The 230,686-nt window shown below is 65.1% G+C and carries 212 protein-coding genes, 1 tRNA gene, 1 rRNA gene and 1 riboswitch (1 of these 215 cut by a window edge); of the genes, 132 read left to right on the top strand and 82 right to left on the bottom strand.

Annotation, left to right across the window (positions count from 1 at the left end):
- Positions 1 to 1,721: the 5' portion of an NAD+ synthase gene (locus VF34_RS08640; protein ID WP_032374377.1), read on the bottom strand. The gene continues 4 nt to the left of window position 1, outside the view; 1,721 of the gene's 1,725 nt are visible here — the first part of the coding sequence; it begins with the start codon at positions 1,719 to 1,721; the stop codon falls past the left edge of the window.
- A gap of 83 nt (positions 1,722 to 1,804) precedes the next feature.
- On the opposite strand from VF34_RS08640, the gene VF34_RS08635 reads away from it, so the two are divergent.
- From VF34_RS08635 to VF34_RS08625, 3 genes are all read left to right on the top strand, one after another.
- Entirely contained in the window at positions 1,805 to 3,370 is a 1,566-nt protein-coding gene (locus VF34_RS08635; RefSeq protein ID WP_032374550.1) for an alpha/beta hydrolase, read from the top strand.
- Positions 3,371 to 3,471: 101 nt separating this feature from the next.
- Positions 3,472 to 4,812: a type I glutamate--ammonia ligase gene (gene glnA / locus VF34_RS08630; protein WP_027497412.1), complete on the top strand. Its 1,341-nt coding sequence runs from the start codon at positions 3,472 to 3,474 to the stop codon at positions 4,810 to 4,812.
- 142 nt (positions 4,813 to 4,954) lie between these two features.
- Positions 4,955 to 8,002: a bifunctional [glutamine synthetase] adenylyltransferase/[glutamine synthetase]-adenylyl-L-tyrosine phosphorylase gene (locus tag VF34_RS08625; protein ID WP_032374376.1), complete on the top strand. Its 3,048-nt coding sequence runs from the start codon at positions 4,955 to 4,957 to the stop codon at positions 8,000 to 8,002.
- On the opposite strand, the gene VF34_RS08620 is transcribed toward VF34_RS08625, so the two are convergent.
- From VF34_RS08620 to glnA (VF34_RS08600), 5 genes are all read right to left on the bottom strand, one after another.
- Positions 7,999 to 8,982 carry a glycine betaine ABC transporter substrate-binding protein gene (locus VF34_RS08620; protein ID WP_032374375.1) on the bottom strand — a complete coding sequence of 328 codons (984 nt, stop codon included), beginning with the start codon at positions 8,980 to 8,982 and terminating at the stop codon, positions 7,999 to 8,001. The genes VF34_RS08625 and VF34_RS08620 overlap by 4 nt on opposite strands.
- Positions 8,982 to 9,767 carry an ABC transporter permease gene (locus VF34_RS08615; RefSeq protein ID WP_027497409.1) on the bottom strand — a complete coding sequence of 262 codons (786 nt, stop codon included), beginning with the start codon at positions 9,765 to 9,767 and terminating at the stop codon, positions 8,982 to 8,984. The genes VF34_RS08620 and VF34_RS08615 overlap by 1 nt, the downstream gene beginning before the upstream one ends.
- A complete protein-coding gene (locus VF34_RS08610) occupies positions 9,764 to 10,960 on the bottom strand; it encodes an ABC transporter ATP-binding protein (RefSeq protein ID WP_027497408.1) in 1,197 nt (398 codons plus the stop codon). Before VF34_RS08610 ends, VF34_RS08615 begins: the two co-directional genes overlap by 4 nt.
- Positions 10,953 to 11,603 (bottom strand): ABC transporter permease, encoded by a 651-nt coding sequence (locus VF34_RS08605; protein WP_027497407.1) that lies wholly within the window; start codon positions 11,601 to 11,603, stop codon positions 10,953 to 10,955. Before VF34_RS08605 ends, VF34_RS08610 begins: the two co-directional genes overlap by 8 nt.
- Before the next feature lie 187 nt (positions 11,604 to 11,790).
- On the bottom strand, positions 11,791 to 13,227 hold the full coding sequence (glnA, locus tag VF34_RS08600) for a type I glutamate--ammonia ligase (RefSeq protein ID WP_027497406.1): 1,437 nt from the start codon (positions 13,225 to 13,227) through the stop codon (positions 11,791 to 11,793).
- 167 nt (positions 13,228 to 13,394) lie between these two features.
- Between glnA (VF34_RS08600) and VF34_RS08595 the strand changes: the two genes are divergently transcribed.
- A complete protein-coding gene (locus tag VF34_RS08595; protein WP_032370280.1) occupies positions 13,395 to 13,859 on the top strand; it encodes an RDD family protein in 465 nt (154 codons plus the stop codon).
- Between the two features lie 37 nt (positions 13,860 to 13,896).
- On the opposite strand, the gene VF34_RS08590 is transcribed toward VF34_RS08595, so the two are convergent.
- The 5 genes from VF34_RS08590 to sucB all read right to left on the bottom strand — a co-directional run bounded on the left by VF34_RS08590 (position 13,897) and on the right by sucB (position 19,369).
- Positions 13,897 to 14,652, bottom strand: coding sequence for a DUF4191 domain-containing protein (locus tag VF34_RS08590; RefSeq protein WP_027497404.1), 756 nt, complete (start codon positions 14,650 to 14,652; stop codon positions 13,897 to 13,899).
- A 61-nt stretch (positions 14,653 to 14,713) separates the two neighbouring features.
- Positions 14,714 to 15,727, bottom strand: a complete 1,014-nt coding sequence (gene lipA, locus VF34_RS08585) for a lipoyl synthase (protein ID WP_176456727.1) — start codon at positions 15,725 to 15,727, stop codon at positions 14,714 to 14,716.
- A gap of 10 nt (positions 15,728 to 15,737) precedes the next feature.
- Entirely contained in the window at positions 15,738 to 16,529 is a 792-nt protein-coding gene (lipB, locus tag VF34_RS08580; RefSeq protein ID WP_032374374.1) for a lipoyl(octanoyl) transferase LipB, read from the bottom strand.
- Between the two features lie 21 nt (positions 16,530 to 16,550).
- Complete coding sequence (locus VF34_RS08575) at positions 16,551 to 17,441, bottom strand: TIGR01777 family oxidoreductase (RefSeq protein WP_032368125.1); 891 nt, start codon at positions 17,439 to 17,441, stop codon at positions 16,551 to 16,553.
- Between the two features lie 149 nt (positions 17,442 to 17,590).
- Positions 17,591 to 19,369 carry a 2-oxoglutarate dehydrogenase, E2 component, dihydrolipoamide succinyltransferase gene (gene sucB, locus VF34_RS08570; protein ID WP_032374373.1) on the bottom strand — a complete coding sequence of 593 codons (1,779 nt, stop codon included), beginning with the start codon at positions 19,367 to 19,369 and terminating at the stop codon, positions 17,591 to 17,593.
- Positions 19,370 to 19,747: 378 nt separating this feature from the next.
- Here sucB and VF34_RS08565 point away from each other — a divergent pair, with 378 nt between their 5' ends.
- Positions 19,748 to 20,089, top strand: coding sequence for a hypothetical protein (locus tag VF34_RS08565; protein WP_032368429.1), 342 nt, complete (start codon positions 19,748 to 19,750; stop codon positions 20,087 to 20,089).
- Positions 20,090 to 20,138: 49 nt separating this feature from the next.
- Here VF34_RS08565 and VF34_RS08560 read toward each other — a convergent pair whose 3' ends face one another.
- Positions 20,139 to 21,662 carry a leucyl aminopeptidase gene (locus VF34_RS08560; RefSeq protein WP_032374372.1) on the bottom strand — a complete coding sequence of 508 codons (1,524 nt, stop codon included), beginning with the start codon at positions 21,660 to 21,662 and terminating at the stop codon, positions 20,139 to 20,141.
- 129 nt (positions 21,663 to 21,791) lie between these two features.
- Between VF34_RS08560 and gcvT the strand changes: the two genes are divergently transcribed.
- Positions 21,792 to 22,892 (top strand): glycine cleavage system aminomethyltransferase GcvT, encoded by a 1,101-nt coding sequence (gcvT, locus tag VF34_RS08555; protein ID WP_032374548.1) that lies wholly within the window; start codon positions 21,792 to 21,794, stop codon positions 22,890 to 22,892.
- Positions 22,893 to 22,933: 41 nt separating this feature from the next.
- Positions 22,934 to 24,037, top strand: a complete 1,104-nt coding sequence (locus VF34_RS08550) for a branched-chain amino acid aminotransferase (RefSeq protein ID WP_032374371.1) — start codon at positions 22,934 to 22,936, stop codon at positions 24,035 to 24,037.
- On the opposite strand, the gene VF34_RS08545 is transcribed toward VF34_RS08550, so the two are convergent.
- The 4 genes from VF34_RS08545 to VF34_RS08530 are packed head-to-tail and all read right to left on the bottom strand — an operon-like array spanning position 24,038 to position 27,115.
- Positions 24,038 to 24,799 carry an adenosylcobinamide-GDP ribazoletransferase gene (locus tag VF34_RS08545; RefSeq protein ID WP_080733326.1) on the bottom strand — a complete coding sequence of 254 codons (762 nt, stop codon included), beginning with the start codon at positions 24,797 to 24,799 and terminating at the stop codon, positions 24,038 to 24,040.
- A 2-nt stretch (positions 24,800 to 24,801) separates the two neighbouring features.
- Positions 24,802 to 25,836 carry a nicotinate-nucleotide--dimethylbenzimidazole phosphoribosyltransferase gene (cobT, locus tag VF34_RS08540; protein ID WP_045841258.1) on the bottom strand — a complete coding sequence of 345 codons (1,035 nt, stop codon included), beginning with the start codon at positions 25,834 to 25,836 and terminating at the stop codon, positions 24,802 to 24,804.
- 44 nt (positions 25,837 to 25,880) lie between these two features.
- Positions 25,881 to 26,450: a bifunctional adenosylcobinamide kinase/adenosylcobinamide-phosphate guanylyltransferase gene (gene cobU / locus VF34_RS08535; RefSeq protein WP_032374369.1), complete on the bottom strand. Its 570-nt coding sequence runs from the start codon at positions 26,448 to 26,450 to the stop codon at positions 25,881 to 25,883.
- Positions 26,451 to 26,455: 5 nt separating this feature from the next.
- On the bottom strand, positions 26,456 to 27,115 hold the full coding sequence (locus VF34_RS08530; protein ID WP_027497392.1) for a DUF3043 domain-containing protein: 660 nt from the start codon (positions 27,113 to 27,115) through the stop codon (positions 26,456 to 26,458).
- Positions 27,116 to 27,215: 100 nt separating this feature from the next.
- On the opposite strand from VF34_RS08530, the gene VF34_RS08525 reads away from it, so the two are divergent.
- The 3 genes from VF34_RS08525 (at position 27,216) to VF34_RS08515 (ending at position 29,799) form a co-directional block, all read left to right on the top strand.
- Positions 27,216 to 28,295: a glycerate kinase family protein gene (locus VF34_RS08525; RefSeq protein WP_032374546.1), complete on the top strand. Its 1,080-nt coding sequence runs from the start codon at positions 27,216 to 27,218 to the stop codon at positions 28,293 to 28,295.
- Between the two features lie 60 nt (positions 28,296 to 28,355).
- Positions 28,356 to 28,721 carry a HesB/IscA family protein gene (locus VF34_RS08520; protein WP_027497390.1) on the top strand — a complete coding sequence of 122 codons (366 nt, stop codon included), beginning with the start codon at positions 28,356 to 28,358 and terminating at the stop codon, positions 28,719 to 28,721.
- 103 nt (positions 28,722 to 28,824) lie between these two features.
- Positions 28,825 to 29,799, top strand: coding sequence for a carbohydrate kinase family protein (locus VF34_RS08515; RefSeq protein WP_032374545.1), 975 nt, complete (start codon positions 28,825 to 28,827; stop codon positions 29,797 to 29,799).
- Positions 29,800 to 29,869: 70 nt separating this feature from the next.
- Here VF34_RS08515 and asnB read toward each other — a convergent pair whose 3' ends face one another.
- A complete protein-coding gene (gene asnB / locus VF34_RS08510) occupies positions 29,870 to 31,798 on the bottom strand; it encodes an asparagine synthase (glutamine-hydrolyzing) (protein WP_032374368.1) in 1,929 nt (642 codons plus the stop codon).
- 222 nt (positions 31,799 to 32,020) lie between these two features.
- On the opposite strand from asnB, the gene ctaC reads away from it, so the two are divergent.
- Both ctaC and VF34_RS08500 read left to right on the top strand, forming a co-directional pair.
- The gene (ctaC, locus tag VF34_RS08505) at positions 32,021 to 33,100 is read left to right on the top strand and encodes an aa3-type cytochrome oxidase subunit II (RefSeq protein ID WP_027497387.1); all 1,080 of its coding nucleotides are present in this window, start codon (positions 32,021 to 32,023) and stop codon (positions 33,098 to 33,100) included.
- 18 nt (positions 33,101 to 33,118) lie between these two features.
- Positions 33,119 to 33,535 (top strand): cytochrome c oxidase subunit 4, encoded by a 417-nt coding sequence (locus VF34_RS08500; protein WP_027497386.1) that lies wholly within the window; start codon positions 33,119 to 33,121, stop codon positions 33,533 to 33,535.
- A gap of 114 nt (positions 33,536 to 33,649) precedes the next feature.
- On the opposite strand, the gene VF34_RS08495 is transcribed toward VF34_RS08500, so the two are convergent.
- Positions 33,650 to 34,615 carry a helix-turn-helix transcriptional regulator gene (locus VF34_RS08495; RefSeq protein ID WP_032374367.1) on the bottom strand — a complete coding sequence of 322 codons (966 nt, stop codon included), beginning with the start codon at positions 34,613 to 34,615 and terminating at the stop codon, positions 33,650 to 33,652.
- Between the two features lie 96 nt (positions 34,616 to 34,711).
- Between VF34_RS08495 and VF34_RS08490 the strand changes: the two genes are divergently transcribed.
- Positions 34,712 to 35,077: a VOC family protein gene (locus VF34_RS08490; RefSeq protein WP_032374366.1), complete on the top strand. Its 366-nt coding sequence runs from the start codon at positions 34,712 to 34,714 to the stop codon at positions 35,075 to 35,077.
- Positions 35,078 to 35,191: 114 nt separating this feature from the next.
- Here the strand turns inward: VF34_RS08490 and VF34_RS08485 are convergent, their stop codons facing one another.
- The 5 genes from VF34_RS08485 to ctaE all read right to left on the bottom strand — a co-directional run bounded on the left by VF34_RS08485 (position 35,192) and on the right by ctaE (position 40,313).
- Positions 35,192 to 35,467, bottom strand: coding sequence for a helix-turn-helix domain-containing protein (locus tag VF34_RS08485; protein WP_032368116.1), 276 nt, complete (start codon positions 35,465 to 35,467; stop codon positions 35,192 to 35,194).
- A 307-nt stretch (positions 35,468 to 35,774) separates the two neighbouring features.
- Positions 35,775 to 37,583: a cytochrome bc1 complex cytochrome b subunit gene (gene qcrB / locus VF34_RS08480; protein WP_032374365.1), complete on the bottom strand. Its 1,809-nt coding sequence runs from the start codon at positions 37,581 to 37,583 to the stop codon at positions 35,775 to 35,777.
- Positions 37,580 to 38,773 carry a cytochrome bc1 complex Rieske iron-sulfur subunit gene (qcrA, locus tag VF34_RS08475; RefSeq protein WP_230595325.1) on the bottom strand — a complete coding sequence of 398 codons (1,194 nt, stop codon included), beginning with the start codon at positions 38,771 to 38,773 and terminating at the stop codon, positions 37,580 to 37,582. Before qcrA ends, qcrB begins: the two co-directional genes overlap by 4 nt.
- Positions 38,770 to 39,618, bottom strand: coding sequence for a cytochrome bc1 complex diheme cytochrome c subunit (gene qcrC, locus VF34_RS08470; protein ID WP_027497381.1), 849 nt, complete (start codon positions 39,616 to 39,618; stop codon positions 38,770 to 38,772). Before qcrC ends, qcrA begins: the two co-directional genes overlap by 4 nt.
- An 83-nt stretch (positions 39,619 to 39,701) precedes the next feature.
- The gene (gene ctaE / locus VF34_RS08465; protein WP_027497380.1) at positions 39,702 to 40,313 is read right to left on the bottom strand and encodes an aa3-type cytochrome oxidase subunit III; all 612 of its coding nucleotides are present in this window, start codon (positions 40,311 to 40,313) and stop codon (positions 39,702 to 39,704) included.
- Between the two features lie 151 nt (positions 40,314 to 40,464).
- Here ctaE and VF34_RS08460 point away from each other — a divergent pair, with 151 nt between their 5' ends.
- Both VF34_RS08460 and trpD read left to right on the top strand, forming a co-directional pair.
- Positions 40,465 to 40,941, top strand: coding sequence for a hypothetical protein (locus VF34_RS08460; RefSeq protein ID WP_032370292.1), 477 nt, complete (start codon positions 40,465 to 40,467; stop codon positions 40,939 to 40,941).
- A 51-nt stretch (positions 40,942 to 40,992) separates the two neighbouring features.
- Positions 40,993 to 42,054 (top strand): anthranilate phosphoribosyltransferase, encoded by a 1,062-nt coding sequence (trpD, locus tag VF34_RS08455; protein WP_032374364.1) that lies wholly within the window; start codon positions 40,993 to 40,995, stop codon positions 42,052 to 42,054.
- A gap of 11 nt (positions 42,055 to 42,065) precedes the next feature.
- Here trpD and VF34_RS08450 read toward each other — a convergent pair whose 3' ends face one another.
- Both VF34_RS08450 and VF34_RS08445 read right to left on the bottom strand, forming a co-directional pair.
- Positions 42,066 to 42,341: an Lrp/AsnC family transcriptional regulator gene (locus VF34_RS08450; protein WP_032370294.1), complete on the bottom strand. Its 276-nt coding sequence runs from the start codon at positions 42,339 to 42,341 to the stop codon at positions 42,066 to 42,068.
- A gap of 91 nt (positions 42,342 to 42,432) precedes the next feature.
- A complete protein-coding gene (locus VF34_RS08445) occupies positions 42,433 to 44,148 on the bottom strand; it encodes a DEDD exonuclease domain-containing protein (RefSeq protein WP_032374363.1) in 1,716 nt (571 codons plus the stop codon).
- A 169-nt stretch (positions 44,149 to 44,317) separates the two neighbouring features.
- On the opposite strand from VF34_RS08445, the gene VF34_RS08440 reads away from it, so the two are divergent.
- The 5 genes from VF34_RS08440 (at position 44,318) to VF34_RS08420 (ending at position 49,416) form a co-directional block, all read left to right on the top strand.
- The gene (locus VF34_RS08440; protein ID WP_032374543.1) at positions 44,318 to 44,599 is read left to right on the top strand and encodes a hypothetical protein; all 282 of its coding nucleotides are present in this window, start codon (positions 44,318 to 44,320) and stop codon (positions 44,597 to 44,599) included.
- 115 nt (positions 44,600 to 44,714) lie between these two features.
- Positions 44,715 to 44,877, top strand: a riboswitch (cyclic di-AMP (ydaO/yuaA leader).
- Between the two features lie 16 nt (positions 44,878 to 44,893).
- Positions 44,894 to 45,448: a C40 family peptidase gene (locus VF34_RS08435; RefSeq protein ID WP_027497375.1), complete on the top strand. Its 555-nt coding sequence runs from the start codon at positions 44,894 to 44,896 to the stop codon at positions 45,446 to 45,448.
- 389 nt (positions 45,449 to 45,837) lie between these two features.
- Positions 45,838 to 46,821 carry a C40 family peptidase gene (locus tag VF34_RS08430; protein ID WP_080731736.1) on the top strand — a complete coding sequence of 328 codons (984 nt, stop codon included), beginning with the start codon at positions 45,838 to 45,840 and terminating at the stop codon, positions 46,819 to 46,821.
- Positions 46,822 to 46,850: 29 nt separating this feature from the next.
- Positions 46,851 to 48,233 carry a membrane protein gene (locus VF34_RS08425; protein ID WP_045841256.1) on the top strand — a complete coding sequence of 461 codons (1,383 nt, stop codon included), beginning with the start codon at positions 46,851 to 46,853 and terminating at the stop codon, positions 48,231 to 48,233.
- A 58-nt stretch (positions 48,234 to 48,291) separates the two neighbouring features.
- A complete protein-coding gene (locus tag VF34_RS08420; protein WP_032374362.1) occupies positions 48,292 to 49,416 on the top strand; it encodes a glycosyltransferase family 4 protein in 1,125 nt (374 codons plus the stop codon).
- A gap of 39 nt (positions 49,417 to 49,455) precedes the next feature.
- On the opposite strand, the gene VF34_RS08415 is transcribed toward VF34_RS08420, so the two are convergent.
- The gene (locus VF34_RS08415; protein WP_032370297.1) at positions 49,456 to 51,261 is read right to left on the bottom strand and encodes an AMP-dependent synthetase/ligase; all 1,806 of its coding nucleotides are present in this window, start codon (positions 51,259 to 51,261) and stop codon (positions 49,456 to 49,458) included.
- A 133-nt stretch (positions 51,262 to 51,394) separates the two neighbouring features.
- On the opposite strand from VF34_RS08415, the gene VF34_RS08410 reads away from it, so the two are divergent.
- The 6 genes from VF34_RS08410 to VF34_RS08385 all read left to right on the top strand — a co-directional run bounded on the left by VF34_RS08410 (position 51,395) and on the right by VF34_RS08385 (position 55,994).
- Entirely contained in the window at positions 51,395 to 51,787 is a 393-nt protein-coding gene (locus tag VF34_RS08410; protein ID WP_032370298.1) for a polyketide cyclase / dehydrase and lipid transport, read from the top strand.
- Positions 51,788 to 51,920: 133 nt separating this feature from the next.
- Entirely contained in the window at positions 51,921 to 52,355 is a 435-nt protein-coding gene (locus VF34_RS08405) for an SRPBCC family protein (protein ID WP_027497370.1), read from the top strand.
- Positions 52,331 to 53,611: an ArsA family ATPase gene (locus tag VF34_RS08400; protein ID WP_329955295.1), complete on the top strand. Its 1,281-nt coding sequence runs from the start codon at positions 52,331 to 52,333 to the stop codon at positions 53,609 to 53,611. Before VF34_RS08405 ends, VF34_RS08400 begins: the two co-directional genes overlap by 25 nt.
- A 43-nt stretch (positions 53,612 to 53,654) precedes the next feature.
- Positions 53,655 to 54,074 carry a hypothetical protein gene (locus VF34_RS08395; RefSeq protein ID WP_032374360.1) on the top strand — a complete coding sequence of 140 codons (420 nt, stop codon included), beginning with the start codon at positions 53,655 to 53,657 and terminating at the stop codon, positions 54,072 to 54,074.
- Positions 54,075 to 54,113: 39 nt separating this feature from the next.
- Positions 54,114 to 55,088: an ROK family protein gene (locus VF34_RS08390; protein WP_027497367.1), complete on the top strand. Its 975-nt coding sequence runs from the start codon at positions 54,114 to 54,116 to the stop codon at positions 55,086 to 55,088.
- A gap of 177 nt (positions 55,089 to 55,265) precedes the next feature.
- Positions 55,266 to 55,994: a lysophospholipid acyltransferase family protein gene (locus VF34_RS08385; RefSeq protein WP_032374359.1), complete on the top strand. Its 729-nt coding sequence runs from the start codon at positions 55,266 to 55,268 to the stop codon at positions 55,992 to 55,994.
- Positions 55,995 to 56,003: 9 nt separating this feature from the next.
- Here the strand turns inward: VF34_RS08385 and VF34_RS08380 are convergent, their stop codons facing one another.
- Positions 56,004 to 57,212, bottom strand: a complete 1,209-nt coding sequence (locus VF34_RS08380; RefSeq protein WP_230595334.1) for a glycosyltransferase 87 family protein — start codon at positions 57,210 to 57,212, stop codon at positions 56,004 to 56,006.
- 164 nt (positions 57,213 to 57,376) lie between these two features.
- Between VF34_RS08380 and VF34_RS08375 the strand changes: the two genes are divergently transcribed.
- Positions 57,377 to 57,868 (top strand): polyadenylate-specific 3'-exoribonuclease AS, encoded by a 492-nt coding sequence (locus tag VF34_RS08375; RefSeq protein ID WP_032370301.1) that lies wholly within the window; start codon positions 57,377 to 57,379, stop codon positions 57,866 to 57,868.
- Between the two features lie 45 nt (positions 57,869 to 57,913).
- The gene (locus VF34_RS08370) at positions 57,914 to 59,299 is read left to right on the top strand and encodes a class II 3-deoxy-7-phosphoheptulonate synthase (RefSeq protein ID WP_027497364.1); all 1,386 of its coding nucleotides are present in this window, start codon (positions 57,914 to 57,916) and stop codon (positions 59,297 to 59,299) included.
- Positions 59,300 to 59,336: 37 nt separating this feature from the next.
- On the opposite strand, the gene pknB is transcribed toward VF34_RS08370, so the two are convergent.
- The gene (pknB, locus tag VF34_RS08365; protein WP_045841361.1) at positions 59,337 to 61,313 is read right to left on the bottom strand and encodes a Stk1 family PASTA domain-containing Ser/Thr kinase; all 1,977 of its coding nucleotides are present in this window, start codon (positions 61,311 to 61,313) and stop codon (positions 59,337 to 59,339) included.
- 184 nt (positions 61,314 to 61,497) lie between these two features.
- Between pknB and VF34_RS08360 the strand changes: the two genes are divergently transcribed.
- Positions 61,498 to 61,869 (top strand): Rv2175c family DNA-binding protein, encoded by a 372-nt coding sequence (locus VF34_RS08360; protein ID WP_027497362.1) that lies wholly within the window; start codon positions 61,498 to 61,500, stop codon positions 61,867 to 61,869.
- A gap of 18 nt (positions 61,870 to 61,887) precedes the next feature.
- On the opposite strand, the gene VF34_RS08355 is transcribed toward VF34_RS08360, so the two are convergent.
- The 4 genes from VF34_RS08355 to VF34_RS08340 form a co-directional block, all read right to left on the bottom strand.
- A complete protein-coding gene (locus tag VF34_RS08355) occupies positions 61,888 to 62,868 on the bottom strand; it encodes a phytoene/squalene synthase family protein (protein WP_032374358.1) in 981 nt (326 codons plus the stop codon).
- Positions 62,869 to 62,879: 11 nt separating this feature from the next.
- The gene (locus VF34_RS08350) at positions 62,880 to 64,517 is read right to left on the bottom strand and encodes an alpha-(1->6)-mannopyranosyltransferase A (RefSeq protein WP_032374357.1); all 1,638 of its coding nucleotides are present in this window, start codon (positions 64,515 to 64,517) and stop codon (positions 62,880 to 62,882) included.
- 160 nt (positions 64,518 to 64,677) lie between these two features.
- A complete protein-coding gene (crtI, locus tag VF34_RS08345) occupies positions 64,678 to 66,261 on the bottom strand; it encodes a phytoene desaturase family protein (RefSeq protein ID WP_196249560.1) in 1,584 nt (527 codons plus the stop codon).
- 11 nt (positions 66,262 to 66,272) lie between these two features.
- Complete coding sequence (locus VF34_RS08340) at positions 66,273 to 67,385, bottom strand: polyprenyl synthetase family protein (protein ID WP_426376040.1); 1,113 nt, start codon at positions 67,383 to 67,385, stop codon at positions 66,273 to 66,275.
- Positions 67,386 to 67,570: 185 nt separating this feature from the next.
- Between VF34_RS08340 and metF the strand changes: the two genes are divergently transcribed.
- Positions 67,571 to 68,497 (top strand): methylenetetrahydrofolate reductase [NAD(P)H], encoded by a 927-nt coding sequence (metF, locus tag VF34_RS08335; protein WP_032374356.1) that lies wholly within the window; start codon positions 67,571 to 67,573, stop codon positions 68,495 to 68,497.
- A 13-nt stretch (positions 68,498 to 68,510) separates the two neighbouring features.
- Here metF and VF34_RS08330 read toward each other — a convergent pair whose 3' ends face one another.
- Genes VF34_RS08330 through VF34_RS08310 form a run of 5 tightly spaced genes read right to left on the bottom strand, consistent with a single transcriptional unit; the run spans position 68,511 to position 73,513 of the window.
- A complete protein-coding gene (locus VF34_RS08330; RefSeq protein ID WP_032374355.1) occupies positions 68,511 to 69,659 on the bottom strand; it encodes a glycosyltransferase family 2 protein in 1,149 nt (382 codons plus the stop codon).
- A gap of 37 nt (positions 69,660 to 69,696) precedes the next feature.
- The gene (locus VF34_RS08325; protein ID WP_045841254.1) at positions 69,697 to 70,431 is read right to left on the bottom strand and encodes an LppM family (lipo)protein; all 735 of its coding nucleotides are present in this window, start codon (positions 70,429 to 70,431) and stop codon (positions 69,697 to 69,699) included.
- Between the two features lie 31 nt (positions 70,432 to 70,462).
- Positions 70,463 to 71,287, bottom strand: a complete 825-nt coding sequence (locus tag VF34_RS08320; RefSeq protein WP_032374354.1) for a carotenoid biosynthesis protein — start codon at positions 71,285 to 71,287, stop codon at positions 70,463 to 70,465.
- Positions 71,284 to 72,891, bottom strand: a complete 1,608-nt coding sequence (locus tag VF34_RS08315) for a phytoene desaturase family protein (protein WP_027497356.1) — start codon at positions 72,889 to 72,891, stop codon at positions 71,284 to 71,286. Before VF34_RS08315 ends, VF34_RS08320 begins: the two co-directional genes overlap by 4 nt.
- Positions 72,892 to 72,895: 4 nt before the next feature.
- Entirely contained in the window at positions 72,896 to 73,513 is a 618-nt protein-coding gene (locus VF34_RS08310; protein WP_027497355.1) for a GNAT family N-acetyltransferase, read from the bottom strand.
- Between the two features lie 202 nt (positions 73,514 to 73,715).
- Between VF34_RS08310 and VF34_RS08305 the strand changes: the two genes are divergently transcribed.
- The 25 genes from VF34_RS08305 (at position 73,716) to VF34_RS08185 (ending at position 102,186) form a co-directional block, all read left to right on the top strand.
- Positions 73,716 to 74,165, top strand: coding sequence for an SAV_6107 family HEPN domain-containing protein (locus VF34_RS08305; protein ID WP_230074380.1), 450 nt, complete (start codon positions 73,716 to 73,718; stop codon positions 74,163 to 74,165).
- Between the two features lie 238 nt (positions 74,166 to 74,403).
- A complete protein-coding gene (locus VF34_RS08300; protein ID WP_027497353.1) occupies positions 74,404 to 74,838 on the top strand; it encodes a DUF3040 domain-containing protein in 435 nt (144 codons plus the stop codon).
- Between the two features lie 541 nt (positions 74,839 to 75,379).
- Positions 75,380 to 75,811 carry a division/cell wall cluster transcriptional repressor MraZ gene (mraZ, locus tag VF34_RS08295; protein ID WP_027497352.1) on the top strand — a complete coding sequence of 144 codons (432 nt, stop codon included), beginning with the start codon at positions 75,380 to 75,382 and terminating at the stop codon, positions 75,809 to 75,811.
- Between the two features lie 219 nt (positions 75,812 to 76,030).
- Complete coding sequence (rsmH, locus tag VF34_RS08290; RefSeq protein ID WP_032374353.1) at positions 76,031 to 77,071, top strand: 16S rRNA (cytosine(1402)-N(4))-methyltransferase RsmH; 1,041 nt, start codon at positions 76,031 to 76,033, stop codon at positions 77,069 to 77,071.
- The gene (locus VF34_RS08285; RefSeq protein WP_228139226.1) at positions 77,068 to 77,850 is read left to right on the top strand and encodes a cell division protein FtsL; all 783 of its coding nucleotides are present in this window, start codon (positions 77,068 to 77,070) and stop codon (positions 77,848 to 77,850) included. The genes rsmH and VF34_RS08285 overlap by 4 nt, the downstream gene beginning before the upstream one ends.
- Positions 77,847 to 79,718, top strand: a complete 1,872-nt coding sequence (locus VF34_RS08280; protein ID WP_032374351.1) for a peptidoglycan D,D-transpeptidase FtsI family protein — start codon at positions 77,847 to 77,849, stop codon at positions 79,716 to 79,718. Before VF34_RS08285 ends, VF34_RS08280 begins: the two co-directional genes overlap by 4 nt.
- Before the next feature lie 157 nt (positions 79,719 to 79,875).
- Entirely contained in the window at positions 79,876 to 81,477 is a 1,602-nt protein-coding gene (locus tag VF34_RS08275) for a UDP-N-acetylmuramoyl-L-alanyl-D-glutamate--2,6-diaminopimelate ligase (RefSeq protein ID WP_027497348.1), read from the top strand.
- A complete protein-coding gene (locus VF34_RS08270) occupies positions 81,474 to 83,024 on the top strand; it encodes a UDP-N-acetylmuramoyl-tripeptide--D-alanyl-D-alanine ligase (RefSeq protein ID WP_045841253.1) in 1,551 nt (516 codons plus the stop codon). The genes VF34_RS08275 and VF34_RS08270 overlap by 4 nt, the downstream gene beginning before the upstream one ends.
- Positions 83,021 to 84,106, top strand: a complete 1,086-nt coding sequence (gene mraY / locus VF34_RS08265) for a phospho-N-acetylmuramoyl-pentapeptide-transferase (RefSeq protein ID WP_032374350.1) — start codon at positions 83,021 to 83,023, stop codon at positions 84,104 to 84,106. The genes VF34_RS08270 and mraY overlap by 4 nt, the downstream gene beginning before the upstream one ends.
- Before the next feature lie 3 nt (positions 84,107 to 84,109).
- Complete coding sequence (murD, locus tag VF34_RS08260; protein WP_032374349.1) at positions 84,110 to 85,570, top strand: UDP-N-acetylmuramoyl-L-alanine--D-glutamate ligase; 1,461 nt, start codon at positions 84,110 to 84,112, stop codon at positions 85,568 to 85,570.
- Positions 85,567 to 87,147, top strand: a complete 1,581-nt coding sequence (gene ftsW, locus VF34_RS08255) for a putative lipid II flippase FtsW (protein WP_027497345.1) — start codon at positions 85,567 to 85,569, stop codon at positions 87,145 to 87,147. The genes murD and ftsW overlap by 4 nt, the downstream gene beginning before the upstream one ends.
- On the top strand, positions 87,144 to 88,286 hold the full coding sequence (gene murG / locus VF34_RS08250; protein ID WP_027497344.1) for an undecaprenyldiphospho-muramoylpentapeptide beta-N-acetylglucosaminyltransferase: 1,143 nt from the start codon (positions 87,144 to 87,146) through the stop codon (positions 88,284 to 88,286). Before ftsW ends, murG begins: the two co-directional genes overlap by 4 nt.
- Positions 88,287 to 88,351: 65 nt before the next feature.
- Positions 88,352 to 89,854 carry a UDP-N-acetylmuramate--L-alanine ligase gene (murC, locus tag VF34_RS08245; RefSeq protein WP_045841252.1) on the top strand — a complete coding sequence of 501 codons (1,503 nt, stop codon included), beginning with the start codon at positions 88,352 to 88,354 and terminating at the stop codon, positions 89,852 to 89,854.
- Between the two features lie 122 nt (positions 89,855 to 89,976).
- Positions 89,977 to 90,645, top strand: a complete 669-nt coding sequence (locus tag VF34_RS08240) for a cell division protein FtsQ/DivIB (RefSeq protein ID WP_230595323.1) — start codon at positions 89,977 to 89,979, stop codon at positions 90,643 to 90,645.
- Positions 90,646 to 90,820: 175 nt separating this feature from the next.
- Positions 90,821 to 92,095, top strand: a complete 1,275-nt coding sequence (gene ftsZ / locus VF34_RS08235) for a cell division protein FtsZ (protein ID WP_032374348.1) — start codon at positions 90,821 to 90,823, stop codon at positions 92,093 to 92,095.
- Positions 92,092 to 92,853, top strand: coding sequence for a peptidoglycan editing factor PgeF (pgeF, locus tag VF34_RS08230; protein ID WP_045841251.1), 762 nt, complete (start codon positions 92,092 to 92,094; stop codon positions 92,851 to 92,853). The genes ftsZ and pgeF overlap by 4 nt, the downstream gene beginning before the upstream one ends.
- Positions 92,850 to 93,587, top strand: coding sequence for a YggS family pyridoxal phosphate-dependent enzyme (locus tag VF34_RS08225; protein ID WP_032374347.1), 738 nt, complete (start codon positions 92,850 to 92,852; stop codon positions 93,585 to 93,587). Before pgeF ends, VF34_RS08225 begins: the two co-directional genes overlap by 4 nt.
- Before the next feature lie 81 nt (positions 93,588 to 93,668).
- Positions 93,669 to 94,319 (top strand): cell division protein SepF, encoded by a 651-nt coding sequence (locus VF34_RS08220; protein ID WP_027497339.1) that lies wholly within the window; start codon positions 93,669 to 93,671, stop codon positions 94,317 to 94,319.
- An 82-nt stretch (positions 94,320 to 94,401) separates the two neighbouring features.
- On the top strand, positions 94,402 to 94,689 hold the full coding sequence (locus VF34_RS08215; protein ID WP_027497338.1) for a YggT family protein: 288 nt from the start codon (positions 94,402 to 94,404) through the stop codon (positions 94,687 to 94,689).
- Positions 94,690 to 94,849: 160 nt separating this feature from the next.
- Positions 94,850 to 95,704, top strand: coding sequence for a DivIVA-like cell division protein Wag31 (gene wag31 / locus VF34_RS08210; protein WP_027497337.1), 855 nt, complete (start codon positions 94,850 to 94,852; stop codon positions 95,702 to 95,704).
- Between the two features lie 77 nt (positions 95,705 to 95,781).
- Entirely contained in the window at positions 95,782 to 95,958 is a 177-nt protein-coding gene (locus VF34_RS25270) for a hypothetical protein (protein ID WP_027497336.1), read from the top strand.
- A 340-nt stretch (positions 95,959 to 96,298) separates the two neighbouring features.
- On the top strand, positions 96,299 to 99,436 hold the full coding sequence (gene ileS, locus VF34_RS08200) for an isoleucine--tRNA ligase (RefSeq protein ID WP_032374534.1): 3,138 nt from the start codon (positions 96,299 to 96,301) through the stop codon (positions 99,434 to 99,436).
- Between the two features lie 10 nt (positions 99,437 to 99,446).
- Positions 99,447 to 100,139, top strand: a complete 693-nt coding sequence (locus tag VF34_RS08195; RefSeq protein ID WP_080729221.1) for a peptide deformylase — start codon at positions 99,447 to 99,449, stop codon at positions 100,137 to 100,139.
- A gap of 2 nt (positions 100,140 to 100,141) precedes the next feature.
- Positions 100,142 to 101,503, top strand: coding sequence for a DNA polymerase IV (locus VF34_RS08190; protein WP_045841250.1), 1,362 nt, complete (start codon positions 100,142 to 100,144; stop codon positions 101,501 to 101,503).
- Between the two features lie 197 nt (positions 101,504 to 101,700).
- Positions 101,701 to 102,186 (top strand): WKL family lipoprotein, encoded by a 486-nt coding sequence (locus VF34_RS08185; RefSeq protein WP_174557287.1) that lies wholly within the window; start codon positions 101,701 to 101,703, stop codon positions 102,184 to 102,186.
- A 94-nt stretch (positions 102,187 to 102,280) separates the two neighbouring features.
- On the opposite strand, the gene VF34_RS08180 is transcribed toward VF34_RS08185, so the two are convergent.
- On the bottom strand, positions 102,281 to 103,021 hold the full coding sequence (locus VF34_RS08180; RefSeq protein ID WP_045841249.1) for a hypothetical protein: 741 nt from the start codon (positions 103,019 to 103,021) through the stop codon (positions 102,281 to 102,283).
- Positions 103,018 to 103,980: a hypothetical protein gene (locus tag VF34_RS08175; RefSeq protein WP_230595321.1), complete on the bottom strand. Its 963-nt coding sequence runs from the start codon at positions 103,978 to 103,980 to the stop codon at positions 103,018 to 103,020. Before VF34_RS08175 ends, VF34_RS08180 begins: the two co-directional genes overlap by 4 nt.
- A 92-nt stretch (positions 103,981 to 104,072) precedes the next feature.
- On the opposite strand from VF34_RS08175, the gene lspA reads away from it, so the two are divergent.
- The 4 genes from lspA (at position 104,073) to dnaE (ending at position 109,969) form a co-directional block, all read left to right on the top strand.
- Positions 104,073 to 104,705, top strand: coding sequence for a signal peptidase II (lspA, locus tag VF34_RS08170; RefSeq protein WP_032368097.1), 633 nt, complete (start codon positions 104,073 to 104,075; stop codon positions 104,703 to 104,705).
- Positions 104,702 to 105,628 (top strand): RluA family pseudouridine synthase, encoded by a 927-nt coding sequence (locus VF34_RS08165; protein ID WP_027497328.1) that lies wholly within the window; start codon positions 104,702 to 104,704, stop codon positions 105,626 to 105,628. Before lspA ends, VF34_RS08165 begins: the two co-directional genes overlap by 4 nt.
- Positions 105,628 to 106,287 (top strand): hypothetical protein, encoded by a 660-nt coding sequence (locus tag VF34_RS08160; protein WP_032374345.1) that lies wholly within the window; start codon positions 105,628 to 105,630, stop codon positions 106,285 to 106,287. Before VF34_RS08165 ends, VF34_RS08160 begins: the two co-directional genes overlap by 1 nt.
- A 145-nt stretch (positions 106,288 to 106,432) precedes the next feature.
- Positions 106,433 to 109,969 (top strand): DNA polymerase III subunit alpha, encoded by a 3,537-nt coding sequence (gene dnaE, locus VF34_RS08155; RefSeq protein WP_027497326.1) that lies wholly within the window; start codon positions 106,433 to 106,435, stop codon positions 109,967 to 109,969.
- Here dnaE and VF34_RS08150 read toward each other — a convergent pair.
- On the bottom strand, positions 109,940 to 110,209 hold the full coding sequence (locus VF34_RS08150) for a hypothetical protein (protein WP_045841248.1): 270 nt from the start codon (positions 110,207 to 110,209) through the stop codon (positions 109,940 to 109,942). The genes dnaE and VF34_RS08150 overlap by 30 nt on opposite strands.
- Before the next feature lie 164 nt (positions 110,210 to 110,373).
- Here VF34_RS08150 and VF34_RS08145 point away from each other — a divergent pair, with 164 nt between their 5' ends.
- Positions 110,374 to 110,808 (top strand): nitroreductase family deazaflavin-dependent oxidoreductase, encoded by a 435-nt coding sequence (locus VF34_RS08145; protein WP_027497325.1) that lies wholly within the window; start codon positions 110,374 to 110,376, stop codon positions 110,806 to 110,808.
- A gap of 69 nt (positions 110,809 to 110,877) precedes the next feature.
- Positions 110,878 to 112,233 carry a threonine ammonia-lyase IlvA gene (gene ilvA / locus VF34_RS08140; protein WP_032374530.1) on the top strand — a complete coding sequence of 452 codons (1,356 nt, stop codon included), beginning with the start codon at positions 110,878 to 110,880 and terminating at the stop codon, positions 112,231 to 112,233.
- 1 nt (position 112,234) lies between these two features.
- Here ilvA and VF34_RS08135 read toward each other — a convergent pair whose 3' ends face one another.
- On the bottom strand, positions 112,235 to 112,759 hold the full coding sequence (locus VF34_RS08135) for a TetR/AcrR family transcriptional regulator (RefSeq protein WP_032374344.1): 525 nt from the start codon (positions 112,757 to 112,759) through the stop codon (positions 112,235 to 112,237).
- Between the two features lie 114 nt (positions 112,760 to 112,873).
- Here VF34_RS08135 and VF34_RS08130 point away from each other — a divergent pair, with 114 nt between their 5' ends.
- On the top strand, positions 112,874 to 114,430 hold the full coding sequence (locus VF34_RS08130; protein ID WP_231578204.1) for an MFS transporter: 1,557 nt from the start codon (positions 112,874 to 112,876) through the stop codon (positions 114,428 to 114,430).
- Here VF34_RS08130 and treZ read toward each other — a convergent pair.
- The 6 genes from treZ to VF34_RS08100 all read right to left on the bottom strand — a co-directional run bounded on the left by treZ (position 114,403) and on the right by VF34_RS08100 (position 124,380).
- Positions 114,403 to 116,178 (bottom strand): malto-oligosyltrehalose trehalohydrolase, encoded by a 1,776-nt coding sequence (gene treZ / locus VF34_RS08125; RefSeq protein WP_196249559.1) that lies wholly within the window; start codon positions 116,176 to 116,178, stop codon positions 114,403 to 114,405. The two genes, VF34_RS08130 and treZ, sit on opposite strands and share 28 nt — an antisense overlap.
- Positions 116,175 to 118,550: a malto-oligosyltrehalose synthase gene (treY, locus tag VF34_RS08120; RefSeq protein ID WP_032374341.1), complete on the bottom strand. Its 2,376-nt coding sequence runs from the start codon at positions 118,548 to 118,550 to the stop codon at positions 116,175 to 116,177. Before treY ends, treZ begins: the two co-directional genes overlap by 4 nt.
- 3 nt (positions 118,551 to 118,553) lie before the next feature.
- Positions 118,554 to 120,845, bottom strand: coding sequence for a glycogen debranching protein GlgX (glgX, locus tag VF34_RS08115; protein ID WP_032374340.1), 2,292 nt, complete (start codon positions 120,843 to 120,845; stop codon positions 118,554 to 118,556).
- 56 nt (positions 120,846 to 120,901) lie between these two features.
- On the bottom strand, positions 120,902 to 123,028 hold the full coding sequence (locus tag VF34_RS08110; protein ID WP_032374339.1) for an acyltransferase family protein: 2,127 nt from the start codon (positions 123,026 to 123,028) through the stop codon (positions 120,902 to 120,904).
- A 237-nt stretch (positions 123,029 to 123,265) separates the two neighbouring features.
- Positions 123,266 to 123,865, bottom strand: a complete 600-nt coding sequence (locus VF34_RS08105; RefSeq protein WP_052063032.1) for a hypothetical protein — start codon at positions 123,863 to 123,865, stop codon at positions 123,266 to 123,268.
- On the bottom strand, positions 123,862 to 124,380 hold the full coding sequence (locus VF34_RS08100; RefSeq protein ID WP_052063031.1) for a hypothetical protein: 519 nt from the start codon (positions 124,378 to 124,380) through the stop codon (positions 123,862 to 123,864). The genes VF34_RS08105 and VF34_RS08100 overlap by 4 nt, the downstream gene beginning before the upstream one ends.
- Before the next feature lie 123 nt (positions 124,381 to 124,503).
- On the opposite strand from VF34_RS08100, the gene VF34_RS08095 reads away from it, so the two are divergent.
- A complete protein-coding gene (locus tag VF34_RS08095; RefSeq protein WP_197077451.1) occupies positions 124,504 to 125,388 on the top strand; it encodes a sensor domain-containing diguanylate cyclase in 885 nt (294 codons plus the stop codon).
- 6 nt (positions 125,389 to 125,394) lie between these two features.
- Here VF34_RS08095 and VF34_RS08090 read toward each other — a convergent pair whose 3' ends face one another.
- On the bottom strand, positions 125,395 to 125,991 hold the full coding sequence (locus tag VF34_RS08090; RefSeq protein ID WP_032370313.1) for a CHAP domain-containing protein: 597 nt from the start codon (positions 125,989 to 125,991) through the stop codon (positions 125,395 to 125,397).
- 146 nt (positions 125,992 to 126,137) lie between these two features.
- Here VF34_RS08090 and VF34_RS08085 point away from each other — a divergent pair, with 146 nt between their 5' ends.
- Positions 126,138 to 126,842: an SIR2 family NAD-dependent protein deacylase gene (locus VF34_RS08085; protein ID WP_230074499.1), complete on the top strand. Its 705-nt coding sequence runs from the start codon at positions 126,138 to 126,140 to the stop codon at positions 126,840 to 126,842.
- Between the two features lie 57 nt (positions 126,843 to 126,899).
- Positions 126,900 to 127,184: a hypothetical protein gene (locus tag VF34_RS08080; RefSeq protein ID WP_032374337.1), complete on the top strand. Its 285-nt coding sequence runs from the start codon at positions 126,900 to 126,902 to the stop codon at positions 127,182 to 127,184.
- Between the two features lie 16 nt (positions 127,185 to 127,200).
- Here VF34_RS08080 and VF34_RS08075 read toward each other — a convergent pair whose 3' ends face one another.
- From VF34_RS08075 to VF34_RS08065, 3 genes are read right to left on the bottom strand one after another with little or no spacing between them, the layout of a single operon-like run.
- Positions 127,201 to 128,268, bottom strand: coding sequence for an ABC transporter permease (locus VF34_RS08075; protein WP_032370316.1), 1,068 nt, complete (start codon positions 128,266 to 128,268; stop codon positions 127,201 to 127,203).
- The gene (locus tag VF34_RS08070; RefSeq protein ID WP_032374336.1) at positions 128,268 to 129,125 is read right to left on the bottom strand and encodes an ABC transporter ATP-binding protein; all 858 of its coding nucleotides are present in this window, start codon (positions 129,123 to 129,125) and stop codon (positions 128,268 to 128,270) included. The genes VF34_RS08075 and VF34_RS08070 overlap by 1 nt, the downstream gene beginning before the upstream one ends.
- On the bottom strand, positions 129,122 to 129,523 hold the full coding sequence (locus VF34_RS08065) for a GntR family transcriptional regulator (RefSeq protein WP_027497311.1): 402 nt from the start codon (positions 129,521 to 129,523) through the stop codon (positions 129,122 to 129,124). Before VF34_RS08065 ends, VF34_RS08070 begins: the two co-directional genes overlap by 4 nt.
- Before the next feature lie 87 nt (positions 129,524 to 129,610).
- Between VF34_RS08065 and VF34_RS24950 the strand changes: the two genes are divergently transcribed.
- The 3 genes from VF34_RS24950 to VF34_RS24300 all read left to right on the top strand — a co-directional run bounded on the left by VF34_RS24950 (position 129,611) and on the right by VF34_RS24300 (position 132,546).
- Positions 129,611 to 129,778 carry a hypothetical protein gene (locus tag VF34_RS24950; protein WP_155288449.1) on the top strand — a complete coding sequence of 56 codons (168 nt, stop codon included), beginning with the start codon at positions 129,611 to 129,613 and terminating at the stop codon, positions 129,776 to 129,778.
- Positions 129,779 to 129,842: 64 nt separating this feature from the next.
- On the top strand, positions 129,843 to 132,146 hold the full coding sequence (gene secA2 / locus VF34_RS08060) for an accessory Sec system translocase SecA2 (RefSeq protein ID WP_032374335.1): 2,304 nt from the start codon (positions 129,843 to 129,845) through the stop codon (positions 132,144 to 132,146).
- A complete protein-coding gene (locus VF34_RS24300) occupies positions 132,139 to 132,546 on the top strand; it encodes an META domain-containing protein (RefSeq protein ID WP_052054876.1) in 408 nt (135 codons plus the stop codon). The genes secA2 and VF34_RS24300 overlap by 8 nt, the downstream gene beginning before the upstream one ends.
- Here the strand turns inward: VF34_RS24300 and VF34_RS08050 are convergent.
- Entirely contained in the window at positions 132,533 to 133,129 is a 597-nt protein-coding gene (locus VF34_RS08050) for a TetR/AcrR family transcriptional regulator C-terminal domain-containing protein (RefSeq protein ID WP_027497309.1), read from the bottom strand. The genes VF34_RS24300 and VF34_RS08050 overlap by 14 nt on opposite strands.
- Before the next feature lie 125 nt (positions 133,130 to 133,254).
- On the opposite strand from VF34_RS08050, the gene bioB reads away from it, so the two are divergent.
- From bioB to VF34_RS08035, 3 genes are read left to right on the top strand one after another with little or no spacing between them, the layout of a single operon-like run.
- The gene (bioB, locus tag VF34_RS08045; RefSeq protein WP_032374334.1) at positions 133,255 to 134,247 is read left to right on the top strand and encodes a biotin synthase BioB; all 993 of its coding nucleotides are present in this window, start codon (positions 133,255 to 133,257) and stop codon (positions 134,245 to 134,247) included.
- Positions 134,248 to 134,269: 22 nt separating this feature from the next.
- On the top strand, positions 134,270 to 134,494 hold the full coding sequence (gene bsaP / locus VF34_RS08040; protein WP_027497307.1) for a biotin synthase auxiliary protein BsaP: 225 nt from the start codon (positions 134,270 to 134,272) through the stop codon (positions 134,492 to 134,494).
- Positions 134,495 to 135,097, top strand: coding sequence for a DUF2567 domain-containing protein (locus VF34_RS08035; RefSeq protein WP_032368083.1), 603 nt, complete (start codon positions 134,495 to 134,497; stop codon positions 135,095 to 135,097).
- Positions 135,098 to 135,110: 13 nt separating this feature from the next.
- Here VF34_RS08035 and VF34_RS08030 read toward each other — a convergent pair whose 3' ends face one another.
- Positions 135,111 to 135,809: an NUDIX hydrolase gene (locus VF34_RS08030; RefSeq protein WP_027497305.1), complete on the bottom strand. Its 699-nt coding sequence runs from the start codon at positions 135,807 to 135,809 to the stop codon at positions 135,111 to 135,113.
- Positions 135,810 to 135,888: 79 nt separating this feature from the next.
- Between VF34_RS08030 and nadA the strand changes: the two genes are divergently transcribed.
- From nadA to VF34_RS08010, 4 genes are read left to right on the top strand one after another with little or no spacing between them, the layout of a single operon-like run.
- Positions 135,889 to 136,947, top strand: a complete 1,059-nt coding sequence (gene nadA, locus VF34_RS08025) for a quinolinate synthase NadA (RefSeq protein ID WP_045841246.1) — start codon at positions 135,889 to 135,891, stop codon at positions 136,945 to 136,947.
- Positions 136,944 to 138,512, top strand: coding sequence for an L-aspartate oxidase (locus VF34_RS08020; RefSeq protein ID WP_032374333.1), 1,569 nt, complete (start codon positions 136,944 to 136,946; stop codon positions 138,510 to 138,512). Before nadA ends, VF34_RS08020 begins: the two co-directional genes overlap by 4 nt.
- 1 nt (position 138,513) lies before the next feature.
- Entirely contained in the window at positions 138,514 to 139,389 is an 876-nt protein-coding gene (gene nadC / locus VF34_RS08015) for a carboxylating nicotinate-nucleotide diphosphorylase (protein ID WP_032368081.1), read from the top strand.
- Between the two features lie 33 nt (positions 139,390 to 139,422).
- A complete protein-coding gene (locus tag VF34_RS08010; protein ID WP_032368080.1) occupies positions 139,423 to 139,797 on the top strand; it encodes an RNA-binding S4 domain-containing protein in 375 nt (124 codons plus the stop codon).
- 51 nt (positions 139,798 to 139,848) lie between these two features.
- Here VF34_RS08010 and VF34_RS08005 read toward each other — a convergent pair whose 3' ends face one another.
- On the bottom strand, positions 139,849 to 140,832 hold the full coding sequence (locus VF34_RS08005) for a LysR family transcriptional regulator (RefSeq protein ID WP_032370322.1): 984 nt from the start codon (positions 140,830 to 140,832) through the stop codon (positions 139,849 to 139,851).
- A 78-nt stretch (positions 140,833 to 140,910) separates the two neighbouring features.
- Between VF34_RS08005 and VF34_RS08000 the strand changes: the two genes are divergently transcribed.
- Positions 140,911 to 141,327 carry a DUF5997 family protein gene (locus VF34_RS08000; RefSeq protein WP_027497299.1) on the top strand — a complete coding sequence of 139 codons (417 nt, stop codon included), beginning with the start codon at positions 140,911 to 140,913 and terminating at the stop codon, positions 141,325 to 141,327.
- Here the strand turns inward: VF34_RS08000 and VF34_RS07995 are convergent.
- Genes VF34_RS07995 through rhtB form a run of 3 tightly spaced genes read right to left on the bottom strand, consistent with a single transcriptional unit; the run spans position 141,324 to position 142,491 of the window.
- On the bottom strand, positions 141,324 to 141,707 hold the full coding sequence (locus VF34_RS07995) for a YchJ family protein (RefSeq protein WP_032370323.1): 384 nt from the start codon (positions 141,705 to 141,707) through the stop codon (positions 141,324 to 141,326). The genes VF34_RS08000 and VF34_RS07995 overlap by 4 nt on opposite strands.
- Positions 141,704 to 141,868: a hypothetical protein gene (locus VF34_RS25265; RefSeq protein ID WP_169879459.1), complete on the bottom strand. Its 165-nt coding sequence runs from the start codon at positions 141,866 to 141,868 to the stop codon at positions 141,704 to 141,706. Before VF34_RS25265 ends, VF34_RS07995 begins: the two co-directional genes overlap by 4 nt.
- The gene (rhtB, locus tag VF34_RS07990; RefSeq protein ID WP_032368077.1) at positions 141,865 to 142,491 is read right to left on the bottom strand and encodes a homoserine/homoserine lactone efflux protein; all 627 of its coding nucleotides are present in this window, start codon (positions 142,489 to 142,491) and stop codon (positions 141,865 to 141,867) included. Before rhtB ends, VF34_RS25265 begins: the two co-directional genes overlap by 4 nt.
- Positions 142,492 to 142,574: 83 nt before the next feature.
- Between rhtB and VF34_RS07985 the strand changes: the two genes are divergently transcribed.
- From VF34_RS07985 to hisI, 12 genes are all read left to right on the top strand, one after another.
- Positions 142,575 to 143,042: an SRPBCC family protein gene (locus VF34_RS07985; RefSeq protein ID WP_032374332.1), complete on the top strand. Its 468-nt coding sequence runs from the start codon at positions 142,575 to 142,577 to the stop codon at positions 143,040 to 143,042.
- A gap of 49 nt (positions 143,043 to 143,091) precedes the next feature.
- On the top strand, positions 143,092 to 143,610 hold the full coding sequence (locus VF34_RS07980; protein ID WP_032368401.1) for a DinB family protein: 519 nt from the start codon (positions 143,092 to 143,094) through the stop codon (positions 143,608 to 143,610).
- Between the two features lie 89 nt (positions 143,611 to 143,699).
- Positions 143,700 to 145,052 carry a histidinol dehydrogenase gene (hisD, locus tag VF34_RS07975; RefSeq protein ID WP_032374524.1) on the top strand — a complete coding sequence of 451 codons (1,353 nt, stop codon included), beginning with the start codon at positions 143,700 to 143,702 and terminating at the stop codon, positions 145,050 to 145,052.
- Entirely contained in the window at positions 145,049 to 146,179 is a 1,131-nt protein-coding gene (locus VF34_RS07970; protein ID WP_032374331.1) for a histidinol-phosphate transaminase, read from the top strand. The genes hisD and VF34_RS07970 overlap by 4 nt, the downstream gene beginning before the upstream one ends.
- Positions 146,176 to 146,799: an imidazoleglycerol-phosphate dehydratase HisB gene (gene hisB, locus VF34_RS07965; protein WP_027497292.1), complete on the top strand. Its 624-nt coding sequence runs from the start codon at positions 146,176 to 146,178 to the stop codon at positions 146,797 to 146,799. Before VF34_RS07970 ends, hisB begins: the two co-directional genes overlap by 4 nt.
- 61 nt (positions 146,800 to 146,860) lie before the next feature.
- Positions 146,861 to 147,967, top strand: coding sequence for an MFS transporter (locus tag VF34_RS07960; RefSeq protein WP_032374330.1), 1,107 nt, complete (start codon positions 146,861 to 146,863; stop codon positions 147,965 to 147,967).
- A 9-nt stretch (positions 147,968 to 147,976) separates the two neighbouring features.
- Positions 147,977 to 148,606: an imidazole glycerol phosphate synthase subunit HisH gene (gene hisH / locus VF34_RS07955; protein ID WP_032374329.1), complete on the top strand. Its 630-nt coding sequence runs from the start codon at positions 147,977 to 147,979 to the stop codon at positions 148,604 to 148,606.
- The gene (locus VF34_RS07950) at positions 148,603 to 148,818 is read left to right on the top strand and encodes a hypothetical protein (protein WP_027497289.1); all 216 of its coding nucleotides are present in this window, start codon (positions 148,603 to 148,605) and stop codon (positions 148,816 to 148,818) included. Before hisH ends, VF34_RS07950 begins: the two co-directional genes overlap by 4 nt.
- An 83-nt stretch (positions 148,819 to 148,901) precedes the next feature.
- Complete coding sequence (priA, locus tag VF34_RS07945) at positions 148,902 to 149,636, top strand: bifunctional 1-(5-phosphoribosyl)-5-((5-phosphoribosylamino)methylideneamino)imidazole-4-carboxamide isomerase/phosphoribosylanthranilate isomerase PriA (RefSeq protein ID WP_032370327.1); 735 nt, start codon at positions 148,902 to 148,904, stop codon at positions 149,634 to 149,636.
- A gap of 6 nt (positions 149,637 to 149,642) precedes the next feature.
- Positions 149,643 to 150,473: an inositol monophosphatase family protein gene (locus VF34_RS07940; protein ID WP_032370328.1), complete on the top strand. Its 831-nt coding sequence runs from the start codon at positions 149,643 to 149,645 to the stop codon at positions 150,471 to 150,473.
- A complete protein-coding gene (hisF, locus tag VF34_RS07935; protein ID WP_027497286.1) occupies positions 150,470 to 151,243 on the top strand; it encodes an imidazole glycerol phosphate synthase subunit HisF in 774 nt (257 codons plus the stop codon). Before VF34_RS07940 ends, hisF begins: the two co-directional genes overlap by 4 nt.
- 14 nt (positions 151,244 to 151,257) lie before the next feature.
- The gene (gene hisI / locus VF34_RS07930; RefSeq protein ID WP_032374328.1) at positions 151,258 to 151,611 is read left to right on the top strand and encodes a phosphoribosyl-AMP cyclohydrolase; all 354 of its coding nucleotides are present in this window, start codon (positions 151,258 to 151,260) and stop codon (positions 151,609 to 151,611) included.
- Here the strand turns inward: hisI and VF34_RS07925 are convergent.
- Positions 151,602 to 152,108, bottom strand: coding sequence for a MarR family winged helix-turn-helix transcriptional regulator (locus tag VF34_RS07925; protein ID WP_045841353.1), 507 nt, complete (start codon positions 152,106 to 152,108; stop codon positions 151,602 to 151,604). The two genes, hisI and VF34_RS07925, sit on opposite strands and share 10 nt — an antisense overlap.
- Before the next feature lie 88 nt (positions 152,109 to 152,196).
- Complete coding sequence (locus VF34_RS07920) at positions 152,197 to 152,658, bottom strand: peroxiredoxin (protein WP_027497283.1); 462 nt, start codon at positions 152,656 to 152,658, stop codon at positions 152,197 to 152,199.
- Positions 152,659 to 152,762: 104 nt separating this feature from the next.
- On the opposite strand from VF34_RS07920, the gene VF34_RS07915 reads away from it, so the two are divergent.
- The 12 genes from VF34_RS07915 (at position 152,763) to VF34_RS07860 (ending at position 169,420) form a co-directional block, all read left to right on the top strand.
- A complete protein-coding gene (locus VF34_RS07915; protein WP_228139413.1) occupies positions 152,763 to 154,319 on the top strand; it encodes an anthranilate synthase component I in 1,557 nt (518 codons plus the stop codon).
- Positions 154,316 to 154,981, top strand: coding sequence for a TIGR02234 family membrane protein (locus VF34_RS07910; protein ID WP_027497281.1), 666 nt, complete (start codon positions 154,316 to 154,318; stop codon positions 154,979 to 154,981). Before VF34_RS07915 ends, VF34_RS07910 begins: the two co-directional genes overlap by 4 nt.
- Positions 154,982 to 155,060: 79 nt before the next feature.
- On the top strand, positions 155,061 to 155,870 hold the full coding sequence (gene trpC, locus VF34_RS07905) for an indole-3-glycerol phosphate synthase TrpC (RefSeq protein WP_027497280.1): 810 nt from the start codon (positions 155,061 to 155,063) through the stop codon (positions 155,868 to 155,870).
- Between the two features lie 120 nt (positions 155,871 to 155,990).
- A complete protein-coding gene (trpB, locus tag VF34_RS07900; RefSeq protein WP_045841352.1) occupies positions 155,991 to 157,262 on the top strand; it encodes a tryptophan synthase subunit beta in 1,272 nt (423 codons plus the stop codon).
- Positions 157,259 to 158,062, top strand: coding sequence for a tryptophan synthase subunit alpha (gene trpA / locus VF34_RS07895; RefSeq protein WP_032374327.1), 804 nt, complete (start codon positions 157,259 to 157,261; stop codon positions 158,060 to 158,062). Before trpB ends, trpA begins: the two co-directional genes overlap by 4 nt.
- The gene (gene lgt / locus VF34_RS07890) at positions 158,059 to 159,045 is read left to right on the top strand and encodes a prolipoprotein diacylglyceryl transferase (protein ID WP_032374326.1); all 987 of its coding nucleotides are present in this window, start codon (positions 158,059 to 158,061) and stop codon (positions 159,043 to 159,045) included. The genes trpA and lgt overlap by 4 nt, the downstream gene beginning before the upstream one ends.
- On the top strand, positions 159,038 to 159,934 hold the full coding sequence (locus VF34_RS25700; protein WP_045841245.1) for a TM2 domain-containing protein: 897 nt from the start codon (positions 159,038 to 159,040) through the stop codon (positions 159,932 to 159,934). Before lgt ends, VF34_RS25700 begins: the two co-directional genes overlap by 8 nt.
- Positions 159,935 to 159,971: 37 nt before the next feature.
- Positions 159,972 to 160,619: a TM2 domain-containing protein gene (locus tag VF34_RS25545; RefSeq protein WP_052063030.1), complete on the top strand. Its 648-nt coding sequence runs from the start codon at positions 159,972 to 159,974 to the stop codon at positions 160,617 to 160,619.
- Between the two features lie 263 nt (positions 160,620 to 160,882).
- Entirely contained in the window at positions 160,883 to 165,451 is a 4,569-nt protein-coding gene (gene gltB / locus VF34_RS07875; protein WP_371828228.1) for a glutamate synthase large subunit, read from the top strand.
- Positions 165,444 to 166,949 carry a glutamate synthase subunit beta gene (locus VF34_RS07870; protein WP_027497275.1) on the top strand — a complete coding sequence of 502 codons (1,506 nt, stop codon included), beginning with the start codon at positions 165,444 to 165,446 and terminating at the stop codon, positions 166,947 to 166,949. The genes gltB and VF34_RS07870 overlap by 8 nt, the downstream gene beginning before the upstream one ends.
- A gap of 122 nt (positions 166,950 to 167,071) precedes the next feature.
- Complete coding sequence (pyk, locus tag VF34_RS07865) at positions 167,072 to 168,490, top strand: pyruvate kinase (protein WP_027497274.1); 1,419 nt, start codon at positions 167,072 to 167,074, stop codon at positions 168,488 to 168,490.
- Positions 168,491 to 169,420, top strand: a complete 930-nt coding sequence (locus VF34_RS07860; protein WP_032374325.1) for an acyl-CoA thioesterase — start codon at positions 168,491 to 168,493, stop codon at positions 169,418 to 169,420.
- On the opposite strand, the gene VF34_RS07855 is transcribed toward VF34_RS07860, so the two are convergent.
- A complete protein-coding gene (locus VF34_RS07855) occupies positions 169,386 to 169,907 on the bottom strand; it encodes a DNA-deoxyinosine glycosylase (protein WP_032368067.1) in 522 nt (173 codons plus the stop codon). The two genes, VF34_RS07860 and VF34_RS07855, sit on opposite strands and share 35 nt — an antisense overlap.
- A 56-nt stretch (positions 169,908 to 169,963) precedes the next feature.
- On the opposite strand from VF34_RS07855, the gene VF34_RS07850 reads away from it, so the two are divergent.
- Positions 169,964 to 170,167: a hypothetical protein gene (locus VF34_RS07850; RefSeq protein ID WP_027497271.1), complete on the top strand. Its 204-nt coding sequence runs from the start codon at positions 169,964 to 169,966 to the stop codon at positions 170,165 to 170,167.
- Here VF34_RS07850 and VF34_RS07845 read toward each other — a convergent pair.
- Positions 170,143 to 170,634: an anthrone oxygenase family protein gene (locus VF34_RS07845; protein WP_032374324.1), complete on the bottom strand. Its 492-nt coding sequence runs from the start codon at positions 170,632 to 170,634 to the stop codon at positions 170,143 to 170,145. The genes VF34_RS07850 and VF34_RS07845 overlap by 25 nt on opposite strands.
- A 122-nt stretch (positions 170,635 to 170,756) precedes the next feature.
- Here VF34_RS07845 and VF34_RS07840 point away from each other — a divergent pair, with 122 nt between their 5' ends.
- Positions 170,757 to 171,746, top strand: coding sequence for an AraC family transcriptional regulator (locus tag VF34_RS07840; RefSeq protein ID WP_032374323.1), 990 nt, complete (start codon positions 170,757 to 170,759; stop codon positions 171,744 to 171,746).
- On the opposite strand, the gene VF34_RS07835 is transcribed toward VF34_RS07840, so the two are convergent.
- The 3 genes from VF34_RS07835 to VF34_RS07825 all read right to left on the bottom strand — a co-directional run bounded on the left by VF34_RS07835 (position 171,731) and on the right by VF34_RS07825 (position 172,782).
- The gene (locus VF34_RS07835; protein ID WP_032374322.1) at positions 171,731 to 172,462 is read right to left on the bottom strand and encodes an AAA family ATPase; all 732 of its coding nucleotides are present in this window, start codon (positions 172,460 to 172,462) and stop codon (positions 171,731 to 171,733) included. The two genes, VF34_RS07840 and VF34_RS07835, sit on opposite strands and share 16 nt — an antisense overlap.
- A gap of 3 nt (positions 172,463 to 172,465) precedes the next feature.
- Complete coding sequence (locus VF34_RS25260; RefSeq protein ID WP_165430221.1) at positions 172,466 to 172,642, bottom strand: hypothetical protein; 177 nt, start codon at positions 172,640 to 172,642, stop codon at positions 172,466 to 172,468.
- A 63-nt stretch (positions 172,643 to 172,705) separates the two neighbouring features.
- Positions 172,706 to 172,782 (bottom strand) — tRNA-Leu (locus VF34_RS07825).
- Positions 172,783 to 172,902: 120 nt separating this feature from the next.
- Here VF34_RS07825 and VF34_RS07820 point away from each other — a divergent pair.
- Both VF34_RS07820 and VF34_RS07815 read left to right on the top strand, forming a co-directional pair.
- Positions 172,903 to 173,535 (top strand): ANTAR domain-containing response regulator, encoded by a 633-nt coding sequence (locus tag VF34_RS07820; RefSeq protein WP_027497267.1) that lies wholly within the window; start codon positions 172,903 to 172,905, stop codon positions 173,533 to 173,535.
- A gap of 174 nt (positions 173,536 to 173,709) precedes the next feature.
- Positions 173,710 to 175,044, top strand: coding sequence for an ABC transporter substrate-binding protein (locus tag VF34_RS07815; protein ID WP_032374321.1), 1,335 nt, complete (start codon positions 173,710 to 173,712; stop codon positions 175,042 to 175,044).
- Positions 175,045 to 175,195: 151 nt separating this feature from the next.
- Here the strand turns inward: VF34_RS07815 and VF34_RS07810 are convergent, their stop codons facing one another.
- Genes VF34_RS07810 through VF34_RS07795 form a run of 4 tightly spaced genes read right to left on the bottom strand, consistent with a single transcriptional unit; the run spans position 175,196 to position 179,423 of the window.
- Positions 175,196 to 175,999: an ABC transporter ATP-binding protein gene (locus VF34_RS07810; RefSeq protein ID WP_027497265.1), complete on the bottom strand. Its 804-nt coding sequence runs from the start codon at positions 175,997 to 175,999 to the stop codon at positions 175,196 to 175,198.
- Positions 175,999 to 177,093, bottom strand: coding sequence for an ABC transporter ATP-binding protein (locus VF34_RS07805; protein WP_027497264.1), 1,095 nt, complete (start codon positions 177,091 to 177,093; stop codon positions 175,999 to 176,001). Before VF34_RS07805 ends, VF34_RS07810 begins: the two co-directional genes overlap by 1 nt.
- On the bottom strand, positions 177,086 to 178,075 hold the full coding sequence (locus tag VF34_RS07800) for a branched-chain amino acid ABC transporter permease (RefSeq protein ID WP_027497263.1): 990 nt from the start codon (positions 178,073 to 178,075) through the stop codon (positions 177,086 to 177,088). The genes VF34_RS07805 and VF34_RS07800 overlap by 8 nt, the downstream gene beginning before the upstream one ends.
- Before the next feature lie 7 nt (positions 178,076 to 178,082).
- On the bottom strand, positions 178,083 to 179,423 hold the full coding sequence (locus VF34_RS07795) for a branched-chain amino acid ABC transporter permease (RefSeq protein WP_045841244.1): 1,341 nt from the start codon (positions 179,421 to 179,423) through the stop codon (positions 178,083 to 178,085).
- A 259-nt stretch (positions 179,424 to 179,682) separates the two neighbouring features.
- Here VF34_RS07795 and polA point away from each other — a divergent pair, with 259 nt between their 5' ends.
- On the top strand, positions 179,683 to 182,424 hold the full coding sequence (gene polA / locus VF34_RS07790) for a DNA polymerase I (protein WP_032374320.1): 2,742 nt from the start codon (positions 179,683 to 179,685) through the stop codon (positions 182,422 to 182,424).
- A 74-nt stretch (positions 182,425 to 182,498) separates the two neighbouring features.
- On the opposite strand, the gene trxA is transcribed toward polA, so the two are convergent.
- The 3 genes from trxA to VF34_RS07775 form a co-directional block, all read right to left on the bottom strand.
- Positions 182,499 to 182,870: a thioredoxin gene (gene trxA / locus VF34_RS07785; protein WP_027497260.1), complete on the bottom strand. Its 372-nt coding sequence runs from the start codon at positions 182,868 to 182,870 to the stop codon at positions 182,499 to 182,501.
- Positions 182,871 to 182,959: 89 nt separating this feature from the next.
- Entirely contained in the window at positions 182,960 to 183,958 is a 999-nt protein-coding gene (locus tag VF34_RS07780) for a helix-turn-helix domain-containing protein (protein WP_032365530.1), read from the bottom strand.
- A 210-nt stretch (positions 183,959 to 184,168) separates the two neighbouring features.
- Positions 184,169 to 184,675, bottom strand: a complete 507-nt coding sequence (locus VF34_RS07775) for a 2'-5' RNA ligase family protein (RefSeq protein ID WP_027497258.1) — start codon at positions 184,673 to 184,675, stop codon at positions 184,169 to 184,171.
- A gap of 9 nt (positions 184,676 to 184,684) precedes the next feature.
- Between VF34_RS07775 and VF34_RS07770 the strand changes: the two genes are divergently transcribed.
- Positions 184,685 to 185,782, top strand: coding sequence for an isocitrate/isopropylmalate dehydrogenase family protein (locus tag VF34_RS07770; RefSeq protein ID WP_032374519.1), 1,098 nt, complete (start codon positions 184,685 to 184,687; stop codon positions 185,780 to 185,782).
- Between the two features lie 12 nt (positions 185,783 to 185,794).
- On the opposite strand, the gene VF34_RS07765 is transcribed toward VF34_RS07770, so the two are convergent.
- Positions 185,795 to 186,622: a class I SAM-dependent methyltransferase gene (locus VF34_RS07765; RefSeq protein WP_032374319.1), complete on the bottom strand. Its 828-nt coding sequence runs from the start codon at positions 186,620 to 186,622 to the stop codon at positions 185,795 to 185,797.
- A 214-nt stretch (positions 186,623 to 186,836) separates the two neighbouring features.
- Here VF34_RS07765 and rpsA point away from each other — a divergent pair, with 214 nt between their 5' ends.
- Entirely contained in the window at positions 186,837 to 188,315 is a 1,479-nt protein-coding gene (rpsA, locus tag VF34_RS07760) for a 30S ribosomal protein S1 (protein WP_027497255.1), read from the top strand.
- Positions 188,316 to 188,463: 148 nt separating this feature from the next.
- Here rpsA and VF34_RS07755 read toward each other — a convergent pair whose 3' ends face one another.
- On the bottom strand, positions 188,464 to 188,673 hold the full coding sequence (locus tag VF34_RS07755; RefSeq protein ID WP_027497254.1) for a hypothetical protein: 210 nt from the start codon (positions 188,671 to 188,673) through the stop codon (positions 188,464 to 188,466).
- Positions 188,674 to 188,802: 129 nt separating this feature from the next.
- Here VF34_RS07755 and coaE point away from each other — a divergent pair, with 129 nt between their 5' ends.
- Positions 188,803 to 190,020 (top strand): dephospho-CoA kinase, encoded by a 1,218-nt coding sequence (coaE, locus tag VF34_RS07750; protein ID WP_032370432.1) that lies wholly within the window; start codon positions 188,803 to 188,805, stop codon positions 190,018 to 190,020.
- Positions 190,021 to 190,036: 16 nt separating this feature from the next.
- Here coaE and VF34_RS07745 read toward each other — a convergent pair whose 3' ends face one another.
- Positions 190,037 to 190,582, bottom strand: a complete 546-nt coding sequence (locus VF34_RS07745; protein WP_032365527.1) for a ribonuclease FAU-1 family protein — start codon at positions 190,580 to 190,582, stop codon at positions 190,037 to 190,039.
- Between the two features lie 78 nt (positions 190,583 to 190,660).
- Here VF34_RS07745 and uvrB point away from each other — a divergent pair, with 78 nt between their 5' ends.
- Together uvrB and VF34_RS07735 are read left to right on the top strand one after the other, a co-directional pair.
- Positions 190,661 to 192,823, top strand: coding sequence for an excinuclease ABC subunit UvrB (gene uvrB / locus VF34_RS07740; protein WP_027497251.1), 2,163 nt, complete (start codon positions 190,661 to 190,663; stop codon positions 192,821 to 192,823).
- A 64-nt stretch (positions 192,824 to 192,887) separates the two neighbouring features.
- A complete protein-coding gene (locus VF34_RS07735; protein ID WP_032365526.1) occupies positions 192,888 to 193,754 on the top strand; it encodes an SCO6745 family protein in 867 nt (288 codons plus the stop codon).
- Positions 193,755 to 193,760: 6 nt separating this feature from the next.
- Here VF34_RS07735 and VF34_RS07730 read toward each other — a convergent pair whose 3' ends face one another.
- Together VF34_RS07730 and VF34_RS07725 are read right to left on the bottom strand one after the other, a co-directional pair.
- Complete coding sequence (locus tag VF34_RS07730) at positions 193,761 to 194,618, bottom strand: ABC transporter permease (RefSeq protein ID WP_032365525.1); 858 nt, start codon at positions 194,616 to 194,618, stop codon at positions 193,761 to 193,763.
- Positions 194,615 to 197,485 carry an alpha/beta fold hydrolase gene (locus tag VF34_RS07725; protein WP_032370339.1) on the bottom strand — a complete coding sequence of 957 codons (2,871 nt, stop codon included), beginning with the start codon at positions 197,483 to 197,485 and terminating at the stop codon, positions 194,615 to 194,617. Before VF34_RS07725 ends, VF34_RS07730 begins: the two co-directional genes overlap by 4 nt.
- Positions 197,486 to 197,667: 182 nt before the next feature.
- On the opposite strand from VF34_RS07725, the gene VF34_RS07720 reads away from it, so the two are divergent.
- Complete coding sequence (locus tag VF34_RS07720) at positions 197,668 to 198,120, top strand: universal stress protein (RefSeq protein WP_008715916.1); 453 nt, start codon at positions 197,668 to 197,670, stop codon at positions 198,118 to 198,120.
- 78 nt (positions 198,121 to 198,198) lie between these two features.
- On the opposite strand, the gene VF34_RS07715 is transcribed toward VF34_RS07720, so the two are convergent.
- The 3 genes from VF34_RS07715 to VF34_RS07705 form a co-directional block, all read right to left on the bottom strand.
- Positions 198,199 to 200,520 (bottom strand): HelD family protein, encoded by a 2,322-nt coding sequence (locus tag VF34_RS07715; RefSeq protein ID WP_045841243.1) that lies wholly within the window; start codon positions 200,518 to 200,520, stop codon positions 198,199 to 198,201.
- Positions 200,521 to 200,666: 146 nt separating this feature from the next.
- Positions 200,667 to 201,857 (bottom strand): DoxX family protein, encoded by a 1,191-nt coding sequence (locus tag VF34_RS07710; protein WP_027497246.1) that lies wholly within the window; start codon positions 201,855 to 201,857, stop codon positions 200,667 to 200,669.
- A 140-nt stretch (positions 201,858 to 201,997) separates the two neighbouring features.
- Complete coding sequence (locus VF34_RS07705) at positions 201,998 to 202,687, bottom strand: MBL fold metallo-hydrolase (protein WP_032374317.1); 690 nt, start codon at positions 202,685 to 202,687, stop codon at positions 201,998 to 202,000.
- 258 nt (positions 202,688 to 202,945) lie between these two features.
- Here VF34_RS07705 and uvrA point away from each other — a divergent pair, with 258 nt between their 5' ends.
- Positions 202,946 to 205,870, top strand: a complete 2,925-nt coding sequence (gene uvrA, locus VF34_RS07700; protein ID WP_032374518.1) for an excinuclease ABC subunit UvrA — start codon at positions 202,946 to 202,948, stop codon at positions 205,868 to 205,870.
- 81 nt (positions 205,871 to 205,951) lie between these two features.
- Here uvrA and VF34_RS07695 read toward each other — a convergent pair whose 3' ends face one another.
- Entirely contained in the window at positions 205,952 to 206,332 is a 381-nt protein-coding gene (locus tag VF34_RS07695; protein WP_032365519.1) for a DUF1844 domain-containing protein, read from the bottom strand.
- A 379-nt stretch (positions 206,333 to 206,711) separates the two neighbouring features.
- Between VF34_RS07695 and infC the strand changes: the two genes are divergently transcribed.
- From infC to VF34_RS07610, 17 genes are all read left to right on the top strand, one after another.
- The gene (infC, locus tag VF34_RS07690) at positions 206,712 to 207,452 is read left to right on the top strand and encodes a translation initiation factor IF-3 (RefSeq protein WP_045841242.1); all 741 of its coding nucleotides are present in this window, start codon (positions 206,712 to 206,714) and stop codon (positions 207,450 to 207,452) included.
- A 116-nt stretch (positions 207,453 to 207,568) separates the two neighbouring features.
- Positions 207,569 to 207,763: a 50S ribosomal protein L35 gene (rpmI, locus tag VF34_RS07685; RefSeq protein ID WP_008715923.1), complete on the top strand. Its 195-nt coding sequence runs from the start codon at positions 207,569 to 207,571 to the stop codon at positions 207,761 to 207,763.
- Positions 207,764 to 207,849: 86 nt separating this feature from the next.
- Entirely contained in the window at positions 207,850 to 208,239 is a 390-nt protein-coding gene (gene rplT / locus VF34_RS07680; protein ID WP_008715924.1) for a 50S ribosomal protein L20, read from the top strand.
- A gap of 38 nt (positions 208,240 to 208,277) precedes the next feature.
- Entirely contained in the window at positions 208,278 to 209,084 is an 807-nt protein-coding gene (locus VF34_RS07675; RefSeq protein ID WP_032374316.1) for a TrmH family RNA methyltransferase, read from the top strand.
- 70 nt (positions 209,085 to 209,154) lie between these two features.
- Entirely contained in the window at positions 209,155 to 210,222 is a 1,068-nt protein-coding gene (gene pheS / locus VF34_RS07670; RefSeq protein WP_032374315.1) for a phenylalanine--tRNA ligase subunit alpha, read from the top strand.
- Between the two features lie 55 nt (positions 210,223 to 210,277).
- The gene (gene pheT, locus VF34_RS07665; protein ID WP_032374314.1) at positions 210,278 to 212,764 is read left to right on the top strand and encodes a phenylalanine--tRNA ligase subunit beta; all 2,487 of its coding nucleotides are present in this window, start codon (positions 210,278 to 210,280) and stop codon (positions 212,762 to 212,764) included.
- Between the two features lie 69 nt (positions 212,765 to 212,833).
- On the top strand, positions 212,834 to 213,388 hold the full coding sequence (locus VF34_RS07660) for a hypothetical protein (protein ID WP_032374313.1): 555 nt from the start codon (positions 212,834 to 212,836) through the stop codon (positions 213,386 to 213,388).
- 52 nt (positions 213,389 to 213,440) lie between these two features.
- On the top strand, positions 213,441 to 214,496 hold the full coding sequence (gene argC, locus VF34_RS07655; protein ID WP_027497237.1) for an N-acetyl-gamma-glutamyl-phosphate reductase: 1,056 nt from the start codon (positions 213,441 to 213,443) through the stop codon (positions 214,494 to 214,496).
- Positions 214,493 to 215,731 (top strand): bifunctional glutamate N-acetyltransferase/amino-acid acetyltransferase ArgJ, encoded by a 1,239-nt coding sequence (gene argJ, locus VF34_RS07650; protein WP_045841241.1) that lies wholly within the window; start codon positions 214,493 to 214,495, stop codon positions 215,729 to 215,731. Before argC ends, argJ begins: the two co-directional genes overlap by 4 nt.
- Positions 215,728 to 216,642, top strand: coding sequence for an acetylglutamate kinase (argB, locus tag VF34_RS07645; RefSeq protein ID WP_027497235.1), 915 nt, complete (start codon positions 215,728 to 215,730; stop codon positions 216,640 to 216,642). Before argJ ends, argB begins: the two co-directional genes overlap by 4 nt.
- A complete protein-coding gene (locus tag VF34_RS07640; RefSeq protein WP_027497234.1) occupies positions 216,639 to 217,844 on the top strand; it encodes an acetylornithine transaminase in 1,206 nt (401 codons plus the stop codon). The genes argB and VF34_RS07640 overlap by 4 nt, the downstream gene beginning before the upstream one ends.
- Positions 217,841 to 218,776, top strand: coding sequence for an ornithine carbamoyltransferase (gene argF / locus VF34_RS07635; protein ID WP_032365513.1), 936 nt, complete (start codon positions 217,841 to 217,843; stop codon positions 218,774 to 218,776). Before VF34_RS07640 ends, argF begins: the two co-directional genes overlap by 4 nt.
- Positions 218,773 to 219,288 carry an arginine repressor gene (locus tag VF34_RS07630; protein ID WP_032365512.1) on the top strand — a complete coding sequence of 172 codons (516 nt, stop codon included), beginning with the start codon at positions 218,773 to 218,775 and terminating at the stop codon, positions 219,286 to 219,288. The genes argF and VF34_RS07630 overlap by 4 nt, the downstream gene beginning before the upstream one ends.
- Positions 219,289 to 219,340: 52 nt before the next feature.
- On the top strand, positions 219,341 to 220,540 hold the full coding sequence (locus tag VF34_RS07625) for an argininosuccinate synthase (protein ID WP_032370344.1): 1,200 nt from the start codon (positions 219,341 to 219,343) through the stop codon (positions 220,538 to 220,540).
- The gene (argH, locus tag VF34_RS07620) at positions 220,537 to 221,985 is read left to right on the top strand and encodes an argininosuccinate lyase (RefSeq protein WP_027497230.1); all 1,449 of its coding nucleotides are present in this window, start codon (positions 220,537 to 220,539) and stop codon (positions 221,983 to 221,985) included. Before VF34_RS07625 ends, argH begins: the two co-directional genes overlap by 4 nt.
- Positions 221,986 to 222,086: 101 nt before the next feature.
- Positions 222,087 to 225,104 carry an AMP-binding protein gene (locus VF34_RS07615; RefSeq protein ID WP_032365532.1) on the top strand — a complete coding sequence of 1,006 codons (3,018 nt, stop codon included), beginning with the start codon at positions 222,087 to 222,089 and terminating at the stop codon, positions 225,102 to 225,104.
- A 104-nt stretch (positions 225,105 to 225,208) separates the two neighbouring features.
- The gene (locus tag VF34_RS07610; protein WP_027497228.1) at positions 225,209 to 225,415 is read left to right on the top strand and encodes a Trm112 family protein; all 207 of its coding nucleotides are present in this window, start codon (positions 225,209 to 225,211) and stop codon (positions 225,413 to 225,415) included.
- A 10-nt stretch (positions 225,416 to 225,425) separates the two neighbouring features.
- Here VF34_RS07610 and VF34_RS07605 read toward each other — a convergent pair whose 3' ends face one another.
- Together VF34_RS07605 and VF34_RS07600 are read right to left on the bottom strand one after the other, a co-directional pair.
- Positions 225,426 to 226,181: an ABC transporter permease gene (locus VF34_RS07605; RefSeq protein ID WP_027497227.1), complete on the bottom strand. Its 756-nt coding sequence runs from the start codon at positions 226,179 to 226,181 to the stop codon at positions 225,426 to 225,428.
- Positions 226,178 to 226,909, bottom strand: a complete 732-nt coding sequence (locus VF34_RS07600; RefSeq protein WP_027497226.1) for an ABC transporter ATP-binding protein — start codon at positions 226,907 to 226,909, stop codon at positions 226,178 to 226,180. Before VF34_RS07600 ends, VF34_RS07605 begins: the two co-directional genes overlap by 4 nt.
- A 73-nt stretch (positions 226,910 to 226,982) precedes the next feature.
- Between VF34_RS07600 and VF34_RS07595 the strand changes: the two genes are divergently transcribed.
- From VF34_RS07595 to VF34_RS07585, 3 genes are all read left to right on the top strand, one after another.
- Positions 226,983 to 227,636, top strand: a complete 654-nt coding sequence (locus VF34_RS07595) for a DNA-3-methyladenine glycosylase (RefSeq protein ID WP_032374312.1) — start codon at positions 226,983 to 226,985, stop codon at positions 227,634 to 227,636.
- Between the two features lie 38 nt (positions 227,637 to 227,674).
- Positions 227,675 to 228,949, top strand: a complete 1,275-nt coding sequence (tyrS, locus tag VF34_RS07590) for a tyrosine--tRNA ligase (RefSeq protein WP_027497224.1) — start codon at positions 227,675 to 227,677, stop codon at positions 228,947 to 228,949.
- Positions 228,950 to 229,512: 563 nt separating this feature from the next.
- Positions 229,513 to 230,686: ribosomal RNA gene (locus VF34_RS07585) — 16S ribosomal RNA — on the top strand; the annotation flags it as partial.

The raw sequence follows: 230,686 nt of genomic DNA, 5'->3' as shown, positions 1-230,686 counted from the left end.
ATCGGGGGCTCGTACGCGCCCCTCCCGACCGTGATCGGCATCCGGCGATCGCGCCCGAACGCCCGCGAGGTGACCTTGGTGCCGATCGGATACTGCCGCCGCTTGTATTCCGCTGTGTCCACCTTGCGCACGATGTCCGCCACGACGGACGCGTCGAAACCCGCCGCGACGATGTCTGCGACGCCCTGATCGTGGTCGACGTACCGAAACAGGATGGCGTCGAGGGTGTCGTAGTCGGGCAGTGAATCGGTATCGAGCTGACCCGGCCGAAGCTCGGCCGAGGGCGGCTTGTCGATGCTCGATTCGGGGATCGGCGGGACGTCTCCGCGGTCGATCGCGGACTCGTTGCGCCAGCGCGCCAATCCCCAGACCAGCGTCTTGGGCACGTCCTTGATCGGTGCGAAGCCGCCGACCGCGTCGCCGTAGATCGTCGAATAACCCACCGCCAGTTCGGACTTGTTCCCGGTGGCAAGGACCAGATGGCCGAAGGTGTTGGACAGCGCCATCAACACGATTCCCCGGCATCTCGCCTGGACGTTCTCCTCGGCCACGCCGGTCAAGTGCAGCTGGTCGACGAAGCCGGCGACCATCTGGGAAATCGGTTCGGTTCGAAAGTGAATGCCGGTGCGCGCGGCGAGATCCTCGGCATCGACGCGCGAATGCTCCGAGGAGAACTCCGAGGGCATCGACACTGCGTACACCGCGTCAGCGCCGAGGGCATCGACGGCGATGGCGGCGACGACCGCCGAATCGATTCCACCGGACAGACCGAGGGTGACCGCACGAAAGCCGTTCTTGTGCACGTAATCTCGTAGCCCGGTCACCAACGCGCCCCACACCTGTTCCTCGGCGCCGAGGGGCTGAGCCAGGGACGGCTCGGTACGCTGCCAGCCGCTGATCGCGACGTCGGGCAGAGCGACGCGATCGATCGTCCAGCCCGCCACCGCGGGGGAGTCCGCGACCGGATCCGCGGGGGCATCCACGTCGACGATCAGCAAGTGCTCGACGAATTGCGGAGCCCGGCCCCACGTCGAGCCGTCGGGACCGAGCACGAGACTTCCCCCGTCGAACACCAGCTCGTCCTGACCGCCGACCGCGTTCACGTACGCGATGGGGGTCCCGATCTCGGTGGCTCGGCGCTGGACGACAGAGTGACGAATCGTGTCCTTCCCCTGCTCGAAGGGGCTCGCGTTGAGGCACAGCAGTAGATCGACTCCGGCCGAGGCGTAGGCGGCAACGGATCCACCGGGTTGCCAGATATCCTCGCACACAACGAGTCCGAGTCGCATGCCGTTGACCGTCACGATGCTCAAACGGGAGCCGGGCGCGAAATAACGTGCCTCGTCGAACACCCGGTAGGTGGGCAATGAATGCTTGTCGTACCGAGCTGCGACCCGGCCGTCGACGATCACCGCCGCGCTGTTTCTCGAGCCCTCGACATCGCGGTCGAGATACCCGACCACGACGATGCGATCGCCGCACCCCGCTCGGTCCAGGGACTCCGCCAGCCCCGTCAGTGCCCGCGCCGATGCCGCGGCGAACGACGGATTCAACGCCAGATCCTCGACCGGATACCCGGTCAGGGCCATCTCCGGAAACACGACCACGTTGGCACCGTCATGGGCGGCACGGACGGTCCAATCGACGATTGCCGCCGCATTCGCTTCGAGATCGCCGACGACGGGATTGATCTGGGCGAGGGCGAGTCTGAGGGCCTGCACCGTGTAGACGCTAGTGCTCGACGGCCGTCCCTGCCGGGCAGCGAGAATGGAGTGTGGCCGGAAAGACCTGGCACGATCGACTCATGAGAACGCGCACCACGACGTCGGTCGTGGCACTGTCCGCAGTCGCCCTCGTCCTCGCCGGCTGCTCCGCGCCCGGGCCCGGTGCCGACCCCGATCCGTCCACCGCGTCCGACTCCACGTTCTCGGCTCCGGCCGGTCCTGTTCCTGCCGGGCTCGAGGCGTTCTACACCCAGAATCTGCAGTGGGAATCGTGCGAGTCCTACAACACGGATGGGTCCGAACTCGGCGACGCAGTCCAGTGCGACCGAGTGACCGTGCCACTCGACTACGCCGATCCGGGCGGCAAGACCATCGACATCGCGATCTCACGCACACAGGCGACGGGGGAGAAGATCGGGTCGATCCTGATGAACCCGGGCGGTCCGGGATCGTCGGGGCTCTACCTCGCCGAGCAAGCCGACGGCACCCCGATCGCCGACCGGTTCGACCGCATCGGATTCGATCCACGTGGAATCGGGGCCTCCGAACCCGAAGTGCGCTGCCTGACGTCCGAGGGAGTCGACGAAGAGCGTCGGGAACCGGACGTCGACGTCAGCCCGGAAGGGATCGCCGCCACCGAAGCCGATCATCGTGACTACGCGGCGCAATGTGTCGAACGCACCGGGGCCGACGTGCTCGAACACGTCGGCACCCGTGAAGTCGTCCGCGACATGGATGTCATCCGCGCAGTGCTCGGCGACGAGAAGCTCACGTACGTCGGGTACTCGTACGGGACACGCATCGGTACCGCCTACGCCGAGGCGTTCCCGTCGAACGTGCGGGCCATGGTGCTCGACGGAGCACTCGATCCCGACCAGTCGCCCGTCGACGAGGCCGTCGCCCAGGGTGCGGCGTTCCAGACCGCGTTCGACCAGTTCGCTGCGGACTGCACGCAGACGGATACCTGCCCGCTCGGCACCGATCCGTCCCAGGCCGTGGCGCAGTTCCGGACCTTGGTCGACCCGCTGGTCGACACGCCCGCCGACACTACCGATCCGCGCGGATTGAGCTACGACGACGCGATCACCGGAGCGCAACAGGCGCTGTACTCACCGCAGCTCTGGCGATTGCTGCGCGCCGGACTTAGCGAACTGCGAGAGGGCAGGGGAGACACGCTGCTGCGCCTCGCCGACACCTACTCCGGACGGCTCGAGGACGGTAGCTACACCAACATCGACGACGCGTTCAACGCCGTCCGATGCGTCGACGGCCCGCCGACCACCGACCGGGGGGAGGCCGACGAGGCCGACGCCAGGTTCCGAGCGGCAGCGCCGTACCTCGACGACGGCCGCTCCACCGGGAACGCGCCGCTGGATCTGTGTGCGTTCTGGCCGGTGCCGAACACCAGTGAGCCCCACATCGTGGAGGCGGAGGGGCTGCCCACGCTGGTGGTGGTCTCGACGACGAACGATCCGGCGACGCCCTACCAAGCGGGCGTGGAACTGGCCGACCAGCTGCGCGGCGACCTGGTCACCTACAACGGCACGCAACACACGGTGGCGTTCTCGGGAGTGGAGTGCATCGACGATCCGCTGACGAACTACCTGGTGGACCTCGTCCCACCAGGCGAAGGACTGGTCTGCTGACACATACCTCACCGGGCGCGCGGTGAGCGGAGAGTTCCACGAAGTGAGACTGAATTCACGATGTAACACAGATTTAACTCCGTTTGCTTACTCTCGCGTTCATGGATCGTCAAAAGGAATTCGTGCTCCGGACTCTCGAAGAGCGCGACATTCGTTTCGTCCGCCTCTGGTTCACCGACGTCCTCGGGTACCTCAAATCGGTGGCCATCGCGCCCGCTGAACTCGAAGGTGCATTCGACGAGGGAATCGGCTTCGACGGCAGCGCCATCGAAGGATTCGCCCGCGTCTCCGAGGCCGACACCGTCGCCAAGCCGGATCCGTCGACGTTCCAGATTCTGCCGTGGTCGACCAGCAAGGGTCACCAGCACTCTGCCCGCATGTTCTGCGACATCGCCATGCCCGACGGCTCGCCGTCCTGGGCCGATTCGCGCCACGTGCTGCGTCGCCAGCTGAGCAAGGCAGCCGACCTCGGATTCAGCTGCTACGTGCACCCCGAGATCGAATTCTTCTTGCTCAAAGACGCTCCCCAGGACGGCTCACCGCCGACCCCGGCAGACAACGGCGGCTACTTCGACCAGGCCGTGCACGACTCGGCTCCGAACTTCCGCAGGCATGCCATCGACGCGCTCGAGTCGATGGGCATCTCGGTCGAGTTCAGCCACCACGAGGCAGCGCCGGGCCAGCAGGAGATCGATCTGCGGTACGCGGACGCACTGTCCATGGCCGACAACATCATGACCTTCCGCTACGTGGTCAAGGAAGTCGCCATCGAAGAGGGCGTGCGCGCGACGTTCATGCCCAAACCGTTCAGCGACCAGGCCGGCTCGGCGATGCACACGCACATGAGTTTGTTCGAGGGCGACGCCAACGCCTTCCACAACCCGGACGATCCGATGCAGCTGTCCGAAACCGGCAAGTCCTTCATCGCCGGCATCCTCGAGCACGCCAACGAGATCAGTGCCGTGACCAACCAGTGGGTCAACTCGTACAAGCGTCTCGTGCGTGGTGGCGAAGCCCCGACCGCTGCATCCTGGGGACCGGCCAACCGGTCGGCATTGATTCGTGTGCCCATGTACACCCCGAACAAGGCGTCGTCGCGACGCGTCGAGATTCGTAGCCCCGATTCGGCCTGCAACCCGTATCTCGCGTTCGCGGTGCTGCTCGCGGCAGGCCTGCGCGGAATCGAGAAGGGGTACACCCTTCCTCCCGAGGCCGAGGAAGACGTGTGGGCATTGACCTCCGCGGAGCGTCGCGCCATGGGCTACAAGGAACTGCCGGGCAACCTCGACCAAGCGCTCAACGCGATGGAGGGTTCCGAGCTGGTCGCAGAAGCACTGGGCGAGCACGTGTTCGACTTCTTCTTGCGCAACAAGCGTCGCGAGTGGGAGGAATACCGCAGCCACGTCACGCCGTACGAGCTGAGGGCGTACCTCGGTTTGTAGAGCAGCGGGGTCTGTAACAACCCACCGCAGCCATGGGCTACGTTTTAATCGATCCCGAATGTAGGTTCGATGCCGGCGTGGGCACCCTCGCGTCGCATTACTGACGACGAGGTATATCTGTGGCACCCCGAGGTGGATTCTGATGGTGCGTCCTCCCACTTCCAGGTCGGTCGTACCCGGACCTGGCCGCCTCGGTCTCGTCGAGGAGACTGCGCCGTCCGATCTGCGCACCCTGGGCTGGACGGGCGAAGAGAGTCTGGAGCTGCTGTGGTCGCTCTCGCGTGCCCCCAACGCCGATCTCGCACTGCGCACGCTGGTGCGCATGTACGAGATGCTCGGCAGTGGCTGGGCCGAATTCGACACCGCACTGCGTAACGACAAGGGATTCCGCGGCCGCCTCCTGGGACTCGTCGGCGCGTCCAGTGCGCTCGCCGACCACCTCGTTGCCGACGACACCACCTGGCGGTTGTTACTGACCGCGGAAGGTCAGAGCAGCGGTGTCTCGGCGAAGATCCAGTTGCCCAGCAAGGCAACGCTGGTCGCAGAACTGCTCGAGGCCGTCGGGGCCGAGCCGGAGACCGGGCCCAATGCCGCACCCGATCTGTACCGGGCGTCCGTCACCGGCCCGCCCGCCGTGATCGCCCTGCGCAAGAAGTACCGCGACCAGATCATGGTGTTGGCCGCCTACGACCTCGCCGCGACCGTCGAGAACGAACCGGTCCTGCCGTACACGGTGGTGGGAGCTCAACTGTCCGACATGGCAGACGCGGCGCTCACTGCGGCTCTGTCGGTGGCGGTGGCGACCGTGTGCCCCGATGCCCCGTGTCCGACGCGGCTGGCCGTCATCGCCATGGGCAAATGCGGTGCGCGCGAACTCAATTACGTCTCGGACGTCGATGTCGTGTTCGTCGCCGAGCCGGCGGACTCACAGGCGAGTCGGATCGCCGGCGAGATGATGCGCATCGGGTCCTCGGCGTTCTTCGAGGTCGACGCTGCGCTTCGCCCCGAAGGTAAGCGCGGCGAGCTGGTTCGCACGCTCGACTCGCACGTGGCCTACTACAAGCGCTGGGCCAAGACCTGGGAGTTCCAGGCCCTGCTCAAGGCTCGGCCGATGACCGGCGATATCGCCCTCGGCAACGATTACGTCGATGCCGTCAATCCGATGGTGTGGCTGGCCAGTCAGCGTGAGGACTTCGTGCCCGAGGTCCGCGCGATGCGGCGACGGGTCGAGGAGATGGTGCCGACCGAGCTGCGCGAACGGGAGATCAAACTCGGACGCGGCAGTCTGCGCGACGTCGAATTTGCCGTCCAGCTCCTGCAATTGGTGCACGGCCGAACAGACGAGTCGTTGCGCGTACTGGGCACGACCGATGCCCTGACGGCTCTGACCGAGGGCGGGTACGTCGGCCGTGACGACGCCGCGAATCTGACCGCGTCCTACGAATTCTTGCGATTGATCGAGCACCGACTGCAATTGCAGCGGATGCGCCGCACACACACCCTGCCTCCACCGGACGACGAGGAAGGTCTGCGGTGGCTCGCGCGTTCCGCGCACATGCGACCCGACGGCAATCGCGATGCGCTCGGTGTACTGAACGCCGAGATCAAGAGGAATGCCCAGCGCATCCGTCGGCTGCATGCGAAGCTCTTCTACCGGCCGTTGCTCGATTCGGTGGTCAAGTTCGACTCGGAGACAGTGCGTTTGACCCCCGACGCGGCGACGCGTCAGCTTGCCGCGCTGGGATATGCGACGCCGCAGAATGCGTTGGGCCACCTGCGAGCGCTGGTCGGTTCCGGTACTCGCCGCGGTCAGATTCAGGCCGTGCTGCTGCCGACCCTGCTCGAATGGCTCGCAGACACCCCCGACCCGGATGCGGGACTGCTCAATTACCGCCGGCTCTCGGAGTCGGCGGGGGAGCAGACGTGGTTCCTGCGGGTACTTCGCGACGAAGGCGCAGTGGCGCAACGGCTGATGATCGTGCTCGGATCCTCGGCCTATGTGCCGGATCTGCTGATCAAGGCCCCCGAGGTCATTCGCTTGTTCGCCGACGGCCCCACCGGCCCGCGTCTGCTCGACGTCGAGCCGGAGGAGACCTACCGCGCCATCCTGTCGTCCTCGGCTCGGTACGAGGATCCGGTGCGAGCGATCAACGCGGCGAGGGCGCTGCGGCGTCACGAGCTGGCACGGGTGGCGTCGGCAGACATCCTCGGCATGCTCGACGTACCTCAGGTGTGTCGGGCGCTGTCGTCGGTGTGGGCCGCCGTGATCAATGCCGCTCTGGCCGCTGCCATCAGAGCCAGCGAAATCGAGCGCGGCGAACCGGCACCGGCAACCTTGGCCGTCATCGGTATGGGACGCCTGGGCGGCGGCGAACTCGGCTACGGAAGCGACGCCGACGTGCTGTTCGTCTGCGAACCGGTGGACGGCGTCGACGAGACCGTTGCGGTCAAGTGGGCCAACACCATTGCCGATCGCATCCGCAAACTGCTCGGAGCGCCGAGCACGGACCCTCCGCTCGAAGTCGACACCGGCCTGCGCCCGGAAGGTCGCAACGGCCCGGTGGTGCGCACGCTGTCGTCCTACGCCGCGTACTACGCCCAGTGGGCTCAGGCATGGGAGGTGCAAGCTCTGCTGCGTGCGCATCAGGTCGCGGGCGATCAGGACCTGGGCATCCGATTCCTGCTGATGGCCGACAAGGTGCGCTACCCCGAGGGTGGAGTGTCTGCCGACGCCGTCCGTGAAATTCGGCGTATCAAGGCGCGGATCGACTCCGAGCGTCTCCCCAAGGGAGCCGACCCGGCCACTCACACCAAGCTCGGACGTGGGGGACTGGCGGACATCGAGTGGACCGTACAGCTCATCCAGCTCCGATACGCACACAAGGTCCAGTCACTGCACAACACCTCGACGCTGCAATCCCTCGACGCGATCGGCGCAGCCGAGCTGATGAGTGAGACCGACATCGAGCTGCTGCGCGAAGCGTGGATCCTGGCGACGAAAGCGCGCAATGCGCTCGTCCTGGTTCGCGGTAAGCCGACCGACCAACTGCCGAGACCGGGTGCCGTCCTGTCCGCCGTCGCACAGGTGGCGGGGTGGGAGAACGGCGACGCCGGGGCATTCCTCGACAACTACCTGCGCGTCACGCGTCGAGCCAAGGCAGTCGTGGAGAGGACGTTCGGCGGACTCTAGTCGCTGCCTGCGGTGACGAAGCCCTGCTTCACCATCCAGTCGCGCGCGACATCCGCGGGCTCACGGCCGTCGATGTCGACCTGCTTGTTCAACTCCGAGATCGCTTCGTTGGTGAGCGCAGCGGAAATGGGCGCGGTGACCTCGGCTATCTCCGGATAGCGATCGGCGATCTCCTGCCGCACGACGACAGTCGCGTTGTATCGCGGGAAGAACGCCTTGTCGTCCTCGACCACGGTCAGGTTCAGGCCCTTGATTCGGCCGTCGGTGGTGAACACCTCACCGAATCGGCACTGCGAACCGTCCGCAGTTGCCTGGTAGATGACGCCGGTCTGCAGAATCTGCACGGAGATGGCGTTGGCATCGAAACCGTAGGTGGCGGCGAGGCCGGGGAGTCCGTCCTGGCGACTGTTGAACTCGGTCTCGACGCACAGCGATGCGGCGGCAGGATCTCGGTTCACCAGAGCGGCGTAGTCCGACAGCGTGCGCACACCGGTCTCCTGCGCGACCTGCTGATTCATGGCCAGCGCGTAGGTGTTGTCCATCGGCGCGGGATTGACCCAGTCGATGCCGTTGGCCTTGTCGGCATCGCGCACTGCCTCGAATTGTTCCGTGGCATCGGGAATGGGCTTCTCGTTACCCAGGTAGTTGATCCACCCGGTTCCGGTGTATTCGTAGGCGAGGTCCACCTGGCCGTTCTGCATCGCGAGTCGAACGCTCTGCGAGCCGACGATGTTGGTGAGGTCGCGAACGTCGGCACCGGCTGCGCTGAGCGCGAATTCGAGGATGTAGCCGAGGATGATCTGCTCGGTGAAATCCTTCGATCCGACGGTGAACTCGGCACCTTCGAGCCCCTCGAGCGGAGTGATGCTGCCCGCCTCGACCGACAACGGCATCGCCCCGCCGGACTGCAATCCGCACCCCGTCAGCGCGAGAGCGGTGGTGGCGCAGAGCGCCGCGAGTCGTCGGGTGGTGCGCCGCATCAGCGGAGTCCTTTCGGTCCGAGGTAGGCCTCGGCGAGTGCGCCCAGCCAATCCACCAGCAGCGCGAGTGCTACCGCGAGAACGGCACCCACGACGAGAATGAGTGGTTGGTTGAGCTTGTAGCCGGTGTCGATCAGCACGCCGAGCCCGCCTGCTCCGACGAGAAAGCTCAGAGTTGCGGTGCCGACGGCGAGCACGAGCGAGGTGCGCAGACCCGCCAGGATGAACGGAACCGCGAGCGGAAATTCGATGCGGCGCAGAATGCCCATGTTCGACATGCCCTGTCCGCGAGCGGCATCGATGTAGTTCGGCTCGACTGTCTGAAAGCCCAACATGGTGTTGCGCAGAACGGGGAGCAACGAATAGAACGCGATCGGGAGAACGCCGGTCCAGAAACCCGTTGCGCCCGTCCACAGGAACAACAACACCAGCAAGCCGACGGCCGGTGCGGCCTGCCCGATGTTCGCGATACCGATGAACAGTGGTGCAGCTTTGCGATACCCGTTGCGAGTCAACAGAATTCCCAGAGGCACGGCGATGACGAGCACCAACGCGGTGACGACGAAGGTGATCAGCACATGCTCGAGAACCCGGGTGGAGATCGTGCTGATGTTGATCGTCTCGGCCTGCGTCGCGGTGAGGTCTCTGGTCAACGCGTAGACCAACAGAATCGCCACGATCACCAGCACCAGGGCCGGCTGGATGAGAAGACGAATTCGCTCGGCGCGCTTGGCGGTACGCGCGGCGTCCTTGGTCTCGTCGCCGGTATCGGCGAGTGTCGTCACGACGGAGTCCCAGCAGCTTCGCGCGGCTCGTCGTGATCGTTCGCGTGTTGCGACCGCAACGACTTGATGGTGTCGATCAGCACGTCGATGGTCACGGTGCCGACGTACTCGCCGCGATTGCCGGTGACGGTCGCCGTCGCATTGCCCTCGGACAGTAGAGCTTCCAGAGCATCCTGCAGGGTCGACTGGGTCGACACCAGTTCTCCCATCGGCACCCCGACGTCACGGAGGCTCCCCACACCCGCGAGGTGGCGTCGATCCGTCCACCGAATCGGGCGTCTACGGGAATCGACGATGATTCCCCAGGCTTCGGGATCCGATCCCAGCGCGGAGTTCATCGACTCCACCGAGTCGTCCTCGCCGAACACCGGCACGTCGGACAGCTCGATGTCGCGTACTCGCATCAACGTCAGCTGCTTCAACGCGGCTCCGGCTCCGACGAACCCGGCCACGGTGTCGTCGGCCGGGTTGGCGAGCACCGCCTCGGGGGTGTCGTACTGGAGGATCGTGGACTGGTTACCGAGCACGGCGATGCGGTCACCGAGCTTGACCGCCTCGTCGAAATCGTGCGTGACGAAAACGATGGTCTTGCCCAATTCTGCTTGCAGACGCATCAATTCGTCCTGCAGCAACCCGCGGGTGATGGGGTCGACGGCACCGAACGGTTCGTCCATCAACAGCACCGGGGGATCGGCGGCAAGAGCGCGTGCGACTCCGACGCGTTGCTGCTGACCGCCGGAGAGCTGCCGCGGATAACGCTGGCGATAGACCGCCGGATCGAGGCCGACGAGGTCCAGCATCTCGTCCGTGCGGTCGTCGATTCGCTTCTTGTTCCACCCGATGAGACCCGGCACCATCCCGACGTTCTGCGCAATCGTCATGTGCGGGAACAGGCCTGCCTGCTGAATGGAATAACCGATGGTGCGGCGCAACTCGTTCGGATCGATCGACAGTGCGTCCTTGCCACCGATCGTGATGCGGCCCGATGTCGGCTCGATCAGACGGTTGATCATGCGCATCGTCGTCGTCTTGCCGCAACCGGACGGCCCGACGAGTACGACGACCTCGCCCGCGGGGATGGTCATCGACACGTTGTCGACGGCAGCGAGCTTCTGCCCCGGGTAGCTCTTGGTCACGTTCTCGAGCACGATTTCCGCGCCGGAGACATTCGATGTACGGGTCGAGTCACTCACGGATACCCCTCGAGGTGGTCAGTTTGCCGATCAACACGTAGATCCCATCGAGGATCAACGCCAGCAGGACGATCAGGACAGTGCCGGTCAGAGCCTGCGGTAGAGCTGTGGGGCTACCCACGCGGGCGAGGCCCGAGAAGAGGAGGTTGCCGAGTCCGGGACCCTTGGCGTACGCGGCGATGGCGAGAATGCCCATGGCCATCTGCGTACTGACGCGCATGCCGGTGAGGATCGACGGCCACGCGAGTGGGATCTCGATGCGGCGCAACACCAGAGCGCGGCTCATTCCGATTCCGCGGGCCGCGTCGGCAACGGCCGGATCGACGGCTGCCAAGCCCACCACGGTGTTTCGAATGATAGGGAGAAGCGAATACAGAACAAGAGCTGTCACAGTGGGTTTGACGCCCAGACCCAGCACCGGAATGAGAACTCCGAGCAGTGCGAACGACGGAATGGTGAGCACCGTACTCGCCAGGGCCGTGGCGACTGCGGAGCCCGCGGGGCTTCGGTACACGAGCACACCGATCGCCACCCCGATGACGGTTGCAATGACAACGCATTGAATGACGGCCGACACGTGGAGATACGAATCGATCGCCAACTGCCTTCGCCGCCCGACGATGAAATCCCACAGTGCATCCATGCAGTCGTCGTCCTCTGTTCGCCGGTAGCGGTAGTTGTCTTTACCCCGCGTACCGACTATCAAACGCCGACCGGTCTGAATTTCTTTGCGGATTGCCACAAAAGTTGCCGATCGGAAACAATCGAGAACGCGAAAAACGCCCGGCCGAAAAGCTTCGGCCGGGCGTTTCTTCGTGAAATCTACCGACTCACACGTCGTAGTAGAGCGAGAACTCGTACGGGTGCGGACGCAGGTTGACCGGAGCGATCTCCTGCTCACGCTTGAGCGAAATCCACGTCTCGATGAGGTCGGTGGTGAAGACGCCACCCTCGGTGAGGTAGTCGTGGTCGGCCTCGAGACGGTCGATGACCGCGTTCAGCGAGGTGGGTGCCTGAGGAATGTTCTTGGCTTCCTCGGGCGGCAACTCGTAGAGGTCCTTGTCGACCGGAGCCATCGGCTCGATCTTGTTCTTGATTCCGTCGAGGCCCGCCATCATCTGAGCGGCGAAGTTCAGGTACGGGTTACCCGAGGAGTCCGGCGCGCGGAACTCGAGGCGCTTGGCCTTCGGGTTGTTGCCGGTGATCGGGATACGCACCGCGGCGGAGCGGTTGCGCTGGCTGTAGACCAAGTTGATGGGAGCTTCGTAGCCCGGCACCAAACGGTGGTACGAGTTGATCGTCGGGTTGGTGAAGGCCAACAGCGACGGAGCGTGGTGCAGAATGCCGCCGATGTAGTGACGTGCCAGATCGGACAGTCCGGCGTATCCGGCCTCGTCGTGGAAGAGGGGCTTGCCGTCTTTCCACAGCGACTGGTGCACGTGCATGCCCGAGCCGTTGTCTCCGAACAGGGGCTTCGGCATGAACGTCGCGGACTTGCCGTTCTTCCATGCGGTGTTCTTGACGATGTACTTGAAGAGCTGCAGATCGTCGGCCGCGCGGAGCAGCGTGTTGAACTTGTAGTTGATCTCCTGCTGACCGCCGGTGCCGACCTCGTGGTGGGCACGCTCGAGCTCGAAGCCTGCGTTCTGCAGGTTGGTCGAGATCTCGTCACGCAGGTCGACGTAGTGGTCGTACGGTGCGACGGGGAAGTAGCCACCCTTGTAGCGGACCTTGTAGCCGAGGTTCGGTCCACCGTCGGCCTCGGTCTCGGCTCCGGTGTTCCACCAACCCGAGGACGAGTCGAGCTCGTAGAACGCGCCGTTGGCCTGCGAGTCGAAGCGCACGGAGTCGAAGATGTAGAACTCGGCCTCGGCACCGAAGAATGCGGTGTCGGCGATGCCGGTGCTGGCCAAGTACTCCTCGGCCTTGCGCGCAACGTTGCGCGGGTCGCGGCTGTACGCCTCACGCGTGAACGGGTCGTGGACGAAGAAGTCCATGTTGAGGGTCTTCGCGTTGCGGAACGGGTCGATCTGAGCGGTGGCGTAGTCCGGCAGCAGGATCATGTCGGACTCGTGGATCGACTGGAAGCCGCGGACGGACGAGCCGTCGAACGCGAGGCCGTCTTCCAGGGTGTCGGCCGTGAACGCCTTGGCAGCGATGGAGAAGTGCTGCTGTGCACCCGGCAGATCCGTGAATCGGATGTCGACGTATTCGATTCCTTCATCTGCGATGAACTTGATGACCTCTTGGGCCGTGGAAAACGCCACGCTTTTGCTCCTTAGTTGAGTCCGTCGAACTGACGGTATGGACTCGGTGTTGCCCGCCCGTCAAGCTCGTGTTTCGCCCGTGTTACACGTCGTGGTTCACGGTTGGCACGAACAACAGTACGTCCACCCGTTTTTCCGTGTGCCCGACCGCGCCTATCCTGGAAATCATGGCACGAATGACAGGGTCCTGGTTGTCCGGACCGGCGGCCGCGAACCCACGACCGCCGCAGAACTTCCGTGGGGAACAACTCGGTCTGCCCGCGCGGGGCGTCGGCGCACTCGCCGGAACCGGTCGTAGAGTCCTGGCGTTGCTGCTGGACTGGACGATGGCCACCGGTGTGGCGTCGCTGATTCTCGGCGGTTACACCACCAGCGGACTGATCTCGACGATCGTGCTGGCCGTGTGGTTCGTCGTAGGAATCGCGAGCGTCTCGCTGTTCTCGTTCACCCCGGGGCAGTTCATCGTGGGAGTACAGGTGGGACGCATCGACGCCCATGCGCGAGTCGGTTTCGTCCGGGCATTGGTGCGGCAGCTCATTCTGCTGTTCGTCGTCCCGGCCGTGATCACCGACATGGACGGCCGGGGAATGCACGACCGCGCAACGGGAACAGCCCTGCTGCGGACCCGCTGAGGGGTCGACGCACCAGGGCTGTCGGTCGAAATACGGGTCAGCGACGCTTCATGGTCCGCTGAACGCCCTTCATCTTGGCCCCACCGGGAATCGGTCCCTTGGGCATTGCCGGGCCACCCTTGGTTCCCAACGCGGCCAGCCGGGACTCGATGGTGTCCATCCGCTTGCCGTCGATGTTCTTCGGCAGCTTCGACAGGTACTTCTGCAGACCCGACAGTGGAATCTGGTTCTCCCCGTTGCCGACGATGATGTCGTAGATCGGAGTATCGCCCACCAGCCGGGCGGTCTTCTTCTTCTCCTGGGCCAGCAGGGTCTTCACACGCTGCGGCGCACCCTCGGCCACGAGTATCACTCCGGGCTTCCCGATCACCCGGTGCACGGCGTCGAGATGAGTGGTGCCTGCGATCGCATTGGTGACACGCCACGATCCCTGAAGATTGTCCAGGGCCCACGCCGCAGCACCGGCCTGACCGTCTGCCTTCTTGTACACGGACTTCTGAACCCGCCGGCCGAAGATGATGAACGCGACCAGCACGCCCAACAGGAGACCGATGGGGAGAAGGAACCACTGGAAGCCGAAGGCCAGACCGATCAGGAAGCCGATCAGCCCGAGACCGACCACCGCTCCGATCATGAGCGGAAGGAGAGCCTTGTCGTCCTTACGCTGCATCTGGAACGCCTGCCACAACTGGCTGCGCCGTTCCTTCGATGCCTGCTTGCGGGCTGCCTTGGCAGCCGCCTTTGCTTCCTTGCTGGGCTTTGCCGCTTTGCCAGCTTTACTGCCGTTCGCCATACCTCACAGGATACGGCCTGTGCCGACGCTCACGTGCATCGCGCCACGTCGAGCGGAGCGATCAGCGAGGAGCCAGCCGAGCCATCAACGAGCTGGCCTCCTGAGAAGCTTCGCCGCCGTCGGTGAGGTGGCTCATGCTCTCGGGCAGTTCGCGACCGTGGTGTGCCATGGCCTGCGCGTAGAGGCGTCCGGCGCGGTACGAGGAGCGGACCAACGGGCCGGCCAGCACGCCGGCGAACCCGACCTCGGTGGCGTAGTCGGAGTGCTCGACGAACTCCTCCGGCTTGACCCACCGCTCGACGGGGTGGTGCCGCGGTGACGGTCGCAGGTACTGGGTGATCGTCAGGATGTCGCAGCCCGCCTCGTGCAGGTCGCGAATCGCTTCCTGGACTTCCTCGGGAGTCTCGCCCATGCCGAGAATGAGATTCGACTTGGTGACCAGACCGTCGTCACGCGCTGCGGTGATGACGTCCATCGACCGCTGGTACCGGAATGCGGGACGGATGCGCTTGAAGATGCGCGGCACGGTCTCGACGTTGTGGGCCAACACCTCCGGGCGGGAGGAGAACACCTCGGCCAGCTGATCGGGCTTGGCGTTGAAGTCGGGGATCAGCAGCTCGACGCCGGTGTTGGGGTTGAGCTTCTTGATGTACCGGACGGTCTCTGCGTACAGCCACGCACCACCGTCTTCGAGGTCGTCGCGGGCGACTCCGGTGATCGTGGAGTAGCGAAGGCCCATGGCCTGCACACTCTCCGCCACGCGGCGAGGCTCGTCGCGATCGAGATCCTCGGGCTTGCCGGTATCGATCTGGCAGAAATCGCATCGACGGGTGCATTGTTCGCCGCCGATGAGGAAGGTCGCCTCGCGATCTTCCCAGCATTCGTAGATATTCGGGCAGCCGGCTTCCTCGCACACCGTGTGCAGACCCTCACGCTTCACAAGACCTTTGAGCTCGGTGTATTCCGGGCCCATCTTGGCTTTGGTCTTGATCCAGTTGGGTTTGCGTTCGATGGGGGTCTCCGCGTTTCGGATCTCGAGGCGGAGCAGCTTGCGTCCTTCTGGGGCCACAGTCACGCCAGCAATGCTACGCGCCGAACCGAACCGTCGTGAATTGCGGGTTCACCGTCGCGGTGGTGATCTCCGGGTGCTCGAGCTCGTGCTCTCTGACCGGCATCGATCCGTCCAACGCGGCCAGAACTGCCGTCGTGACCGACTCGAGTACGTCGGCGACCGGGACGTCTCGCCCCAGCTCGAGCGACAGCGACGTCACACCGGCGTCGGCGATTCCGCACGGCACGATCGCGTCGAAACCCGTCATCGCCGAATTGCAGTTGAGGGAGAAGCCGTGCAGGGTCACGCCGCGCTGAACTCGCACGCCGATGGCCGCGATCTTGCGTTCGGGTAGAAGCACGCCGGCGCGAACCTCGGACGCGAGCCACACCCCGGACCTGCCGTCCACCCGCCCGCACGCGATGCCGTGATCGGACACCACGGAAATCAGCGCTTCCTCGATCCGGCGGACGTACTTGACGACATCGATCGGCTGCGCCAGCGCGACGATGGGGTAGCCGACCAGCTGGCCCGGCCCGTGCCAGGTGATCTTGCCGCCGCGGTCCACTTCGACCACAGGGGTACCGTCGCGCGGCATGTCTTCTTCCGAGGTGCGCCGCCCCGCGGTGTACACGGAAGGGTGCTCGAGCAATAGCAACGTATCCGGGCCCCGATTGTCGGCGCGGGCGTCGGCCAGTTCCCGCTGGAGAGCCCACGCCTGGGTGTACTCGACGGTGCCCAGCTCTCGCACGACGACCGGTTCGCTGCTGGCCCGGGCCGAGTCGGTGCCGGTGGCCGGAATCGACGGTGCGTTCACGTCACTCATGAACCGAGACGCTACGCCGGGTCATGAGCCGACAGCCACCCGCAGTGCCTCGCCCACGGTGTTGTGCTCGAAGGTGTAGCCGGCGTCCTCGAGTGCCTTGGGAATGGCTCGCGGCCCGGTCAGGATCGCCTCCTCGGCAAATTCACCGATGACCGCTTTCAGGGCGAATCCGGGCACCACCCACGGGGCCGGACGATGCACCGCTCGCGACATCGCGCTGTTGAACTGGGCGTTGGTCACCGGAGTCGGCCCCACCATGTTGACCGGTCCGCGCAGCGAGTCGTTCTCGATACCGTGCACGATGGCACCGATTTCGTCTTCCAACGAAATCCACGGGAAGTACTGTCGCCCACTGCCCAATCGACCACCGAGCGCGAACAGGTACAGCGGGCGCAGCTTGCCCAGCATGCCGCCGCGCTGCGACAGCACCACACCGCTGCGCAACAGAATCGTGCGAACACCTGCCTCCGACGCCGCAGCCGTAGCGTTCTCCCAATCGCGGCACACCTCGGCGAGAAATCCGTCTCCTACCGGAGCGGTCTCGTCGACCACGCGGTCGCCGGTGTCACCGTAGAAATTGACGCCGCTGGCATTGATCAGGGTGGGGACACCCGCGTCGGCCGCAGCCGACGCGATCACCTCGGTGGGCGCTATGCGGCTGTCGCGCACCAGCTGCTTGTACGCACCGGACCATCTTTTGTCGCCGATACCGACACCACACAGATTGACGACCGCATCGGCACCGGCCAGCACAGCGGGGTCGATACTGCCGTGCGACGGGTCCCACTGCGACTCGTCCGGTCCCGCCGGTGAGCGTCTGACCAGTCTGGTGACGTCGTGGCTGCGGCCGCGTAAGGCTGCAACGAGAGCTGTGCCGATCAAGCCTGAAGAACCTGCAATGACTACGCGCATGTGAACGAAAGCCTCCTTGACGCACTCCGGGGCACCATTCGCGAACGAATGATGCCCCGGATGCTCTGTCCGTGCCCCTGGTGAACGAGACCCCGATGCGAATGTTTCGCGCTCCTACGAGAATACGTGGCGCGACACTCGCCGGTTGTCTACAGACCCAGATCGGCCTCGAACGATGCCACTTCGAGACGCTGCTTGATGGTCGTCAGGAAGCGTCCTGCGTCGGCTCCGTCCACCAACCGGTGGTCGTAGGTGAGCGGCAGGTAGCACATCGAGCGAACACCGATCGACTCGTTGCCCGAGTCGTCCTTGACGACGACGGGACGCTTGACGATCGCACCCGTACCCAGCATGGCCGCCTGCGGCGGAACCAGGATCGGGGTGTCGAACAGCGCGCCCTGGCTGCCGATGTTGGTGATCGTGAACGTGCCACCGGACAGCTCGTCGGGCTTGAGCCCACCCGAACGGGCGCGAGTGGCGATGTCGTTGATCGCGCGTGCCAGTCCGGCCAGCGACAGGTCGCCGGCATTGTGGATGACGGGGGAGAGCAGGCCCTGCTCGGTGTCCACCGCGATACCCAGGTGGACATCGGCGTGGTACGTGATCTCCTTCGCGTCCTCGTTGATGCTGGCGTTGACGTTCGGGTGAGCCTTGAGTGCCTCCACGACCGCCTTCGCGAAGAACGGCAGGTACGTCAGGTTGACGCCCTCGTTCTCGGCGAACTTCGCCTTCGCCTTGGTGCGCAGGCCGGCGATCTTCGTCACGTCGACCTCGAAGGTCTGCGTCAGCTGAGCAGAAGTCTGCAGCGACTCACGCGTCTTCTTCGCGGTGATCTGACGAATTCGGTTGATCTTCTGCGTGGTGCCGCGCAGGTGTGCGAGCTCGGGACGAACTCCCGCGGTCGCCGGTGCTGCGGGCTTCGACGCTGCGGCGGGTGCCGCGGCCTCGGCCGGAGCAGCGGGAGCCTTCTTGGCCTCGGCTGCAGCGAGAACGTCCTGCTTGCGGATGCGTCCACCCACGCCGGTGCCCTTGACGGACGACAGGTCGACGTCGTTGTCCGACGCCAACTTGCGGACCAGAGGAGTGACGTACGGGCTCGAATCGCCCGACGGTGCCGATTCCTTGGCGGGAGCGGCCTTGGGAGCCTCCTGCTTCGGTTCGGGCTTCGGCTCGGCCTTGGGGGCTTCCTGCTTCGGCTCGGGCTTCGGCTCTTCCTTGGGCTCTTCGGCCTTCGGGGCCTCGGGCTCCGGAGTTGCCTCGGGCTCGGGGGCCTTCTCGGCGGGCGAGCCGGAGCCGATGACTGCGAGCTGGCCGCCGACGGCCACGGTGTCGTCTTCCTCGGCGGAGATCTCGAGCAGGGTGCCTGCGACCGGAGACGGAATCTCGGTGTCGACCTTGTCCGTGGACACCTCGAGAAGCGGCTCGTCCACTGCAACCTCGTCGCCGACGGCCTTGAGCCAGCGAGTCACGGTGCCCTCGGTGACGGACTCACCCAACTCGGGCATCGTCACCGGGGTGCCGGATCCGGACGAGTCGGAGGAGCTGGACGAGGCACTTGCTGCGGGAGCTTCCTGCTCGGCCTGCGGCTCGGGCTCGGCTGCGGGAGTGGGCTCCTCGGCAGGCTCCTCCGGTGCCGACTCCTCGGCGGGAGCGGCGTCCTCGGCCGGCGCGTCGGACGAGGAAGACTCGTCCGCGTCACCGATCTGAGCGAGCTCGCCACCGATCTCGACGGTGTCGTCTTCCTGAGCGACGATCTTGGTGAGAACACCGGCAGCAGGCGACGGGATCTCGGTATCGACCTTGTCCGTGGAGACTTCGAGCAATGGCTCGTCGACTTCGACGGTGTCGCCTTCTTGTTTGAGCCACCTCGTGACAGTTCCCTCGGTGACACTCTCACCGAGAGCTGGCATCTGGACGGAGAAGGCCATGTCTGTTGACTCCTCGACAGTTGTATGCGGGTGATGTAGTTCTTACGACTTGTGGTCGCAGACCATTGTGCTGGCGGAACAGGGTTCATGGACGAGAGTTGGGTGATTCGGTTCGACGGAGGCACCGGTGCGATCGACACTCACCGAGCACGTTCGGCTCGATCCAGCGCCCACGTCGACACTCCCTCTCGGCAACTCACTTACTCACTTCACGAGCCTTGGTTCACAATCAAGAGAGCTGAACCCTCTAATGTCATCCTTCCATTGATGTCGCCTCGCCGTTCCCCTAGGGCGTGCAACACGCCTGTCGAACTGGTGGGTAACAAAGATCCGGCACCGAAACTCGGACTTCGCCGGCCGTACGAAAGAGGAGTTCGCGTGGGATTGTTCGATCGATTCAAGTCGAGCGGCGGGGGCGCGAAACGGGCACCCGAGGGCTCGGTTGCCCAGTACCTGGCCGATTGGACCTCGGCGCGAATCGGCGTCGAGGCCTACGTGGAACCGAAAACGACGGTCACGCCGCTGACGGTGGTTCTGGTCGCGAACGACGGTGAGTGGACGCGTCGACCACTCGATGAAAAATATGTACGAAAGATCGGATCGGACCTGAAGATTCCGGTGTACGACGTCCGCAAGACGGGCTATCCGCAGCGGATGCGTGATCACGACGCTCGGCAGAAGATCGTTCGGCAGCGCGAACAACAGCAGCGCGACAGCTGACGCCGTCCGTGCGCGAGGGCCTGGGGCCTCGCGCACGGACGGGAGACGATCAACCGTTGTCGGCGATGTCCTCGAGAACCGCGAACATGGTTCGGACCGGAACCCCGGTGCCGCCCTTGCCGGTGTAGCCGAACGGACCACCGGTGTTGTACGCCGGGCCGGCAACGTCGATGTGAGCCCATTCCACGCCGTCGGCGACGAATTCCTTCAGGAACAGAGCAGCGGCGAGCATGCCACCTGCTCGACCGTTGGTGACGTTCGCGAGATCTGCGACCTTGGAGTCGAGTTCGCGGCGAATCTCCTTCGGCAACGGCATGGCCCATCCGTTCTCGCCGATCGCCTGCGAGATTGCTGCGACGCGGTCGCGGAAGTCGTCGGTACCCATCACGCCGGGAGTCCTGTTGCCGAGTGCGACGACCTGAGCGCCCGTCAGCGTCGCGGTGTCGATCAGGTAGTCCGGATCGTCCTCGCAGGCCCGCACGATCGCGTCGGCGAGCACCAAGCGGCCCTCGGCGTCGGTGTTGATCACCTCGACGGTGATGCCGCCGTACTGGGTGAGCACATCGCCGGGGCGCTGAGCGGTGCCCGACGGCATGTTCTCCGCCATCGGGACGGTGGCGATGACGTCGAGCGGCAGACCGACCTTGGCGGCGAGCACCACCGTGGCGATGACCGCTGCCGCACCGCCCATGTCCGAGGTCATGTTCTCCATGCCGGCAGCCGGCTTGATGGAGATGCCGCCGGTGTCGAACGTGATTCCCTTACCGACGAGAGCAACCTTCTTCGCGCCGCGTTTGCCTCCCGAGTGCGTCAGGCGCACGAGCCGAGGCAGTCGGGACGATCCCTTGCCCACTCCGTGAATGCCGCCGTAGCCACCCTTCTCGAGGGCTTTGTCGTCGAGAATCTCGACCTCGAGGCCGGCCGCCTTGCCCAGCGCCTTGGCCTGAGCCGCGAACTCTTCCGGGTAGAGATGGCTGGGCGGAGTGTTGACGAAATCCCTTGCGACAGCCACTGATTCGGCAATCGCGATCGACCTCTCCAATTCGCGCTTGGCATCTTTGGAGCGAGTGTCGGGCACCAACAACTCGATCCGAGTCACCGGAAGCGCAGACGGCTTCGGTGCCGAGAGAGCCGACTTGAACTCGGCGAACTGGTACGCGCCGAGGAAGAAGCCCTCGGCAGCCGCACCCAGATCGAGCGCCGAGAGCGTCGTGGCCGCCGTCTCGACACCGGACAGCGCGCGAGCCGCGGTGCCGGCCGAGTGACGAATGCGTTCACTGTCGATGTCGGCGGCGTTGCCGAGGCCCACGGCCAACACACTCGCCACGGCCAGGCCGGCCGGAGCCGGAATACGCACCACTTCGTCGGCCTTGCCGGTGGCACCGACGGCTTCGAACGCGTCGAGCAATTCGGTGGCGATCGCATCGTCGGAAATGTCGTCGGTGATGGAGAGTTCGAGGCCGTCGTCACTCGTGCTCAATGCGACGACGAGTACGTCGACTTTCTTACCGAGCTTGCCCGCGAGAACCAGGTCGGGTCCGAGAGTGCGGGTGAGCGTCGAGGGGGAAGGCACGTGGCTGCTCCTGTAGGGGTTGACGTGTATGTCCCTCGATCCTAATGACGGTCGGCGGCGTCGACGATCGAGGGACGCACCGGGGCGACCGACCTGAGACGCTCCGCGAGGTGAGCTAGCGTGGCCGCCATGACCGACACCGAGTTGATCGAAGGACCACTCCACGCCGTGCACACCGAACTCGGCGCGACGTTCGCACCGTTCGGTGGATGGACCATGCCGGTCTCGTACGCCGGCGTCGTCGTCGAGCACGCGGCAGTGCGTGAAACGGTGGGTCTGTTCGACGTCGGCCACCTCGGCAAGGCGTCGGTGACCGGCCCCGGGGCCGCCGCATTCGTGAACTCCGTCCTCACCAACGACCTGACCAGAATCGAACCGGGCAAAGCGCAATACACGCTGTGCTGCACCGAGTCCGGTGGCGTCGTCGACGACCTGATCGCCTACTTCGTCTCCGACGAGGACGTGTTTCTGGTACCCAATGCTGCGAACACGGCAGCTGTGGTCGAGGCGATGGCTGCCGCTGCCCCCGCCGGGGTCTCGGTGGTGAACCGGCACCGCGAGTTCGGAGTGCTGGCCGTGCAGGGGCCGAAGGCGTCCGAGGTTCTGCAGGAACTGGGTCTACCGACCGATATGGACTACATGGCATTCGAGGACGCCACCTGGAACTCGCTGCCTGTCCGGGTCTGCCGCACGGGTTACACCGGCGAACAGGGCTACGAGCTGATCCCGTCTGCCGACGACGTGAAACCGTTGTTCCTGGCGCTGCTGGCTGCGGTGCGGTCTCGGGACGGTCAGGTGTGCGGGCTCGGAGCGCGCGACACGCTGCGCACCGAAATGGGGTACCCGCTGCACGGACACGAACTGGCGCAGGACATCTCGCCCCTCGAAGCACGATGCGGCTGGGCGATCGGGTGGAACAAGGACTCGTTCTGGGGCAAGGACGCATTGACCGCCCAGAAGGCAGACGGTCCGGCACGGATTCTGCGCGGGCTCAAAGCTCTCGATCGCGGCGTTCTACGCCCCGGTCTCACGGTGCGCGCGTCGGGACGCGATCTCGGAACGACGACCTCCGGCACTTTCTCGCCCACTCTCAAGGTCGGTATCGCCCTTGCACTCCTCGACGCGCAGGCCGCTCCCGCGGTGGGTTCGGAGGTCGAGGTCGACGTTCGGGGCCGCGCCCTGCGCTGCGAAGTGGTCGCACCGCCGTTCGTCGTCGCCAAGACCAGGTGACCGCGTGAGACCGCCACGAACCCCACGATAGGATTCCCGGCATGACAGGTGTTTCCGAATTCACGTACGTGCAGCATCCTTCGCCCGCAACCTCCGCGGCGCGTGACGTGGTACTCGCTGCGCCCGGATTCGGAAAGCACTTCACCGACCACATGGTGAGCATCGACTACACCCGCGACGGCGGCTGGCACGATGCGAGGATCACCCCGTACGGTCCGATCGAGCTCGACCCCGCGGCGATGGTCCTGCACTACGGCCAAGCGATCTTCGAGGGCCTGAAGGTCTACCGCCAGCCCAACGGCGATCTGTCCACCTTCCGGGTGCAGTCCAACGCCGAACGATTCCGTACCTCGGCGAAGCGGCTTGCCATGCCCGAGATGCCGGACGACTTGTTCATCGGCTCTATCGAGAAGTTGCTCGAGCTCGATCACGAGTGGGTCCCGGCGGCGGGCGGCGAGGACGCGCTCTATCTGCGGCCCTACATGTTCTCCACCGAAGCCGGTCTGGGTGTGCGCCCCGCCGACGCGTATCGCTACATGCTGATCGCCTCACCCGCAGGCGCGTACTTCCCACGTGGCGTCAAACCGGTGAGCGTGTGGTTGTCCACCGAATACGTCCGGGCAGCACCGGGTGGCACCGGTGCCGCGAAGTTCGCAGGCAACTACGCCGCCTCCCTCCTCGCGCAGGCGCAGGCCAGCGACGAGGGCTGCGATCAGGTGGTCTGGCTCGACGCCACCGAGCGCCGCTACGTCGAGGAGATGGGCGGCATGAACCTGTTCTTCGTCTTCGGCTCGGGTTCCGACGCCCGGTTGGTGACGCCCTCGCTGTCCGGGTCCTTGCTCCCCGGAATCACGCGCGACTCGCTGTTGGCCTTGGCGACGGACTCCGGCATCCCCGTCGAAGAACGACGGATCTCCACCGACGAGTGGCGCAAGGGTGCCGAAGCGGGCGAGATCACCGAAGTGTTCGCTTGTGGCACAGCAGCTGTCATCACCCCGGTGGGCAGCGTCAAATCCACCGACGGTTCTTTCGAGATCGCAGGCGGAGAACCCGGTGAGATCACGCTCGCACTGCGAGACACCCTCACCGGCATCCAGCGCGGCACCTTCGCCGATACCCACGGCTGGATGACCAAGCTCCGCTGATCAGCTGCCGATCAACAGGCCCACCGCGGCCGACGCCGTGGTGGTCTCGATCGCGGCACCGAGAACATCGCCCGAGAGGCCACCGAAGCGTCGGACGCAGTGTCGAACGGCAAACACCGACAGGGTCAGGACCGCGACGACGACCAGCGGCCCTTGCCAGGGTCGATCGGGTTGCGCGAAGACCGACGCAGCTGCTGCCGCAATGACCCACAGCGTCAGGACGGCGTTGGACTGCGTTCCGGCCACGAGCGCACCGAAGCCGCCCGACGTCGATGCGTCGACTCCCTTGCGGCAGGCCAGGATTGCCGCCACCCGGGCAGTCACCGCAACCACGACGACAGCCCACCACAGTCGCTCCTGCGCGAGTTGACCCAGACTCGCGGCCTGAATGGCCGACGTCAGAGCGATGGCCGCCACCCCGAACGGTCCGGCACTACCGGACTTCATGACCTCCCGCGCACGTTCGGGCGGGCCGTAACAGCCGAGCCCATCGGCGGTGTCGGCCAACCCGTCGATGTGCATCCCGCGCGTCAGCAGCGCGGCGGCGGCAACGGCGATGAGGCCGCACAGGATTGCCGACAGCCCGGCAACCGTCGTCGCCCACAGCAGTGCCGAACACACGCACCCGAGGACGAGACCGACCAGGGGAGCGTGCGCTATCGCGCTACCGGCGCGGACCCTGTCGACCTGCGACGGGCCGCGCACGGGCAGCACCGTCAACCACGAGAACGCGAGCACCAGACCCTCGGCCCGCAGCCTCACGGTCAGCGGACTTCGGGGTCGCCGGTGCTGACGCCGGCGTCGGCGAACGTCGCCATCGAATTCAACGTGTCGACTCCCGCACGAACGAGCGGCAACGCCGCCAACGCGCCGGAGCCTTCACCGAGTCGCATCGACAGCTCCACCAACGGCTCGAGTCGCAAGTGCCGCAAGGCAAGTGAATGGGCGGGCTCGGCCGAACGATGCCCGGCGACCCACCAGGCACTGGCACCGGCCGCACCGTCTTCCGCCACCAATGCTGCTGCTGTGACGACGAGACCGTCCAGGATCACCGGGGTACGACGATGGGCCGCCTGGGCGAGGAAGCCGGCGAGGGCGGCGATGTCGGCACTACCGGCCACCCGCAGCAGGTCGGTGGGATTCTTGGCGACCGGCCGAGCCCGCCGCATCGCGTCCCGGATCGCAGCGGTCTTCCTGATCCACCCGGCGTCGTCGATTCCGGTGCCGCGGCCGACGGCAGCGACCGGTTCGGTATCGGTGAGGGTGGCGATCAATACGGTTGCGGGCGTGGTGTTTCCGATGCCCATGTCGCCTGCGACGAGAAGATCCGCACCGGCGTCTACCTCCTCGTCCGCGATGGCAGCGCCGGCGGCGACGGCGGCGCGCACCTCGTCCTCGCTCAGTGCGTCCTCGCGGTCGATGGAACCACTCGAGCGCCGAATCTTGAAGGTGGACACCGACGGATCGGTGTCGGCGTCGACAGCGATGTCGACCACTCGAACAGTGGCCCCGGCGATGGTCGCGAGGACGTTGACCGCAGCACCGCCCGCGCGAATGTTCTCGACCATCTGCGCCGTGACCTCGGGCGGGTAGGCGGACACTCCATGAGCGGCGACGCCGTGGTCGCCGGCGAAGACGACGACACGGACGCGCTCGAAGGACTTCGGCGGACTGACGTCTTGGCAGGCGGCGATCCACTCGCCGAGCGTCTCGAGACGGCCGAGGCTACCGGCCGGCTTGGTCAACCGACCTTGCCGCTCGGCAGCTTCGTACCGCGCGGAATCGGACGGCGAAGGCACCGCTCGAAACGGTGAGGGTGCCGGAATCTCGTCCACAGGAGTTGTCACACTGGGCCTTTCGCGGTCAGGGAATCCGCCGGTGGTTCTTTGAGGGTCAGCGCGAGGCCCGCGACGACCAGCAGAACCCTGTCACACACGTGCGCGAGACGCGCATTGAGGACACCGAGCTCGTCACGGAACAGTCGACCGGAACGCGACTCGGGAACCACGGACATGCCGACCTCGGGGCTGACGATCACGAGAGTCGACCTGCAGTCCGAGACCGCTGAGACCAAGTCGTCCACGGCCGGAGCAATCGTCCCGCGAGGCAGGTCCCAGGCCGCTGCGTCGTCGAGCATTCCCGTGAGCCAGGTACCCAGATCGTCGACCATCGTGGTGCCGCCCCAGGGCTGAGCCACCACCGTCGCCAGCCCGGTGACGGTTTCGACCGTGGTCCACTCGGGCGGACGCGACGCACGATGGAGTTCGATGCGCTGCTGCCAGTCTTCGTCCGACGCATCGCGCTGTCCGGTCGCGACGTAGCGGACCGGGCGGGTCGTGACCAACGATTCTGCGTGCGCGGACTTACCGGATCTGGCTCCGCCGAGGACGAGCGTTCGAGACGGCACGGCCACCGACGTCAGACGGCCTCGCCGGCGCTCACTCGCGGCTTGGGGGCACGCATCTTCCGAATCTGCGACGCCCGTACGAAGGCGTACCAGCCGATCTTGAAGCCGCCGTCGGGAGTGTCGGGGAACCGGACGCGAATGCGGTTGTTGATCATCTTGCCGAGGTAGATGCCCTCGCCGACCATGAACAGCATCATCACGAACATGCCGAGAGTGACGTACTGCTGTACCTGCGGCTGCAGGAACAGCGCAAAGATGAGAATGAGAGCGAGCGGCATGAACAAGCCGACAAGATTGCGCCGCGCATCGACGATGTCGCGAACGTAGGCACGCACCGGGCCCTTGTCGCGAGGCAGCAGATACTTGTCGTCGCCCGCAAGCATGCGCGCCCGACGCTCCGCAGCTGCTGCACGCCGTTCGTTCGAGGCAGCCTTACGGTCTTCCTTGCTGCCCTTGTTCGCCTTGCGGCGCTCTCGTGCCTCTTTGCTCGTCAGGGGAGCCGGAGCGACCGGCCCGCGGCGGCGGGCCTCGGCGTCACGGCGCTTGGGGGTCGGTCGGCCTTTGCCGAGAGACACCGGCGAGGTCGCCTCGCCGGCGGACACAGTCGACTCGGGCTCGTTCGAGTCCTGTCCGTCCGAATTGTCAGAGTTTCCACGGCGTAGCAGCTTCACGCAACCAGAGTATGGGATGAGCGGAGGCACTCGAACACCGGCCAGGTCAGCGGCGCAGCGCGGGATGCTGTTCGGGCACTGCGGTCCTACACTTCCGGGAATGCGAGTGATGATTGCGCCGGACTCCTTCGGGGACACCCTGACTGCCGCAGATGCAGCCGCCGCCATTGCCAGAGGATGGGCGGGCGTCCGGAGCGGTGACGAGCTGGAACTGGCCCCCCAATCCGACGGTGGACCGGGGTTCGTCGAGGTACTGGCCTCGCGCATCGGCACAATCCACGGCGCCGACGTGGACGGACCGCTCGGGACGCCGGTGCAGGCCCGCTGGCTGCTCGACGGGACGGTGGCGTACATCGAATCTGCTCAGGCCTGCGGGCTGCACCTCGTCGACGGTCCACTGACTCCGCAGTCGGCGCTGAAGGCGAACAGCTACGGCGTCGGACAGCTGCTGAGCGAGGCGTTGAAGAGTGGCGCCACGTCGATCGTGGTCGGACTCGGCGGAAGCAGTTGCACCGACGGTGGACGAGCGATGATCCGCGCACTCGGCGGGCTGGGGTCGGCAATCGAACGGTTCTCGGGAATCGACCTCGTCGCCGCGTCGGACGTGGAGAACCCCCTGCTCGGCGATGCCGGTGCTGCTCGGGTGTTCGGGCCGCAGAAGGGCGCCGACACCGAGACGGTCGAGCGACTCGAAGAACTGAACGCCGACTGGGCTGCCGTTCTGTCGGCTGCGGGCCACGATGTGGCAGACCGTCACGGTGCGGGTGCCGCGGGCGGGATGGGGGCCGCCCTGTTCGCGCTCGGTGGCAGGCAGGTGCCGGGTGCTGCCGTCGTGGCGGAACGAACCGGTCAGCGGGAACTCCTGGACTCCGTCGACCTTGTGCTGACCGGCGAGGGAAAGTTCGATTCGCAGTCGCTGCGAGGCAAGTTGGTGACCAGAATCGCCGCTGCAGGCGGTGCCACCGGAATCGAGACCGTGGTGCTCGCCGGCCAGGTGACGTTGAGCAAGGACGACTTGGCGTCGGCCGGTATCTCGGCCGCTCACTCGATCAGCGAGTTCGCCGGGTCTGTGGAGGTGGCCATGACCGATGCGGCCAATCAGCTCGAAAAGCTGGCCGCGCACGTGGCGAGCAGTGCTGTTGCCGGGCCCTCGAACAGGGGCGGCGCGCGCAAGGAATAGAGCAACCCGGAGTACGGTTGAGTTTGTTCACGGGTTTGGTACGACTGATAGGGAGAGCCCATGACCGTTTCGAATGAGACCACAACGACCGAAACCACGGCGCACAAGGTCACCATGACGGAGACCGCTTCGGCCAAGGCCAAGGCGTTGCTGGATCAAGAGGGCCGCGACGACCTCGCGCTGCGCATTGCTGTACAGCCCGGTGGGTGTGCAGGACTGCGTTATCAGCTTTTCTTCGACGACCGAAGCCTCGACGGCGACCTCGCGGTCGACTTCGGCGGCGTCACCCTCGCAGTCGACCGGATGAGCGCTCCCTACGTGGAGGGTGCATCCATCGACTTCGTGGACACGATCGAGAAGCAGGGCTTCACGATCGACAACCCGAACGCGACCGGATCGTGCGCGTGCGGCGACTCGTTCAACTGAGCTGACTCGCTCTCGACTGTGACCGATACACGTATTCGTGTATCGGTCACAGTCGTGTCTGCTCGTCGGTCATCCAGAACTTCACTCCGAAAGGCTCTTCTTCGTGACTCTCGCGGTATCCGGCTCGATTGCAACCGACCATCTGATGCGATTCCCCGGTCGGTTCGCCGAGCAGATCGTCGCCGATCAGCTCGCGAACATTTCGCTGAGCTTCCTGGTGGACGACCTGGTCATCCGTAAAGGGGGAGTGGGCGGAAACATCGCCTACGCACTCGGGGTCCTCGGCGGCTCTCCGCTCCTCGTCGGAGCCGTGGGGCCGGACTTCGCCGAGTATCGGACCTGGCTCGAAGAGCACGGAGTCGACTGCAGTGGCGTCAGTGTGTCTGCCACCGCGCACACAGCACGCTTCGTCTGCACCACCGACGAGGACATGGCGCAGATCGCGTCGTTCTATCCCGGTGCCATGAGCGAAGCCCGCGACATCTCCATCGACGCGCTGGCCGCACAGCACGAGCTCGATCTCGTGCTGATCGGGGCCAACGATCCGGATGCGATGACCGCCCACACGGACCAGTGCCGCGCGGCAGGTGTTCCCTTTGCCGCCGACCCGTCCCAGCAACTCGCGCGACTCGACGCCGCACAGGCCACCGACCTGATCGACGGGGCGGCCTACCTGTTCACCAACGAATACGAATGGGCACTGCTCAAGCAGAAGACCGGGATGTCCGACGCCGATATCGCGGACAAGGTGGACCTGCGGGTCACCACGCTGGGCAAGCGGGGCGTGGATATCGTCGAAAAGGGCGGGAAGCATACCCACATCGGTGTCGTGCCCGAGACGAGCAAGGTCGATCCCACCGGAGTGGGCGACGGGTTCCGTGCCGGGTTCCTCACCGGCCACCTCGCCGGAGCGAGCATCGAACGAGCTGCTCAACTCGGTTCTCTGGTAGCCGTGCTGGTCCTCGAGACCACCGGAACGCAGGAATGGAGTCTCAACCGCGACGACGCGATCAAGCGCTTGAGCGCGGCGTACGGTGCCGAAGCCGGCGAGGAGATCGGCGCGTTGCTGCCCGCCTGAGTCTCAGGCTTACCGTGCCCGTCTCACCCATCCGCAGAGGATGGGTGAGACGGGCACGGTAAGCCTCACGTCAGATGTTGACCGGGTACTCCGGTTCGGCGATCTGCGGCACGATGCGCTTCTCCACGAAGATCCCGTGCCACACCATGAAGATGAGCAGCGTCCACAGGCGACGGCTGTGATCCGATTTGCCTGCCCGATGGTCGTCGAGCATGGCGACGATGGCGGCCTTGTTCAGAAGGTGATCGGTCTGTGACTCGGCGATCTGCTGGTGAGCCCAGTCGAAGAGTTCGGTACCGCGCAGCCAGTGGCGCAGTGGCACCGGAAAACCGAGCTTGGCGCGGTGCAGAACATGACCGGGAACGATGCCTTCCAGCGCCTGGCGCAGCGCGTATTTGGTAGTGCTCTTGGTGATCTTCTGCTCCAGTGGCAACTTCTCTGCCACGCGATAGACCTCGGAATCGAGGAACGGGACGCGCAGCTCGAGCGAGTTCGCCATGGTGATCTTGTCGGCCTTGACCAGAATGTCGCCACGAAGCCAGGTGAACAGGTCCAAATGCTGCATACGAGCTACGGGATCCCACCCCTGCGACTGCGCGTAGATGGGCGCGGTGACGTCCTGATGCGTCCACTCCGAACGGAACTCACGCAGCACCGATCGCAACTGCGCGTCGTTGAAGCTGCGTGCGTTGCCGTAGTAGCGCTCCTCGAGGGTCATCGATCCTCGGTGCAGCAAGCTCTTGCCGCGCGTGCCTTCGGGAATGCGCTCGCTCAACGATCCGGCTGCGCGGCGTAGAAATGCGGGTAGAGACTCGAACGGCTTCAACGACAGCGGCTCGCGGTAGATGGTGTAGCCGCCGAACAGTTCGTCCGCACCCTCTCCGGACAGCACGACCTTGACGTGTTTGCGAGCTTCTTTGGCGACGAAGTAGAGCGGTACGAGCGCCGGATCGGCCACCGGGTCGTCCAGGTACCAGACGATCTCGGGAATGGACGCCGCGAACTCTTCCGGTCCGACCACTTTCACGATGTGCCGAGCACCTATCGCGGCTGCCGACTCCGCTGCAACGTCGACCTCGGAGTAACCCTCGCGCTCGAAGCCGGTCGTGAAGGTGATCAAGTTCGGATTGTGTCGAATCGCCAGTGCCGCGATGGCCGTGGAATCGATGCCGCCCGAGAGGAAGGAACCGACGGTCACGTCGGCTCGCATGTGCTTGGCGACCGAATCTTCGAGCGCCTCGGCAATCTCCTGGTAGCGAGCCTTCTCGCTGCCGGGAGCGAAAGGCTTCACCGGGAACGTCGGTGTGAAGTATCGGGTGATCTTCGGCGGCGTACCGGGGGAGAGGGTGGCGTAGCAACCCGACTCGAGCCGCCTGATCCCCGCGTGCAGCGTCTCCGGTTCCGGGACGTACTGAAGCACGGTGTAGTGCTCGATGGCCCGCGGGTCGAGGTCGAGATCGACGCCCAGCAGCTCCATCAGGTCGAGAACGCTCTTCTTCTCACTGCCGAACGCGGTTCCACCCGGGCCCGTGGCGTAGAACAACGGCTTGATGCCGAAGGGATCGCGCGCGATGAACATCTCGCGAGTCTCGGTGTCCCAGATGGCGAAGGCGAACATTCCTCGCAGACGTTGCACGGCGGAAGCGCCCCAGTAGTGAAATGCCGCGACGATCGACTCGCTGTCACCTTCGGTGGCGAATTCTGCACCGTGATCGCGCGCGAGCTCCGCACGCAACTCGAGGTAGTTGTAGATCTCGCCGTTGAACACCAACGCGTACCGGTCGGGTGAACCCGGAGGTCCCCACCGCATCGGCTGATGCGAGTGTTCGATGTCGATGAACGAGAGTCGATTGAAGCCGTATACGACGTCGTCGTCGTGCCAGGTGCCACCGGGCTCGTCCGGGCCTCGATGGCGCATGCAGTGAGTCGCCGAGCTCACCAGCTCGACGCCGGCGGCGGTCGTTCCGTGAGATGTCAGTACTCCGAGCAGTCCACACACAGCGTCTGCTACCTCTTCTCGCAGTTGGGGACAATGCCGGGGGCCGGATCTCCGCGTGTCGTCAGCGGGACGGTCGATCAGCAACCGAGTATGCCGCAGACACGCTCGAACCTAGGTAACGACCCAAGGGTGGCTCCGCGTCAGCTTTGGTCTACGCTGCGTAGTACTCGGGCATCTCCATGTGGAAGCCCTTATTCTTCAGTGGTGGGCAATCAGGAAGGCGTGAACGTGGCGCATAGTCGGATCCTTCGGCGAGCGGGGCTGACAGCATTTCTCGGTGTAGCCGCGTTGATGCTGTCGGGCTGTTCCATCAGCAGTGACAACGTACTCAATTTCGGTTTCGCCTCGGGCGTCACTCCGCAGGGACGACGCATCGGCGACCTGTGGACCTGGTCGGTCATCGCCGCCCTGGTCATGGGCATCGTCGTGTGGGTCTTGATCTTCTGGGTGGTGCTCTTCCACCGTAAGAAGAAGAGCTCCCCGGAGTTCCCGCGTCAGACCGCGTACAACGTTCCGCTCGAGCTGTTCTACACGGCGGTTCCGTTCGTGATCATCGCCGTGCTCTTCTACTTCACCGTCGTGGTGCAGAACTACGTCGACGAGAAGCAGGCAGATCCCGACGTCCAGGTCGACGTGACCGCATACCAGTGGAATTGGAAGTTCGGATACCGGACGATCGACCTCAAGGACGGTGCCGCCAAGTACGAGGGCACCGACGAAGAGGAGCAGGCCGCCGCAGAAGCCGCCGCAACTCCCGGCGAAGGCGCCGAGGGTAGCGAGGACGGCGAGTTCGTGCCCGGCGCGATCCACGGTGCCATTCCCCAGGATCTGTCCTACCTGCACTACAACAAGATCGAAACGGTCGGTTCCAGCGCCGAGATTCCGGTGCTCGTCCTTCCCACCGGAAAGCGCATCGAATTCGTGCTGGCATCCTCGGACGTCATCCACGGGTTCTGGGTTCCGGAGTTCTTGTTCAAGCGTGACGTTCTCCCCAACCCCGAGGAGAACCATTCCGACAACGTGTTCCAGATCAGCGAAATCGAGCGCGAAGGTTCGTTCGTCGGTCGATGCACGGAGATGTGCGGCACGTTCCACTCGATGATGAACTTCGAGGTTCGCGCCGTGTCCCCGGACAAGTTCGAGCAGTACATCGAGCTGCGCAAGCCGTTGTCCGAGGGTGGCGAAGCGCTGACCAACGCGCAGGCACTGGAAGCCATCGGCGAGAGCCCGCTCGCGACCAGCACCTCGCCGTTCGAGACCGATCGCACCGTCCGTACCGCCACCGTCGCCGAAGGCAACTGACCAAGGAAGCATGCTGATATGAAAATCGAAGCGAAGATCTTCGAGATCCTCACGGTCTTCTTCCTCCTGGTCGGCATCGTGTATGCGCTGTTCACAGGATTGAGCCGAACCGGCGTCGAGTGGGCAGGCGTCACGGCGATCTTCCTGTCGGTCGGCCTGACGCTGATCGTCGGAACTTACTTCCGATTCGTCGCGCGACGGCTCGACACTCGGCCCGAAGACTTCGACGACGCCGAGGTAAGTGACGGCGCAGGCGACCTGGGCTTTTTCAGCCCCGGCAGCTTCTGGCCGTTCGTGCTGGCCGTGGCGGCGTCGATCACCGCTCTGGGCTTTGCCTTCTTCCAGCCCTGGTTGATTGCTCTGGGCGTCGTGTGCGTCATCGCCTCGGCCGCTGGATTGGTCTTCGAGTACCACATCGGTGCCGAACGCCACTGACCTGTAGACACCCGAAAAGGGCCCCGATCGTTCACGAGAGCGATCGGGGCCCTTTTCTGTGCTGGAACGTGCACACCGGGGACATCGCTCGAGTGCAGGGGCATTCCGACCGGGTCAGCCGGCGGGGGTCGAGTGCTTTTCGGCCAGAACTGTGGCGAGCTGACCGATGCGTTCGCGAGCTGCGGCTGGTGTGAGTACTTCGATGTGATCGCCGAATTGAAGTAGTTGACGTACCGACTCGATATCGGGATAGCGGACGACGACGGTGCACCAGCCGTCTTTCGCGGCGGAGACCTCGTGGATGCGACCGGCGAGTACCCGTCGAGCCAGGTCGAGGCCTTTCTCCGGCAGGCGGACGGTGACGCTCACGTGACCTCGTCTCTCGGTGCGACCTTTCAACGCTGCCCATTTCGTGCGGAGGGTTTCCCCGGGTTGAACAGCAGCTGGTGCGGCGAGTTGTTCGTAGGTCGAGAGCCGTTCCAGCGCGAACAGTCGACCGTCTCCCTGGTCGTCGGCGACGAGATACCAGCGACCTGATTTCGCTACGATCCCGTACGGGTCGACCACCCGCGTCGAGGCCTGATTCTCGGCGCTACGCCGGTACTGGATTTGCAGTCGTCGTCGGCGTCGAAGTGTCGAGGCCAGGTCCGATACGTCGATCGCTGTTTCCGAGTCGGCGAACCATGCGGTGCTGTCGACCAGTACCAGGTCCGCCAGACCCAGCATGCCCGGTATATCCGGTGCCGCAGCCTGCCGGGCGGCGATCTTGCGCGCGGCCGACTCCCATACCGCAGACAGCCCCAAACGTTCGAGCTGCGCGCTGTCCAAACCGGCTATGGAGAGGGCCTCGAGTTCTGGTGGATCCAGATGGGATGCGTTGAGTCGTGCATTGGGGAGCAAGACAATCCCGCCGTTCCGTCCGCGTTCGGCATAGACGGGCACACCAGCCGCCGAGAGCGCCTCGACGTCTCGCGGCACAGTGCGCCGAGACACTTCCAGACGGTCGGAGAGCTCGGTAGTTGTCATGCGCTGACGGGTCTGTAGGAGCAGCAAGATATGCAGCAGCCTCGAAGCCTTCATGCGGACCGATGTTGGCAGAAAAAGGTGACAGGTTCTGTCGCGATGAGGCGATTGGATGGTTCGGTATCGATACGACATCCACTCGAGGAGCCCTCCATGCCTGCACCGAACCTGTTCTTGATCGGCGTCCGGGAGACCCAGGCCGCCACCGCCTTCTACAGCGACCTGTTCGAGATCGAACCGACTTTCACCAGTCCCCACTATGTTGCTTTCGACGTTGCCCCCGGTGTACTGCTCGCGTTGTGGACGGGCTACGCCGAGCACTCTGTACCGAGCACACTCCGCATGAGCGAGATCGGACTCATGGTGCCCGGCCCCTCGGAAGCAGTCGACGACATATTCACCGATTGGGTCGCGAAAGGAGTTGCCGTAGTGCAGAAGCCACACGACGCCGTCTTCGGCCGCACTTTCGTGATCGCGGACCCCGACGGCAACCTCATCAGGGTCTCGCCGATCGACTGAGAAGCACCACGCCTACCTACTGCGGGTCGGTGAGAGACCGGCCGCACCCCGGTCTTTCGTCATGGACTGGAACGCATGAACGTCCCGGAAGACCACGGCGCGGATCCGAACCAGTCAGGACGCGTCTGCCTCCCGCAGGGTCGACGACGCATCCGCCGTGGATTCGAGCAGTGCATCGAGTGAGATCTCCAACGCAGTGCACAGTGCGGCGACGGTAAAGAATGCCGGGGTTGCGATACGCCCGGTCTCGATTTTTCTGAGCGTTTCGACGGAGATGCCGGCGGCGTCGGAAACCTCGGTCATGGTCCGGCTACCCCGGAAACGGCGCAAAGCTGTGCCCAAGCGAGCACCACGCGCGAGTTCACCGGGACTGAGTGGGATACGGACCATACACCGATACTAATACCGGTCGAGACCGACCGGGCCGATGCTCGTCACCGATGGGTCTGCGGGCTACCAGCAGGTGAGTGCCGGCTCCGAGTCGAGCATTTACCGCGCTCTGAATCGGCAGTCCTCGGGCGGGGGAGGGGAGTGGAGCCTGTGAGAGTTGCGGCCTCCGTTCACAGGACTCCCGCGGACCGATGGAGATCCAGCCGGATCGTCTCCGGACATGTGTCGATCGGGTAGTACCGCCACCACACGAAGAAGGGCGGCACCGTTGCCGGTGCCGCCCTTCAGCGGAATGCGTTGTCAGGACTCAGTGATCGCGATCGCTGTCCTGACGACCCGAAGAAATCGAGGTGTCTTCGTGCCCGTTGGCATGGCCGTTGCCGTTGGCGTGGCCATTGGAATGACCGTTGCCGTTGGCGTGACCGTTGCCGTTCGTATGGCCGTTGCCGTTCGTATGGCCGTTGCCGTTGGTATGGCCGTTGCCGTTCGAGTGGCCATTGCCCAGAATGCCCGCCTGGTAGTTGCGAAGCATTGCCAGCTGCTCGTGCTCGCCCTTGTGGAGTGCATCCTCGAGGGCCTTGCTCTGCGCAACGGGGTCCGGGGTGAACAGTGAACCCGAGCCGGGCTTGCCGGCAGAACCGAGCTTGTTCATCTTCTTGGGGACCGCTGCACCCTGGTAATCGAGCGGGATCGGGTGACCGTGATCATCGACCGGTCCGAGCGGCTGGTGGATTTCCACGTACTGGCCGTGCGGGAGTCGCTTGATGATTCCGGTTTCGATGCCGTGCTCGAGAACTGCCCGGTCGCTGCGCTGTAGGCCGATGCAGAACCGGTACGCGACGAAGTATGCGATCGGCGGAGCAATGAGCACTCCGATTCGACCGATCCACGTCATCGCATTGAGCGAGATGTCGAACTTGTACGCGATCAGGTCGTTGACGCACGAGAGCGTCAGAACGACGTAGAAGGCGATGGACATTGCGCCGATCGCAGTACGGACCGGCACGTCGCGGGGACGCTGCAGCAGGTTGTGGTGTGCGTTGTCTCCGGTGAGACGCTTCTCGATCCATGGGTAGGCAATCATCACGGTGAAGACGAGGCCCATGATCACGGCCACCCAGAAGACTGCAGGAATCGTGTAGCGACCAGCGATGTAGATGTCCCATGCCGGCCACAGACGCGCCAGGCCGTCGGTCCACATCATGTAGAAGTCGGGCTGCGAACCTGCGGACACCTGAGACGGGTTGTACGGACCGAGCGCCCAGATCGGGTTGATCTGCAGCAGTCCGCCCATGGCGGCGATCACGCCGAACGTCACGGCGAAGAACGCGCCGGACTTGACGGCGAAGACCGGGAGGATACGAACGCCGACGACGTTGGTTTCCGTACGACCGGGTCCGGGGAACTGCGTGTGCTTCTGGTACCAGACCAAAGCCAGGTGAGCTGCGATCAGCGCCAGGATGATGGCCGGTAGCAGCAGCACGTGCGCCACGTACAGGCGAGGAATGATGATCGTGCCGGGGAAGTCCCCGTCGAAGATCAACCAGTGCATCCAGGTGCCGACGATCGGGATGCTCATCGTGATTCCGGAGAACGCGGCGCGGAGGCCGGTGCCCGAGAGCAGATCGTCGGGGAGCGAGTATCCGAAGAAGCCCTCGAACATCGCCAGGATCAGCAGCAGGCAGCCGATGACCCAGTTGGCCTCACGGGGACGACGGAACGCACCGGTGAAGAAGATGCGCATCATGTGCACGATGATCGACGCGGCGAACATCAGTGCTGCCCAGTGGTGGATCTGGCGCATGAACAGACCGCCGCGCACCTCGAACGAGATGTCGAGTGCTGTCGCGTAGGCACGTGACATGGTCACGCCGTTCAGCGGGGTGTACGCGCCCTGGTAGACGACCTCGCTGAGCGAAGGATCGAAGAACAGGGTGAGGAAGACGCCGGAGATCAGCAGGATCACGAAGCTGTACAGCGCGATCTCACCGAGCAGGAACGACCAGTGGGTGGGGAACACCTTGTTGATCTGGCGGCGCAAACCTGGTGCCAAGTGGTAACGACTGTCTACGTCGTCCGCCTGCTTGGCGGCGAGGGTTTGCAGTGAAGGACTCATGAATCACGCTCCGGTCGACGTTCCCAGAAGGCGGGACCCAGTGCTTCGTGGAAGTCGTGCTGTGCCACTAGGTAACCCTCCTCGTTGACTGTGATGGGAAGCTGAGGCAGCGCGCGCGCAGCCGGTCCGAAGATCGGCTTGCCGTACTCGAGCGCGTTGAACTGCGACTGATGGCAAGGGCAGAGAATGCGGTTGGTCTGCTGCTCGAACAACGATGTCGGGCAACCCAGGTGCGTGCAGATCTTGGAGTAGGCGTAGTAATCGCCGTAGTTGTAGCTCTCCTGGCCCTTGCGCTTGATGACCGTGCTTGCGTCGTCGGGACGCAAACGGATGAGCATGACTGCGTTACGGATACCGCGGAGTGACATGAGCAGGTCGTGCTCGCTCTCGCGGTCCGCCTCGCGGAACGGGAAGACAGTTTCCATGGCACCAGCGTCCAAGTCCTCGGGCCGTACGAGAACAACATCTTCCGGTCGCCCGGTGTCTCGTCGGAGGTAGATCGTCTCTCCATCGTAGCGAGGCGTCCAGCCGGATACCCACAACGGAGAATCTTCGCCCTTGGCCCACGGATTCTTGATGAGGCCGCCGAGGGGGAGCAGTGCCATCACGCCGAGAGCGCCGCCGCCGAACAGAAGCGAACGCTTGATGACCTTGCGTCGTCCGATGGTCGACGTGTCGAGCGAATCGCCCAGCTCGGCGACCAGCGTCCTGCGGTCCGTTTCCGACGAACTTCCGTCGTGGCGGTCCTGGATGGAGACCTCTTCGGGGATGAACTTCTTGGTGAACTGCACGGCACCGACGCCGACGGCGAGGATCGCAAGACCCATCGTTCCGCCGATCAGCGGCGTGTACAGCGAGTACAGGTTGTAGTTGTCGTCACCGATGCCTGCGTACTGCCAAGGCCAGAAGAGGTAGACGCCGATGAACGCGACTGCCGACAGGCCGGCGATGGCAAACCAGATCGCCACGCTGCGCTCTGCGCGCTTCTCGGCGCGAGTACCTTCCACAGCCCAGCGATTGCGACGGAATGCGACATCCACACCGTCGAGATTGGTGCCGAGTTCGACCAACTCGTCCCGGCTGAGCGCTGCCAACTCCTCGTCGGTGTACTTCTTGTCGGGATTCACACCCTCGGCATTGGTGCCGTCGGTGTTGTCGGCGTCCTTACGGCCGGAATCGCCGTCGCTCATGATCTAGCTCCGATCCACAATGTTGCGCCGACGACAGCGGCGATTCCGACAACCCACAGGGCGATCATCTCGGTACCGGGACCGAAGCCACCGAGACCCCAGCCGCCTGCAGCCTTGGTTTCCTGGGCCGACTTGACGTAGGCGATGATGTCCGACTTCTCCTCGATCGTCAGCTGACGGTCGGAGAACTTTGGCATGTTCTGCGGACCGGTGACCATCGCGGTGTAGATCTCCTGCTCGTTGGCAGGCCCGAGGTCCGGCGCGAACTTGCCCGACGACAGTGCGCCGCCCTGGCCGGTGAAGTTGTGGCAGGACGCGCAGTTCAAGCGGAACAGCTCGCTGCCTCGGGCGATGTCGTCGCCGCGAAGCGACTCCTGCGCCACCTCACCGTTCTCGTCGAGAATGACCGTCGGGCCGCCGCCGTTGGCCTGGATGTAAGCACCGAGCGCGTCGATCTGCTTGTCGTCGAACTTCGGCGGCTTGCGCAGTGCCTGTGCCTCGTTGCGAACAGCCGGCATACGGCCACTCGACACCTGGAAGTAGACGGCAGCTTCACCGACACCGATGAGACTCGGTCCGCGATCCTGAACACCCTGCAAATTGGCACCGTGGCATGTCACGCACGACGTGTCGTAGAGCTGCTTGCCTTCGCGGATCAGCGCCGCCGAATCGGTGTCGGCTGTTGCAACCTGGGGTGTAGGCGTCAGGGCCGACGCGAGGAAACCCGCGCTCAGAAGGCCCATCATCAGAACGAGTGCACCGGTGACGCGTCGACGCGTCTTACGCTTGCGTCGCGCCTTCGAGGCCGAAGTGTCGTCGGTTGCTGCTGGGGGAGATGTACTCATCTTCTATCCCTTGTCGTGTCGGGACGGGCCGAACGTCGGGGGCTGAATCCGTTCGCTCGATATCTGTGGCTTGCTGACTGTCACTAGCGGATGAAGTAGATCGTCGCGAAGAGGGCAATCCAGACGATGTCGACGAAGTGCCAGTAATACGAAACGACGATGGCGGCGGTGGCCTGCGCGGGCGTGAACTTGCTGACCAGGGTTCTGGTGATCAGGAAGACGAAGGCGATGAGTCCGCCGATCACGTGCAAACCGTGGAAGCCGGTCGTGATGTAGAAGACCGAGCCGTACACGCTGCTCGAGAGCGTCGTGCCCTCGTGGACCAGGTGGTAGTACTCGTATCCCTGACCGGCGACGAAGAACGCGCCCATTGCCAGGGTGACGATGTACCACCGACGAAGCCCGAACACGTCGCCACGCTCGGCAGCGAACACGCCCAGCTGGCAGGTGAACGAAGAAGCGATCAGCACGGCCGTCACCGGAACAGCCAGCCCGAGGTTCAGCTCGGTCGGCTCCGGCGGCCAGTTTCCATTCGCCTGCGCGCGTGCGACGAAGTACATCGCAAACAGCCCGGCGAAGAACATGAGTTCACTCGACAGCCACACGATCGTGCCGACGCTGACCATATTGGGACGGTTCAGCGAGTGCACGCGTTGGGTGATTGCCGATCCTTGAGTCCCTACAGCGCTCGTCACAGAAAGAAGTATGACCCGTCGTAGTACGGAAGGCATATCCGGGTCCGGTCTTGGCGCGTCGCGGAGGGACGATTCCGAGCGCGCCGTTGTTCCCGCGCTGGTGGAGGGGCCTGTACGGGCCGGTAGGGTCCAGTCGTGCAAGGCTGGCCTCATGGCAAAGAGCAGTGCAGGTGGGTGGTTTCGGCGGTTGTTCTCGCGGTCGACCGCGGAACGTCTGGACCCCACGCGCGAAGATCTGGTGGTAGTGGCGAGCTGCTTCGACGACGCGCGGGCGTGCTCCGCCGTTCTCGACGAGGCGGCGAACACAGAACCCACGTGGATCGAGTCCTCCGAGGTGCTGTTGCGGCATCACCTCGTGCTGCCCGCGCACGAAGTCGACGATGCGGCAGCCGTCGCGGCGCAGGATGCGTACGAGGTCGGTCCGCAGGTCGAACTACCGGACGACACCGGGTATCGGCCGCAAGTCGATGACGGTGTCGCTCTGGTCCTGCAGCGGGTACAGGTGCTCGACGCGTTGCACTGTTCGCAGGAGAGGTCTCGCATGGCGGGTCTCGCGCAACGGCGTGGGGGAGCGGTACTGGGGTGGGATGCGCTGCAGCCCGCCTCACCCGCCGACACGTCTGACTAAGCTTCCACCGCACCGCGCGCATCGACAGCAGAAGGGCACGGCACATCCACCATGACCGCAGGGACCAGTGACGAGCAGCCGCGAACGTGGCGTCGAATCCTCGGAGCGTTGACCACGCACGCCGACCTGTCGAGCGCCGATACCGGCTGGGTGATGGACGAGATCATGTCCGACAACGCCACAGCCGCTCAGATCGCTGCCTTCGGGGTGGCACTGAAGATGAAGGGCCCCACTCCCGCGGAACTGGAGGGTCTCGCCGACTCCATGCTCTCGCACGCATTTCTGGTCGAGACCGACCGTGACGCGGTGGACGTCGTCGGAACCGGCGGCGATGGTGCGGACACGGTGAACATCTCCACGATGGCCGCGATCGTCGTCGCTGCCAGCGGAATACGCGTCGTCAAACACGGTAACCGTGCAGCGTCGTCCAAGAGTGGTACGACCGATGTGCTCGAGGCGCTGGGCGTGCGGGTCACCCTGGGTCCCGCCGGGGTGGCGTCGAGCGTCGAGCAGGTTGGGATCGGGTTCTGCTTCGCGCCGATCCACCACCCCGCACTTCGGTTCTCCGGTCCGGCGCGCAAGGAGATCGGCATTCCGACGATCTTCAATGTGCTGGGCCCCTTGACCAACCCGGGCCGCCCACGCGCCGGACTGATCGGCTGCGCATTCGAGAATCTGGTGCCCGTCGTCGCCGGCGTGTTCGCTCGACGCGGTAGTTCGGTTCTCGTCGTCCGTGGTGACGACGGGCTCGACGAAATCACCCTGTCCACCACGACCACCGTGCACGTGGTGTCCGACGGGACCGTCACCGTCGACTCGATCGACCCGGCCGATTACGGAATCGCTCGGGCGCCCATCGAGGCCCTCCGAGGCGGGGACGCGAAATTCAATGCAGCAGTGGCACATCGCGTGTTCGCAGGCGAACTCGGACCCGTCCGTGACGCCGTGCTACTCAACGCCGCCGCGGCCATGGCCGCGCATCGTGGAGTCTCGGGAAACCTGCACGAGCAAATCGAAGCCGGATTGGCAACTGCGGCAACGGTTGTCGACAACGGTTCCGCGGCCCGCCTGCTTGCCGACTGGGCACGCTGCACCACAGCGCTGGCCGACTGAATCACACCGAACTACTCGCCGATCGAGAATCCTGCATCGACGTCGGCACTCGAATACGACTGAAACGCAATGTGAGTCGTCGTACTGCGAACACCACGAACACGATTGATGTGCTTCGTGATGACCTCGGCTATCGACGCATGATCACGCACCTTGACGATGGCAATCAGATCGACGTCGCCGGCGCACGAATACACCTCCGACACACCGTCCACATCGGCAACGGCCTGCGCCGTCTCCGGAATCAGATCGGCCTCGGCGTCGATCAAGACGATGGCATTGATCATCTGTGCTCCTCACGCATCTCCGGGCTCACACACGACGCGAGCTCGACCCAACCGAGACAACACTAGTTGCTCGGCCGACTCCACTCTCGCTTCATCGGTCGTTCCGCGGGCTCCACTCCTGCCTCGTTGCTTCTCGGGCCGTTCGACACCACTCCTCCCACGAACCCGCAGACCGAGCAGGGCTGCAGTAGCCACTGCTGGTGCGAACGATGCGCACTCCGTCCGTGTGGAGCCACGACGCGATCAGGCTCACCTCTTCCGGCGGCGCACCGCGAAGTGGCGTCGCATCGGGCATCACCGTCTCGGCCGACGCCGTGATCGCATCGACGACGGGCATCGGGTGCACCCCTCGCGGTGCGACGGCTGCCCCGGCCAAGCGGCCGAAGCGCACCACCATCAGCTCCCAGCCACCGTCGGCCGTCCGCCTGGCCGCCACGAGCTCGGCGATGGCCGCAACGGCGGCCGCCCGGTGCATCCTGCGGAGCACGTTCACCGTCACCGCGATTCGATCGCGGAGACGCGCGGCTGTCTCGAACAGTTCACGGTCCGCGAGTTCGGCGACGCGGCGTCGCATCGCGAACAGCAGCTCGTCGTCGTGTCCACACACGAACGCCAGAAATTTCGCCGGGGCACCCGAGTACTCCTCGGCCGTCAGGGGCCCGGAGAACGCCGCTGGGCAGCCACCGACGTCCGTCGCGGTGCACTCGTCACCGTGTCGAACCGCGCGGCCCAACCGGCGGGTGCATGTACGAAGTCGACAGAATTCTGCGGCGAGTGCGGAGGCCTCCGCCGCGTCCGCCCGAACAGCGAACGGTCCGAGGCTGTTGGGTGCGGGAGTGCGCACGATCGACAGACGCGGAAACGCTTCGTCGGTGAGGGTGACCCACCACCCTTTGCGGGGAAACTTCGATCGGCGGTTGTAAGGCGGGACGTGAGCCGAGAGAAGCCGTAATTCGCGGACGCCTGCCTCGAGTGCGTGCGCACATTCGACGTGGTCCACGCGAGTGGCGAGCGAGACCATCTCCTTCATTCGCCCACGTGTCTCGGAACCGGTGAAGTAGTTGCGCACCCGACGCTTGAGGTTGTTCGAGGTCCCTACGTACAGGACCTCGTCCGACGGTCCTCGGAAGAGGTAGACGCCGGGTGTATCGGGCAGGTGTGCGGCCAGGCCGCGTTTGGCTCGTTGCCCCGCCGACACCGCAGGGAGGTAGTCGACCAGTTCCGCGTAGCTGTGTACGCCTTGGTTGCCCACTCGTTCGATCAGGCCGTGCAACACGTCCACCGTGGCACGCGCGTCGTCCAATGCTCGGTGAGTCGGCCGAGTGCTGGATCTGAACAACGTCGACAGGGCGGACAGTTTCACCGAGGGTGCCTCGTCGCGCGTGAGCACTCGTCGGGCGAGTTTGACCGTGCAGAGCACCTGGAAGCGGGGCCAGGCGATGTCGAGTCGACTCGCTGCGGCCTTGAGAAATCCCGTGTCGAACCCGGCGTTGTGTGCCACCAGTACCGATCCGCGAGCGAACTCGAGAAAGCCGGGGAGAACGCGTTCGATGCGGGGAGCCCCGATCAGCATCGCCGTCGTGATGCCGGTCAACTCGACGATGTAGGGCGGGATCGATCTGCCCGGGTCGACGAGGGTGGCGAATTCGCCGATGATCTCGCCGCCTCTGACCTTGACTGCCCCGATTTCGGTGATCGCCTCCGTGTCAGCGCTGCCACCAGTGGTTTCGAGGTCGACGACGACGAACGTGGTGGCGTGAAGCGGGGTGTCGAGTTCGTCGAACGTCAGCTGGATCGGCAGGCTCACTGCGACGACGTTAGGGCCGACCTCCGACAAGAACGCCGAACACGGCGTCGGAGGGCATCGTGTCGGTCGGTGCCGATTGTCGAGTCGCGGAACCTGTCGGTGGCTGGCGCTACCTTTCGTTCGATCGGCCGATTTCACCGTCCGACGCGACAAAGAGACAAGGATCACAATGATCATCGACTGCAGTGACTGCCTGGTTCGTGACATCGCCTGCGCCGACTGCGTTGTGACGGTGCTTCTGGGGGCTCCCGGGATGCCCGCGAGATCGGATGGGCACTGGGTCGGTTCACCGTCTCGTATCACCCTCGAGCAGGAAGAACTCGGTGCCATGGGAGTGCTCGCCGACGTCGGTATGGTGCCCGCGCTCAAGCTCGTCGTGAACGACGACGGCACCGCGGATGTTCCCCTGTTATCGACTCGTGACACACCGGGCGATCAACGCGCCGGGTAGCGAGAACACGGCCGAATTCGGTCCGTTCGGCGCGTCGGGGTCGACACAGGGGTATGCCATTTCGTAACCTTCCTGAGACCTTGCGGAGTCTTGCCAGTCCAAACCGGAGTGGCGTCGCAAGTCACCGCCTAATCGATCACTCGCGAGAGTGTTCGTACCGGGAACCCGATATTTACTGGGGTGAATCCCGCCGAGTCACCGATGGTGGCCGGTGGGTAGGGCTGCTCTTCCCAGCCCGAACCCGTCAGCTAACTCGGTCGGCGGACGAGTGGAAGAAACGGAGCACCATCTTTCGTGGCGTCACAACTTTCCAACCGAACATTGCGGCGAGCTCTCGTAGCCGGAGCGCTCACGGCAGGCGTGGTGATTCTCCCCGCTGCACCGGCAATGGCGGCCCCAGTCACCATCCCCGGCGTCGGAACCTTCGAGATTCCTGACATCCCGGGTCTCCCTCCCCTCAACATTCCGGGCATGCCCGCTCCGGGTGCGCCCCTTGCCCCGCAGGTCACCCCGGCTGCCAAGGCCGTCCAGGCAGCGGAGTCCAAGATCGGCGCTCCGTACGTGTACGGCGCATCGGGTCCGGATTCGTTCGACTGCTCGGGCCTGATCCAGTGGGCCTACAAGCAGGCCGGCGTCAGCCTGCCCCGTACGAGCTACGACCAGGCAGCCGCGGGCACTCCGGTCTCGCGTGACAGCCTGATGCCCGGCGACGTCGTCTCGTTCTACGGCGGCTCGCACTCGGGTATGTACATCGGCGACGGCAACGTCGTGCACGCATCCACGTCCGGCGTGCCGGTCAAGGTTGCTCCCGTGGACTCCATGCCGTTCGACGGTGCTCGACGCTACTGAGCCGAGCGCTCCGACCGGAGTTGTGTACCGACCGACAGGGTCGATCCGTTTCGACGGTTCGGCCCTGTTGTCGTTTCCGGGGACGGTTTCCGGGCGACACGCCGGTACGGTGGACAGCAGAGCGTCCAGTTCGTAATCTGATCGAGACCTCTCCGACGTTTGGTTTGTGATCTGTCACGTGCAGACTGCGTCGATTTCGGACCGTGTTCACGTCCGCGCCCAGCTGAGCATGGGTATCGTTCGGTTCCGGTCACTTTTCCAACCGCCACTCCAGCTGGAATGGCATATGTCAGGACGGAGAGTCGCTTTCCGTGGCGATATCGAGAACCACCCGAGTTCTACGGCTAGTAGGTAGCTCGGTGACCACAGCCGTTGCGGCCGCGTGCATCATGGTGGTGCCGATCACGACGGCGACCGCCGATCCGGGCTTCGGCTCGGCTTCCGACGCGCAGGCGAAGCTGGCGGAGCTGTCCCGGGAGTCGGAACAGACCAACGAGTCGCTGCACAACGCGCAGATCGATCTCGACGCTCGGGCTCGCGAGCAGCTCGATGCGCAGACCGCCGTCGATGCCAGTCGGGCGGCCCTCGACGCCGCCCAGTCGCAGCTGGCGCAGCTCAAACCCGCCATGGACAAGGTGGCCAATGTCAACTACCAGGGCGCTCGCACCAACCGGTTGTTCGCGGTCATGGTCAGCGACTCCCCGCAACAGTTGCTCGACCAAATGTCGGCCCTCGATGTCATCTCCGCCGAGACAGCCGGTCAGGTAGCTCAGTTCCAGCAGGCCAGCGCGGATGCATCCGCAGCAGAGCAGGCCGCCGCGACCGCCGCAGAACAGGCCAGAGTCGCCGCCGAGCAGGCCAAAGCGGTCAGCGACGATCTGCAGGCGAAGCAGAGTGAACTTCAGGGCCAGATCGCCGAAGTCATGGCCGCGTACAGCGCGCTTTCCTCGTCCGAGCAGCTGGCTCTCGCGGGATCGGCGCTTCCCGAAGGTTTCGACCCCTCCACGATTCTGAAGAACTTGACGCCGGGCTCCGGTTCCAGCGCATTGCAAGCCGGTCTCACACAGATCGGCAAGCCGTACGTCTGGGGAGCGACCGGCCCCGACGGTTTCGACTGCTCCGGGTTGGTCGTCTGGGCCTACAAGCAGGTCGGAAAGACGTTGCCGCGGTCGAGTCAGGCTCAGGCTGCCGGCGGAACTCCCGTCGATCAGAAGGATCTACAGCCGGGAGACGTCGTTCTGTTCTACCCGGACGCATCACACGTCGGTATCTACGCCGGTAACGGCAACGTTCTGCATGCCTCCACCTTCGGGGTACCGGTGAAGGTGCAGTCGATGGCGTCGTTCCCGTTCTACGGGGCCCGTCGATACTGACTGTGCCGCGAACGACGACTGACGCCTGAATGAGCGGTACGGAACGGCCGTCCGTTGTCCACGCTCTCACCGCGTCGGGGCGGGCGCGATGGGCGGCAGTCCTGGTCGTTCTGGCAGTGGCGTCGACGCTGCTGTTGGTTCATCGTCACGACGGTCCTGCATCGGGAGCGGCGACATCGAGCGCATCGACTTCGTCCGATCCGTCGGCCTCCCAGAATCCGCCGACCTACGACGAGCAGCGCCGCGCTGAAGTGACCCAGCTGCTCGAGCGCTGGGCGGCTGCCCTCCGTTCCGGCGACGAATCGGCGCTGCGTGGGTTGCTCGACCCCCTCGCGGATCCGACGTTCGTGGATGCGCAGGTTCGCCGGGCGACTGTCGTTCCGACGGTTCCTTTCTCGGACTTCGACTACGAGATCGGTGACGAACCCGAGACCCCCGTGCCGTCGTCGATTGCCGAGCAGCTGGATGCCACCGATGTGTGGGCTCCACCGGTGTACCTGCGATATGCCGTGCAGGGCCCGGATGCCTCTCCGACCCGCCGGCCGGTTTCGCTGGTGGTCGCCGAACGCGACGGCCAGTGGCGACTGGTCGACGACGCCGACTTGCCGACCTACCGTCGCCACACCTGGCGCGGTCCGTGGGATTTCGGGCCCGTGACGATGCGCTCGGTCGCCACTGCATCCGGCACGTCGGTGGTGTTGGGACATCCCGACCGTGAGCAGTTCGTGGCAGATGTGGCCGCCGAGCTGCCCGCGGCGACCGCTGCGGTCACCGACTTCTGGGGAGCCGACTGGGCCCGGGACGGACTGGTGTTCGTCAGTTCGACGGCCGAGGAGTTCGACGAATCGACGGGGTCCTCGCCCTCGACGGACGTGGCTGCAGTGACCGTGTCCGACGCCGTGGCCGGCGGGTCGCGTCCGACGGGTCAGCGGGTGGTGTTCGGTCCCGATGCCGCGTCGCGGCTGTCTCCGTTCACTCTTCGTTCGGTGCTTCGGCACGAGTTGACGCATGTGGCGGCGCGGGCGAAGACGGCGGAAGGCACCGCGTTGTGGGTGGCGGAGGGTTTCGCCGACTACTCCGGGTATCGCAGTTCCGGTGCCGACTTCCGGCAGCTGGCACCTACTCTGGCATCGATCGTGGCTGCCGGTGGCCCGCCGACCGTGTTGCCGAAAGACGAGGATTTCGGTGCAGGCGGCACCCGCTCCAACGTAGCCTACGAGTCCGCCTGGTCGGTCTTCGCGTTCGTGGCCGACCGGTACGGCGAGTCCACGTTGCGCAGGTTCTACGAGGCGCTGGCGTCCGGACCCGGGTCGGACGGAGTCGTCGACGCAGCGATCACCTCGGTCCTGAGTCTGAGCCGAACCCGGTTCGTCGCGGAGTGGGGCAACTGGGTGGCCGCCCGGTCACGCTGACCCGGACGTGCGCGTCGTCGACACGAGCTGTCCGATCGGGAGCGCTACGGTTGTCGTCATGCGTCGTACTCTTCTGGTGACGAACGACTTTCCGCCCCGGCCGGGCGGAATCCAGTCCTATTTGCACAGCTTCGCCTCGCAGTTGCCCGCCGACGAGCTCGTGGTCTACGCGCCGCGGTGGCGTGGTGATTCGCACGTGAAGTTCGATGCGAAACAACCCTTCGAGGTCATCAGGCATCCGACCACGTTGATGCTGCCGACTCCGTTGGTGGCTCGCCGCGCAGCGCGCATCGTGAAGACCCGAGGGTGCGACTCGGTGTGGTTCGGTGCCGCGGCCCCGTTGGCGGTGATGTCGTCACACCTGCGCAGAGCCGGGGCGGATCGCATCGTGGCGAGCACGCACGGCCACGAGGTGGGGTGGTCGATGGTGCCCGGTGGTCGCGCGACGCTGCGCACCATCGGAGAGAACACCGATGTGGTGACCTACGTGAGCAAGTACACGCGGAGCCGATTCAGCTCGGCGTTCGGGGCGTCGGCGGCACTCGAGCATCTGCCGCCGGGGGTCGACACCGATCGCTTCGTGCCCGACGATGCCGCGAGGACGGAGCTACGTGCTCGGTACGGCCTCGGTGACCGACCGACGGTTCTGTGTCTGTCGCGGCTGGTGCCGCGCAAGGGCCAGGACTTCCTGATCCGGGCGCTACCGGAGATCCGGCGCGCGGTGGACGGGGCGGTTCTGGTGATCGTCGGCGGCGGTCCGTACGAGAACACGTTGCGCGAACTCGTTCGCTCCACCGGGATGGAGCAGCACGTGGTGTTCACCGGGACGGTGCCGTCGGCGGAACTGGCTGCCCATCACACGATCGCCGACGTGTTCGCGATGCCGAGCCGCACCCGAGGCGCGGGCCTCGACGTCGAGGGGCTCGGAATCGTCTACCTCGAGGCGTCGGCCTGTGGCGTTCCGGTGGTTGCCGGGATGTCGGGAGGCGCTCCGGAAGCTGTGCAGCACAACAAGACCGGGCTCGTCGTCGACGGGACTTCGGTGTCGTCCATCGCCGACGCGATCGTGACGCTCCTGTCCGATCGAACACTGGCGACGCAGATGGGCAACGCCGGTCGGGCATGGGTCGACGCGGAATGGCGCTGGGACGTGCTGACGGAGAAACTGCGGTCACTGATCTGACCGGGCGGGCCGCTCGCACCACGGCTCACGCCACGCGTGTCACCTCGCGTAGATCGCCTCGATCTCGTCGGCGTACGCCTTGGTGATGACATTGCGCTTGAGCTTCATCGTCGGCGTCAATTCGCCGCTCTCCTCCGAGAAGTCGTGGGGGAGCAGGCGGTACTTCTTGATGGATTCCGCGTGCGAGACCGACTTGTTGGCGTCGGCGACGGCGGCGTCGATCTCGGCGACGAGATCGGGGTCGGCCTGCAGATCCGCTGCGGTGGCGTCGGAGTCCTTGCCGTGTGCGGACTTCCACTTGTCGAACGCATCCGGATCGAGGGTGATGAGGGCACCGATGAAGGGCTTCTGGTCACCGACCACCACGGCCTGACTGATCAGTGCTCCGGCACGAAGGTGATCTTCGAGGCCCGCGGGGGAGACGTTCTTGCCGCCGGCGGTGACGATCAGTTCCTTCTTGCGGCCGGAGATCGTGATGTATCCCTCCTCGTCGACGGATCCGAGATCGCCGGTGCGGAACCACCCGTCGTCGAGGGATTCCGCGGTCGCCTTCTCGTTTCGCCAATATCCGTCGAACACAACGGGTCCGCGTAGTTGGATCTCACCGTCGCCGGCGATGCGGACGGTGTTCCCGGGTAGCGGGCGTCCGACGCTGCCCACACGTTGGAATCCGATGGTGTTCACCGCGAACGCCGCAGTGGTTTCGGTCAGGCCGTAGCCCTCGTAGATGGTCACGCCGATGCCGCGGTAGAAGTGGCCGAGTCGCGCTCCCAGTGGTGCGCCGCCCGAGATGGCAAGTTCGCACTTGCCGCCGAGAGCGGTCCGCAGCTTCGCATAGACCAGCTTGTCGAACACGAAATGCTTGGCGCGCAACACGATCGACGGGCCACCGGAATCCTGCGCCTGGCTCCACGCCACTGCGCACTCGGTCGCGAGATCGAAGATCTTGCCCTTGCCGTCGCTGTGTGCCTTCTGCTTCGCAGTGTTGAAGACCTTCTCGAACACGCGCGGCACGGACAGAATGAAGTCCGGTCGAAATGTCCCGAAGGTCGCGACCAGGTTGGGAATGTCGTTGGTGTGGCCGAGGGTGACTCCGGCATCGAACGACGCGATACTCACCGCGCGAGCGAGGACGTGCGCCATCGGAAGGAACATCAACGTACTGCGGCCCTGTGTCAGAAGAGCTTTCAACGACGTCTGGCGAATGCCGCGAGATTCCGCAAGGAGGTTCGCATGCGTCAATTGCACACCTTTGGGGCGGCCGGTAGTGCCCGAGGTGTAGATCAACGTGGCCGGATCGGACGAGCGAAGTGTCGAGACTCGTTCGTGCACAACGTCTTCGGAGACGTCCGCGCCGTTGTCGATCAGAGCCTGCACTGCGCCCGTGCCGGAAGCGTTGTCGATCACGAACGTTCGACGTACCGACGGCGCCGCAGCTACGACGGCTTCTGTCTCCCGTACGTGCGCGTCGTTCTCGAGGACCAACAGAACCGGCTCGGCGTCTTCGAGAATCCACTCGACCTGGCCCGCCGACGACGTCTCGTAGATCGGCACGGTCACTCCGCCCGCGGCCCAGATCGCGTAGTCGATGACCGACCACTCGAATCGCGTGGACGACATGAGCGCGACGCGATCGCCCTGCTCGATACCTGCCGCGACGAGGCCCCTGGCCACGTCGACGACCAGTCGCTCGAATTCTGCGGCACCGACATCGGTCCATCGGCCGTCGTCGAGCCGACGGAACACCACGGCATCCGGCGACGTCCGAGCGCGGGCGAAGACGCTGTCGACAGCGGAGTCGGTGTCCGCGATGTCGTACTCGGCGGAAACAGTGAACTCGCGCACGGGATTACCTCCGGATCGAACGGGTTGGAGAAAGTCGATAGCTCGGCTTCACAGATACTCTAGACCCAGGGCGCGCGGTCCCGAATGTGCCTCGGCGGTCCTGGTCTCGGACCCGATATGTGAAGCTCTGACGATGAGCAGTATTCAAGTTGCGGATCAGACATTCGTGGCAGCGCCCGGTGCGGCGGTGGCGCAGGCGTTCGTCTCGCCGGAGCGGTGGCGGCGGTGGTGGCCGGACCTGTCGCTGACCGTGACCGAGGATCGCGGCGAGAAGGGCATTCGGTGGTCGGTCCGCGGCGGCGTCGTCGGAACGATGGAGCTGTGGCTCGAGCCCGTACTCGACGGCGTGATCGTCCACTACTTCCTGCACGCCGAGCCGGCCTCAGCAAGTGAGTCGGCCACCGAGCAGCATGCGCGTCGGGTGGCCGGCCGCGCCATGACCTTCGAGCTGAAGCGGGAGCTCGAGGCCGGGAGGTCAGCGGGCGAGGCACCCCACCACGTAGCGTCGAGTTCAGCTCCCGAATGAACCGCGCGGTACGGTCGGCCGGTTCGCGTTGTGCGTCGGCGGTTCGATCGTGTGAGATAGGCCTGCCGCGGGTTACACAGCAGGCAGCGAACGAAGCGGATCGAAGTACCCGAGAGGAAGCGGACCAGTAGTCATGGCGGAGAAAACCCAGAGGTCGATCGTCGTCGAAGCCCCACCGAGTCGGGTCATGGACGTCATCGCCGATTTCGACGCGTATCCCACGTGGGTGTCCGCCGCGAAGTCCGTCGAGGTCCTCGAAGTCGGTGCGGACGGACGGGGAAAGCGGGTCAAGTTCGTGCTCGACGCCGGAATGGTGAAAGACACGTACGAACTCGAGTACGACTGGGCGGCGGACGGCAATTCGGTGTCGTGGAATCTCGTCTCGGGCGAAATGCAGAAATCTCAGAACGGGTCGTACTCGCTGCGTGAGACCGGCAACGGCACCGACGTGACGTACGAGCTCACTGTCGATCTGAACATTCCGATGATCGGCCTGTTCAAGCGCAAAGCAGAGAAGGTCATCACCGACACTGCGCTCAAGGAATTGAAGAAGCGGGTCGAAGGCTGACCGACGCTCGCCCCGAACCCCGCACCACGGTATCGCTGTTCATCGGCAAAGGTGGCGCGGGGAAGACCACCCTGGCGTCTGCATCGGGTCTTGCGCTCGCGGCCTCGGGCCGGGAGGTGCTGATTGCCTCCCTCGACCAGGCGCACTCGCTCCGCGACGCCCTCGGCGCACAAGGTGACACCGACCAGGACTCGGGCATCGGAGCGGTTGCTCGGAACCTGGACGTCGTCGAGATCGATACCTCGCGGCTGCTCGAAGAGCGGTACCGCGGTCTGGGTTCGATGCTGTCGGTGGCTTCGGCAGGCCACGAACACGGCGTGAGTTTCGGCGCGATCGAGCCGGAGGAGCTGATGGGGTTCCCGGGTATCGAGGAGCTGTTGGGATTGCACGAGGTGTCCCGGCTCGTCGACGAAGGTCGTTGGGACGCAGTGATAGTCGATCTTCCGGCATCGGGGGATGCGCTGCGAACACTGCAGCTGCCCGACACCGTCTCGTCCTATTTCGAGCGCGTGTGGCCGCGCCACGATCGCATGGTCGCCGGCACCGGAACCGACGTGCGGCTCACGCTCGTGGTGGCCATGATCGAGCGGATCCTCGGACAGATCGAATCGGTCCGGGCGCTGATCACCGATCCCGAACGGACAGGGGCAACCGTGGTCCTGACCCCCGAGCACCTGTCCATCGTCGACGCCGAACGCACGCTCTCCGCAGCGGCTCTGTTCGGCGTTCGCGTCGACCGACTGCTGGTGAACCGGATGCTCCCGGCCCTCAATTCCTCGTCGATCGGTCTGGTCGGAGCTCATCCTGCGGTGTTCTGGTTCGAGCGATGGCGGGCCGCGCAACTCGACGCCGTGGCCGAACTCCGACGACGCGTCGGCGCGGTTCCGATCGTGGAGGTGGAGCACTGTGAAGTGGAACCGGTAGGGTTGGGCCCCTTGCAGGATGTGGCCGAGCACCTGGCACCGCACTCCCTCGAACGACGTGCGTCGAGCCCGGCCGGTCGACCGTCGGTCGAACTCGAGTCGGGGAGCGGACTCGAATCCGTGTACGCGATGAGAATGCTTCTGCCGGTAGTCGATTCGACCACCTTGGGTCTGGGGCGAGTGGAGGACGACTTGATAGTGAGTGCCGACGGTAGGCGGCGACGCGTCACGTTGGCGTCGGTGTTGCGTCGGTGTATTGCCGATTCTGCGGAACTCGACGGCCCGTTCCTGGTGGTGCGTTTCCGACCCGACCCCGATGTGTGGCCGCTGTGAGCGGCCGAGCCATGACCGTAAGAGCTGTGAGCGGAGAGACGCTGTGACGGCCGGGCATTCGGAGTTGGGCGCGGACCTGCTGGCGTTGGCCGACACCGTCCTGACACGTCTCGAGCCCATCCTGCGCCGAGTTGCCGAGACACAGCAGGACCGCGATCAGCAGGGCTGCAGCTGGTGCCCGGTGTGTGCGCTCGCGGCGTTGGTGCGCGGTGAACGGCACGATCTCGTCGAACTCGTTGCCTCGGAAGGGGCCGTCGTCGTCGCACTGCTACGCCAGTTGTTGATCGACCACACCGCGCCGGGCACCGAACACGCCGCTGGGGGTAGCAGCGAGCCAGGTACCGAGTCGACCGCGTCCGCTGCCGACCGGGTCGACGCCGACGCGGACGTGTCGGAGGACACCTCTGCGCCGTCCGTTCGTCGACCGGCGTTCGTACCGATTACCGTTCGGGTCAAGGAGTGACCATCGCCGTGGGGGGACGGCCGAGGAAGGCATGAACGAATGAAGCGTCATCATCAGCGATTGACGGTCGGGATCGACGTGGGCGGCACGAGCCTGCGCGCCTCGGTTGTCGACGCGGACGGTCAGGTGCTCGACTCGACCGCAGCACCCACGCCCCACACTGCTCGTGCACTCGAGCGTGGTCTCGACCGCGCCGTGCAGGAGCTGGCCGGCAGGCACGACATCGCTGCCGTCGGTCTGGCGGTGGCGGGTTTCATCGATTCCGACCGCACGACGGTCCGGTTCGCTCCGCACCTGCCGTGGGTCGACACGCCGGTCGCAACCGAGATGAGCGAACGCATCGGACTACCGGTCCTGCTCGAACACGACGCCAACTCCGCCGCATGGGCGGAATACCGTTTCGGAGCGGCATCGGGTGGCCGCAACGTGGTGATGGTGGCGATCGGAACGGGAATCGGTGCGGCGCTGCTGATCGACGGCCGAATCTATCGAGGGAGCCACGGGGTGGCACCCGAACTCGGTCACATTCAGGTGGTGCCCGACGGACGCGCGTGTCCCTGCGGCAAACGCGGGTGCTGGGAACGGTATTGCAGCGGTACTGCACTGGTGGATACGGCGGTGGAGTTGTTGGCCGCAGACCCGTCGTCCTCGACGAGGTTGGCGCGCGAGGTCTTCCTCGATCCCGGCTCGTTGACCGGGCGTCGGATCGCGAGCGCCGCGCACGACGGCGACTCGATCGGCCGACGCACCATGGAGGATTTCGCACACTGGCTCGGCGTCGGACTCTCGATGGTCAGCGATGTGTACGACCCCGACCTGATCGTGTTGGCCGGCGGTGTGGCCACTTCGTCGAGCCAATTCCTCGCTCGTGCCACGGACAAGTACGCCGAGCTCGTCACCGGCGCGGGGCATCGCCCGCTGGCACGGATTCGCAGCACCGAACTGGGCGAGGCCGCGGGGATGATCGGTGCGGCCGAGCTCGCGCGAGCACAGTTCGTTACCACCGCACGATGACGGTCCGGACCGACGCCGTGTGATGTCGCACGACGACTCCTCGTCGATGTGGCTGGTGTCATAAACCCTGGGTACAGTTCACTACGCGGCACGGTTCGAGAACGCACGGCCGCAGTCGGTTCGCCTCGCGCGAGCCGGCACACCAACGATTGCCGACCATGATCAGGGAGCACGTCAATGTGGTACTGGCTGTTCAAATACATCATCGTGGGGCCCCTGCTCATTGCCCTGGGTCGGCCCACGATCGAGGGTGCGGAGAACATTCCGACGCACGGCCCGGTGATCCTGGCCAGCAACCACAAAGCGGTTCTCGATTCGTTCTATCTTCCGCTCAAGACCCCGCGGCGCATCACCTTCCTCGCCAAGAGTGAGTACTTCACCGGCTCGGGTCTCAAGGGTGCGTTCCAGAAGTGGTTCTTCACCGCGGTGGGTCAGGTGCCCATCGACCGCACCGGAGCCGACGCGGCACAGGACGCACTGAACGCCGGGGCCCGCGTGATCGAAGCCGGCAAGGTGCTCGGTATCTACCCCGAAGGCACCCGGTCGCCGGACGGCCGGCTCTACAAGGGCAAGACCGGAATGGCGCGCCTGGCATTGCAGACCGGCGTTCAGGTGGTGCCGGTCGCCATGATCGGCACCGAGAAGATGAACCCGATCGGTTCGCGCGTGTGGCGTCCGGCAAAGGTCACCATTCGCGTCGGCAAGCCCATCGACTTCTCCCGGTTCGAGGGAATGGCAGGCAACCGATTCGTCGAGCGCGCCGTCACCGACGAGGTGATGTACGACCTGATGCTGCTCTCGGGCCAGGAATACGTCGACGTGTACGCGGCCTCGCTGAAGAAGGTTGCGACACCCGAAGATTCGGCTCCGTCCGCGCGCCGTATCCCCGACTCGAAGGCCAGTTGACGACGGCGGTCAGTGAACCGCGGTGTCGCTTTCCTTCGGGGTGACCCGAGGCGAGAGTTTCACGGCCGCGACGGCGACCACAGAGACCAGAGCCCACCACACGTAGGCGGACGCGGCGAACTGATCGACCAGCGGCCAGTCGAGTCCACTCCATCGACCTTCACCGAGTTTCCAGTGCGGTGCGTACACCATGATCGCCAGTCCGACGGCAACCAGAGCGAGTAGCAGTGCGCTTCGACGGCGGTATCCGACGGCGGCCAGCACCAACGCGAACGGTACTGCCCACACCCAGTGGTGTGACCAGGAGACCGGCGAGACCAACAGGCCGAACATCGCGTTCACGGTCAGCGCCAGGGCGATCTCACCGGCGGCGAACGCTTTGCGCATCGCGATTCCCGCAGCGAGCAGTACTCCTACCGACAGCGCGATCCACAGAATCGAACGGGGGAACTCGTCCATTCCGAGGCGGGCCAGTACACCTGTGATGGACTGATTCGCCGGGTACGCCGGGCCGCCGATCCGATCGGAATCGATGATCGTCTCGGTCCAGTATTTCACCGAGTCCGACCACGTGAGCGCAAACCCGAACGCTGTGAACACCGCGAAGCTCAGTGCCGATACCACCGCAGCACGAAAGTCTTTGCGCAGCAAGAAGAACAAGACGAAAACTGCGGGAGTGAGTTTGACGGCCGCGACCAGACCGATCAGCACACCTCGAGGCCACGGAGTCTTCTTCGGCAAGCAGTCGAGCGCGACGAACATCATCAGAACGATGTTGATCTGCCCGTAGTTCAACGTGGACGTGACCGGCTCCAGTACGAGGACGGACACCGCGAACACCGCGCCAGCACCCCACCACACGAGCGTGCGAGGGCGAACCCCCAACGAGATCAGCGTGAGCACAACGGTCGCCAGCAACGCGAGCATGGACAACGACGTCACCGTCATCGACGCGGCGTACAGCGAGACCTTCGAGAGCGGGCTGAACAGAGCGGCAGCAATCGGGGGATACGTGAACGGCAACGTGGTACCGGTCGCGATGGGAGGAAGCTGGCCGTACAGATCCCCGCCCCGAGCGAACACCTCACCGCCGAGCCGGTAGACATCGAGATCCAGTCGGTAATGCTCACCCAACGTTCGCAGCCCGGGAAACCCGTTGAGATGGAAGAGCACACCGACCGCCGCGGCGACGACAACGACGACCCTGCTCGACGCCACCGCCCAACGCGGCCACCGGCGTCGCGTCGGGCCGGCAGGCTCCGACGCTTCGGCGACCGGACGGTTGGTGTCGGACGAAGTCACAACGTTCCCTTTCAGGGCTTGTTCGGCTCGGTTCTGCGGTGTGTGGGGGACGTGCCGGGGCACGCGCTAGGGTGAGCCGCGTGCGCTACTTCTACGACACAGAGTTCATCGAGGATGGTCGCACAATCGAGTTGGTGTCGATCGGTGTGGTGTCGGAGGACGGTCGCGAGTTCTATGCGGTGTCCTCCGAGTTCGACCCCGAGCGGGCGGGCCGGTGGGTCCGGCGCAACGTCTTACCCAAGCTGCCACCGTACTCGTCGCCGTTGTGGATGAGCCGATCCCGAATTCGCGACGAACTGCTCGAATTCCTCGTTCCGCACTACGGTGCCGAGGTCGAATTATGGGCATGGGTGGCGGCGTACGACCACGTGGCGCTCTGCCAGCTGTGGGGATCGATGACCGAATTGCCGCGTTCCCTGCCTCGATTCACCCGTGAGCTCCGTCAGCACTGGGAGGATCGCGGCAGTCCCGAGCTTCCCGCGGTGCCCGACGACGCCCACGATGCCCTGGCCGACGCGCGCCACAATCTGGCCAAGTTCCAGGCGATCGAGGAGTACTCGTACCGCGGTTGAACACCCGTTGTCCTGCGGTGACGGCGGTACGAATATCCTGTAGCGGTGAACTGGACTGTCGACGTACCCATCGATCGCTTGCCCGACCTGCCGCCGCTGTCTCCGACACTGCGCACTCGATTGGACGACGCGTTGGCCAAGCCGGCTGCGCAGCAGCCGCAGTGGGATCCCGAGCAGGCCGGCGAGATGCGCAAGGTGCTCGAGAGCGTTCCGCCGATCACCGTCGCAGGTGAGGTCGAGGCGCTGTCGGACAAGCTCGCTGCCGTCGCCCGCGGCGAGGCGTTTCTGCTTCAGGGTGGCGACTGCGCCGAGACGTTCGTCGACAACACCGAACCGCACATCAAGGGCAACATTCGCACGCTGCTGCAGATGGCCGTCGTACTCACCTACGGGGCGAGCATGCCGGTGGTCAAGGTCGCGCGCATCGCCGGCCAGTACGCCAAGCCTCGCTCGTCGAACATCGATGCGCTCGGCCTGCAGTCCTACCGCGGCGACATGATCAACTCGCTGGTGGCCGACGAGAGCGTGCGCGGCCACGATCCGTCACGGCTGGTGCGCGCTTACGCCAACGCGAGTGCGGCGATGAACCTGGTTCGGGCACTGACCGGAGCCGGGATGGCGGACCTGCACAAGGTGCACGACTGGAACCGTGAATTCGTCGCGCAGTCACCCGCCGGAGCACGCTACGAGGCGTTGGCCGGGGAGATCGACCGCGGCCTGCGGTTCATGGACGCCTGTGGCGTCTCCGACCCCAATCTGCACACCGCCCAGATCTTCGCGAGCCACGAAGCACTCGTCCTCGACTACGAACGCGCGATGCTGCGGCTCGACAACACCGACGATCACCCCAAGCTCTACGATCTGTCGGCTCACTTCCTGTGGATCGGCGACCGCACTCGCCAGCTCGACGGCGCGCACATCGCGCTCGCCGAACTGATCTCGAACCCGATCGGGCTCAAGATCGGACCCACCACGACCCCCGAGATGGCCGTCGAATACGTCGAGCGCCTCGACCCGACCAACAAGCCGGGCCGCCTGACGCTGATCTCGCGCATGGGCAACGGCAAGGTTCGGGACATCCTGCCCGCCATCATCGAGAAGGTGCAGGCCACCGGACACCAGGTGATCTGGCAGTGCGACCCGATGCACGGCAACACACACGAGGCGTCCACCGGATACAAGACCCGGCATTTCGACCGCATCGTCGACGAGGTGCAGGGCTTCTTCGAGGTGCACAACGGCCTCGGCACCCATCCGGGCGGAATCCACGTCGAGCTGACCGGTGACGACGTCACCGAATGCCTCGGCGGAGCCCAGGACATCTCTGATCTCGACCTGGCCGGGCGCTACGAAACTGCCTGCGACCCGCGACTGAACACTCAGCAGAGCATCGAGCTGGCATTCCTCGTCGCCGAGATGCTTCGCGGCTGATCGCCGGCACCGCCCTGGCGGGTCAGGGCAGCGGTGGTCAGGGCAGTGAGACGACCATGACCTCGGAGTCCGGTTCCACCCGTGAACCGGCTCCGGGGCTCTGGGAGATGACCAACGAGCCGTCCGTGTCGACCACCTGACGAACATCGATCGTCAGTCCCAGCGAGTCCAGAGTCGTGCGTGCGGATCCCACCGAACGGCCGAGGAGCGACGGCACGGTGACTGCCGTCGACACGTCGAGGACGGCGGTGGTGCCGGACTTGACGGTCTGGCCGGCCTTCGGATTCGTGCCGATCGCTTTTCCGCCGTCGGTGTCCTCGTCGAACGTCTCGCGGACCTCGTCGACGGTGATGCCGACCGATTCGAGAGTCGTCAGTGCCTGATCGACGCTCTGTCCGCGGACGTCGGGAACCTGCACCGGCGGTGCACCTTTGCTGCGCAGCACGGTGACTGCGGCACCGGTGTTCAACACCGTTCCCGGCGGGGGATCGAGCGCCGCGACGCCGCCGATCGGTGCGGTGGTGCTGAATGCCTCGCCGCCGTCGACCGGGGTGAAGGTTCTGTCGCGCAATTGCTGCTGCATGTCTTCGACGGAGGCGTCGGAGTCGATGGAGGGGACGGTCGGGCTGCCCAGTGAGACGAGCAGGAAGACGGTGTCGCCCTTGGCGATTCGGGAACCACCGACGGGGTCGGTGCCGATGAGCAGATCGGTCGAGACGGTGTCGGAGTACGTTCCCCGAACCGTTGCTTCCAAGCCCGACGCTTCGATCGCGCTCGTGGCACCGGTGGTGTCGAGACCGTCGACCATCGGAACTGCGGTGTATCGGCCCGAGCCCATCCACCAGCCGCCGAAACCGACCAACACGGCCAGCAGTGCAACGACCACCAACCAGACGACGATGGCCCGCCGGGACCGTTGGCGATCGGCGGCGAAGTCGGGAAATTCGTAGTGTCGCCGGCCCAGGGGTGCCGCCGGCTGCGGGTCGTCCGGTTGCGGTTCGTACTCGATTTCGCGGGATGTCGGTGACGTGACCACTCGGGTGTGGTGCACGCCGTCGGGCGGTGGTACCGGGGGAGCGCTCTGCACCACCTGGGTGCGGGTGGGCGGCTGTCGATCGCCGGCGACTGTCGTCGGTGCGCCCGCAGCCGCCGAGCTCAGGTGCTGTGCCGAACGCTGGGGAGCGGGCACCCGGTACGCGGGAAGTGCCAGCGCCGACGCGGCGGTGCGCAGCGCGCGGGCCATGTCGTCGGCGTTGCGGTATCGGTGTTCCGGGTCGCGGACGGTGGCGTGTTGGACCACGTCGTCGAACTGTGGTGGCACGCCTGCGATGAGGGTCGACGGGAGCGGAACGTCGTTGTCGATGCGCTGGTAGGCGATGGACAGGGATGTGTCGCCGGTGAACGGGGTGCGTCCGGTGAGCAGCTCGAACAGTACGATTCCGACGCCGTAGACGTCGCTGCTCGCGGATGCGGAGCCGGTGGTGACCTGTTCGGGGGACAGATACGCGGCCGTGCCCAGAATCACACTGCTCGAGGTGACGGTGGATGCGGCGACGGCTCGGACCAGCCCGAAGTCGGCGATCTTGACGTCTCCGTCGTCGCTGATCAGGATGTTCTCCGGTTTGATGTCTCGGTGCACCAGACCGGCGCGGTGTGCGACGGCGAGAGCTTCGAGCACGGGGCGAACCACGGCGACTGCGGCGTGCGGCGGCATGGGCCCGCGCTCCCGCAGCAGCTCGCGCAGCGTTCCGCCCTCGACGAGCTCCATGACCAGGAATGCGTGATCGCCGTCCCGCCCGTGGTCGTACACGGCCACCAGGCCGGGGTGGCTCAGCCTGGCCACCGCGCGTGCCTCGAACTCGAATCGCTGAACGAACTGCGGGTCCTCGGCGAACTTCGGATCCATGATCTTCACCGCGACAGGTCGGTCGAGCCTGGTGTCGAGTCCGCGGTAGACCGTCGACATTCCGCCCCGTGCGATCGGTGCGTCTATTCGATATCGACGATCGAGCATCGAACCCGGTATCACCGAACCTCCCCTCGTCGTCCTCGATGTGTCCGCTCGAAATCCGGACGCCTGACGACGATGGTATCGGCGCCGTGGGAGCTCACCGACGATCGTGGTTCGTGTCTTCGGTCTCCGTGGCGGGCCGCGTCACTTTTGAAGTCTGGACGCCGGACCCGTTAACGTTACCCGCGTGAGTGCCATTCCCTACGCCGACGACGTGCTCGATCCGTCGGTTTCTCTGCTGCAGTTCGCCGACGTCGCCAAGATCCTGGACGTCCCCAAGACGCGCGTCGAGCAGCTCGTGCGGGATCGTCAGCTGTTGGCTCTCAAGCGTTCCCGCGTCCCCGGCGTGCCCGAGCAGTTCTTCGATACGACCAAGGGCGAAATCGTCAAGGGTCTGCCCGGCCTGCTGGCGGTGCTGCACGACGGCGGCTACGAGGACGAAGAAATTCTGCGGTGGTTGTTCGCCGAGGACGACAGTCTGCCCGGCACCCCGGTCGCAGCGTTGCACGGTGACCTGATGCGCGAAGTGATCAGACGCGCTCAGGCAATGGCCTTCTAGCAGCTGGAACAGCGGTCGTCAGCGGACCGTGGCGCGCTTCCAGCCGGTGACGGCGAACTGCGGCAGCGCGACGCGTGCGCGCGTCCACTGCGGCACGGTCGCGCGCTGGGAAAGCACCCGGTAGCCCTGCGCTTCGACCTCGTCGAGAATGCGGCCGTACAGAATGGACGCCGTTCGCATGGACGGACGCACTCGCGGATCCAACATGTCGATCCCGGCGTCCGACGTCCGGTAGATCGACCGGGTGACGGCGATCGAGTGGGCGAGGGCGCGGGTGACTCTGGCATCGACCGAGCCGGTGGTCCGGCACCACCGCAACAGATCCTCGTCGACCCCGAAGGCCGCCAGTTCGTCGGTCGGGAGATAGATGCGGTCGCGGTCGAGGTCCTCACCTATGTCGCGGATGAAGTTGGTCAGCTGAAACGCCTCGCCCAACGCCGCAGCCGACGGCTCCGCCTCGGCTCGCGGAACCACCGTTCCGAGAATCGGCAACATCTGCAGTCCGATGACTGCGGCCGATCCGTACATGTACTCGTTCAACTGCTCCATCGTTCGGTACCGCGAGACGAACATCGCGCTGCCCGGGATGTCCATGCGCATCGAATGCATGAACGCGAAAAAGTAATCGTGGGGAATCTCGTACCGAGCGACCGTGTCGCACAATGCGCTCAACACCTGATCGGATGTGCTGTCGGACAGCGGTTTTCCGGCCAAGGCGTCGCGCACCCGGGATTCGATGATGTCGAGTTCGACGATTCTGCGGGCGTTCAGTTCGTCCGAACCGACCGCGATGTCGGTGCCCTCGAGGTCGACGATGTCGTCGACCATCCGAGCGAAACCGTACAGAGCGTGCACGGCTGCGCGCTTGTCGACGGGCAACAGTCTGGTTGCCAGAAAATAGGTCTTGCCGTGCTGGGCGTTCAGTTCGCGGCAGATGCGATACGCCTCGTGCAGAGCAGGATCGATGTCGGTCAGTTCTCTCGATACGCGGGCACTCATGGCGCGGGACCTCACGGTGTGGCGTCGTCTTCGGTGGAGACGGGCGCGGTCTTGGGGGCGTTGGGTACGGCACGGTGTTCCCGGGAGCGGTCCGATCGCAAACGCAACGGGTCGACTCGGGTCAGCGCCAGCGCGGCAACGACTGCAGCGAAAACTGCGAGGGCCACGTGCACGAACGTGTACAGGCCGATGGATCCGTCGGGTTGGAACACCAGCATCAGCCAGGTCGACAGGCCGGTGAGAACCATCAGAGTTCGGCGGGACAACGCAAAGCCGGCCGCGATCGCCAACGGCCACGAGTAGTACCAGGGCAGCGCGGCGGGGGAGAGAACGACAGTGGCGACAAGAGCGATCAGGATGCCCTTGACCGCGTCCCGCTCGGATCGGCGGCCCAACCACCACGCCCCGGCCAGGATGACCACCAAGGCGATCGCGCACAGCAACCTGGTGACGTCGAGAACCGGTCCGAGACGCAGATCGAGGAACCACGAGGTGCTGACGGTCACCAGATGCGCGAGGATCGTCGGCAGTGACAGCCAGTTGATGATCTTCGCCGAGCCGGACAACGCCGTGAGCCAGCCGATGCCGACTCCGGCGATCACGGACGCGACGGCGAACACCGCGACGAAGACGGCCGCTCCGATGCCCGCGGTCTTCGTGAACGCCAGAATCGGTGCAGGCGGTGTGCGGCCTTCTTCGCGCGCCTTGTCGCGGAGGTGCAGCATCCAGATCCACACGAGGAACGGCAGAGCGAGACCGGCAGTTGCCTTGATGGCCACGGCGATCGCCACCAGCGCGATGCCGGCCACGTGGCGACGCTCGAGCGCAAGCACGATGCCCGCGGTCATCAGGCCGACCATGAGCAACTCGTTGTGCACTCCGCCGATGAGGTGGATCAGCACCAGGGGATTGAGCACGGCGAGCCACACCGCCGTTGTGGCGCGCCCGCCCAGATGGGTGGCCAGTCGCGGGACGGCCCACATCATCAGAGCGAGCCCGGGAAGCATGGTCAGGCGAAGCAGCATGGTTCCGGCGATCACATTGTCGCCGGTCAGGCTCGTGATGCCGCGACCGAGGAGAAGGAACAGCGGCCCGTACGGGGCAGTGGTCGTGGTCCACACGTTGCTGACGTTGTCGAGCAGGATTCCCGGATTGGCCACGGGCCCAACGGCATACGGGTCGAAGCCGTCCCGTAGCAACGCACCTTGAGCGAGGTACGAGTAAGCGTCGCGGCTGAACATCGGCACCGACAGCAGCAGCGGTGCCGTCCACGCGGGCACGATCCACCGGAGCTCGCCCACCGTGGTGCGGCCGTGCAGCGTGGCTCTGCCGAGCCTGACCCAGGCGGTGATCATCAACAGCACACCGGCCCAGACGATGACGGTCGACAGCACGAAGCCGTGGCCGAATCGCAGCCACGACAGATGCATCTCTTCGAGCAGAGGGTCACGACGGCGCACGCTGCCCGCGCCGAATCCACCGAACATGATGCAGACCGCACCGAGAACCCCGAGGATCGCTGCTTTGCCCTCGGGACTTCGCAGGAAGTTTCCGGTGGTCGTCAGTCTCGACGGATGCCGCGCAGGCACCGGTGCAGACCCGTCCGACGAGCGCCCTTCGGAGGTGGAGTGCGACGAAACCGAAGACATTGCCGCCTGCTCCTCCTCTGCTGCGAGTCGTGTGTGTCGAGATGTGGCTCCGCGCCGACGCGTTCTCGCTGTCGGCCGAAGGATCATGGTCGCAGCAAAGATCGCGACCGGCAAACGATCGCGCTCAGCTTAGTTGGTCGACGCAGTCGATCGGACGAACCTACCGCCCTCGCGGCCCTGTCACTCGTTCTGCCGCCAGCTTGCCCGAGACCAAGACGGTCGGCACGCCCACACCGGGAGTGGTTCCGGAGCCGGCGAGAACCACGTTGTCGAGGCCGGCGACCATGTTCTTTCTCCGGAAAGGCCCGGTCTGCCGGAAGACGTGCGCGGACGAGAACGGCGAGCCCGACAACATGCCTTTGTCCGCCCACGTCTGCGGTGTGTCGATGTGATCGAGCACGAAAGCGTCGGCGAGTCCGGTGTATCCGCGGCCCTCCAGCGTCGCCAGAATCTCTCGGAGGTAGGGCTGAGCCAGTTCGGTCCAGGCGAGGGGAGCGCTGTCGAGGTTGGGGCACGGGGCGAGGATCGAGACCGGCTCGCTGCGGACCCCGTCGCGCACGACCTCGAGGCCCGAATCGCTCACCGACGGCCGCGTGATCAGCAGTGACGGATCGGCCATCAGAGATCCTTTGCCGGAGCGGGCGGTGATCCGGCGGAAGGTCTCGGCCCATTCGTCACCGAAGTCGATGGTGTGGTGCGCCCGCGCAGGCCACGACGCCGTGAGTTCGACCGGAACCGTTCCGTGGGCCACGACGGCGGACGGCGACACGACGCCGTACCCGTTGCGCCTGCCTTTCTTCGACACCGAGGCGCGATCGAGCAGGCGATCGACGACGGGCAAGTCGGCGGTGAGAATCAATGCGTCGCAAGCGATTCGACGTCCATCGGCAGTGAGGACGGCATCGGCACGGCCGCGGTCGACGGTGATGTCGACGATGTCGGTGCCCAGTTCGAGCGTGCCGCCCGCCGTCACGAACGCGTCGGCCATGGCCCGCCCGATAGCCGCCATGCCTCCCTCGGGGAAGAACACCCCGAGGGAGGTGTCCATGTGTGCGATCGCACCGTAGACGGCCAGCGCCTTCTGCGGTGCCATGCCGGCGTAGAGGGCCTGGAACGTGAACACTCGGCGCAGACGGGTGTCCTTCAGGAAACGATCGACCCGTGGCCCGAGGCGACCGAAGCCGCCCAGCTTCGTCAGCGTTGCGGTATCGGTGATCGCGGCCTTGGATCCCACGAGGTCCAGCGGCGAATCGAAGTTCGAGTCGATGAAGCGGTCGAATTCGGCATCGAAGATGTCGGCGAGCCAGCGCCGGAGATCGCGGTAGCCCTGCGCCTCGGCCGTACCGCAGGTCCGCTCGACCTCGGCGGCCATTGCCGCCGGGTCCGAGTAGACGTCGATGGACGTGCCGTCGGCGTACCGCGTGTGGTACGACGGCGACAGGGACGTCAGCCGGATCGGCGGCGTCGTGGACTCGAAGTCGGCACCCACGGCGGCCAACGCTTCGAGCACCAGGTTCGGCATCGTGAGTACGCTCGCACCGTTGTCGATGTCGTAGAGATGCGTTCCGTCGGAGTCGGTCACCGGATACACCCCCACGCGGCCGCCCACGGTGTCGTCGCGCTCGACGATCGTGACCTTCTTGCCTGCGCCCAGTAGGTGGAGCCCCGCGGCCAGGCCGGCCAATCCAGCTCCCACGACGACGACCGAGTCGGTGCGGCCGGGAACGGTTCGGATCGTAGACATGACGCTCTCTTTCAGTACTGCCGTTGGATGGCGGCGGTGGCCATGGCACGAAGGTGTTCGGCGGCGATCGGATCGATGGAACTGTCGTCCAGCGCGGCAACGGCCCGGGTGCCCAGTTCGTCGATCTGTCGTTCGACGGCGTCGACGGCGCCCAGTTCGGTGAGTATCGATCGGATGTCGGCGACCTCGCTCTCGCTGAGCTCGGTACCGAGACTGGCTCGAATCTTCGCCGCGTGATCGGGACGGCTCGCGTCCGCTTGTTGCAAGGCCACGGCGATGAGCACCGTGCGCTTGCCCTCGGTGATGTCGTCACCCGACGGCTTGCCGGTGATCTCCGGGTCGCCGAACACGCCGAGCAGGTCGTCGCGCAGCTGGAAGGCAATGCCGATGTCGGCACCGAAGCTGCGGTACGCCGCAGTCAGCGGTTCGCCGGCCCCGGCAAGAACGGCCCCGAGGTGCAGCGGGCGTTCGACTGTGTAGGCGGCGGTCTTGTACCGGTTGACGCGCATGGCTGCCGCGACGCTCTCGTCCGTCCCGGCTTCGGCCTCGATGTCGAGGAGTTGACCGCCGAGCACCTCGGTACGCATCGCGGACCACACGGGCTGCGCCCGCCGCGCCGCGTCCGTGTCGATACCCGACTCGCGCAGCATGTCGTCGGCCCAGCACAGCGCCAGGTCGCCGACGAGAACGGCAGCGGAGACACCGAAGTGATCTGCCGAGCCCGACCACCCCGCATCGCGATGTCGCTGAGCGAAGCCGACATGCACGGTCGGAAAGCCTCGGCGGGTGCGGGACGAGTCGATGATGTCGTCGTGGATCAATGCGCAGGCCTGGATCAACTCGAGTGCCGAGCACGCACGCAGTACTGCGTCGGCGCGGTCCCCGGTGGGCTCACCGCCCGCGCCGAGCCACGCGGTCCACGCGAAGGCTGGGCGCATGCGCTTGCCGCCGCGTAGTACGAACGCCTCGAGGTCGGCCACTGCGGCCGGGTAGCCACCGCCGACGCTGTCGACGACCGCACGACGCGAGGCGAAGAACTCCGCGAGCTTCGCATCGACGGAATCCCGTAGCGACGTCGCATTCACGGACACAGAGTTGGTGGGCGCGGACAGGTCTCCGGACAGGACGATCCTCCAAGGTCTTCGTGGGAAAGACGCGTTACAGTCCCACAGTAATAGGCACCCGAACCCGGCACCGACGAGCAGTGAACTACGCCGTCGGGGGATGCCCAGCGGGCCGGCGGCGCAGCGCAACCTATGATCTTCGGGTGAGCGAAGATTCCGTCAGGGGGCGGTCGAGCCGAGGATTCGTGACGAGGACGCCGTCGATCGTCGACCGATTGCGGACCGAACCCGAAGCGAGGATCCCGTTCTCGGTGGAGTTCTCGCCCCCGCGCGACGAGGCTGCCGAGGCCAGGTTGTGGCAAGCAGTGCGAGAGTTCGAGCAACTCCAGCCCGCGTTCGTGTCGATGACGTACGGCGCAGGTGGTTCCACCCGCGATCGAACGGTGCGCGTCACCGGTCAGATCGCCGAGGAGACGACACTGCTGCCAGTGGCGCATCTCACTGCCGTGTCGCACAGTGTCGCCGAGTTGCGCTCGATGGTCGGGTCGTACGCCGACCGCGGCATCACCAACATCCTCGTTCTTCGCGGTGACCCCCCGGGAGATCCACTCGGCGAGTGGGAGAAGCATCCCGAGGGAGTCGAGTACGCGGAAGAGCTGGTGCGTATGGTCCGCGAACTGGGCGACTTTCACGTCGGAGTGGCGTCGTTCCCGGAAGGCCATCACCGCGCCGACGATCTCGAGCAGGACACCAGGTGCCTCGTCGGGAAGCTGCGTGCGGGAGCGGAGTATTCGATCACGCAGATGTTCTTCGACGTGGACGACTACCTGCGGCTGCGTGATCGCGTCAGCGCATACGACCCCGAGCAGGGTGCCAAGCCGATCATTCCCGAGATCATGCCCATCACCTCGCTGCGTTCGGTGCGCCGGATGCTCGAGCTCTCGGGCACGACATTGCCGTCGCATCTGGACGAGAAGTTCACTCGCGCAGCAGGATCCGGAGCCGAGGAAGACAAGGCCGCGGTTCGAGAGGTGGGTATCGAGCTCGCCACGAGCATCGGCGAGCGGCTCATCGCCGAAGGTGCGCCCGGGCTGCACTTCATCACGTTGAATTTCGCGCGCGCGACACGTGAGGTTCTGAGCAACCTGGGGCTGGCAGCGGCGCGCGTCTGATCTGTGATCGGCGTTACGACGTCGGCATCGGACGCGACTTCCAGCTCAGCGCGCCGCGGCGTCGTCGCACGTGGGATTCCGCAACGAGCCCGATGAACGCGAGAATCGACAGCGGGTGCACCGCGGCGTCGACTACGTCGCGAGCGCCGAATCGGGGTCCCGACTCGCGCCGACGAGATGCCACGCGCGATACGGTCCCGGCGAGGTAACCGACGAGACCCAGTCGCCGCGTCGAACCGGAACCGAAGACCGCCGCGACCGGCGGCAACAGGTAGACCGTTCCCAGCGCAAGGGCAGCCGTGGCCGAACCGACGGGCCCACCGAACTCGTTCCACAGCCACCGGCTGTAACCCGCCCGAACATCGGCGGCCGAGCGGTACATCCGGCACCGTACGAACCCGGCACCGGAGGCAACCGACGTCGAGAACCCGCGTCGACGCAGGACACGCGCGATGTCCAGATCCTCGGTGGCACTCGACGCGACGCAGCTGTGGCCGCCCACGACGCGATACGCGGCCGCATCGAACGCCATGAACTGCCCACAGGCGACGGCCATCGACGGCAGCAGCGTCGCATTGCCGACCGGCACGGGCAGCGTCGACATCCACGACCACGCGAGCAGCGGTTGGACGAGGCGTTCGGCGAGACCACCCGCCACCTGCTCGGGCCAGGGGCACGTCAGAGCGTCGCCGCGGCGGCGCAACCTTCTCGCAGCGGCGGCGACGGCCTCGGGTTCGAGCCGGACGTCCGCGTCGACGAACATGACGATCGTCGTGTCCACGTCGACCGAGTCGGCCAGTTCGGCGCACGCGGCGGCTTTACCCGTCCACCCGGGCGGCGGCGACGCGTGGGAGGTCACGACGCGGAATCGCGGATCGCCGTTAGCCGCGGTGACGGCAGCGGCTGCCGTTCCGTCGGTCGAATCGTCGTCGAGGACGACGACCTGCAGGTCGGTGCAGAATCGTTGACGCGTGAGATCGCCGATCAACGCGGGCAGCGTGTCGACTTCGTTGCGCGCGGGGATGCACACTGCGACCCGTTCGGTGACGTCACGGCTCGGTCGACGCAAACCCGGCACGAACAGCGCATTGAACACCGCGACGGCAGCGGAGGTGGAGGCGAGAACGGCAGTCGCCCGAGTCGCCCGGGTCAGGACCGTCATTCGGCGAGATCTGTCGTGCGGGACGAGATGGGGGTGATCACACCGACGTTCGGTCGTTCGACTCGCCCGTCTCGGCAGCGCGCTTACGACGGTTGCCCAACGGTGGGTTCCGCGACACCCAGGCCATGGCACCGACGATAGCGGCCACTCCGACGGTCACGCCGCCCACGATGCCCGCCCAGCCGGCGAAGCTACGAGTGTTGGGGTCCGGGTAGTTGACCTCGGCACGCACCGAGGTGACTTCGCCTGCCGGCAGCTTCCACGAGATCGAGTTGTCGCTTTCGCGAGTGCCGTTGGTGGTCCCGATACGGGCGGGAAACGCAATCGTGAACTGCACGTCGGACCCCTGCACCGGTACCGACGACAGGTCGGCATTACCGGCGAGCGTCACGGTGTCGCCCGAACGCTGCAGGGTCAGCTGAAACGATCCGGCCGCGTTCTGGAAGATCGAGCCGAGTGTCTGAACATCACCGAACGAGAGGTCGTCGAAGATGGCCTGCGACCCGACGTACCCGTCCTGGTTGTACGGCTCGACGCGGACCTTGTCCTCGATCGAGGAGGGCACCACGAGTTCGGGGCCGGTGTCGGTGTCGGAGGTAGGGACCGTCGCCGCGACGATCTGACCCGCCACACGGTCGTTGGCCGACACACCCATCGTGACCTGAACCCGCAAGCAGCCGGCCAGCATCGGCGCGACCAGCAGCGTCAGGGCGAGCACCGAGAGAACTCGGCGTCGGCGGGTTCGAGCGGATGTTCGTGATGTCGACTGCACAGCGACATCGTGCCAGGGCGTCGCGTCGGTGTCAGTCGGCAGGGGTTGCCATCGGTGCGTGTCGGCTACGTAGAGATCCGCGACGACGTGCGATCCACAGCAACGGGATTCCGACACTACCCATGACGACGAATCCGTAGGCGGCCGAGAATCGTAGTTCGGGTCCGTCGAGGAACACCGCGTGCGCGAGCGCCGAACCCAGCCACGTCCACAGGAACAGCCCGATGGGAACGACGTCGTCGGACGCGCGCGGGGCCACCACGCGGTTCACCGCTTCCATGACTGCGGCCATCAATGTCGCCACCAACAGCCAACCCGCGTAGTTGGTCAACGGGATCGACGACACACCCGGCAGTCCGACGGCACCGGACGTCCAGGTCCACTGGCCGTCGGTGACCATCTGAGGATCGAGATACAGGTCCCAGCCCACCATCCCGACTGCGACCGCGGCGATTCGGAATGCAGACGCTCGGAGCCGTGTCGCACCGAGATGGCCGACGATGAACGTGACCGCGCACCAGATCGGATAGAACCCCGCCGTCCAGGCGAGTGGAACCACCACGGGGACCTCGAACAGGCTGGGGCCGAGTCGATTCTGCGCGTAAAAGTACTCGCCGAAGGGAAACCCGGTGGCCGTGCCGACGAGCTCGGACACGAATCCCGTTCCTGCAGTCAGGATCACGAGAGCCGCCGCCCACAGCTTTCCGCGGTACAGCACGGCGTGCGCGATCGACGCCAGCGCGAGTAGCGCGACCACCGCGATGGTCACCGCGTCCCGCGTCGAACCCGATACGAGCGGATAGCAGATCTGGGCGGCGACGGCACCGATCGCGAAGACCGTCGGGGCAATCTTCATGCTCGTCTCCTGCTGAAGAATGCGCGACGACGCCCCGCGCGTGCGTCCGCGAGTGCGATTCTCGCCGCCGAACGGCCGCTGGCCGCTGTGACGCCGCCTCCCGGGTGAGTCGACGCGCCGGTGAGATAGAGACCGTCTGCTCCGGGAACGCGGTGGCCGGCCAGTTGGGGATGAGGACGCCACATCATCATCTGGTCCAGTGACATGTCCAGGTGCATGATGTTGCCTCCGATCAGTCCGAGTTCCTGCTCGATGTCCGGCGGCGACTGTACGTACCGATCGAGGACCGACGCGGCGAATCCAGGGGCGTAGCGATCGAGCTCGGCGACGATTCGATCACCCTCGACCTCGGCCAAAGAACGTTGCCCCGGTACGTTCGAGCGCCACCGGCGGCCATCGGCGAGAGTGTGCGGATGCCACTGCGACCACAGGGAGATCTGATGCTGACCCGGCGGCGCGATCGTCGGATCGAGGGCGCTGAACGACATGCCGAGAACAGCGGGTTTCGGCGGCAGCTCCCCGGCGAGAGCGTGCCCGTGAGCCAACCGCAATTGCGCGCGGTCGCGGACGAGCAGCGCGAGACCGTGGGTACCGTCCTCGATGCAGTCGGCGCTCGGGTACTGCGGCAGCGCGTCGGTGGCCAACCGAACCGCGGTACCGATCCCCGGACCCACCCGAATGGTGGAGCGCCACCGGGCCAGCTGCGCCGCGTCGTGTCCGCCCTCCGCCAGCAGGTCGAGCGTGGTCAGGATGTGACACCCGGCCACGACGATCGTGCTGTCGATCTCCCGTCCCGACGCGGTCCTCGTCGTCCAGCCATGCGCGCGACGCGTCAGCGATACGGCGGCATCGCCGAGCGTCAGCGCTGCCCCGTCCCGGTGCAGCCGGGCGATCATCGCCTCGGTCAGTGCGCCGCTACCGCCGACGGCGCGGCCCGGTGGGAGCGTGTGCATCAGAGCCGCGAACCCGACCATCGGGGCGGTGCCGGGCTCGGACATCGGCGGGCCGGACTGCGCTCCGAACCATGCCAGCGCAGCCTTGAGTCGCTCGCTCGTGAACATTTCGTCCAGCAGGGAATCGCCGGTGGCAAGAAACTCGCGCGAGAGCGCGCTGCCGCCGTCGGGCGCACCGAGTCCCCAGAAGGATCGGAGCAGTTTGGACCCGGTGGGCGGCCCACCGAATGCGCGCATGGTGCGTTCGCTGCGCGGACCCCACACCGAGACGAAGGAACGGTAGGCGCGCGCATCGGCGGGCCCGCAGGCGGCAGCGATGGACTCGCACGTTCGATCGAGGCTGCGATGGAAGACGATGGCGCGTTCGGCGGTGTCGACGTCGCCCGGGGCGAATGCCCACGGATCGCAGTCGATGTAGCGCAGCCCGAACTCCTCGAGTCCGAGCTCTTCGACGATCCCGGTGTGCCTGATCATGATGTGCGCGGACGAGCCGCGGTCGACTCGATGGCCGGGGAAGCGCTCCACCGTCGACACCGCACCGCCCGCGACGGTGTCGCGTTCGACGATCTCCACCGACATTCCGGCATCGGTCAGGTAGCAGGCAGAAGTCAGGGCATTGTGGCCGGAGCCCACCACCACAGCATCGATCACACCTTCAGGCTACGGGCCCGTCGAGCGGCAACCGGCGGCCCAGCACCGCGAAGGGGCGCCGGTCGCCGGCGAACGTGAAGTGCCGCAGTACGTCCTCGAAGCCGAGCCGTCGATACAACCGCCAGGCGCGGTTGTCCTCCTGCGCGACCTCGGGTGTGGACAACATCACAGAGTGCGCTCGAACACCGTCGAGCAGCCTGCGACAGAGACGCCCGCCGAGTCCGTGTCCTTGCGCGCTCGGTAGTACGTGCAATTCGGTCAGTTCGAAGTAGTCGCCGAGGGTGGCGTCGACGTGCTGTGTCGAGTGTCCGGCGCGGCGCAATCCGTCGCGGACCTGCTGATGCCACCACTGATGGTGCGCGCCGTGATACCCGTACGCAACGGCGACCAGCGTGTCCGGCTGCGTCTTGTCGGGATTGGGCACCATGGCTCCCACCGCTCGCCAGCCCGGCCGGTGCAGATGCTCCGTCCACATCGGTGCGCGGCTGTGCTCGGTTCCGCGGGGATATCCCATGGCCTCGACGTAGATCGCCAGAGCTTCGAACAAGCGCCGACGGAATTCCTGGGGCGTCAGATCGACCACGTAGGGGGTTGTCTGCGCATCGGTGACGACGGTTCTCACCCTTTCTTCGGCAACTTGTCGGTGGGCACAGCTATATTGAATGTGTCGAACGGGTGTTCGATGATCGGGGCCGAGCGCGCCGGTGGATCACCTCGACGAACGAGGCGGATTCTCCCGGAGTTCGACTGTAAGGCTTCATCACGGTTCCAGGCGTGTCGGTAGCGCGCCCGGAGATTCGAACTGGAGGTGTTCGAGTATGACGATGACGAAGACATTCGATGTCGGCGTGCGGTCGCCGGTGTCGCGTCAGGCGCAGGTCCTGCTCGGTCGAGCCGATGCGTTGCTGTCCGAATCCATCGGTGAGCGCGATGCGGGGGACCGCTTCCTCGGAAGCTACATCGCCGCACTCAAGGGTGCTGCCGCAGTCCTGGCATCGCTGCCCAATTCGATCGGCTCGCGGCCACGTTCACGCAACGCCTGGGTTCTGATGGCGAAGGCTGCGCCGGATCTGGCGATCTGGTCCGAGTACTTCTCGTCCTTCTCCGCAACCCGCGCGGCAGTCGAGGCGGGTGCCTCGTCCGCTGTCGGAGACGTCGACGCCGACGACTTCTATCGACACGTCAGTCGTTTTCTGAACGCGGTCGAGGACCGGTTGGGCGGTCAGTCGAGGTTCCAGCCCGTCGATCCGATGGCGGCACCGCTGTCCGCATAGCCCGCCGCGTCGATTCCTCGAGTTCGAACGGACGTGAACGGCCACGTCACACGGTGTTCGACAAGTGTTTCCGAGACGTCCGTCTCGAAAACTTGGTCGTTTCTCAGGAACACATAGTGCGAGTAGGTGGTAAGCGGCCGATTCAGCTCGTATCATCGTCAGTAGGTAGCCGCCAAGGTCAGCTTCCCGTCGCTTCTGAACCGAAACGACTCTCATTATCTGTGCAGGGGGAGGTACCGTGCCACTCTCCGAGCACGAGCAGCGCATGCTCGATCAAATCGAGAGCGCTCTCTACGCCGAGGATCCCAAATTCGCGTCCCATGTGAGGGGCGGTCGCGTTCGCGCGGCGTCGAGCAAGAGGCGTTTTCAGGCTGCCGCGTTGTTCGTCGTGGGACTCGTGTTGCTCGTCGCCGGTGTAGCACTGTCGACGAACAGTCTGGGTTTTCTCGTCGTCAGCCTCATCGGCTTTCTCTTCATGTTCGGTGCCGGGGCACTGTTCTTGTTCGGCGGCTCCAAGAAGGGAGCTGCCGCGACCGGCGAAGAAGGTAGCGCAAGCGACCGAGCCGGCACGCAAGGTCGTAGTGCTCAGCCGAAATCGAGTGGTGGCCGCAAGGGCGGCAGCTTCACCTCTCGAATGGAAGACCGTTTTCGTAAGCGGTTCGATCAGGAGTGATATGACTCCGCCGTCCGGATCTTCCTGGGCCTGACGGTCACCCACCACAACTTCACCGATTCGACAGCAGCACCTCACCCTCGGGTGAGGTGCTGCTGTCGTTCCACGGCTCTTCGATACGGCGAGCATTCCGTAGCCCCTGTCGCGCGGCGTGCTCGATCAAGTGCGCCCCAGCGACGACGCGGGGCGATCGTTCCCGTGCGGTGGTTCCCGGGTGGTGGTTCCGGGGCGAACTCCCCACTTCCCCCCACAGCCGCCATTGTCCCCACTTCACCCCACCCAGTCCCCACTTTCAGGGTCCAGCTGCGCTTGTCAGGCGGGTTGTCGCACAAAGTGCCTGCTCGCGACGCCGCGCGCCCCGGGGGATTGCGTCGGCCAGATCAGGGCCGACGTCGAACGCGGCAACCTGAACGGGCAATCTTCTTGCGTCTGAGCTGCGGATATGTGGTTGTCCACAAAGTTTTCGGGCTGTGAATGGTTCGAAGTGGGGGAGAGTGGGGTAAAGTGGTCCGCAGCGGAGAGTCGAGGCTGGAGGTGGCGAGTGTTTCTCGGTACCTACACGCCGAAGCTCGACGACAAGGGTCGACTCACGTTGCCGGCCAAGTTTCGGGACGCGCTTGCGGGAGGTGTCATGGTGAGCAAGGGGCAGGATTTCAGCCTTGCTGTCTACACCGCGGCAGACTTCGCAGAGCGTTCTCGAAAGTTGACGGCGGCCTCTCGTGCCAACCCCAAAGCCCGTGCCTATGTGCGCCAGTTCTTTTCGGGAACCGACGAACAGCGGCCGGACGGACAGGGCCGTATCACCATCAGTCCCGAGCACCGTCGGTATGCGGGACTCGAACGCAACTGCGTGGTGATCGGATCGATGGACTTCATCGAGATCTGGAACGACGAAGCCTGGGCCCGCTACTCCGCCGAGAACGAGCAGGATTTCTCCGACGCGTTCGACGAATCCCTCGGAGGGATCTTGTAGACCACCGAGGCCGGCTGCGAGTGCAGCGAGGCCTCTGCCCGATCAGAACCCTGACGTTCTTCCCCAACGCCAGGTTTCGCAGATCAGGACCCTGACGTTCTTCCCCAACGCCAGGTTCCCTATCGGACAGGGACCTCGAAGCATTCGCACCGGCCGCAATGGACGACCCGCAGGGCCCGGACCCGGGCGAGAAGTACGTATACGCAACCGGGAGGGACCATGACGGAGGGAGCCGGGCCGGACGAGAACGACGCGTCCGCCGACCGCACTCACCGTCGCTCCGGCGGCCCGATCCACGTCCCCGTTCGACTCGAGCGTGCCGACGAGCTTCTCGGGCCCGCAGTGGAATCGGCGGACGACCCCGACACGACTCGGGTCATGATCGACGCCACGCTCGGACTCGGCGGTCACGCCGAACACTTTCTACGGAAGTATCCCGGTCTGCACCTCATCGGACTCGATCGCGATCCTGACGCGCTCGACAAGGCGGGTGCCAGACTGGCCGCGTTCTCGGATCGAACGACTCTGGTGCACACCACATACGAGGGCATTGCCGCCGCCCTAGACGAGGCCGGACTTCCCGCGACCTATTCCGTTCACGCCATCCTGTTCGACCTCGGAGTGTCGTCGATGCAGCTGGACGAGTCGGACCGCGGCTTCGCGTATTCCGTCGATGCACCGCTGGACATGCGGATGAATCCGACGCAGGGCATCACGGCAGCCGACGTGCTCAATACGTACTCGCACGGCGATATCGCTCGCGTGCTCAGCACCTACGGAGAAGAGCGGTTCGCAGGCAAGATCGCGTCCGCAATTCTGCGGCGACGTGAGCACACGCCGTTCACGACGAGCGGCCCGTTGGTCGAATTGCTGTATGCCGCAATACCGGCCGCGACTCGCCGCACCGGTGGGCATCCGGCAAAGCGAACTTTCCAGGCGCTGCGTATCGAGGTCAACGGGGAGCTCGATTCGCTCAAAGCCGCGGTGCCGGCCGGACTCGACGCCTTGGCCGTCGGCGGCCGCGTCGTCTTCATGTCGTATCAGTCGCTCGAAGATCGAGTTGTCAAGCAGGAGTTGGCCCCTCGGATCAAGTCTCGAAGTCCCGAGGGATTGCCGGTCGAACTTCCCGGGATGGGTCCGGAATTTCGGCTGTTGACCAGAGGTGCGGAACGCGCCTCGGACGAGGAAATCGAAGTCAACCCACGCTCGGCCCCGGTGAGGTTGCGCGCCGCCGAACGGATTGCAAGGAGAGCGGAATGACGGTTCCAGGCACAACTGTTGGAACACAACGCAATCGGGTTCCGGCTACTCGACCCGAGCGGGCCGGCCGCGGTGGTCGGTCCGGAGCCGCATTGCGCGCCTACGAGCGCAGGCAGCAGCGTGCCTCGATACATACGTCGGATTCTGCTCGCGGTTCAGCGGCCTCACTTCGCCCGACGCTCAACGGCAGCGCCATTGCGGCTCGAATCCCGTTCGTAGCCCTGGTCATCGGTCTGCTTGCCCTCGGGCTCGGCTTGACGTTGTTGTTGACGACGCGCTCGGCGGGCGACTCCTACGACCTCAGTGCCGCCAAGGCCGTCAACGCCGAGCTCGCACAACAGCGTGCCTCCTTGCAGCGTGACGTCGAGCTCGCGGAATCTGCGCCCGAGCTCGCGCGCAAAGCCGCCGCGATCGGAATGGTCCCCGCCAAGAACCCCGCCCGCCTCGTCGTAGCCCCCGAGGGCGGTGTGCAGGTCGTCGGCACGCCCGCTCCCGCCGACGGTGCGCCGGTTGCACCCCTCGATCCGCCTCCCGCCACCGGCTCGGGGGAGGGCTCGGTTCCGAGTGCGTCGACACAGAATCCCGCACAACAGTCGGCGCAGTCGCAGACTCCGAGAAGTGCGTCGCAGCCCACCAGGCCGACGGGCACAGGTGACACCCGTGCCGCCACGCCGAGTGCGCCCAATGGTGCCGGAACTGCCGCGCTTGCTGAACAATTGGTTCCCATGAGCACCCCCTCGGCTCCCGCCCCCGGCGAATCCTCCGGTGACGAGCAGTGACCAGGCCGTCGCCTGCGTCACGTCCCCGGCCCGCAGATCGAGCGCGGCCGGGACGAAAGCGTTTGGACTCGTCCACATTTCGTTTTCGGCACGGTACGGGCCGCATCTTGATGTACGTGGCCTTGGCGGTCGTCGCGGCACAGTTGCTCTGGATACAAGGATTCGATGCGCCGACACTGTCGGCCGAGTCCGCCTCGCAGCGCACCACCACCCTCGTCGATCCGGCGATGCGCGGCTCGATCCTCGATCGCAACGGAAACCCGATCGCTTTCACCATGGAAGCGAAAGCGCTGACGTTCCAGCCGGTCCGGGTTCGTAGAGAACTCGACGAGGCACGCGCGAAGGATCCGACGAAGCCGGAAACCGACAAGTACCTCGACGACATCGCCGAGCGGATCCACAGCGATCTCGGTGACGTCGTCAGCAAGAAGGATCTGCTCGCGAAACTGAAGAGCAACGACGAATTCACCTATCTGGCACGGGGTGTGGACGCCACCGTGGCGTCGAACATCAGCAAGGAATTCAAGCAGGTCGGGCTCGAACGTCAGGACATCCGCGAGTACCCGGGTGGCTCGCTCGCCGCGAACATCGTCGGGGCCACCGGGTGGGACGGACACGGCCTGCTCGGGCTCGAGGATTCGCTCGACGCCACGCTCGCCGGTACCGACGGATCGCAGACCTACGATCGCGGCTCCGACGGGGCCGTCATTCCCGGCAGCTGGCGCGACAAGCAGCCCGCGGTCAACGGCTCGAACGTGGAACTGACCATCGACGCGGACCTGCAGTACTACGTACAGCAGCAAGTGCAGCTGGCGAAAGATCTGTCCGGGGCCAAGAATGCGTCTGCCTACGTTCAGGATTCGCACACCGGCGAAGTGCTGGCCATGTCGAACGACAACACGTTCAACCCCGGAATCGGCGTCGGAAACAACGAACGGACCAAGGAGATGGGCAATCTGCCCGTCACGACGCCGTTCGAGCCCGGTTCGGTCAACAAGATCATCACTGCTGCAGCCGCTATCGAGTACGGGCTCACCACACCCGACGAGGTGCTGCAGGTACCGGGCAACATCTTCATGTCCGGTGTCTCGGTCCGGGACGCCTGGGAACACGGAGTTGCGCCGTACACCTCCACCGGAGTGTTCGGTAAGTCCTCCAACGTGGGGACTCTGATGCTGGCTCAACGTGTCGGCGAGGATCGGTATGCCGACATGCTGAACAAGTTCGGCCTGGGCCAGCGCAGCGACGTCGGCCTCCCCAACGAGAGCGCAGGCAGCGTGCCCAGCCGCGATCAGTGGTCGGGCGGTACCTTCGCCAACCTGCCGATCGGGCAGGGTCTGTCGATGACGCTCCTGCAGATGACCGGGATGTACCAGGCGATCGCCAACGACGGTGTGCGCATCCCGCCTCGGATCGTCGCGGCAACGGTGGACGCCAACGGCGAACGATCCGAGACGCCGCGACCCGACGGGGTGTACGTGGTCAGTTCCGATACGGCGAAGACGGTCCGCAACATGTTCCGGTCGGTCACCCAGGACGACACTGGAAATCAGCGCGGTACCGGAGTCGCCGCGGGTGTCGAGGGCTACCAGATCAGTGGTAAGACCGGTACGGCCCAGCAGGTCGATCCCGAGTGCAAGTGCTACTCGAACTCGAAGTACTGGATCACGTTCGCGGGTATCGCTCCGGCCGACGATCCTCGCTACGTGATCGGGATCATGCTGGACGCGCCGTCCCGCAGTGCCGACGGCTCGGGAGGGCAATCGGCCGCACCGCTGTTCCACAACATCGCCAGCTGGCTGTTGCAGCGCGACAGTGTTCCGATGTCCGCAGACCCGGGCCCCAAGTTGGTTCTTCAGGCCGACTGAGGCTCGAATCTGTCGGTCCGGGAATCGGGGCGGCAGCATGCCGATCGCGGTCGCCGGTAATCTGACACATCGGCTCGAGGCGTGTTCGTCGATCAGCCACCGCAGCGTGTTCGAGCTGACGCAGTGTGCGGTGGCAGTACAGAGGAAGGGAGCAGGAGTGACTGTGTCATCGGATTCACAACCCGCTCCGGGGTCTCGGCCGGCGAATCCGCCGCACACCGACGTATCCGACGTGGCGTCCGCTGTCGGTGCAACGATCGAGTGGGGACACCTCGACGGAGTGCAGGTCACCGGAATCGATCTGCGAGCGCAGTCCGTTCGTCCCGGCGATCTCTTCGCCGCGCTACCCGGATCCGCTCGGCACGGAGCCGAGTTCACCGCCGACGCGATCGAGCGGGGTGCAGCGGCGGTCTTCACCGACCCATCCGGTGCCGACATCGTCCGCCGCGTCCTCGCCACCGCCGATCGCCAGGTTCCTGTCCTCGTGCACGACCGACCACGCCAGGTGCTCGGAACCGTGTCCGCCCTCGTGTACGGCAATCCGTCGTCGAAGATGACGGTCGTCGGAATCACCGGCACGTCGGGCAAGACGACGACCGCGTACCTCGTGGAGGCCGGCCTGACAACCGCAGGCCGCCGCTGCGGACTGATCGGCACGATCGAGACCCGCGTAGTGGGCCGGCACGTACCGAGCGCTCTCACCACCCCCGAGGCTCCGCAGTTGCACGCGCTCTTCGCCGTCATGGTCGAGGCCGGAGTCGACACCGTGGTGATGGAAGTGTCCTCCCATGCGTTGTCCCTCGGCCGAGTCGACGGCACCGACTTCGCGGTCGGCGCGTTCACCAACCTGTCCCAGGATCATCTCGACTTCCACGACTCGCTCGAGGACTACTTTCTGGCCAAGAGCCGGCTGTTCGGGGTCGATTCGCCGGTACGGGCAGACACAGCGGTCGTGTGCGTCGACGATGCCTGGGGCGTGCGGATGGCCGATATCGCCCGGTCGGCAGGATCCACGGTCGTCACGGTGTCCACCGGTGCCGACTCGCAGTGGACCGTCTCCGAGTGGGCCAAGCACGACGACGGAACGCAGTCGTTCACCGTTGCCGATCCGAACGGAACGTCGTTGCCGGTGTCGGTGCGTCTGCCGGGTCGCTACAACGTCGCCAACGCCGTGCTCGCGCTCGCGACCTGCGAAGCGGCAGGCGTGGATGCCGCGACGGCGGCGCCCGGAATCGCGACCGTCGACGTGCCCGGTCGAGTGCAACGAATCGATCGCGGCCAGGACTTCCTCGCGGTGGTCGACTACGCCCACAAGCCCGCTGCGGTCGAAGCGGTGCTGGCGACTCTGCGAGAGTCGTCCCGTGGACGTATCGCCGTCGTGTTGGGTGCCGGCGGGGATCGAGACACCGCCAAGCGCCCTCTGATGGGCGCGGCCGGAGCGCGCGGTGCCGATCTGCTCGTGGTGACCGACGACAATCCGCGCAGTGAGGATCCGGCAGCGATACGGCATGCCGTCGAAGACGGTGCACTGTCGGTGCCCGACGACGCTCGTGGCGAAGTACGAAATGTCGAAGGCCGCGCAGCGGCGATAGAACAAGCCGTGGCGTGGGCACGTGAGGGGGACGTTGTGTTGATCGCAGGTAAAGGACACGAGACGGGCCAGGAGGTGGCGGGGGTGAAGTATCCGTTCGACGACCGAGTGGTACTCGCATCGGCCATCGACGCACGACTGGTCACCACGAGCGCAGGCGCACGGTGATACCGCTCTCGATCGCTCGCATCGCCGAGATCGTCGGCGGCGAACTGCACGACGTGGCGGACCCGACGGTGCTGGTCGCCGGGCCGGTGGAGTTCGACTCACGCAAGGTCACACCCGGCAGTGTCTTTCTCGCCCTGCCCGGTGCCAAGGTGGACGGCCACGAGCACGCGGCCGACGCCGTGGCCGCAGGCGCTGCTGTCGTTCTCGCGGCGCGTCCGGTAGGCGTCCCGGCTGTCGTCGTTCGGCCGGCACCGCACTCGAGCCGTGCGATGGCACTCGAACACGACCCGGAGGGGGCCGGCGCTGCGGTGCTGACCGCGCTCGGTGCGTTGGCCCGGGAATCGGTGCTCGAACTGACCGCGCGCCACGACCTGACCGTGGTGGGCGTGACGGGGTCGTCGGGCAAGACGTCGACGAAGGATCTCATCTCGGCGGTGCTGCGTCCGCTCGGATCCGTGGTGGCCCCACCCGGATCGTTCAACAACGAACTCGGGCATCCATGGACTGCTCTGCGGGCCGACGCCGATACCGACTTCCTCGCCCTCGAGCTGTCCGCCCGGGGAATCGGCCACATCGCCGAGCTCGCCAGGCTTGCGCCGCCGCGGATCGGGGTGGTCCTCAACGTCGGAACCGCGCACCTCGGCGAGTTCGGTTCACGTGCCGCCATCGCGTTGGCCAAGGGCGAATTGGTCGAGGCACTGCCCGCTGCCGCGGACGGCGGCGTGGCGATCCTCAACATCGACGATCGGCTCGTCGCCGAGATGGCGACACGCACGAAGGCGGCCGTCGTCACGGTCGGACTCAACGCGGACGCCGACGTCCGGGCTGTCGACGTCGTGGTCGACACCGATGCGCGGGCGTCGTTCACGCTCATATGTGCGGCAGGCACGGCGCACATCACCCTGGCGGTGCACGGTGAACATCAGGTGGGCAACGCCCTGGCTGCCGCGGCCGTCGCGCTCGAGTGCGGGGCCGGCGTGGCCCAGGTTGCCGAAGCGCTCTCGACCGCGGTACCCACCTCGATCCGCCGGATGGACGTACGCACCCGCGCGGACGGGGTCACCGTCATCAACGACTCGTACAACGCGAATCCCGATTCGATGCGGGCCGCCCTCAAGGCGCTGGTGTCGATGTCGCGGCGTGATGACGGGCCGAAGCGGCGCAGTTGGGCGGTGCTGGGGGAGATGGGCGAGCTAGGCGGCGAATCGGTGGTGGAGCACGATGCGATCGGTCGGCTCGCCGTCCGCCTGGACGTCGATCGGTTGATCATCGTCGATTCGGGTCGGCCCACGCGTGCGCTGCATCAGGGTGCCGTCATGGAAGGGTCCTGGGGCGAGGAATCGATGCTCGTACCCGATCGCGAGACAGCCATCGCCGTGCTCGAGGACGAGGTTCGCGCCGGCGACATCGTTCTGGTCAAGGCCTCGCAGTCGGGCGCGATGTGGATTGTTGCTGAGGCCTTGTTGGCCGAACCGTCGGCCGACGCCCTGTTGGCCGAACCGTCGGCCGACGCCTTGTTGGCCGAACCGTCGGAGGGCGAGCAGTGAGACAGATCCTGTTCGCCGGAGGGATCGCACTTGCAGTCGCAATTCTGCTGACTCCCGTGCTCATCAAGACCTTCTCGAAACAGGGCTTCGGCCAGGAGATCCGGGTCGAGGGCCCGGCGAGCCATCAGTCCAAGCGCGGTACTCCCACCATGGGCGGCGTGGCGATCCTGGTCGGGATCTGGGCCGGCTACTGGGGCTCGCACCTGATCGGCATCGGATACGACGCCGAGGGGCCGTCGGCGTCGGCTCTACTCGTACTCGGCCTGACCACCGTGCTCGGCCTCGTCGGCTTTCTCGACGACTTCATCAAGATTCGTAAGCAGCGGAACCTCGGTCTGAACGCCACCGGCAAGTACGTCGGCCAGATCACCGCGGCGGTGCTGTTCGCCATCCTGGTCCTGCAATTTCGCAGCGACGACGGATTGACTCCGGGCAGCACTCAACTGTCGTATGTGCGCGACATCGCAACGTGGTCGATGTCGGCTGCTGTCTTCGTGTTTTTTGTCTGTCTGCTGGTGATCGCGTGGTCCAACTCGGTCAATCTCACCGACGGCCTCGACGGCCTGGCGGCCGGGTCCATGACATTGGTCCTCGGGGCGTACACCGTCATCACCTTCTGGCAGTACCGGCAGGCGTGTGCAGGACCGGCCGGTCCTGCGCCGGGTTGCTACGACGTACGCGACCCTCTCGACCTGGCCCTGGTGTGCGCATCGGCGGCCGGTGCCTGCATCGGTTTCCTGTGGTGGAACGCCGCGCCCGCCAAGATCTTCATGGGCGATACCGGATCCCTCGCTCTGGGCGGCCTGATCGCAGGACTGTCCGTGGTCACCAAGACCGAACTGATCATGGTGGTCATCGGCGCGTTGTTCGTCGCCGAAGCGGCGTCGGTCGTCATCCAGGTCGCAGTGTTCCGGTCGAGTCGGCGACGCGTGTTCCGAATGGCCCCGTTCCATCACCACTTCGAGTTGGCCGGTTGGGCCGAGACCACGGTCATCATCAGGTTCTGGTTGCTCGCCGCGATCGCCTCGGCCGTCGGCTTGGCACTGTTCTACAGCGAATACCTCGCGGCTGTGGGCGGCTAGGCGATGACCGAAGCCTCAACCGATCTGTCCTGGTTGCGCGGTAGTTCGGTGCTGGTCACCGGTGCGCGCATCTCCGGGCTGGCCGTCGTACGCCCACTGCTGGACCTCGGCGCACTCGTGACCGTCACCGACTCGAACCGAGCTGCGCTCGACGAGGCGTCGGCGCTCGGTGCTGCCATGGTGGTTCAGGACGATCTGCTCGCCGATCCGGACGCGATCGCGGCCTTTGCGCTCGTCGTCACCAGCCCCGGATTCCGGCCGGACTCCCCGGTGCTGGCTGCGGCCGCCGACCACGACGTCCCGGTGTGGGGCGACGTGGAGTTCTCCTGGCATCTCGACCGCGCCGAGGTGTACGGCCCGCGCGCTCGTTGGCTGGTGGTCACCGGTACGAACGGTAAGACGACCACCACCTCGATGCTCGCCTCGATCCTCGACACTGCCGGAATCGACTCCGTCGCCTGCGGAAACATCGGCCTCCCCATCGCCGACGCGTTGCGCGGTACCCCGCATCCCCGTGTCCTCGCGGTCGAGCTGTCGTCCTTCCAGCTGTTCTGGGCACCGTCGGTTCGTCCCGCGGCTGGGGTGGTGCTCAACATCGCCGAGGATCATCTGGACTGGCACGGGGGCATGGACGGTTACGTCGAGGCCAAGGCGCGCGCGTTGAGCGGCGACGTCGGGGTCGTCGGACTCGACGACGCGGTGGCGGCCGGTCTGCGGGCGGGGGCACCTGCTGAGACGGTCGTCGGTTTCCGGCTGGACGAACCCGCCGCGGGCGAGTTGGGAGTGCGGGCGGGAATGCTCGTCGACCGTGCGTTCGGGGACGATGTCGAGCTGCTCCGGGCCGACGAGGTGGAACCGAGTGGCCCGTCCGGTGTGCTCGACGCGTTGGCCGCGGCTGCGTTGGCGCGATCGATCGGTGTCGACGCCGAGGCCGTCCGAAACGGTTTGCGGACGTACCGGGTGGGACCGCATCGGGCCGCAGTGGTGCGTGAACTCGGTGGGGTGACGTTCGTCGACGATTCCAAGGCGACGAATCCGCATGCCGCGCGCTCGTCGATCCTCGCGCACGATCGGGTCGTGTGGATCGCGGGCGGGTTGTTGAAGGGTGCGGTGATCGACGATCTGGTCGTCGAGATCGCCGATCGGCTCGTGGCTGCGGTGGTGTTGGGCCGCGATGGGATGCAGATCGCAGAGGCTTTGGCGCGACACGCCCCCGATGTTCCGGTCGTCAGGCTCCCTTCGGGAGACGATGCTGGTGTGACTCATGAGGCTGAAGATGCAGATGCGGTGATGCGAGCGGCCGTCGACCACGCTGCGGGGTTCGCCGCCTCCGGCGATACCGTCCTGCTGGCCCCCGCGGCTGCGTCGTTGGACATGTTCGTCGATTACGGTCACCGCGGCCGAAGCTTCGCCGAGTCCGTCGAGCGCCTCGACATCGCCGCCCTCGGATCGCCGCGATCGTGACCACCGCAGCTCGACCGGCGCGTCCACCTCGTCGCACCACCACGCCGCGCACCCGAATCGGACTGTGGTTCGGTCGGCCGCTGGCGTCGTTCCACCTCATCGTCACGATCGCGGTGCTGCTCACCGTGCTCGGACTGGTGATGGTGCTGTCCGCGTCGTCGGCCGAATCGTTCGCAGCCGACGAGTCCGGCTACGCGCTGTTCACGCAACAGCTGATCGGTGTCGCACTGGGTGTGGTCGCGTTCTATGCGGCGCTTCGACTGCCGGTGCGATACCTGCGCAAATTGTCGTTCCCGCTCTTCCTGGTCTCGATCACGATGTTGATGCTGGTGTTGATCCCCGGTATCGGTGCCGAGCGTCAGGGCGCACGGCGTTGGTTCGACTTCGGTGTCGTCTCGTTCCAGCCGTCCGAGCTGGCGAAGGTCGCGTTGGTTCTGTGGGGAGCGCACCTGCTGGCCTCCCGCCGCAGCGAGCACGGCAACATCAAGTCGCTGCTGGTGCCGTTGCTGCCTGCGGGCCTGCTCATGTGTCTGCTCGTCGTGCTCCAGCCCAACCTCAGTACCGCGATCGCCCTGGGCATCATTCTCGTTGCACTGCTGTGGTTCGCCGGCCTCAACGCCCGGCTGTTCGGAGCAGTCCTGGTGACCGGCTTGGCACTGGCGACCGTGCTCGCGTTCACCGCCGGCTACCGCTCGAACCGCGTCAAGGCCTGGCTCAACCCGGGGGAGGACACCCAGGGTCTGTCGTATCAGTCCACCCAGGCCAAGTACTCCTTGGCCGACGGCGGACTGTTCGGTCGCGGATTGGGACAGAGTCGCGCTAAATGGAGCTACCTCCCCAACGCGCACAACGACTTCATCTTCGCGATCATCGGCGAGGAGCTCGGGATGATCGGCTGCCTCGCCGTCATCGGATTGTTCGGTCTCTTCGTCTACACCGGCCTACGCATCGCGATGCGGTCGGTCGATCCGTTCCTGCGTCTGTTGACTGCAGGCGCAACGTGCTGGGTGTTCGGTCAGGCCATGATCAACATCGGTTATGTGGTCGGGCTGCTGCCGGTGACCGGTCTGCAGCTGCCGCTGGTGTCCTACGGCGGTACGTCCACGGCCATCACGCTGTTGATGTTCGGGATCATCGCCAGTGCGGCCCGACACGAACCGGAAGCCATCGCTGCACTGCACGCCGGGCAAGAGGGTCGTATCGCCCGAGCTCTGAGATTGCCGCTGCCTGCTGTCTTCTCACCGAAGCGGGCCGCGATGGCACGCTCCAAATCGACTCGGCCCACGTTGGCGGCGCAGGATCGCACACGTCTCGAGTCCCGCAAGAACAAGGACGGCCGCGGGGCACGGTCACCCGAGCCCGGACGTACCCGGGTGTCGAGTTCACGGGTGGACACGGCCGGCCCCAACGGGTCGGCCAGGAACGCACCCCGTGGCCACGCCCGCCGTGCCGAGCCCCAACGCCGAGACACCGGCAGCGGGTACGCCGCCGGACCACGGTCGCCGTATCGGCCGCGTCCGGAACCGCAACCCGGTCGTCCGCCGGTCCGCTCGGGTGAGCGAGGATATCGACGGTGAAGCAGACATCGAGGCCGATATCCGTGGTGGTGGCCGGAGGCGGAACCGCCGGACACATCGAGCCCGCGCTCGCCGTGGCCGACGCCCTACGCGAGCTCGACCCCACCGTCACCGTCACCGCCCTCGGCAGCAGCCGGGGGCTCGAAACGACACTGGTACCCGCCCGCGGCTACGCGCTGGAACTGATACCGCCCGTGCCGCTGCCGCGCAAGCCCACTCTCGACCTGGTGAAGTTACCGGTTCGGGTCGCACGGTCGGTGCGTCGAACCCGGGAGATCTTCGCTGCGGTCGAGGCCGATGTGCTGGTCGGCTTCGGCGGCTACGTCGCGCTGCCTGCGTATCTCGCTGCCCGCGGTCGACTTCTCGGTCGCGGCGGCCGTATTCCGGTGATCATTCACGAGGCCAATGCCCGCGCCGGCATCGCGAACAAGGTCGGTGCACGCAGCGCCGAACGAGTCCTTGCCGCCGTCGCCGGATCTGGTATCTCTGCACCGGGGTCCGAGGATGCAGAAGTGATCGGAATTCCGGTGCGGCCCACCATCACCGGTCTCGATCGCGCAGCGATGCGGTCGCAGGCTCGCGCTCATTTCGGTCTGCCCGAACACGGGCCGGTGCTGCTGGTGTTCGGCGGTTCACAGGGCGCGCGTTCACTCAACGACGCAGTGTCCGGTGCCTCGGCCGCCCTTGCCGCCGCCGGCATCTCGGTTCTGCACGCACACGGTCCCAAGAACACACTGGACGTGGAGCAGAGCAATCCGGATGCTCCGTACGTCGCAGTGCCCTACATCGACCGGATGGACCTGGCCTACGCGGCGGCCGATCTCGCGATCTGCCGGTCCGGTGCCATGACGGTCGCCGAAGTCTCCGCGACCGGGCTTCCTGCCGTGTACGTGCCTCTACCGCACGGCAACGGTGAGCAGGAGCTCAATGCCCGTCCCGTCGTCGACGCCGGAGGTGGCATCCTGGTAGCCGACGCGACGCTGAGCGCGCAGTACGTGACCGACACGGTTGTCGCTTTGGTGGCCGACACCGAGCGCATCGCCGCGATGTCCCGTGCTGCGGCAGGAGCCGGTCACAAGGGTGCTGCGGCTGCCGTTGCGCAGATCGTGCTCGATACCGCGCACGCGGCGCGGCGCTGAACCGGGCGGCGACGAGAATGCCACAGAACGAGGGAGACGTCCGCGTGACAACTGAGGGTGCGGCGATGTCGGAGTTGCCGGCAGAGCTCGAACGGGTGCACATGGTGGGAATCGGCGGTGCCGGGATGTCCGGGATCGCACGCATTCTGCTGGCGCGCGGTGGTCAGGTGTCCGGATCGGATGCCAAGGAATCGCGCGGGGTGTTGGCGCTGCGAGCCCGCGGTGCGCTGGTGCGAATCGGGCACGATGCAAGCGCGCTGGACATGATCGACGGCGGCCCCACCGTGGTCGTGACGACCCACGCGGCCATACCCAAGACCAACCCCGAACTCGTCGAGGCTCGCGATCGCGGGATTCCGGTGGTGTTGCGGCCCGCCGTCCTCGCGTCGTTGATGGAGGGGTACCGCACCCTGCTGGTGTCGGGCACGCACGGCAAGACGTCGACCACATCGATGTTGGTCGTCGCACTGCAGCACTGTGGGTTCGACCCGTCGTTCGCCGTCGGCGGTGAGCTCAACGAGGCCGGCACCAACGCGCATCACGGCAGTGGCGACGTCTTCGTCGCCGAGGCGGACGAGAGTGACGGTTCGCTGTTGCAGTACTCCGCGAACGTGATCATCGTGACGAACATCGAGGCCGATCATCTCGATTTCTTCGGTACGACCGAGGCCTACGTGAAGGTGTTCGACGATTTCGCCGCGCTGCTGCACCCGGGCGGTGTGCTGGTGGCATGCATGGACGATCCGGGTTCGGCAGCTCTGGCCCGCCGCGTGGTCGAGAAGAATCTCCCCGGAGTGACGGTGCTCGGCTACGGGTCGTCCGACGTCGACGCCGGACCGGTCGAGATGGCCGTTCGCCTGTTGGCCTGGGAGCCCGAGGACATCGGCGGCGTCGCGCAGTTGCAGATCGCCGGTGAGGACTCTGCCCGCACGGTTCGGCTGGGAGTACCGGGACGGCACACCGCCCTCAACGCCCTGGCGGCGTTCGTGGCTGCCCGCCAGGTGGGCGCGGGGGTCGAGGAGTTGCTGGCCGGGCTGACCGGATTCGGGGGAGTGCACCGGCGGTTCCAGTTCACCGGACGCGAGCACGGAGTACGAGTGTTCGACGACTACGCCCATCACCCCACCGAGGTGCGGGCCGTGCTGACCGCTGCGCAGGCGTTGGTCGCGGGTCAAGCACTTCCGGGCGAGCGGGGGCGGGTCGTGGTGGTGTTCCAACCGCATCTGTACTCACGTACTGCGACGTTCGCCGAGGAATTCGGTACCGCACTGTCGTTGGCCGACGAGATCGTGGTGCTCGACGTCTACGGCGCTCGCGAGGAACCCCTGCCCGGTGTGACCGGGGCCTTGGTCGCAGCGTCGGTGACCAAACCGGTGAACTACCAACCGGATCTGTCGTTGGTCGCCAAGCAGGTGGCCAATCTCAGCCGTCCCGGCGACGTGGTGATCACGATGGGTGCGGGCGACGTGACCATGCTCGGCGGTCCCATTCTCGACGCCCTTCGTTCCAAAACCGATTTCGGTGCCACGACCGGCCGCGCGGTACCGAAGGATCGGCCGTCGACGTGACTCGTCGGTCCGATCGAGACCGCGCTTCCAGATCGGAACCCGTTGCCGGGCAGGGTGATTCGACGTCGTCGGTCACAGACAGGCAAGCTCGCGCGCAGGCCAGGGAAGAAGAGCGCGCTCGCGTGAAACGGTCACGCCGTCGCGCGGTGCTTGCCGTCGTGGCGGTTGTCGCAGTGATCGTCGGGTCGGCAGTACTGGTCTACTTCACGCCGCTGCTGTCGGTTCGGACGATCTCGGTCGTGGGAGCCTCGTCGGTGTCCGAACAGGAGATCCTCGACCGACTCGAGGTGCCGACCGGCCTGCCGCTGGTCCGTGTCGACGCCGCGGCCGCGGCCCAGCGTGTTGCGTCGATACCGGAGCTGGCATCGGTTCGGGTGCAACGGAAATACCCGTCCACCGTGCAGGTCACCGTCGAAGAACGTGTCCCGGTGGCGTTCGTCGATTCCCCCGACGGCGCTCACTTGCTCGATGCAACGGGCGTGGACTTCGCCGTCGCACCGCCTCCGCCCGGGGTGGTCCGACTGGTGACCGACAATCCTGTCTTCGGCGATCCGGTGACGAAAGATGCACTGACTGTGCTCGATTCGCTGCCGCCGCTGATCCGAGGTCAGGTCGGCGAAGTGCGCGCGAGCACGCTGTCCGACATCTCGATCCTCCTGTTGGACGGGCGGACCGTCGTGTGGGGGAACAAGGACAACTCCGAGCGCAAGGGGGCGGTGGCGATCGCGTTGCTGTCGCAACCGGGTCAGATTTTCGACGTGTCCAGTCCCGATCTTCCGACCACGAAATAGCAACGGGCCCGAAAGGCTCATATTTTCGGCGCGGCATCGGCGCGCCTAATGGCGATCGTGGCCGTCGGTGAATAGCGTTCCGATCAGTCGAGTACTTGACATAACTCTAAGCCTGTGGTTTAGGTTGAGGGTTTTCCACATTTTTCGAGCAACAATCCACGGAAGGCGAGAGCCCATGACGCCCCCGCACAACTACCTCGCCGTAATCAAGGTCGTCGGCATCGGCGGCGGCGGCGTGAACGCGGTCAACCGGATGATCGAACAGGGACTCAAGGGAGTCGAGTTCATCGCCGTCAACACCGACGCTCAGGCCTTGCTGATGAGTGACGCCGACGTCAAGCTCGACGTCGGCCGTGAGCTGACTCGCGGACTCGGTGCCGGGGCCGACCCCGAGGTGGGTCGCCGCGCAGCGGACGACCACAAGGACGAGATCGAAGAGGTCCTCAAGGGTGCCGACATGGTCTTCGTCACCGCAGGTGAGGGCGGCGGAACCGGCACCGGTGGCGCTCCCGTCGTCGCCAACATCGCGCGCAAGCTCGGCGCGCTGACCGTCGGCGTCGTGACGCGTCCGTTCTCCTTCGAGGGCAAGCGCCGTGGTGGCCAGGCCGACACCGGTATCCAGCAGCTGCGTGAATCCTGCGACACGCTCATCGTCATTCCCAACGATCGTCTGCTTCAGCTCGGCGACGCGGCCGTCAGCCTCATGGATGCGTTCCGCAGTGCCGACGAGGTCTTGCTCAACGGTGTGCAGGGCATCACCGATCTGATCACCACCCCCGGGCTGATCAACGTCGACTTCGCCGACGTCAAGGGCGTCATGTCCGGCGCAGGCAGTGCGCTGATGGGCATCGGTTCCTCCCGCGGTGAAGGCCGCGCGATCAAGGCCGCGGAATCCGCGATCAACTCGCCGCTGCTGGAAGCGTCCATGGAAGGTGCCCGCGGAGTGCTGCTCTCCATCGCGGGTGGCTCGGATCTCGGCCTGTTCGAGATCAACGAGGCCGCCTCGCTGGTCCAGGAAGCTGCGCACATCGACGCCAACATCATCTTCGGAACCGTCATCGACGACTCTCTCGGCGACGAGGTTCGTGTCACCGTCATCGCCGCCGGGTTCGACGGAGGAACGCCCACGCGTCGTCCGGTCGAGGCAGCGGCATCCACCCGCGGCCCGATCGGATCGGCACGCTCGGGTGAGGTCTCCTCACGCTCCAACGACAGCACCGAAGGCGCTGTGTTCCGCGACCCGGTCGGCGCACCCAGCGGATCGAGCCTGCCCCCGCTGAACTCGTCCAGTTCGTCGAACCGCGAATCGTCCAGCCGCGAGTCCGCAGCCGGTCACGGCCGGGATTCCGGCGGTCAGGGCCGTGAGTCGGTCGGATCCGGACGCCGCGTTCCCGTCGCCGAGGACGACGGCGAAGACGAGGTCGACGTGCCGTCCTTCATGCGGCGGTGAGTGACTCCTTTCGGGTCAGGCGGGTGTCGACGACGCGAGCAGGCGGCGTGTCGGCCCCGCCGTTCGACACCTTCAATCTCGGTGACCACGTAGGCGACGACCCGGCTGCTGTCGAGGCCAACCGTCGGCGCCTCGGTGACCGGTTGGGTATGGGCATCGAACGTATGGTGTTCATGGAACAGGTCCACGGCCGCACCGTCACGGTGGTGGACGGGCCGGTGTCCGAGCCCGTTCCCATGACCGATGCGTTGGTGACGACGCAGCGCAATCTCGCGCTCGTGGTGTTGACCGCCGACTGTGTCCCGGTATTGCTGTCCGACGAAGAGGCGGGCGTGATCGCCGCGGTACACGCCGGCCGCGTCGGTGCCCGCATCGGCATCATTCCTCGGGTACTTGCGTCGATGGTCGAGCTGGGCGCGGTCCCGGAGAGGATCGGGGCCTTCCTCGGCCCGGCGGCCAGTGGGCGTCAGTACGAGGTACCCGCACACATGCGTGCCGACGTCGACAAGCACCTTCCCGGAAGCGCGACGACGACGGTTCGGAACACCCCCGGTCTCGATATTCCGGCAGGTGTGCGCGCGCAGCTGATCGCCGCAGGACTGCACGGAGTGGCTCAGGATCCCCGGTGCACCATCGAGGATCGCACCCTGTTCAGCCATCGCCGGGAAGGTTCGACCGGCCGTATCGCGAGCGTCGTGTGGATGGATTCCGCATCCGCAGACGAGGTTCCCGACTCCGGCCAGGAGAGGATGTCGTGAGCGAGTCCACCGACCGAGCTGCCGAGATCGCCGCCGCGTTGGCGTCGGTACGCGAACGACTGGCGCGAGCATGTGCGGACGCAGGTCGTGAAGACTCGACCGTGACTCTGCTGCCGGTGACGAAGTTCTTCCCCGCGTCCGACGTTCGGATCCTGTACGAGCTGGGCTGCCGTGAGTTCGGCGAGTCCAGAGAGCAGGATGCGTCGCCCAAGGTGGCCGAGACCGCCGAAGAGTTCCGCGGTGATCCGCCGCGGTGGCACATGATCGGGCATCTCCAGCGAAACAAGGCGAAGTCCATCGCTGCGTGGGCGCACTCCATTCACTCGGTGGACAGTGCTCGATTGGTCACCGCGCTGTCCAAGGCCACCGAGACAGCACTCGACGACGGCGCTCGGACGACGCCGCTCGACGTCCTCGTTCAGGTCAGTCTCGACGGCGATGTCCACCGCGGCGGCGTCGAACGCGGGGACCTGTACGAGTTGGCCGACGCGGTGTCGACCGCACCCGGCTTGCGTCTGGCCGGACTCATGGCCGTACCTCCGTTGGACGCCGATGCGGACGCTGCGTTCGGTGATCTCGAGGTGCTGCATCAGCGACTTCTGCGTGATCATCCAGATGCCCGCGAGTTGTCGGCCGGCATGACGGGGGACCTGGAAGCTGCTGTGCGACACGGATCGACGTGCGTGCGTGTCGGTACCGCAATACTCGGTGCGCGGCCGATAGCCTCCCAATAACAGTCCACGGATCACATCAGTCACAACAGACACTTGCGAACCTGGAGATGGACAGTAGACACGGCCACGGAAGGCAGAACGATGAGCACCCTGCACAAGTTCAAGGCGTACTTCGGCATGGTTCCGCTCGCGGACTACGAGGACGACTACCTCGACGATCCGGACACCCGCCGCAGTCCCCGTGGTGGCCGTGACGGTTACGACGACATCGACGATCGTGACTTCGTCAAGCCGTCGTTCGGTGGCTCGCGGCACGCGCAGGCCGACGACGACTACGACGATTACGAGGCCCCTCGCCCCGCTGCGACGCTCGCTCCGATCGGTGGACGCGCACGCGGCACAGCAGGACCGTCGACCCGAGGCGCTGCCACCCGTGGCGCGCTGGCGATGGACACCCGCATGGACGTGCGGGCCGAGACGCGACGCAGCCCGATCGTCGACGACGGTGGCCCACTCTCGAAGATCACCACCCTGCGCCCGAGGGACTACAGCGAGGCGCGCACCATCGGTGAGCGTTTCCGTGACGGCACTCCGGTCATCATGGATCTCGTCGAAATGAGCAACGCCGACGCCAAGCGACTCGTCGACTTCGCTGCCGGATTGGCCTTCGCGCTCCGTGGATCGTTCGACAAGGTGGCCACGAAGGTGTTCCTGCTTTCGCCGGCCGATGTCGATGTATCCCCGCAGGAGCGCAGGCGAATCGCGGAAACCGGCTTCTACAGCCAGCAGTGATCGTTTCTCCCCTTGGGGCGGCAAGTCGGAGCTGTGACCAGCGCACTTTGCTCAGCCCGGCGAAGTCAGGCAGAGTATAGCCGTGATCGTGTTCACGGTGATCAACATCGTATTGTTTCTTTTTTGGCTCCTTCTCATCGGTCGAATCATCGTCGAGTTCATCAGGACTTTCGCGAGAGATTGGCAACCGACCGGGCTGGTCGTCATCCTTCTGGAGGCGATCTTCACGGTCACCGACCCGCCCGTGAAGTTCCTGCGCAGGATAATTCCGCCGCTCAACCTCGGTGGTGTGCGACTGGACCTGTCGATCATGGTCTTGCTGTTCGTCGTGTTCATCCTGTGGAATGTGACCAGCAGCCTCGCGGCCTGAGGCCGAAGATGGAATGTTAGAACTCGGGACCCAGCGCAAGCTGCGTGTCCCGTGTGACAGAATGGACGCCAGTTACAGTTTGATTGTTCTGCACTCGCGCGGAATGGCATATAACTGAATGCTTGCTCTACCGCCCCAAGACGCGTGAAGGGATCCTTCCATGCCGCTGACTCCAGCTGATGTGCACAACGTTGCGTTCAGCAAGCCGCCCATCGGTAAGCGCGGTTACAACGAAGACGAGGTCGACGCATTTCTCGACCTCGTCGAGCAAGAGTTGTCCCGACTGATCGAAGAAAACGCCGACCTGCGCCAGCGCGTCGGTGAGCTCGACCAGGAGCTTGCGGACGCCAAGAACTCTGCGCGCCAGAGCCCACAGTCGGCTCCGGTCGCCGCACCGAAAGCCGAGCCGCAGCGGCCGGTCGATCCCCCCAAGCCGCCACCGGTGGTTCAGCAGCCTGCGCCGGTCGCTCCCGTGGCCGCAGCACCGCAGCAGAGCGGCGACTCCAACATGCAGGCCGCGAAGATTCTCGGTCTCGCGCAGGAAATGGCGGACCGTCTCACCGGCGATGCGAAGACCGAGTCCGAGCAGCTGCTCGGCAATGCGCGCACCAACGCCGAACGTTTGGTGTCGGATGCCCGCGCTCGCTCGGAGTCGATGATGTCCGAAGCGCGGCAGAAGTCCGAGTCGCTGCTCACCGATGCACAGACTCGCTCCGAGACCCAGCTTCGCCAGGCCAAGGAGAAGGCCGACGCATTGCAGGCCGACGCCGAGCGCAAGCACACCGAGATCATGGCGACGATCAACCAGCAGCGGTCCGTGCTGGAAGGTCGCATCGAGCAGCTCAAGACGTTCGAGCGCGAATACCGGGTGCGCCTCAAGTCGTACCTCGAATCGCAGCTCGAAGAGCTCGAGAACCGTTCCTCGGCGCTGCCGGTGGACAACGGCCAGGACAACTTCAACCAGGACAACCAGACGTCCGGCTACAGCCAGTCGTACGCCAAGGGCAACAACTGACGCGATCGTTCTCCGACGCTGCCTCTTGGGGCAGCGTCGGGCTCGGTTGTAGCGTCGAGTGGTGAGCGAGGAATCCTGTGCTGATTCTGACCCTCGGCGCGGCGGCTGTCGGGTTCGGGTTCCTGGTGTTGGCCCTGATGACCGGATCGGTCGTCTGGGCCTGGGCCTGCATCGTGATCTGCATAGTCGGGGCGGTGCTGCTCCTGGTCGGGGCCCTGCTCGGGCGACGGCCACCGCCCGAGATCGACAGGTAGCATCTACGCGGTAGTGCATCAGGCGGCAGTACACCAGGCGGTAGTGCATCAGTTCGACGGTTGTCAGACGAAAGAACAATCAGGCATCGATCCGGCCATCACCGGGGAGCCTTCGGAAGAACGACAGTGACGATTCGGTCTGCAACGACCGAAATGGGCTGTTCAGTAGAACCGAACGGGTGAGCCCGTCACAGCTCGTGTGGAGAGGCTCGGTCCGACGGGTTCCATCGGTCCGAGCAAGCGGGGTGGTACCGCGGTACTCGGCGTCCCCATCGCCGAATGTCGTCCCCGTGCCAATCGATGTCGCGTCCTGTACGCGTCCGGCACGGAGGAGACAGATATGACAGATTCGAGCGCACGCACCGAGAACGCGTCGTACCCGCTGGTGGATCTGGCCGAAGGTCGATCGGGAAGCGTTCCGTTTCCCGATCTCGAGCGCATCGTGCTGCACGAATGGGCCGAGGACGGCACGTTCCGCGCCAGCATCGACAACCGCGCCGATGCCGAGGAATTCGTTTTCTACGACGGACCTCCGTTCGCCAACGGCTTGCCGCACTACGGCCATCTGCTCACCGGGTACGTCAAGGATCTCGTGCCCCGGTTCCAGACCATGCGCGGCAAGAAGGTCGAGCGTCGTTTCGGGTGGGACTGCCACGGCCTTCCCGCCGAATTGGAAGCGGAGAAGCAACTCGGCATCAAGGACAAGTCCGAGATCGACGAGATGGGCTTGGCGAAGTTCAACGCCTACTGCAAGCAATCGGTGTTGCAGTACACCGACGAGTGGCGGGATTACGTCACTCGGCAGGCGCGGTGGGTCGACTTCGACAACGACTACAAGACCCTCGACGTCGACTTCATGGAGTCCGTCATGTGGGCGTTCAAGACGCTCCACGACAAGGGCCTGATCTACCAGGGCTACCGAGTGTTGCCGTACAGCTGGTACGAGCAGACGCCGCTGTCCAACCAGGAGACCCGGCTCGACGACGCGTACAAGATGCGTCAGGATCCCGCGGTCACCGTCACCATGCCCCTGACGGCACCGGGCACACCCCTGGACGGCGCGAACGCACTGATCTGGACCACCACTCCGTGGACTCTGCCGTCGAACCTCGCGATCGCGGTGCATCCGGAGGTGCACTACGTTCAGGTCCGCGGTGCCGACGGTGAGCGTTACGTGCTCGCCTCTGCCCGACTCGCGCACTATGCGAAGGAACTGGGGGAGGAGCCGGAGGTGCTCTCGGAGCACACCGGCGCGGAGTTGGTCGGCCTCGCCTACGCACCGCCCTACGACTTCTTCCTCGGCCACGAGAATGCGCATCGCGTTCTGGAGGCCGATTACGTCACCACCGACTCCGGCACCGGAATCGTCCATCTCGCACCGGCATTCGGTGAGGAGGACATGGACGTCGCCACCGCGAACGGTATCGAGGTCGTGCAACCGCTCGATGCGGGCGGCAAATTCACGTCGTTGGTGCCGCCCTACGAGGGCCTGATGGTGTTCGACGCCAATCCGGTGATCATCAAGGATCTCAAGGCCTCGGGCCGCTTGCTGCGGCACGAGACCATCGAGCACTCGTACCCGCATAGTTGGCGTAGTGGTCAGCCGCTGATCTACATGGCGGTTCCGTCGTGGTTCGTCGCGGTCACCAAGTTCCGCGGTCGGATGGTCGAGCTCAACCAGGAGATCACCTGGGTGCCCGAGCACATCAAGGACGGTCAGTTCGGCAAGTGGCTCGAAGGTGCCCGCGACTGGAACATCAGCCGAAACCGGTACTGGGGCAGCCCGATCCCGGCCTGGACGTCCGACGACCCCGCCTACCCTCGTCTCGACGTGTACGGCAGCCTGGACGAACTCGAGCGTGACTTCGGTGTGCGTCCGACCGATCTGCATCGGCCGTACATCGACGACCTGACGCGTCCCAACCCGGACGACCCGACCGGCAAGTCGACCATGCGTCGCGTTCCCGAGGTGCTGGACTGCTGGTTCGAATCGGGCTCGATGCCGTATGCACAGGTGCACTTCCCGTTCGAGAACGAGGAGTGGTTCCAGACGCACAACCCGGGCGACTTCATCGTCGAATACAACGGTCAGACGCGCGGCTGGTTCTACACCCTGCACGTGCTCGCGACTGCTTTGTTCGACCGGCCTGCCTTCAAAACTGTTGCTGCCCATGGCATCGTGCTCGGTGACGACGGTCTGAAGATGAGTAAGTCGAAGGGGAACTACCCGGACGTCAAGGAGGTCTTCGACCGCGACGGCTCGGATGCCATGCGGTGGTTCCTGATGTCGTCGCCGATTCTGCGCGGTGGCAACCTGATCGTCACCGAGCAGGGCATCCGCGAGGGAGTACGGCAGGCGCTGTTGCCGATCTGGAACGCGTGGAGCTTTCTGCAGCTCTACGCGTCGACGCCGGGGCAGTGGCGGACCGATTCTCCGCATGTGCTCGATCGATACGTGCTGGCCAAACTGTCCGCCACGCGGGATGCGATCACCGACGCGCTCGAAGGGAACGACATCGCCGGGGCGTGCGACGAACTGCGTACGTTCTGTGACGCACTGACCAATTGGTATGTGCGACGGTCACGTTCACGCTTCTGGGGCGAGGACGCCGACGCGATCGACACCCTGCATACGGTGCTCGAAGTGCTCACCCGCATCGCCGCTCCGTTGTTGCCGTTGATCAGTGAGGTGGTCTGGCGCGGGTTGACCGGTGGCCGATCGGTGCACCTGACGGATTGGCCGACGGCCGACGAGTTGCCGTCCGACCCGGAGCTGGTCGACAGCATGGACGAGGTTCGTACCGTGTGCTCCACGGTGCTCGGTCTGCGTAAGGCACAGAATCTGCGCGTGCGGCTGCCGCTGCCCGAGGTGACCGTCGCGGCCGCCGACGCCGAGCGTCTGCGTCCGTTCCTCGACATCATCGCCGACGAGGTCAACGTCAAGAAGGTGGATCTGACCGAAGACGTTGCCGTGCACGGCAAATTCGAGCTCGTCGTGAACGCACGCGCTGCCGGGCCGCGAATCGGCAAGGATGTCCAGAAGGTCATCAAGGCAGTCAAGGCCGGTGACTGGTCCGAGGACGAAGACGGTGTCGTGAGCGCCGCAGGCATTGCGTTGCTGCCCGAGGAGTACACCCGCAGACTCGTTGCCGCGGAGCCGGAATCGACGGCACCGCTGCCCGGGAACGCAGGACTCGTGGTGCTCGATTCGGCGGTCACCGAAGAGCTGGAGGCCGAGGGTTGGGCCAAGGACCGCATCCGTGAGCTGCAGGATGCGCGTCGTAGCCACGGACTCGATGTGTCCGACCGTATCGACATCGTCATCGAGGTACCCGAACATCGACGGGCGTGGCTGGACGCTCATCGGGATCTGATCGCGCGCGAGGTACTCGCGTTGTCGCTGGTCGACGGCTCGGTCGGCGACGACGGCAGCGATCTCGGTGAGGGAGTTCGGGCAGCGATCACGAAGTCGTCGTGACCGAGGGCATATGAGCGAGGGGCACCGGGTCGTCGTGACCGAGGAGGAGGTGGTCGATGCCGTCCACGAGCGTCTCTCCGAGGCTCGCGGCGGCGTCGTTCCCATCGTCGCCGCCGGCCATCCGGTGCTGCGTGCCCCGGCGCTGCGCTACACCGGCCAGCTCGAGCGTGATGTGTTGACGGAGTTGATCGAGGTGATGCGTGCGACGATGCACGATGCGCCCGGTGTCGGCCTTGCTGCACCGCAGATCGGAATTCCGTTGCAGATCGCGGTGATCGAGGATCTCTTCGATGTCGCGGAGGGCGTCGCCCGGGTCCGGGAGCGCACCCCGTTGTCGTTCCGAGCGTTGATCAATCCTCGGTACACCCCGGTAGGGCGACGCACGGCCTCGTTCTACGAGGGCTGCCTCAGTGTGCCGGGGTATCAGGCCGTCGTCACCCGCGCCGCGGAAGTCCGGCTTCTGTGCACCGACGAGACCGGCCGAGAGATCGACGAGGTGGTGCGTGGGTGGCCCGCACGGATCGTGGCCCACGAGAGCGATCACCTCGCCGGCACGCTGTACATCGATCGTGCGCACACACGGTCGCTGACCACGACGGAGCAGTACTCCGCACGGTGGTCCGATCCCGGACCGGAGCGGGCCGCACGTGTGCTCGGCTTCGGTGCCGACGCCCCGTCCGAGCCGCCCGACGGCCGTCGTTGACCATGCCCGACAGTGTCGATCGGACTCTGCGGAGCCGGCGTTGGGTGTTGCATCTGGACATGGACGCGTTCTTCGCGTCTGCCGAGCAGCTGACTCGGCCGACGCTGCGGGGTCGGCCGGTGTTGGTCGGCGGTGCAGGCGGCAGAGGCGTGGTGGCCGGGTGCAGCTACCAGGCCCGGGCGTTCGGGGCTCGTTCGGCGATGCCGATGCATCAGGCCCGTCGACTCGTCGGTGCGAGCGCAGTGGTCCTGCCGCCGCGGTTCCCGCTGTACTCGGAGCTGAGCAGACGTGCCTTCGAGGCGCTTCGGGTGCGCATGCCCGTGCTGGAACAGCTCTCGATCGACGAGGCCTTCGGCGAGCCGCTCGAGCTGGCGGGCGCGACGGTGGCCGAGGTCGAGCGCTTCTGTGCCGATCTGCGGGCGCTGGTACTGGCAGAGACCGGGCTCGTCGCCTCCATCGGTGCCGGGTCCGGGAAACAGATCGCCAAGATCGCGTCGGGTCTGGCCAAACCCGATGGAATCACGGTGGTAGCGCCCGGCATCCAGGCCGAGTTGATGGCCGATCTGCCGGTGCGCAAGTTGTGGGGGATCGGCCCTGTTGCCGGAGAACGGTTGCACCGCTTGGGGATCGACACCATCGGCAAGTTCGTGGCTACGCCCGAGTCGGAAGTGGCGTCGATTCTCGGTGCGACCATGGGCCCGAGCCTGCATCAGCTGGCGCGCGGCATCGACAACCGGATGGTGGCCGAGCGGGCCGAGGCCAAGCAGGTCAGTGCCGAGACGACGTTCGCGAACGACCTGACGACTCTCGCTCAACTACGCCCGGCGATCGAGTCCATCGTCGAGTCGACTCATCGCCGGTTGCTGAAGGACGGCCGGGGGGCCCGCACGGTCGTGCTCAAGTTGCGTAAGTCCGACATGAGCATCATCACCAGATCGGCGACATTGCCCTACGCGACGGTGGACAAGCAGACGATCGTGGCCACTGCTCAGCGGTTGGCGGTCGATCCGGTGGATGTCGGACCGATCCGGCTCGTCGGTGTAGGGCTCGCCGGTTTGTCCGCGGTTCGGCAAGGATCGTTGTTCCCCGAACTCGAGTACGAGCCGGTTGCTCCGGTCCCGGACGAGCCGTTACCCGCGACGGAGGAGGCCGCGAATCTCGCCGTCGTCGAGGACGGTCCGCGGTGGCAACCGGGTATGGACGTTCGGCATGTTCGGTACGGTCACGGGTGGGTGCAGGGCGCGGGACACTCGGTGGTGACGGTCCGTTTCGAGACACGGACCACCGGTCCGGGAACGGCCCGCACCTTTGTAGAATCGGACACCGACCTGGTCGTGGCCGATGTTCTGGACAGCTTGGCGTGAGTTGTGGCGCGGCTGAGGAAACTCTGTGAGGTTTCACAGGTATGCCCTTCGCGTTGTGACTCGGGCGAGTCGAGCTGACATAGTGGACTCGGTCCGAGACGACCCCAATACAGACGACCGACGAGTCACAGAACGATCGATACGTGACTCAGAGTGAAAAGGACAAGCACTTGAAGCTTCGCAACACCCGACGGGCCATGGTTGCCGGTATCGCCATCGCCGGTGCACTGACGATGTCTGCCTGCAGCTCCGGTGGCGGCGACGAGCCGACGGCCACGACGACGACGGCTGCCACCACCACCGCCGCGCCACCCGCGGGCGGGGACTACCCGCCGGTGCCCACCGTCGAGCAGCTCAACACCGAGCTCAACCGCGGACTCGATCCCAACGTTCCGGTCGAGGAGAAGGCTGCTCTGATCCAGGGTGCGTCCGAGGATCCGGGTCTGATCAACCAGGTTGCCGCCGCTGCTGTGGCCAACAACGCACAGATCGAGATCACCAGCATCGACGATCTGGGCACCGGTGAGCTCAACGCCGGTATCACCATCACCCTCAACGGCCAGGCCAACCCCGGCACGTTCAAGTTCGTCCCCGAGGACGGTGTGTGGAAGCTCTCCAAGGAGAACGCCTGCGGCATCGTTTCTCTCGCGCAGCTGACCAGCCCGGCGTGCCCCGCACCCTGAGTCCTGCCGATCGTCTCTGACCAACCGCGAACTGCCGGTGACACCCTTTTTCGAGAGGGCGTCACCGGCAGTTCGTCTTGTGTAGGGACGGCGGTCAGGCGATGGGCACGGCCGATCGAATGCGATCCGCTGCAGACCCCGCGACGGCGGTGACGGTCTCCGGTTCGAGTCCGCTCTGGTCGGAGACGACGATCTGCACCACGGTCGAGTCGACCACCGCCACCACGACGTCGGAGACCAGCGTGAAGCCCTCGCTCGTGGTGGTCAGTCGAATCGATGCGGACGCGTCGCCGATGGTCGTCTGGTCACGCCCCGCCACCGAGTAGTCGACGCCGATACCGTCCGCGTCGGTTCCGGTGAACGTCGAGCACTCGGCCCACGCTCGCTGAATGTTCGCGAAAGCCTCGGCGGCTCCCGGCACGGGATAGCTCGCCGCGTCCTCGTCGATCGACGAGAAATTCGGCCCGGAGAAGCGAACCACCGCGCTCGACGCGGCTCCGGCCTGCTGTTCCGATACCGGCGCGAGGACGGCGGCGCACTCGGCCGGGTCGGTGCTCGAGCGATCAGGCGAGTCGTACTCCGGTGCCGGATCCAATCCCAGATCACGAACCGGATCGGGAATCGAGGAGAAGCCGTCCGGCAGGTCTGCGAGTCCCAGCATCGCGGCAGTCAGCGCGGCCGGATCGGTGATGGGCGGACCGCGCAGCGGGTCGGGAGCCGCGACGGTGGTGACGGCAGGCGTGGCCGTTTCGGCAGGCTCGTTCGTGCTGCATCCGGTGGCAGCGATCCCGAGAATCGACAACGTCGCCAGTACTCGGGTGGCAGCGCGCGTCATCGGGCGGTCCAGGTGATCGAATCGCCGACGGTTTGCCGAAGCACCGTGGTGCTGTCGGGGTCGGTGTACATCTGCTCGCCGCCCGCGGTGATCGCACCTCCGACCGGAAGTGGTCGGGAGAGATCGACGTCGAGTGTTCCCGCGCCCGTGAAGGTGTAGGACGCGATGTTGAGCGTGCCCGCATTGTCGGGCAGATTCCACACCGACGATTCGGGCGTCTGGGTGATGGCCACGTCGAGGGTCGCGCGGTCGCCGTCGAGTGCACGCAAGGTGACCGTGGTGCGCTGGTTCAGTGTGATGCCGCTGAGCACTTGCTGATCGACGGTCCAGACCGCGCCGACCCCCACTTCCGCGTCGGGAAAGTCGATGGATCGGTACACGGCCGCGTTCAAGGAGCGTTCGATCGCGGCTCGGGCGGTATCGAGGGCATCGTCGGCCGGCGTGATGTGCAGAGCGGTGATCGCTCCGGAATTGGTCCTGGCCAATCGTGCAGTCGATCCATCGGATGCGGAGAGTGCGTCGGTCAGTCCAGCGTCCGGTGACGTCGCCGCCCCGATGGTCAGCTCGACGGAGGTCGTGGCCCCGCTCGACGCGTCCTCGTCCGGCACGGTGTCGGACGCCGAGGCAGTCAGCGGCACGGTCAGTTCCGGACTGGAGAAGTCTTGCGGCGCAGCAGCATTGATCTGTTGCTGCACGGTCGAGGTGGTGGTGAGGTCGACGCTCTGGTTCTGCGCGTCCGTGTCGGAGCTGTCGAAGGTGAGCGCGCGCCGTGGCTCGCTACCGGGATCGACGACGGTGGTGGTCGTGGGCGTCACCGCGATCGTGACCTCGTTCGAGGACGGGGTCTGCTCGGGTGCAGGATCTGGATCACCGCTCGAGCATCCGGCCAGTAGAGCCACTGCGCAGGATGCGGCCACGAAGCCGGAGCGGACGGTGCGGGTGCGTTCGGTCGACTTCACGGGCACCAGGCTACTGATGACACCGTGTGCGCAGACCGCTACCACGCGGCTCGGATGCGGACCGAAGGTTGTCGATGCGCCATGATGGACGGGTGAGTGACGACCGACCCGACGATCCGACCACCGAGACCAGTGCAACCCCCGAACCCAGCGAGGCTGCAGACGGGCAGGTGTCCGACGCCGGCAGTGCTGTGCTTCGGCCCGCCGCACCTTTGCGGACCCGACTCCTGGTGGCGATCGCTGCAGTGATTCTGCTGTTCGACCTGATCACGAAGATCGTGGTGGTGCACTTCGTGAAGCCTGGAAACCCGATCGAGATCATCGGCGACGTCGTGACACTGCGGCTGGTGCGCAATCCCGGAGCGGCGTTCTCCATGGCCACCGGAATGACGTGGTTGTTGACGCTGGTCGCCGTGGCCGTGGTGATCGGGGTCGTGAAGATCGGTCGAACGCTGCGTTCGCCGTGGTGGGCGCTGGGTCTGGGTCTGGTTCTCGGCGGCGCTCTGGGCAACCTGATCGACCGGTTCTTCCGCGCACCGGGCCCGTTCCAGGGTCACGTGGTCGATTTCGTATCGGTGGGATGGTGGCCGGTGTTCAATGTCGCCGACTCGTCCATCGTGTGCGGGGCCATCCTGCTCGTCGCGCTCAGCCTGTTCGGTTTCGAGCCCAACGGCGAACGGGTGACGAAGTCCACGTCCGATGCCCCGCAGAAGGCCGACTCGTGAGGGAATCGCGTTCCATGCCGGTGCCCGACGGTTTGGACGGCATGCGCGTCGACGCCGGCCTGGCGCGACTTCTCGGGCTCTCGCGCACGGTCGCCGCAGCCTTGGCCGAAGAGGGCTCGGTGCTGGTCGATCACAGTGCCGTCGGGAAGTCCGATCGCCTCTCGGGTGGGTCGTGGCTCGAAGTGACTCTGCCCGAACCTGCACGTGAGCTGACGATCGAGGCCGAGCCGGTCGAGGGTATGGAGATTCTCTACGCCGACGACGACGTCGTGGCCGTGGACAAGCCCGTGGGCGTCGCCGCGCACGCCAGTGTGGGCTGGACCGGGCCGACCGTCATCGGCGGCCTCGCGGCCGCCGGTTTCCGAATCTCCACGTCCGGCGCGCACGAGCGTCAGGGCATCGTGCACCGACTCGATGTGGGAACGTCCGGGGTGATGGTGGTCGCGACGTCCGAACGGGCATACACCGTGCTCAAGCGGGCGTTCAAGGCTCGTACGATCGACAAGCGTTATCACGCCCTGGTGCAGGGACATCCGGATCCGAGCAGTGGAACCATCGATGCTCCGATCGGACGGCACGGCAGCAACGACTGGAAGTTCGCCGTCCGCGCGGACGGCAAGCCCAGCGTCACCCACTACGACACGGTCGAGGCCTTCCAGGCCGCGAGCCTGCTGGACGTCCACCTGGAAACCGGTCGCACACACCAGATCCGCGTGCACTTCTCGGCGCTGCGGCACCCGTGTTGCGGCGACCTGACCTACGGGGCCGACCCGCGGTTGGCCGAACGGTTGGGCCTGGAACGTCAGTGGCTGCACGCGCGTTCGCTCGGCTTCGCGCACCCGTCCGACGGCCGCTGGGTCGAGATCGAGAGCAAGTACCCGGCAGACCTCGAACACGCTCTCGAGGTGCTCCGGAAGGCGTGATGCGCGGAGTCTCGGGTGTGGTCGGTGTCGTCGTCACGATCGCTCTGGTGGTCGGTGGCCTGGCCGTCGTCGGCCATCTGAACCCGCAACGGCAGCTGCGCGTGGGCACCGACCGGCTCGGCCCGGAGAGCGGCGAGCAGGTGACCGACTACCTGGCTCGCGCCGAGGCGAGTCTGCTCGGCAACGATGCCGAACCTCGCTGGGGATCGGTGTCGTTCGATCGCGAACTCACCGCCGAACAGGCCTACGCCGCCGCGAACGGCGTGCGCATCTCGATGGTGCTCTTTCGAGTACCGCTCGATCGCGTGCAAACTCCGATCCTCACAGTCGGTGTTCCCGGCAGTGAACGGTCGATACTGAATGCGACCGCGCGCGCTGCCGGCCAGATCCAGGAATCGTTCGGCGTGGAGGACCGGCAGGCTCAGATAGACGCTGTGTCGCAGCGCCGGTTGCTGAGCGGATGCGCATGCGTGGTGACGGTGGTCGTGCGGGGCACCGCGGCCGAGTTGAGCGAGGTGGCAGGCCGCGACGGGGTGCGGGCGGTGGAGGCACTTCCGCCCGACGCGGTGTCCGGGAAGTTCGCCGTCGAGCCGTTGCTTCCGGAGTACATCGACGTCGTCGGGCCGCTGCCGGACGACGGGCCGGTTCCCGCCGAATGAGGCAACTTCAGTCTCGTTCGTCACACCCGTCACGTCCTCCCAGGACACACCGTCGGCCTGAAAAATCTGTCGGTTCCACCGCCTAGAGTGGGTGCATTCGCGGCTCGTATTTTCGAAAACGCACGACCTTCAGGAGAGAACCTTCGTGGCCGATTCGTTCGTTCATCTGCACAACCACACCGAATATTCGATGCTCGACGGTGCCGCCAAGATCGGGGCCATGTTCGCGGAGGCGGCGCGGTTGGAGATGACGGCGGTCGGCATGACCGACCACGGCAACATGTACGGAGCCAGCGAGTTCTACAACGAGGCCAAGAAGGCCGGCATCAAGCCGATCATCGGTATCGAGGCCTACATCGCTCCCGAATCCCGATTCAACAAGAAGCGCGTGCTGTGGGGCGACCGAAGCCAGAAGTCCGACGACGTCTCCGGTAGCGGTGCGTACACGCACATGACGATGGTGGCGGAGAACGCGACCGGCGTGCGCAATCTGTTCAAGCTGTCCTCGCTGGCGTCCATCGAGGGTCAGCTCGGCAAGTGGGCCCGGATGGACGAGGAGATCATCGCTCAGCACGCCGAGGGCATCATCGCCACCACCGGCTGCCCGTCCGGTGAGGTTCAGACGCGCCTACGTCTGGGCCAGGACCGCGAAGCACTCGAGGCCGCGGCCAAGTGGCAGGAGATCTGGGGACCGGACAACTTCTTCCTCGAGTTGATGGACCACGGTCTGTCCATCGAGCGACGAGTCCGAGAGGGCCTGCTCGACATCGGCAAGAAGCTGTCCATTCCGCCGTTGGCCACCAACGACTGCCACTACGTCACCAAGGACGCCGCCGAGAACCACGAGGCTCTGCTGTGCATCCAGACCGGTAAGACGCTCAGCGATCCCACTCGCTTCAAGTTCGACGGCGACGGCTACTACCTCAAGTCCGCTGCCGAGATGCGTGCTCTCTGGGACGACGAGGTACCCGGTGCCTGCGACAGCACGCTCCTCATCGCCGAGCGAGTCCAGCCCTACGACGAGGTGTGGGCGCACCGCGACCGGATGCCCATCTTCCCGGTTCCCGAGGGATACACGCAGGGAACGTGGCTGCGGCACGAGGTCATGACCGGACTCGAACGTCGGTTCCCCGACGGTCCGGCCGAGGATTACCTCGCGCGAGCGGAGTACGAGATCAAGGTGATCCTGGAGATGGGCTTCCCGGCCTACTTCCTCGTGGTCGGCGACCTCATCAACCACGCGAAAGCGGTCGGCATCCGCGTCGGACCGGGCCGTGGTTCCGCCGCCGGATCCCTGGTTGCCTACGCCATGGGCATCACCAACATCGATCCGCTCCCGCACGGATTGCTCTTCGAGCGATTCCTCAACCCCGAGCGTGTGTCGATGCCCGATATCGATATCGACTTCGACGATCGTCGTCGCGGTGAGATGGTGCGCTACGCCACGGAGAAGTGGGGTAGCGACCGGGTTGCGCAGGTCATCACCTTCGGCACCATCAAGACCAAGGCTGCCATCAAGGACTCCGCACGTGTGCAGTTCGGCCAGCCCGGTTTCGGCATCGCCGATCAGATCACCAAGGCCCTGCCGCCGCCCATCATGGCCAAGGACATCTCGGTGGCCGGCATCACCGATCCGTCGCACGAGCGCTACAAGGAGGCCGTCGAGGTCCGAGCGCTCATCGACTCCAACCCCGACGTAGCCACGATCTACAAGACGGCCAAGGGCCTCGAAGGCCTGATCCGCAACGCGGGCGTACACGCCTGCGCGGTCATCATGTCCTCGGAGCCGCTCACCGACGCAATCCCGGTGTGGAAGCGCGCCCAGGACGGCGCGATCATCACCGGCTGGGACTACCCGTCGTGCGAGGCCATCGGCCTGCTGAAGATGGACTTCCTCGGTCTGCGAAACCTCACGGTCATCGGCGACGCGATCGACAACATCAAGGCCAACCGCGGCATCGACATCGATCTCGACGCGTTGCCGCTCGACGATCCGGCGACCTTCGAATTGCTCTCTCGCGGAGACACTCTCGGTGTTTTCCAGCTCGACGGCAGCGCGATGCGAGACCTGCTGCGCCGCATGCAGCCCACCGGTTTCGAGGACATCGTCGCCGTGCTCGCGCTGTACCGCCCGGGTCCGATGGGCATGAACTCGCACAACGACTACGCCGACCGCAAGAACGGGCGGCAGGAGGTCAAGCCGATTCACCCCGAGCTCGAAGAGCCGCTCAAGGTGATTCTCGGCGAGACGTACGGCCTGGTGGTCTACCAGGAGCAGATCATGCAGCTCGCGCAGAAGGTCGCCGGGTACACCCTGGGCCAGGCCGACCTGCTGCGTCGTGCCATGGGAAAGAAGAAGCTCTCCGAGCTCGAGAAGGCGTACGCCGGATTCCGGCAGGGCATGTTGGACAACGGCTTCTCCGAGGCCGCGATCAAGGCGCTGTGGGACACCGTGCTCCCGTTCGCCGGCTACGCGTTCAACAAGTCGCACTCGGCCGGCTACGGCCTGGTCTCGTACTGGACGGCGTACCTCAAGGCCAACTACCCGGCCGAGTACATGGCCGGCCTGCTCACCAGTGTCGGTGACGACAAGGACAAGGCCGCGATCTACCTGGCCGACTGCCGCAAGCTCGGCATCACGGTGCTGCCACCGGACGTCAACGAATCCGAGCTCAACTTCGCATCGGTGGGCAAGGACATCCGATTCGGTCTCGGCGCGGTGCGCAACGTCGGCACTAACGTGGTCGCATCGATCATCAGAGCGCGGTCGGAGAAGTCCAAATACACGGACTTCTCGGACTACCTGGGCAAGATCGACGCGATCGCGTGCAGCAAGAAGGTCACCGAATCTCTCATCAAGGCAGGCGCTTTCGACTCTCTCGATCATCCGCGCAAGGGTCTGATGTTGATCCATGCCGACGCGATCGATGCGGTGATGGGCACCAAGAAGGCCGAGGCGATCGGACAGTTCGATCTGTTCGGCGGTGAGGACGCCGACGAGTCCATCTCCTCGGTGTTCAACGTCCGCGTGCCGGACGAGGAGTGGGAGTCCAAGCACCGTCTGGCCCTCGAGCGCGAGATGCTCGGTCTCTACGTCTCCGGCCACCCGCTGCTCGGTGTCGAGCACATGTTGGCCGCGAAGTCCGACTGCAACATCCCGACGATCCTCGAAGGGGACATCAAGGACGGCACTCAGGTCACCGTCGGCGGAATTCTGGCCTCGGTGAACCGGCGGATCAACAAGAACGGTCTGACGTGGGCGTCGGCTCAGCTCGAGGACCTTGCCGGCGGCATCGAGGTGCTGTTCTTCCCACAGGCCTACTCGGTGTTCGGTGCCGACGTCACCGAGGACTCGGTGGTGCTCGTCAAGGGGCGCGTGTCGGTGCGTGACGACCGGGTGTCGTTGATTGCGAACGATCTTGCGGTGCCGGATCTTTCGGCGATCGGTATCGACAAGCCGCTCGCGGTGAGTTTGCCGACGCGACTGTGCACGGCCGACAAGGTCGGCGCACTCAAGCGGGTGTTGATCAGCCACCCGGGGACCTCGGACGTCCATCTACGTTTGGTCAGTGGCGACAAGATCACCACGATGAAGCTCGACGACAGTCTGCGGGTGACGCCGACGTCGGCGTTGATGGGAGACCTGAAGGCGCTACTGGGGCCCGGCTGCCTGACGGGGTGAGCCGGTCCGGGCGGGGTGGACCTCGGTCAACCGCAGAGTCCACCACGCGGCGACTGCGACTGCCGCGCCGCCCAGAACGGCTGCCTGCAGCGATCCGACCAGGGCGAGCGTGGCGACGAACACGACGAGCCCGATGGCCACGGCCTCGAGCTTGTACAGAGGCCATTCGACTCCGGCGACATCGACCGTGCGCAGGACGGGGACAGTTCGACGGCTCACCTGGTTGCTCGTGTAGGTCATCGCGTCCTCCTCGGGTACGCCCGTCCGGTTCGTCGATTCGGGTGTCCGGCGGGTGAAGTTCAGACTATACCCACGCAAAGATTCGGTCCACCGAACTCATGGTTCCGAGCTGGGGCGATCGAGATTCGGTGGCGTCTCGGCGGCCGTGGGTGTTGACTGAAACCATGCCATTGACAGGAGAATACGAACCGAGTTCATCCGACTGGGCCCGCAAGCAGGCCGAGCTGTACGAGAACTCCGGCGGAACCGAAGGCACGACGATGAACGGGATGCCGGTCGTGCTGCTGACCACCAAGGGAAACAAGAGCGGAAAGCTGCGCAAGTCGCCGTTGATGCGGGTGGAACACGATGGGGAGTACGCCATCGTGGCCTCCCTCGGTGGTGCGCCGAAGCATCCCGTCTGGTACTTCAACGTCAAGGCCGAGCCGCTGGTGGAGCTGCAGGACGGACCCGAAAAGCACGATTACGTCGCTCGGGAGGTAACCGGCGACGAGAAAGCCGTGTGGTGGGAGCGCTCGGTCGCGGTCTACCCCGATTACGCGGATTACCAGAAGAAGACCGACCGGGAGATCCCGGTGTTCGTCCTCGCGCGCGCCTGAGCACGATCGGCCTGCCCGTGGAACGGTCCCGAGTGGGTGACCGTTCCACGCTGGTGGCAGCATGTGCTGGTGTCTTCATCACCTGAGCTCGCCTCCCAGCACACCTCGTCGGTAGCCGTCACCGCGGCCGACATCGATGCAGCTGCGATGCGAATTTCCTCGGTGGTCGCCGCGACACCCCTGCAGTTGTGCGAGCGCCTGTCGGCAGAGACCGGAGCGACGGTCTACCTCAAACGGGAAGACCTGCAGATCGTCCGTTCGTACAAGATCCGCGGTGCCTACAACCTGATGGATCAGCTGACCGAGGCCGAGCGCAGCGTCGGCGTGGTCACGGCAAGTGCCGGTAACCACGCGCAGGGGGTGGCATTCGCCTGTCGGTCCATGCAGGTGCGAGGTCGGATCTACGTGCCGGCCAACACCCCCAAGCAGAAGCGTGACCGAATCAGGGTGCACGGAGGCGACTTCGTGGAGCTCATTGTCATCGGCGACACGTTCGACGCCGCAGCTGCCGCGGCTGCCGCGGACGTGGCCCGTACCGGTGCCACCATGGTCCCGCCGTTCGACGATCCACGAACGGTGGCGGGCCAAGGGACGATCGCCAAGGAAATCGTCGATCAGCTCGGCGGCGCACCCGATGTGGTGGTGATGCCCGTCGGCGGGGGCGGCTGCATCGCGGGTATCTCCAGTTATCTGCGTGAGCGCGCTCCGCAGACATCGTTGGTCGGCGTCGAACCATCCGGTGCTGCGTCGATGACCGCTGCGTTGATTGCTGGTGGGCCGGTGACGCTGTCGGATATCGATCCGTTCGTCGACGGGGCGGCGGTCCGGCGTATCGGCGATGTTCCGTACTCGGCGCTGCAGTCGTTGGGCGCGACGGTGGTGTCCCATGCATCGTTGCCCCTGATCACCGCGCCGGTGTTCGAAAGCTCCGGCCCCGGTGCGTTCCTGATCACCCAGATCGACGAGGGCGCGGTCTGTACCGCAATGCTCGAGCTGTACCAGAACGAAGGGGTCATCGCCGAGCCCGCAGGCGCATTGGCGGTCGCCGCGCTCGAGCATCTCGACATCGCACCGGGAAGTACCGTCGTGTGCCTGGTGTCCGGGGGAAACAACGACGTCTCACGGTACGGCGAGATTCTCGAACGATCGCTCGTCCACCTCGGCCTCAAGCACTACTTCCTCGTGGACTTTCCGCAGGAGCCCGGCGCACTGCGTCGGTTTCTCGACGAGGTACTCGGGCCCGAGGACGACATCACCCTGTTCGAGTACGTCAAGCGAAACAACCGGGAGACCGGTGCCGCGCTCGTCGGCATCCAACTCGGTGCGGCGCACGGCCTTTCGGCCCTCCTCGAACGTATGCGGTCCTCGCACCTTCAGGTGGAGCAGCTGGAGCCGGGTTCGCCGGTCTACCGCTACTTGACCTGAGTCACCGACCCAGCAGGCGGTCGACCACCTGCTTGTGCAGTTCGGGGTCGACGGCGGGCAGGTCGAGGACGGCTCCGAGGTATATCCCGTCGCCGACGAGTCGGATGATCTCGGCCTGCACCGGATCGTCGATCTCGGTACGTAAGCCCTCGTCCCACTGCTGCATCATGTCCGTGACGGCGTCCTGCACCTCGCCGGAGTTTCCGTCGACGCTGCGCAGTGCCGCCAGCGTGGAGCGGTAGAGCGCGATTTCCTTCTCCGAAATGCAATCGGGTGGTTGCAGATACCACTCCGCCACGGAGGTGCCACCTGCGCCGGCGTCGGCTCGCTGCTGATCGGCCTGAACGGCGAGTCGTCGGACCATGGCAGCGACCAGCGCGTCCTTGGTCTTGAAGTGGTACAGCAAGCCGCCCTTCGATACCCCGGCGGCGGCAGCGACGCTGTCCAGGGTCACTTTGGTCATGCCGTGTTCGAGAAGCAATGTCTCGAGCGAATCCAGAATTCGGTCGCGTGTGTCAGATGACATGTAACTCACTTTACCGGCTGGACGGTTCGAGGTAGTCTTCGGAGCTGTACCGGCTGGACGGTTGGTATCGAGAATGTGCCCGGTCGCGGACCGGGAGGGCGAAATGGAGTCATGGTGAGCGACGTGCGGACCGGTGCGGTGCACGAGATCGACGGCGGATCGGCCTCCAGGGCCACCGCGCGCGACTGGCTCGGGTTGGTGGTGCTCGCGTTTGCCGTACTTCTCATCGCGGTCGATGGAACCGTGCTCGATCTCGCCCTGCCGTTCATCAGCGCCGATCTGGCACCGTCGAGCAATCAGCTGCTGTGGATCATCGACGTGTACTCGTTCGTACTAGCCGGCTTGCTCATCACGATGGGCACGCTCGGTGACCGGGTCGGTCGGCGTCGCCTACTGCTGATCGGAGCCGCGGGCTTCGGAATCGCCTCTCTCGTTGCGGCTGTCTCGACCAGCCCGGAGATGCTCATCGCGGCGCGAGTTCTGCAGGGTATCTCCGGCGCGACCTTGATGCCCGCCACTCTCGGCTTGATTCGCACGATCTTCCTCGATCCGCGCCAACGGGTGACCGCTATCGGCGTCTGGGGCGCAATGGCGGGCGGCGGCGCGGCCGCCGGTCCGCTCGTGGGCGGCTGGTTGCTCGAGCACTTCTGGTGGGGCTCGGTGTTTCTCATCAACATTCCCGTCATGATCGCGCTGATCGCGCTGGGGCCGTTGGTGATTCCCGAGTCCAAGGATCCGAACCCGGGCCGTTTCGACCTACCCAGCTCGGCGTTGTCGATGCTCGCTATCGTTCCGATCGTGTTCGCGGTCAAGGAGATCGCAGCGCACGGCCTACACCCGGCCTACGTGGTCTCCGCCGTCGTCGGCATGATCGCCGGTGTGGTGTTCGTGCGGCGGCAGCGAATTCTCGACGCCCCGATGATCGACATCCGGCTGTTCGCCAACCGTGCCTTCTCGACGGGTGTGGCGACGAACTTCCTGTCCGTGTTCGCACTCGCCGGCGTGCTGTTCTTCGGTTCGCAGTACCTGCAGCTCGTCCTGGGCAACAGCCCGCTCGAAGCCGGACTGCTGTTGCTGCCGGGCACGGCCGCCAGCATCGTGACCTCATTGCTCGCTGCGGTTCTGGTTCGATACTTCACCGCAGGCACGGTCCTCGGCGCAGGCATGATCGCTGCCGCTGCGGGCGCGGGCATCCTGGTCGGTCTCGGTACCGACACCAGCCCGGCGTTGTTCATCGCCGGATTCGTCCTGGTGGGTGCAGGCGTCGGCTTCGCGCTCACTCTGACGTCCGACCTCGTGGTCAGTGCCGTCGAACCCGAACGAGCCGGGGCTGCGTCCGCGGTGTCGGAAACCGCGTACGAGCTGGGCATCGCGCTGGGAGTGGCGATCCTCGGCACGGTCGTCATGGCCATCTTCCGACGCGGGATCGACACCTCGCAGCTCACACCCGAGCTCGGTGCCAGAGCAGCCGAAACGCTCGGCGGCGCAGACGCGGTGGCCCGTGAGCTGCCGGACTCGGTGGCGACGGTCCTCCTGGACTCCGCGCATGCCGCGTTCGTCTCGGGCATGCACGTTGCGGCCGTCGCCACCGCGGTGGTCCTTGCGGTCACCGCCGTGTTCGTGCTGGTGAACCTACGGGTTCGTCAGGATTCGAGCACCGCGAAGGAGTGACCGGGAACCGTGGTGGCAGACCCGGTGTCGTTCGAGGTCGTCGGCTCCCACTCGAGCAGTGTGGAGCCGCCGACCGGCACCGTCACCGCGGACTCGGACAGATTGCACACCACGCTGACGCGACCGCGGCGAATCGCGATCCACTGGGCGTCCTCGTCGTACTCGACCTTCACGTGATCGAGCCACGGGTCGGTCAGTTCGGTCCGCTCGCGGCGCAGGGCCAGTAGGTCTCGATAGACGGCCAACAGTCGGGCATGGTCGGCGTCGCCCAGTTCCGACCAATTCAATTTCGATCGTGTGAACGTCTCGGGATCCTGTGGGTCGGGGATGTCGCTCTTGTCCCACCCGTGTTCGGCGAACTCGGCTTTGCGTCCTTCCGCCGTGGCCTTGCCGAGCTCGGGTTCGGGGTGCGAGGTGAAGAACTGGAACGGAGTCGACGCTCCCCATTCCTCGCCCATGAACAGCATCGGAGTGTAGGGCGAGGTGAGTACCAGTGCTGCCTTGATCGCGAGCTGTCCGGGGGAGAGGTAGAAGCCGGGGCGATCTCCGATCGCACGGTTGCCGACCTGATCGTGGGTGGTCGTGTAGGCCACCAGAGAGCTGGCGGGAATGCGGCGGGTGTCCAATGGTCGCCCGTGGATTCGGCCGCGGAAGCTGGAGTATGTTCCGGCATGAAAGAAGCCCTGCCGCACCGTGTTCGCCAAGCCCTGCAACGACCCGAAGTCACCGTAGTAGCCCTGCCGTTCGCCGGAGACCGCAGCATGGATCGCGTGGTGAATGTCGTCGTCCCACTGTGCATCGAGTCCGTAGCCGCCACCCGACCGCGCCGTGATCAGCGACGGATCGTTGAGGTCGCTCTCGGCGATCAGAGTGAGTGGACGGCCGAGATGCGCTGACAGGGTGCGCGTTTCGATCGAGAGCTGCTCGAGGAGATGCACAGCGGTGTGGTCGACGATGGCGTGCACCGCGTCGAGACGCAACGCGTCGATGTGGAACTCGGAGAACCAGCGCAACGCGTTGTCCAGGGCGTAGCGCCGCACCTCGCCCGAGTCTGCATCGGCATAGTTGATCGCCTGGCCCCAGCTGTTGGCCCCTTCGGTCATGTAGGGACCGAAGCGTTCCAGGTAGTTGCCGGACGGGCCGAGATGGTTGTAGACGACGTCGAGAACCACACCGATCCCGCGGCCGTGGCATGCATCGACCAAGCGCTGCAACCCTTCCGGGCCACCGTAGGCCTCGTGCACGGTGTACCAGAGGACGCCGTCGTAGCCCCAGTTGTGCACGCCGTTGAATCCGTTGACCGGCATGATCTCGACGAAGGACACGCCGAGGTCGACGAGGTGATCGAGCTTGTCGATCGCCGCGTCGAACGTTCCCTCGCGAGTGAAGGTGCCGATGTGGAGTTCGTAGATCGACGATCCGGGGAGTTGACGACCGGTCCATGCGGAATCGGTCCACAACGACGGATCGACCTCGAACACCTGGGACAATTCGTGCACACCGTCGGGTTGCCGAGGCGAGCGTGGATCCGGCAGCGCCTTCTCGGCGTCGTCGAGGAGGAATCCGTAGCGACTGTCCGCGGCGGCACTCACCTCTGCTCGCCACCAGCCGTCCGAGGATTGCTCCATGTCGTGGACCGAGTCGTCCAGTTGCAGCCGTACTCGTTCTGGGGTCGGTGCCCACACTGCGAATGCACGGGGCGTGGCCGAAGACGTCGCGGCCGGGGATGTAGTGGTCGAGGATGTCATCGTGCTGACTCTCCTTCGTTGTCGCGCACCAGAAGTGCAACCGGCAGGGAGGCGAACAGCTCGGCGACCGCAACGGTCCCGCTGTGTTCGACGTCGGTGATGCGGTCGCGCCACCGACCGTCGGGCAGCGTCACGGTTGTCTCGCCCCACCCTGTCTCGGCCACACCGAGGGACAGCCTCGTAGCCAGCGCAACCACATCGGAGTTGCCGGGCAACGGACCTCGGGCAAATCCGACGACATGCTCGGCCGCGGCCCCGTCCGCGACGATCGGCGTGTAACTACCGCCGACGAAGCTCGCAGGCCGTTCGCGTCGTACCGTCAGCGCGGAACGAACCACGGCCAATTTCGCAGCACCGGTATCGACCGACGGCGCGGATCCGTTCAGTCCGGCCAGAACGGACCGGCGTACCGAGTAGTCGACGGGTCTGCGGTTGTCGGGGTCGACGAGCGAGTCCTCCCACAACTCGGTGCCCTGATACACATCCGGGATTCCGGGACCGACGAGTGTAAGCAACTTCTGCCCGAGTGCATCGGAGTGTCCATGGGGCGAAAGCTTTTCGACGAGCATCGTCATCGAACGTGCCACCGGACCGTCGAGAATTGCGTCGAGCCAGTTGTGAACGGCAGTCTCGAAATCTTCGTCCGGATCGGTCCACGTGGTACGGAGAGCGGCCTCGCGAATGGCCTTCTCGGCGTAGGCGTGTAGCCGTTCCCGCAGGGTCGAGGTGATCACCCCGTCGACCGGCCAGACACCGAAGACGTTCTGCCACAAGAACATCCCTGTGGTGCCGTCGGGGCTCGGGGCCAGCTCCTCCCAATCGGCGATCGACCGGGCCCACAGCTCCGGCGTCTGCGAGAGCACGCCGATACGCGCCCGGACGTCCTCACCGCGTTTGGTGTCGTGTGTGGACAGTGTCGTCATCGCGGCGGGCCAGCGCTTCGCGCGGTCGGCGTTCTTCAAATGGAAGTACGCTGGGCTGCAACCGAACCGAGCGGGATCGCCGCCCACCTCCTGCAGCGAGATCAACCGGTTGGCGCGGTAGAAGAGGCAGTCCTCGACGCCCTTGGCCGTGACGGCACCGCACACCTGATCGAAACGCACGGGGGATTCGGTACCGGCGATCAGGGCGGTTGTCAGAGCGTCGAGACCGCCGGCCAGTTCCGGCTGCTCTTCACCGATGGCGGCGACGACACCCGGAAGCACACCGGCCAGCGGCGCGTAGTCGGTGCGGTACACCGGAACTGCGGCAACAACGGCAACGATGGCGTCGATCACCGATTCGAGCTCGATGGAGGTACCCGATTCACGAACCACGGCGCGGGCGAGGCGTCGCACCTCGGGGGACAGGTCGCCGCGCGCGACAGCGGTCTTGAGATCGAGTTCTGTCTCGTGCAACGTCTCGTCGTCGTAGGCGATGCCGGAGCGCACCTGAGACAGTGCGGTCAGTGCCGGCGCCCCTTCCGGGTCGACGAATATCCCGCCCACGGCCGCCAACGCGTCGTACCCTGTCGTGCCGTCGACGGGCAGCGACTCGTCCAACGGTTCGCCGTCGGCCAAGATCTTCTCGATCACCAGCCAGCGGTCGGGACCGAGCAGCCCGCGTAGCTCGGTCAGATAACCGGCAGGATCGGCCAAGCCGTCGGGGTGATCGACGCGTAATCCGTCGATCAGCCCGTCCTCGATCCAGCTCGCCACCTGGCGATGCGAGTCGGTGAAGACGTCGAGGTCTTCCTGCCGGACACCGGCCAGGCCGTTCACCGAGAAGAAGCGCCGGTAGCCGATCAGCCCGGCGGACCAACTGACGAGGCGGTAGGCCTGACGGTCGTGCACGGCCTGGGCGTCGTCGCCGTCGGTACCGTCGGCGATGGGGAAGCGGTGCTCGTAGAATGCCAGCAGAGGCTCGTCCTCGGAGCGGTCGACGGTGAGCTCGGCGACATCGCTCGCGCTGCCGAGCACGGGGATGGCGATCTTGCCGTCCACTCCGTTGTCGGCCGCGAAGTCGATGTCGAAGTAGGTGGCGAACTCCGAGTCACGACCGCGCCGCAGAACGTCCCACCACCACGCGTTCTGTCGTGGATCCTCCACCCCGACGTGGTTGGGAACGATGTCGACGATGATCCCCATGCCCACCTCGGCAGCCCGAGAGTGCAAGCGAGTCAATGCATCTCGTCCGCCGAGGGCGGCGGAGACGGTCGAGGTGTCGGTGACGTCGTACCCGTGCGTCGAACCGTCGGTCGCGGTCAGTATCGGCGAGAGATAGAGATGGCTCACTCCGAGGTCGTGCAGGTAGTCGACCACGTCCGAGGCGTCGGCCAGGGTGAAGGCATCGCCCCGCAGTTGTAACCGGTATGTGCTGGTGGGCAGCGGCATGAGTCAGGCAGTCTTTCGTAGAACGAGTAGGGATCGAGCGGTGACCTCCACCGGTGTACCCGCTTCGATCGATTTCTCACCCGCTCCCGTGCGCGCTGCCGTATCGAGGGCGACCGTCCATTCCTTGGCGTAGTTTCCGTCCGGGGTGACGAATTCGATCGTCTCGTGATGTGCGTTGAAGCACAACAGGAACGAGTCGTCGACCACCCGCTCCCCGCGCTGATTCGGCTCGGGAATGCCCTCACCGTTGAGGAACACGGTGAGCGATTTGCCGAAACCGCTGTCCCAGTCCTCGGGAGTCATCTCCTCGCCTGCGGGGGTGAGCCAGGCGATGTCACGTGCCTGTTCGCCCGATCGGATGGGCCTGCCCTCGAAGAATCGGCGACGGCGAAACACCGGGTGCTCGTTGCGCAGCGCAATTGCGTTGCGGGTGAACTCGATCAGGTCGGCGTTGGTCTCGGCCAGGGACCAATCCATCCACGCCAGTTCCGAATCCTGGCAGTAGACGTTGTTGTTGCCCTGCTGAGTTCGGCCGAGTTCGTCGCCGTGCGCGATCATCGGCGTGCCTTGGCTGAGCAGCAGCGTGGCCATGATGTTGCGAATCTGGCGGGCCCGCAGATCGAGGATCTCGGGATCGTCGGTCGGACCCTCGACGCCGCAGTTCCACGACCGGTTGTGGCTCTCGCCGTCGTTGTTGTCCTCGCCGTTGGCCTCGTTGTGCTTGTCGTTGTACGAGACCAGGTCGTTGAGGGTGAAGCCGTCGTGCGCGATGACGAAGTTGATGCTGGCACCGGGGCGACGGCCCGTCGCCTCGTAGAGATCCGACGATCCGGTCAGGCGCGACGCGAACTCGCCCAGCGTCGCGGGCTCACCACGCCAGTAGTCGCGAACGGTGTCGCGGTACTTGCCGTTCCACTCGGTCCACAGACCGGGGAAGTTACCCACCTGGTATCCGCCCTCGCCGACATCCCACGGCTCGGCGATCAGCTTGACCTGGCTGACGACCGGGTCCTGTTGCACCAGATCGAAGAACGCGCTCAGCCGATCCACGTCGTGCAGTTCACGGGCCAGGGTGGATGCGAGGTCGAACCTGAATCCGTCGACGTGCATCTCGGTGACCCAGTAGCGCAGCGAGTCCATGATGAGCTGCAGCGTGTGCGGGTGTCGAGCATTGAGACTGTTGCCCGTCCCGGTGTAGTCCATGTAGTGCTCGAGATCGCCGTCGACCAGTCGGTAGTAGGCCGCGTTGTCGATGCCGCGGAAGCTGATGGTGGGGCCCATGTGGTTTCCCTCGGCGGTGTGGTTGTAGACCACGTCGAGGATCACCTCGATGCCGGCGGCGTGGAACGAACGGACCATCGCCTTGAATTCGGTCACCGCGGCACCGGGCGACTGATGCGAGGAATACTCCGCATGAGGCGCGAGGAATCCGAAGGTGTTGTAGCCCCAGTAGTTTCGCAGTCCCTTGTCCAGAAGTACCTGGTCCTGCATGAACTGGTGCACCGGCATCAGCTCGATCGCGGTGACGCCCAGGTGCTGCAGATGCTCGATGATCACCGGATGTGCCAGACCGGCATAGGTGCCGCGCTCGGCCTCGGGGATGTCCGGATGGGTGATCGTCATGCCCTTGACGTGGGCCTCGTAGATCACCGTCTCGTGATACGGCCTCTTCGGTGCGCGGTCGGCCTGCCAGTCGAAGAAGGGGTTGATCACCACAGTGGTCATCGTGTGCCCCAGCGAATCGTGCTGAGGGAAATCGTTGTTCGGCTCGTCGTCGTGGGCGATCGGTGCCTCGTCGACGATTTCGCCGTCCGGATCGGCAAGATCCGCCGCGTCCTCGAACCCGCCGTCGGCGTCGAGTGGATCCGCGGCTGCGGAGTCCGTGGACTCCACGGGCTCGGGTTCGGCGGCCGGGATGTCGATGTTGTAGGAGAAGAGCGATCGGTCTCCGTCGAACGACCCCTCGAATGCTTTTCCGTAAGGATCGACCAGCAACTTGCTGGGATCACAACGATGTCCGGCAGCCGGATCCCACGGCCCGTGGACGCGGTAGCCGTAGCGTTGTCCCGGCACCACCGTGGGCAGGTACGCGTGCCACACATAGCCGTCGGACTCCTCGAAACGAATACGAGTTTCGGTACCGTCCTCGGCGATCAGGCACAGGTCCACGGCCTCGGCGACCTCGGAGAACAAGGCGAAGTTGGTTCCTGCTCCGTCGTAGGTCGCTCCCAGTGGATAAGGGGATCCCGGCCATACGGCGATGGCGGGCGTGTCGTCGGAGGCGTCGTGCAGCATGGATCAACCCTACTGTGACCGGTGGGACCAGGCTTACCGAGCGCGAGCCGTTCCGCTCACGGTCCGGCCCACCAGCCGGTCGCAGATCCGAGCTGCCGGCCGAGCTCGGTGGTCAGGGTTCGCACGTAGGTGGCGGTCAGATGATGCTCGTCGCGATAGATCAGTACGTTCCCCTGCTCGACGCGACAGACGGTGTCGTCGCACACCGCGTCCGAGAGGTCGAGGGCGGAGAATCCGCTCAGCTGGAACGAGGACGCCAGAGCGGGGTTGACCGAGTCGAGCGCCTCGTCTCGCGGGATGCCGCACGAGGTGGCCGAGCCGCCGTCGGCCAGGCAGTCGATGGCTCGATACGCGAGCCACGGGGTGTCCCTGATACCGAGGACGCCGACACCGTCGGCGATCAACTGCTGCCAGACCGAGACGTACCAGGGCGGGGTGAAGTCGCCGGGGAAGTCGTCGCGGGGCCGGGTGGCCGTGGTGAACACGTATTCCGGTTGCATCGATGCGACGTCGTCGAGCACGGTCCGGGTCCAATCCAGACAATCCGGGTACTCGTTCTGCCCGAGCATCGGCATCGTGTCCAGGCTGAGCGGGCACCCCATCTTCACGAACGTGACCACCTTGAAGCCGTGCCGCCGCCCCAGAGTGTCGAGAGCGGTCACCCAGTGCTCGGCGTGTGAGCTCCCCGCCAGCACGATCGTTCGGGCCGCATCGACGTCGCCGTAGGTACAGGACAGCGCGTCGCGAGTCTCGAAATCCGCGATGCAGCCCTCGAGGGTGGTGACGGGAAGATCCTCGGGAGCGGAGTACAGGGGAGGCGTCATCTCGGCCGGTTCGACGCGAATGCCGTCGGTCAATTCCAGCGCCCCCGGGTGCGTGGCTTCGTCGACCGATTCGTCGGCCTGCACGGCCGAGATCGATCGTTCGATGTAGGCGTTCCAGCCGACCGAACCGGCTGTCACCGCAACGGCAGCAACGAGGGCGACGGCCGTGACTGCGATGCGGCCGGGAGTGAATGTGGTGGCCTGCGTGGGACGCTCCACGAAGCGGACGGTGAGCCACGCGAGTGCGACCGATGCACCGACGATGCCGAGTCCGCCGGGTATGTCCGCGTGGGTCCTGCCGGTGGCCGACAGGTAGAAGATCAACAGCGGCCAGTGCCACAGGTACAACGGAAACGCGATCGAGCCGACCCAGGCGAAGAACCGGTTGGACAACGTCGCGGCGACCACGGTGTTCGAGCCTGCGATGATCAGCGCCACAGTGGCCAGTACCGGAATCAGCGCCAGGGGACCGGGGAACGCGGTCACGCCGTCCACCACGAATCCACAGACGACGATGACGAACATCGCACCGGCGGCGAGCGCGCCCCGGGCGGTCGATCCCAGCCGACTCACGCGGGCATCGGCCCCGGTGTTTCTGCCGGCGAATGCCGCGAACGTGGCCGCGACCGCCGCACCGAGCATGATCTCCCAGAGTCGCGCGCCCGTGTCGTAGTAGTTCCACGCCTGATGGCGTCGAGCACCGTCCGCTGCATACACGAACGACAACACCGCGATGACGGCGAAGATCACGGCGAAGGTCTGTGGTCGCAGACTTCGCGGTCCCTCCGGTCGCATCGTGCGCAGAATCCACGCCAGACCGAACACGACGGCAATCGCGAGCAAATAGAACTGGAATTGCACCGCGACGGACCACAGGTGCTGGACCGGACTCACCGAGGGGTCGGCCGCCAGGTAGTCGTTGGCCGTCGTCGCCAACTGCCAGTTCACGAAGAAGAAGACGCCGGAGACGAGTTGGTCGCCCACGTCGGCCCAGCGGGTCCTCGGTAGCAGGAACACAGACGCGGCCGCTACCGCCAACAGGGTGAGCGCCAGAGGCGGTCCGAGTCTGCGGAGTACGCGAACGATGCGGGTGATCGGGTTCAGGCTCGCACCGGCCTCGGCCGATCGAAGCAACGACGCAGTGAAGAAGAAGCCGGACAGCGTGAGGAAGACATCGACTCCGCCCGACACCCGACCCATCCAGATGTGGAACACGACCACCAGAGCGATGGCGACACCACGCAGGCCGTTCAGATCCTGGCGCTGTGGCGGTCGCGGCACGACGGGAGCCGACACCGAACTCGGGGCCGCGGACTCGGTTGCCGATTCGTGATCGGTGCCGCTCGGGTGTACCTGCATGAAAGGGGAATGGCTCCGGCTGTCGATCGACCACTGGTCGGGCGGTCACGGTCGGTGGTGTTCGTCTCGGAAGCTGCTCGGCAGACGCCGAGGTTCGTCGCAAGCAAGAAGACGTTCTGAGCAAACAATACGTGTACGCGCGGTGACGCACTCCTCGGAGTCCGTACTGCGGTGCCGGTCCCAGCTCGTCGCCGGTTTCTCACAGCGTGGTCTCACCGGTCCCGCAGCAGTTCGGGTTCACATCCCACCGTCGGCCGGAACCGAGGACAACGCGGCGACCAGGGCCATGGGATCGTCCACGTACACGCCGATGGACGTCGCGGTGCCCTCGACCCGCCACCGACGTAGGGGTGCGGGTACGACGAATGTGGTGCGGGTCGACAACGTGATGTCGACGTTCGTGCCGTCCTGGTTCGGTAACACGGCTCGGTCGTCGCGGACAGTGGGAGCCACCACGCCGAACCGGTGATGGAGTCGGGCCGAAACGATCGTCGATCTCTCCACCGTGGTGACGACCTCGCCGGAGGTGCGCAGGACGAGTGCTTCGGGTGTGAGGACATGGGGGTGCACCCGGCCGACGGCTGTGGCCGACGCCAGCAGAACGATCGATACGACCGAGAGCGCACCGAGCACGATATCGAGCCACAGCCACGGCACCAGGAGATGCACGACGACTATCTCGACGACCGAGGCCACACCGAACATCAACGGCATCGCACCCGTTCCGCGCACTGCGGTGAACTCGGCAGAGTCGGCCGCGATCGGTGCGTGGCGGCCGCGTCCCCACAACAGCAGTGCGTGCCATCTGCCGACCCGGGCACCCCGATCCGGGGTCACTGTGATGTTCCTGCCGGATGCGCACCGTCGAGCAGACGAGCTGTGGTGCGGAGGACGACGGCGCGTTGGGCCGCGTCGGGAACGATGTCCTCGATGTCGAGCAACCCGGTCGAGTCGCTCCCGAGCGCAGCGGACTCGCGCACCTGAGCGAAGGACTCGACATCGAGTACGGACACCAACTCGTCGGCCAACGCGTCGATGTCGTGCTCGGATTCGGCGACGCTTCGGCCCTCGAGGGCACCGAAGCGTCGTAGCAACACCAGGTATCTCCGACGTAGGTCGTGATCGCCGAGCGCGGCGGACATCGTCTCGAAGAATGCCGCCGGGACGCGGCCCGAAATTGCCATCACTTCGAGTAGATCGCGCTCGCGGATCAGCGCGGGCCGGTCCCGTTCGTCCGCTGCATTGAGCAAGGACCCGAACGTCGCGGCAACATCTCGTGGGAGCGCGGTCAGAGGACGCCGTTCGACAGCGTCGTCGAGCAACGCCGACAAGCGACTGTGCTTGTGTGCCAATGCCGTTGTGAACGTTGACGTAGCGTCAAGGTCAAGACCGATCGCTGGATACTGTTCGGGTCCCCACGACGGCGTATCGTCGGTGTGTCGTGTGAATCGATGTGGCTCGCACCGTTCGAGGAAGTGAACCGGACAATCATGGTCGACGCCGATCGCTGGTATCGGGAGATGTTCGAGGCCAGCACGGTGGGAATGGCACTCGCCGACGAACACGGACTGCTGCTGCTCGCGAACGAGGCGTATGCGGCAATCGTGGGGTGCCCCAGGGACCTACTGTGGGGCCGATCCTCCCGTGAATTCACCCACCCCGACGACCTGGACCAACACGCGTCGATGGAACAGATGATGGACGACGCCGAGGCCCGTGGTGAATCCGTACACGTCGAGAAGCGATACCTGCATCCCGACGGCACAGTGCGGTGGGGTTGGGTGTCGGCCAGTGAGGTCCCCGGCCCGGACGGCCGACGATGGACCATGGCGGTGGTCCACGACGTCACCGACCGGCGGCGGTTGGAGGACGACCTACGGGAGGCTGCGCTGACCGATCCCTTGACCGGGCTGCTCAATCGGCGCGGTTGGCGAGACCGGTTGTCTCAGTTGACGACTCCGCGCGGAGTCGAGGTGTCGCTGGCCATGGCGATGATCGATTTCGATCGCTTCAAGTCGTTCAACGACAAGTACGGACACGGCCGCGGCGATCGCCTGTTGGTCCAGTTCTCCACTGCCGCAATGCAGTTGCTTGCAGGACGAGCGTATGTCGCCAGGTGGGGCGGGGAGGAATTCGCCATCGCGATGCCCGATACCGGGTCGACGACGATGGCAACCGTGCTGACCGAACTCGCAGCCGTCGTTCCGGACGAGCAGACATTTTCCGCCGGTTACACGACATTGCGTCCGGGGGAATCCCTCTACGACTGTTTCGACCGAGCAGACCTGTTGCTGTACAGAGCGAAGAGAGACGGAGGGGCGCGATCACTCGGCGACCGTTCCAGCACCCCGTTGCAATGACGGCCCTCAGGATGCCAATCGGCCGAATCCGACTACACCCGAGTCGGATTCGTAATTCAGAGTGTGAATCCTGATCTTGCCGGCTTCGTTCCCGCCCACGGTGACGGCCTCGCTGCCGTCGACAGCCACGATGACGTTGGTGTGTTGGCCGACCCAACTGCTGTTGTCGTACAACACCACATCACCCACCGACGGCGTGTAGTTGCCGACGGTCTCGAACCGGCCCTGTTGCTGGTAGTACTCCTGCAGCGTGTAGACGCCGGGAATGCGCCACGAACCAGAGTTGGGATTCGACAACGGCAGGCCCGCTTCCTTCATGATCCAGCTGACGAAGTCGGCGCACCAGGCCTCGTCCACGCCCTCTGCATAGAAGGTTCCCGGACGCTGCTTCTCGTGCTCGACTCGCAGCAGGTCCACCACACGGGCTTGGTCGACGGTCAACTCGGAGCTGTTCACCTCGGGGAACGATTCGGTGTCCCACGGTAGATAGCGACTCGGGGCGAGCCACAGAACACCGACGGCCACCACCACGACCACAGCGGTGACCGCTGCGGTCCACAGGGGCCAGCGTCGCCGCGTACGGGTATCGGTGTCGATGCTCATGCCCACACGGTAGCGCGTGAGCGAACACCGGTTGGCACAATAGCTGTGTGACCCATTCGCACGAGCAGACGGTCGACGCCGTTCCACAACCCATCGTGGACGCCGCACGAGCGGCGTCGCGCATCGTCGTTCTGACCGGGGCCGGCATGTCGGCCGAATCCGGAATTGCAACGTTTCGCGACGCCCGGACCGGTCTGTGGCAGGACTTCGATCCGAAGGACCTCGCCAGTCCCGAGGGCTGGCTCGCCGACAGCGACCTCGTGTGGGGTTGGTACCGGTGGCGCGCAGCACTCGTGCGTCGTTCCGAACCCAACGCCGGCCACCGCGCCGTCGCGCAATGGCAGCAGCATGCGCAGGTGGACATCGCCACGCAGAACGTCGACGATCTGCACGAACGAGCCGGATCCACAGTGCTCGCACACGTACACGGAAGCCTTTTCGAGCCGTACTGCAGCGAGTGTGGAGTGCGCGCGGAACTCGACGACCCCGACGTTCTGGGTAACGACATTCTGGACGACGACATTCCGATCGACGCAGATCAGCGTGTTCCGCCGCCGGACTGTCCCCGGTGCGGCGGACTCATCCGTCCCGGGGCCGTGTGGTTCGGCGAATCGCTGCCCGAACAGGCGTGGGAAGCAGCCGAGAATGCTGTGCGCGCTGCAGATCTGGTGCTCGTGGTCGGTACGTCGGGCGTGGTGTACCCGTTCGCCGGACTGCCCGCCGTCGCACGCAGTGCGGGCGCAACCGTGGTCGAGATCAACCCGGTCGAGACCGAGGTATCCGACATGGCCGACCACCGATGGCGCACAACGGCCGCGGTGGGTCTGCCACTGCTGGTCGCACAATTGTGAACGGACGGGCGGCACGCGAACTACCCTGATCACACCATCGACTTCGAGGAGGCCGAGATGGCGGAGTACTGGTTGCTCGTGTGCGCCCTCGCGTGTTCGTCCGTCGGTGCGTGGTGGGCAACCTCGGATCCGACATCCCGACGCGTTCGCCGAATCGAATTCTTCGCCTGGATCCTCGGCATCGTCGGCGCGGTCACCCTGGCCGATCAGCTGGGGGCGTCCAGGCCGTGGTCCACTGCTGCACTCGTAGTCGGAATCATGGTTCTGGTCCTCGGCCTCCCCGCCCTCGTGGCCACAGTGATCAGGAATCGGAAACCGCTCGGAATTCCAGCGCAGAGGTAGCTGCGGCAGACCTGCCCTAGGGACGCAGCCTGCGCAGCAGCAGGAGTGACACGCCCCCGAGAAGCCCGGCAACCACCAACGACAACGCCGACTCGATCGCCTGGAACCGCCAGAACGATCTGTCCTCGTGATAGCGCGTCTCGTAGGCCTCCGCGCCCTGATCCCGAATGCACTGGATCTCGATGTTGCGACGTTCCACGCTCTGGCGGTCGGAGTACTCCTCGTACTCGGCGACCGTCTCGAATTCGCTCAGATCCCTGTAGTTCTGGGTCCAATTGCAGTCCATCAAGTCGACGGGCACCGGACTGCCGTTGCTGTCGACGTAGTCGGCCGAGAATTCCCATCGTGGGAACAAGCTGATCGAGTCGCCTGGTCTGTAGTAGTCCGGAGTACCGCCGTACACGTCGTTCACCTTCTGTTCCACCGATACTCGGTCTGTCTGGGGAGTCGCATAGTGCTCGCGTAACTGCGTCGGCAGCAGTGCCAGGAATGCAGTCGACACGATGACGGTCGTGATCATCGCAGCGATCGTGTTCCGCATCGCGAGTGCGCATGCCGAACCGACCATCAATCCGACGGCCGTGTACGCGCCTGCGACGAATCCCGTGGCTCCGAAGATGGGAAAGTCCAACCGCGATTCATTCGACCCCGCGAAGGACATGGCGAAGGTATCGGGTGCAGTGTTGTACTTGGCTGCGAACAGCACGCATCCGAGCACCGTCATCGCCCCGACGATCGGTGCGAACACGACGAGAATGCGCACGCTGTACCACCGTCGTCGGCTCACGGATTGACTCAGACCGAGTACATGGGTGCGACGTTCGAGATCGCGGGAGAAGACGGTCACCCCGACGAATGCCCCCAGGACGACGGGCAAGACGATCGCCGAAAGTATTGCTATCGTCTGCATGTTTCCGACGGTGCAGTCGGACGAATCGAAGGATCGGCAATTCTGCAGATACGGTGACGGAATCACACCGCCGCCGATCACCGTGACGGCAATGGTGATCGCAGCCAACAGAAGTGGCGTCAACACCCCGAACAGGATGGTCGCGCGAAATTGTCTCCAAGTCACCCAGATCATCAGGTGGTCTCCGTTCCGAGGTGGGCGAGTACGACGTCGTCGAGGGTGGCGTTCTCGACTGTCCACCCCGGTGGTGTCGTTGTCGGTTGTTTGCCCTGTACGACGAATGTTGTTGCCCCGGAACCGAACACCTCGGACACGATGGTGCCGTCCTCGACCGTCGGGTCGGCGTCGGAGCTGCCGGCGAGAAGGTAGTGGTCGGCGGTGATGGCGTCGAGGTCCCCGGCGAGTCGCATTCGCCCACCGCGTAGCAGCAACAGCCGGTCGGCGACGTCGACGAGCTCGGACAGCACGTGTGAGGACAGCACGATCGTCGTACCGTTCTCGGCTGCATCGCGCATCAGGGTGCGTGCCACCGCCCTGCGAGCGACCGGATCGAGATCGGCAAGCGGCTCGTCGAGCAGCAGTACTTCGGGTCGACGCCCGAGTGCCAGTGCGAGGGCAATCCGCGTGCGGTGGCCGGGGGAGAGGGACTCGACCCGAGCGGAGGTGGCGATTCCGGCGGCGTCGACGATTTCCTTCGCGTACGCATCGTCCCAGTGCGAGTTCGTGTTTCGGCCGAATCGCAGCAGTTCGGCGACGGTGAAGTGTGGGTAGAGGGGCTTGTGCTGCGCCAGATAGGACAGGCCGGGCGAGATTCCGCGTTGGGTAACGCCCTCACCCAGAACCCGAATGGTTCCGCTGTCCGGTGTCAGCAGGCCGACGGCCAGCGACAGCAGCGTCGACTTTCCGGCACCGTTGGAGCCGACCAACGCTGTGACGCTTCCTCTTTCGACTGCGAACGAGCATCCGTCGAGGACGGTCTTCCTGCGAAACGATTTGGCCACCTCGTCCATGGTGAGCACCGCGTCGGTCATGTTTCGTCTCTTTCGGTTCGGTCGAATTGCTTGTCGAGTGCGGCGGTGACGATGGCTTCGAGGTCAGGTCTGTCCAGTCCTGCGGCCGTGCAGTGTCGGATCCAGCGGTCGAGTTCGGTCTCGAGCGCCGATCGTTCGGCCATGCCGGGTTTTGCGAGCGAGGCGACGACGAACGTCCCGGAACCGGTTCGTGGTTGGACCAGCCCGTCGCGTTCGAGTTCTCGGTACGCCTTGAGGACGGTGTTGGGATTGATGGCCAGCGCCGTGACCACTTCTTTTGCTGTCGGCAGTCGGTCACCGACGGCGAGTGTTCCCAGTCGTAGGGCCTGTTTGGTCTGCAGTATCAGTTGGACATAGGTGGGAATGCCGGACTGACGATCGATACGGTAGGCGATCACCAGAAGCCTTTCACTAGTTGATTAGTGGAAGACGTTAATGCGTACCCCTCGGTTTGTCCATGCTCTGTTCGGATCTCGATATTCGGAGTGGCGATCACCGCGTTGGCCGTGACGGCTGGGGGATGCGCCGCCATCTCCGACCCGCAGCAGACCCGAGACTTCTTCGCCCGGGGCCAGTCCTACTACCGCTCGCGCAGAATCGCAGTGGCTGTGCCGCTCGACATCGCAGTGACAACGCCGCTCGACGCGGGGTAGTGGGCAATCGGCACTCGGTACTGTGGGAAAGAAGATCACGTACTTTCTCGAGTAGGGATGACAGATGGCTGTGGGCTCCGACCGATTCTGGCGTGTACTCGGCCGCTCTGCGCAGAAGGCGCAGAGCGCGTCGCGTCGGCGCGTCGAGCAGGCCGGAGACCATGCGAGCTGGGCTTCGGGCTTGTCTGACGCCGAATTGGTCACCGAGGCCGCTGCGTTGCGGGCCCCGAGCGCGTCGAAACTCGACGTTCCGCGGTACCTGGCGTTGACGCGTGAGGCGAGCGACCGCACGCTCGGCATGCGACCGTTCGACGTACAACTTCTGGGAGCCGAGCGACTTCTCGCCGGTGACGTGGTGGAAATGGCGACCGGCGAAGGAAAAACGTTGTCCGGGGCCGTGGCTGCGGTGGGATACGTTCTGTCCGGTCGCAGGGTTCACGTCATCTCGGTCAACGACTTTCTCGCACAACGTGATGCGCGGTGGATGGCTCCGCTGTTCGAGGCTCTGGGTATCACCGTCGGTTCCATCGCCGAGTCGTCCTCCGCGCAGGAACGTCGTGATTCCTACGCGTGCGATATCACCTACGCGTCGGTCAACGAAGTCGGATTCGATGTTCTCCGTGACCATTTGGTCGACGATCGTGCCGATCTGGTGTCGCCCGTCCCGGATGTCGCACTGATCGACGAGGCCGACTCGGTGTTGGTCGACGAAGCGTTGGTGCCGTTGGTGTTGGCCGGCTCGGTATCGGGTGACGTGTCGACCTCGACGGTGATGGACGCAGTCCGCCTGTTGGACAAGGGGATCGACTTCGACACCGATGCCGAAGGACGCAATGTGTTCCTCACGGACGAGGGTGCGCTTCGGCTCGAGAAGGAACTCGGCGGAATCGATCTCTACTCCGAACAGCACGTCGGATCGACTCTCGTTGCGGTCAATGTAGCGCTGCACGCTCAGGTGCTGGTGCAACGCGATGTCGATTACATCGTGCGTGACGGACGTGTTCAGCTGATCAACGCTTCCCGTGGCCGAGCGGCGGACCTGCAGCGTTGGCCGGACGGGTTACAGGCGGCCGTGGAGATCAAGGAGGGGCTCGAGCCCACCGAGACCGGTGAAATTCTCGACACGATCACGGTGCAGGCGCTGATCAACCGGTATGCCACCGTATGTGGAATGACCGGCACGGCAATGGCGGCGGGGGAGCAGCTGCGTACGTTCTACGGGCTCGGCGTCTCGGTCATCGAGCCGAACGTGCCGACGGTGCGGGTCGACGAGGTCGACCGGGTGTACGACACGGTCGAGCACAAGAATGCCGCAATTGCGCAGCAGGTCAAGGAAATTCACGAGACCGGGCAACCGATACTCGTCGGAACCCACGATGTTGCGGAGTCGGAGACGCTGGCGACGATCCTCGCGGAATCCGGTGTGGACGCCGTCGTACTCAACGCCAAGAACGACGCCGAGGAGGCCGCGGTCATCGCTGCCGCCGGAGTGCACGGCGCGGTCACCGTCTCGACGCAGATCGCCGGGCGCGGAACCGACATCAAGCTCGGGGGACCGGAGGGGACCGACCGCGACCGCATCGCCGAGTTGGGTGGGCTGTTCGTCGTCGGTACCGGCCGCCACACCACCGAGCGGCTCGACAATCAATTGCGAGGACGTGCGGGCAGGCAGGGCGACCCGGGCCGTTCGGTGTTCTTCGGCAGTTGGGAGGACGACGTCGTCAAGAACAACATCGGTGACAAGGACGCACCGAAAGGCATCGACGACAGCGGCCTGTTCACCTCTGCCGCCGCAGCCGATCGAGTCGATCATGCCCAGCGCATCGCCGAAGGACAGATGCTCGAAATACACTCGCGTACCTGGCGCTACAACCAACTGACGGCGCAGCATCGGGAGATTCTGGACCGTCGTAGGGCAGCGTTGCTGGACACCGGAGAGGCGTTGGCTCTGCTCGAGGAGCAGTCGCCGACGCGATCGAAGGAACTTCGCGAGAACGTGTCGGAGGAGACCCTCGTGGTGGTCGCCCGCCGAATCGTTCTTCACCACCTCGACCGCGCGTGGTCGGACTACCTAGCGCACCTGGCCGACGTGCGCGAGAGCATCCACCTCCGTGCGCTGGGTCGCGAGAATCCACTCGACGAGTACCACCGAATTGCGGTCGAGGCCTTCAAGACTGTCTCCGCCAAGGCCATGGATCTGTCCCACGCGACATTCGAGTCGGCCGAGATCACCTCCGACGGCATCGATCTCGACAATGCCGGTATGCGCCGACCGACGTCGACGTGGACGTACATGGTGCACGACAACCCGTTTGCCTCCCGCGGAAATGCCGGTGCGGCCGGTCTGGGGCCGATCTTCGGTGGCTGACGCGCGCCGGGCACTGCTCGCTCTCGCCTGTGGCGTGAGCGTGTTGGCCTCGGGCTGCACCGATTCGTACGGGGAATTCCCGGCAGACAAGAATTACACCTCCGTCGATGCCGACGGTTCCTACACCCCGGTCTCGGGTACGACGATCCGGCTCGAGTTCGCCGACGACCGCATCTCGGCCGAAGCCGGATGCAACAGGTTGTTCGGCACCGTCGACACTTCGCTGGGGACGCTCACCGTCGATTCCCTGGGTGCCACGCGGATGGGGTGCCCGGCCGAGCTCATGGAGCAGGATCGGTGGCTGTCGGAGTTTCTGTCCTCGAAGCCGAAATGGTCCAGAGAAGACGACACGATGACTCTGGACAACGGACGCGACCGAATCGTGTTCACCGAATCCTGACGGAGCGTGGTTCGGACGCGGCGTGGCGCACGCCGTCCAGAAAGAGCCGGAGACCGAAGTCGAATTTGCTGGTGGGATCGGGGCGCTCGAACATCGGGGACGCGTCGGCGGTCAGCGCCCCGGCCGAGTCCATCTGGAGCCGAGCCTGTTCGTCCACGGTATGGCCGAGCACGTAGTACAGCAGCGTATCGGCGGTCAGTTCGGCGTCGACTCTGGGCAACCCGGCACGAATGCAGACCGCGGCGATGCGTTCACGGATGCGGTTGGTGGTGAGCCGCGAGGCGTAGGTGGAGGCGACCAGTTCGGCTCCGTCGCGCCGGGAGAGCAGCGCGTCGCGAAGTCGATGTGCGATCTGCGAGATCTGCGCGTCCCACAGTTCTTCCGTCGACGGTGCGTCGGCACCGGACAGTATGTGATCTGCGATCGCTCCCAGCAGCGTCTGCTTGTTGGGGAAGTGCCAGTACAGCGCTCCGGGTTGGACGTGCAGTGAGGTCGCCAGGCGGCGCATGGTCAGATCCGCGAGGCCGTACTCGTCGAGAATGGCTATTGCACCGTCCAGGACGTCCTGCCTGCGTAGCTGCACTTCCTACCCCTGCCGTTCGACGCGGTGTTTCGCTTTGACAGTAGCCGAGTGCGGTGCCTAACGTGAACGCCGTTCAACTTGAACGGTGTTCAATTCCGAGACCGTTCGACGACGAGGGGACCGGTATGGACATATTGCGTACGGCGCGCCTGCAGGTGCTCGACAACGGCATCGCGCTCGATCGATCCCAGGTGCTCGAGGTACTCGAGCTCGGAGAGGACCGTCTCGAAGAGACGATGCAACTGGCGCACGAGGTTCGGATGCGATGGTGCGGACCGGAAGTGGAGGTCGAGGGGATCGTCAGCCTCAAGACCGGAGGCTGCCCCGAGGACTGCCACTTCTGCTCGCAGTCGGGCCTGTTCGCGTCTCCGGTGCGGGCGGCCTGGCTCGATATTCCGTCGTTGGTCGAGGCGGCGAAACAGACCGCGAAGACCGGAGCCACGGAGTTCTGCATCGTGGCCGCAGTGCGGGGTCCGGACGCTCGACTGCTCGCGCAGGTCGCCGCGGGAATCGAGGCCATTCGCGGCGAGGTCGACATCGACATCGCTTGTTCGCTGGGCATGCTGGACCAGGATCAGGTCGACCAACTCGCGGCAATGGGTGTGCACCGCTACAACCACAACCTCGAGACCTCGCGGTCCTACTTCTCGAACGTGGTGACCACCCATACCTGGGAGGAACGCTGGAACACACTGCGGATGGTCCGCGAGGCCGGCATGGAGGTCTGTTGCGGAGGCATCCTCGGTATGGGCGAGACGCTGGAGCAGCGAGCCGAGTTCGCAGCCGATCTCGGCGCTCTCGAACCCGACGAGGTTCCCCTGAATTTCTTGAACCCACGTCCCGGAACGCCGTTCGGAGATCTGGACGTGCTGCCTGCATCGGATGCGTTGCGAGCCGTTGCCGCCTTCCGGCTGGCCCTGCCGCGGACGATTCTTCGATTCGCGGGCGGCCGCGAGATCACTCTCGGTGATCTCGGAGCTCAGCAGGGAATTCTGGGCGGCATCAACGCGATCATCGTCGGAAACTACTTGACGACGCTCGGTCGTCCCGCCGAGGAGGATCTCGATCTTCTCGGGGAACTGCAGATGCCGATCAAAGCGTTGAACTCGACGATCTGATGCGCGTATTAAGGTGGGTCGAATGACGAGCGAGAGCCGGTACGACCCGCACACCGGTCGGTCTGTCGAGGTCGGTACGGATGCGGGGGCACCGTCGTTCTCGGTTGCCGTCGGTCTCGGGCTGGAGCCGCCGAGGTACTGCGACCGGTGCGGTCGCAGGATGGTGGTGCAGATCGTGCCCGACGGATGGACGTCGGTGTGCTCGCGGCACGGCCTGATCGATTCCGCCGCGACGGGTAGGCGTTAGGTGACGACCTCGTCTGCCGTCGAGACTCCGGAGCGGCGTCGAACGCTTCGCTTTGTGGCTCTGGTCGGCGGTGTGACGATCGCGCTGTCCGCCGTCGGCGGTCTGCTGTGGGGATTCCTGGCACCGAGCCAGCAGTTGCTCGTCGTCGCGCAGGACAGAGGAGCAACACTGACCGGGGAGAGTCTGCATCGATTCGACGCTCTCGCCCTGTTCGTCCTCGTCTCGTTCGCTCTCGGCATTCTCGTGCCGATCGGGTGGTGGCTGTGGATTTCCCAGCGGGGTCCACGGCTGTTCGTGGCCGTGTTCGTCGGGTCGTTCGTCGGCTCGATCGCAGCAGTGCTGGTGGGCAACGGCGTTGCGGCGCTGCGATTCCCGAAGGCGGACGAGCCGGCCGTCGGATCGATCGTCCGGGTTGCACCGAGTATCGACACGCCGACGGCACTGATCGTGCAGGCGCTGACGGCGTCGTTGGTGATACTGCTGCTCGCGGCGATGAATCCCAACGACGATCTGCAGCACCCCGATTCCGATCCCGAGCTCGACGAGATCGAATTCGACGTCGCTCCGCCGCCGCCGTCGTTCGACTCGCGGGTGCCCGACTGACGGCGGATCTCGTTCATCCCTGTGGTGGCCGCAATGCCGCGAACTCGTCGGTGACGCGAATGCTGTTGTCGGCGAACCGGAACAATGCTGGAGGCCGTCCACCCGCTCGACCCGACGGTGCACGCCGTCCGGTGGGTTCGATGACGCCGCGGCGGCTCAGTACCCGTTGCAGATTGGTGGCGTCGACCTGATAGCCGAGGGCTGCGCCGTAGATTTCGCGAAGCGTCGAAATCGCGAATTCTGCAGGAGCGAGGGCGAATCCGATGTTGGTGTACGACAGTTTGGCGACCAGTCGATGCCGTGCGTGCTCGACGACCGTTCCGTGATCGAACGACATGGCGGGCAGCTCCGACACCGGGTACCAGGTCGTATCCGCGGGCAGGGTCGGCTCGGCCGCGATCGGTACGAGGCCCAGAAACGTCGACGCGATTCGGCGATCTCCCGGCACCCTGTCCGGCTCGCTGAAGATGGACAGCTGCTCGAGGTGTGCCACCTTGCGTACGTCGACCTTCTCGGCGAGCTGTCTCCGCGCGGACGTGGCCAGGTTCTCGTCGTCGCGCAGGGTGCCCCCGGGGAGTGACCAGGTGCCCGCCTCGGGGTCGAGTGCACGCTGCCACAACAGGACCGCCAGTTCAGGGGTGTCGGGGTCGGAAAAGACCCGAACTTGGAACACCGCAATGAGTACTTCGTGGACGGTGCTACGATGAATCATGTTTTCGATCATAAGTCGAAAACTCCCTCGGAGGAAATTCGGTCACCGACGACCGGATGATCGGTGAAGGAGAACCGTCATGACCAGCAGCGCTACCCAGGTGAACTTCCTGGACTCGGCATTCGCCGGAGTCCGCGACATCGTCGATGGAGCCGGTGGTTACGGGGGAGTCGACGCGTCGGCTGAATGGGCCGCGGAAGTGCGACGGCTCGCCGATCTGCGAGGTGCGACCCTGCTGGCGCACAACTACCAGCTGCCTGCGATTCAGGACGTTGCCGATCACGTCGGTGATTCGCTCGCGCTCTCGCGTATGGCCGCCGAGGTATCCGAGGACACCATCGTGTTCTGCGGCGTGCACTTCATGGCCGAGACCGCCAAGATCCTCAGCCCGCAGAAGACGATCCTGATCCCGGACCAGCGTGCGGGTTGCTCGCTCGCCGACTCGATCACTGCCGAGCAGTTGCGCGAGTGGAAAGCAGACTTCCCGGATGCCGTCGTCGTCTCCTACGTCAACACGACAGCCGAGATCAAGGCGCTCACCGACATCTGCTGCACCTCGTCCAACGCCGTCGAGGTCGTGCAATCGATCGATCCGAGCCGCGACATCCTCTTCCTGCCCGACCAGTTCCTCGGGGCTCATGTCAAGCGCGTGACCGGGCGCGAGAGTCTGCACATCTGGGCCGGTGAATGCCACGTCCACGCAGGCATCAACGGCGACGAGCTCGCCGAGAAGTCTCGGACCCACCCCGATGCGGAGCTCTACGTGCATCCCGAATGCGGTTGCGCCACCTCGGCTCTCTACCTCGCCGGCGAAGGATTCGTGCCCGCCGACAAGGTCAAGATCCTCTCCACCGGCGGCATGCTCGACGCGGCCCGCGCCACCGAATCCAAGCAGGTTCTGGTCGCCACCGAGATCGGGATGCTGCATCAACTCCGCAGGGCTGCACCCGATGTCGACTTCTTGGCCGTCAACGACCGCGCGTCGTGCGGATACATGAAGATGATCACGCCCGCCGCGCTGTTGCGCTGCCTCGTCGAAGGGCGCGACGAGGTCCACGTCGACCTCGAAACGGCGAACATCGCCAGCAAGTCGGTGCAACGCATGATCGAGATCGGCACACCCGGCGGCGGCGAGTGAACCCGTCGGTCGCCTGGGAAACCGCGGCCGACCTCGTCGTCGTCGGCGGCGGAATCGCCGGACTGACCGCGGCTCGCACGGCCGCCGCTCGCGGTCTGCGCGTGCTGACGGTCAGCAAGGGCAGTTCGGTCGACACCGCGACCAAGTATGCGCAGGGCGGAATCGCAGTCGTCGGCACCGATCTCGGCGACTCGATCGATGCGCACGTGTCGGATACCTGCGCAGCAGGCGCGGGCCTGTGCGACGAGGATGCGGTGCGTTCCATCGTGTCCGGCGGCCGTGCGGCGATCGCGTCGCTCGAAGTCGCCGGCGCACATTTCGATCGTGCGCCCGACGGTTCGGTTTCCCGCACCCGAGAGGGTGGCCACAGTGTGCGCCGAATCATCCATTCCGGCGGCGATGCCACCGGAGCGGAGGTACAACGCACACTGGACTCCGCAGTGCCATCGGTGGAATTCGACACCACGGCGCTGCGTGTACTGACCACCGACGGCGCGGTGGCCGGACTCCTCGTGCGCGGGCCTCGCGGTGTCGGCGTCGTTCGCACTCCGACGGTGTTGCTCGCGACAGGCGGCCTGGGACAACTGTTCTCGTGCAGTACCAACCCGGCCGGTGCCACGGCCGACGGCATTGCACTGGCACTCGATGCGGGCGCACGGATCGCGGATCTGGAGTTCGTTCAGTTCCACCCGACCGTGCTGTTCGCCGCAGGGTCGACGGGCCGTCGCCCGCTGATCAGCGAAGCGGTGCGCGGAGAGGGTGCCCGCTTGGTCGATGCCACCGGCCGCGCATTCATGGACGGTGTTCACCCCATGGGCGACCTCGCACCACGCGACGTGGTCTCGCGTGCCATCGCCGAGTTGCTGTACCGCAGCGGCGACGACCACGTGTTGCTGGACGCCCGTCGCGTCGAGCACGTGCGTGAGCGTTTCCCGACCGTGACGGCATCGTGCCTGGACGCCGGCATCGATCCCGCAACGGATCTCATCCCCGTTGCACCCGCCGCGCACTACTCGTGCGGAGGGATCGTGACCGACACGTTCGGACGGACGTCCGTCTCGGGATTGCTCGCCGCGGGCGAGGTGGCGCGCACCGGGCTGCACGGTGCCAACCGGTTGGCGTCGAACAGTCTGCTCGAGGGTCTGGTGGTCGGCGAACGCGCTGCGCTCGTCGCCGCGGAGCGGGTCGGAACCACGGTCGCCGTGTCCGATACCGCGCTGCCTGTCTACCGGCGGATCGATCGCGCGGTACTGCAGCGAACCATGACCACGGACGTCGGTGTCGTCCGCGATGCGTCCGGTCTAGCGGCGGCACAGAACGTGCTGGCACACGGCGTGGTGTCGGAACCGCCGGTCGACGGCGTAGCTGTCGAGGATGCCGCCCTGACGGCAGCGGCAGACGTGATCGTGCTGGCTGCGGCGCACCGCCGAGAGAGCCGAGGGTGTCACACCCGACGGGATTTCCCGGACAGCATGCTCGAGTACCGACGGAGCCTGTATGTCGAACGCGACGACGACGGACGACTGACGATCGTGAACGATGACGTGATGACGGGAGCAAGCTGACATGACCGGTACTGCCGACGAAGTGAACCCGGGAGTCGACCGCGACGAGGTTCTCGCACTCATCCGCACCGCGCTCGACGAGGATCTCCGGTACGGGCCGGATATCACCACCATGGCAACGGTTCCCGAGGACGCCGTGGCCACGGCGTCGGTGGTGTCTCGACAGTTCGGCACCCTCGCGGGCCTCGATGTCGGACTGCTGGTTCTCGACGAGGTGATCGGTTCGGGCGCGTACTCGATCCGCCACAGGACCGCCGACGGATCGAATGTCGAACCCGGACAGGCTGTTCTGACGGTCGAAGCTCCCACCCGTGGATTGCTCACCGCCGAGCGCACCATGCTCAATATCGTCTGTCACCTGTCGGGTATCGCAACCGCCACGGCCGGCTGGGTCGCCGAGGTCGCAGAGACCGAGTGTCGCATTCGAGACAGTCGAAAGACGTTGCCCGGACTGCGATCGCTACAGAAGTACGCGGTACGGGCGGGCGGCGGGGTCAACCATCGGATGGGTCTCGGTGACGCCGCGCTGATCAAGGACAACCACGTCGCGGCGGCCGGCTCCGTCGTCGCTGCCCTGCGAGCCGTGCGGGCCGCTGCGCCGAACATCGCCTGCGAGGTAGAGGTCGACAGTCTCGAACAACTCGACGAGGTGCTCGCCGAGAACGTCGAACTCGTTCTGCTGGACAACTTCGCGCTGTGGCAGACGCAGATGGCGGTGCAGCGCCGCGACAAGTTCGCGCCGGACACCAAGTTGGAATCCTCGGGTGGACTGACCGTCGACGTGGCTCGGGATTACGCGCGTACGGGGGTCGACTTCCTGGCGGTGGGCGGTCTGACACACTCGGTGACAGTGCTCGACCTCGGCCTGGACATGTAGCCGAGCCTCACGATTCGAGAAAGACGTTCGAAGATGGAATTGCAGAGTGCCCGTCTGGACAGCTGGATCTGGGCGGTGCGACTGTTCAAGACGCGGTCTGCCGCTGCCGCGGCCTGTCGCGGTGGGCATGTCCGCGTCAACGGCACCCCCGCAAAGCCCGGCCAACGGGTCGGGCCGGACGACGAGATCCGGCTGCGCGTGGAGGGCGTGGAGAAGATCGTCGTCGTCGTACGTGCCATCACCAAACGCGTCGGCGCGTCGGTGGTAGCCGAGTGCATGATCGATCGCAGTCCGCCGCCGCCACCGAAAGAGGTTCTGGCGTCGGTTCCCCGACGTGACCGCGGAACGGGCCGTCCGACCAAGCGTGATCGACGTGACATCGATCGGCTGCGGCTGCGCCCCTCGTGAGTGTTGTGCGTACCTCCGGGGGCGCACAACGCGCTCGAGGGCGAAGCCCGGCTAGCGTCTCTTCCCGCTGCGGCGTGCGTTCGTTTTGGTCTTGACGACCGGTCGAGCCGGTTTGGAGGGCTGCGCCTTCTTCTTCTTGACGGGCGCGTCGTCGGACGATCCGCGTGAACTTCGCGTGGACCGGCCCCGCACGATGCCGATGAATTCTTCGATGCGGTCGTCTTCCCGCTCCGCCACCCAGGCCAGTGCGATCTGTGTCTGCTCGACGTCGGTGACCGGGCGGTACACGAGATCTTTGCGAGCGTTGAATCGCGCAACCGAGTGCGGGACGATCGCCACGCCCAGCCCGGCGGCCACGTACTCGAAAGTCTCCGCTGTGCTGGTCATCGGTGGCAGTGCGGGACGATCGCCGGTGCTCAGTTCTGTTGCAACAGCAGCCCATTCGGGCACCGTGGTCGGATCGGCGAGCAAGTGTTCGTCGGCGAGGTCGAGAGCTGTGACCGAGTCGAATGCTGCGACCGCATGGTCTTTGGGCACCACCACGACCTGGACTTCCTGGTACAGCCCGATGGCGTTCAGACCTTCACGATCGATCGGCGGCCTGACGAAGCCGACGTCGACCGTTCCATCACGCAGATGAGACACCTGCGTGTCCGGAGTCGTGGCCACGACGGACAAGGCGACATCGGGAAACCGATCGGCCCAGATTCGCGTCCACTTGGTCAGTGTTACGCCCTCGGCGTATCCGATGGTGAAACTGCGCGGCTCGCCGGCAGCAACCTGTGCAACCTCCGAACGCCGATCGTCCTCGGCGATCTCGACCAACGCGCGTTCGAGCAGATCGCGTCCGTCGGCGGTGAGTTCGGTGGGGGAGGCACCCGGCACGAACAGGTCGACGCCGAGCAACTCTTCGAGTTCCACCACGGTCTTGCTGAGGCGGATTCGGGAGATTCCGAGCGACTGAGCAGCGCGGGCGAAATGCAGTTGTTGCGCCACTGCCGCATACCAGCGCAGTGTCTGCACATCGATGTTCACGGAGTCGAGCCTATGGGACGGTGCACGAAGCGCGGGACGGTGGCGTCGGGACCGCCGATTGCCGGATAAGCTGGTCCGGTGAGCCCGGAGAACAAACAGCAGACCATGAAGCCATTGACCGCGGCGAACAAGCTCGGCATCTATCTACCCGCAGCGCCGGAAGAGTTCCAGAACTCGATGATCAGCAGATCCGACCTGGACGCCCTGCGCAGCGATCCGCCGCAGTGGCTGACCGACTTGCAGACCGACGGGCCCTTCCCCCGCGACGTGATCGCGAAGAAGCTCGACGTGTCCATCGCCGGATTGGCACGCGGCGGAGTCACCGAAGCGTTGACCAGTGTGGAGATCGAGGAACTGATCGCCAGCCCACCGCAGTGGCTGGTACGCGAGCGTCGGACTCAGATCCAGGTTCGCAAGGATGCCGAGCGCATCAAGGAGAAGCAGGAAGCGCGTCGCACCGCGGGCAATCGGCCCACGAAACTACGCAACCTCTAGGGAGCGACGACTCCGTCGAGGTAGCGCCACCGGCCGTCGACCCGGACGAAACGGCTGATCTCCGACATCGTGCCGGCACCGTCGGGATGCTTGTACCGTGCCTCGAACTGCACGGTGCCGGTCTCGTCGAAAAGTCCGCCTGCGTCGGCAGCGAGGACGTCGAGCCGATACCACCGTTGGTCGGGGTCCAACTCCAGCTCAGCCGGAGCGGTGTCGGGATGCCAGGACGTCCGCAGGTAGGCGACGTCGCCGACGGCAAACGCGGTGAAGCGCGAGCGCATCAGCTTCTCCGCCGTCGGTGCATCGACGGGGCCCGTCAGGTACGGCTCGCAACACGCATCGAACGTGTCGCCGCTCGAACACGGACACCGTGTACTCACTCGTCGACCTCCACTTCGACTGTGTACGTGCCGAGTTCGTGCTCGTCCCGCTTACCCACGTCTTGAATCCAGGTGTTGGCTTCGAGCAGAGTGTCGAACAGCCCCAACGGAATCGGATCTCCGCCGAGCGCATTCTTCATGATCACGCGGTATTTCCTCATGGGGTCACCCTTCGTACCGTGGCCAGAAATGTTGCGGCGGCAAAGAACAGGCCGGCGAACGTGCGGTTCATGGTCTTCTGCTGACGGTGGGACCGCATCATGCGGAGGACTCGCGATGCCAGAGAGGTGTAACCGGTCATCACCAGCATGTCGACGACGACCATGGTCGCGGCGATGGCGAGATACTGGGTGATCAGCGGCCGCGTCGGGTCGAGAAACTGGGGCAGCACAGCGACCATGAACACGACGGCTTTCGGGTTGCTCGCGTTGACGAGAAATCCTCGCGCGAGCATCGTCGTGCCTCGATCCGCCACCGCGGGAGCGTCCGCGACTTCGGACGGAGCCGACCGCCACTGGCGAATGCCGAGGTAGACCAGATAGGCGACACCGAACCACTTGATCGCGGTGAAGGCCAGGGCCGAATTGGCAAGGACAGCACCCAGTCCGACTGCGACGATGCCGATCTGGACCAGTAGGCCGATCTGCAGCCCGAAGATGTTCCAGTACCCGCGGCGCAGGCCGTAGCGCAGACCTGTGGACATCGACGCGATGGCTCCGGCTCCGGGAGACAGACTGATGACGATGCTCGCGCCGAGGAAGGCGAGCCACACTGACCAGGACATGTGTTCATTGAACTACGCCCGTCAATGCGCATTCTGCGCGGTGGCCGGGTGTCGATACGGTCATTGTGGGGTAGACGCTGCAGATGGCAGACATCAGAACCATCGACACCGGTCCCCAGCAGGTCACGAGACAGACCGAGGTTCGGGCACCGGCAGCCGAACTGTTCGACATCGTGGCCGATCCCACCCGGCACGGCGAGCTGGACGGATCCGGCACAGTCAAGGATACCGTCCGTGGACCCGAGAGGCTGAGCAGCGGCGCGAAATTCTCCGTCGGCATGAAGCAGTACGGCGTGCCGTACAAGATCACCAGCACCGTGACCGAGTTCGTGGATGCGGATCGACACAAGATCATCGAGTGGCAGCACCCGATGGGCCACAGCTGGCGCTGGGAATTCGAGGAGAAGCAGCCCGGCCTGACCACTGTCACCGAGAGCTTCGTCTACGGCACCGCCAAGGTTCCGAAAATGCTCGAGTTGTTCAAGATGCCGCAGAAGAATGCGCAGGGCATCACGAGCACACTGCACAATCTGGCTGCTCGTTACGCCTGACCTCTCGGACAGCCCGTGGCGGTACGGGCCCTGCTCTACAGTGACCCGCATGCCGATCGAACCCGATACCAAGAACTGGACGTGGGTCCTCGACAGTGCCTGCCCCGACTGCGGGTTCGACTCGAGCTCCGTCGAATACGACGCCGTGCCCGGGTTGATTCGCGGCGACGTGGATCGATGGATCGCAGTGCTCCATCGCGAGGACGCGTCAGTGCGGCCCGACGATTCGACGTGGTCGGCGCTCGAATACGGCGCACATGTTCGGGATGCACACCGCATATTCCGCACCCGGTTGGCGCTGGTGCTGACCGAGGACGACCCCGAGTTCGACAACTGGGACCAGGACGCCACGGCCGTGGCCGAGAACTACAACGCACAGAATCCGGCGACGGTGGCGTCGGAACTCGGGGAAGCGGCACATGCATTGGCCGACGCCTTCTCGGCTGTGCCGCCGGAAGACCGTGATCGCAGAGGGCGACGCAGCGACGGTTCCCACTTCACCGTCGAAACTCTGGCGGCCTACTACATTCACGATCCCATCCACCATCTGTGGGACGTGCGGGGCTGAGCCGAATTCGGTGGAACTATCCTGGTGGTTCGGACAACACTGATTCGACCGAACCCCGGCACCGAACCGACTCCACGAAGGGGCCCACTATGCCTGCCCGCATCGAGCTCGCCCGCGTCGATCTACGCGGACGAACTCCATCCACTGCCGAACTACGCGGCGCTCTTCCCCGAGGCGGAGTGGATGTCGATTCGGTGCTGCATCAGGTTCGTCCCGTCGTCGACGCAGTCAAGGACCGTGGGGCCGACGCGGCCCTCGAGTTCAGCGAGAAGTTCGACGGAGTCCGACCGGACCGCGTTCGGGTTCCGCAGCAGGAATTGGTTCGAGCTCTCGACGAGCTGGACCCGGCCGTCCGGGCCGCCCTCGAGGTCGCGATCGAGCGAACCCGACTGGTGCACTCGGATCAACGTCGCACCGACCACACCACCCAGGTGGTGCCCGGCGGCACGGTGACCGAGCGCTGGATTCCGGTCGATCGCGTGGGTCTCTACGTGCCCGGTGGCAACGCTGTGTACCCGTCGTCGGTCGTGATGAACGTGGTGCCTGCGCAGATCGCTGGCGTCGGTTCGCTGGTGGTGGCGTCGCCGCCGCAGAAGAACTTCGGTGGATTACCCCACCCGACGATCCTGGCGGCCGCGCAGCTTCTCGGAGTCGACGAGGTCTGGGCCGTCGGCGGCGGTCAGGGCATCGCCCTGCTGACGTACGGCGGTGTCGACACCGACGGCGAAGAACTGGCACCGGTCGATCTGATCACCGGCCCGGGCAACATCTACGTCACGGCGGCCAAGCGACTGTGTCGTTCGCTCATCGGAATCGACTCCGAGGCAGGCCCTACCGAGATCGCGATTCTCGCCGACGGCACCGCGGATCCGCTGCACGTCGCAGCAGACCTGATCAGTCAAGCCGAGCACGACGTGATGGCCGCGAGTGTGCTGGTGACCGACAGCCTCGAGCTCGCCGATGCCGTCGACGAAGCTGTCAATGCGCAGATGGCGTCCACCCGGCACGCGGAACGCGTCACCACGGCGCTGAGCGGTAGCCAGTCCGGAATCGTTCTGGTCGACGACGTCACACAGGGCCTGGCCGTGGTCAACGCCTACGCGGCCGAACACCTGGAGATTCAGACGAAGGACGCGTCCGACGTCGCCGCTCGCGTGCGCAGCGCCGGCGCTGTATTCGTGGGGGCGTGGTCTCCAGTGAGCCTCGGTGATTACTGCGCCGGGTCGAATCACGTACTGCCGACGGCCGGGTGCGCTCGGCATTCGTCCGGCCTGAGTGTGCAGACGTTCCTGCGGGGGATCCACGTGGTGGACTACAGCGAGGCCGCACTGAAAGATGTTGCTGCGCACGTCATTGCGCTGGCCAACGCCGAAGATCTCCCGGCTCACGGTGAGGCCGTTCGGCTGCGTTTCGAGGGGTTGCGTACCGGTGGTACATCATGAGTGATGCTCTGGGGCAATCAATTTCGCTCGACGATCTGCCGTTGCGCGAGGCGCTGATCGGCAAGTCGCCGTACGGCGCGCCGCAGCTCACCGTGCCGGTTCAGTTGAACACCAACGAGAATCCACACCCGCCGACGCAGGCACTGATCGACGACGTTGCCGAATCGGTGCGCATCGCCGCGGCGCAGCTGCACCGGTATCCGGATCGCGACGCAGACGACTTGCGAGCCGACCTGGCGCGTTATCTCACCGGGCAGACCGGCTTTGCGGTCGACACTGCCAACGTGTGGGCGGCCAACGGCTCCAACGAGATTCTGCAGCAACTCCTCCAGGCCTTCGGTGGGCCGGACCGTACCGCGCTGGGTTTCGTGCCGTCGTACTCGATGCACCCGATCATTTCGTCGGGGACTCAGACCGAGTGGATTCCGGCGCAGCGTCGGGCGGATTTCACTCTCGACGTCGACTACGCCGTGCAGGCGATCGAGGAGCGTAAGCCGGACGTCGTGTTCGTGACCAGCCCCAACAATCCGACCGGGCACAGCATCGACGAGGCAGATCTACGTCGGATCCTCGACGCTGCACCGGGAATCGTTGTGGTCGACGAGGCGTACGCCGAATTCTCCTCGGCGGCAAGCGCAATCGGATTGATCGAGCGCTACCCCAGCAAGATCGTCGTCAGTCGGACCATGAGCAAGGCGTTCGCGTTTGCCGGCGGCCGGCTGGGATACCTCGTTGCGGCCCCGGCCGTGATCGACGCAATGCTGTTGGTGCGCTTGCCCTATCACCTCTCGGTGGTCACGCAAGCTGCCGCTCGGGCCGCGTTGCGGCATGCCGACGACACCCTGGCGAGCGTGGCCGCATTGTCGGCCGAACGCGATCGCGTTGCCGAAACGCTCGTCGCACAGGGGTACGACGTGGTGCCGTCCGACGCCAACTTCCTGCTCTTCGGCCGGTTCTCCGATGCGGCCGCCACCTGGCAGCGGTACCTGGACGACGGCGTGCTCATCCGGGACGTCGGAATTCCCGGGTATCTGCGTGTCACCATCGGACTCGCTCACGAGAACGACCGATTCCTTACCGTCAGCTCGGAACTCGCATCGACCGAAAGAGCAGAGGCACTGCAGTGACCACACCCGCTCCCCGCATCGCCAAGATCGAGCGCACTACCAAGGAATCCGACATCTCCGTCGAGCTGAACCTCGACGGCACCGGCATCGTCGACATCTCCACCGGCGTGCCGTTCTACGACCACATGCTCACTGCCCTCGGCACCCATGCCCGCTTCGATCTCACCGTGCGGGCCAAGGGCGACATCGAGATCGAGGCGCATCACACGGTCGAGGACACTGCGATCGTGCTCGGGCAAGCGCTGGGACAAGCCCTCGGCGACAAGTCCGGCATCACCCGCTTCGGCGACTCGTTCATTCCGATGGACGAGACACTCGTGCATGCGGCGGTCGACGTGTCCGGCCGTCCCTACTGCGTGCACACCGGCGAGCCGGACTACATGGTGCACTCGGTGATCGGCGGCTACCCGGGTGTTCCTTACTCCACCGTGATCAACAAGCATGTGTTCGAGACCTTGGCGTCCAACGCTCGGATCGCGTTGCATGTCCGCGTCATCTACGGCCGCGACCAGCACCACATCACCGAGGCGGAGTTCAAGGCCGTCGCTCGGGCGCTGCGTCAGGCCACCGAATACGACCCTCGGGTCACCGGAATTCTCTCCACCAAGGGCAGTCTGTGATCGGTCGAGCGGTGCTCGTGCGTTGAGTGGTCTGAGTTCGATTCGTGGCCTCCCGGCCGCGATGGCCATGGGTGCGGCCGCGTTCGGCGGCTGGGGCCTGTTGCTCCCGGTGGTTCCGCTGGCGGTGTCGCAATCGGGTTCGTCCGACGCGGTGGCGGCAGCCAGCACCGCGATCTTCATGGCCACCACGGTCATCACCCAACTGTTCGTTCCCTCGATGCTGGTTCGCGTCGGCCATCGGCCCGTACTTGCGGCCGGTTGCCTGCTTCTGGGTGTTCCGGCGTTGCTGTTCATCGTGTCGGTGCAGGCCGTACCGGCACTGGCCGTATCGGCGCTGCGGGGCACGGGTTTCGGAATGTTGACGGTCGCCGGGGCCGCCATCGTCGCCGAGTTGGCACCGACCCACTTGCTCGGCCGCGCGACGGGAGCACAGGGGATCGCGGTTGCGTTGTCGCAGATGGTGACGTTGCCGCTGGGCCTGGTGATCTTCGCGGCCAGCCCGACGGCGGTGTTCGTACTGGGGGCTCTGGTTCCCGCTGCGGGCTTGATCGGGGTGGCTCTGTTACCGCCGACCCGCCCCGCACCGCAACCGGCTCGGGTCGACCGGGTCCGCCTCGACGCTCGGCGGTTCCTGGTGCCGTGCCTCGTCGTTGCGTCGGTGTCGGCGTCGTACGGCGGCATCACCAGTCTGCTGCCGATCGCCGAATCCGAGCGAGCCGCGATGATCGGCGTGGCCCTCGCCGTGGTCAGTGCCGCGATGCTGGTCGGTCGATATGCCGCCGGCTCGGTTGCCGATCGCATCGGAATCGGCCGGTCGGTGGTGCCTGCGCTCATCTCCGCGGCCCTGGGCGTCGGTTTGTTCGCCGTTGCCGCCGCAGGTGACATGCCTGCCGCACTGTTCTTCGTCGCCGCGGTGTTGTTCGGAATCGGTTACGGCGCATGCCAGAACGACAGTCTGGTGATGGCCTTCGACGCGGCGGGGCCCGCGCGGTACAGCAGCGCCAGTGCCGTGTGGAACATCAGCTTCGATGCCGGTACCGGTGCAGGGGCGCTCGCCCTCGGTGTGATCGCGACGAGTGTGGGCTACACCGCCGGGTTCACTGCAGGTGCAGCCACCGTTGCCGTTGTCGCGGCGGTGGCACTGATCGCGCGTCCACGTCCCCGATAGACTCGTTCCATGACTCTTGTGGTGTTGCTCGACTACGGCTCGGGCAATCTGCACTCGGCGAAAAGGGCGTTGGCCCGCGTCGGTGCCGACGTGACGGTGACCTCCGACTTCGACGAAGCCCTGAATGCAGAAGCGCTGGTGGTTCCCGGGGTCGGTGCATTCGCCGCCTGTATGGAGGGTCTGACGGCCGTTCGAGGTGAGCGCATCATCGGGCGTCGTCTCGCGGGTGGCCGCCCGGTACTGGGAATCTGCGTCGGCATGCAGATCCTCTTCGATCGCGGTGTCGAGTTCGGCGTCGAGGCGGACGGGTGCGGCGAATGGCCGGGCACTGTCGAACGCCTGCAGGCGGACGTGCTCCCGCACATGGGTTGGAACACCGTCGAGGCTCCGGAGAACAGCGTGTTGTTCGACGGCATCGACCGCGAGACACGGTTCTATTTCGTCCATTCCTACGCCGCGCAGCAGTGGGAGCTCGAACCGAGCGAGACCATCGCCGCGCCGTTGCTCACGTGGGCCGATCACGGTGGCCGCTTCCTCGCTGCAGTGGAGAACGGCGCGCTCTCGGCCACGCAGTTCCACCCGGAGAAGTCCGGCGACGCCGGTGCCGCGTTGCTCGAGAACTGGGTTCGATCGGTGTGAGCGAACGCGAGTTCTCGCTCGGCCGGTTGGCGTTTCGAGCGCTCGGGGCGGCAGTTGCGGTACTTGCCCTCGCGACCGTGTCGATCGCTGTGTGGCAGCCCACCGCCGGCGTTGCTCTGCTCATCGCGTTGGCCGGAGTTGTCGGGGCGATCACGGCCATGGGGGTCGTGTCCACGCGCATGACGCGCAAGGAACTCGGTCCCGACAGCTGACGGTCCGTCCCGGCGGCCTGCGGATCCAGGCAGTGCTGACCCGTTTTGAATTCGACGCGAGTCGGCCCGTAGCATAACCGCACGTGAGCCTGGTCTTATTGCCTGCTGTCGATGTCGCAGGCGGCGAAGCTGTCCGTCTCGTTCAAGGGGAAGCCGGTAGCGAAACGAAGTACGGTTCGCCCCGTGATGCCGCCCTGGCGTGGCAGAACGACGGCGCCGAGTGGGTCCATCTGGTGGATCTCGATGCCGCGTTCGGGCGCGGGTCCAACCGTGAACTGTTGGCCTCGGTGGTCGGTGAGCTCGATGTGAAGGTCGAGCTCTCGGGCGGAATTCGCGACGACGATTCCCTGCGCGCCGCCCTCGCAACCGGATGCGCACGCGTCAACCTGGGTACGGCGGCTCTGGAAGACCCCGAGTGGTGCGCTCGTGCGATCGGCGAATTCGGCGATCGTGTCGCGGTCGGCCTCGACGTGCTGATGGTGGACGGCGCGCCTCGTCTGCGTGGCCGCGGTTGGGTCAGCGACGGCGGTGGCCTGTGGGAGGTACTCGAGCGGCTCGAACGCGACGGCTGCTCGCGGTACGTCGTCACCGACGTCACCAAGGACGGCACCCTGACCGGCCCGAACCTCGAACTTCTCGCCGACGTGTGCGACAGGACCGACAAGCCGGTCATCGCGTCCGGCGGCGTGTCGACGATCGCCGACCTCGAAGCGATCGCCGGACTGGTCGACCGTGGCGTGGAGGGTTCCATCGTCGGAAAAGCCTTGTACGCCGGGCGTTTCACACTGCCCGATGCCCTCTCGGCAGTGTCTCGGTAACGACGAATGACCCTTCCCGAGGAACCGAGTCGTCTGCTCGAGATCGCCGGTGGGTTGCTCGACGGCATCCATGATCGGTTCCTCGCGGGCGTCGGCGCACCGAGTGCCGTGCAGAAGGGCCCCGACGACTTCGCCACCGCGGTGGATCTCGAACTCGAGCGTCGTCTGGGCGCGGAACTGTACGACGCCACCGGAATCGCCGTTCACGGTGAAGAGTTCGGCGGTCCCGATCTGAACTCCGGTCTCGTATGGGTACTCGACCCGATCGACGGCACATTCAACTACTCGTCCGGATTGCCCTCTGCCGGAACGTTGTTGGCGTTGCTCGACGACGGCGTGCCGGTCCTCGGGCTCACGTGGCTACCGCTGGTGAATCAGCGATTCTCTGCCGTGGCGGACGGCCCGTTGCTTCTGAACGGGGCCCCGCTACCCGCACTGCAACCGAAGTCGTTGCGCGAGTCGATGATCGGGTTCGGTGCGTTCAACGTTGCCAGCCGTGGATCCATCCCCGGCCGCTTCCGGTTTCGCATTCTCGAAGAGTTGTCGATGCACTCCTCGCGGCTGCGCATGCACGGTGCCACCGGAGTCGATCTGGCGTACACCGCCAGCGGCGTACTGGGCGGCGCGGTGGTCTTCGGATACCGCGCCTGGGACAACGCTGCCGGGGCCCTGCTGGTTCGTGCTGCGGGCGGAATCGTCACCGATCTCGCAGGCCGACCGTGGACCATCGATTCGAAGTCGGTGCTCGCGGCCGGCCCCGGAGTACACGGCGAACTGCTGAAGGTGATCACCGAACTCGGTGCACCCGGCGACTATTTGGAAGGACCGGTGCGATGAGCGTTGCGGTCAGAGTGATCCCGTGCCTCGACGTCGATGCCGGACGTGTCGTCAAGGGCGTCAACTTCGAAAACCTCCGCGACGCAGGTGATCCCGTCGAGCTCGCGGCAGCGTACGACGCACAGGGAGCCGACGAACTGACGTTCCTCGACGTCACGGCGTCCACATCCGATCGAGGAACCATGCTCGACGTCGTCAGCCGCACCGCCGAGCAGGTGTTCATTCCCCTGACCGTCGGTGGGGGAGTACGCACTGTCGCCGACGTCGACCTACTGCTGCGGGCCGGTGCCGACAAGGTCAGCGTCAACACCGCAGCCATCGCTCGGCCGGAGTTGCTGCGCGAGCTCAGTGAGCGATTCGGGTCCCAGTGCATCGTCCTGTCGGTGGATGCACGCACCGTCCCGCAGGGACAGCAGGACACCCCGTCGGGCTGGGAAGTCACCACCCACGGCGGCAAGCGTGGAACCGGTATCGACGCCGTCGAATGGGCAGTACGCGGTGCCGAACTGGGAGTCGGTGAGATCCTTCTCAATTCGATGGATGCCGACGGCACGAAGGCCGGATTCGACCTGCCGATGATCGCGGCGGTCCGGTCCGCCGTGCACGTTCCCGTCATCGCCAGCGGAGGAGCAGGGCGCGTCGAACATTTCGCGCCCGCCGTCCACGCCGGAGCCGACGCCGTCCTCGCCGCAAGCGTGTTCCACTTCGGGGACCTCACCATCGGCCAGGTCAAAGAATCGATGCGCGCCGAGCGCATCGTCGTCCGCTAGCGAAGAGGTTTTCGATGACTCTCGACCCGACGCTGTCCGCCCGGCTCAAGCGAAACGAAGCCGGACTGTTCAGTGCTGTGGTGCAGGAGCGCTCGACCGGCCAGGTACTGATGGTTGCCTGGATGGACGACGAAGCGTTGTCGCGCACGCTCGCGACGCGCAAGGGCACCTACTACTCCAGGTCCAGGCAGCAGTACTGGGTCAAAGGCGAGACCTCGGGGCACACGCAGTACGTGCACGAGGTCCGGCTCGATTGTGACGGGGACACAGTGCTGTTGGTCGTCGACCAGATGGGCGCGGCATGCCACACCGGCACCCACACCTGCTTCGACTCCGACGTGCTGTTGGGGCCCGCGGCTCAGGCGTGACCGGTTCCTGCGGCAATTCCCTTGTCCAGCTGAGTGAGTAGCGTCGTGCTCAGAGTCGACAGTCGACCCACCTCCGCGTCGGACAGTCCGTCGAATATCAGAGCCTGCACTGTTTCGACGTGTCCTGGCGCCGATGCCACGACCTTCTCCATGCCGGCGTCGGTCAGCACCGCATAGGAACCGCGGCTCCCCGGGATACTTTCGCGGCGAACCCATCCCGCCTTCTCGAGCTTGGTGACCACGTGCGACAGACGTGAAAGCGACGCGTTGGCGTACTCCGCGAGATCGCGCAGTTGAATTCGTCGCTGTGGGTTCTCGCTGACGACCGCGAGGACGAAGTAATCGAAGTGGGTCAACTGCGAATCGCGTTGCAGCTGGGCGTCCAATGCTGCGGGCAGTCGGGTGACCAGGGCGACGAGCGCGCGCCACGCCTCTTGCTGGCTCTCGGTGAGCCAGCGGGGATCCACCGCATCATTCGGTGTCGCCGACGTGTCCATCGCGGGTACCTCTCGATCGAGACAGTTGTGTTCTGCACATGATGCCTCGAGCATCCCCGGGCCCGAGGCATCGCGTCGAACAATCGGCCTAGCTGCGGTGCGCGCGCAGGTATTCCAGCGCCTTGTCCGCGTGGGCCTCGAATCGCAGCTCACTGGAGAAACTCTCGAGGACCTTGCGGTCGGTACCGATGACGAACGTCGCGCGCTTGACCGGGGAGAGCTTGGCGAGCAGGCCGCGCTTGACCCCGAATGCGGTCGCGACGGCACCGTCCTCGTCGGAGAGCAACGGATAGTCGAACGATTTGGCGGCGGCGAACTCGGCCTGCTTGGCGACCGCGTCGGCGCTGATGCCGACCCGGGTGGCACCCACCTCGGCGAATTCGCCTGCGAGATCGCGGAAATGGCAGGCTTCGGCGGTGCATCCGGGGGTGAATGCAGCCGGGTAGAAGAACAGCACTATCGGACCGTCGGTAAGCAATTCGGTCAGCGTTCGCAGCTTTCCGGTCTGGTCCGGCAGGGAAAAATCGGGAACGAGCTCGCCTGGTTTCATGGTCGGCAGGTTACCGCGCGCGAGGGTGTCGCCGCCGAACCTGGGAGGATGGGGTCATGCACGGCGAGACGACTCCCCACACGAGCCCCACCGAGACCGCATCCATGGACGCCGCACCCATCGACGCCCAACCCACCGATGCCGCGGACTCGACCACGTCCCGGGAGGTGTTCCGCCAGCTCGCCGCCGAGCATCGAGTGGTGCCGGTGACGCGAAAGGTGCTCGCCGACTCCGAAACTCCGTTGTCGGCGTACCGCAAGCTTGCCGCCGACCGACCCGGAACGTTCTTGCTCGAATCCGCGGAGAACGGGCGGTCGTGGTCGAGATGGTCGTTCATCGGTGCGGGTGCGCCTGCGGCGCTGACGGTGGTCGACGGCGAGGCGGCGTGGCGCGGCAACGTGCCCGCAGGTGTCCCGAGCGGCGGTGACCCCCTCGACGTGTTGGCTCGAACCTTGGAGCTACTCCATTCCGAGCGCGTGCCGGGCCTGCCGCCGTTGACCGGCGGAATGGTCGGATATCTCGGATACGACTCGGTGCGGCGCATCGAGAAGCTGCCCGAACATGCGCAGGACGACCTCGGCATCCCCGAGATGGTCATGTTGCTGGCCACCGATCTGGCGGCCGTGGACCATCACGAAGGATCGATCACCCTGATCGCGAACGCGGTCAACTGGAACGGCACCGACGAGCACGTCGACCGGGCCTACGACGACGCGGTGAGTCGCCTGGACCGGATGTGCGCGGATCTGTCCGAGCCTGCTGCGTCGACGGTGTCGGTCTTCTCCAAGTCCGCGCCCCGTTTCCGCAGGCAGCGGACATCGGAGGGATTCGGTGCCGATGTCGAGCGGCTGGTCGAGGAGATCGAGGCCGGTGAAGCGTTTCAGGTGGTGCTCTCGCAGCGCTTCGAGATGGACACCGAGGCGTCTCCTCTCGACGTCTATCGCATGCTGCGGGCCTCGAATCCCAGCCCGTACATGTATCTGATGCACGTGCCGGGGGAGAACGACGAGACGGCGTTCTCGATCGTCGGATCCAGCCCCGAAGCTCTCGTGACGGTGAAGGACGGTCTCGCGACCACGCACCCGATCGCCGGTACGCGCTGGCGCGGTGCCTCCGAGGAGGACGACGTGCTGCTCGAGAAGGATCTGCTGGCCGACGAGAAGGAGAACGCGGAGCATCTGATGCTCGTCGATCTCGGTCGCAACGATCTCGGCCGAGTGTGTGCTCCCGGGACGGTGCGCGTGGGCGACTACCGCCATATCGAGCGCTACAGCCACGTCATGCACCTGGTGTCGACGGTGACGGGACGGCTCGCCGAGGGAAAGCGGGCTCTGGACGCAGTCAAGGCGTGCTTCCCCGCGGGCACGCTGTCGGGTGCACCCAAGGTGCGGGCAATGGAACTGATCGACGAGCTCGAGCCGACGCGGCGTGGCATCTACGGCGGCATCGTCGGCTATCTCGACTTCGCCGGGGACGCCGATACCGCAATCTCGATTCGCACCGCGCTCATCAAGGACGGCACGGCGTACGTGCAGGCCGGTGCCGGAGTCGTGGCCGACTCGGTAGCGGAATACGAGGACGACGAAGCGAGGAACAAGGCCATGGCCGTGCTGAGTGCCGTCGCAGCAGCCGAAACGCTGCGTGAGGTCGGTGGCCGATGACCGAACGCTCCGGCGGCCGCGGATCGGCCGTTCTGCCTGTCGTGCTGCTCGTGGTTGCGGCCGCATGCCTGTGGGGTGCGTCCAGAATGACGTGGGTGAGCGTGACGTCCTCCGACGGTCTCGGCGAGAGCCGGACCGACGATCTCGTCGGCAGTACCTGGGCCGCCGCCACGACTCCTCTCGCCTTGGTGCTTGTCGCTGCTGTGGCGGCCTCGTTCGCGGTGCGCGGGTGGGCATCTCGGGTTCTGGCGTTGCTCATCGCGGTGGTTGCGATTGCTGCGGCGATTCCGGCCGTTCGGCTACTCGCCGCGGGGGCTTCGGACTCGGAGGCGGCTGCGCTCGCCGAGCTCCCGGCTCGTGCCGAGGTGACGATGACGACGGCATCGACACTACCCGCGCTGATCACGCTCGCAGGGGCCCTGTGTGCGTTCGCGGCGGCTGCCCTGTCGATTCGGAAATCTTTTGGCCCACAGGTACTCTCGTCCAAGTACGCAGCTCCGGCTGTGCGGCGCGACGAAGTGGCTCGCCGGGCCGCTGGAACCACGTCCGCCGTGGGTGCACAGGACGAGGGTGAAGACCTGACCGAGCGCATGATGTGGGACGCGCTCGATGCCGGTGAAGACCCTACCGACGAGTCCGGTACCCGGCGTTCGTCGGATTGATTCGGCCCTCTACGCTAGGTTCCGACCTCGATGAGATTCCTCACATCGAATGTCGACGCTCAGAAAGGACTGGGGCACCATGACTGTTCTCGACTCGATTCTCGACGGTGTACGAGCCGACGTCGCCGCGCGCGAATCGGTGATCGATTTCGCTGCGGTGAAGGCAGCAGCGAAGCTGGCCCCGGCACCTCTCGACGCGGCGGCTGCCCTCCGCGAGGACGGCATCGGCGTCATTGCCGAGGTCAAGCGTGCGAGCCCGTCCAAGGGCGCGTTGGCCGACATCGGTGATCCTGCGGTGCTCGCGCGTGCCTACGAGCAGGGTGGCGCTCGCGTCATCAGCGTGTTGACCGAAGAGCGTCGATTCCGGGGATCGCTCGCCGACCTCGACGCGGTGCGAGCCGCAGTCTCGATTCCTGTGCTGCGCAAGGATTTCATCGTCGGTCCGTACCAGATCCACGAGGCCCGAGCCCACGGCGCGGACGTCATCCTGCTGATCGTCGCAGCCCTGGAGCAGGACGCACTCACGTCTCTTCTCGATCGCACGGAGTCACTCGGCATGACGGCACTCGTCGAGGTCCACACCGAGGCCGAGGCCGATCGCGCACTCGAGGCGGGTGCCAGCGTCATCGGTATCAACGCCCGCAACCTCAAGACCCTCGAGATCGATCGCGACAGTTTCGGCCGTATCGCGCCCGGCCTGCCCAGTGAGATCATTCGCGTTGCCGAGTCGGGAGTGCGGGGCACCGCCGATCTTCTCGCGTACGCCGGAGCCGGTGCCGACGCAGTGTTGGTCGGAGAAGGTCTGGTCACCGCGGGCGATCCGCGCACTGCGGTCTCGGACCTGGTGACGGCGGGCACGCACCCGTCGTGCCCCAAACCCGCACGCTGAACCGGCACCCCACCCGAACGCGGCGACGGTCCGCCGTTGGGGCACACTGGAGCGGTGAGCACCAGCCAAACTTCTTCCGCCGCGGACGCCCCTCAGGTAGTCCGCTTCAAGGGCGCTGATCTGCCGCAGAGCAGCATCGGCCTCACCGATCGCAGCGCGCACGAGCCCGACGTGGGCGGTCACTTCGGCGTGTACGGGGGCAGGTTTGTGCCCGAGGCGTTGATGGGTGTGATCGAGGAAGTCACCGCCGAGTACGAGAAAGTGCGCAGCGACAACGAGTTCCTCGGTGAGCTGGATCGGCTGCAGCGCGATTACACCGGTCGCCCATCTCCGGTGTTCGAGGCGACCCGGTTGTCCGAGCATGCCGGTGGCGCTCGGATCCTGCTCAAGCGAGAAGACCTGAATCACACCGGTTCTCACAAGATCAACAACGTGCTCGGGCAAGTTCTGCTCGCGAAGCGAATGGGCAAGACTCGTGTCATCGCAGAGACCGGTGCCGGTCAGCACGGCGTCGCGACCGCCACAGCCTGTGCCCTGATGGGTCTCGACTGCGTCGTCTACATGGGTGAGGTCGACACCGAGCGCCAGGCCCTCAACGTCGCCCGGATGCGTTTGCTCGGGTCGGAAGTCGTCGCAGTGAAGTCCGGTTCGCGCACTCTCAAGGATGCGATCAACGAGGCACTGCGAGACTGGGTCACCCACGCCGACAACACTTATTACTGCTTCGGAACCGTCGCGGGGCCGCATCCGTTCCCGGTGATGGTCCGCGATTTCCAGCGCATCATCGGCCTCGAAGCGCGGCAGCAGGTCCTCGCGTCCACCGGCCGCCTGCCCGATGCCATCGCGGCCTGCGTCGGCGGCGGGTCCAACGCCATCGGCATCTTCCACGCGTTCATCGACGACGCCGATGTGCGTCTCGTCGGGTTCGAGGCTGCCGGCGACGGAGTCGAGACCGGTCGTCACGCGGCGACCATCAGCGGTGGTACGCCTGGAGCCCTGCACGGTGCCTACTCGTACCTGCTGCAGAACGAGGACGGCCAGACCGTCGAATCCCATTCCATCTCAGCAGGATTGGATTATCCCGGGGTCGGACCCGAGCATTCGTACCTGCACGACATCGGGCGCGCCGAGTACCGCGGCGTGACGGACACCGAGGCGATGAACGCCTTCAAGCTGCTGTGCCGCACCGAGGGCATCATCCCGGCCATCGAATCGTCGCACGCCATCGCAGGCGCACTCACCCTCGGCAAGGAACTGGGTGAAGGTGCCATCATCCTGGTCAACCTGTCCGGTCGCGGCGACAAGGACGTCGACACCGCAGCCGAGTGGTTCGGCCTGATCGACGGAGACGGCGAAGCGAACGTGGACGACGAAGCAGGTATCAAGCCATGAGCAACAACGACTCTCGCCTCTCCGGGACGTTCGCCCAGTGCCGTGCCGAAGGGCGCGCTGCACTCGTCGGATACCTGCCCGCCGGCTTTCCGACCGTCCCCCGGTCGATCGAGGTCTTCAAGACCATGGTCGATGCCGGGTGCGACATCGTCGAGGTCGGCATCCCGTACTCCGATCCGGTGATGGACGGCCCCACGATCCAAGCTGCTGCAGACGTGGCGCTGCGAGCCGGTGCCCGGGTCAAGGACGTCTTCGCCGTCACCGAGCAGGTCGCAGCCGCGGGTGGCAAAGCGGTCGTCATGACCTACTGGAATCTGGTGCTCAAATTCGGCATCGAGAATTTCGCCCGGAGCCTCGCCGATGCGGGTGGACTCGGAATCATCACTCCCGACCTGATCCCCGATGAGGCTCAGGAATGGATCGAGGTCTCGGATCGGTACGGACTCGACCGAATCTTCCTCGTCGCACCGTCGACGACGGAGGAGCGACTCGTCAGCACCGTCGAAGCCAGCAGCGGCTTCGTCTACGCCGCCTCGACGATGGGCGTGACCGGTGCCCGCGACGCGGTGTCCTCGATGGCACCGGCGTTGGCGGCGCGTATCCGCGAGCATTCCGACATTCCGATCGGCGTCGGTCTCGGCGTTCGGTCGGGCGCACAGGCTGCCGAGATCGCGAAGTATGCTGATGCGGTCATCGTCGGCTCGGCTTTGGTGACCGCTGTCGACAACGGTCTCGACGCGGTTCGTGACCTGACGACCGAACTCGCCGAGGGTGTCCGCTCCGCTAACGTAGCGTCGTGACTTCGACCGCCTTCCTGGCCTACATTCCCAGTCCCGCGCAGGGGGTGTGGCACGTCGGACCGCTCGCGCTCCGTGCCTACGCCCTGTTCATCATCATCGGCATCGTGGTGGCCGTGGTGTGGGGAGATCGCCGGTGGGTCGCTCGCGGCGGAACCAAGGGCACGGTCCTCGACGTCGCCGTGTGGGCCGTACCTTTCGGGCTTCTCGGTGGCCGGCTGTACCACGTGGCCACCGACTGGAAGACGTACTTCGGTGCCGGCGGTCGGCCGATCGAGGCGCTCTACGTGTGGAACGGCGGCCTCGGAATCTGGGGCGCGGTGTTCCTCGGCGGAGTCGGCGCGTGGATCGCGTGTCGTCGACGCGGCATCCCACTCCCGGCATTCGGTGACGCGGTAGGCCCGCCGATCCTGCTGGCCCAGGCAATCGGCCGCATCGGCAACTACTTCAACCAGGAGCTCTACGGTCGCGAAACCACGCAACCGTGGGGTCTCGAGATCTACGAGCGACTCGATGCGAACGGCCGGCTCGATCCTCTGAACGGCGTCTCCACCGGGATGGTCGAGAAGGTCGTCCACCCGACGTTCCTCTACGAACTGTTGTGGAGCGTCCTCGTCGTCGTCCTCCTGGTACTCGTCGATCGGAAGTACACGATCGGCCACGGTCGATTGTTCGCGCTCTACGTGGCCGGATACTGCGTCGGTCGGTTCTGGGTGGAACTCATGCGAGACGACTTCGCGACGAAGATCGCCGGCATTCGCGTGAACACTTTCACTTCGGCAATCATCTTCGTGCTGGCCGTCGCCTACTTCGTTCTCGCCACCAAGGGTCGCGAAGACCCAGCGGCATTGAAGTCGAACGACGACGACGGTCGCGACAGCGAAGACAAGACGGGTGACGAGTCCGCCGACGGCGATCCGCAGGAAGGCACGGGCGAGACATCGTCCGAGAAGAAAGCCGAGGAAGAAGGCAGTACCCGTGGTTGATTTCGAGAAGAGGGCACACCCCGACCCTGCTGATTCGGGCGGCGGCACCGACAAGTCGGCCGGCTCTTTCGGTACACCGTTCGACTACGACGCAACGGCCGAGGCGTCGCTCTCCGAGCCGCCCGCGACATCCGAGTCTGCACCCTCGCACGGTCCCGCCGGTTCTACCGGACCGGGCTGGGACACCTATTCGGGTATCGGCAACGGGCCCGGCTGGTCCAGTACTCCCAGCTATCCGGCCCCCAGCCCGGACGGAAGTATCGACAATTCGATCGGTGGCCTTCCGCCGTCCGCCGGTTACCCGACACCGGGATCCGAGTACCAGGGATACGGTCAGCCGGGATACGGCCAACAGTCGCCCTACGGTCCACCACAGGGGTACGGCCAGACCGGGGGATACGGCCAACAGGGGTATGGCCAGCAGGGGTACGGCCAGCACTCGGGCTACGGCCAGCAGTCGGGCTACGGCCAGCAGTCGGGCTACGGCCAGCAAGGGTACGGCCAGCAGGGTTACGGCCAGCAGGGGTATGGCCAGCAGGCCTATGGCCAAGCACAGGGCTTTTCGGCCGGGCCCGGTTTCGGTGTCGGACCCGACGCGCCGTACGGGCGGGATCCGGTCACCGGTGAACCGTTGTCGGACAAATCGAAGATCGTCGGTGGACTACTTCAGCTGTTCCTGGGCTGGCTCGGCGTGGGTCGTTTCTACATCGGTAGCACCGGAATCGGCGTCGCGCAGTTGCTGCTGTTCTTCTTCGGCGTGCTGCTGACCGTGGTGTTCGGTCTCGGCTTGATTCTGTTGTTCGGACTGTTCGTGTGGCATGTCGTGGACGCCGTGCTGATTCTCGTCGGCAATGTTCCCGACAGTCGCGGGCTCAAGCTGCGAGACTGATCGATCTACCCGTAGCGCGTCGTCGAGGGAGTTCGTTGTGAGTGATTCAGGTACATCGTCATCGGACGGATCGACACCGGGCGGAGCGGCGGGAGACGGCTCGGGGTCGGAGCCCACCATCTCGTTCGAGAAGAACGCGGCACCGGGTCCGGTGTACGGCGCTCCCGACCCCAGCTACGGTCCGCCGAATTGGGGCAGTGATCCGTACGGCGCGTCCGGAGGTGACGACCGTGGCTCCGGTGCACCGGATGGTCCACCGCCCGGTGCGGGTTACCCGCCGCCGCCGTTTCCGGGCGGCGGTCCCCAATACGGCGGTCCCCAATACGGCGGTCCCCAATACGGCGGTCCCCAATACGGCGGTCCCCAGTACGGAGGACCCCACTACCCAGGCCCCCAGTACGCCGGTGCCCCTGGTTGGGTGGATCCGAGCGCTCCTTACGGACGGCATCCCGTCACCGGGGAACCGTTCTCGGACAAGCAGAAGCTCACTGCCGGGCTGCTGAACATTCTGCTGGGAGTTTTCGGGGCAGGACGCTTCTATTTGAATCAGCCGGGAATCGCGGTGGCGCAGATCGCGGTCACGTGGCTCACGTGCGGCATCGGCGGTATCTGGCCGCTGATCGACGGGATCATGATGCTCACGGGCAGCGTGCGCGATGAACACGGGCGCCCCCTGCGCGACTGAGCCCAGTGCCGTTCGCGATTGCATCGTTGCGATCGGCAACTGATACGATTCCGCCATCCGAGAGCGATCTCGGATTCTTTCGCGGGCCAGAGCTGTCCCGGTGAATTCCCGATAGGCATCGAATTCGGTCGATCCGGCACTCTATGTCGGTTCGGGCGACCAGCCGGCGGGGTAGCCGAGGCTCACAGTGCAGCGTGTCGACACTGCGCCATCCGAAGCACCCACCGGTCTACGTGGAGGTGATCGTGGTGTTGTTTTCTCGGATGCCTGCCGAGCAAGGACTGTACGACCCGAGCGCGGAGAAGGACTCCTGCGGCGTCGCGATGATCGCGGACATCGCCGGACGCCGTTCGCACTCGATCGTGTCCGACGGTGTTCTGGCACTGGAGAATCTGGAACATCGTGGTGCTGCCGGTGCCGAGCCCAACAGTGGTGACGGCGCGGGCATTCTGATCCAGCTGCCCGTCGAACTTCTCGATTCGTTGTCGTCGTTCGAGTTACCGTCGGCCAACGGCGACGGCGAGAACACCTTCGCGGCGGGTGTCTGCTTTCTGCCGCAGGGCATCCGTGAGCGCGGGTCGGCCGTGCAGCGTGTCGAATCCATTGCAGCCGAAGAGGGTCTCGAGGTGCTGGGTTGGGTTCCGGTCGAGGTCGATCCGGATCGCGCCGACGTCGGACTGACGGCGCTCGGATGCATGCCGTACATGAGCTATCTCTTCGTCGCGGCCCCCGAGGTCGACGGTTCACGTCCGGCCGGTCTCGAACTCGACCGATTGGTGTACGGGCTGCGTAAGCGGTCGGAGCGCGTCACCCCGGAGATCGAGGCAGAGGGCTCGGGCCTGTTCTTCCCTTCGCTGTCCTCACGCACCATCGTCTACAAGGGCATGCTCACCACCATGCAGCTGCCCCTGTTCTTCCCGGAGCTGCGTAACCCGTTGTGTACGAGTGCAATTGCCATCGTGCACAGTCGCTTTTCCACCAATACCTTCCCGTCGTGGCCGTTGGCGCACCCGCACCGCTACGTCGCGCACAACGGAGAGATCAACACGGTCAAGGGCAACAGGAACCGGATGCGCGCTCGGGAAGCAATGCTGTCCAGCGATCTCATCCCCGGTGATCTGGAGCGGCTCTTCCCCATCTGCAATCCCGACGCCTCCGATTCGGTGTCGCTCGACGAGGTGCTCGAACTGCTGCATCTGGGCGGCCGGAGCGTTCCCCACGTCGTGATGATGATGGTGCCGGAGCCGTGGGAGAACCATCGCACGATGGATACGCGGGTACGGGCGTTCTATCAATTCCACTCGTCGATGATGGAAGCGTGGGACGGTCCGGCCTGCGTCACGTTCACCGACGGTAGCTACGTCGGGGCCGTTCTCGATCGCAACGGTCTGCGCCCCGGTCGGTGGTGGCAGACGGCCGACGGTCGGGTGATCCTCGCCAGCGAGGCAGGTGTCCTGGACGTGCCGCAATCTCAGGTCGTCGCCAAGGGTCGCCTCGAGCCGGGCAAGATGTTTCTGGTCGACACCGTCGCCGGGCGTCTCGTTCCCGACGAGGAGATCAAACTGCAACTGGCGCAGGAACATCCGTACCAGGAATGGCTGCACGCCGGATTGCTGGAAATCAAGAGCCTGCCCGAGCGCGCCCACATTCAGTACAACCACGAGTCCGTGATTCGCAGACAGATCGCCTTCGGCTACACCGAGGAAGATCTCCGCGTCGTGCTCACCCCGATGGCCGCCTCCGGGGGCGAGCCACTGGGATCGATGGGGACCGACACCCCGTCCGCGGTGATGTCCCAGCGATCTCGTCAGCTGTACGACTACTTCATCGAACTGTTCGCGCAGGTCACGAACCCGCCACTCGACTCCATCCGAGAAGAGATCGTGACGTCGTTGTCGCGAGTGATGGGACCGGAGCAGAATCTGCTCGAGCCCACCGCCGCGTCGTGCAGGCAGATCGTGTTGCCGTGGCCGGTGCTCGACAACGACGAACTCAACAAGATCATCCACATCGACGACGACGGTGATCATCCCGGTCTGTCGGCGATCGTGCTGCGCGCACTGTACGAGGTCGAGCGTGGTGGGGAAGGTCTGGCCGAGGCCATCGAAGAACTGCGCATGCGGGCATCGGAAGCCATCGCTGCCGGCTACCGCACGCTGATCATCTCCGATCGCGATTCGGACCACACTCGGGCACCGATTCCGTCCCTGCTGGCCACCTCTGCTGTGCACCACCACTTGGTGCGCACCAAGGAACGCACCAAGGTCGCTCTCGTCGTCGAGTCCGGCGATGCACGAGAAGTGCACCACCTGGCCTTGCTGATCGGATTCGGTGCGGCGGCGGTCAACCCGTACCTGGCCATGGAGTCGATCGAGGACCTGGTCGGCGAAGGTGAGCTCACCGGGGTCGAACCCACTGTCGCGGTGCGCAACTACCTGTACGGGCTCGGCAAGGGCGTGCTCAAGGTCATGTCCAAGATGGGAATCTCGACCGTCGGGTCCTACACCGGCGCACAGGTTTTCGAGGCGGTCGGTCTCGATCGCGAGGTCGTGCGCGAGTACTTCAAGGGCACCGTCAGCAAGCTCGGCGGAGTCGGTCTCGACGTCCTCGCCGAAGAGGTCAAACTCCGTCACCGGAAGGCATACCCGGAGAATCCTACCGACCGTGTTCACCGCCGCCTCGAGATCGGCGGCGAGTACCAGTTCCGGCGTGAGGGCGAACTCCACCTGTTCACTCCCGAGACGGTGTTCCTGTTGCAGCACGCAACACGCACCGGTCGCTACGACGTGTTCCAGAAATACAGCGACGAAGTGAACCGGCTCGCCCGTGAGGGGGGCGCACTCCGGGGCCTGTTCGAGTTCAAAGACCATGTGCGCACGCCTGTTCCGCTCGACGAGGTGGAGCCGGTCGAGTCCATCGTCACTCGGTTCAACACCGGCGCGATGAGCTACGGATCCATCTCTGCCGAGGCGCACGAGACCATGGCCGTTGCGATGAACAATCTGGGTGGGCGCTCCAACTCCGGTGAGGGCGGAGAGGACGTCGATCGCCTCTACGATCCGAGCCGGCGCAGTGCCGTCAAGCAGGTCGCGAGTGGACGGTTCGGGGTGACCAGCGATTATCTGGTCAACGCCACCGACATTCAGATCAAGATGGCGCAGGGTGCCAAACCCGGTGAGGGCGGGCAGCTGCCCGGTTACAAGGTGTACCCGTGGGTGGCCAAGACTCGGCACTCGACGCCCGGGGTCGGCCTGATCTCCCCGCCTCCGCACCACGACATCTATTCCATCGAGGATCTCGCGCAGTTGATCCACGATCTCAAGAACGCCAACGAGAACGCGCGCGTCCACGTCAAACTCGTCAGCTCGGTAGGAGTGGGCACGGTGGCCACGGGAGTGAGCAAGGCGCACGCCGACGTCGTACTGATCTCGGGATACGACGGTGGCACGGGCGCGGCTCCGTTGACGTCTCTCAAGCATGCCGGTGCGCCCTGGGAAATCGGGCTGGCCGACGCCCAACAGACGTTGGTGCTCAACGGACTTCGCGATCGCATCACCGTCCAGTGCGACGGCGGAATGCGCACCGGCCGTGATGTGATCATCGCGGCGCTGCTCGGTGCCGAGGAATTCGGGTTCTCGACGGCACCTCTGATCGTCGCGGGATGCATCATGATGCGGGTCTGCCATCTCGACACCTGCCCAGTGGGTGTCGCGACTCAGAACCCCGAACTGCGCAAGCGGTTCACCGGCAAGCCCGAGTTCCTCGAGGACTTCTTCAGGTTCGTCGCCGAGGATGTGCGAAAGTACCTCGCGCAGCTCGGGTTCCGCAGCATCGACGAGGCCGTCGGCCACGCAGACGTGCTCGAGACCGCGGCCGGCGTCGCACATTGGAAGAGCAAGGGACTCGACCTCACACCCATCTTCGCGATGCCGGTGGATCGACACGGCGCGCCCATGACGCAGCGTCGACGCCTACGCGATCAGGACCACGGCCTCGATTTCGCGCTGGATCGCACGCTGATCCAGCTGGCCGAGGGGGCATTGGAGGACGCACATCCGGTCACGCTGGAGCTGCCCGTGCGCAACGTCAACCGCACGGTCGGAACACTTCTGGGGTCCGAGGTCACGCGACGCTACGGCGCGGCCGGGCTACCCGACGACACGATTCGCGTGTCGTTCACCGGCTCTGCCGGGCAATCGCTCGGTGCATTCCTGCCGCCCGGAATCACGATCGATCTCGTCGGCGACGCGAACGACTACGTGGGCAAGGGCCTGTCGGGAGGACGCATCGTCGTCCGACCGGCCGAGGACGCACCCTTCGTTGCCGAGGACAACGTCATTGCCGGAAACACGATTCTCTACGGAGCCACGTCGGGGGAGGTGTACCTGCGCGGTAAGGCGGGGGAGCGGTTCGCCGTGCGCAACTCCGGAGCCGTTGCGGTCAACGAGGGCGTGGGAGATCACGCCTTCGAGTACATGACGGGCGGACGGGTTGTCGTGCTCGGGCCGACCGGACGCAACATGGCGGCCGGCATGTCGGGCGGTATCGCCTTCGTTCTGGGTCTTGACCCCGCGGACGTGAACACGGCAATGGTCGAGTTGCAGGTTCCCGATCCGGACGATCTGGTGTGGCTGCGCGAGACGGTCGAGAACCACGAGCGCTGGACCGGCTCCACCGTCGCGGCATCGCTGCTCGCCGACTGGCCCCGCCGATCCGCTCTGTTCACCAAAGTCATGCCCGTCGACTATCAGCGAGTGCTGGAGGCGACACGAATGGCGCGCGCCGAGGGGCGCGACGTCGACGCTGCGATCATGGAGGCTGCACGTGGCTGATCCACAGGGATTTCTGAAGGTCGTCAAGCGTGAGGCCGCCAAGCGTCCTATCGACGAACGGGTCAGGGACTGGAACGAGGTGTACTCGGATCAGCCCAGCAGCGAACGCGCAGCTGAGGTCTCGGAACAAGCGCGCCGCTGCATGGATTGCGGAATTCCGTTCTGCCACTCCGGAACTGCCGGATGCCCGCTGGGCAACCTGATTCCGGAATGGAACGATCTCGTGCGCCGCGATCGGTGGGACGCGGCCAGTGATCGGTTGCACGCCACCAACAACTTTCCGGAGTTCACCGGACGAGTGTGTCCGGCTCCGTGTGAATCTGCCTGTGTCCTGTCCATTTCCGAGGCCGCCACCGGCGGAAGTGTGACGATCAAGCGGGTCGAGCAGACCATCGCGGACCTGGCCTGGGAACAGGGCAGCGTCGTTCCCCAGCCTCCGACGATCACCACCGGTAAGCGAGTGGCCGTCGTGGGTTCGGGTCCGGCGGGGCTGGCTGCGGCGCAACAGCTCACCAGGGCCGGGCACGATGTCACCGTGTACGAGCGCGACGATCGGCTCGGTGGATTGCTTCGATACGGAATCCCCGAATTCAAGTTGGAGAAGTCGGTGCTCGATCAGCGGCTGATGCAGATGCGGGCCGAGGGCACGCATTTCGTCACCGAGTGCGAGGTCGGCATCGACTTCACCGTCGAGCAACTGCGCGCGAGCTTCGATGCGGTCGTGCTCGCCGTCGGCGCTTTGCGGGCTCGCGACAATACCGAGGTGATCGGCCGCGAACTCGACGGCATTCACCTCGCGATGGAGCATCTGGTGCCGTCGAACAAGGAATGCGAGGGCGACGGGCCGACGTCGATATCCGCTGCCGGCAAGCATGTGGTGATCATCGGCGGCGGAGACACCGGGGCCGATTGTCTCGGCACGGCTCACCGTCAGGGTGCCGCGTCGGTCACTCAGCTCGACTACAACCCTGCTCTTCCCGGTGCCCGTGACGACGGCCTTTCGCCATGGCCGTCGTGGCCGTTGGTGCTTCGGACGTCGCCTGCTCATGCGGAGGGTGGCGTCGTGCGTCATCAGGTCGCGGTGCAGCGATTTCTCGGCGACGAGCGCGGACATGTGCGCGCCATGGTGCTCGCCGAGGTCGAGGTGCAGCGCGACGCGGACGGGCGACGCATCGTGACGCCCATCGGTGAAGAGGTCGAATTGCCCTGTGATCTGGCATTGTTCGCCATCGGATTCGAGGGTGTCGAACACGGACCGCTGCTCGACGACTACGGCCTGGCGCTGACCAAGCGCGGCGCGTTGTCGTGTGGTCCCGATTGGCAGACGACGGCCCCGGGTGTGTTCGTCTGTGGGGATGCCCACCGCGGTGCGTCGTTGGTCGTGTGGGCGATCGCCGAGGGGCGTTCGGCTGCCAACGGGGTCGACGCTTACCTCACCGGACACTCGGAATTGCCGTCCCCGGTACACCCCACGGCACTGCCTCTGGCGGTGGTGTGACACTCGTCTCTGTACCGGTACAGGTGCTTTCAGCAGCGGCCCGGCGAGGCTACCCGTCGGTAGTATCCGGCCGGGTTCCTCTGCGATAGAGAACAAGGCGTCCAGCGGCTACGCTCGCAACCGTGAGCCGACGTACGAAGATTGTCTGCACCCTTGGACCCGCAACCGCAACCACAGAGCGCATCCGCGAACTCGTCGAGAGTGGAATGGATGTCGCACGACTGAACTTCAGCCATGGCGATCACCCCGATCACCAGGCCAACTACGAGAGAGTTCGCGCCGCATCGGACGCCACCGGCAAAGCCGTGGGCATCCTGGCCGACCTGCAGGGACCGAAGATCCGACTCGGCCGATTCGCCGAGGGCTCCACCACCTGGGCCGCCGGTGAACTCATCCGCATCACCGTCGAGGAGTGCGAGGGCACCCACGATCGCGTGTCGACCACGTACAAGGAGCTGGCTCAGGACGCCAAGGAAGGCGACCGCCTGCTCGTCGACGACGGCAAGGTCGGCCTCGTCGTCACCGGCGTCGAAGGCAACGACGTGCTGTGTCGGGTCACCGAGGGTGGTCCGGTCAGTAACAACAAGGGCGTCTCCCTCCCGGGCATGGACGTCTCCGTTCCTGCCATGAGCGAGAAGGACATTGCGGACCTCGAGTTCGCCCTCGCGCTCGGATGCGATTTCATCGCGCTCTCTTTCGTGCGCTCTCCCGCCGATGTCGAACTCGTCCACGCAGTCATGGACCGCGTCGGCCGCCGAGTTCCGGTCATTGCCAAGCTCGAGAAGCCCGAGGCCGTCGACAACCTCGAAGCCATCGTGCTCGCGTTCGATGCGATCATGGTCGCCCGCGGTGACCTCGGCGTCGAGTTGCCACTCGAGCAGGTGCCCCTGGTGCAGAAGCGCGCGATCCAGATCGCCCGCGCCAACGCCAAGCCCGTCATCGTTGCGACCCAGATGCTCGAATCGATGATCGAGAACTCCCGTCCCACCCGCGCCGAGGCATCCGACGTCGCCAACGCAGTGCTCGACGGTACTGACGCGGTCATGCTGTCCGGCGAGACCTCGGTCGGCAAGTACGTCATGGAGACGGTGCGGACGATGGCTCGGATCGTCGAGACCGTGGAAACCGAAGGCGACAGCGTTCCTCCTCTGACTCACGTTCCTCGCACCAAGCGCGGTGTCATTTCCTACGCCGCCCGCGATATCGGCGAGCGTCTGGACGCGAAGGCCCTCGTGGCCTTCACCCAGTCGGGCGACACCGTGCGACGGTTGGCTCGCCTCCACACCAAACTTCCGTTGCTCGCATTCACCTCGATCTCCGAGGTCCGCAGTCAGCTGTCCCTGAGCTGGGGCACCGAGACGTTCCTGGTTCCCGATGTGGGCTCGACGGACGCGATGGTCAAAGAGGTCGACAAGGCGTTGCTCGAACTCGGTCGTTACAACCGAGGCGATCAGGTCGTGATCGTCGCCGGTGCCCCTCCCGGCACAGTAGGCTCGACCAACTTGATCCATGTGCACCGAATCGGAGAAGAGGACCGGTAAGTGGTCGAAGCGGGGGGGACCGGCGTCAGCGAGAGCGCGCCGAGCAGTACTGCAGTACGCGGAACCGATCTCGAAACCCTTCTCGGTCTCCTCGCCCTCGAGGAGACTGAGGAGGATGTGTTCGTCGGACAGCATCCGGAGCAGGTGGGGAGCCGGACTTTCGGTGGGCAGCTCGTCGCTCAGGCGCTCATCGCCGCCGGCCGGACCGTATCCGGAACGTCCCGGGACGTTCATGCGATCAATGCGCACTTCATTCGCGGTGGTGACGTCAAGAAGCCCATCGAATACCGCGTGAGTCGTCAGCGCGACGGCCGGGCGTTCGCCAACCGGCAGGTCACTGCGCTGCAGGACGGTAACGAGCTGTTCGTCATGCTCGCTGCCTTCCAGGATTTCGGTAAGGGCCTCGAGCACAGCGTCGAGGTGCCCGAGGTTCCGTATCCCGACGCTCTGCCGCCTCTCGGCGACCACTTCGTAGGGTTCGAGGACCGACTGCAGATGTTCGTCGATGCACTCAAACCGATCGACATGCGGTACGCGAACGATCCGGCGTGGATCATGCACGGCACCGGCGAGAAGCTCAACCACAATCGAGTGTGGATGAAAGCGGACGGCGATCTGCCGGACGAGTCGATCTTTCACGCCGCGACCATGGGCTATGCGTCGGACACCACGGTGCTCGATTCGATAATCACCACGCATGGACTGTCCTGGGGACTCGACCGCATCGTGGCGGCGACGGTCAACCACTCCATCTGGTTTCACCGACCGTTCCGATTCGACGAGTGGGCTCTGTATGCGACCGAATCGCCGGTCGCGGCCGGATCGCGGGGACTCGCCACCGGCCGATTCTTCTCGATGGACGGTCAGTTGCTCGCAACCGTCGTGCAGGAGGGCCTCATTCGCCACTTCCCGAAACGCGTTCGCGCCTGAGTGCTGCCGACCACAGTCGAGTCTTGGCTTCGAGGGTGAGTGAGGCGTGCGCTGGACTGGTGGACGGCAGACGGATGCACTCGACGTCCTGCTGCACCGCGTTCGCGACGTATCTGCGATAGCTGTCGGCAGCTTTTGCTCCGTTGAACAGCACGGTGTCGATGCCGGGATGACCTGCGATGAGGTTCGCGACATCGTTTGCCACGATGGATGATTCGACTATGGCCGAGTCCAGGCTTCCGGTCCTGGTACACAGCTTCAGTACGTCCCACACAGCAATCCCGCTGCGCGCCAGTCGCTCTGTTCGCGCCTCGTACGGAAGTTCGGGACCGGCACCGAACAGCGCGCCCATGATCGGCCAGAACGCATTTCGGGGATGAGCGTAATACTGCTGAGCAGCAAGCGATGCGACACCGGGCATCGAACCGAGTATCAGCGTGTGAGCGTGCTCGTCGACTATCGGTTCGAAGCTGTGCACGACGTTCATGTCGCGATTACAGCAAACAGCGCGCGCAGGCACTCGGGTGGGACCACAATGGAGAGATGTTGGATCCACGCGTACTCGACAACAACGAACTCGAAGCCGAACTCGCCGCCTTGCGCAGAGGACGCGACGCCGCGATGGACGAAGGCGCGCGAGATGTGTCCACTGCCGATACCGATCATCTCATCGCCCGCTTCGAGGACGAGATTCGCAGGCGTCACCAGGACGGTGAGTCCGATCAGCCCAGCGCGGATCTGCCCTGACCGAGTATCAGCACGGCGCACGCCGCCGTCGACGAGATGATCCGGACGGTGTTCCACCGCGTCCAGTTCGAGGTGAACGACCGCCAAATGTCGGCTCCCGACGGACTCGCCGGATCCACCGCTGCCAGTGCATCGTTGAGTGGGACGTTGAACGCCACCGTGACCACGAAGCAGCCCACCACGTAGAGCGCTGCTCCCGCGCCGACCCAGGTCGATCGCCCACCCTCCGTGGTGATCGCGAGAACGGTTGCGAGAGAACAGGTCAACGCCGTACCGACGAACAGCGTCAGAAACAGTGGGTTGAGGATCGCGGCGTTCGATCTCTGCATCGCGGCGATCGCGTCGGGCACCGGTAACGACGCCAGGCCAGGAAGAACACTGACCGAGAACGCGAGCATGACGCCCGCGACGAGGCCGCATCCGACTGCTGCGACCAGGGTGGCGATCGAGGAGATCTTGTCGATCATCGGTTTTCCTTCCCGGGGATTCGTCGTGCGCTTCCGACCTTTCCGCGTCGCGGGTGGATGGACAATGCGCGCAGGGCTCGAATTCATGTCCGATCGTCCCGGCCGTGGGGGACAATTGTCCGGTGCGTGGAGCCGACCCCTGGAAGTCACCCGATCCGCTCGGTGAGGCTTTGCATTTCCTCCGAATGACCGGGTCCTTCTACGTGCGTTCCGAGATGAGTGGCTCGTGGGGGCTGGCCCTGCCCGCGATGGACGACGCTGTGTGGTTCCACACCGTGGTCGACGGGTCGTGTGTGCTGTCGGTCCCCGGGGAGTCGACGCGTGAGCTCGTTCCCGGCGACTTCGCGTTGGTTCCCCACGGGCGTGGGCACGTATTGGCGGCCGACATCGAGTCTGTCGGCGACGCGACCAGCGTGTACGAGGTGCCACACGACTACGTCAGCGACCGGTACGCAGTGATCGCCCAGTGCGATGCGAGCGGACCCGACACCGTGTTGGTCTGCGGGGCCGTCCGGATGGATCATCCTGCGGCGCAGCAGCTTCTTCGGCTGCTACCGGCGGTGATCGTGATCGACGCAGACAGCGAACCACAGCGCGCACGTATGCAGAACATCCTCGCCATGGTGGCCGACGAGGCACGATCGCTCGAGCCCGGGGGAGAGGCAGTGATCACCAGGCTTTCCGACGTTCTGGTGATTCAGGCGTTGAGGTCATGGATTGTGGACACTCCGAGCGCGCAGTCCGGTTGGCTGGGAGCGTTGCAGGACGAGCGCATCGGAGGCGCGCTGGCTCGCATTCATCGAAATCCCCACGAGCGGTGGACCGTTGCGACCCTGGCGTCGAGTGCACACATGTCACGTTCGGCGTTCTCGGCTCGATTCACCGCATTGGTCGGCGATTCGGTGATGAGTTACCTGGCGACGTGGCGGATGCAGGTCGCATACGACACATTGCGGTCCGAGGACGTGGTGCTGGCCGAATTGGCCAGGCGCAGTGGGTATTTGTCGGAGGCAGCATTCGGAAAAGCGTTCAAACGGGCGATGGGAGTCTCTCCGGGAAGTGTGCGTCGTCGTCGGGACGTCGCGTTGGTGCCGGTTCAGTCGAGTAGATGACGGAGATACACGTTCGGATCGTCGAGATATCGCCGCCAGTGCTGGACCAATTCGAGTTCGTCCCAGGTGCTTCGGCGCAGACCGTGTTCACCCACTTCGACGATGTCCGCACCGGGTGTCGAAGCCAGGATCGGTGAATGCGTGGCACAGACGAGCTGTGCCCCCTCCTCGCCCAAGTGGGACATCAGCGCGACCAGGTTCAGGCACGCGGTGAACGACAGGGCCGACTCCGGTTCGTCCAGCACATAGAAGCCCGGTTCGGCCAACATAGCACCGAACATGGTGAGAAAGCCCTCACCGTGGCTCATTTCGGCGGTGTTCTCGTCCCAGAAGCCCGGCATGCCGCCGAGGTTCTCGGCCATCTCGAATGCAGTCTCGGCGCGCAGGAAGAATCCCCGCTTCTGCTCGCGCGGACCCCGCAGCATGCGCGCGCCTCGTGGCGTGGTCTCGAGTTCGAGCACCTCGCCGAGGACGCTCGTCACCTCGTCCAGTCGACGAGACTTCTGCGCTGCCCGACCCCCGCGGGCGTCGATGCCGAAACGCTCTGCGATCGCCTCTACGAGAGTCGACTTACCGGAACCGTTGTCGCCCACCAGAATTGTGACCGGTGCGAGAAACTCAAGTCCCTCGCGCGTGAGGTCGGCGACAGCGGGAACGGTGAAGGGCCACTCCGATCCCACATCGTCGGCGCGGACAAAGGCGCGCTCTACGAACATGATTCAGGCGGTGACCAGGCGGTCGACGTAACCGGTTTCGTGGGCGGAGTCGGCGCTGCAGGTGTAGTAGACCCACTGAGCGGACTGGTCCGCGGAATCTCCGAAACGGTGGTCGACCTTCTGCGCGCACAATTTGCCCGCGCTGGTGTCATGGCAACGAAGACTGCTGGGTATGTACATCACCCCACTGTAGGCGTGATCGGGAGTGGACCCGACCGCTGTCGCGGCCGGTCGATCGTGCTGTGGTGCCCTCGGTGAGACTCGAACTCACACTGGACGGGTTTTGAATCCGTTTCCTCTGCCAATTGGGATACGAGGGCTGGCGTCTTTCAAGCAACGATTGACGAGTGTAGAAGATGCGCTTTCGGCCCCGTGCACCGGTACCCTTCAGTTGCTCGATGCCCCTGAGGGGCGACGACTGTCGAAGGAGACCGGTACAGATGAATGCTCCTGATACGCACGGTACTGGCAAGCCTGCGCTGCGGGTGGTGGTCGCGGAAGACGAATCCCTGATTCGTCTCGACCTGGTGGAGATGCTCCGCGAAGAGGGGTACGACGTGGTCGGTGAGGCCGCGGACGGTCAGCAGGCTGTGGAACTGGCTGTCGAACTTCGACCGGATCTGGTGATCATGGACGTGAAGATGCCGCGTCGTGACGGCATCGACGCGGCCTCCGAGATCGCGGAGAAGCGGATCGCGCCGGTGGTGATTCTCACAGCGTTCAGTCAGCGAGAGCTCGTGGAGAAGGCGCGCGATGCGGGTGCCATGGCCTATCTGGTCAAACCGTTCACCAAGGCCGATCTGATGCCTGCAGTCGAGTTGGCCGCGAGCCGATTCGGCGAGATCTCTGCGCTCGAATCGGAGATCGCCGATCTTCAGGATCGACTCGAGACCCGCAAGTTGATCGAGAAGGCCAAGGGCGTCCTGATGGAGTCGCAATCGCTGACGGAACCGCAGGCGTTCAAGTGGATTCAGCGTGCCGCGATGGACCGACGCACGACGATGAAGGCGGTAGCCGAGGTCGTGATCGAAACACTCGGTACTCCGGCGAACAACCCTGTGGCAGAGAGCTGATCGGCCCGCGGAAAGCTACGGCCACGTAAAACTTCGACCTCTTAGGTCACAGTCAGGTCACGAGCGTCGTTCTAGGCCTTGCGAACCGGTTTCGAGCATTAGCGTCTGGTTCACACGTGAGCCACATGTAACTCAGGTGAGCTTCAACGACGAGCAATTTCAAGGAGAACCTAGATGGCAATTCGGACCTATGTCCGCACGGCTGCAGTGCTGAGCGTCACCTCGCTCGCACTGTTCGGCTGTTCGTCGAGCGACGACTCGGGCTCGACCGACTCCACCAGCGCCAGCGGCGGCACGTCGGCCGCGGAAACGACCGTCTCCACCGACTGCACTCCTGAGCAGGCCACCGCCGGATCCACTCCCGACACGTCGCCGCTGGTGGTAGGAACCCTCCTTCCCGAGACCGGCACCCTGGCCTTCCTCGGACCACCCGAGGTCGCCGGTGTCCAGCTGGCCGTCAACGATGTCAACGGTGCGGGCGGCGTCCTCGACCAGCCCGTCACGCTCATCCCCGGTGACTCGGGCGACACCACCACCGACACCGCCAACACCACGGTCGACCGTCTGCTCGCCGGCGGCTCGAACGTCATCGTCGGTGCGGCGTCGTCCTCGGTGTCGCTCAAGGTCATCGACAAGATCGCCAGCGCGGGTGTCGTGCAGTTCTCGCCTGCCAACACCTCCGACCAGTTCGTCTGCTACCCGGACAAGGGCCAGTACTTCCGTACCGCGCCCACCGATGTGCTGCAGGCACAGGCACTCTCGCAGCTGATCGCCGAGGACGGCGCGCAGCGCGTGGCCATCCTGGCTCTCAACGACCCCTATGGAACGGGCCTGGCCAAGAACACCGCCGACAACCTCGAAGAGGCCGGCATCGCGGCAGACCAGATCCAGACCACGATCTACGACCCGAACGCACAGTCGTTCAACGCCGAGGTCGACGGCGTGAAGAACTTCAACCCGGATGCCGTCGCCATCATCGGCTTCGAGGAGTCCGCGAAGATCATCACCCGTATGCACGAGATCGGCATCGGACCGTCCGACGGCACGTTGGTCTACGGCGTCGACGGCAACATGGGCAACGCACTCGGTGAGTCGGTCGCTGCAGGCCTGCTCGACAAGATGCGCGGCACCACCCCGCTGACCGACGTCGGCACCGCGTTCCAGGACCGACTCAAGGGCGTGGATCCGGCATTGGTCGACTTCAACTACGCCGGTGAGTCCTACGACGCGGTCGTCATCTCGGCGCTGGCAGCCGAGCAGGCGAAGTCGACGGCAGGCACCGACATCGCTGCCAACATCAACAGCATCACCAAGGACGGCACGAAGTGCACGACCTTCGCCGAGTGCCTCCCACTCGTCAAGGCCGGCACCGATATCGACTACGACGGAGTCACCGGCGCGCTGAACTTCAGTGACGCAGGCGAGCCCGCCACCGGTTCCTACGGCAACCTGGTCTTCGGACCGGACAACAAGCTGACGACGGACGGATACATCGTCGTCGGTGAGTGATCTGTAGCTGCTGCACAGCCTCCGGGCCCGAGTCCTGACATCAGGACTCGGGCCCGGAGTCGTTTGAATACACCACGTTGGGTACCTATGGCGCAGGTACGAGAAAGCCCCGACTCGAACTATGTCGAGTCGGGGCTTCCTGCCGAGAAGGTCAGGCCTTCTTTTCTTTGCTTCCCGCGAGAGTGCCGAGGTAGAGCTCGATCACCTTGGGATCGTTCATCAACGCCGGCCCGGTATCGGTGTAGGCGTTGCGACCTTGATCGAGAACATAGCCGCGGTCGCAGATCTGCAGGCAGCGGCGGGCATTCTGCTCGACCATGATGATCGAGACGCCCGCCGCGTTGATCTTCTTGCAGCGGATGAAGACCTCGTCCTGGAACATCGGCGACAAGCCTGCCGACGGTTCGTCGAGCAGCAGCACCGACGGTTCCATCATCAGGGCCCGCCCCATCGCCACCATCTGGCGCTCACCGCCGGACAGTGCACCTGCCTTGACCTTCTTGCGTTCGCCGAGCAGTGGGAACAACTCGCTGACGAAGTCGAACCGCTCACCGAACTTCTTGGGCCGCAGATAGATTCCCATCTCGAGGTTTTCCTCGATCGTGAGCGATGGGAACACGTTCTGCGTCTGGGGCACGTATCCGACGCCCTTGGTCACCAGAACGTGCGCCTCGGCGGAGGTGATGTTGTCACCGCGCAGCTTCACGCTGCCCTCGCGGACCGCCACGAGGCCGAACAACGTCTTGAGCAGAGTCGACTTACCGGCACCGTTGGGTCCGATGATGCCGACGATCTCACCGTCGTTCAGAAAGAAGTTGCACTCACTGAGGATGTTCACACCGGGGATGTACCCGGCAACCAGACCGTCGGCGCGCAGCAACGCTCCTTCGGCCAGACGCGCATGCTCGCCCGGCGTGGCCGCGAACTCGGCCGGCGTCAGAGTTTGTTCGCTCATCAGTTGTCCTCCTTGGCTCGGTGCGAGCCGCCCGCAGCAGTGTCGGTGGCTGCGGGGCTGACGAACTCCGGTTCCGAAAGATCGCCTCCTGCTTGCAGTTCCTCCACCTCGGCTTGCTTCAATGCCTCGGCCAGTTCGGCGGTGGCTCCGACGGGATTGCCGTCGGCGTCGAATTCGAGTGCTTGATCGTGATGGCTACCGAGATAGGCATCGACGACGGCACCGTTGTTGGAGAGCTCTTCCGGGGTGGACTCGGCGATGATGCTGCCCTGAGCCATTACCACCACCCAGTCGCTGATGTCGCGGATGACATCCATGTCGTGTTCGACGAACACCACTGTCATGCCGTCGTCGCGCAGCGATTTGATGTGGCCCAGAAGCGATTGCGTGAGAGCGGGATTGACTCCGGCCATCGGCTCGTCGAGCATGACGACCGACGGATCGGTCATCAACGCTCGCGCCATCTCCAGGAGTTTGCGCTGGCCACCCGACAACGAGCCGGCCAGATCGTCGGCCTTGGCGTCGAGTTTGAAGCGCCCCAGCAGTTCATAGGCGCGTTCGGTGATCTGACGCTCCTGTGCTTTCCACGTCCACGGCATGAACGTGTTGATCATGCGCTCGCCGCGTTGGCCCGTCGCCCCCAGTCGAACGTTGTCCAGCACAGTCAGTTTCGACAGTGCCTTCGTCAACTGGAAGGTGCGCACGACGCCTTTGCGTGCCACCTGATGTGGGTGCATCCGGCCGAGTTCCTGACCGTCCATCGACCACGTGCCGGTGTCGGGTCGGTCGAATCCGGTGAGCAGGTTGAACAGTGTGGTCTTACCCGCGCCGTTCGGTCCGATCAGACCGGTGATGCATCCGCGCTGGATCTCGAGGTGCGCCACGTCGACGGCCTTGAGGCCGCCGAAGGTACGCGAGACCCCGTCGACCACCAATGTCGCGTCGGGCTTGGCTGCCCCGGGCTCGTTGGCGACGCCGGCGAACAGACTGGCACGCTGATCGCTCGACAGTGCTTTGGCCGCACGTGCTTCGAGTGTGCTGGCTTTCTTGCTCGGTGTCGCATCTGCGGCGGCACCGGTGCTCGGGTCAGGCATTGAGTTGAACCTCTCGCTTGTTGCCGAGAATGCCCTGGGGTCTGAACACCATCAGCACGGCGATCAGAATTCCCAGGAGTACGAATCGGGTGGCACCGACCTGGGCACCGGTGAGGTTGAGCACCGGATCGTCGCCCGAGATCAGTTGCCGCAGAATCGCGTCGGGAATGGACAGCAGGAACCAGAACAGCATTGCGCCGATCACGGGGCCGAACACCGTTGCGGCACCGCCGAGAATGAGAGCGCCGAACGCGAAGAACGTCTGCGCGGTCGAATAGAAGTCGGGGTTGATCGACTGCGTCTGCAGTGCGTTGAACACCCCGCCCATACCGCCGATCACGCCGCCGAGAACGAGTGCCTGCATCTTGTAGACGAACACGTTCTTACCCAGCGACCGGGCAGCGTCCTCGTCTTCACGAACCGCCTTGAGAACGCGACCCCACGGGCTGTGTGTCAGCAGGTAGACGACCCCGCACAGCAGCAGTACCAACGTCCAGCCGACGAGCATGGCCCACAGGTCGTTACCCAGGAATCGAACGCCGATGAAGCTGTACGTCTTTCCACCCTCGAACGGGCTGAGGTTAGTGAACGGAGCTGCGAATCCGGTGATGCCGTTGGTGGACTTGGTCACCGAATCGGTTGCCGTGGAGCGGAATACCAGTCGCAGGATTTCCGATGCGGCAATCGTCACGATGGCGAGATAATCCGCTCGCAATCGCAGGGTCGGAATGCCGAGCACCAGAGCCAGCAGGCCGGCCGCAGCGAGACCGACCAGAATGCCGAGCCACAGTGGCTGCTCATAGGTGATCGTGGTGATGCCGACGCCGTAGCCGCCGAGTAGGGCGAAGCCGATCTGGCCGAAGTTGAGCAGGCCGGCGTAGCCGAAGTGCAGGTTCAGGCCGATGGCGAGCAGTGCGTAGAAGATGGCCGACGGGCCGACCAGCTGAGCAAGAGAGATCTGAAGTGCGCCGATGATATCCATGTGCAGGTCACCCGATCCTTTGTCGCGAGCCGAGGATGCCCTGAGGACGGACGACGAGGATGAGAATCAAGACGAGCAACCCTCCGATGTATTTGAGGTCGGGATTGATGACCAACGTCGACCACTGCACGAGCAGACCCACGATGACGCAACCGAGGAATGCGCCGTAGGCCGTGCCGAGTCCTCCGAGCGTGATTCCGGCGAACATGAGCAGTAGGAGTTTGAAGCCCATCTCCCATTGCACGCGGCCGCCGAGTTCGGAGAGCCCGAACAGCACGCCGCCGAGGGCAGCCAGGCCGCCACCGAGGCACCAGACGAACGTCACGACGCGCTCGACGTTGATACCCGACGAGGCAGCCAGATCACGGTTGTCGGCCACCGCACGCATGGCTTTACCGATCTTGGTGCGCTGCAGCATCAGTGCGACGCCGATGAGGACGACGACGCTGATGACGATGCAGGCGAGGTTGACGTTGGTGATCGACAGTGGGCCCCAGTCGTTCTCGGTCTGAGCCTGGTAGTCGTCGAATGGCTCCGAGCGGTCGGAGAAGAAGATCAGGATGAGGTAGCGCAGCGCAATGGCGAGTCCGATCGTGACCACCAGCTGAGCGATCAGGCCGGTTCGACGTTTACGCAACGGCCGCCAGATCAGGGCGTTGTTGAGCCAGCCGATCGCGACTCCGACGATGATCGCCAGCACGGTGGCTGGGATCAGTTGTATCCCGAGGCTCACATTGAAGAACCATGCCGCGACGGCTCCGAGCGTCACGAGTTCGCCGTGTGCGAAGTTGGTCAAGCCCGTCGTTCCGAAGATCAAGCTCAGACCGACCGCCGCGAGCGCGATGACCAGACCGAAGCGGAAGCCGTCGACCGTGGTGCGCACGAACTTCTCGTAGAACGGGGTGCTGGTCGCGGTCCTGGCCTCACCGAAGGAGAAGATGACGGTGTTCGAGCGACCGGCCTGCACGTCGCGCTCGACCTCGCCCTGCACGCTCACCCCGTCGGGGAGCGTTTCCTGGACCACCTGGAATGTGTATGTGCCAGGCGACAATTCGAGAGCCCAGCGTCCGCCGGTCTCGCTGGTGGTGCGGGCCACTTCGCTGCCCGACGCGTCGAGCGCCGCAACATCGACCCCTTCGAGGCGTTCTCCACCGTTGTTGAGCGATCCCGCGACGCTGACGGCGTCTGCGGGCGGTGCCTGTTCGGCACTGGTTCCCGGTGCCGCCGGGGGAGTGGGGGTAGGTTCCTGCGCCAACGCAGGCGCACTGAACAGCAGCGCCGCAATGGAACTCAGGATGGCGAGTAGGAGTGTTCGCTGGAATACGCGAACTGCAGATCTTGCGCGCAACCTCGGTGGTTGCACCTTTCTGGTCCATCGAACATTTGGAGCCACGCACGTCCTCCGGACGGTTGTCGTTGAGTCACGGGATGGGGATTTACTGCAATTGTCGGACTCTATCCGTTGAAACGACGCAAAATCGGCAACTGAGATTTCCGGAAAGTATCGGTTGTGTTTCGCGCTGCGGAAGATCGGTGCCGCGGCGATTGCGTCGCGGTGCCCGCATCCGGCTACGTGATGTCGGACCCGCTACCTAGACTGGTCAACCGTGAGCCCAGTAACCGACAAAAGTGCAGCACCCGCAGCCCGGACCGATGCGAAGTCAGCCGAAGAGCGTCCGACGCTGCTCCTCATCGACGGTCACTCGATGGCCTTCCGTGCCTTCTTCGCGTTGCCGGCGGACAATTTCAAGACCACGAGCGGTCAGTCCACCAATGCCGTGTACGGGTTCACCTCGATGCTGATCAACCTGTTGCGAGACGAGAAGCCGACGCACATCGCCGCCGCCTTCGACGTGTCACGGCAAACGTTCCGAGCCGAGCGGTTCCCCGAATACAAGGCGAATCGGAGCAAGACGCCGGACGAGTTCGCGGGCCAGGTGGACATCACCAAGGACGTGCTCGGTGCCATGGGCATTCCCGTGATGGCCGAGGCAGGATTCGAAGCCGACGACATCATCGCCACTCTGGTCACACAGGCCGAGGCACTGGGCTATCGCGTCCTCGTGGTCACCGGCGATCGTGACGCACTGCAGCTGGTCACCGACAACGTCACAGTGCTCTATCCCCGCAAGGGTGTCTCGGACCTGACGCGATTCACTCCGGACGAGGTCGCCACCAAATACGGTCTGACGCCGTCGCAGTACCCGGACTTCGCAGCTCTGCGCGGAGATCCGAGCGACAACCTTCCCGGCATTCCCGGCGTCGGGGAGAAGACGGCGACCAAGTGGATCATCGAATACGGGTCGCTCACCGCCCTCGTCGACAACGTCGACAAGGTGAAGGGCAAGGTGGGCGACGCATTGCGGGCCAACCTGTCGAGTGTGGTGCTCAACCGCGAGCTCACCGAGATGGTGCGCGACGTGCCGTTGCCCTTCACGCCCGATCAACTCGAGCTGGCCCCGTGGGATCGCGAGAAGATCCACGCCCTGTTCGACGATCTGGAGTTTCGCATCCTGCGGGATCGACTGTTCGAGACACTCGCCTCGGTCGAGCCCGAGGCAGAAGAAGGGTTCGACGTTCGGGGCGGCATCGTCGCGCCCGGGGAGTTGGCGGCGTGGCTGGACGAGCACGCGTCCGACGGTCGGCGTAGCGGGGTATCCATCCTCGGACCGCGCAGGCCGTACGACAGCGACGCGACCTCGGTGGCCATCGCGGCAGCAGACGGCGAGGGCGCCTTCGTCACCACGACGGCTCTCGACGAATCCGACGAACGCGCACTGGCCGCATGGTTCGCCGATGCGGATCGACCCAAAGCTCTGCACGAGGCGAAGTGGGCACTGCACGCGGTTCGTGGTCGGGGATGGACGCTCGGTGGGTTGACGACCGATACCGCGCTCGCGGCGTATCTCGTCCGGCCCGGTCAGCGGTCGTTCAACCTCGACGACTTGTCGCTGCGCTACCTCAAGCGCGAACTACGCGTCGAAGATGCGGGCGAGGGGCAGATGTCACTTCTCGACGCCGAGGACACCGCTGACGCGGCATTCGCCGAGGGCGAAATTCTCAAGGCGCGGGCGGTCATCGATCTCGCCGACGCCCTCGACGCGGAACTCGCGGCAATCGAGTCGACCACTCTGCTCTCGGAGATGGAACTGCCGCTGCTGACAGTGCTTGCCGATATCGAAGCCACGGGCATCGCAGTGGACGGCGATCACCTGCGCTCGCTGCAATCGGGTTTTGCTGCGCAGGTCGACGAGGCCGCGAATTCCGCGTACGGCGTGATCGACAAGCAGATAAATCTCGGATCGCCCAAACAGCTGCAGGTGGTGCTGTTCGAGGAACTCGACATGCCCAAGACCAAGAAAACCAAGACCGGGTACACCACCGACGCCGACGCACTTCAGGGGCTGTTCGAGAAGACCGAGCATCCGTTCCTCAAATTCCTGCTCGACCACCGTGATGCCACACGAATGAAGGTGACGGTGGACGGCCTGCTCAAGTCCGTCGCCGACGACGGCCGCATTCACACCACGTTCAATCAGACCGTCGCGGCCACCGGACGACTGTCGTCGACCGAACCGAACCTGCAGAACATCCCGGTGCGGAACGAGGCGGGTCGCCACATCCGCGACGGCTTTGTGGTCGGTGCCGGCTACGACACCCTGCTCACCGCCGACTACAGCCAGATCGAGATGCGCATCATGGCGCACGTATCCGGTGACGAGGGGCTGATCGAAGCGTTCAACACCGGTGAGGACCTGCACAGCTTCGTCGGTTCGCGCGCGTTCGGCGTACCGATCGACGAGGTCACCCCGGAACTACGCCGTCGAGTCAAGGCCATGTCGTACGGCCTCGCCTACGGACTCAGCGCGTTCGGCCTCGCCGCGCAGTTGAAGATCTCCACCGACGAAGCCAAGCAGCAGATGGAGGCGTACTTCGCTCGCTTCGGCGGCGTGCGCGACTACCTGCGCAACGCGGTCGAGGAAGCCCGAAAGGTGGGCTACACCTCGACGCTGTACGGCCGTCGTCGTTACCTCCCAGATCTCAACAGCGACAATCGTCAGCGTCGCGAGGTCGCCGAGCGCGCGGCACTCAACGCTCCGATTCAGGGCACTGCCGCAGACATCATCAAGGTAGCGATGATCGACGTGCACAAGTCTCTGGCGGAGTCGACCTTGAAGTCGCGCATGCTGTTGCAGGTGCACGACGAACTGGTACTCGAGGTCGTCGACTCCGAGCGCGAGGAAGTCGAGGCGTTGGTGCGTAACAAGATGTCGTCGGCCATCGAATTGTCGGTGCCCCTCGAGGTGTCGGTCGGTACCGGTCGCAGCTGGGATGCCGCAGCTCACTGAATCGGGCCATGGCACAGCGAAGGGCCGCTCACCGGATTCGGTGAACGGCCCTTCGTTTTTGTGCTGTGAGGGAATTACTCCGCTGCGGGTGCCTGCTCGGCGATCTGCTGACGGACGACGTCCATGTCGAGTGCCTTGATCTGGCCGACGAGGTCTTCGAGCGCCGGAGCGGGCAATGCGCCGGGCTGGGCGTAGACCAGGATGCCCTCGCGGAAGGCCATGATCGTCGGGATCGACTGGATCTGCGCTGCAGCGGCCAAGCCCTGTTCGGCTTCGGTGTCGACCTTGGCGTGCACGATGTCCGGGTGCGCGTCGGAAGACTTCTCGAACGTCGGCGCGAACTGGCGGCACGGACCGCACCAGGAGGCCCAGAAGTCGACCAACACCACGTCGTTGCTGGTGACGATCTCGTCGAAATTCTGCTGAGTCAAAGTCTGAGTGGCCACGCGTACCCTTTCGATTGATTGCGCTTCTTGTTCGTCTCAACGCAGAGGTTCTCCGGAATCTTCCCGGACCCACTCCTCTCCGTGGTCCGTCACACGGGTTGCGGCGCGGCCCGGAATGTTCGGCGGTACGAGTTGGGCGTCGTGCAGCGAAGTCTGACGAAATGCTGGCGCAGGGCTGCAGCATTCCCGAAACCGACGACTTCGGCGATCGAATCCATCGGCAGGTCGGAGTTCTCGAGGAGCTGCTGCGCAGCCAGTACGCGTTGATCGTTGAGCCACCGCGCGGGCGTCGTGCCGGTCTCGGCGGCGAACTTGCGGGCGAATGTACGAGCCGACATGTTCACCCGCGCAGCCAGTCGGCCGATCGTGAGTTCCGAATCGAGGTTCTCGGTCATCCAATCGAGCAACGGTGCCAACGTTTCGGTTCGGATCGCCGGTAGTGGACTGGTGACGAACTGCGCCTGGCCGCCGTCACGGTGTGGCGGAACGACCATTCTGCGCGCGATTCCGTTGGCCACGACACTGCCTTGGTATTTGCGGACGATGTGCAGGCACAGGTCGATACCGGCCGCGGTGCCCGCACTGGTCAGTACATTCCCGTCGTCCACGTAGAGAACGTTTGGGTCGACCTGGGCCAACGGGTATTTCGCGGCCAGGGAGGCCGAGTGTCGCCAATGGGTCGTACACCGCCTGCCGTCGAGCAGGCCCGCGGCGCCGAGTACGAACGCGCCGTTGCACAGGCTGGCGACCAGCGCGCCTCGGTCCACCGCCGCACGGAGTTTGTCGAGTAGTGGCTCGATCGAGGGGCTGTACTTACTGCCGCACACGTAGCTTCCGTCGTCGGCCGATTCGGTGCCGCCGGCCGGAACGATGATCAGATCGGCGCTGTCGAGCCGGTCGAGATCGTGGGGCACATCGATCGTGTAACCCACCCGGGTGCGAATCGTGTCGGGGACCCCGGCGATCAACGAGAAGTCGTAGGTGGGCAGTCCCTCGTCGGAGCGGTCGAATCCGAACACCTCGCAGGCCACGCCGAGCTCGAACTGCTCGGTCAACGGCAGCAGTACTGCGACCACCTTCTTCAGCATGACAGCAGTATGGCAGAAAATCGACGATACATGTCGTTACTGCCACTCGTGTTGAGTCGACGCAGGTAGGACGCTGGTGGCATGACAATTGTACTGGTGGTTGTGTTGATGTTTCTCGCCCTCGATGCGTGGGTCGCTGTCGGCCGCACGCCGGATACACATGCGGAGGTGACCCAATTCGGAGACTTCCGGTTCTGACAGGCCTGGCGGTCAGCCGATGCGCCATTCGCACTTGTTGTCGCCGTCCCACCGACGCAAGGCAACGGCAGAGCCGATCAGGTCATCCAGGTGCGGGCACAGCAGGCGCGTCGCGGCACCGGCTTCGTCGGGTGTCAACCGCCGGGCCAGCGTCACGTGCGGCGTCCAATGCCCGATGGCGACATTGTCGAACGAGCCCGGGCCCACGGCGGCATGCATCCGAGCATGCAGGTCGAGCAGTTCGACGCTCGGCACGACCAGACGGGCCAGGGTGGCGGTCCGGCCACCGAATACGACGAGGCCGCCGAGACGAACATCGAACGGGTCGAAACGCACGGCCGTACCGGAATCGACGGACGCGGGCATGGACGACGCCACCGAGACGGTGATGTGCGGTCGATTCGACTCGCCCCGATGACGGTTCTGGCTCGGCAGGCCGGCATCGGAGAGTGCCGCCCACTCGCGGCGAACCGCAGTATCGAGCCCCGAGTCGAGGAGGAGTTCGGCGGACTGCACCATGTAGTCATGATGGCGCAGACGGACGGACGAGATGCACCGACTTTACGAATTGGGGCCATGACCGGCGACGGCATCGGTCACGAGATCGTCCCTGCGACGATCCGGGTGGTGGACGCAGCTCTGGCCGCAGTGCACGGTCCCGTCGTCGACTGGCAGCACTTGCCGCTGGGGTTGGGTGCTCTCGACGAGCACGGAACGCCGATGCCCGAGCACACGTTGAACGAGCTCGGCAGGCTCGAGGCGTGGATTCTCGGGCCTCACGACAGCGCGTCGTACCCTGAGCCGTTCAGATCTCAGCTGACTCCGGGCGGACGAATTCGCAAGCATTTCGATCTGTTCGCCAACATCCGTCCGGCCAAGGCACTTCGTGGAGTGCGCGCGATGTCGCCGCAGATGGACCTGGTGGTGGTGCGGGAGAACACCGAGGGCTTCTACGCCGACCGCAACATGTTCGTCGGCAGTGGCGAGTTCATGCCCACGCCCGATGTAGCGCTCGCGGTGGGAGTGTTCACCCGTTCGGCGTGCGAACGCATCGCTCGTGAGGCCTTCTCGCTCGCAGACCGGCGGCGGAAGAAAGTGACGATCGTGCACAAGACCAACGTGCTGTCGTTGACGACGGGGTTGTTTCGCGATGCCTGCCGGTCCGTCGGCGAGGAGTTTCCGCAGGTAGACGTCACCGAAGAGCACGTGGACGCCCTCGCGGCGCATCTGGTTCGACGCGGTGAGGACTACGACGTCATCGTGGCCGAGAACATGTTCGGGGACATCCTCTCCGACCTGACCGGAGAGCTGTCCGGGTCACTCGGCACGGCACCGTCGATCAACTCTTCGCGTACCCAGGCCATGGCGCAGGCCTCCCATGGATCCGCCCCGGATATCGCAGGCAGGAATCGCGCCAACCCGACGGCACTGTTCCTGTCGGCCGCGATGCTGCTCGAGTGGCTCGCCGATCGGCACGGGGACGTACGGCTCGCCGCCGCAGCCGGCCGGATTCGGCACGCCGTGGACGACACCGTCGAATCCGGGGTCGCGACAGCAGACCTCGGCGGTCAGGCGTCGACCAGCACCTTCACCGAGACCGTCGAAGCCAGGGTGCACCGGCGCTGATCGACTACGGACTCACCGCGGTTTTCGACTACTGAAGATCGCGGTGCCGGGAAACAGCTGGCCGCGCAGTGGGCTCCACTGACCCCACTCGCGGTCGAGCCACTCCGGCCAATCCGGTTCGACGATGTCGCAAACCTCGAGACCTGCGGCGACCAGCTCGCGCACGCGATCACCGATCGTGCGGTGATGCTCGACGTAGTTGGGGGTCCCGTCGGCGTCGTACTCGACGTACGGGGTTCGATCGAAGTACGGAATCGTCGCGGTCAGGCCGCCCACCCCGGGATCGTCGGGGAACACCCAGCGCATCGGATGGTTGACCGCGAACACCCAGATGCCGCCCGGCCGCAGTACCCGCGCCACTTCCTTCATCACGTTGGCGGAGTCCGCGACGAACGGAACCGCACCGAAGGCCGAGCACACGATGTCGAACCCCTCGTCGGCGAACGGTAGGGACTCGGCACTGGCCTGCACCAGCGGAACCGTCGACCCGCCCGCGGTCATCGCGTCGACGCCGCGCTGCAACATGCCCATCGAGATGTCGAGGCCGATGGCGCGCGCCCCCTGAGTCCCGAGCCAGCGGGCGCAGGGTGCGCTCCCGCAGCCCACCTCGAGAATGTCCTTGCCCGCGACGTCACCCAGCAGATGCGCGTCGCCCTCGTGCAGTCCCTCCGGGCACCAGACGAACTCTCCGGATTCGGTCGACGCGCCCAGAAACGCGCCGTGCGTACGGTGATAGTTGTCGGCATCCGAATCCCACCAGGTTCGACTCGCGCGGTCGCTCGCGACCGAATCGATTCGGCCGCGGCCGGGGGTGGACAGCGGTGCGGAAGGATTGGTCACACGCCGACTCTAACCGGGTTTGTGCTGGTACTGCGGCATCGCGTACCCTGTTCAACGCGAGTGTGTTCATGCTGCGCCCAGGTCGGGTTCGCCCGGCGTCGACGCGTGCGGAGCCGGCAACGGATCCGCGGAAGATGCTCGTGCTGCACACGTTTCACAAGTCCGACCGAACATCCATCAACCGATACCCAACCCGTCCGGAGCAACTCAACACATGCCCTCAACCACAACCTCACCGCAGGTAGCCGTCAACGATATCGGCTCCGCAGAGGATTTTCTCGCCGCCATCGACGCCACGATCAAGTACTTCAACGATGGTGACATCGTCGAGGGCACCATCGTCAAGGTCGATCGTGACGAGGTTCTACTCGACATCGGTTACAAGACCGAAGGCGTCATCCCTTCCCGCGAGCTCTCCATCAAGCACGATGTCGACCCCAACGAGGTCGTCTCCGTGGGAGATGAGATCGAAGCACTCGTCCTCACCAAGGAGGACAAGGAAGGCCGTCTGATCCTGTCCAAGAAGCGAGCTCAGTACGAGCGCGCTTGGGGCACGATCGAGGAGCTCAAGGAGAAGGACGAGGCCGTCAAGGGCACCGTCATCGAGGTCGTCAAGGGTGGACTCATCCTCGACATCGGTCTCCGCGGCTTCCTCCCCGCCTCGCTCGTCGAGATGCGTCGTGTCCGCGACCTCCAGCCGTACGTCGGCAAGGAGATCGAGGCCAAGATCATCGAGCTCGACAAGAACCGCAACAACGTGGTCCTGTCGCGCCGCGCATGGCTCGAGCAGACCCAGTCCGAGGTCCGCAGCGAGTTCCTGCACCAGCTCCAGAAGGGCCAGGTCCGCAAGGGCGTCGTGTCCTCCATCGTCAACTTCGGTGCCTTCGTGGACCTGGGTGGCGTCGACGGCCTGGTGCACGTCTCCGAGCTGTCCTGGAAGCACATCGATCACCCGTCCGAGGTTGTCGAGGTCGGCACCGAGGTCACCGTCGAGGTTCTCGACGTCGACCTGGACCGCGAGCGTGTGTCGCTGTCGCTCAAGGCAACGCAGGAAGATCCGTGGCGCCAGTTCGCTCGCACCCACGCGATCGGCCAGATCGTGCCCGGCAAGGTCACCAAGCTCGTTCCGTTCGGTGCGTTCGTTCGCGTCGAAGAGGGCATCGAGGGCCTCGTGCACATCTCCGAGCTGGCCGAGCGCCACGTGGAGGTTCCGGACCAGGTCGTGGGTGTCGGCGACGACGCACTCGTCAAGGTCATCGACATCGATCTCGAGCGTCGCCGGATTTCGTTGAGCCTCAAGCAGGCCAACGAGGACTACGCAGAAGAGTTCGATCCGTCCAAGTACGGCATGGCCGACTCGTACGACGAGGGTGGCAACTACATCTTCCCCGAGGGCTTCGACTCCGAGACCAACGAATGGCTCGAAGGTTACGAGAAGCAGCGTGAAGAGTGGGAAGGTCGCTACGCCGAGGCCGAGCGTCGCCACAAGATGCACACCGCTCAGATGGAGAAGACGGCCAAGGACGAAGCTGCCGAAGCCGCCAACACCAACTACTCCTCCGAGTCGGGTCAGGCTCCCGCCGATGCAGAAGGCGATGCTCCCGCAGCGTCGGCTCCCGCCTCGACCGGTGGATCGCTGGCCAGCGATGCGCAGCTCGCTGCACTTCGCGAGAAGCTGTCGGGCAACGCCTGATAGAAGTAGTCCACCCGTGAGGGTGTGACCTCGGCCCCGGTTCTCCCTGTGAGAACCGGGGCTTTCTCGTTCGAATACGCAGGTGCAACGGGAACGACAATGGACCCGGTTCTGGTGAACCGGGTCCAAGGTTGAGAGGGAGTGCGAACTACGCGGCGGTGGCTGGACTCCACTGGCCGACGCTCGCCGTGCGCTTACGCATCGTGGCGAAGCTGTGGCGGGCAGGGGTCAGGAGGTTGGTGAACCAGTTACGCCGGTGGTCGGCCAGCGCCGAGGCAACTTCTGGAATGAGAATGCAGTGAACGCCTGCATCCATGCCGAGGCGGTGCCGACCCGGTTGGATCTGATTGCTTTGCATGGGTGTCCTTTTCGCTGGCGGTGGGTCGGCACATCGAGGTCGCGCTCGTCGAAGATAACCGACAGGCTCGCAAAACCGGTGCATTTGGGGCTGGTGGGCTTCGGCGTGTTCGAGTGTCAGACTGGACGCATGCTGAGACTGGGACTGACCGGCGGAATTGGTGCCGGCAAATCGACCGTGGCGAAAGTGCTGACCGAACTCGGGGGAGTGCTCGTCGACTCGGACGTACTTGCCCGCGAAGTGGTGGAGCCGGGAACGCCTGGGCTGCAACAACTGACGGACGCCTTCGGTACCGAGATACTGGCGCCCGACGGGTCACTCGATCGGCCGGCCTTGGCCGCCAAGGCTTTCGGCGACGAGGAGTCGCGAAAGAAGCTCAATGCCATCGTGCATCCATTGGTCGGACAGCGCACTACCGAGATCATCGAGGGTGCGGCTGCGGATGCCGTGGTGGTGCAAGATATTCCACTTCTCGTCGAAGGCTCGATGGCTCCGTTCTTCCATCTGGTCGTCGTCGTCTGGGTCGACGCCGAGGAACGAGTACGTCGGCTGACCGGCCAACGAAACATGCCCGAGGCCGATGCCCGCGCGCGCATCGCCGCGCAGGCGACCGACGATGCGCGCCGAGCTGCGGCAGATGTGTGGATAGACAACACGGGTGCGCCCGGCAGCGTCGACGATCAGGTACGAAACTTGTGGAACGAGCGCGTGATTCCCTTCGAGCGCAACCTCAGAGAGGGCATTGTCGCCCGGACGCATCCGGAACTCGTGACTGCAGACCCGGCCTGGGAATCCCAGGCGCGGCGAATGATCGCGCGCCTCGCTCTCGCGTGTGGGGACAAGGCTGTTCGGATCGACCACGTCGGATCGACGGCGGTACCCGGACTCGATGCCAAGGACGTGCTCGACATCCAGATCACGGTCCGCTCGCTGGCCGACGCAGATTCGGTCGGCGAACAGTTGCGCGTCGCCGGGTTCCCCGGCGTCGAGTCCAGTGACTTCGACGATCCGAAGCCCGCGTACGGAGTGGGTGGTGAGGCCGATCCGGCCGTGTGGGGCAAGCGTTTTCACGGCAACGCAGACCCCGGGCGACCGGCCAACGTCCATGTTCGAGTCGACGGTTGGCCGAACCAGACGTTCGCGTTGTTGTTCCGCGACTGGCTCCGGGCGGACGCGGCTGTCGCGACGGAATACGCCGCTATCAAGCGGCGTGCGTCAGAAGCCGCCGCCGGAATCGCCGAATATCAACCGGCGATCGATGCCTACGTAAACGCGAAGGCACCGTGGTTCGACGTGGCGTATCGGCGGGCGTGGCAGTGGGCGGAGGAGACGAACTGGACTGCCTGAGGCAGAGCTGCGCGGTTCAGGCCGGTTTGCCGTTCCATTCCGTCGGCATGCCGACGGACGCGAGCCAGGCGTTCAGGTCGTAATCGTGCCGCGTCAGTCCTTCGATGGCCGCGATCGATCGGGACAGCGCCCGCTCGGCCGTCGGGGTGTCCAGATGCTGCGCCACGCGCGCGTCGAACAGCTCGTCGACGTCCAGCAGGTCGTAGTCGCGGCCGGTGCGAACACTGAGGTCGAGATAGTGATCGACCGAGGTCCATCGGCTGGCCCCGGCCGTGTACTCGCCGATGTCGACGTAGTAGTCCTGGTCTCTGGCGTGCGCGGGCAGATAATGGAACACCGAGGCCCGGAGCCCGAGAGCAGGCAGTAGCCAGGACTCCAGGTAGTCGAAGTGGGCATGGTCGGATGGCCGGGCCATGTACAGCCCCCACGGCTCGACGCGGTATTCGTCGACCACGCGAACGAACCCTTTGGGGTCGACGTTGGTCTTCGCGACCAGGTCGAACGTTTCGTGTTTCGGGGCATGAACGACGGTGTGCGCACCGGCTGACGTGTGAGCGACCATGCCTGTAGAAGCTACCGGGAACAGACCTCCGAGGTCTCTCCGACGGAACTTGTCGGTGGTCGCGTCTACGCTTGTGTAATGGCGTTTGCATCCGAACATCCCGTTGTCGCGCACTCCGAACACCGTCCGGTGGGAGCGATCGAGCGCACCGGACCGGCGTTCGAGGTCGTCAGCGAACACGTTCCGGCCGGTGATCAGCCAACCGCCATCGCCGAACTCGAACGTCGAATCAAGGCGGACGAGAAGGACGTCGTGCTTCTCGGTGCCACCGGTACCGGTAAATCGGCCACCACCGCCTGGCTGATCGAGAAACTGCAGCGCCCCACCCTGGTGATGGCACCGAACAAGACTCTCGCAGCGCAGTTGGCGAACGAGCTACGAGACATGTTGCCCAACAACGCAGTCGAGTACTTCGTGTCGTACTACGACTACTACCAGCCCGAGGCGTACATCGCGCAGACCGATACGTACATCGAAAAGGACTCGTCCATCAACGACGACGTCGAGCGTCTGCGGCACTCCGCGACGGCATCCCTGCTCTCTCGTCGAGACGTGGTCGTGGTGGCGTCGGTGTCGTGCATCTACGGTCTCGGTACCCCGCAGTCGTACGTCGATCGGTCGATCGAGCTCGAGGTCAACGTCGAGGTCCAGCGTGATGCGCTGCTCCGGCTTCTGGTCGACGTGCAGTACACCCGCAACGACATGGCGTTCACCCGCGGATCGTTCCGAGTCCGCGGCGATACCGTGGAGATCATTCCGTCGTACGAGGAGCTCGCTATTCGCATCGAGTTCTTCGGTGACGAGATCGAGGCGCTGTACTACCTGCATCCGCTGACGGGCGACATCGTTCGCCAAGTCGATTCGGTACGCATCTTCCCGGCCACCCATTACGTCGCCGGACCGGAGCGCATGGAACGGGCGGTCAAGGACATCGAGGCCGAGCTCGAGGCGCGCCTGGCGGAGCTCGAAGGCAAGGGAAAGCTGCTCGAGGCGCAGCGGCTTCGGATGCGCACGCAATACGACCTGGAAATGATCAAGCAGGTCGGCTTCTGCTCCGGCATCGAGAACTACTCGCGGCACATAGACGGTCGCGGGGCCGGCACCGCACCCGCGACCCTGATCGACTACTTCCCCGAGGACTTCCTACTCGTCATCGACGAATCCCACGTCACCGTCCCGCAGATCGGCGCGATGTACGAAGGCGACATGTCGCGCAAGCGGAACCTGGTCGATTTCGGGTTCCGGTTGCCGTCTGCGACGGACAACCGGCCGCTGACGTGGGAAGAGTTCACACAGAGGATCGGCCAGACCGTCTACCTGTCCGCTACTCCCGGCAAGTACGAACTGGGGCAGACCGGCGGCGAATTCGTCGAGCAGGTCATCCGTCCTACCGGCCTCGTCGATCCGAAGGTCGTCATCAAACCGACCAAGGGACAGATCGACGACCTCGTGCACCAAATTCGCGAGCGTGCCGAGAAAGACGAACGAGTTCTTGTCACCACATTGACCAAGAAGATGTCGGAGGACCTGACCGACTATCTGCTCGAGCTGGGCATCCGCGTCCGGTACCTGCACTCCGACATCGATACGTTGCGCCGAGTCGAGCTGCTGCGGCAGCTTCGGCTGGGTGAGTACGACGTCCTGGTTGGCATCAACCTCCTCCGGGAGGGCCTCGACCTTCCCGAGGTGTCATTGGTCGCCATTCTCGACGCGGACAAGGAGGGATTCCTTCGCAGCGGCACCAGCCTCATTCAGACGATCGGCCGCGCCGCTCGAAACGTGTCCGGTGAAGTGCACATGTACGCCGACAAGATGACCGACTCCATGACGTACGCGATCGAGGAGACCGAACGTCGGCGCGAGAAGCAGATCGCCTACAACAAGGAGCGGGGAGTCGATCCGCAACCGCTGCGCAAGAAGATCGCCGACATTCTCGATCAGGTGTATCAGGAAGCAGAGGACACCGACACGGCCGTCGAAGTGGGTGGCTCGGGTCGGAACGCCAGCCGTGGTCGGCGAGCGCAGGGCGAAGCAGGCAGGTCGGTCAGCTCCGGCGTGTACGAGGGGCAGGATGTCTCGTCGATGCCGCGCGCCGAGTTGGCGGACCTGATCAAGAACATGACCGATCAGATGATGAACGCTGCCCGCGAGTTGAAGTTCGAGCTGGCCGGTCGACTGCGCGACGAGATCCAGGACCTGAAGAAGGAGCTCCGGGGCATGGACGCGGCCGGCCTCAAGTAGGTCGCGCGGGTGGTGCGAGTCGAGCCTGCGGAACGATCCGAAATGGTTCGGTTACGGTTCAGTGATGGACGCAACCACCGCCGGCCGCACCTCTCGTGCACTCGAACTGATCCACTCGATGACCTACTTCCTGCCGGAAACGCAGGACGCTCTCGTTGCTGCTGGGTTACCGCCACGGGCCTGCTATTTCGCCGGTCGTGCAGCACCTCTCGGGCCGGTCGGTGCAGGTGTCGTGACAGCCACGTTCTACAACTTCAACCGCGATCTGATCAGCCCGCTGATTCCGGCAGCCTGGGCCATCGCCTCTCCCGACGAGATCATGGCAATCCGTTACGCCACGCTCGACACCGCATTCGAGCGTCTGTTGGGCTCCGAGACGTTGGCGTCCCCGGATATGGCCGAAGCTGCCGACCTCGCATCGATCGCTGCGCGTGGAATCCCAGGAGACGACGGTCGGCCGCTGTACGCCGCCTACGCCGAACTCGACTGGCCGCAAGCGCCGCACCTCGTGTTGTGGCACGCTCTCACCCTGATCCGCGAATACCGCGGCGACGGCCACATTGCCGCGCTGCAGACGGCGGGGTTGAACGGCCTGGACGCGCTGATCACCCACACCGCCACCGGGTACGGCTTCGAGAAGGAATTCGCGCGCAAGCGTCGTGGATGGTCGACCGAGCAGTGGAACGGAGCCGTGGCGTCCTTGGCCGATCGTGAATTGTTGACGGCCGACGGCGCTTTGACTCAGGACGGGAAAGATCTCCGCACGTTGGTCGAGGACATCACCAACGACCTCGCCGTCGCGCCGTGGGCCGCCCTCGGCGAGGACGGTGCAGCTCGGCTGGTTTCGCTCGCGACGCCGTGGCGTGAGTCGATCGTCGGCCAGGGCACCATTCCCGAGGGCGTCTTCGGGCCAGCGATCAAAAAGAAGTAGGCCGCCTCAGCTGGTGATGTCCTTGGTGGCGAATCGTCTCCACGCGATCAGCCCGAAGACCGCCGCGTAGGTGATGGCCGAGAACGATCCGACCACCATGTCGTTCCAGTCGATGTTCGTGCCGAAGGCGTCGATCCACGAGTTCGCGTAGTGCCCGGGCAGATAGTTGCGCAGCGACCCCAATGCCGTGATCTGATCGAGGATCTGCATCAGAATCGACGTCATCACCGCGCCGCCGACGGCCCCGAGAGGGGCGTCGGTGAGCACCGACAGCAACATCGCCAGACCTGCCACCCACAGCAGATTGACGCCGATGTAGGCGACCGCAATCAGTAGTCGCACCAGGGAAGTGCCGTACGACAGTCCCTCACCCAGCGGCGTGACCAATGATTCGGCACCGTACATCACCGTCCCGATCAGTAGGGACACTCCGACCAGCACCAGAATGGCGGCGCTGGACAGCGTGGCCGAGACGAGTGCCTTCTGGGTCAACAGTCGGCTTCGAGGAACTGGGATGGCGAGCAGGTAGCGCAGGCTCGACCACGAGGCCTCGCTCGCAACGGAGTCGCCGAAGAACAGCGCCACCACGACGATGAGCAGAAATCCGACGGACATGAACAGTGCGAAGACGGTGAAGTTCATGCCGCCTCGCGTGCCGAGCTCGATGAGCCCGCCGGCGTCGGAGTCGGCGCTGGAGCTGCCCACGGTGAAGGCGACGACAAGGATCACCGGTAGCAGGGCAAGGAAACCGATGGCGAGCTGAGTGCGTCGCCGGCCCAACTGTCGACGCAGTTCGGTACGAAACGGCAGGGTGCGGCCGCCGCTGTAGCCCGCTGCGCGGCCGTCTGCGTGCGTTGTACTCATGAGCGATCCTCGCTGGAGTCGGTCTCGTGAACGACTGTGCCTGGGGTATCTCGATGAACGAGGTCGAGGAACACGTCCTCGAGTCGGGTGGACTGGGAAAAGCCGCGGACCGACACCCCCGCCGTAACGAGTTCTCTGATGACGACGGCGGAATCGGCGTCGGTCAGGTCGACGGTCACCGTGCCGTCGTCGACGATCACCGCGCCGTCATGGCCGGCGGCGTCGAGTACCGACTGGGCGCGGCCGGCGTCGTCGACCCTGATCTCGGTCTGCCCACCGGCCGCTGTCAGCTCGCGGACGGTGCCCGAGCTGATCACGGAGCCACGGTTCATGACCACGACGTGCGTGCACGTCTGTTCCACTTCGGCGAGGAGGTGGCTCGAGACCAACACGGTGCGCCCCGTCTTCGCGTAGTTGATCAGCACGTCACGCATGGTTCGGATCTGTGGCGGGTCGAGGCCGTTGGTCGGTTCGTCCAACACCATGAGATCGGGTAGACCCAGCATGGCCTGTGCAATGGCGAGGCGCTGACGCATGCCTTGGCTGTAGGACTTGACCTTGCGTTCGATCGCTGCGCCGAGGTCTGCGATCTCGAGTGCCTCGTCGAGGTGAGCGTCTTCGATCGGTCGCCCAGTCGCCTCCCAGTACAGCCGCAGGTTCTGGGTGCCGGTCAGATGCGGAAGGAAGCCGGAACCCTCGACGAAGGAGCCGAGCCGCGACAACACCGGGGCACCGGGTGTGACCTTGTGACCGAAGACTCGGATGTCGCCGCCGGTGGGGGTGATCAGGCCCATCAGCATGCGCAACGTGGTGGTCTTTCCGGCACCGTTCGGTCCTAGCAGTCCGAGTACCTGACCCTGTTTCACCTCGAAGCTGACGCCGTCCACGGCGCGGAACCCGTTCGAGTACGTCTTGGCCAGATCGGTGATCACCAGGGGAGTGTCGACCAGAGCCTCGTCGACCTCGGCCACCGTGCGGCGTCTGGTTCGCACGATCGTCGCCACGACGATGCATCCGACCACCAGGACGACCACGCCGATTCCGATCAGTGGAGCGACGGGTACCGTGCTGTTCGCGCTCGCCACCGCGGGAACCGTCGGCAACGCGACGGACGTGTTCGCCATGGTCACGCTGAACTGTGCGGGCTCCAGCGGGACGGCGTAGGCCTGATCGGTGGTGGAGACGCTCAGTTCGAGACGATGACCTTGCTGGACGGTATAGCTGATTCCAGGGAGGGCGACGGTGACGTCGACGGGATCGATGCTCCCGGTGTCGGGCAGTCGGATGGCCGACACTGCGCCGCCGGGAAGGGTCCGTGTGCCGTTCGGGGCGACGTCGTACAGTTTCGCGAACAGCACAGCCTGGCCGGGCCCGGCGAGGGACGCCACCCGGAGATCGACTCTCGGCGCGCCGGTGATGGTCAGTGACGAGTCGACGGGCTCGCTGGTGAAAATCGCGGACTGGCCCGGAAGGTCCGCAGTCAGCGCTGCACCGGCTCCGGTCGATCCGAGTGTCGACAACACCGAACCCAGACCGGGGACCGTCGAGATGGCGGACGGTGACGCGCCGGGCGGACGAATGATCGTCCCGTCGTCCGAGGCGGGGGTGAAGGTCACCGTATTCGTCTGTGTGGGTTCGGAGTTCGGGGTCAGGCCTGGGTAGTCGGGAGCCGTCATCCGACGATTGCGTTCTCCTCCTCGCTCATCGGCTGCGCGCTGCGTCGAATACACGAACGGCGCGCTCTCGGAGGTCGCGGGATCGGGGGTGCCGCGCAGAGTCCGGTCGAAGAAGTCCGCGACGGCTCGATCCGACGCACCGTTCGTTCCACCGGCATCGTGCCCACCGTCGAACCACCGAACGGTCACGTCACCGCCTGCGGCTGCGATCTGCCGAGCCGTCGCGTCGGCCTGGTCGAGACCGAACAGAGTGTCTTGGGTGCCCTGTAGGAGAAGCGTCGGAGCCGTGATGTTCGACGCGACCGCGACGGGCGAGTGGGCAGTCAGCAGATCGAGCAGCGGCTGGCTGGGGATGCCGGTCACTGCGGATTGTGCGTAGGCGTCGCAGAATTCCTGGGCGAATCTGCCGCATGCGGATGCGCCACCGCCATCGTTACCACCACCGTTACCGTCCGTGGAACTGCCGGGCGCAGCGCTGGAGGCCCCCGCTCCGAAGAAGACCCCGGCCCATCCACGTTTGAGGACGCCGGGTCCGCCGTATTCGGCACCGGCCGGGGAATCGATGTTTCCGAGCGCTTCTCGACCTGCGGACGAGGTGACGCCGAAGTTGGGGAACAGGGCCTGGCCCAGGTCGTTCCAGGTGATGGCAGCGGCCACCGAGTCCACACGCGGGTCTGTTCCGCCTGCGCTGAGGGCCAGTGCCCCGCCGTACGACCCGCCTGCCACGCCGACGTGGGGATCACCAGGAGCGTCGAGCTGTACTTCGGGCTGTTCGGCCAGCCAGTCGATCAGGCCGCGGGCATCGGCGACCTCGCGATCGGGGTCGTTGATGGAGATGGAACCCGTGCTGTCACCGAAGCCGCGCGCGGTGTAGGCGAGAACCACGTATCCGCGCGCGGCGAGATCACGAGCTTCGCCGTCGACCGAGTCCTTGCTGCCGCCGAAGCCGTGCGCGAGCAACACAGCCGGAGCGGGGGTGGACTCGGGAATGTAGAGCCGGGTGTCGAGGTCGACGGTCTCCGTCGAACCGGGGCTGTCCGGTAGCGTGATGCGCGCGTCACGCGTAGCAGTGTCGGCTTCGCGTCCCTGGGGGAGGAATGCGAATGCGAGGGCGGCCACGATCACGATCGAGATCGCGACGGCACCGAGAGCGAGGGCCCGTCTCGACAACGGCGGGCGGGGGATCGGCATGCAAACCAATGTATGTGAGTGGCGCGGATCGTGTTGTTCCCCAAGTTCACGTGCCGATCGTCGACTTCCGGCTACTGTCAGCGCATCAGTCCCCGGACCACGTCTTTCGGTCCTGTGACTTGCACCAATCCAGTTCGACCAGAAGTGTCACATCTGTGTGTGACCGACAAATGGAGGAATGAATGAGCGCCTACCGCACCGTCGTCGTCGGAACCGATGGCTCCGAATCGTCACTGCGGGCAGTGGAGAAGGCCGCGGCTCTGGCGGGAGATGCCGATGCCACCCTGGTGATCGCGTGTGCTTACTACCCGGCCGATCCGAAAGACACCTCTGCCGCCGCCGACGCACTCCGCGAGGACGCCTACCAGATCACCGGTTCGGCACCGACGCGCGAAATCCTGCGCACCGCCCGAGAGCACGCCACCAAGGCCGGCGCGAAGAACATCGAGGAGAAGCCGATCGTCGGAGCGCCCGTCGAGTCCCTCCTGGCACTCGTGGACGAGGTCAAGGGCGATCTACTCGTCGTCGGCAACCGTGGGCTGAACTCGCTGACCGGGCGGTTGCTCGGTTCGGTTCCGTCCGACGCGGCCCGCAAGTCGACCTGTGACGTCCTGATCGTCCATACCGTCCGCTGATTTTCTCGTAGTACGACAATCGGCCCGCCCCGTCGACGATGACGGGGCGGGCCGATTGTTCTCGTCGGACTGTTCTCGTCAGACCTCGGCGTCGAAGGGCTGCAGGGCCCCGAGCTCCTGGGGCAGAGGATCCACATGGACGACTCCGAGTCGCTGGGTTGCTCGGGTCAGGGCCACGTAGAGGTCGTTCATACCCTTGACGGACTCCGCAACGATCGCGCTCGGCTCGACGATGATCACCGAGTCGAACTCGAGCCCTTTCGCGTCCTTGACCGTCGACACGGTCACCACATCCGACGCCAGGTGCTGCAGTTGGGAGACGAGTTCGGAGGGAACGAGCACTGCGCTCAGGCCGGGACGAGGGTGGTCGGCCACTCGCTTCTCGACCGTCGTCACCAGATCTGCTGCGGCTACGCGTTGAGCCCACGGCTCGACGCCGGTGCTGCGAATGGATCGCGGTTCGGACTGCTCCGGATCGATCGCCGCGAGCACGTCGTGCGCCACGGTCATGATCTCCGACGGCGTTCGGTAGTTGACCGTCAGTTCGGTGAGCTTCCAGCGTTGAGCCACATACGGTTCGAGCACCGATCCCCAGGACGAGGTTCCGGCCGGATCACCGGTCTGCGCGGTGTCACCCACCAGTGTCATCCACCGATTGGGGATGCGCCGCATCACCATTCGCCACGCCATCGCCGACAGCTCTTGTGCCTCGTCCACGATCACGTGCCCGTAGGTCCAGGTACGGTCGCCGGCTGCGCGTTCCGCGGTGGTGAGTCGCTGACCCGAATTCTGGCGTCGCGCAAGCTGATCGGCGTCGATCAGGTCGTACGCCATCAGAATCTCCGGGTCCAGTTCGTCCTCGAGGTCCTGTGGTGCAGACCCGGTCAGGATGTCCAGCGCGCCCTGGGCATCGGCGATCTGGCCACGCCATTGACGCTGGGCCTGCTCACGTTCGGCAGCATCGTCGACGCCGAGCAGCTCGGCGAGCTCGTCGAGCAGCGGGGCATCCGCGGACGAGAAGCCGTGGCCGCGGCGCAGCAGCGACTCGCGCTCCGACTCGCCGAGCGCAGGTGCGGCCGATGCGATCTTCTCCGGCGATGCGAACAGGTCTCGAAGAACCTGCTGGGGTGACAGATCCGGCCACAACTCGTCTATCGCAGCCATCACGTCGTGGTCCTCGCGCATCTCGTCCCGCATGTCCGCAATGTCGTCGGCGCTGAGCAAGCTCGATCCGTCCACCACGTTCTGGCCGAGTTTCGCGGCCAGCTGATTGGCCAACTGGTCGATGACCGAGGACACGAACAGTGGCCGAGCCAAGTTGTGTGGTCGCCGGGAGGATCGGGCGCGGCCGCGGGCACGCGTGACCATCTTTCGATCGAGGGTGATGTCGTAGGTGTCGAACTTCAGCCGGCGCGGCTGTGCGGGCACCTCCTGGCGATCACGCACTGCCTGCGTCAGTACGTCGACCATCGACAGTTTGCCCTTGACCTCGGCGGCCAGAGCCGAATCCTCGCGCTGCGCACGGACTCCGGGGTACAGATCGCCGATCGTCGACAGCAATACCCCGGTTTCGCCCAGCGACGGCAGCACCTGGCCGATGTAGTCGAGGAACGTGGCGTTGGGCCCGATGATGAGGACACCGCTCTTGCCGAGCTGTTGACGGTACGTGTACAGCAGATACGCTGCTCGGTGCAGTGCCACGGCCGTCTTGCCGGTGCCCGGTCCGCCCTGCACCACCAGCACACTGCGATGCTGTGAGCGGATGATCGCGTCCTGCTCGCTCTGGATCGTTTCGACGATGTCGTTCATCTGACCGGTTCGCGCCGCATCGAGCGCGGACAGCAGCGCACCCTCACTGGCGACGCCACCCGCGACAGCCGCATCGTTCGACGACTGCGCGGACTCGAGGTCCAGGAATTCGTCGGCGATGGCGGTCACCTTGCGTCCGCGGGTACGAATATGCCTGCGGCGCAACACGTTTTCGGGGGCTGCCGGTGTCGCCAGATAGAACGGACGGGCCATGGGGGCTCGCCAGTCCAGCAGTAGTGTCTCGTAATCGTTCTTGTCGTCGAGGATGCCGACACGGCCGATGTAACGCTCGGGGCGGTCGTCGACTTTCGGATCGAGGGTGTCCGGGTCGAGGTCGATGCGTCCGAAGCAGAGCCCGTTCTCGGCTGCGTCGTACTTGGCGATGTCCTCGGTGTACATCTGGTTGAAGGATTCGCGCTCGCTTCGGGCCTGCGGTGTTCCGCCGGTCTCGAGCAGCACGGCGCGAAGTCGGTTTGCTGCATACTCGCGCAGCGAATCGAGCTGCGTGTACAACCGCGTCAGGTGCGCTTGTTCGAGGTCTTCCTCGATGGGTGCACCGGGATCGTACGATGTGTGGCCGTCGTCCGGCAAAGGTTCTCCTCGGGAGTTCGGCCGAGGCGACGATATCGCCTCGAAATCAGCCAGAGCAGTCTACGCCGCAGAACGGCCCTGCCGCAGAACCGCGAGTTCTGGGACAGGGCCGTGCGCGCGAACGACGCCGAGCGTCGTGGGTAGACCTACTTCGCGTACTGCTGGAGCTTCTTGTCCAAGTTCTTCTGCGCCTTGGCAACTCGCTTTTCGAGCTTGGCCCGAGCCTGCTCGGTTGCCTTCTCGAGTTCCTTGTTCTGCTTCTCGGCCCGCTTACGAGCGCGCTTGCCGAGCGTGTCTACCCGATCCGACGCGATGTCGGCCCACGTGGCACCGCGCTTCTGAGCCTCTTCGGCCAGAACGGATCCCTTCTCGGCAGCGAGATCGGCGAGCTTCGCTCCGCGCTTCTGTGCCACCTCGGCCAGTTCACTGCGACGGTCGGCAGCGACGTCGACCAACTTCGAGCCCCGCTTCTGAGCGAGCTCGGCCCAATCCGAGCTGCGGTGCGCGGCCTTGTCGGCGAGCTTCGAGCCACGCTTCTGCGCTTCTTCGGCCAGATCGCTTCCGCGGTCGGCAGCAAGCTCGGCCAGCTTCGAGCCACGCTTCTGGGCTTCTTCGGCCAGCTCCGAACCCTTGTCGGCGGCGATGTGAGCCCACCGGTTCAGAGCGGGCTGCGCGACCTCTGCCAGCTCCGAGCCCTTCTCGCCGGCGATGTCGGCGAACTTGGCCAGCTTCGGCTGTGCGGCGTCGGCGAGCTTGGCCAGCTTCGGCTGTGCGGCGTCGGCCAGATCGGCACCGCGGCTCGCTGCGATCGAGGCAATTTCCTTGACGCGTTCCCCGGTGTCGTGAGTGGTGTGACCGGGCAGCGCAGAGACCACAGATTCCTGTGCGCGGCGTGCCGCCCGCTTGCTGCGCCACGCGACGGAGGGCTTGCCCTCGGTGTCGACGGCCGCGATCAGCAGTCCGCCGAGGAGGCTGAGGTTCTTGAAGAAGTGGATGCGTTGCGCAGCCTTGGTCTCCGGGTCGGTTTCGTTCCAGAACGCGTGTCCGGCCAGCGTCGTCGGAACGAGGCTTCCAGCCAGAGCGAGCGATGCGATACGCGGTGCCTTGCCGGTGGCCAACAGAATGCCGCCGGCGACCTGGATTCCGCCGTTGATCCGAACCAACGTCTCGGGATCGGTCGGCACGTTCGCGGTGACCTCGTTGGGCAGAGCATCCTTGCTCTGCTCGATCAACGGAGCGGCTGCCTTCGCCCTGCCGGCGGGATTACGAAGTGCATCGACGCCCCCGGAGATGAAAATCGTAGACATCAGCGGACGGGCGATACGGCGGACCAGCATTGACAGCCTCCTGCGTAGTTTCTCGTGTCATGGCGGTTGTACGTGCGGACTCGCACCGAAAGTAGATCGAAATCACCGGTGCGTGCACTTTTGTCACACTCTTCATACCCCGTGTTTCACGGTCTCAAGCACGTGCGGCGTCACCAGCCGCGTTCGCGCCATTCCGCCAGGTGCGGCCGCTCGTCACCGAGAGTGGTGTCCTTGCCGTGCCCGGGGTAGACGACGGTGTCGTCGGCGAAACGGTCGAACAATTTGGCGCTCACGTCGTCGAGCAGGTGGGTGAAGTCCTCGGGGCCGTTGGTTTTGCCGACGCCGCCGGGGAACAGGGAATCACCGGTGAAGAGGTGCGTCGTCTTGCCCTCGGCGTCGGTCAGCGCGAGCGCTATCGAGCCCGGAGTGTGACCGGTCAGATGCACCACATCGAACGTGAGCTCTCCCACCGACACCGTGTCGTGGTCGGCAAGAAAACGGTCCGGAGCTACCGGCAGCGGTTCTGCGTCCAGCTCGTGGGCCGCGGTGGGGGAGTCGGTGCCACCGGCGATATCGGCCAGCGCCTGCCAGTGGTCGGCATGCTGATGTGTGGTGACGATCAGAGACAGCGTCGGTGCGTTCTCGTCGAGAAGCAGTGAGATGCGGTCGGCCTCGTTGGCGGCGTCTATCAGCAGGGAATGGCCCGTTGCGGAACAGACGACCAGGTAGGTGTTGTTGTCCATGGGGCCGACCGACATCTTGGTGATCGTGGCTCCGGGGATCGTCCGCCGCTGCGGGGGTGAACCCTGTGCAACGACGCCGGTGTAATTGTCGTCGATGACCATGAGGTGCTCGTCCATTTCGAGGACGCTACCGTCGGCAGCAACGACGGGAGCGCCGGGGTCACGCTCGTGGAAAAGTGTGTCGGTACCTGGACCTACCATTGCTACGAGGTGAGGTTCGTCCCTCACCTCGACAGGTTTTCGACGTGGAGTCCTCGGCTACACGGCGTGTGATCGGTGCATCGGCACCACGCGTCATCATCGACTCGACGTCGGACAATGCTGCGCCGAGCAGCAACACGGCTCGACGTGCTCGTGAGAAAAGAAGGGAACACAGTGGCGGATCGCCTGATAGTGCGAGGTGCACGGGAGCACAACTTGAGGGGGGTCGATATCGACCTGCCCCGGGACGCGCTGATCGTGTTCACCGGTTTGTCCGGTTCGGGCAAGTCGTCTCTCGCCTTCGACACGATCTTCGCCGAAGGCCAGCGTCGCTACGTGGAGTCGCTGTCCGCATACGCACGGCAGTTCCTCGGGCAGATGGACAAGCCCGACGTCGACTTCATCGAAGGCCTGTCGCCCGCGGTCTCGATCGACCAGAAGTCGACCAACCGCAACCCACGCTCCACCGTGGGCACCATCACCGAGGTCTACGACTACCTACGGTTGCTCTACGCCAGGGCGGGCACTGCGCACTGCCCGGTGTGCGGCGAGCAGATCGCCAAGCAGACCCCACAGCAGATCGTCGATCAGGTTCTCGACATGGAGGAGGGCCTCAAATTCCAGGTCCTCGCGCCGGTGGTCCGAACCCGTAAGGGCGAGTTCGTCGACCTGTTCGACTCGCTCAACACCCAGGGCTACTCACGTGTGCGCGTCGACGGTGTCGTCCACCAGCTCAGCAGCCCGCCGGTCTTGAAGAAGCAGGAAAAACACGACATCGAGGTCGTTGTCGACCGACTCACCGTCAAGTCCAGCTCGAAGCAGCGGCTCACCGACTCGGTGGAGACCGCACTGCGGCTCGCGGACGGCATCGTGGTTCTCGACTTCGTCGACCGTGAGGAGAACGCCCCCGATCGGGAGCGTCGTTTCTCGGAGAAGCTCGCGTGCCCCAACGGCCACCCGCTGTCCATCGACGACCTCGAACCGCGATCGTTCTCGTTCAACTCGCCTTACGGCGCCTGCCCCGACTGTGTCGGGCTCGGCGTGCGCAAGGAGGTCGATCCCGAGCTGGTGGTGCCCGACGGTGATCTGAGTCTGGCCGACGGTGCCATCGCGCCCTGGTCGATGGGCCAGACGTCGGAGTACTTCGGTCGCTTGCTGTCCGGACTCGCCGACGCCATGGGCTTCGATCTGCACGCTCCGTGGAACAAGCTGCCGGCGAAGGTCAAGCGAGCTGTCCTGGAGGGCAGCGACCACCAGGTGCACGTGAAGTACAAGAACCGGTACGGCCGCACCCGGTCGTACTACGCCGAGTTCGAGGGCGTCATGCCCTTCCTGCACCGCCGCCTCGAGCAGACCGAATCCGAACAGATGAAGGAACGCTACGACGGCTACATGCGCGACGTTCCGTGTCCTACCTGCAACGGAGCCAGGCTGCGTCCGGAAATTCTGTCGGTCACCATCGCGGCAGGTGATTTCGGGCCGAAGTCGATCGCCGAGGTGTGTGAACTCTCCATCGCCGATACGGCCGACTTCCTCAACAGTCTCACTCTGGGGCGACGCGAGGAAGCGATTGCGGGCCAGGTCCTCAAGGAGGTTCAGGCTCGACTCGGCTTCCTGCTGGACGTGGGTCTCGAATACCTGTCGTTGGCGCGCACCGCGGGCTCGCTGTCCGGCGGCGAGGCCCAACGTATCCGGCTCGCCACGCAGATCGGCTCCGGCCTCGTCGGCGTGCTCTACGTACTGGACGAGCCGTCCATCGGACTGCACCAACGGGACAACCGCCGGCTCATCGACACGCTGACGCGACTGCGCGATCTCGGCAACACATTGATCGTCGTCGAGCACGACGAGGACACCATCCGTACCTCCGACTGGGTCGTCGATATCGGACCGTTGGCCGGTGAGCACGGCGGACGCGTCGTGCACAGCGGTTCCTACGCGGACCTCCTCACCAACGACGAATCGCTCACGGGTGCGTATTTGTCGGGTCGCATGGAGATCCCGCTGCCGGACACCCGTCGGGTGGTCGACAAGAAGCGACAGGTCACCGTCGTGGGTGCCCGTGAACACAACCTCCAGGGAATCGACGTCAGCTTCCCTCTCGGTGTTCTGACGTCGGTCACCGGTGTCTCGGGCTCGGGTAAGTCGACGCTGGTCAACGACATCCTCGCGACCGTGATGGCCAACAAGCTCAACGGTGCCCGGCAGGTTCCCGGTCGGCACACCCGGATCAACGGTCTGGACCAACTGGACAAGCTGGTTCGCGTCGACCAGTCGCCGATCGGCCGCACGCCCCGGTCCAACGCCGCGACGTACACCGGGGTGTTCGACAAGATCCGTACGTTGTTCGCGGCCACCACCGAGGCCAAGGTTCGTGGGTATCAGCCCGGGCGATTCTCGTTCAACGTCAAGGGCGGTCGGTGCGAGGCATGCTCGGGAGACGGCACGTTGAAGATCGAGATGAACTTCCTGCCCGACGTCTACGTTCCCTGCGAGGTGTGCGAAGGCGCTCGCTACAACCGCGAGACGCTCGAAGTGCACTACAAGGGCAAGACCATCGCCGAGGTCCTGGACATGCCGATCGAGGAGGCTGCCGACTTCTTCGAGGCCATCACGTCCATTCACCGGTACCTCAAGACACTCGTCGAGGTCGGCCTCGGTTACGTCCGCCTGGGTCAACCGGCGACGACACTGTCCGGCGGCGAAGCTCAGCGTGTGAAACTCGCAGCCGAGTTGCAGAAGCGATCGACCGGCCGCACCGTCTATATTCTCGACGAGCCGACCACGGGCCTGCATTTCGAGGACATCCGGAAGTTGCTCGGCGTGGTGAACGGACTCGTCGACAAGGGGAACACCGTGATTGTCATCGAGCACAATCTCGATGTCATCAAGGTCTCCGACTGGGTCATCGACATGGGGCCCGAAGGCGGTTCGGGCGGCGGAACGGTTGTGGCGCAGGGTAATCCGGAAGCCGTAGCAGCGGTGCCCGAAAGCTACACCGGAAAATTCCTGCAGGAGGCGCTCTCCCGCGAGGTAGTGGCGTCCACGCCGAAGGCGGCCCCGAAGAAGCGTCGGGCTCGTAAGGTCGCTGCGGTCTGACGCGAACACGTCGACGACGAAGCCGCATCCGGATTGCCGGATGCGGCTTCGTCGTCTGTGGGTGGGGTGGGGTGCGCTCGTTCAGTGCACCGGGCCGGTGTACTTCTCACCGGGGCCGAGTCCTGGCTCGTCCGGGTGTGCTGAGGCTTCCCGGAACGCGCGTTGCAACGCCTGGAGGCCGTCGCGAATCGGTCCAGCGTGGGGACCGAGGTACTCGACCGACGCGGTGACCAAGCCGGCGAGTGCGGTGATGACGCGTCGGGCCTCGTCGAGATCGAGGTAGGGGCTCTCCGCGGGATCGGGCTCGGACAGACCCAGCTTCTCGGCCGCGGAACTCATCAGCATCACTGCTGCACGGCTGATGACCTCGACCGCGGGAACCTCGGCGAGTTCCCGGACTTCTTGCTCGATACCGGTGGGGTCGGAGCCTGCGGGATCGGCGGGCGTGGATGAACTGGTCATACCTACGAGAATCCCACGCCGCGGGTGCCGTCGGTCGGATCGGGTGTCGACTCGGCTTCATCGACCGGTGCGATTGTCGGTTTCGGCATTCTGCTGGTAGTCTGACTCGACGACCGTCTTCGGCGTGCGCTCCTCGATGGAGTTCACCGCATGAAGGCAGCAAGTGGAGCCCGACTCCCACCGGTATGTGATCCGAATGGATCGCTTCCGGTCCGGTCGCACGAAGGTCTCCCAATCGGGATTCCACAGTGCTTCCTCCTCGTGAGGAGACTGTACGACGCGCTATGTCGTACGGATCGACCGGTCGACATCGGGCCCTGCTGTCGGTACAGACCGGCTGCAGGGTTTTTTCGTTTTCGGTGTTGGTTCGCCGAGCGTGATGTCGAGGTTCGAGGGCGACGGGCTGTGTAAGTGGCAGGCGGTCGGGTTACACACCACACCGCACTACCTAGGAGGCCCCATCAGCACTGAGACCCGCATCAACGATCGCATCCGAGTTCCCGAGGTCCGTCTTGTCGGACCAGGCGGTGAACAGGTGGGGATCGTGCGTGTTGAAGATGCACTCCGCTTGGCTCTCGAAGCCGACCTCGATCTTGTCGAAGTAGCTCCCGACGCACGTCCGCCGGTCTGCAAGATCATGGACTACGGGAAGTTCAAGTACGAGGCTGCGCAGAAGGCGCGCGAATCGCGCAAGAACCAGACGCTCACCGTCATCAAGGAGCAGAAGCTCCGCCCGAAGATCGACGCGCACGACTACGAGACCAAGAAGCGCAACGTGGTTCGCTTCCTCGAAGCCGGCTCGAAGGTCAAGGTCACCATCATGTTCCGTGGTCGCGAGCAGTCGCGCCCCGAGCTGGGTTTCCGTTTGTTGCAGCGCCTGGGTGCCGACGTCGCGGAACTAGGTTTCGTGGAAACGTCGGCCAAGCAGGACGGCCGCAACATGACCATGGTCCTGGCTCCGCACAAGGGTGCCAAGACTCGCGTGAAGGCTCAGGAAAGCGCTGCCGCGCCGCCTGCGCAACGCGCACCGGCCCCCGCGCCGGAACAGCCCGCCGCAGCAGCTCCGGCTGCCGAGGCACCGGCCGCAGCAGCTCCGGCTACTCCGGCTCAGACCAACTGAGCTCCGCGCTCTACCAGTAAGACAGTCCCGCACCCGCCTCGGTGCGCAGTCCGTTCCGAGGCGCTGCATGGCTGTGCCATGCACCACCGAAGAGCTAATACAGAACAGAGGATTTCATGCCCAAGCAGAAGACGCACAGTGGTGCCAAGAAGCGATTCAAGGTGTCCGGCAGCGGCAAGATCCTGCGCCAGAAGGCCGGCCGTCGCCACCTGCTCGAGCACAAGCCCACCAAGGTGACTCGTCGCCTCGATGGTGTCGCCGTTGTCAAGAAGGCCGACGTGCCTCGGATCAAGCGCCTGCTCGGCATCTGATCCGGCTCGCCGCCGACTGATTTCGGTCGGCTTCATCCCATTACCATTCGGGGTTTCACACGCCCCCAGATCGACAGGATTCACCAGTGGCACGCGTAAAAAGGGCCGTCAACGCCCAGAAGAAGCGCCGTTCGATTCTCGAAGCGTCCAAGGGCTACCGCGGACAGCGCTCACGTCTGTACACCAAGGCCAAGGAGCAGCAGCTCCACTCGCTCACCTACGCGTACCGGGACCGCCGCGCGCGCAAGGGTGACTTCCGCAAGCTGTGGATCACGCGTATCAACGCTGCAGCGCGGGCCAACGACATCACCTACAACCGATTCGTTCAGGGCCTGAAGGCCGCGGGCGTCGAGGTGGACCGCAAGATCCTCGCCGAGCTCGCTGTGTCCGATGCCGAGGCATTCGCCGGCTTGGTCGCCATCGCCAAGGCTGCATTGCCTGCCGATGTCAACGCTCCTGCTGGAGAAGCAGCCTGAGCGAGTCGCCGCACGACGATTCAACTCCGAAACGACCCGTGGATTCGCTGACCGAGCGAACTCCGCGGGTCGTTTCGGCCGTCAAGCTCGCTCGCGCTGCAGAGCGCAAGAAGACGGGACTGTTCCTTGCCGAGGGCTTCAATGCTGTGTCCGAGGCTGCGCGGTTCGGTTCGGTCCGCGAGCTGTTCTTCACCGCAGATGCCTTCGACCGGCACGAGAGCCTCATCGCCTCCGTCGAGGCCGGTGGCGCACGGGTGTTTCCGATCACCGATCGTGCCGCGAAGGCATTGTCGGACACCGTCACCCCGCAGGGTCTGATCGCAGTCACCGAGTTGGTCGACGTCCCGATCGACCGTGCGTTGGCAGGAAAACCGCGGCTGGTGGCCGTTCCGGTGGAAATGGCCGAGCCTGGTAATGCCGGCACGATCATTCGTGTTGCCGATGCCGCCGGGGCCGATTCGGTGGTCCTGCTCGGCGACTCCGTCGACCCGCACAACGGCAAATGCGTGCGGGCCTCGGCCGGCAGCGTCTTCCATCTTCCCATTGCGCGGGAGCGCTCGATCGAAGACGGTATCGACGGACTGCGCCGTGCCGGTCTGACGGTCGTGGCGACTGCCGCCGACGGCGAAATCGACTTGGACGACGCAGACGAGCTGCTCGAGCAGCCGACTGCGTGGTTGTTCGGCAACGAGGCCCACGGTTTGTCCCTCCCCGTTGCCCAAGCTGCCGATCACCGGATCAGAATTCCCATCCACGGTCGGGCGGAGAGTCTGAACCTGGCGACCGCCGCGGCGCTGTGCCTCTACGCGAGCGCCCGTGTTCGACGACGGTCGGCGAACCCGTGAATACGGTCGCCTAGGATCGTTACCACTCTGCTTCGTGCAGACCGACCATTATTCGAGGAGTGCATCTGTCGTGGCGAAGAAAGAGTCCGGGCCCGAGCCGGTAGATCCGAGCGTTCTCGAAGAGTCCGCACTCGACGCTGCGGTGGACTCGGCCGAACAGGCGTTCGCCGACGCGTCGGACCTCGATGCGCTCACGAAGGTCAAAATCGATCACGTGGGTGGAAAGGCGCCACTGGCGTTGGCTCAGCGCGCCCTCGGAGCTCTACCCGGTGACCAGAAGGCGGACGCGGGCAAGCGCGTCAAGGTGGCACGAGACCGGGTGCAGAAGTCCTTCGACGAGCGCCGCGCAGTGCTGTCGGCGGAGCGCGATGCAGCGATTCTCGTGGCCGAGACGATCGACGTGACGCTGCCGACCGACCGGACGCCCGTCGGAGCGCGTCATCCCATCACGATCATCTCGGAGCAGGTCGCCGATGTCTTCGTCGGTATGGGCTGGGAGGTCGAAGAGGGCCCCGAGGTGGAAACCGAGCACTTCAACTTCGACGCGTTGAACTTCCTGCCCGATCACCCGGCTCGCACGATGCAGGACACGTTCCACATCGCACCGGAGGGCTCGCGGCAGGTACTGCGTACGCACACGTCGCCGGTGCAGGTGCGGTCGATGCTCTCCCGCGACGTACCGATCTACGTCGTCTGCCCTGGCCGAACGTTCCGTACCGACGAGCTCGATACGACGCACACTCCGGTCTTCCATCAGGTCGAGGGGCTCGCGATCGACAAGGGCCTGACGATGGCGCATCTGCGCGGAACGTTGGACGCGTTCGCGCAGGCTCTGTTCGGCAGCGATACGCGTACCCGGATGCGGCCCAACTACTTTCCGTTCACCGAGCCCTCCGCCGAGGTCGACGTGTGGTTCCCGAAGAAGAAGGGTGGAGCCGGTTGGGTCGAATGGGGTGGCTGCGGAATGGTCAACCCGAAGGTGTTGCAGGCCAGCGGCATCGACCCGGAGGTGTACACCGGTTTCGCGTTCGGCATGGGTCTCGAGCGAACTCTGCAGTTCCGCAACGACATCCCGGACATGCGGGACATTGTCGAGGGGGATATCAGGTTCACTCTGCCCTTCGGTGTTCAGGCCTGACGCGGCCACTCTCCAGCCCCACTTCATCTCGGATACAAGAAAGAGCTGAGCACACGTGCGAGTCCCACATTCCTGGTTGACCGAGGTCCTGCACGCGGGTACTCCCGACTGGTCCGTCTCGCCCGACGAGCTCGACGCGGGTTTCGTACGCGTCGGTTTCGAGGTCGAGGAGCTGGTCTCGTTGGACAACGTGACGGGGCCCCTCGTGGTGGGTCGGGTCGAGTCGATCGAGGAACTGACCGAATTCAAGAAGCCCATTCGGTTCTGCCTCGTGAACGTGGGGGCCGACGAGCCGCAGGAGATCGTCTGCGGTGCACGCAATTTCGCCGAGGGTGACCTGATCGTCGCGGCGCTGCCCGGCAGCGTTCTGCCCGGCGGGTTCGCCATCGCGTCGCGCAAGACGTACGGCCGCAACTCCAACGGGATGATCTGCTCGACGCTCGAGCTCGGTCTCGGCCGGGACCACTCCGGCATCCTGGTGCTACCGGAAGGGACTGCGCAGCCCGGCGACGATGCCAAAGTCGTTCTGGGTCTCGATGATTCGGTGATCGAGCTGAACGTGACACCGGATCGCGGGTACGCCTTCTCGGTGCGCGGCCTGGCCCGTGAGTTGGCGTGCAGCTTCGATCTTCCGTATGTGGATCCGGCGCGCACGATGCCCACCGAGGTCACCGGTGACGCCTGGCCCGTGACGGTCGAGCCCGAGTCCGGTGCTTCTCGGTTCGCTCTGCGCAAGGTCGTGGGTATCGATCCCGCTGCCGTCACTCCCTGGTGGATGCAGCGGAGACTGCTGCTGGCCGGGGTGCGACCGATCTCGGCGGCCGTGGACGTGACCAACTATGTGCTCCACGAACTCGGCCAGCCGTTGCATGCTTTCGACGCAAGCAAGCTCGACGGTCATCTCGTCGTGCGGCGCGCGAATGCGGGGGAGACGCTCACGACGCTCGACGGCGTCGAGCGGTCGCTCGATGCGGAAGACGTGGTCATCGCCGACGGAACGGGAGCCATCTCGTTGGCCGGCGTCATGGGCGGGGCGTCCACCGAGGTCGACGACTCGACCAGCGATGTCGTTCTCGAAGCAGCATCGTTCGATCCGCTCGCGGTGTTCCGAACCGGCCGTCGCCACAAGCTGTCGAGCGAGGCGAGCAAGCGTTTCGAGCGGACTGTGGATTCGGCGCTCCCGGTTGCGGCGCTCGATCGGGCCGCCCAGTTGCTCGTCGAGATCGCCGGTGGACGTATCGAACCGGTGCTGACCGACATCGGCGGGGCTGCCCGGTTCCCGTCGGTGACGATGGACTTCGACCTGCCCGATCGGATCGCGGGTGTGCAGTACCCCGACGGGACCGCTGCTCGACGGCTCGCTCAGATCGGATGCACCGTCGAGGTGGATGTCGACGGTGGCGGCCACGGACAACTGGTCGTCGATCCTCCCTCGTGGCGACCCGACTTGGTGCAGCGCGCCGATCTGGTCGAAGAGGTGCTGCGGCTCGAAGGGCTCGAGAAGATCCCGTCGATTCTGCCGTCCGCTCCCGGTGGGCGCGGCCTCACCGCCGAGCAGAAGCGTCGGCGGGCAGTCGGCAAGGCTCTTGCGTTCGCCGGCTATGTCGAAGTTCTTCCGCCGGTGTTCCTGCCCAAGGGAATCTTCGACACGTGGGGCCTCGACGCGGACGACCCGCGCCGGGCGACGACGTCGGTGTTGAACCCGCTCGAGGCCGACCGCCCCGATCTTGCGACGACCGTGCTTCCCGGTCTGCTCGAAATGCTGAACAGGAACATCGCGCGCGGTCAGCGGGACGTGTCGTTGTTCGGAATCGCCCAGGTCGTTCTCCGGCACGACGCGACCGCTGCAGTGGACGCGTTGCCGGTCGACCGGCGACCGACCGACGATCAGATCGCGATGCTCCGTGGGTCCCTCCCCGCACAGCCGGTACACGTGGGCGTGGTGCTCGCCGGTCAGCGTGAGCCGTCCGGGCCCTGGGGACCGGGCCGAGCAGCCGAGGCCGCAGACGCGTTCGCCGCTGTGCGCACGGTTGCCGCGGCGTCCGGCGTGCACGTCGATCTTCGTGCAGCACAACACCTTCCCTGGCATCCGGGCCGGTGCGCCGAGGTTCTTCTCGACGGTGAGGTCGTCGGGCACGCAGGTGAACTGCATCCGGCTGTGCTCGAGCGAGCCGGTTTGCCGCCGCGTACGTGTGCGGTGGAGCTGAGTTTGAGCGCTCTGCCCGTCGTCGAATCGCTTCCGGCCCCCGAAGTATCCCCATACCCGGCCGTGTTGCAGGACGTCGCTGTCGTGGTCGACGCGTCTGTGCCCGCGGCCTCCGTCGAGGCAGCACTGACGATCGGCGGTGGAGAACTGCTCGAGTCCATCCGACTGTTCGACGTCTACGAGGGTGAACAGGTCGGCGAGGGGCGTAAGTCGTTGGCGTTCGCCCTCCGGTTCCGCGGTGCGGACGGAACCCTGACCGAGGATCAGGCGACGGCGGCTCGCGACGCAGCCGTGGCGGCGGCATCCACAGCGGTCGGTGCCCAGCTGCGTAGCTGAACCGTCGACGGCGCGGCCGGTGTTGTGCGTAGCGTGGTGTCATGACGGGCACGACGACGGGAGCAGCCGATGAGTGAATCCGACACGCAAGCCACGGCCTCGGATCTGCAGGTGTTGAACGAGGTTCTCGCGGCGGTGGCCGGCCGACCTCGGTTGGCTCCGGTGGCAGCGGCGGCATCCGCTCTGGCGGCCGAGTTGGGGACGGCGGAACCCGAGCCCGCCGGTCCGGATCGCGGCGTCCCGCCGGGAACCGTTCCCGATGTGGATGTTCCGCAGGTGACGAAACCTCGTATCGACCAGCCGCTCGGCGATCCACCACCGAGAGCTCCGTTGGGCGGAACGGTGCCGGGCGTCATCGATGCGGAATTGGTCGACGACCTTCCCGTCGGCCCGGGTGGGGGTTATGTCGGCGGTGCGACTACGGGCGAGTTCACCGACTCCGGGGTGCCGACCTGGGATGGGGTGCGAGAGAAGGTGGAGCATCGCTCGGGTACGGCTGTCGGGGCGGAGGAGCTGGACCGGGAATCGAGAGCCGGTCAGGACCTGGACAAACAGTGGAACGATCGGCAGGAAGCCGGCCGAAAGAAGCTCGACGAAATTCGTAGATCGATGGGTAGCAGCTAGCGCTTCCGGCCCGCCGATGAATGAGCTTGCATCATGCTGCATAATAAACCGCATGACTATTTCGGAGGCAACGCCGAAGCGCATCGCGGTGGCGGGTGCCAGTGGCTACGCCGGTGGTGAGATCCTTCGCCTGCTGCTCGGCCACCCAGCTGTTCGCGACGGCTCGTTGGTCATCGGAGCGCTGACTGCGGGTGGCAATGCAGGCGCGACACTGGGTGAGTTCCATCCCCACCTGTTGCCGCTTGCCGACCGTGTGCTCGGCCCCACGACGGTCGACGAACTTGCCGGACACGACGTGATCTTCCTCGGGTTGCCGCACGGTAAATCCGCCGAACTCGCGCTCCAGTTGCCCGAATCCGTGGTGATCATCGACTGCGGTGCCGATTTCCGCCTCAACGACTCGGCAGCCTGGGAGAAGTACTACAAGTCCCCGCATGCGGGGACTTGGCCGTACGGGCTCCCGGAGCTACCGGGGCACCGCGAGCTCCTGGTCGGGGCCACGCGTATCGCCGTGCCCGGGTGCTATCCGACGGTGTCGAGCCTAGCCCTGGCCCCGGCAGTTGCCGCCGGAATCATCGAGCCACGGGTCAACATCGTTGCGGTCACCGGCACTTCCGGTGCGGGCCGGGCACCCAAGGCCGACCTGCTGGGCTCCGAGGTGATGGGCTCGGTTCGCGCATACGCGGTAGCAGGCGCGCACCGGCACACTCCCGAGATCGTGCAGAACCTGTCGGCTGTGGCCGGTACCGACGTGTCGGTGTCGTTCACTCCGGTACTCGCGCCGATGCCGCGTGGCATTCTGGCCACCTGTACGGCCGTGACCACCGCTACCGAGGCTCAGGCCGTCGAGGTGTACGAGAAGGCCTATGCCGCAGAGCCTTTCGTTCATGTTCTTCCGGCCGGGCGGCTGCCGCAGACCGGTTCGGTCATCGGATCGAACGCCGTGCAGATGAGTGTGTCCGTCGATGCAGACGCCGGCTTGCTGGTGGTCATCGCGGCCATCGACAACCTGGCCAAGGGAACAGCCGGTGCAGCAGTGCAATCGATGAATCTGGCGTTGGGAATCGACGAGACCGACGGTCTCTCTACCGTAGGAGTTGCTCCATGACCGGCCTGAAGAGCGAGACGGATACGGTCGCCTCGGTCGCGGGGAAGCTCGTGCGTTCCCAGGGCGTGACGTCTCCCGCCGGATTCCGTGCGGCCGGGATTCCCGCGGGTATCAAGGCAAGTGGCAGGTCCGATCTGGCTCTGGTGTTCAACGAGGGCCCGGACTTCACGGCAGCGGGCGTCTTCACCCGCAACAAGGTCAAGGCCGCGCCGGTGCTGTGGTCGCAGCAGGTGCTCACCACCGGTCGGCTTCGCGCGGTGGTGTTGAACTCGGGCGGTGCCAACGCTTGTACCGGTGCACCCGGTTTCCAGGACGCGCATCGGACGGCCGAGGAGGTCGCATCCGTGTTGAGCAACTGGGGTTCGGAAACAGGGGCCATCGAGGTTGCCGTGTGCTCGACAGGTCTCATCGGCGATCGGTTGCCGATGGACAAGCTGTTGCCGGGGGTGACCGAGGTGGTGCACGAACTGGCCGGCGGTATCTCCGGTGGCACCGATGCCGCTTACGCGATCATGACCACCGATACCGTTCCGAAGCAGGCCGCGATTCATCACGCAGACAAGTGGAATGTCGGTGGCATGGCCAAGGGCGCGGGCATGCTCGCACCCTCGCTGGCCACGATGCTCAGTGTCATCACCACCGACGCCGTCGCGACCGCGGAGCAGCTCGACACCGCGCTTCGTGCGGCCACCCGGTTGTCCTACGACCGACTCGACGTCGACGGCGCATCCTCCACGAACGACACGGTACTGCTGCTCTCCTCCGGGGCGAGCGGTGTGAGCCCGTCGCAGGAGGACCTCGACGCTGCTGTTCTGGCGGTATGCGACGACCTCGCCGATCAGATGATGGCCGATGCCGAGGGCGTCACGAAGCGAGTGAAGATCACCGTCTCCGGTGCAGTATCCGAGGACGAGGCTCTCGTCGGTGCGAGGACGGTCGCCAGGGACAGTCTCACCAAGACGGCCCTATTCGGTTCGGACCCCAACTGGGGCCGTGTACTCGCGGCGATCGGTATTGCTCCGATCGAACTCGATCCGGATCGGATTGCTGTGTCGTTCAACGGCAATCCGGTGTGCATCGACGGCGTCGGCGCTCCGGGTGCGCGCGAGGTCGACCTGTCGGGAGTCGATATCGCCGTGACCATCGACCTCGGACTCGGGTCCGGTACGGCCACGATCAGAACGACGGATCTCTCCCACGCCTACGTCGAAGAGAACTCGGCGTACTCGTCATGACTGCTGCTGCAACGCAATTGACGGCAGCGCAGAAGGCGTTCACGCTCGCCGAGGCGCTGCCCTGGCTCCAGCGCTTCTCGGGCAAGATCGTCGTGGTGAAGTACGGCGGGAACGCCATGATCGACGACGATCTCAAACGAGCGTTCGCCGCCGACATGGTGTTTCTACGCACCGTCGGAATTCACCCCGTCGTCGTGCACGGCGGAGGCCCGCAGATTTCGGCCATGCTCACCAGGCTGGGCCTGACGGGTGAGTTCCGCGGCGGATTTCGGGTCACCACACCGGAAGTCATGGACATCGTTCGGATGGTGCTGTTCGGGCAGGTCGGCCGTGAACTCGTCGGCTTGATCAACAGTCACGGGCCGTATGCCGTCGGAATCTCGGGGGAGGACGCACACCTGTTCACCGCGACGCGTCGTTCGGTCCTGGTCGACGGCGTCGATACCGATATCGGTCTGGTGGGCGACGTCACCTCGGTAGATCCGAAGGCGATCTTCGATCTGATTGCCGCAGGCCGCATTCCGGTGGTCTCCACCATCGCACCCGACAGTGACGGCGTGGTGCACAACATCAACGCCGATACCGCTGCTGCTGCTCTCGCCAGTGCGATCGGGGCAGAGAAGTTGGTCGTGCTCACCGATGTCGAGGGTCTCTACACGGCGTGGCCCGATCGCAGTTCCCTGACCTCTCGAATCGACGCGTCGGAACTCGACGCATTGCTGCCCACGCTCGATGCGGGAATGGTTCCGAAGATGGAAGCGTGCCTGCGGGCCGTTCGTGCCGGTGTGCCGTCGGCGCACGTCATCGACGGTCGCGTCGAACATTCGGTTCTGGTGGAGCTGTTCACCGGAGAGGGGATCGGCACCATGGTCACCCCCGATCACTCGTCTACGTCAGGAGTCACGTCATGACCGGCACGCAGTCCACGGTCGATCTACAGCAGCGGTGGTCCACGTCGCTGATGGACAACTACGGTGTGCCGCGCGTAGCGCTCGTCCGAGGCGAAGGCGCTGTGGTGACCGACGCCGACGGCAAGCAGTACCTCGACCTGCTGGCCGGTATCGCCGTCAATATCCTGGGCCACGCTCATCCTGCGGTGATCGAGGCGGTCACTGCTCAGCTCTCCACTCTGGGTCATACGTCGAATTTGTATGCGACGGAACCGGGTATCGAACTGGCCGAGCAATTGCTCGCACATCTGGGTGCGGGTGCGACGGGACGAGTGTTCTTCTGCAACTCGGGTACCGAGGCCAACGAGGCGGCGTTCAAGATCGCGCGTCTGACCGGTCGTCCCCACATCATTGCCGCCGAGAAGGCCTTTCACGGACGGACGATGGGTGCACTGGCGCTCACCGGACAAGCCGACAAGCGAATTCCGTTCGAACCCATGCCTGCCGGTGTCCAGCACGTGCCCTACGGAGACATCGCCGCGCTCGAGGCAGCCGTCGATTCCGACACCGCCGCAGTGTTTCTCGAACCCATCATGGGGGAGGGCGGCGTGGTCGTTCCTCCCGACGGGTATCTCGTTGCCGCACGTGAGATCACGGCGAAGCACGGCGCGCTGTTGGTCCTCGACGAGGTGCAGACCGGTATCGGCCGCACGGGCTGGTTCTACGCCCACCAGTCGGTCGGCATCGTGCCCGACGTGATCACCTTGGCCAAAGGACTGGGCGGGGGTCTGCCCATCGGAGCCTGCATCGGTATCGGGGCGGCGGGGGAGTTGTTGCATCCGGGCAAGCACGGCACCACCTTCGGCGGCAACCCGGTCTGCGCCGCTGCTGCGTTGGCTGTGTTGCGGACCATTGCCGCCGACGACCTCGTTTCGCACGCCGACAGTCTCGGCAAGACCATCGCTCATTCCATCGAGGCTCTCGAACACCCTCTCGTCAGCCATGTTCGGGGCTCCGGGCTTCTGCTCGGAGTGGTGCTCACGGCCGCAGTTGCGCCTGCGGCCGAGGCGGCGGCCCGTGACGCAGGCTTCCTGATCAATGCAGCGCAACCAGACGTATTGCGGCTCGCACCGCCGCTGATCATCACCGAAGAGCAGGCCGCGTCGTTCGTCTCGGCACTACCGGCAATTCTCGACGCAGCACAGGAGGCACACCAGCCATGACCGTTCAGCACTTCCTTCGCGACGACGACATCACCCCGCAGCAGCAGGGAGAAATCCTGGCGCTCGCGGCCGAGATCAAGCGGGCTCCGTTCTCCAAGCGGCCGCTCGAGGGGCCGAAGGGCGTCGGTGTGATCTTCGAGAAGAATTCCACCAGAACTCGGTTCTCGTTCGAGTTGGGCATTGCGCAGTTGGGCGGCCACGCCGTTGTGGTCACCGGAAGCGACACTCAACTGGGACGCGAGGAGACTCTGCAGGACACCGGCCGCGTGCTGTCCCGCTACGTCGAGGCGGTCGTCTGGCGTACGTTCGGCCAGAAGCGACTGGAGCAGATGGCAACGGGTGCAACGATTCCCATCGTCAATGCGCTGTCCAACGAATTCCATCCCTGCCAGGTCCTCGCCGATCTGCAGACGCTGATCGAGCACAAGGGAAACCTGACCGGGAGGACGCTGGCGTACTTCGGCGACGGTGCCAACAACATGGCACATTCGCTTCTCATCGGCGGAGTGACCGCGGGACTCGATGTCAGGATCGCCGCTCCGAAGGAATTCGCACCACTCGGTTACGTCCTCGATGCCGCACGTGCGCGCGCCGAGGAGACCGGAGCGTCCATCACGGTGACCGAAGACCCCGACGAGGCCGCCGACGGTGCCGACGCTCTCGTCACCGATACCTGGACATCGATGGGTCAGGAGAACGACGGACTCGATCGAGTCGCTCCGTTCCGGCCCTACCGCATCGACTCCGAGCTGCTGTCGAAGGCGAAATCCGATGCGGTCGTGCTGCATTGCCTTCCTGCCCACCGCGGCGAGGAAATCACCGACGAGGTGCTCGACGGTCCGCACAGTGTCGTCTGGGACGAGGCCGAGAACCGTCTGCACGCGCAGAAAGCACTGCTGGTCTGGCTCCTCGAGCAGGCTCGGCGACCGTGAGTGACGACGTCACTGCGGTTCCGCTGACCGCGTCGACCCGCGCGGGCAGACAGGCGCGGATCATCGCGTTGCTGGCCACGCATCAGGTGCGCAGTCAACCGCAGCTGGCGTCGTTGCTCGCCGCCGAGGGGATCGACACCACCCAGGCGACGCTGTCGCGTGACCTCGAAGAGTTGGGTGCGGTGAAGTTGCGCGCTCCTGACGGCGGCGTCGGGGTGTACGTGGTCCCCGAGGACGGCAGCCCGGTGCGCGGGGTGTCGGGCGGAACCGACCGTCTCCTGCGGCTGTTGGGGGAGCTGTTGGTGTCCACCGATCACAGCGGAAACCAGGCAGTTCTGCGGACACCGCCCGGAGCTGCGCATTACCTGGCCAGCGCCCTCGATCGTGCTGCATTGCCGGAAGTCGTGGGAACGATCGCCGGGGACGACACGATCCTGCTCATCGCCCGTGAACCGACCACCGGCGGCGAGATCGCCGACAAGATAGAAAAGCTCGCTCGACGCGGAAACTGAGATCCGGTCACTCCGCACTGCACCACACGAACCACGAAGGAGCGTCATCACCATGGCCGAACGCGTCATCCTCGCCTACTCCGGCGGACTCGACACCTCTGTCGCCATCAGCTGGATCGGACGGGAGACCGGCAAGGAGGTCGTCGCTGTTGCCATCGACCTCGGCCAGGGCGGTGAGGACATGAATGTCGTCCGCCAGCGCGCATTGGACTGCGGCGCAGTCGAATCGGTCGTCGTCGACGCCAGGGACGAGTTCGCCGACGAGTACTGCCTGCCGACGGTGCAATCCAACGCGCTGTACATGGATCGGTATCCGTTGGTTTCGGCCATCAGCCGCCCGCTGATCGTCAAGCATCTGGTGGAGAACGCACGTGCGCACGGCGGAACCGTCGTCGCCCACGGATGCACGGGCAAGGGCAACGATCAGGTCCGGTTCGAGGTCGGTTTCAACACGCTCGCTCCGGAGCTCGAAGTGCTGGCACCGGTACGCGATTACGCGTGGACCCGGGAGAAGGCGATCGCGTTCGCCGAGGAGAACGACATTCCGATCAACGTCACCACCAAGTCACCGTTCTCCATCGACCAGAACGTGTGGGGACGAGCAGTGGAGACCGGCTTCCTGGAAGATCTGTGGAACGCGCCGACGAAGGATGTGTACGACTACACCGAGGATCCGACGGTCAACTTCCAGGCACCCGACGAACTGATACTCACGTTCGACAAGGGTCGCCCGGTCGCCATCGACGGCCGTCCGGTGTCGGTGCTCGGTGCGATCCAAGAACTCAACACCCGTGCGGGCGCTCAGGGTGTCGGCCGATTGGACGTCGTCGAGGATCGGCTCGTCGGCATCAAGAGCCGTGAAATCTACGAGGCTCCCGGTGCGATGGTCCTGATCCGTGCGCACGAAGAACTCGAGCACGTGACCCTCGAGCGCGAACTCGGCCGCTACAAGCGTCATACCGACCAGAAGTGGGCCGAGCTGGTCTACGACGGCCTGTGGTACTCGCCGCTCAAGGGTGCACTCGACACGTTCGTTCAGCACACGCAGGAACACGTCTCGGGCGACATCCGCTTGGTGCTGCACGCGGGCGGAATCATCGTCAACGGCCGTCGCAGCGGGGAGTCTTTGTACGACTTCAACCTCGCTACCTACGACGAGGGCGACACGTTCGACCAGTCGGCGGCCAAGGGATTCGTGCAGCTGCACGGGCTCTCCTCCAAGATCGCAGCGAAGCGGGACCTGGGCCTGTGACCACTTCGAGCAACGCACACGGAACCAACGAAGGCTCGCTGTGGGGCGGGCGCTTCGCCTCCGGCCCGGCGGCTGCCATGGCTGCCCTGAGCAAATCGACACACTTCGACTGGGTTCTCGCGCCCTACGACATCCGTGCGTCCATGGCGCACGCTCGGGTTCTGAACGGTGCCGGACTGCTGACCCCGCAGGACCTCGAGACCATGCTCGACGGTTTGCAGCGGCTGGCCGACGACGTGGCGTCCGGTGAGTTCGTCGCGGCCGAGTCGGACGAGGACGTGCACGGCGCCCTCGAACGCGGTTTGATCGACCGGGTCGGACCCGAGGTGGGTGGTCGCCTGCGCGCCGGCCGCTCACGCAACGATCAGGTCGCGACCCTGTTCCGGATGTGGTTGCGCGACGCCGTCCGTCGGGTGGCGGTCGGTGTTCTCGACGTCGTGGACGCATTGGCAACTCAGGCTGCGGCTCACCCCACCGCGGTCATGCCCGGCAAGACTCATTCGCAGGCGGCGCAGCCGGTGTTGTTGGCGCATCATCTGCTCGCACATACCCATCCGCTGCTGCGTGATGTCCAGCGGTTCGCGGACTTCGACAGGCGAGCGGCAGTGTCGCCCTACGGTTCCGGCGCTCTGGCCGGCTCCTCGCTCGGTCTGAGCCCCGAGAAGATCGCCGCCGAACTCGGGTTCGATTCGTCCGCCGAGAACTCGATCGACGCCACGTCCTCGCGTGATTTCGCGGCGGAAGCCGCGTTCGTCCTGGCGATGACAGCGGTGGACCTGTCTCGGTTCGCCGAGGAGGTCATCTCGTGGAGCACACCCGAATACGGTTACGTGACTCTCGCAGATGCATGGTCGACGGGCAGCTCGATCATGCCGCAGAAGAAGAATCCCGACGTCGCGGAGTTGACTCGTGGCAAGACGGGCCGCCTGATCGGAAATCTGACCGGCCTGTTGGCCACCCTCAAGGCACAACCCTTGGCGTACAACCGGGATCTTCAGGAAGACAAGGAGCCGGTCTTCGATTCGGTGGCTCAGCTCGAGTTGCTGCTCCCGGCACTCACCGGTTTGACGGCGACATTGGAGTTCCACACCGATCGCATGGCCGAACTCGCGCCGGCCGGGTTCACGCTCGCCACCGACATCGCCGAATGGATGGTGCGGCAAGGGATTGCGTTCCGGGTAGCTCACGAGGCAGCGGGAGCCTGCGTGCGCGCGGCGGAAGCGCGGGGCGTCGGGCTGGTGGATCTGACCGACGACGAGCTCGCGTCGATCGATCCGGCGCTCACTCCGGCGGTGCGCGAGGTGCTCACCGTGGAGGGTTCCATTTCCTCGCGTGATGCTCGCGGCGGCACCGCGGCGGTTCAGGTGGCGCACCAGCTCGGTGGTGTGCGGGCGACTGCGTCGACGTTGCGCGCGTGGGCCGAGGTGCCGGTGTTGCGGCACTAGTCGACATCCTCGCCGTATTCCACGAGTGTGATGTGAGAAGCTTTCGTCACGCGAAGACCGATGTCGGTCGTTCCGTCGGGGCCGAACGCAGGAGTGTATTTGTGGGACTGAATGCAGACGCGGTACGTGGTCCACTGCGGCGTGCTATCGCAACGGCCCAGAACGGCCTCGAGGTCATCCGGCTGGGTGGTCTCGAGACCGAGGTCGATCCGTCGCCTTTCCGGGTGATGGACCGCGAGCCGATGTATCGGTTGCGGCGTTACTTCCCCGACGACGTTCCCGTGGACAGTCCTCCGGTGGTGCTGATTCCGCCGATGATGGTCTCCGCGGACGTGTACGACGTCACCACCGATCAAGGTGCGGCCGGCATTCTGCACGGCATGGGCATGGACCCGTGGGTGGTCGATTTCGGTTCGCCCGATACCGAAGAGGGCGGGTGGAGCCGTACTCTGGCCGATCACGTCGTCGCCATCAGCGAGGTCGTGGACAAGGTGCACGAGCACACCGGCCGCGACGTTCACCTCGGCGGGTATTCGCAGGGCGGCATGTTCTGCTACCAAGCTGCCGCCTATCGAGGTGGACGAAACCTGGCCAGCCTCATCACGTTCGGGGCTCCGGTCGACACCTTGGCCGGCTTGCCGTTGGGTATCCCGGCCGGTGTCGCCACTCGGGGCGCAGAGTTTCTCGCCGACCATGTGTTCACGCGCTTGGCCGTGTCGGGGTGGATGGCGCGGACGGGATTTCAGCTGCTCGACCCGGCGAAGACCGTGCGGTCTCGTTTGGATTTCCTGCGACAGTTGCACGATCGGGAAGCGCTGTTGCCTCGGGAGCCGCAGCGCCGCTTCCTGGCGATGGACGGCTGGGTGGCGTGGTCCGGGCCCGCCGTGGCCGAGTTGCTCAGGCAGTTCGTCGTGCACAACCGCATGATGACCGGCGGCTTCGTCATCAAGGACAGGTTGTTGACGCTTGCCGAGTTGACGGTGCCGGTCTTGGCGTTCGTCGGCGAGGTCGACGACATCGGACAGCCGTTGGCGGTGCGCGGAATCCGGCGTGCCGCACCGCGTGCTCAGGTATTCGAAACAACCTTGCGTGCAGGACATTTCGGTCTCGTGGTGGGTAGCACGGCAGCTGCGCAGACATGGCCGACCACTGGAAACTGGATTCGGTGGCGCGAGAACCTCGGACCGAAGCCCGAGGCCGTGCGCGTCATGGAACACGAAGAGCACTCGGACAGCGACAGCGGAGTGTCGATCACCAACAGGCTCATTCACACCGCTGCCTCCATCGCCGAAGTGGGAGTAGGTGTAGGACGCGGACTGGCCTCGGCCGCGACCGGTGCCGTTCGCGGCACTCGTGAGATCTCGACCGAGGCCGTGCGCACCCTTCCGCGGCTGGCGCGGCTGGGGCAGATGCAGCCGCACAGTCGGGTCTCGTTGGGCCGCTTGATCGCTGAGCAGGGCAGAAAGTCCCCGCTCGGCGAGTGCTTCCTCTTCGACGACCGAGTGCACACCTACGACGCCGTCAACGTGCGTATCGACAACGTGGTTCGAGGTCTGATCAGTGTCGGTGTACGGCCTGCATCGCGCATCGGTGTGCTGATGGAGACCAGGCCGAGTGCCCTCGCCGCCATCGCGGCTCTGTCGCGCATCGGCGCTGTTCCGGTGTTGCTGCAGCCGGGTAGCGACCTCACTGCCGCGTTACGCACCGTGGACGTCGACACTGTGATCGCCGATCCGGAGAATGCCGCGGCGGCCGTTCCGGTCGCGCCCAACGTGCTGGTGCTCGGCGGCGGCGAGACGCGGCGGCTCGATGTTCCGGACGGCTACGAAGTGATCGACCTCGAAGCCATCGACCCCGACGCCGTCCGGCTACCGGCCTGGTTCGAGCCGGATCCCGGTCGCGCTCGCGAACTGGCGATGATTCTGTTCACCACCACCGACCGTGGTCTCGAACCGCGATACATCACCAACCATCGCTGGGCACTGTCCGCATTCGGTACCGCGACGACGGCTGCTCTCGGTCCCGGCGATACTGTGTATTGCCTTGCACCGCTCCATCATTCGGCGGGCATACTCGTGACCATCGGCGGCGCGCTTGCCGGCGGATCGAGGATCGCGCTCTCCCGTGGTCTCGATCCCGAGCGCTTCAGGGAAGAGGTGTACCGCTACGGCGTCACTGTCGTCAGCTACACCTGGACGATGATGCAGCAGATCGTCGACGACGGGCGCTTCCCGGTCGACACCGGTCACCCGGTTCGGCTGTTCATCGGCTCCGGTATGCCGGTGGGATTGTGGCGTCGCACCCTGGCGAAGTTCACCCCGGCGCGAGTGCTCGAGTTCTATGCCTCCACCGAGAACGACGTCATTCTGGCCAATGTCGCCGGGACGAAGATCGGCTCGAAGGGACGCCCTCTGCCCGGCAGTGCGCGAGTGGCTCTGGCGGCGTACGACCCGATCACCGGCCGACTCGAAGAGGACGACGACGGATTCGTGCGGCAGTGCCGCGACGACGAGATCGGGCTGCTCCTGGGCCGCCCGAGTGGTGACGGTGAAGCGACCAGCCATGTCATGCGTGGGGTCTTCGAGCCCACCGACGCGTGGATACCCACCGAGAACCTGTTCCGGCGTGATTCGGACGGCGATTACTGGCTCATCGATCGTAAGGACACCGTTGTTCGCTCGGCGCGGGGTCCGGTGTACACCCAGCCGATCGTCGACGCCGTCGGCGATCTCGATCAGGTCGGTTCGGCCGTGGTCTACGGGGTTCGTGTTGCCGTCGACGGGCCACGGTCGATCCGCATGGAAGCGTCGGCCACCGAGGTTGCCGTGTGTGCTGTCTCCCTGCAGCCGGAAGCGGTGATCACCGCTCGCGCTCTCACCGATGCCCTGGGAGTCCTGCTTCCGGACGAGCGCCCGGCGATCGTCCACGTTGTGTCCGACATCCCGGTCGGTCGCGCCTATCGACCCAACGCGTCTGCATTGAAACAGGCAGGAATTCCTACTCCGAGCGCACGATCGTGGTACTACGATCCGGAGTCGAACAGCTACCGACGACTGACGAAAGCTGTTGTGGCAGAACGCTTCGTGGGACGTCAGGCCACCGCCGAGAAGTCTTCCTGACATGAAGGAACGGCCGGCGGCCCCGACGACGGAAACAATCGGCGTTCGGTAGCGTGAACGAAGACCATCACTCCGACTCGGTCGGAGCAGACAGAAGGACACCTGTGGCAATCGACTCGACACTGCTCTCCATCCTCGCGTGCCCTGTGGACAAGGGCCCGCTCCTGCTCGTCGAGGACGAATTGCTCTACAACCCGCGACTGCGTCGCGCATATCCGATAGAGAACGGCATTCCGGTGTTGCTCGCCGACGATGCGCGCGATGTCGACGACGCCGAGCACGAGTCGATTCTGGCGCGCGCCACGTCCTAGACCACCTCGTTCATGGTGTACGCCGACGCAATGTCGCGGCCGCACCGGTCAGCGCTGCCACGGTGAACATCACGACCACGGCGATGTCGGCCCCCATGCGCTTGGTTGCATCGGGGTGGACGGATATCTCCTGCAGGGCGTCCACCAGGTAGCTCAGCGGCAGAAGGTTGCTGACTGCACCGAGCCAACTCGGCATCTGATCGCGGGCCACCAGGAGCCCGCAGAGGAAGAGCTGCGGGATCACGACGACCGGCATGAACTGGACCGCTTGAAATTCGGTACGTGCGAAAGCGCTGCACAACAGCCCGATCGCCACTCCGAGCATCGCCCCGAGTACCGCGATCACCAGAACCCACCCGATCGAGCCTTCGATGTCGAGCCCGAGCAATCCGAATGCGAGTGCGCACGCGAGCAGCGCCTGCCCTACAGCGGCGAGCGAGAACGCCGAGCCGTAACTCGCAAGCAGGTCCATCTTGGACATCGGTGTGGTCAGCAGGCGTTCGAGTGTTCCCGTGCTGCGTTCACGCTGCATCGAGATCGACGTGAGCAGAAACATGACGACGAACGGCAGAATGCCGAGCATCGTGATCGCAATTCGATCGAACGACGATTGTTGGTTCGGCGGAGCCGGGACGTCTCGGTACAGGAAATACAGCAACACAATCAGTAGAGACGGCACGAGCAGGACCATGGCCACCGATCGGTGATCGGCTCTGAGCTGGCGCAGGATTCGACCCGTACCCGCTGCGTAGATTCGTGCGTTCACGATGTCTGTTCCGTGGATCTGATGAGCGAGAGGAATGCGCGGTCGAGGTTCGTTTCCTTCGTCCGCGCCAGTAGCGCTTCGGGGCTCGATCGGTCCAGGACGGCACCGTCGCGCATCAGTACGAGCTGGCTGCAGTGTTCTGCCTCCTCCATCACGTGGCTCGAGACCAGCACTGTCGTACCTACCGCTGCGATTGCGGCGAATCGTGACCACAGTTCCGAGCGAAGGACGGGATCCAACCCGACCGTCGGCTCGTCGAGGACGATGAGTTCGGGTTCGGCGACCAGCGCGCTGGCCAGGGAGACCCGGCTCAGTTGGCCACCGGAGAGCTCACCCGCCCGCGACGCCGCATGGTCGGTGAGTCCGACAGCCGCGATGGCGGACGCCACCTCGGAGTGGCGGCGACCGTAGAGCGACCCGAAGTACTGCACGTTCTCGCGAACGGTGAGGTCTCGGTACACGCTCGGTGCCTGCGTCACGTACCCGACGGTGCGGCGCAGGGAGGTGGAGCCGGCTGGGCATCCGAGCACTGTCACGGTTCCGCCGGCAACGATCTGCGTGCCGACGATGGCGCGCATCAACGTGGTCTTTCCGCAGCCCGATGGGCCGAGGAGGCCGGTGATGGCAGCCCGCGGAATCGTCAGGGACAGATTGTGCAGCACCGTTCGGTTGCCGCGGCGAACCGTCAACCCTGTGATCTCGACGGCATGTTGCCCGGTGAACGCCATGTCGGCCTCCAGACTTTCATCGATCGATGCAGTCATAGCCCCGTCGATGCCTCGAGGTCAAGGGTTCAGCATCATGGGACGGGTGAACGCTGCTGACTTGGAAATCGGAGAGCCGGACGACGCAGCCCGACGTATCCTCGGGGCCACCGTCCATGCAGGCGCGGTGTCGGTACGCATCGTGGAGGTCGAGGCATACGGCGGTCCGGTCGACGGTCCGTGGCCCGATCCCGCTGCGCATTCTTTCCGTGGTCCGACACCCCGAAATGCCGTGATGTTCGGTCCGGCGGGTCGGCTGTACGTCTACCTGAGTTACGGCATGCACCTGTGCATGAACGTCAGTTGCGGGCCGGACGGGACGGCCGCTGCCGTCCTGCTTCGAGCCGGTCAGGTAGTTGCAGGTCACGACCTCGTCGACGGCAGGCGCGGTGGCGGAAAGTCGCGAACAGCGCGGGTCGAGGCCGGGTGGGCTCGAGGGCCCGGCAATCTCGGACGAGCACTCGGAGTGGGACTTGCCGACAACGGGACCGATCTGTTCGACGCGTCGTCACCGATCACCCTCGAGCTGCTCGAACATCCGCTGGGCGACGAGGCGTTGAAAGTCGGTCCACGCGTGGGTGTGAGCGTGGCAGCAGACAGACCGTGGCGTTTCTGGCTACCGGCCTCGCCTGCAGTGTCGAACTACCGGCGCAGTCCCCGCGCTCCCCAGCCCGGCTTGCGTGAGGGCTGAACGAGGCGGCGGCAAGTGCATGCGGGAAGATCGACGTCGTGAGCGAGAACATCATCGACGAATTGACCTGGCGCGGACTGATCGCGCAGTCCACCGACGTGGAAGCACTGAAGAAGGCCACCTCGGACGGGCCGATCACGTTGTACTCCGGTTTCGACCCGACCGGACCCTCGCTCCACGCCGGCCACCTCGTTCCGCTGCTCGCCTTGAAGCGGTTCCAGCGGGCCGGTCATCGGCCGATCATTCTGGCGGGCGGCGCAACCGGACTGATCGGTGATCCTCGCGATGTGGGGGAGCGGACCATGAACTCCCGTGAGGTGGTCACCGAATGGGCGTCGCGTATCCGGGGGCAGCTCGAACGGTTCGTAGACCTGGACGACGGCCCTACCGGTGGCGTGGTGGTCAACAACCTGTCCTGGACAGGGGAGCTGTCCACCATCGACTTCCTCCGAGACGTCGGCAAACACTTCTCGATCAACGTCATGCTCGCGCGGGAGACGGTCAAGACTCGGCTCGAGGGCGACGGCATGTCGTACACCGAGTTCAGCTACATGCTGTTGCAGGCCAACGACTACGTCCAGCTGCGCCGGGAGTACGGCTGCAGTCTGCAGATCGGTGGCTCGGATCAGTGGGGCAACATCATCGCCGGCGTGGAACTGAACCGTCGGCAGGACGCCGAACAGGTTCACGCGCTGACCGTTCCCCTGGTCACGTCGTCGGACGGCAAGAAGTTCGGTAAGTCCACCGGTGGTGGCAGTCTCTGGTTGGACCCCGAGATGACCAGCCCGTACGCCTGGTACCAGTACTTCGTGAACACCGGTGACGCCGATGTGGTCAAGTACCTGCGCTGGTTCACCTTCCTGTCCCAGGACGAACTGGCCGAATTGGAGACAGCAACCGAGGAGCGACCGCACGCGCGAGAAGCTCAGAAGCGACTGGCAGCAGAGATGACGACTCTGGTTCACGGCGAAGAGGCGACTCGCTCGGTCGAACTCGCCAGCCAAGCACTGTTCGGGCGGGCCGAGCTCACCGACCTCGACGAGAGCACTCTGGCAGCGGCGTTGCACGAGGCATCTGTGGCCGACATCGAGGTGGGTGCTCCGAACACGATCGTCGACCTCCTTGTCGCGACAGGGTTGAGCGAGAGCAAGGGTGCTGCGCGACGGGCGGTCAAAGAGGGCGGGGCAGCGGTGAACAACGTCAAGATCGCCGACGAGAACTGGACACCGTCGAGCGACGACCTCTTGCACGGACAATGGTTGGTGGTCCGGCGCGGGAAGCGGAACTTTGCGGGAGCACGCGTGGCTCGCTGAATCCAGGATCGGCCAGTGGCCGGAGTCACATTGATGTAATTTGGTTTGGAAATCCGCTCGAGGGGCAATCCTTCGAGCGCGACCAGGCTGTTCACACCGATTGTGTCCGAACGACCTGGGGATTTGACGCGTTGTTATCCGGGGCGTAACTTTGTCCAAGTCAGAGCGACACGGACGCCAGCCCAGACCGCAAGGCCTGAGCGAAGCGGACGCGCTCTACACAATCTGGTTCGGACACTACTTCGGTTGTGTCTTAACCGCGGATCGAAGGCCAGTTTGACTGAGCCTGAACATCCGATCTAAGCTGGAACGGTTGCCCCGGACACCGACGATATCATCTCGGACGTGAATGGTGTGTGCGTGTTCTTTGAGAACTCAACAGTGTGTCGATGAATGTCAGTGCCGAATTTTATTTGGTGAAAGCATTCGATGTATCAGCCATCCGCTTGTGGTGGTTGTTGTCGGGTGTTGTTTGAAAATGCTAGTTGAGTTTTTTTGCTAGTGATTTGACTTGATGTCTTTGACTGATTCACGGTCTTTCGGGACTGTTGTTTCGCAGGTCTTTTACGGAGAGTTTGATCCTGGCTCAGGACGAACGCTGGCGGCGTGCTTAACACATGCAAGTCGAGCGGTAAGGCCTTTCGGGGTACACGAGCGGCGAACGGGTGAGTAACACGTGGGTGATCTGCCCTGCACTCTGGGATAAGCTTGGGAAACTGGGTCTAATACCGGATATGACCGCAGCATGCATGTGTTGTGGTGGAAAGATTTATCGGTGCAGGATGGGCCCGCGGCCTATCAGCTTGTTGGTGGGGTAATGGCCTACCAAGGCGACGACGGGTAGCCGACCTGAGAGGGTGACCGGCCACACTGGGACTGAGACACGGCCCAGACTCCTACGGGAGGCAGCAGTGGGGAATATTGCACAATGGGCGGAAGCCTGATGCAGCGACGCCGCGTGAGGGATGAAGGCCTTCGGGTTGTAAACCTCTTTCAGCAGGGACGAAGCGTGAGTGACGGTACCTGCAGAAGAAGCACCGGCTAACTACGTGCCAGCAGCCGCGGTAATACGTAGGGTGCGAGCGTTGTCCGGAATTACTGGGCGTAAAGAGTTCGTAGGCGGTTTGTCGCGTCGTTTGTGAAAACCCGGGGCTCAACTTCGGGCTTGCAGGCGATACGGGCAGACTTGAGTGTTTCAGGGGAGACTGGAATTCCTGGTGTAGCGGTGAAATGCGCAGATATCAGGAGGAACACCGGTGGCGAAGGCGGGTCTCTGGGAAACAACTGACGCTGAGGAACGAAAGCGTGGGTAGCAAACAGGATTAGATACCCTGGTAGTCCACGCCGTAAACGGTGGGCGCTAGGTGTGGGTTCCTTCCACGGGATCTGTGCCGTAGCTAACGCATTAAGCGCCCCGCCTGGGGAGTACGGCCGCAAGGCTAAAACTCAAAGGAATTGACGGGGGCCCGCACAAGCGGCGGAGCATGTGGATTAATTCGATGCAACGCGAAGAACCTTACCTGGGTTTGACATACACCGGAAAACCGTAGAGATACGGTCCCCCTTGTGGTCGGTGTACAGGTGGTGCATGGCTGTCGTCAGCTCGTGTCGTGAGATGTTGGGTTAAGTCCCGCAACGAGCGCAACCCTTGTCTTATGTTGCCAGCACGTAATGGTGGGGACTCGTAAGAGACTGCCGGGGTCAACTCGGAGGAAGGTGGGGACGACGTCAAGTCAT

Origin of the sequence: Rhodococcus sp. PML026, from assembly GCF_000963615.1 — a bacterium.
GTDB lineage: Bacteria > Actinomycetota > Actinomycetes > Mycobacteriales > Mycobacteriaceae > Rhodococcoides > Rhodococcoides fascians.
This window is presented reverse-complemented; position numbering and strand designations above follow the sequence as displayed.

Bases quoted from the DNA above. Each gene is read 5' to 3' on its own strand.
- VF34_RS08635 (WP_032374550.1), top strand. From the start codon at position 1,805: ATGAGAACGCGCACCACGACGTCGGTCGTGGCACTGTCCGCAGTCGCC.
- glnA (WP_027497412.1), top strand. From the start codon at position 3,472: ATGGATCGTCAAAAGGAATTCGTGCTCCGGACTCTCGAAGAGCGCGAC.
- VF34_RS08625 (WP_032374376.1), top strand. From the start codon at position 4,955: ATGGTGCGTCCTCCCACTTCCAGGTCGGTCGTACCCGGACCTGGCCGC.
- VF34_RS08620 (WP_032374375.1), bottom strand. From the start codon at position 8,982: ATGCGGCGCACCACCCGACGACTCGCGGCGCTCTGCGCCACCACCGCT.
- VF34_RS08605 (WP_027497407.1), bottom strand. From the start codon at position 11,603: ATGGATGCACTGTGGGATTTCATCGTCGGGCGGCGAAGGCAGTTGGCG.
- VF34_RS08595 (WP_032370280.1), top strand. From the start codon at position 13,395: ATGGCACGAATGACAGGGTCCTGGTTGTCCGGACCGGCGGCCGCGAAC.
- VF34_RS08590 (WP_027497404.1), bottom strand. From the start codon at position 14,652: ATGGCGAACGGCAGTAAAGCTGGCAAAGCGGCAAAGCCCAGCAAGGAA.
- lipB (WP_032374374.1), bottom strand. From the start codon at position 16,529: ATGAGTGACGTGAACGCACCGTCGATTCCGGCCACCGGCACCGACTCG.
- VF34_RS08575 (WP_032368125.1), bottom strand. From the start codon at position 17,441: ATGCGCGTAGTCATTGCAGGTTCTTCAGGCTTGATCGGCACAGCTCTC.
- sucB (WP_032374373.1), bottom strand. From the start codon at position 19,369: ATGGCCTTCTCCGTCCAGATGCCAGCTCTCGGTGAGAGTGTCACCGAG.
- gcvT (WP_032374548.1), top strand. From the start codon at position 21,792: ATGACCGACACCGAGTTGATCGAAGGACCACTCCACGCCGTGCACACC.
- VF34_RS08550 (WP_032374371.1), top strand. From the start codon at position 22,934: ATGACAGGTGTTTCCGAATTCACGTACGTGCAGCATCCTTCGCCCGCA.
- VF34_RS08525 (WP_032374546.1), top strand. From the start codon at position 27,216: ATGCGAGTGATGATTGCGCCGGACTCCTTCGGGGACACCCTGACTGCC.
- VF34_RS08520 (WP_027497390.1), top strand. From the start codon at position 28,356: ATGACCGTTTCGAATGAGACCACAACGACCGAAACCACGGCGCACAAG.
- VF34_RS08500 (WP_027497386.1), top strand. From the start codon at position 33,119: ATGAAAATCGAAGCGAAGATCTTCGAGATCCTCACGGTCTTCTTCCTC.
- VF34_RS08495 (WP_032374367.1), bottom strand. From the start codon at position 34,615: ATGAAGGCTTCGAGGCTGCTGCATATCTTGCTGCTCCTACAGACCCGT.
- VF34_RS08490 (WP_032374366.1), top strand. From the start codon at position 34,712: ATGCCTGCACCGAACCTGTTCTTGATCGGCGTCCGGGAGACCCAGGCC.
- VF34_RS08485 (WP_032368116.1), bottom strand. From the start codon at position 35,467: ATGGTCCGTATCCCACTCAGTCCCGGTGAACTCGCGCGTGGTGCTCGC.
- qcrB (WP_032374365.1), bottom strand. From the start codon at position 37,583: ATGAGTCCTTCACTGCAAACCCTCGCCGCCAAGCAGGCGGACGACGTA.
- qcrA (WP_230595325.1), bottom strand. From the start codon at position 38,773: ATGAGCGACGGCGATTCCGGCCGTAAGGACGCCGACAACACCGACGGC.
- qcrC (WP_027497381.1), bottom strand. From the start codon at position 39,618: ATGAGTACATCTCCCCCAGCAGCAACCGACGACACTTCGGCCTCGAAG.
- VF34_RS08460 (WP_032370292.1), top strand. From the start codon at position 40,465: ATGGCAAAGAGCAGTGCAGGTGGGTGGTTTCGGCGGTTGTTCTCGCGG.
- trpD (WP_032374364.1), top strand. From the start codon at position 40,993: ATGACCGCAGGGACCAGTGACGAGCAGCCGCGAACGTGGCGTCGAATC.
- VF34_RS08450 (WP_032370294.1), bottom strand. From the start codon at position 42,341: ATGATCAATGCCATCGTCTTGATCGACGCCGAGGCCGATCTGATTCCG.
- VF34_RS08440 (WP_032374543.1), top strand. From the start codon at position 44,318: ATGATCATCGACTGCAGTGACTGCCTGGTTCGTGACATCGCCTGCGCC.
- VF34_RS08430 (WP_080731736.1), top strand. From the start codon at position 45,838: ATGGTGGTGCCGATCACGACGGCGACCGCCGATCCGGGCTTCGGCTCG.
- VF34_RS08425 (WP_045841256.1), top strand. From the start codon at position 46,851: ATGAGCGGTACGGAACGGCCGTCCGTTGTCCACGCTCTCACCGCGTCG.
- VF34_RS08420 (WP_032374362.1), top strand. From the start codon at position 48,292: ATGCGTCGTACTCTTCTGGTGACGAACGACTTTCCGCCCCGGCCGGGC.
- VF34_RS08410 (WP_032370298.1), top strand. From the start codon at position 51,395: ATGAGCAGTATTCAAGTTGCGGATCAGACATTCGTGGCAGCGCCCGGT.
- VF34_RS08405 (WP_027497370.1), top strand. From the start codon at position 51,921: ATGGCGGAGAAAACCCAGAGGTCGATCGTCGTCGAAGCCCCACCGAGT.
- VF34_RS08390 (WP_027497367.1), top strand. From the start codon at position 54,114: ATGAAGCGTCATCATCAGCGATTGACGGTCGGGATCGACGTGGGCGGC.
- VF34_RS08385 (WP_032374359.1), top strand. From the start codon at position 55,266: ATGTGGTACTGGCTGTTCAAATACATCATCGTGGGGCCCCTGCTCATT.
- pknB (WP_045841361.1), bottom strand. From the start codon at position 61,313: ATGCTCGATCGTCGATATCGAATAGACGCACCGATCGCACGGGGCGGA.
- VF34_RS08355 (WP_032374358.1), bottom strand. From the start codon at position 62,868: ATGAGTGCCCGCGTATCGAGAGAACTGACCGACATCGATCCTGCTCTG.
- VF34_RS08350 (WP_032374357.1), bottom strand. From the start codon at position 64,517: ATGTCTTCGGTTTCGTCGCACTCCACCTCCGAAGGGCGCTCGTCGGAC.
- crtI (WP_196249560.1), bottom strand. From the start codon at position 66,261: ATGTCTACGATCCGAACCGTTCCCGGCCGCACCGACTCGGTCGTCGTC.
- VF34_RS08330 (WP_032374355.1), bottom strand. From the start codon at position 69,659: ATGACGGTCCTGACCCGGGCGACTCGGGCGACTGCCGTTCTCGCCTCC.
- VF34_RS08320 (WP_032374354.1), bottom strand. From the start codon at position 71,287: ATGAAGATTGCCCCGACGGTCTTCGCGATCGGTGCCGTCGCCGCCCAG.
- VF34_RS08305 (WP_230074380.1), top strand. From the start codon at position 73,716: ATGACGAAGACATTCGATGTCGGCGTGCGGTCGCCGGTGTCGCGTCAG.
- rsmH (WP_032374353.1), top strand. From the start codon at position 76,031: ATGACGGAGGGAGCCGGGCCGGACGAGAACGACGCGTCCGCCGACCGC.
- VF34_RS08285 (WP_228139226.1), top strand. From the start codon at position 77,068: ATGACGGTTCCAGGCACAACTGTTGGAACACAACGCAATCGGGTTCCG.
- murD (WP_032374349.1), top strand. From the start codon at position 84,110: ATGACCGAAGCCTCAACCGATCTGTCCTGGTTGCGCGGTAGTTCGGTG.
- murC (WP_045841252.1), top strand. From the start codon at position 88,352: ATGTCGGAGTTGCCGGCAGAGCTCGAACGGGTGCACATGGTGGGAATC.
- ftsZ (WP_032374348.1), top strand. From the start codon at position 90,821: ATGACGCCCCCGCACAACTACCTCGCCGTAATCAAGGTCGTCGGCATC.
- VF34_RS08220 (WP_027497339.1), top strand. From the start codon at position 93,669: ATGAGCACCCTGCACAAGTTCAAGGCGTACTTCGGCATGGTTCCGCTC.
- wag31 (WP_027497337.1), top strand. From the start codon at position 94,850: ATGCCGCTGACTCCAGCTGATGTGCACAACGTTGCGTTCAGCAAGCCG.
- ileS (WP_032374534.1), top strand. From the start codon at position 96,299: ATGACAGATTCGAGCGCACGCACCGAGAACGCGTCGTACCCGCTGGTG.
- VF34_RS08195 (WP_080729221.1), top strand. From the start codon at position 99,447: ATGAGCGAGGGGCACCGGGTCGTCGTGACCGAGGAGGAGGTGGTCGAT.
- VF34_RS08190 (WP_045841250.1), top strand. From the start codon at position 100,142: ATGCCCGACAGTGTCGATCGGACTCTGCGGAGCCGGCGTTGGGTGTTG.
- VF34_RS08185 (WP_174557287.1), top strand. From the start codon at position 101,701: ATGGTTGCCGGTATCGCCATCGCCGGTGCACTGACGATGTCTGCCTGC.
- VF34_RS08180 (WP_045841249.1), bottom strand. From the start codon at position 103,021: ATGACGCGCGCTGCCACCCGAGTACTGGCGACGTTGTCGATTCTCGGG.
- VF34_RS08160 (WP_032374345.1), top strand. From the start codon at position 105,628: ATGCGCGGAGTCTCGGGTGTGGTCGGTGTCGTCGTCACGATCGCTCTG.
- VF34_RS08150 (WP_045841248.1), bottom strand. From the start codon at position 110,209: ATGACCTACACGAGCAACCAGGTGAGCCGTCGAACTGTCCCCGTCCTG.
- VF34_RS08145 (WP_027497325.1), top strand. From the start codon at position 110,374: ATGCCATTGACAGGAGAATACGAACCGAGTTCATCCGACTGGGCCCGC.
- VF34_RS08135 (WP_032374344.1), bottom strand. From the start codon at position 112,759: ATGTCATCTGACACACGCGACCGAATTCTGGATTCGCTCGAGACATTG.
- treZ (WP_196249559.1), bottom strand. From the start codon at position 116,178: ATGACATCCTCGACCACTACATCCCCGGCCGCGACGTCTTCGGCCACG.
- treY (WP_032374341.1), bottom strand. From the start codon at position 118,550: ATGCCGCTGCCCACCAGCACATACCGGTTACAACTGCGGGGCGATGCC.
- glgX (WP_032374340.1), bottom strand. From the start codon at position 120,845: ATGCTGCACGACGCCTCCGACGACACGCCCGCCATCGCCGTATGGCCG.
- VF34_RS08110 (WP_032374339.1), bottom strand. From the start codon at position 123,028: ATGCAGGTACACCCGAGCGGCACCGATCACGAATCGGCAACCGAGTCC.
- VF34_RS08090 (WP_032370313.1), bottom strand. From the start codon at position 125,991: ATGAGCATCGACACCGATACCCGTACGCGGCGACGCTGGCCCCTGTGG.
- VF34_RS08085 (WP_230074499.1), top strand. From the start codon at position 126,138: ATGTCGGCCGAATCCGGAATTGCAACGTTTCGCGACGCCCGGACCGGT.
- VF34_RS08080 (WP_032374337.1), top strand. From the start codon at position 126,900: ATGGCGGAGTACTGGTTGCTCGTGTGCGCCCTCGCGTGTTCGTCCGTC.
- VF34_RS08075 (WP_032370316.1), bottom strand. From the start codon at position 128,268: ATGATCTGGGTGACTTGGAGACAATTTCGCGCGACCATCCTGTTCGGG.
- VF34_RS08070 (WP_032374336.1), bottom strand. From the start codon at position 129,125: ATGACCGACGCGGTGCTCACCATGGACGAGGTGGCCAAATCGTTTCGC.
- secA2 (WP_032374335.1), top strand. From the start codon at position 129,843: ATGGCTGTGGGCTCCGACCGATTCTGGCGTGTACTCGGCCGCTCTGCG.
- bioB (WP_032374334.1), top strand. From the start codon at position 133,255: ATGGACATATTGCGTACGGCGCGCCTGCAGGTGCTCGACAACGGCATC.
- bsaP (WP_027497307.1), top strand. From the start codon at position 134,270: ATGACGAGCGAGAGCCGGTACGACCCGCACACCGGTCGGTCTGTCGAG.
- VF34_RS08030 (WP_027497305.1), bottom strand. From the start codon at position 135,809: ATGATTCATCGTAGCACCGTCCACGAAGTACTCATTGCGGTGTTCCAA.
- nadA (WP_045841246.1), top strand. From the start codon at position 135,889: ATGACCAGCAGCGCTACCCAGGTGAACTTCCTGGACTCGGCATTCGCC.
- nadC (WP_032368081.1), top strand. From the start codon at position 138,514: ATGACCGGTACTGCCGACGAAGTGAACCCGGGAGTCGACCGCGACGAG.
- VF34_RS08010 (WP_032368080.1), top strand. From the start codon at position 139,423: ATGGAATTGCAGAGTGCCCGTCTGGACAGCTGGATCTGGGCGGTGCGA.
- VF34_RS25265 (WP_169879459.1), bottom strand. From the start codon at position 141,868: ATGAGGAAATACCGCGTGATCATGAAGAATGCGCTCGGCGGAGATCCG.
- rhtB (WP_032368077.1), bottom strand. From the start codon at position 142,491: ATGTCCTGGTCAGTGTGGCTCGCCTTCCTCGGCGCGAGCATCGTCATC.
- VF34_RS07985 (WP_032374332.1), top strand. From the start codon at position 142,575: ATGGCAGACATCAGAACCATCGACACCGGTCCCCAGCAGGTCACGAGA.
- VF34_RS07980 (WP_032368401.1), top strand. From the start codon at position 143,092: ATGCCGATCGAACCCGATACCAAGAACTGGACGTGGGTCCTCGACAGT.
- hisD (WP_032374524.1), top strand. From the start codon at position 143,700: ATGCCTGCCCGCATCGAGCTCGCCCGCGTCGATCTACGCGGACGAACT.
- VF34_RS07970 (WP_032374331.1), top strand. From the start codon at position 145,049: ATGAGTGATGCTCTGGGGCAATCAATTTCGCTCGACGATCTGCCGTTG.
- VF34_RS07960 (WP_032374330.1), top strand. From the start codon at position 146,861: ATGGCCATGGGTGCGGCCGCGTTCGGCGGCTGGGGCCTGTTGCTCCCG.
- hisH (WP_032374329.1), top strand. From the start codon at position 147,977: ATGACTCTTGTGGTGTTGCTCGACTACGGCTCGGGCAATCTGCACTCG.
- VF34_RS07940 (WP_032370328.1), top strand. From the start codon at position 149,643: ATGACCCTTCCCGAGGAACCGAGTCGTCTGCTCGAGATCGCCGGTGGG.
- hisF (WP_027497286.1), top strand. From the start codon at position 150,470: ATGAGCGTTGCGGTCAGAGTGATCCCGTGCCTCGACGTCGATGCCGGA.
- hisI (WP_032374328.1), top strand. From the start codon at position 151,258: ATGACTCTCGACCCGACGCTGTCCGCCCGGCTCAAGCGAAACGAAGCC.
- VF34_RS07925 (WP_045841353.1), bottom strand. From the start codon at position 152,108: ATGGACACGTCGGCGACACCGAATGATGCGGTGGATCCCCGCTGGCTC.
- VF34_RS07920 (WP_027497283.1), bottom strand. From the start codon at position 152,658: ATGAAACCAGGCGAGCTCGTTCCCGATTTTTCCCTGCCGGACCAGACC.
- VF34_RS07915 (WP_228139413.1), top strand. From the start codon at position 152,763: ATGGACGCCGCACCCATCGACGCCCAACCCACCGATGCCGCGGACTCG.
- VF34_RS07910 (WP_027497281.1), top strand. From the start codon at position 154,316: ATGACCGAACGCTCCGGCGGCCGCGGATCGGCCGTTCTGCCTGTCGTG.
- trpC (WP_027497280.1), top strand. From the start codon at position 155,061: ATGACTGTTCTCGACTCGATTCTCGACGGTGTACGAGCCGACGTCGCC.
- trpA (WP_032374327.1), top strand. From the start codon at position 157,259: ATGAGCAACAACGACTCTCGCCTCTCCGGGACGTTCGCCCAGTGCCGT.
- gltB (WP_371828228.1), top strand. From the start codon at position 160,883: ATGCCTGCCGAGCAAGGACTGTACGACCCGAGCGCGGAGAAGGACTCC.
- VF34_RS07855 (WP_032368067.1), bottom strand. From the start codon at position 169,907: ATGAACGTCGTGCACAGCTTCGAACCGATAGTCGACGAGCACGCTCAC.
- VF34_RS07850 (WP_027497271.1), top strand. From the start codon at position 169,964: ATGTTGGATCCACGCGTACTCGACAACAACGAACTCGAAGCCGAACTC.
- VF34_RS07845 (WP_032374324.1), bottom strand. From the start codon at position 170,634: ATGATCGACAAGATCTCCTCGATCGCCACCCTGGTCGCAGCAGTCGGA.
- VF34_RS07835 (WP_032374322.1), bottom strand. From the start codon at position 172,462: ATGTTCGTAGAGCGCGCCTTTGTCCGCGCCGACGATGTGGGATCGGAG.
- VF34_RS25260 (WP_165430221.1), bottom strand. From the start codon at position 172,642: ATGTACATACCCAGCAGTCTTCGTTGCCATGACACCAGCGCGGGCAAA.
- VF34_RS07820 (WP_027497267.1), top strand. From the start codon at position 172,903: ATGAATGCTCCTGATACGCACGGTACTGGCAAGCCTGCGCTGCGGGTG.
- VF34_RS07815 (WP_032374321.1), top strand. From the start codon at position 173,710: ATGGCAATTCGGACCTATGTCCGCACGGCTGCAGTGCTGAGCGTCACC.
- VF34_RS07810 (WP_027497265.1), bottom strand. From the start codon at position 175,999: ATGAGCGAACAAACTCTGACGCCGGCCGAGTTCGCGGCCACGCCGGGC.
- VF34_RS07805 (WP_027497264.1), bottom strand. From the start codon at position 177,093: ATGCCTGACCCGAGCACCGGTGCCGCCGCAGATGCGACACCGAGCAAG.
- VF34_RS07800 (WP_027497263.1), bottom strand. From the start codon at position 178,075: ATGGATATCATCGGCGCACTTCAGATCTCTCTTGCTCAGCTGGTCGGC.
- VF34_RS07780 (WP_032365530.1), bottom strand. From the start codon at position 183,958: ATGCTGAAGAAGGTGGTCGCAGTACTGCTGCCGTTGACCGAGCAGTTC.
- VF34_RS07775 (WP_027497258.1), bottom strand. From the start codon at position 184,675: ATGGTGCAGTCCGCCGAACTCCTCCTCGACTCGGGGCTCGATACTGCG.
- VF34_RS07770 (WP_032374519.1), top strand. From the start codon at position 184,685: ATGGCGCAGACGGACGGACGAGATGCACCGACTTTACGAATTGGGGCC.
- rpsA (WP_027497255.1), top strand. From the start codon at position 186,837: ATGCCCTCAACCACAACCTCACCGCAGGTAGCCGTCAACGATATCGGC.
- VF34_RS07755 (WP_027497254.1), bottom strand. From the start codon at position 188,673: ATGCAAAGCAATCAGATCCAACCGGGTCGGCACCGCCTCGGCATGGAT.
- coaE (WP_032370432.1), top strand. From the start codon at position 188,803: ATGCTGAGACTGGGACTGACCGGCGGAATTGGTGCCGGCAAATCGACC.
- VF34_RS07745 (WP_032365527.1), bottom strand. From the start codon at position 190,582: ATGGTCGCTCACACGTCAGCCGGTGCGCACACCGTCGTTCATGCCCCG.
- uvrB (WP_027497251.1), top strand. From the start codon at position 190,661: ATGGCGTTTGCATCCGAACATCCCGTTGTCGCGCACTCCGAACACCGT.
- VF34_RS07735 (WP_032365526.1), top strand. From the start codon at position 192,888: ATGGACGCAACCACCGCCGGCCGCACCTCTCGTGCACTCGAACTGATC.
- VF34_RS07730 (WP_032365525.1), bottom strand. From the start codon at position 194,618: ATGAGTACAACGCACGCAGACGGCCGCGCAGCGGGCTACAGCGGCGGC.
- VF34_RS07725 (WP_032370339.1), bottom strand. From the start codon at position 197,485: ATGCCGATCCCCCGCCCGCCGTTGTCGAGACGGGCCCTCGCTCTCGGT.
- VF34_RS07720 (WP_008715916.1), top strand. From the start codon at position 197,668: ATGAGCGCCTACCGCACCGTCGTCGTCGGAACCGATGGCTCCGAATCG.
- VF34_RS07710 (WP_027497246.1), bottom strand. From the start codon at position 201,857: ATGCTGGTCCGCCGTATCGCCCGTCCGCTGATGTCTACGATTTTCATC.
- VF34_RS07705 (WP_032374317.1), bottom strand. From the start codon at position 202,687: ATGGACGAGCACCTCATGGTCATCGACGACAATTACACCGGCGTCGTT.
- VF34_RS07695 (WP_032365519.1), bottom strand. From the start codon at position 206,332: ATGACCAGTTCATCCACGCCCGCCGATCCCGCAGGCTCCGACCCCACC.
- infC (WP_045841242.1), top strand. From the start codon at position 206,712: ATGTCGAGGTTCGAGGGCGACGGGCTGTGTAAGTGGCAGGCGGTCGGG.
- rpmI (WP_008715923.1), top strand. From the start codon at position 207,569: ATGCCCAAGCAGAAGACGCACAGTGGTGCCAAGAAGCGATTCAAGGTG.
- VF34_RS07660 (WP_032374313.1), top strand. From the start codon at position 212,834: ATGAGTGAATCCGACACGCAAGCCACGGCCTCGGATCTGCAGGTGTTG.
- argC (WP_027497237.1), top strand. From the start codon at position 213,441: ATGACTATTTCGGAGGCAACGCCGAAGCGCATCGCGGTGGCGGGTGCC.
- argJ (WP_045841241.1), top strand. From the start codon at position 214,493: ATGACCGGCCTGAAGAGCGAGACGGATACGGTCGCCTCGGTCGCGGGG.
- argB (WP_027497235.1), top strand. From the start codon at position 215,728: ATGACTGCTGCTGCAACGCAATTGACGGCAGCGCAGAAGGCGTTCACG.
- VF34_RS07640 (WP_027497234.1), top strand. From the start codon at position 216,639: ATGACCGGCACGCAGTCCACGGTCGATCTACAGCAGCGGTGGTCCACG.
- argF (WP_032365513.1), top strand. From the start codon at position 217,841: ATGACCGTTCAGCACTTCCTTCGCGACGACGACATCACCCCGCAGCAG.
- VF34_RS07625 (WP_032370344.1), top strand. From the start codon at position 219,341: ATGGCCGAACGCGTCATCCTCGCCTACTCCGGCGGACTCGACACCTCT.
- VF34_RS07600 (WP_027497226.1), bottom strand. From the start codon at position 226,909: ATGGCGTTCACCGGGCAACATGCCGTCGAGATCACAGGGTTGACGGTT.
- VF34_RS07595 (WP_032374312.1), top strand. From the start codon at position 226,983: ATGGGACGGGTGAACGCTGCTGACTTGGAAATCGGAGAGCCGGACGAC.